Source organism: Streptomyces sp. NBC_01669 (genome assembly GCF_026339735.1).
GTDB classification, from domain to species: domain Bacteria; phylum Actinomycetota; class Actinomycetes; order Streptomycetales; family Streptomycetaceae; genus Streptomyces; species Streptomyces yanii.
Genome location: NZ_JAPEQG010000001.1, coordinates 4021512 through 4247416 on the forward strand (window position 1 = coordinate 4021512; position 225905 = coordinate 4247416).

213 protein-coding genes and 4 pseudogenes (1 of these 217 only partly in view) are annotated in these 225905 nt (G+C 70.8%); 102 read left to right on the forward strand and 115 right to left on the reverse strand.

Features of this window, described 5'->3' with window-relative positions; translation table 11 throughout:
• Positions 1 to 169: the end of an FAD-dependent monooxygenase gene (locus OG972_RS17815; protein WP_266982686.1), read on the forward strand. Its footprint begins 1391 nt before the window's first position; the window shows 169 of its 1560 coding nt (coding positions 1392–1560); its start codon lies beyond the left edge, outside the window; it ends in the stop codon at positions 167 to 169.
• 90 nt (positions 170 to 259) lie between these two features.
• Complete coding sequence (locus OG972_RS17820; protein WP_266991051.1) at positions 260 to 466, forward strand: hypothetical protein; 207 nt, start codon at positions 260 to 262, stop codon at positions 464 to 466.
• Positions 467 to 521: 55 nt separating this feature from the next.
• On the opposite strand, the pseudogene OG972_RS17825 reads toward OG972_RS17820, so the two are convergent.
• Positions 522 to 899: pseudogene (locus OG972_RS17825) on the reverse strand (ABATE domain-containing protein); the annotation flags it as partial.
• Positions 900 to 916: 17 nt separating this feature from the next.
• Here OG972_RS17825 and OG972_RS17830 point away from each other — a divergent pair.
• The 4 genes and pseudogenes from OG972_RS17830 to OG972_RS17845 all read left to right on the forward strand — a co-directional run.
• Positions 917 to 1051: pseudogene (locus OG972_RS17830) on the forward strand (VOC family protein); the annotation flags it as partial.
• A 63-nt stretch (positions 1052 to 1114) separates the two neighbouring features.
• Positions 1115 to 1855: a trans-aconitate 2-methyltransferase gene (locus OG972_RS17835; RefSeq protein ID WP_266982688.1), complete on the forward strand. Its 741-nt coding sequence runs from the start codon at positions 1115 to 1117 to the stop codon at positions 1853 to 1855.
• Positions 1856 to 1960: 105 nt separating this feature from the next.
• Positions 1961 to 2767 carry an HAD family hydrolase gene (locus OG972_RS17840; RefSeq protein WP_266982690.1) on the forward strand — a complete coding sequence of 269 codons (807 nt, stop codon included), beginning with the start codon at positions 1961 to 1963 and terminating at the stop codon, positions 2765 to 2767.
• 141 nt (positions 2768 to 2908) lie between these two features.
• The gene (locus tag OG972_RS17845) at positions 2909 to 3463 is read left to right on the forward strand and encodes a flavodoxin family protein (RefSeq protein ID WP_266982692.1); all 555 of its coding nucleotides are present in this window, start codon (positions 2909 to 2911) and stop codon (positions 3461 to 3463) included.
• 159 nt (positions 3464 to 3622) lie between these two features.
• On the opposite strand, the gene OG972_RS17850 is transcribed toward OG972_RS17845, so the two are convergent.
• From OG972_RS17850 to OG972_RS17870, 5 genes are all read right to left on the reverse strand, one after another.
• Entirely contained in the window at positions 3623 to 4246 is a 624-nt protein-coding gene (locus tag OG972_RS17850) for a TetR/AcrR family transcriptional regulator (protein WP_266982694.1), read from the reverse strand.
• A gap of 203 nt (positions 4247 to 4449) precedes the next feature.
• Positions 4450 to 5334: an ABC transporter permease gene (locus tag OG972_RS17855; RefSeq protein WP_266982696.1), complete on the reverse strand. Its 885-nt coding sequence runs from the start codon at positions 5332 to 5334 to the stop codon at positions 4450 to 4452.
• Positions 5321 to 6307, reverse strand: a complete 987-nt coding sequence (locus OG972_RS17860) for an ABC transporter ATP-binding protein (RefSeq protein ID WP_266982698.1) — start codon at positions 6305 to 6307, stop codon at positions 5321 to 5323. Before OG972_RS17860 ends, OG972_RS17855 begins: the two co-directional genes overlap by 14 nt.
• A gap of 89 nt (positions 6308 to 6396) precedes the next feature.
• On the reverse strand, positions 6397 to 7635 hold the full coding sequence (locus OG972_RS17865) for a DUF2092 domain-containing protein (RefSeq protein WP_266982700.1): 1239 nt from the start codon (positions 7633 to 7635) through the stop codon (positions 6397 to 6399).
• A gap of 243 nt (positions 7636 to 7878) precedes the next feature.
• Positions 7879 to 8889: a polyprenyl synthetase family protein gene (locus OG972_RS17870; protein WP_266982702.1), complete on the reverse strand. Its 1011-nt coding sequence runs from the start codon at positions 8887 to 8889 to the stop codon at positions 7879 to 7881.
• Between the two features lie 446 nt (positions 8890 to 9335).
• Here OG972_RS17870 and OG972_RS17875 point away from each other — a divergent pair, with 446 nt between their 5' ends.
• The 4 genes from OG972_RS17875 to OG972_RS17890 all read left to right on the forward strand — a co-directional run bounded on the left by OG972_RS17875 (position 9336) and on the right by OG972_RS17890 (position 14151).
• Positions 9336 to 11330: a CocE/NonD family hydrolase gene (locus OG972_RS17875; RefSeq protein WP_266982704.1), complete on the forward strand. Its 1995-nt coding sequence runs from the start codon at positions 9336 to 9338 to the stop codon at positions 11328 to 11330.
• Positions 11331 to 11467: 137 nt separating this feature from the next.
• Entirely contained in the window at positions 11468 to 12697 is a 1230-nt protein-coding gene (gene fahA, locus OG972_RS17880; RefSeq protein WP_266982705.1) for a fumarylacetoacetase, read from the forward strand.
• Positions 12694 to 13368 (forward strand): GPP34 family phosphoprotein, encoded by a 675-nt coding sequence (locus OG972_RS17885; RefSeq protein ID WP_266982707.1) that lies wholly within the window; start codon positions 12694 to 12696, stop codon positions 13366 to 13368. The genes fahA and OG972_RS17885 overlap by 4 nt, the downstream gene beginning before the upstream one ends.
• 174 nt (positions 13369 to 13542) lie before the next feature.
• Entirely contained in the window at positions 13543 to 14151 is a 609-nt protein-coding gene (locus OG972_RS17890; RefSeq protein ID WP_266982709.1) for a Uma2 family endonuclease, read from the forward strand.
• A 28-nt stretch (positions 14152 to 14179) separates the two neighbouring features.
• Here OG972_RS17890 and recQ read toward each other — a convergent pair whose 3' ends face one another.
• The 15 genes from recQ to OG972_RS17965 form a co-directional block, all read right to left on the reverse strand.
• Entirely contained in the window at positions 14180 to 16159 is a 1980-nt protein-coding gene (recQ, locus tag OG972_RS17895; RefSeq protein ID WP_266982711.1) for a DNA helicase RecQ, read from the reverse strand.
• A 234-nt stretch (positions 16160 to 16393) separates the two neighbouring features.
• Complete coding sequence (gene nuoN, locus OG972_RS17900; RefSeq protein WP_266982713.1) at positions 16394 to 18058, reverse strand: NADH-quinone oxidoreductase subunit NuoN; 1665 nt, start codon at positions 18056 to 18058, stop codon at positions 16394 to 16396.
• Complete coding sequence (locus OG972_RS17905) at positions 18055 to 19626, reverse strand: NADH-quinone oxidoreductase subunit M (RefSeq protein WP_266982715.1); 1572 nt, start codon at positions 19624 to 19626, stop codon at positions 18055 to 18057. The genes nuoN and OG972_RS17905 overlap by 4 nt, the downstream gene beginning before the upstream one ends.
• A 5-nt stretch (positions 19627 to 19631) precedes the next feature.
• Complete coding sequence (gene nuoL / locus OG972_RS17910) at positions 19632 to 21527, reverse strand: NADH-quinone oxidoreductase subunit L (RefSeq protein ID WP_266982716.1); 1896 nt, start codon at positions 21525 to 21527, stop codon at positions 19632 to 19634.
• A 14-nt stretch (positions 21528 to 21541) separates the two neighbouring features.
• Positions 21542 to 21841 (reverse strand): NADH-quinone oxidoreductase subunit NuoK, encoded by a 300-nt coding sequence (nuoK, locus tag OG972_RS17915; RefSeq protein WP_037693122.1) that lies wholly within the window; start codon positions 21839 to 21841, stop codon positions 21542 to 21544.
• A complete protein-coding gene (locus OG972_RS17920; RefSeq protein WP_266982719.1) occupies positions 21838 to 22665 on the reverse strand; it encodes an NADH-quinone oxidoreductase subunit J in 828 nt (275 codons plus the stop codon). Before OG972_RS17920 ends, nuoK begins: the two co-directional genes overlap by 4 nt.
• Positions 22662 to 23276: an NADH-quinone oxidoreductase subunit NuoI gene (gene nuoI, locus OG972_RS17925; protein ID WP_266982720.1), complete on the reverse strand. Its 615-nt coding sequence runs from the start codon at positions 23274 to 23276 to the stop codon at positions 22662 to 22664. Before nuoI ends, OG972_RS17920 begins: the two co-directional genes overlap by 4 nt.
• Positions 23269 to 24687, reverse strand: a complete 1419-nt coding sequence (gene nuoH, locus OG972_RS17930; protein WP_266982722.1) for an NADH-quinone oxidoreductase subunit NuoH — start codon at positions 24685 to 24687, stop codon at positions 23269 to 23271. The genes nuoI and nuoH overlap by 8 nt, the downstream gene beginning before the upstream one ends.
• Positions 24684 to 27191 (reverse strand): NADH-quinone oxidoreductase subunit G, encoded by a 2508-nt coding sequence (locus tag OG972_RS17935; protein WP_266982723.1) that lies wholly within the window; start codon positions 27189 to 27191, stop codon positions 24684 to 24686. Before OG972_RS17935 ends, nuoH begins: the two co-directional genes overlap by 4 nt.
• Positions 27188 to 28570 (reverse strand): NADH-quinone oxidoreductase subunit NuoF, encoded by a 1383-nt coding sequence (nuoF, locus tag OG972_RS17940; RefSeq protein ID WP_266982725.1) that lies wholly within the window; start codon positions 28568 to 28570, stop codon positions 27188 to 27190. Before nuoF ends, OG972_RS17935 begins: the two co-directional genes overlap by 4 nt.
• Positions 28567 to 29343: an NADH-quinone oxidoreductase subunit NuoE gene (nuoE, locus tag OG972_RS17945; protein WP_266990546.1), complete on the reverse strand. Its 777-nt coding sequence runs from the start codon at positions 29341 to 29343 to the stop codon at positions 28567 to 28569. Before nuoE ends, nuoF begins: the two co-directional genes overlap by 4 nt.
• A 29-nt stretch (positions 29344 to 29372) precedes the next feature.
• The gene (locus OG972_RS17950; RefSeq protein WP_266982727.1) at positions 29373 to 30695 is read right to left on the reverse strand and encodes an NADH-quinone oxidoreductase subunit D; all 1323 of its coding nucleotides are present in this window, start codon (positions 30693 to 30695) and stop codon (positions 29373 to 29375) included.
• Complete coding sequence (locus OG972_RS17955) at positions 30695 to 31405, reverse strand: NADH-quinone oxidoreductase subunit C (protein ID WP_030975707.1); 711 nt, start codon at positions 31403 to 31405, stop codon at positions 30695 to 30697. Before OG972_RS17955 ends, OG972_RS17950 begins: the two co-directional genes overlap by 1 nt.
• Positions 31402 to 31956: an NADH-quinone oxidoreductase subunit B family protein gene (locus OG972_RS17960; protein WP_030975705.1), complete on the reverse strand. Its 555-nt coding sequence runs from the start codon at positions 31954 to 31956 to the stop codon at positions 31402 to 31404. Before OG972_RS17960 ends, OG972_RS17955 begins: the two co-directional genes overlap by 4 nt.
• Positions 31957 to 31974: 18 nt before the next feature.
• Positions 31975 to 32334 (reverse strand): NADH-quinone oxidoreductase subunit A, encoded by a 360-nt coding sequence (locus tag OG972_RS17965; RefSeq protein WP_003992243.1) that lies wholly within the window; start codon positions 32332 to 32334, stop codon positions 31975 to 31977.
• 795 nt (positions 32335 to 33129) lie between these two features.
• On the opposite strand from OG972_RS17965, the gene OG972_RS17970 reads away from it, so the two are divergent.
• Positions 33130 to 33939: a C40 family peptidase gene (locus tag OG972_RS17970; RefSeq protein ID WP_266982729.1), complete on the forward strand. Its 810-nt coding sequence runs from the start codon at positions 33130 to 33132 to the stop codon at positions 33937 to 33939.
• Between the two features lie 301 nt (positions 33940 to 34240).
• Here OG972_RS17970 and OG972_RS17975 read toward each other — a convergent pair whose 3' ends face one another.
• A complete protein-coding gene (locus OG972_RS17975; protein WP_266982731.1) occupies positions 34241 to 35524 on the reverse strand; it encodes a geranylgeranyl reductase family protein in 1284 nt (427 codons plus the stop codon).
• 97 nt (positions 35525 to 35621) lie between these two features.
• Between OG972_RS17975 and OG972_RS17980 the strand changes: the two genes are divergently transcribed.
• The gene (locus OG972_RS17980; protein ID WP_266982733.1) at positions 35622 to 36146 is read left to right on the forward strand and encodes a GNAT family N-acetyltransferase; all 525 of its coding nucleotides are present in this window, start codon (positions 35622 to 35624) and stop codon (positions 36144 to 36146) included.
• Between the two features lie 269 nt (positions 36147 to 36415).
• Here the strand turns inward: OG972_RS17980 and OG972_RS17985 are convergent, their stop codons facing one another.
• The 5 genes from OG972_RS17985 to OG972_RS18005 all read right to left on the reverse strand — a co-directional run bounded on the left by OG972_RS17985 (position 36416) and on the right by OG972_RS18005 (position 42170).
• Complete coding sequence (locus OG972_RS17985) at positions 36416 to 37108, reverse strand: demethylmenaquinone methyltransferase (RefSeq protein WP_266982735.1); 693 nt, start codon at positions 37106 to 37108, stop codon at positions 36416 to 36418.
• A 149-nt stretch (positions 37109 to 37257) separates the two neighbouring features.
• Positions 37258 to 37911 carry a hypothetical protein gene (locus OG972_RS17990; RefSeq protein ID WP_266982737.1) on the reverse strand — a complete coding sequence of 218 codons (654 nt, stop codon included), beginning with the start codon at positions 37909 to 37911 and terminating at the stop codon, positions 37258 to 37260.
• 7 nt (positions 37912 to 37918) lie between these two features.
• On the reverse strand, positions 37919 to 39118 hold the full coding sequence (mqnC, locus tag OG972_RS17995; protein WP_266982739.1) for a cyclic dehypoxanthinyl futalosine synthase: 1200 nt from the start codon (positions 39116 to 39118) through the stop codon (positions 37919 to 37921).
• 72 nt (positions 39119 to 39190) lie between these two features.
• Positions 39191 to 40921 (reverse strand): serine/threonine-protein kinase, encoded by a 1731-nt coding sequence (locus OG972_RS18000; RefSeq protein ID WP_266982741.1) that lies wholly within the window; start codon positions 40919 to 40921, stop codon positions 39191 to 39193.
• Between the two features lie 370 nt (positions 40922 to 41291).
• A complete protein-coding gene (locus OG972_RS18005; RefSeq protein WP_037693090.1) occupies positions 41292 to 42170 on the reverse strand; it encodes a menaquinone biosynthetic enzyme MqnA/MqnD family protein in 879 nt (292 codons plus the stop codon).
• Positions 42171 to 42546: 376 nt separating this feature from the next.
• Here OG972_RS18005 and OG972_RS18010 point away from each other — a divergent pair, with 376 nt between their 5' ends.
• Positions 42547 to 42750 (forward strand): cold-shock protein, encoded by a 204-nt coding sequence (locus OG972_RS18010; protein ID WP_037693088.1) that lies wholly within the window; start codon positions 42547 to 42549, stop codon positions 42748 to 42750.
• Positions 42751 to 42918: 168 nt separating this feature from the next.
• A complete protein-coding gene (locus OG972_RS18015; protein ID WP_266982745.1) occupies positions 42919 to 43746 on the forward strand; it encodes a MerR family transcriptional regulator in 828 nt (275 codons plus the stop codon).
• A gap of 71 nt (positions 43747 to 43817) precedes the next feature.
• Here OG972_RS18015 and OG972_RS18020 read toward each other — a convergent pair whose 3' ends face one another.
• A complete protein-coding gene (locus tag OG972_RS18020; RefSeq protein ID WP_266982747.1) occupies positions 43818 to 45044 on the reverse strand; it encodes an amidohydrolase family protein in 1227 nt (408 codons plus the stop codon).
• 288 nt (positions 45045 to 45332) lie between these two features.
• Between OG972_RS18020 and OG972_RS18025 the strand changes: the two genes are divergently transcribed.
• From OG972_RS18025 to OG972_RS18035, 3 genes are all read left to right on the forward strand, one after another.
• Complete coding sequence (locus OG972_RS18025) at positions 45333 to 48299, forward strand: AfsR/SARP family transcriptional regulator (protein ID WP_266982749.1); 2967 nt, start codon at positions 45333 to 45335, stop codon at positions 48297 to 48299.
• A gap of 209 nt (positions 48300 to 48508) precedes the next feature.
• Positions 48509 to 48700: a hypothetical protein gene (locus OG972_RS18030; protein WP_266982751.1), complete on the forward strand. Its 192-nt coding sequence runs from the start codon at positions 48509 to 48511 to the stop codon at positions 48698 to 48700.
• Between the two features lie 198 nt (positions 48701 to 48898).
• Complete coding sequence (locus OG972_RS18035) at positions 48899 to 49066, forward strand: hypothetical protein (protein ID WP_266982753.1); 168 nt, start codon at positions 48899 to 48901, stop codon at positions 49064 to 49066.
• An 88-nt stretch (positions 49067 to 49154) separates the two neighbouring features.
• On the opposite strand, the gene OG972_RS18040 is transcribed toward OG972_RS18035, so the two are convergent.
• Entirely contained in the window at positions 49155 to 50711 is a 1557-nt protein-coding gene (locus OG972_RS18040; RefSeq protein ID WP_266982755.1) for a FadD3 family acyl-CoA ligase, read from the reverse strand.
• Positions 50712 to 50808: 97 nt separating this feature from the next.
• Here OG972_RS18040 and OG972_RS18045 point away from each other — a divergent pair, with 97 nt between their 5' ends.
• From OG972_RS18045 to OG972_RS18055, 3 genes are read left to right on the forward strand one after another with little or no spacing between them, the layout of a single operon-like run.
• Complete coding sequence (locus tag OG972_RS18045) at positions 50809 to 51957, forward strand: lipid-transfer protein (RefSeq protein ID WP_266982757.1); 1149 nt, start codon at positions 50809 to 50811, stop codon at positions 51955 to 51957.
• Between the two features lie 7 nt (positions 51958 to 51964).
• Positions 51965 to 52405 carry a Zn-ribbon domain-containing OB-fold protein gene (locus tag OG972_RS18050; RefSeq protein ID WP_266982759.1) on the forward strand — a complete coding sequence of 147 codons (441 nt, stop codon included), beginning with the start codon at positions 51965 to 51967 and terminating at the stop codon, positions 52403 to 52405.
• A 10-nt stretch (positions 52406 to 52415) separates the two neighbouring features.
• Positions 52416 to 53195 (forward strand): enoyl-CoA hydratase/isomerase family protein, encoded by a 780-nt coding sequence (locus OG972_RS18055; protein ID WP_266982761.1) that lies wholly within the window; start codon positions 52416 to 52418, stop codon positions 53193 to 53195.
• Between the two features lie 23 nt (positions 53196 to 53218).
• On the opposite strand, the gene OG972_RS18060 is transcribed toward OG972_RS18055, so the two are convergent.
• The gene (locus OG972_RS18060) at positions 53219 to 53773 is read right to left on the reverse strand and encodes a hypothetical protein (RefSeq protein WP_266982763.1); all 555 of its coding nucleotides are present in this window, start codon (positions 53771 to 53773) and stop codon (positions 53219 to 53221) included.
• 191 nt (positions 53774 to 53964) lie between these two features.
• Here OG972_RS18060 and OG972_RS18065 point away from each other — a divergent pair, with 191 nt between their 5' ends.
• Complete coding sequence (locus OG972_RS18065) at positions 53965 to 54585, forward strand: hypothetical protein (protein WP_266990548.1); 621 nt, start codon at positions 53965 to 53967, stop codon at positions 54583 to 54585.
• A gap of 34 nt (positions 54586 to 54619) precedes the next feature.
• Here OG972_RS18065 and OG972_RS18070 read toward each other — a convergent pair whose 3' ends face one another.
• Complete coding sequence (locus OG972_RS18070) at positions 54620 to 57025, reverse strand: PQQ-binding-like beta-propeller repeat protein (protein WP_266982765.1); 2406 nt, start codon at positions 57023 to 57025, stop codon at positions 54620 to 54622.
• Positions 57026 to 57200: 175 nt separating this feature from the next.
• Entirely contained in the window at positions 57201 to 58112 is a 912-nt protein-coding gene (locus OG972_RS18075; RefSeq protein ID WP_266982767.1) for a VOC family protein, read from the reverse strand.
• 299 nt (positions 58113 to 58411) lie between these two features.
• On the opposite strand from OG972_RS18075, the gene OG972_RS18080 reads away from it, so the two are divergent.
• Complete coding sequence (locus OG972_RS18080; RefSeq protein WP_266982768.1) at positions 58412 to 59059, forward strand: TetR family transcriptional regulator; 648 nt, start codon at positions 58412 to 58414, stop codon at positions 59057 to 59059.
• A 146-nt stretch (positions 59060 to 59205) separates the two neighbouring features.
• On the opposite strand, the gene OG972_RS18085 is transcribed toward OG972_RS18080, so the two are convergent.
• Both OG972_RS18085 and OG972_RS18090 read right to left on the reverse strand, forming a co-directional pair.
• Complete coding sequence (locus OG972_RS18085) at positions 59206 to 59706, reverse strand: nitroreductase family deazaflavin-dependent oxidoreductase (protein ID WP_266982770.1); 501 nt, start codon at positions 59704 to 59706, stop codon at positions 59206 to 59208.
• Entirely contained in the window at positions 59706 to 60914 is a 1209-nt protein-coding gene (locus OG972_RS18090; protein ID WP_266982772.1) for an acyl-CoA dehydrogenase family protein, read from the reverse strand. The genes OG972_RS18085 and OG972_RS18090 overlap by 1 nt, the downstream gene beginning before the upstream one ends.
• 162 nt (positions 60915 to 61076) lie before the next feature.
• Between OG972_RS18090 and OG972_RS18095 the strand changes: the two genes are divergently transcribed.
• From OG972_RS18095 to OG972_RS18110, 4 genes are all read left to right on the forward strand, one after another.
• Positions 61077 to 62258, forward strand: coding sequence for an acetyl-CoA acetyltransferase (locus OG972_RS18095; RefSeq protein ID WP_266982774.1), 1182 nt, complete (start codon positions 61077 to 61079; stop codon positions 62256 to 62258).
• 47 nt (positions 62259 to 62305) lie between these two features.
• Positions 62306 to 62983, forward strand: coding sequence for a pyridoxal 5'-phosphate synthase (locus OG972_RS18100; RefSeq protein ID WP_266982776.1), 678 nt, complete (start codon positions 62306 to 62308; stop codon positions 62981 to 62983).
• A 66-nt stretch (positions 62984 to 63049) separates the two neighbouring features.
• A complete protein-coding gene (gene htpX / locus OG972_RS18105) occupies positions 63050 to 63961 on the forward strand; it encodes a zinc metalloprotease HtpX (RefSeq protein ID WP_266982778.1) in 912 nt (303 codons plus the stop codon).
• A 10-nt stretch (positions 63962 to 63971) separates the two neighbouring features.
• Positions 63972 to 64556: a hypothetical protein gene (locus tag OG972_RS18110; protein ID WP_266982780.1), complete on the forward strand. Its 585-nt coding sequence runs from the start codon at positions 63972 to 63974 to the stop codon at positions 64554 to 64556.
• Positions 64557 to 64559: 3 nt separating this feature from the next.
• On the opposite strand, the gene OG972_RS18115 is transcribed toward OG972_RS18110, so the two are convergent.
• A complete protein-coding gene (locus OG972_RS18115) occupies positions 64560 to 64805 on the reverse strand; it encodes a DUF397 domain-containing protein (RefSeq protein WP_266982782.1) in 246 nt (81 codons plus the stop codon).
• Positions 64802 to 65578 (reverse strand): helix-turn-helix transcriptional regulator, encoded by a 777-nt coding sequence (locus tag OG972_RS18120; RefSeq protein WP_266982784.1) that lies wholly within the window; start codon positions 65576 to 65578, stop codon positions 64802 to 64804. Before OG972_RS18120 ends, OG972_RS18115 begins: the two co-directional genes overlap by 4 nt.
• Before the next feature lie 122 nt (positions 65579 to 65700).
• Between OG972_RS18120 and OG972_RS18125 the strand changes: the two genes are divergently transcribed.
• A complete protein-coding gene (locus OG972_RS18125) occupies positions 65701 to 66108 on the forward strand; it encodes a hypothetical protein (RefSeq protein WP_266982786.1) in 408 nt (135 codons plus the stop codon).
• A 22-nt stretch (positions 66109 to 66130) separates the two neighbouring features.
• The gene (locus OG972_RS18130; protein ID WP_266982788.1) at positions 66131 to 66721 is read left to right on the forward strand and encodes a DUF1707 domain-containing protein; all 591 of its coding nucleotides are present in this window, start codon (positions 66131 to 66133) and stop codon (positions 66719 to 66721) included.
• Positions 66722 to 66731: 10 nt separating this feature from the next.
• On the opposite strand, the gene OG972_RS18135 is transcribed toward OG972_RS18130, so the two are convergent.
• Both OG972_RS18135 and OG972_RS18140 read right to left on the reverse strand, forming a co-directional pair.
• On the reverse strand, positions 66732 to 67154 hold the full coding sequence (locus OG972_RS18135) for a Zn-ribbon domain-containing OB-fold protein (protein WP_266982790.1): 423 nt from the start codon (positions 67152 to 67154) through the stop codon (positions 66732 to 66734).
• A complete protein-coding gene (locus tag OG972_RS18140) occupies positions 67151 to 67603 on the reverse strand; it encodes a DoxX family membrane protein (protein WP_266982792.1) in 453 nt (150 codons plus the stop codon). Before OG972_RS18140 ends, OG972_RS18135 begins: the two co-directional genes overlap by 4 nt.
• 372 nt (positions 67604 to 67975) lie before the next feature.
• Here OG972_RS18140 and OG972_RS18145 point away from each other — a divergent pair, with 372 nt between their 5' ends.
• Positions 67976 to 69169: an NAD(P)/FAD-dependent oxidoreductase gene (locus OG972_RS18145; RefSeq protein ID WP_266982794.1), complete on the forward strand. Its 1194-nt coding sequence runs from the start codon at positions 67976 to 67978 to the stop codon at positions 69167 to 69169.
• Between the two features lie 217 nt (positions 69170 to 69386).
• Positions 69387 to 69845, forward strand: a complete 459-nt coding sequence (locus OG972_RS18150; protein WP_266982796.1) for a carboxymuconolactone decarboxylase family protein — start codon at positions 69387 to 69389, stop codon at positions 69843 to 69845.
• Between the two features lie 93 nt (positions 69846 to 69938).
• Here the strand turns inward: OG972_RS18150 and OG972_RS18155 are convergent.
• Positions 69939 to 70115, reverse strand: a pseudogene (locus OG972_RS18155) (IS200/IS605 family accessory protein TnpB-related protein); the annotation flags it as partial.
• Between the two features lie 155 nt (positions 70116 to 70270).
• Between OG972_RS18155 and OG972_RS18160 the strand changes: the two are divergent.
• The gene (locus OG972_RS18160) at positions 70271 to 72499 is read left to right on the forward strand and encodes an acetate--CoA ligase family protein (RefSeq protein WP_266982798.1); all 2229 of its coding nucleotides are present in this window, start codon (positions 70271 to 70273) and stop codon (positions 72497 to 72499) included.
• A gap of 31 nt (positions 72500 to 72530) precedes the next feature.
• Positions 72531 to 73370 carry an enoyl-CoA hydratase/isomerase family protein gene (locus OG972_RS18165; protein ID WP_266982800.1) on the forward strand — a complete coding sequence of 280 codons (840 nt, stop codon included), beginning with the start codon at positions 72531 to 72533 and terminating at the stop codon, positions 73368 to 73370.
• 339 nt (positions 73371 to 73709) lie between these two features.
• Here the strand turns inward: OG972_RS18165 and OG972_RS18170 are convergent, their stop codons facing one another.
• From OG972_RS18170 to OG972_RS18180, 3 genes are all read right to left on the reverse strand, one after another.
• Positions 73710 to 74972, reverse strand: coding sequence for a vanadium-dependent haloperoxidase (locus tag OG972_RS18170; RefSeq protein WP_266982802.1), 1263 nt, complete (start codon positions 74970 to 74972; stop codon positions 73710 to 73712).
• A 481-nt stretch (positions 74973 to 75453) separates the two neighbouring features.
• Positions 75454 to 76149, reverse strand: a complete 696-nt coding sequence (locus tag OG972_RS18175) for a hypothetical protein (RefSeq protein WP_266982804.1) — start codon at positions 76147 to 76149, stop codon at positions 75454 to 75456.
• 326 nt (positions 76150 to 76475) lie between these two features.
• Positions 76476 to 76703, reverse strand: a complete 228-nt coding sequence (locus OG972_RS18180) for a hypothetical protein (RefSeq protein WP_266982806.1) — start codon at positions 76701 to 76703, stop codon at positions 76476 to 76478.
• Here OG972_RS18180 and OG972_RS18185 point away from each other — a divergent pair.
• The 3 genes from OG972_RS18185 to OG972_RS18195 all read left to right on the forward strand — a co-directional run bounded on the left by OG972_RS18185 (position 76687) and on the right by OG972_RS18195 (position 78818).
• Positions 76687 to 77175 (forward strand): sigma-70 family RNA polymerase sigma factor, encoded by a 489-nt coding sequence (locus tag OG972_RS18185; RefSeq protein ID WP_266982808.1) that lies wholly within the window; start codon positions 76687 to 76689, stop codon positions 77173 to 77175. The genes OG972_RS18180 and OG972_RS18185 overlap by 17 nt on opposite strands.
• On the forward strand, positions 77172 to 77864 hold the full coding sequence (locus OG972_RS18190) for a zf-HC2 domain-containing protein (protein ID WP_266982810.1): 693 nt from the start codon (positions 77172 to 77174) through the stop codon (positions 77862 to 77864). The genes OG972_RS18185 and OG972_RS18190 overlap by 4 nt, the downstream gene beginning before the upstream one ends.
• Positions 77865 to 78212: 348 nt before the next feature.
• Positions 78213 to 78818 carry a flavin reductase family protein gene (locus tag OG972_RS18195; RefSeq protein WP_266990550.1) on the forward strand — a complete coding sequence of 202 codons (606 nt, stop codon included), beginning with the start codon at positions 78213 to 78215 and terminating at the stop codon, positions 78816 to 78818.
• A gap of 34 nt (positions 78819 to 78852) precedes the next feature.
• Here the strand turns inward: OG972_RS18195 and OG972_RS18200 are convergent, their stop codons facing one another.
• On the reverse strand, positions 78853 to 80190 hold the full coding sequence (locus OG972_RS18200) for an MFS transporter (protein WP_266982812.1): 1338 nt from the start codon (positions 80188 to 80190) through the stop codon (positions 78853 to 78855).
• 149 nt (positions 80191 to 80339) lie between these two features.
• On the opposite strand from OG972_RS18200, the gene OG972_RS18205 reads away from it, so the two are divergent.
• Positions 80340 to 80672 (forward strand): hypothetical protein, encoded by a 333-nt coding sequence (locus tag OG972_RS18205; RefSeq protein WP_266982814.1) that lies wholly within the window; start codon positions 80340 to 80342, stop codon positions 80670 to 80672.
• Positions 80673 to 80695: 23 nt separating this feature from the next.
• Here the strand turns inward: OG972_RS18205 and OG972_RS18210 are convergent, their stop codons facing one another.
• Entirely contained in the window at positions 80696 to 81928 is a 1233-nt protein-coding gene (locus OG972_RS18210) for an MFS transporter (protein ID WP_266990552.1), read from the reverse strand.
• 150 nt (positions 81929 to 82078) lie between these two features.
• Between OG972_RS18210 and OG972_RS18215 the strand changes: the two genes are divergently transcribed.
• Positions 82079 to 83068, forward strand: coding sequence for a GlxA family transcriptional regulator (locus OG972_RS18215; protein ID WP_266982816.1), 990 nt, complete (start codon positions 82079 to 82081; stop codon positions 83066 to 83068).
• A 49-nt stretch (positions 83069 to 83117) separates the two neighbouring features.
• Here OG972_RS18215 and OG972_RS18220 read toward each other — a convergent pair whose 3' ends face one another.
• From OG972_RS18220 to OG972_RS18230, 3 genes are all read right to left on the reverse strand, one after another.
• Positions 83118 to 84167 (reverse strand): Zn-dependent alcohol dehydrogenase, encoded by a 1050-nt coding sequence (locus OG972_RS18220; protein ID WP_266982818.1) that lies wholly within the window; start codon positions 84165 to 84167, stop codon positions 83118 to 83120.
• Complete coding sequence (locus OG972_RS18225; protein WP_266982820.1) at positions 84164 to 85315, reverse strand: acyl-CoA dehydrogenase family protein; 1152 nt, start codon at positions 85313 to 85315, stop codon at positions 84164 to 84166. The genes OG972_RS18220 and OG972_RS18225 overlap by 4 nt, the downstream gene beginning before the upstream one ends.
• Before the next feature lie 281 nt (positions 85316 to 85596).
• Positions 85597 to 86511 carry an SDR family oxidoreductase gene (locus OG972_RS18230; RefSeq protein ID WP_266982822.1) on the reverse strand — a complete coding sequence of 305 codons (915 nt, stop codon included), beginning with the start codon at positions 86509 to 86511 and terminating at the stop codon, positions 85597 to 85599.
• Between the two features lie 101 nt (positions 86512 to 86612).
• On the opposite strand from OG972_RS18230, the gene OG972_RS18235 reads away from it, so the two are divergent.
• Positions 86613 to 87539: a cyclase family protein gene (locus OG972_RS18235; protein ID WP_266982824.1), complete on the forward strand. Its 927-nt coding sequence runs from the start codon at positions 86613 to 86615 to the stop codon at positions 87537 to 87539.
• A gap of 38 nt (positions 87540 to 87577) precedes the next feature.
• On the opposite strand, the gene OG972_RS18240 is transcribed toward OG972_RS18235, so the two are convergent.
• From OG972_RS18240 to OG972_RS18255, 4 genes are all read right to left on the reverse strand, one after another.
• Complete coding sequence (locus OG972_RS18240; RefSeq protein WP_266982826.1) at positions 87578 to 88093, reverse strand: ATP-binding protein; 516 nt, start codon at positions 88091 to 88093, stop codon at positions 87578 to 87580.
• 434 nt (positions 88094 to 88527) lie between these two features.
• Entirely contained in the window at positions 88528 to 89523 is a 996-nt protein-coding gene (locus tag OG972_RS18245; RefSeq protein ID WP_266982828.1) for an acyl-CoA dehydrogenase family protein, read from the reverse strand.
• A gap of 7 nt (positions 89524 to 89530) precedes the next feature.
• The gene (locus tag OG972_RS18250; protein ID WP_266982830.1) at positions 89531 to 90685 is read right to left on the reverse strand and encodes an acyl-CoA dehydrogenase; all 1155 of its coding nucleotides are present in this window, start codon (positions 90683 to 90685) and stop codon (positions 89531 to 89533) included.
• The gene (locus tag OG972_RS18255; RefSeq protein WP_266982832.1) at positions 90685 to 91890 is read right to left on the reverse strand and encodes an amidohydrolase family protein; all 1206 of its coding nucleotides are present in this window, start codon (positions 91888 to 91890) and stop codon (positions 90685 to 90687) included. The genes OG972_RS18250 and OG972_RS18255 overlap by 1 nt, the downstream gene beginning before the upstream one ends.
• Positions 91891 to 92046: 156 nt before the next feature.
• On the opposite strand from OG972_RS18255, the gene OG972_RS18260 reads away from it, so the two are divergent.
• Positions 92047 to 93585, forward strand: a complete 1539-nt coding sequence (locus OG972_RS18260) for a class I adenylate-forming enzyme family protein (RefSeq protein WP_266982833.1) — start codon at positions 92047 to 92049, stop codon at positions 93583 to 93585.
• A gap of 113 nt (positions 93586 to 93698) precedes the next feature.
• Here the strand turns inward: OG972_RS18260 and OG972_RS18265 are convergent, their stop codons facing one another.
• Positions 93699 to 94220, reverse strand: a complete 522-nt coding sequence (locus OG972_RS18265) for an EF-hand domain-containing protein (RefSeq protein ID WP_266982834.1) — start codon at positions 94218 to 94220, stop codon at positions 93699 to 93701.
• A gap of 93 nt (positions 94221 to 94313) precedes the next feature.
• Positions 94314 to 94688: an STAS domain-containing protein gene (locus OG972_RS18270; RefSeq protein WP_266982836.1), complete on the reverse strand. Its 375-nt coding sequence runs from the start codon at positions 94686 to 94688 to the stop codon at positions 94314 to 94316.
• Positions 94689 to 94968: 280 nt separating this feature from the next.
• On the opposite strand from OG972_RS18270, the gene OG972_RS18275 reads away from it, so the two are divergent.
• The gene (locus tag OG972_RS18275; RefSeq protein ID WP_266982838.1) at positions 94969 to 95589 is read left to right on the forward strand and encodes an RNA polymerase sigma factor; all 621 of its coding nucleotides are present in this window, start codon (positions 94969 to 94971) and stop codon (positions 95587 to 95589) included.
• Positions 95586 to 96854, forward strand: coding sequence for a maleylpyruvate isomerase N-terminal domain-containing protein (locus OG972_RS18280; RefSeq protein WP_266982840.1), 1269 nt, complete (start codon positions 95586 to 95588; stop codon positions 96852 to 96854). Before OG972_RS18275 ends, OG972_RS18280 begins: the two co-directional genes overlap by 4 nt.
• 117 nt (positions 96855 to 96971) lie before the next feature.
• Here the strand turns inward: OG972_RS18280 and purU are convergent, their stop codons facing one another.
• Together purU and OG972_RS18290 are read right to left on the reverse strand one after the other, a co-directional pair.
• Positions 96972 to 97850, reverse strand: coding sequence for a formyltetrahydrofolate deformylase (gene purU / locus OG972_RS18285; protein ID WP_266982842.1), 879 nt, complete (start codon positions 97848 to 97850; stop codon positions 96972 to 96974).
• A gap of 28 nt (positions 97851 to 97878) precedes the next feature.
• The gene (locus OG972_RS18290; protein ID WP_266990554.1) at positions 97879 to 98325 is read right to left on the reverse strand and encodes a hypothetical protein; all 447 of its coding nucleotides are present in this window, start codon (positions 98323 to 98325) and stop codon (positions 97879 to 97881) included.
• Positions 98326 to 98499: 174 nt separating this feature from the next.
• On the opposite strand from OG972_RS18290, the gene OG972_RS18295 reads away from it, so the two are divergent.
• Positions 98500 to 99780: an ABC transporter substrate-binding protein gene (locus OG972_RS18295; protein ID WP_266982844.1), complete on the forward strand. Its 1281-nt coding sequence runs from the start codon at positions 98500 to 98502 to the stop codon at positions 99778 to 99780.
• Positions 99781 to 99879: 99 nt separating this feature from the next.
• Here OG972_RS18295 and OG972_RS18300 read toward each other — a convergent pair whose 3' ends face one another.
• The 3 genes from OG972_RS18300 to OG972_RS18310 form a co-directional block, all read right to left on the reverse strand.
• Positions 99880 to 101298, reverse strand: a complete 1419-nt coding sequence (locus OG972_RS18300; protein ID WP_266982846.1) for a hypothetical protein — start codon at positions 101296 to 101298, stop codon at positions 99880 to 99882.
• 171 nt (positions 101299 to 101469) lie between these two features.
• The gene (locus OG972_RS18305; RefSeq protein ID WP_266982848.1) at positions 101470 to 102852 is read right to left on the reverse strand and encodes a transcriptional regulator; all 1383 of its coding nucleotides are present in this window, start codon (positions 102850 to 102852) and stop codon (positions 101470 to 101472) included.
• 35 nt (positions 102853 to 102887) lie between these two features.
• Entirely contained in the window at positions 102888 to 103040 is a 153-nt protein-coding gene (locus OG972_RS18310; protein WP_266982850.1) for a hypothetical protein, read from the reverse strand.
• Between the two features lie 131 nt (positions 103041 to 103171).
• On the opposite strand from OG972_RS18310, the gene OG972_RS18315 reads away from it, so the two are divergent.
• The 3 genes from OG972_RS18315 to OG972_RS18325 are packed head-to-tail and all read left to right on the forward strand — an operon-like array spanning position 103172 to position 106369.
• The gene (locus tag OG972_RS18315) at positions 103172 to 103858 is read left to right on the forward strand and encodes a bifunctional DNA primase/polymerase (protein WP_266990556.1); all 687 of its coding nucleotides are present in this window, start codon (positions 103172 to 103174) and stop codon (positions 103856 to 103858) included.
• A 40-nt stretch (positions 103859 to 103898) separates the two neighbouring features.
• Entirely contained in the window at positions 103899 to 104726 is an 828-nt protein-coding gene (locus OG972_RS18320) for an ABC transporter ATP-binding protein (protein WP_266982852.1), read from the forward strand.
• Positions 104723 to 106369 carry a transporter gene (locus OG972_RS18325; protein ID WP_266982854.1) on the forward strand — a complete coding sequence of 549 codons (1647 nt, stop codon included), beginning with the start codon at positions 104723 to 104725 and terminating at the stop codon, positions 106367 to 106369. The genes OG972_RS18320 and OG972_RS18325 overlap by 4 nt, the downstream gene beginning before the upstream one ends.
• A gap of 24 nt (positions 106370 to 106393) precedes the next feature.
• Here the strand turns inward: OG972_RS18325 and OG972_RS18330 are convergent, their stop codons facing one another.
• On the reverse strand, positions 106394 to 107287 hold the full coding sequence (locus OG972_RS18330; protein WP_266982856.1) for an alpha/beta fold hydrolase: 894 nt from the start codon (positions 107285 to 107287) through the stop codon (positions 106394 to 106396).
• Positions 107288 to 107900: 613 nt separating this feature from the next.
• On the reverse strand, positions 107901 to 108593 hold the full coding sequence (locus OG972_RS18335; RefSeq protein ID WP_266982858.1) for a metal-dependent transcriptional regulator: 693 nt from the start codon (positions 108591 to 108593) through the stop codon (positions 107901 to 107903).
• A 201-nt stretch (positions 108594 to 108794) separates the two neighbouring features.
• On the opposite strand from OG972_RS18335, the gene OG972_RS18340 reads away from it, so the two are divergent.
• A complete protein-coding gene (locus tag OG972_RS18340; protein ID WP_266982860.1) occupies positions 108795 to 109550 on the forward strand; it encodes an SIS domain-containing protein in 756 nt (251 codons plus the stop codon).
• Between the two features lie 74 nt (positions 109551 to 109624).
• On the opposite strand, the gene OG972_RS18345 is transcribed toward OG972_RS18340, so the two are convergent.
• A complete protein-coding gene (locus OG972_RS18345) occupies positions 109625 to 110971 on the reverse strand; it encodes a PAS domain-containing protein (RefSeq protein WP_266982861.1) in 1347 nt (448 codons plus the stop codon).
• Between the two features lie 366 nt (positions 110972 to 111337).
• Complete coding sequence (gene pdxH, locus OG972_RS18350) at positions 111338 to 111964, reverse strand: pyridoxamine 5'-phosphate oxidase (RefSeq protein WP_266990558.1); 627 nt, start codon at positions 111962 to 111964, stop codon at positions 111338 to 111340.
• 222 nt (positions 111965 to 112186) lie between these two features.
• Between pdxH and OG972_RS18355 the strand changes: the two genes are divergently transcribed.
• On the forward strand, positions 112187 to 113296 hold the full coding sequence (locus tag OG972_RS18355) for a citrate synthase 2 (RefSeq protein ID WP_266990560.1): 1110 nt from the start codon (positions 112187 to 112189) through the stop codon (positions 113294 to 113296).
• Between the two features lie 110 nt (positions 113297 to 113406).
• Here OG972_RS18355 and OG972_RS18360 read toward each other — a convergent pair whose 3' ends face one another.
• The 11 genes from OG972_RS18360 to OG972_RS18410 all read right to left on the reverse strand — a co-directional run bounded on the left by OG972_RS18360 (position 113407) and on the right by OG972_RS18410 (position 128313).
• Positions 113407 to 114999: an IS1182 family transposase gene (locus OG972_RS18360; protein ID WP_266982217.1), complete on the reverse strand. Its 1593-nt coding sequence runs from the start codon at positions 114997 to 114999 to the stop codon at positions 113407 to 113409.
• A 65-nt stretch (positions 115000 to 115064) separates the two neighbouring features.
• Positions 115065 to 115649: a hypothetical protein gene (locus OG972_RS18365; RefSeq protein ID WP_266982863.1), complete on the reverse strand. Its 585-nt coding sequence runs from the start codon at positions 115647 to 115649 to the stop codon at positions 115065 to 115067.
• Between the two features lie 13 nt (positions 115650 to 115662).
• Entirely contained in the window at positions 115663 to 116256 is a 594-nt protein-coding gene (locus OG972_RS18370) for a TetR/AcrR family transcriptional regulator (RefSeq protein ID WP_266982864.1), read from the reverse strand.
• Positions 116244 to 116978 (reverse strand): enoyl-CoA hydratase family protein, encoded by a 735-nt coding sequence (locus OG972_RS18375; protein ID WP_266982866.1) that lies wholly within the window; start codon positions 116976 to 116978, stop codon positions 116244 to 116246. Before OG972_RS18375 ends, OG972_RS18370 begins: the two co-directional genes overlap by 13 nt.
• The gene (locus OG972_RS18380) at positions 116975 to 118600 is read right to left on the reverse strand and encodes a 4-coumarate--CoA ligase family protein (protein ID WP_266982868.1); all 1626 of its coding nucleotides are present in this window, start codon (positions 118598 to 118600) and stop codon (positions 116975 to 116977) included. Before OG972_RS18380 ends, OG972_RS18375 begins: the two co-directional genes overlap by 4 nt.
• 46 nt (positions 118601 to 118646) lie before the next feature.
• Entirely contained in the window at positions 118647 to 119843 is a 1197-nt protein-coding gene (locus tag OG972_RS18385; RefSeq protein ID WP_266982870.1) for an acyl-CoA dehydrogenase family protein, read from the reverse strand.
• Positions 119840 to 121843 (reverse strand): biotin carboxylase N-terminal domain-containing protein, encoded by a 2004-nt coding sequence (locus tag OG972_RS18390; RefSeq protein WP_266982872.1) that lies wholly within the window; start codon positions 121841 to 121843, stop codon positions 119840 to 119842. The genes OG972_RS18385 and OG972_RS18390 overlap by 4 nt, the downstream gene beginning before the upstream one ends.
• Positions 121844 to 121851: 8 nt before the next feature.
• The gene (locus OG972_RS18395; RefSeq protein WP_266982874.1) at positions 121852 to 123450 is read right to left on the reverse strand and encodes an acyl-CoA carboxylase subunit beta; all 1599 of its coding nucleotides are present in this window, start codon (positions 123448 to 123450) and stop codon (positions 121852 to 121854) included.
• The gene (locus tag OG972_RS18400) at positions 123447 to 125162 is read right to left on the reverse strand and encodes an acyclic terpene utilization AtuA family protein (protein ID WP_266982876.1); all 1716 of its coding nucleotides are present in this window, start codon (positions 125160 to 125162) and stop codon (positions 123447 to 123449) included. Before OG972_RS18400 ends, OG972_RS18395 begins: the two co-directional genes overlap by 4 nt.
• Positions 125159 to 125953: a TIGR03084 family metal-binding protein gene (locus OG972_RS18405; RefSeq protein WP_266982878.1), complete on the reverse strand. Its 795-nt coding sequence runs from the start codon at positions 125951 to 125953 to the stop codon at positions 125159 to 125161. Before OG972_RS18405 ends, OG972_RS18400 begins: the two co-directional genes overlap by 4 nt.
• A 257-nt stretch (positions 125954 to 126210) precedes the next feature.
• The gene (locus OG972_RS18410; protein ID WP_266990562.1) at positions 126211 to 128313 is read right to left on the reverse strand and encodes a LamG domain-containing protein; all 2103 of its coding nucleotides are present in this window, start codon (positions 128311 to 128313) and stop codon (positions 126211 to 126213) included.
• Positions 128314 to 128539: 226 nt separating this feature from the next.
• On the opposite strand from OG972_RS18410, the gene OG972_RS18415 reads away from it, so the two are divergent.
• Positions 128540 to 129238, forward strand: a complete 699-nt coding sequence (locus OG972_RS18415; protein ID WP_266982880.1) for an NUDIX hydrolase — start codon at positions 128540 to 128542, stop codon at positions 129236 to 129238.
• A gap of 66 nt (positions 129239 to 129304) precedes the next feature.
• The gene (locus OG972_RS18420; protein ID WP_266982882.1) at positions 129305 to 129814 is read left to right on the forward strand and encodes a hypothetical protein; all 510 of its coding nucleotides are present in this window, start codon (positions 129305 to 129307) and stop codon (positions 129812 to 129814) included.
• A 6-nt stretch (positions 129815 to 129820) separates the two neighbouring features.
• Here the strand turns inward: OG972_RS18420 and OG972_RS18425 are convergent, their stop codons facing one another.
• Complete coding sequence (locus tag OG972_RS18425; RefSeq protein WP_266982884.1) at positions 129821 to 130789, reverse strand: DMT family transporter; 969 nt, start codon at positions 130787 to 130789, stop codon at positions 129821 to 129823.
• Positions 130790 to 130935: 146 nt separating this feature from the next.
• On the opposite strand from OG972_RS18425, the gene OG972_RS18430 reads away from it, so the two are divergent.
• The 3 genes and pseudogenes from OG972_RS18430 to OG972_RS18440 all read left to right on the forward strand — a co-directional run.
• Positions 130936 to 131826 carry a LysR family transcriptional regulator gene (locus OG972_RS18430; protein ID WP_266982886.1) on the forward strand — a complete coding sequence of 297 codons (891 nt, stop codon included), beginning with the start codon at positions 130936 to 130938 and terminating at the stop codon, positions 131824 to 131826.
• An 80-nt stretch (positions 131827 to 131906) separates the two neighbouring features.
• Positions 131907 to 132077, forward strand: coding sequence for a hypothetical protein (locus OG972_RS18435; protein WP_266982888.1), 171 nt, complete (start codon positions 131907 to 131909; stop codon positions 132075 to 132077).
• Between the two features lie 71 nt (positions 132078 to 132148).
• Positions 132149 to 132310, forward strand: a pseudogene (locus OG972_RS18440) (EstA family serine hydrolase); the annotation flags it as partial.
• 111 nt (positions 132311 to 132421) lie between these two features.
• Here OG972_RS18440 and OG972_RS18445 read toward each other — a convergent pair.
• The gene (locus tag OG972_RS18445) at positions 132422 to 135247 is read right to left on the reverse strand and encodes an FAD-binding and (Fe-S)-binding domain-containing protein (protein ID WP_266982890.1); all 2826 of its coding nucleotides are present in this window, start codon (positions 135245 to 135247) and stop codon (positions 132422 to 132424) included.
• 270 nt (positions 135248 to 135517) lie between these two features.
• On the opposite strand from OG972_RS18445, the gene OG972_RS18450 reads away from it, so the two are divergent.
• The 7 genes from OG972_RS18450 to serC all read left to right on the forward strand — a co-directional run bounded on the left by OG972_RS18450 (position 135518) and on the right by serC (position 142085).
• Positions 135518 to 136978 (forward strand): sensor histidine kinase KdpD, encoded by a 1461-nt coding sequence (locus OG972_RS18450; RefSeq protein ID WP_266982892.1) that lies wholly within the window; start codon positions 135518 to 135520, stop codon positions 136976 to 136978.
• Complete coding sequence (locus OG972_RS18455; RefSeq protein WP_266982894.1) at positions 136975 to 137433, forward strand: roadblock/LC7 domain-containing protein; 459 nt, start codon at positions 136975 to 136977, stop codon at positions 137431 to 137433. Before OG972_RS18450 ends, OG972_RS18455 begins: the two co-directional genes overlap by 4 nt.
• On the forward strand, positions 137430 to 137792 hold the full coding sequence (locus OG972_RS18460; protein WP_266982896.1) for a DUF742 domain-containing protein: 363 nt from the start codon (positions 137430 to 137432) through the stop codon (positions 137790 to 137792). The genes OG972_RS18455 and OG972_RS18460 overlap by 4 nt, the downstream gene beginning before the upstream one ends.
• On the forward strand, positions 137773 to 138414 hold the full coding sequence (locus OG972_RS18465; protein ID WP_266982898.1) for an ATP/GTP-binding protein: 642 nt from the start codon (positions 137773 to 137775) through the stop codon (positions 138412 to 138414). The genes OG972_RS18460 and OG972_RS18465 overlap by 20 nt, the downstream gene beginning before the upstream one ends.
• Positions 138411 to 139667 carry a cytochrome P450 gene (locus tag OG972_RS18470; RefSeq protein ID WP_266982900.1) on the forward strand — a complete coding sequence of 419 codons (1257 nt, stop codon included), beginning with the start codon at positions 138411 to 138413 and terminating at the stop codon, positions 139665 to 139667. The genes OG972_RS18465 and OG972_RS18470 overlap by 4 nt, the downstream gene beginning before the upstream one ends.
• Positions 139664 to 140872, forward strand: a complete 1209-nt coding sequence (locus OG972_RS18475; protein WP_266982902.1) for a cytochrome P450 — start codon at positions 139664 to 139666, stop codon at positions 140870 to 140872. Before OG972_RS18470 ends, OG972_RS18475 begins: the two co-directional genes overlap by 4 nt.
• Positions 140873 to 140966: 94 nt before the next feature.
• Positions 140967 to 142085, forward strand: coding sequence for a phosphoserine transaminase (serC, locus tag OG972_RS18480; protein ID WP_266982904.1), 1119 nt, complete (start codon positions 140967 to 140969; stop codon positions 142083 to 142085).
• Between the two features lie 65 nt (positions 142086 to 142150).
• Here serC and OG972_RS18485 read toward each other — a convergent pair whose 3' ends face one another.
• Positions 142151 to 142561 carry a DUF4259 domain-containing protein gene (locus tag OG972_RS18485; RefSeq protein ID WP_266982906.1) on the reverse strand — a complete coding sequence of 137 codons (411 nt, stop codon included), beginning with the start codon at positions 142559 to 142561 and terminating at the stop codon, positions 142151 to 142153.
• An 84-nt stretch (positions 142562 to 142645) separates the two neighbouring features.
• Here OG972_RS18485 and OG972_RS18490 point away from each other — a divergent pair, with 84 nt between their 5' ends.
• Together OG972_RS18490 and OG972_RS18495 are read left to right on the forward strand one after the other, a co-directional pair.
• Complete coding sequence (locus OG972_RS18490) at positions 142646 to 143149, forward strand: DinB family protein (RefSeq protein ID WP_266982908.1); 504 nt, start codon at positions 142646 to 142648, stop codon at positions 143147 to 143149.
• A gap of 107 nt (positions 143150 to 143256) precedes the next feature.
• Entirely contained in the window at positions 143257 to 143868 is a 612-nt protein-coding gene (locus OG972_RS18495) for a Uma2 family endonuclease (RefSeq protein ID WP_266982909.1), read from the forward strand.
• Here the strand turns inward: OG972_RS18495 and OG972_RS18500 are convergent.
• The gene (locus tag OG972_RS18500; protein ID WP_266982911.1) at positions 143819 to 144370 is read right to left on the reverse strand and encodes a GNAT family N-acetyltransferase; all 552 of its coding nucleotides are present in this window, start codon (positions 144368 to 144370) and stop codon (positions 143819 to 143821) included. The two genes, OG972_RS18495 and OG972_RS18500, sit on opposite strands and share 50 nt — an antisense overlap.
• 79 nt (positions 144371 to 144449) lie before the next feature.
• Positions 144450 to 145451, reverse strand: a complete 1002-nt coding sequence (locus tag OG972_RS18505; protein ID WP_266982913.1) for a WD40 repeat domain-containing protein — start codon at positions 145449 to 145451, stop codon at positions 144450 to 144452.
• 58 nt (positions 145452 to 145509) lie between these two features.
• On the opposite strand from OG972_RS18505, the gene OG972_RS18510 reads away from it, so the two are divergent.
• A complete protein-coding gene (locus OG972_RS18510; protein WP_266982915.1) occupies positions 145510 to 146205 on the forward strand; it encodes a GDSL-type esterase/lipase family protein in 696 nt (231 codons plus the stop codon).
• Positions 146206 to 146226: 21 nt separating this feature from the next.
• Here OG972_RS18510 and OG972_RS18515 read toward each other — a convergent pair whose 3' ends face one another.
• The 4 genes from OG972_RS18515 to OG972_RS18530 form a co-directional block, all read right to left on the reverse strand.
• Positions 146227 to 146844 carry a helix-turn-helix domain-containing protein gene (locus tag OG972_RS18515; protein WP_266982917.1) on the reverse strand — a complete coding sequence of 206 codons (618 nt, stop codon included), beginning with the start codon at positions 146842 to 146844 and terminating at the stop codon, positions 146227 to 146229.
• Positions 146845 to 146851: 7 nt separating this feature from the next.
• Positions 146852 to 147487 (reverse strand): TetR/AcrR family transcriptional regulator, encoded by a 636-nt coding sequence (locus OG972_RS18520; protein WP_266990564.1) that lies wholly within the window; start codon positions 147485 to 147487, stop codon positions 146852 to 146854.
• A 142-nt stretch (positions 147488 to 147629) separates the two neighbouring features.
• Positions 147630 to 148577, reverse strand: coding sequence for a hypothetical protein (locus tag OG972_RS18525; RefSeq protein WP_266982919.1), 948 nt, complete (start codon positions 148575 to 148577; stop codon positions 147630 to 147632).
• A 186-nt stretch (positions 148578 to 148763) separates the two neighbouring features.
• Positions 148764 to 149192: a hypothetical protein gene (locus tag OG972_RS18530; protein ID WP_266982921.1), complete on the reverse strand. Its 429-nt coding sequence runs from the start codon at positions 149190 to 149192 to the stop codon at positions 148764 to 148766.
• A gap of 117 nt (positions 149193 to 149309) precedes the next feature.
• On the opposite strand from OG972_RS18530, the gene OG972_RS18535 reads away from it, so the two are divergent.
• The 5 genes from OG972_RS18535 to OG972_RS18555 all read left to right on the forward strand — a co-directional run bounded on the left by OG972_RS18535 (position 149310) and on the right by OG972_RS18555 (position 153285).
• Complete coding sequence (locus OG972_RS18535; RefSeq protein WP_266982923.1) at positions 149310 to 150086, forward strand: helix-turn-helix transcriptional regulator; 777 nt, start codon at positions 149310 to 149312, stop codon at positions 150084 to 150086.
• The gene (locus OG972_RS18540) at positions 150083 to 150271 is read left to right on the forward strand and encodes a DUF397 domain-containing protein (protein ID WP_266982925.1); all 189 of its coding nucleotides are present in this window, start codon (positions 150083 to 150085) and stop codon (positions 150269 to 150271) included. The genes OG972_RS18535 and OG972_RS18540 overlap by 4 nt, the downstream gene beginning before the upstream one ends.
• A 7-nt stretch (positions 150272 to 150278) precedes the next feature.
• On the forward strand, positions 150279 to 150869 hold the full coding sequence (locus tag OG972_RS18545) for a hypothetical protein (RefSeq protein ID WP_266982927.1): 591 nt from the start codon (positions 150279 to 150281) through the stop codon (positions 150867 to 150869).
• A 74-nt stretch (positions 150870 to 150943) separates the two neighbouring features.
• The gene (locus OG972_RS18550) at positions 150944 to 152224 is read left to right on the forward strand and encodes a 26S protease regulatory subunit (protein WP_266982929.1); all 1281 of its coding nucleotides are present in this window, start codon (positions 150944 to 150946) and stop codon (positions 152222 to 152224) included.
• Positions 152221 to 153285, forward strand: coding sequence for a lipopolysaccharide assembly protein LapB (locus OG972_RS18555; RefSeq protein WP_266982931.1), 1065 nt, complete (start codon positions 152221 to 152223; stop codon positions 153283 to 153285). Before OG972_RS18550 ends, OG972_RS18555 begins: the two co-directional genes overlap by 4 nt.
• A gap of 160 nt (positions 153286 to 153445) precedes the next feature.
• Here OG972_RS18555 and OG972_RS18560 read toward each other — a convergent pair whose 3' ends face one another.
• The 5 genes from OG972_RS18560 to OG972_RS18580 all read right to left on the reverse strand — a co-directional run bounded on the left by OG972_RS18560 (position 153446) and on the right by OG972_RS18580 (position 160062).
• Complete coding sequence (locus OG972_RS18560) at positions 153446 to 154309, reverse strand: ABC transporter permease (protein WP_266982932.1); 864 nt, start codon at positions 154307 to 154309, stop codon at positions 153446 to 153448.
• Positions 154269 to 155117 carry an ABC transporter ATP-binding protein gene (locus tag OG972_RS18565; RefSeq protein WP_266982933.1) on the reverse strand — a complete coding sequence of 283 codons (849 nt, stop codon included), beginning with the start codon at positions 155115 to 155117 and terminating at the stop codon, positions 154269 to 154271. Before OG972_RS18565 ends, OG972_RS18560 begins: the two co-directional genes overlap by 41 nt.
• Complete coding sequence (locus OG972_RS18570) at positions 155114 to 155569, reverse strand: MarR family winged helix-turn-helix transcriptional regulator (protein WP_266982935.1); 456 nt, start codon at positions 155567 to 155569, stop codon at positions 155114 to 155116. The genes OG972_RS18565 and OG972_RS18570 overlap by 4 nt, the downstream gene beginning before the upstream one ends.
• A 105-nt stretch (positions 155570 to 155674) precedes the next feature.
• Complete coding sequence (locus OG972_RS18575) at positions 155675 to 156223, reverse strand: isochorismatase family protein (protein ID WP_266982937.1); 549 nt, start codon at positions 156221 to 156223, stop codon at positions 155675 to 155677.
• 143 nt (positions 156224 to 156366) lie between these two features.
• Entirely contained in the window at positions 156367 to 160062 is a 3696-nt protein-coding gene (locus tag OG972_RS18580; RefSeq protein ID WP_266982939.1) for a S8 family serine peptidase, read from the reverse strand.
• Here OG972_RS18580 and OG972_RS18585 point away from each other — a divergent pair.
• A complete protein-coding gene (locus OG972_RS18585) occupies positions 160046 to 160282 on the forward strand; it encodes a hypothetical protein (protein ID WP_266982941.1) in 237 nt (78 codons plus the stop codon). The genes OG972_RS18580 and OG972_RS18585 overlap by 17 nt on opposite strands.
• A 164-nt stretch (positions 160283 to 160446) precedes the next feature.
• Complete coding sequence (locus OG972_RS18590) at positions 160447 to 161472, forward strand: helix-turn-helix domain-containing protein (RefSeq protein WP_266982943.1); 1026 nt, start codon at positions 160447 to 160449, stop codon at positions 161470 to 161472.
• Between the two features lie 51 nt (positions 161473 to 161523).
• On the opposite strand, the gene OG972_RS18595 is transcribed toward OG972_RS18590, so the two are convergent.
• A complete protein-coding gene (locus OG972_RS18595) occupies positions 161524 to 162018 on the reverse strand; it encodes a cupin domain-containing protein (protein WP_266982945.1) in 495 nt (164 codons plus the stop codon).
• A gap of 62 nt (positions 162019 to 162080) precedes the next feature.
• Between OG972_RS18595 and pip the strand changes: the two genes are divergently transcribed.
• Entirely contained in the window at positions 162081 to 163058 is a 978-nt protein-coding gene (gene pip / locus OG972_RS18600) for a prolyl aminopeptidase (protein WP_266982947.1), read from the forward strand.
• A 183-nt stretch (positions 163059 to 163241) separates the two neighbouring features.
• A complete protein-coding gene (locus OG972_RS18605) occupies positions 163242 to 165521 on the forward strand; it encodes an N-acetylmuramoyl-L-alanine amidase (protein WP_266982949.1) in 2280 nt (759 codons plus the stop codon).
• Positions 165522 to 165620: 99 nt separating this feature from the next.
• Here OG972_RS18605 and OG972_RS18610 read toward each other — a convergent pair whose 3' ends face one another.
• Entirely contained in the window at positions 165621 to 166616 is a 996-nt protein-coding gene (locus tag OG972_RS18610; protein WP_266982951.1) for an aldo/keto reductase, read from the reverse strand.
• A gap of 55 nt (positions 166617 to 166671) precedes the next feature.
• On the reverse strand, positions 166672 to 167229 hold the full coding sequence (locus OG972_RS18615; protein ID WP_266982953.1) for a PadR family transcriptional regulator: 558 nt from the start codon (positions 167227 to 167229) through the stop codon (positions 166672 to 166674).
• Between the two features lie 69 nt (positions 167230 to 167298).
• Between OG972_RS18615 and OG972_RS18620 the strand changes: the two genes are divergently transcribed.
• Entirely contained in the window at positions 167299 to 168066 is a 768-nt protein-coding gene (locus tag OG972_RS18620; RefSeq protein ID WP_266982954.1) for an alpha/beta fold hydrolase, read from the forward strand.
• Between the two features lie 139 nt (positions 168067 to 168205).
• On the opposite strand, the gene thpR is transcribed toward OG972_RS18620, so the two are convergent.
• From thpR to OG972_RS18635, 3 genes are all read right to left on the reverse strand, one after another.
• Positions 168206 to 168769: an RNA 2',3'-cyclic phosphodiesterase gene (gene thpR / locus OG972_RS18625; RefSeq protein WP_266990566.1), complete on the reverse strand. Its 564-nt coding sequence runs from the start codon at positions 168767 to 168769 to the stop codon at positions 168206 to 168208.
• A 207-nt stretch (positions 168770 to 168976) separates the two neighbouring features.
• A complete protein-coding gene (locus OG972_RS18630) occupies positions 168977 to 170311 on the reverse strand; it encodes an MFS transporter (RefSeq protein WP_266982956.1) in 1335 nt (444 codons plus the stop codon).
• A gap of 80 nt (positions 170312 to 170391) precedes the next feature.
• Positions 170392 to 170832 (reverse strand): MarR family winged helix-turn-helix transcriptional regulator, encoded by a 441-nt coding sequence (locus OG972_RS18635; protein ID WP_266982958.1) that lies wholly within the window; start codon positions 170830 to 170832, stop codon positions 170392 to 170394.
• Between the two features lie 133 nt (positions 170833 to 170965).
• Here OG972_RS18635 and OG972_RS18640 point away from each other — a divergent pair, with 133 nt between their 5' ends.
• A complete protein-coding gene (locus OG972_RS18640; protein WP_266982960.1) occupies positions 170966 to 171157 on the forward strand; it encodes a ribbon-helix-helix protein, CopG family in 192 nt (63 codons plus the stop codon).
• Here the strand turns inward: OG972_RS18640 and OG972_RS18645 are convergent.
• Positions 171150 to 172604 (reverse strand): NCS2 family permease, encoded by a 1455-nt coding sequence (locus OG972_RS18645; RefSeq protein ID WP_266982962.1) that lies wholly within the window; start codon positions 172602 to 172604, stop codon positions 171150 to 171152. The two genes, OG972_RS18640 and OG972_RS18645, sit on opposite strands and share 8 nt — an antisense overlap.
• Positions 172605 to 172792: 188 nt before the next feature.
• Here OG972_RS18645 and OG972_RS18650 point away from each other — a divergent pair, with 188 nt between their 5' ends.
• Positions 172793 to 173086, forward strand: a complete 294-nt coding sequence (locus OG972_RS18650) for a DUF2530 domain-containing protein (protein ID WP_266982964.1) — start codon at positions 172793 to 172795, stop codon at positions 173084 to 173086.
• Between the two features lie 96 nt (positions 173087 to 173182).
• Complete coding sequence (locus tag OG972_RS18655; protein ID WP_266982966.1) at positions 173183 to 175654, forward strand: HAD-IC family P-type ATPase; 2472 nt, start codon at positions 173183 to 173185, stop codon at positions 175652 to 175654.
• A gap of 3 nt (positions 175655 to 175657) precedes the next feature.
• On the opposite strand, the gene OG972_RS18660 is transcribed toward OG972_RS18655, so the two are convergent.
• The 4 genes from OG972_RS18660 to OG972_RS18675 form a co-directional block, all read right to left on the reverse strand.
• Entirely contained in the window at positions 175658 to 176431 is a 774-nt protein-coding gene (locus tag OG972_RS18660; protein WP_266982968.1) for a DUF5707 domain-containing protein, read from the reverse strand.
• Positions 176432 to 176614: 183 nt separating this feature from the next.
• The gene (locus OG972_RS18665) at positions 176615 to 177550 is read right to left on the reverse strand and encodes a hypothetical protein (RefSeq protein WP_266982970.1); all 936 of its coding nucleotides are present in this window, start codon (positions 177548 to 177550) and stop codon (positions 176615 to 176617) included.
• Positions 177551 to 177737: 187 nt separating this feature from the next.
• The gene (locus tag OG972_RS18670) at positions 177738 to 180998 is read right to left on the reverse strand and encodes a sacsin N-terminal ATP-binding-like domain-containing protein (RefSeq protein ID WP_266990568.1); all 3261 of its coding nucleotides are present in this window, start codon (positions 180996 to 180998) and stop codon (positions 177738 to 177740) included.
• A gap of 421 nt (positions 180999 to 181419) precedes the next feature.
• On the reverse strand, positions 181420 to 182355 hold the full coding sequence (locus tag OG972_RS18675) for a DUF3027 domain-containing protein (RefSeq protein ID WP_266982972.1): 936 nt from the start codon (positions 182353 to 182355) through the stop codon (positions 181420 to 181422).
• A gap of 396 nt (positions 182356 to 182751) precedes the next feature.
• On the opposite strand from OG972_RS18675, the gene OG972_RS18680 reads away from it, so the two are divergent.
• The 4 genes from OG972_RS18680 to OG972_RS18695 are packed head-to-tail and all read left to right on the forward strand — an operon-like array spanning position 182752 to position 186270.
• Positions 182752 to 184176 (forward strand): MFS transporter, encoded by a 1425-nt coding sequence (locus OG972_RS18680; RefSeq protein ID WP_266982973.1) that lies wholly within the window; start codon positions 182752 to 182754, stop codon positions 184174 to 184176.
• A gap of 27 nt (positions 184177 to 184203) precedes the next feature.
• Positions 184204 to 184686 (forward strand): DUF2771 domain-containing protein, encoded by a 483-nt coding sequence (locus OG972_RS18685; RefSeq protein WP_266982975.1) that lies wholly within the window; start codon positions 184204 to 184206, stop codon positions 184684 to 184686.
• 29 nt (positions 184687 to 184715) lie between these two features.
• Complete coding sequence (locus OG972_RS18690) at positions 184716 to 185411, forward strand: futalosine hydrolase (RefSeq protein ID WP_266982977.1); 696 nt, start codon at positions 184716 to 184718, stop codon at positions 185409 to 185411.
• Complete coding sequence (locus OG972_RS18695) at positions 185395 to 186270, forward strand: 1,4-dihydroxy-6-naphthoate synthase (protein WP_266982979.1); 876 nt, start codon at positions 185395 to 185397, stop codon at positions 186268 to 186270. The genes OG972_RS18690 and OG972_RS18695 overlap by 17 nt, the downstream gene beginning before the upstream one ends.
• A 124-nt stretch (positions 186271 to 186394) precedes the next feature.
• Here OG972_RS18695 and OG972_RS49265 read toward each other — a convergent pair whose 3' ends face one another.
• Entirely contained in the window at positions 186395 to 186778 is a 384-nt protein-coding gene (locus OG972_RS49265; protein WP_037692759.1) for a cold-shock protein, read from the reverse strand.
• 198 nt (positions 186779 to 186976) lie between these two features.
• Between OG972_RS49265 and OG972_RS18705 the strand changes: the two genes are divergently transcribed.
• A complete protein-coding gene (locus OG972_RS18705) occupies positions 186977 to 187210 on the forward strand; it encodes a hypothetical protein (RefSeq protein ID WP_266982980.1) in 234 nt (77 codons plus the stop codon).
• 16 nt (positions 187211 to 187226) lie between these two features.
• Here OG972_RS18705 and OG972_RS18710 read toward each other — a convergent pair whose 3' ends face one another.
• Positions 187227 to 187856 carry an HAD family hydrolase gene (locus OG972_RS18710; RefSeq protein WP_266982982.1) on the reverse strand — a complete coding sequence of 210 codons (630 nt, stop codon included), beginning with the start codon at positions 187854 to 187856 and terminating at the stop codon, positions 187227 to 187229.
• A 152-nt stretch (positions 187857 to 188008) separates the two neighbouring features.
• Between OG972_RS18710 and OG972_RS18715 the strand changes: the two genes are divergently transcribed.
• The 3 genes from OG972_RS18715 to OG972_RS18725 are packed head-to-tail and all read left to right on the forward strand — an operon-like array spanning position 188009 to position 190940.
• Positions 188009 to 189019 carry an iron ABC transporter permease gene (locus OG972_RS18715; RefSeq protein WP_266982984.1) on the forward strand — a complete coding sequence of 337 codons (1011 nt, stop codon included), beginning with the start codon at positions 188009 to 188011 and terminating at the stop codon, positions 189017 to 189019.
• Positions 189016 to 190086: an iron chelate uptake ABC transporter family permease subunit gene (locus tag OG972_RS18720; protein WP_266982986.1), complete on the forward strand. Its 1071-nt coding sequence runs from the start codon at positions 189016 to 189018 to the stop codon at positions 190084 to 190086. Before OG972_RS18715 ends, OG972_RS18720 begins: the two co-directional genes overlap by 4 nt.
• Positions 190083 to 190940, forward strand: a complete 858-nt coding sequence (locus OG972_RS18725; RefSeq protein ID WP_266982988.1) for an ABC transporter ATP-binding protein — start codon at positions 190083 to 190085, stop codon at positions 190938 to 190940. Before OG972_RS18720 ends, OG972_RS18725 begins: the two co-directional genes overlap by 4 nt.
• 10 nt (positions 190941 to 190950) lie before the next feature.
• Here the strand turns inward: OG972_RS18725 and OG972_RS18730 are convergent, their stop codons facing one another.
• On the reverse strand, positions 190951 to 192030 hold the full coding sequence (locus OG972_RS18730) for a hypothetical protein (protein WP_266982990.1): 1080 nt from the start codon (positions 192028 to 192030) through the stop codon (positions 190951 to 190953).
• 86 nt (positions 192031 to 192116) lie between these two features.
• Between OG972_RS18730 and OG972_RS18735 the strand changes: the two genes are divergently transcribed.
• Entirely contained in the window at positions 192117 to 194576 is a 2460-nt protein-coding gene (locus OG972_RS18735; protein WP_266982992.1) for a helicase C-terminal domain-containing protein, read from the forward strand.
• A gap of 169 nt (positions 194577 to 194745) precedes the next feature.
• Here OG972_RS18735 and OG972_RS18740 read toward each other — a convergent pair whose 3' ends face one another.
• Complete coding sequence (locus OG972_RS18740; RefSeq protein WP_266982994.1) at positions 194746 to 195144, reverse strand: hypothetical protein; 399 nt, start codon at positions 195142 to 195144, stop codon at positions 194746 to 194748.
• 150 nt (positions 195145 to 195294) lie between these two features.
• On the opposite strand from OG972_RS18740, the gene OG972_RS18745 reads away from it, so the two are divergent.
• A complete protein-coding gene (locus OG972_RS18745) occupies positions 195295 to 196938 on the forward strand; it encodes a DNA repair helicase XPB (protein ID WP_266982996.1) in 1644 nt (547 codons plus the stop codon).
• 19 nt (positions 196939 to 196957) lie between these two features.
• On the opposite strand, the gene OG972_RS18750 is transcribed toward OG972_RS18745, so the two are convergent.
• Together OG972_RS18750 and OG972_RS18755 are read right to left on the reverse strand one after the other, a co-directional pair.
• Positions 196958 to 197392, reverse strand: a complete 435-nt coding sequence (locus OG972_RS18750) for a hypothetical protein (protein WP_266982998.1) — start codon at positions 197390 to 197392, stop codon at positions 196958 to 196960.
• A gap of 158 nt (positions 197393 to 197550) precedes the next feature.
• On the reverse strand, positions 197551 to 197778 hold the full coding sequence (locus tag OG972_RS18755; protein WP_266983000.1) for a hypothetical protein: 228 nt from the start codon (positions 197776 to 197778) through the stop codon (positions 197551 to 197553).
• 385 nt (positions 197779 to 198163) lie between these two features.
• Here OG972_RS18755 and OG972_RS18760 point away from each other — a divergent pair, with 385 nt between their 5' ends.
• The gene (locus tag OG972_RS18760) at positions 198164 to 200293 is read left to right on the forward strand and encodes a UvrD-helicase domain-containing protein (protein WP_266983002.1); all 2130 of its coding nucleotides are present in this window, start codon (positions 198164 to 198166) and stop codon (positions 200291 to 200293) included.
• A gap of 111 nt (positions 200294 to 200404) precedes the next feature.
• Here OG972_RS18760 and OG972_RS18765 read toward each other — a convergent pair whose 3' ends face one another.
• Positions 200405 to 201094, reverse strand: coding sequence for a copper homeostasis protein CutC (locus OG972_RS18765; RefSeq protein WP_266983004.1), 690 nt, complete (start codon positions 201092 to 201094; stop codon positions 200405 to 200407).
• 255 nt (positions 201095 to 201349) lie between these two features.
• Here OG972_RS18765 and OG972_RS18770 point away from each other — a divergent pair, with 255 nt between their 5' ends.
• A complete protein-coding gene (locus OG972_RS18770; protein ID WP_266983006.1) occupies positions 201350 to 203626 on the forward strand; it encodes a cation-translocating P-type ATPase in 2277 nt (758 codons plus the stop codon).
• 30 nt (positions 203627 to 203656) lie between these two features.
• Here the strand turns inward: OG972_RS18770 and OG972_RS18775 are convergent, their stop codons facing one another.
• Genes OG972_RS18775 through pxpA form a run of 3 tightly spaced genes read right to left on the reverse strand, consistent with a single transcriptional unit; the run spans position 203657 to position 206048 of the window.
• On the reverse strand, positions 203657 to 204517 hold the full coding sequence (locus OG972_RS18775) for a biotin-dependent carboxyltransferase family protein (protein WP_266983008.1): 861 nt from the start codon (positions 204515 to 204517) through the stop codon (positions 203657 to 203659).
• Entirely contained in the window at positions 204514 to 205302 is a 789-nt protein-coding gene (locus tag OG972_RS18780; RefSeq protein WP_266983009.1) for an allophanate hydrolase subunit 1, read from the reverse strand. Before OG972_RS18780 ends, OG972_RS18775 begins: the two co-directional genes overlap by 4 nt.
• Positions 205299 to 206048 carry a LamB/YcsF family protein gene (gene pxpA, locus OG972_RS18785; RefSeq protein ID WP_266990570.1) on the reverse strand — a complete coding sequence of 250 codons (750 nt, stop codon included), beginning with the start codon at positions 206046 to 206048 and terminating at the stop codon, positions 205299 to 205301. The genes OG972_RS18780 and pxpA overlap by 4 nt, the downstream gene beginning before the upstream one ends.
• Positions 206049 to 206213: 165 nt before the next feature.
• On the opposite strand from pxpA, the gene OG972_RS18790 reads away from it, so the two are divergent.
• From OG972_RS18790 to OG972_RS18830, 9 genes are all read left to right on the forward strand, one after another.
• Positions 206214 to 206930: a GntR family transcriptional regulator gene (locus OG972_RS18790; RefSeq protein WP_266983011.1), complete on the forward strand. Its 717-nt coding sequence runs from the start codon at positions 206214 to 206216 to the stop codon at positions 206928 to 206930.
• A 375-nt stretch (positions 206931 to 207305) separates the two neighbouring features.
• A complete protein-coding gene (locus tag OG972_RS18795; protein WP_266983012.1) occupies positions 207306 to 208037 on the forward strand; it encodes a DUF969 domain-containing protein in 732 nt (243 codons plus the stop codon).
• On the forward strand, positions 208034 to 209002 hold the full coding sequence (locus OG972_RS18800; RefSeq protein WP_266983014.1) for a DUF979 domain-containing protein: 969 nt from the start codon (positions 208034 to 208036) through the stop codon (positions 209000 to 209002). The genes OG972_RS18795 and OG972_RS18800 overlap by 4 nt, the downstream gene beginning before the upstream one ends.
• A gap of 90 nt (positions 209003 to 209092) precedes the next feature.
• Entirely contained in the window at positions 209093 to 210121 is a 1029-nt protein-coding gene (locus tag OG972_RS18805) for a DUF2891 domain-containing protein (RefSeq protein WP_266983016.1), read from the forward strand.
• Between the two features lie 148 nt (positions 210122 to 210269).
• Positions 210270 to 211031, forward strand: coding sequence for a GNAT family N-acetyltransferase (locus OG972_RS18810; RefSeq protein WP_266983018.1), 762 nt, complete (start codon positions 210270 to 210272; stop codon positions 211029 to 211031).
• Between the two features lie 86 nt (positions 211032 to 211117).
• Positions 211118 to 211663: a hypothetical protein gene (locus OG972_RS18815; protein ID WP_266983020.1), complete on the forward strand. Its 546-nt coding sequence runs from the start codon at positions 211118 to 211120 to the stop codon at positions 211661 to 211663.
• Positions 211660 to 212226: a hypothetical protein gene (locus OG972_RS18820; RefSeq protein ID WP_266983021.1), complete on the forward strand. Its 567-nt coding sequence runs from the start codon at positions 211660 to 211662 to the stop codon at positions 212224 to 212226. Before OG972_RS18815 ends, OG972_RS18820 begins: the two co-directional genes overlap by 4 nt.
• Positions 212227 to 212273: 47 nt before the next feature.
• Positions 212274 to 212954 carry a hypothetical protein gene (locus tag OG972_RS18825; protein WP_266983022.1) on the forward strand — a complete coding sequence of 227 codons (681 nt, stop codon included), beginning with the start codon at positions 212274 to 212276 and terminating at the stop codon, positions 212952 to 212954.
• Between the two features lie 95 nt (positions 212955 to 213049).
• On the forward strand, positions 213050 to 214282 hold the full coding sequence (locus tag OG972_RS18830) for a Cmx/CmrA family chloramphenicol efflux MFS transporter (RefSeq protein WP_266990572.1): 1233 nt from the start codon (positions 213050 to 213052) through the stop codon (positions 214280 to 214282).
• A gap of 23 nt (positions 214283 to 214305) precedes the next feature.
• Here the strand turns inward: OG972_RS18830 and OG972_RS18835 are convergent, their stop codons facing one another.
• Together OG972_RS18835 and OG972_RS18840 are read right to left on the reverse strand one after the other, a co-directional pair.
• Positions 214306 to 214581 carry a DUF4031 domain-containing protein gene (locus OG972_RS18835; protein WP_266983024.1) on the reverse strand — a complete coding sequence of 92 codons (276 nt, stop codon included), beginning with the start codon at positions 214579 to 214581 and terminating at the stop codon, positions 214306 to 214308.
• Positions 214578 to 214946 (reverse strand): hypothetical protein, encoded by a 369-nt coding sequence (locus OG972_RS18840; RefSeq protein ID WP_266983026.1) that lies wholly within the window; start codon positions 214944 to 214946, stop codon positions 214578 to 214580. The genes OG972_RS18835 and OG972_RS18840 overlap by 4 nt, the downstream gene beginning before the upstream one ends.
• A gap of 124 nt (positions 214947 to 215070) precedes the next feature.
• Here OG972_RS18840 and OG972_RS18845 point away from each other — a divergent pair, with 124 nt between their 5' ends.
• The 3 genes from OG972_RS18845 to OG972_RS18855 are packed head-to-tail and all read left to right on the forward strand — an operon-like array spanning position 215071 to position 218570.
• The gene (locus tag OG972_RS18845; protein WP_266983028.1) at positions 215071 to 215988 is read left to right on the forward strand and encodes a MurR/RpiR family transcriptional regulator; all 918 of its coding nucleotides are present in this window, start codon (positions 215071 to 215073) and stop codon (positions 215986 to 215988) included.
• A gap of 41 nt (positions 215989 to 216029) precedes the next feature.
• Positions 216030 to 217004, forward strand: a complete 975-nt coding sequence (gene murQ / locus OG972_RS18850) for an N-acetylmuramic acid 6-phosphate etherase (RefSeq protein WP_266983030.1) — start codon at positions 216030 to 216032, stop codon at positions 217002 to 217004.
• Between the two features lie 51 nt (positions 217005 to 217055).
• Positions 217056 to 218570 carry a PTS transporter subunit EIIC gene (locus OG972_RS18855; RefSeq protein ID WP_266983032.1) on the forward strand — a complete coding sequence of 505 codons (1515 nt, stop codon included), beginning with the start codon at positions 217056 to 217058 and terminating at the stop codon, positions 218568 to 218570.
• 55 nt (positions 218571 to 218625) lie between these two features.
• On the opposite strand, the gene OG972_RS18860 is transcribed toward OG972_RS18855, so the two are convergent.
• Both OG972_RS18860 and OG972_RS18865 read right to left on the reverse strand, forming a co-directional pair.
• Positions 218626 to 218859, reverse strand: coding sequence for a hypothetical protein (locus OG972_RS18860; RefSeq protein ID WP_266983034.1), 234 nt, complete (start codon positions 218857 to 218859; stop codon positions 218626 to 218628).
• Positions 218849 to 219100 carry a hypothetical protein gene (locus OG972_RS18865; protein ID WP_266983036.1) on the reverse strand — a complete coding sequence of 84 codons (252 nt, stop codon included), beginning with the start codon at positions 219098 to 219100 and terminating at the stop codon, positions 218849 to 218851. Before OG972_RS18865 ends, OG972_RS18860 begins: the two co-directional genes overlap by 11 nt.
• A 113-nt stretch (positions 219101 to 219213) precedes the next feature.
• Here OG972_RS18865 and OG972_RS18870 point away from each other — a divergent pair, with 113 nt between their 5' ends.
• The 3 genes from OG972_RS18870 (at position 219214) to OG972_RS18880 (ending at position 221361) form a co-directional block, all read left to right on the forward strand.
• Positions 219214 to 220056, forward strand: coding sequence for a helix-turn-helix transcriptional regulator (locus tag OG972_RS18870; RefSeq protein ID WP_266983038.1), 843 nt, complete (start codon positions 219214 to 219216; stop codon positions 220054 to 220056).
• A complete protein-coding gene (locus OG972_RS18875; RefSeq protein ID WP_266983040.1) occupies positions 220037 to 220246 on the forward strand; it encodes a DUF397 domain-containing protein in 210 nt (69 codons plus the stop codon). Before OG972_RS18870 ends, OG972_RS18875 begins: the two co-directional genes overlap by 20 nt.
• 293 nt (positions 220247 to 220539) lie before the next feature.
• Positions 220540 to 221361, forward strand: coding sequence for a hypothetical protein (locus OG972_RS18880; RefSeq protein WP_266983042.1), 822 nt, complete (start codon positions 220540 to 220542; stop codon positions 221359 to 221361).
• Between the two features lie 130 nt (positions 221362 to 221491).
• Here the strand turns inward: OG972_RS18880 and OG972_RS18885 are convergent, their stop codons facing one another.
• The 3 genes from OG972_RS18885 to OG972_RS18895 all read right to left on the reverse strand — a co-directional run bounded on the left by OG972_RS18885 (position 221492) and on the right by OG972_RS18895 (position 225563).
• Positions 221492 to 222757 (reverse strand): LAETG motif-containing sortase-dependent surface protein, encoded by a 1266-nt coding sequence (locus tag OG972_RS18885; RefSeq protein WP_266983044.1) that lies wholly within the window; start codon positions 222755 to 222757, stop codon positions 221492 to 221494.
• Between the two features lie 636 nt (positions 222758 to 223393).
• Complete coding sequence (groL, locus tag OG972_RS18890) at positions 223394 to 225016, reverse strand: chaperonin GroEL (RefSeq protein ID WP_266983046.1); 1623 nt, start codon at positions 225014 to 225016, stop codon at positions 223394 to 223396.
• Positions 225017 to 225356: 340 nt separating this feature from the next.
• Positions 225357 to 225563: a cold-shock protein gene (locus OG972_RS18895; protein ID WP_003967346.1), complete on the reverse strand. Its 207-nt coding sequence runs from the start codon at positions 225561 to 225563 to the stop codon at positions 225357 to 225359.
• Positions 225564 to 225905 lie beyond the last annotated feature (342 nt).

The following is a 225905-nucleotide window of genomic DNA, read 5'->3' on the forward strand; positions in this document are numbered from 1 at the left end:
CGACGACGAGGGACACGCCCGCTCGGCGTACGGGATCACCGAGGACGCCCTCGTCCTGGTCCGCCCCGACAACTACGTGGCGCTGATCGCGCGCGCCACGGAGTACGGAGCCGTCGCGGATCACCTGGACCGTACGGCATTGGGGCGATCGCGGCGCGTGTCCCGGTGAGTAAGCGCAGTCATACCGTCTGCTTACATTTCTCTAACACCTATGACCCGAACCCGGCACTTCGAGAGACACTCCCGCACGCTCATGTGCGTGGCGACCGCCACCGTGGCCGTCTCCGCCGTCATCTGCGCAGCCGCACCCACCGCACGCGCCGACACCGCGCAGATGGTGCATCCTTCCGGACTCGGCCCGGCCGGCCCCTGGTACCGCCTCCAGAGCCATCCCGGCAGCGCAGACCTGACTCCGGGGGGTCAGGGAATCGCCCGGCCGACGTCCACCCGGGCAACATCCCGATGAGCCACGCCGGTGACGGCTCCCCGCGGCCGGGCTCAGCCCGTCGCGGCGGCCACCCGGTCCATCGCGCGCTGCCGCCGCGCGCGCCGCCGTCCAGCACCTCCGCGCGCTCCTGAGCCGTGGTCAACCGCCGGAGTACGGAGCGCAGTTCATGGGCGCGGGCGAGTTCACCGGCGCTCACCGCGAGCTCCGGCGCGGGCACCATCGGGCTCTGCCCCGCCCACCGCACCGGATCGGCGGGCGTGTGCAGCACCTCGTACCGCGCATATCCGCGGTGTCCGCCGGTGGGCAGCAGCTTCAAGCACAGCACGCCGGGGTCGAATCGGTACGGCCGCCCCTGCGGGGTGTGCAGGACCGGCCCCGGCGCGCCCCTTGCCGACTCACGCAGGTCACCGCTAGGAACGGTTTCCATGACCCTGCACTGGAAGCTCGTCATCGACGCCACCGACCCGCGGCCCGGAGCGCCGCGACGCCGAGGCGGCGCGACTGGAGGGCCTGGGCGCGACCCGGCTGCGCAAGGTGGAGGAGCCGGGTGGCACATGGTGGGTGTTCGCCGATCCGGAGGGCAACGAGTTCTGCGTGCAGTGAGCGTGAGGGAGGCTCAGGGAACATCCCTTGCGGCGGCCCGGGCAACGGCGGGAGTCTGTCACGATGGTTGATCGCTTGTTCGCGGATGCCGGCCTCGCCGCACTGTACGACCCCATGAACCCGTCCGACCAGCGGGCGGACTACGGCTTCTACCTCCCCCTGGTGATGGCGGCGCCGTCCGTGCTGGACGTCGGCTGCGGTACGGGGTCGCTGCTGCGGCTGGCCCGGCAGGCCGGTCATGACGGGCAGTTGTGCGGAGTGGATCCGGCGGTCGGCATGCTGGAGCAGGCGCGTGCGCACACCGGCATCGAGTGGATCCTCGGCGACGTCGGCTCGGTCGGCCCGGACCGGATGTTCGACCTGGTCGTGATGGCGGGCCACGCGTTCCAGGTCTACGTGAGGGACGACGAACTGCGCACCGCGCTGGCCACGATCCGTTCGGTCCTGGCCGACGGGGGCCGGTTCGCCTTCGAGACACGTAACCCCTTGGCGCGGGCGTGGGAGGACTGGACCCCGGACAGATCGGTCGAGGCGGTCGACGACGACGGCCGCCTGGTGCGGATGGTGCGCGAGGTCGAGATGCCGGTGACCGGGGACACGGCGTCGTTCAGCCATACGTTCACCGGGCCGGGCCGGACCCGGCCGCGGATCAGCCGCAGCACCCTGCGCTTCCTCGGCGCGGACGCGCTGTCCTCGTTCCTGTCCGACGCCGGGCTGGTCATCGAGGAGCAGTACGGGGACTGGGACCGCAGCCCGCTCACCGGCGCGAGCCCGGAGATCATCACGATCGCTCGCTCTGCGTAATTCCTGCGCATATGCCCCTGCCGGGCTGTCCGCCGCACCCGAATCCCGACCGTCCGCGCAGGTCAGGGCCGTACGCCCGGAAGCGGATCTCCCTAGGGTTGTGGCATGCCCACCCCACCCATATATGCCCTCGTCGCCACGGACCTGGACGGCACCCTGCTGCGTCGCGACGACACCGTGAGCCCCCGCTCCCGTGCCGCGCTCGCCCGGGCCGCCGCGTCGGGGGCCCGGCACATCGTGGTCACCGGACGGCCGGTGCCCGGCATACGGGACCTGCTCGCGCGGCTGGAGTACCGGGGTCCGGTGGTCTGCGGGCAGGGCACGCAGCTGTACGACGCCGGGGCCGGGCAGATCATTCGCGCGGCGACCCTGGACCGGGACCTGGCCGACACCGCGCTCGGCAAGATCGAGGCCCAGGTCGGGCCGGTGTTCGCGGCCGTGGACCAGGACGGAACCGACGGGCGGACGCTGATCGAGCCGGGGTACCTGATGCCCCACCCCGCATTGCCCGCCGTACGGGTCGGCCACCGCGAGGAACTGTGGGAGGCGCCGATCATCAAGGTCCTCGTCCGCCACCCCGACCTGACGGACGACGCACTCGCGGACGCGGCCCGCGCGGTCGTCGGTGACCTGGCGACCGTCACCCTCTCCGGCCCCGGCACCGTCGAACTCCAGCCGTACGGCGTCGACAAGGGCACCGGGCTGGCCCTGGCGGCCGAGACCCTGGGGGTGGATCCGGCGGCCACGATCGCCTTCGGCGACATGCCCAACGACCTGCCGATGTTCCGCCGGTCCGGGCACGGCGTCGCGATGGCCAACGCCCACCCCGAGCTGAAGGCGGCAGCGGACGAGGTGACGCTGACGAACGAGGCGGACGGGGTCGCGGTGGTCCTGGAGCGACTGTTCGGCTGATCCCGGCCGTGCGCATGGTCCCGGCAGCGACCGGGCTCCCGAGCGGCGCCCCGTTCCCAATTTTCATGCACATGCATATAGTGCAGACACGTACAGTCGTTGCGCGCAATGCATCCGATGCCTCCACGGGGAGAAGTCGCCATGACCACCACTCGTTCGTTCCTGTTCCTGCTCGGCAGCAGCCGTACCGACGGCAACACCGAGGAACTCGCCCGGCTCGCCGCCGAGCAGTTGCCACCCGAGACCGAGCAGCGCTGGCTGAGCCTGAACGAGCTGGCGCTCCCCGACTTCGAGGACCTGCGGCACGAGGGCGACGGCAGCTACCGCGCACCCGCCGGGAACGCCGCCACCCTGCTGGACGCGACGCTCGGCGCGACCGATCTGGTACTGGCGTCACCGCTGTACTGGTACGCCATGTCCACCTCCACCAAGCGGTACCTGGACCACTGGTCGGGGTGGATGCGGGTGCCCGGCGTCGACTTCAAGGAGCGCATGGCCGGACGGACCCTGTGGGGTGTCACCGCGCTCGCGACGACCGATCCGAGCGTGGCCGAGCCGGCTACCGGGACGCTGCGCACCATCGCGTCGTACATGCGGATGGAGTGGGGCGGGATGCTGCTGGGGCTCGGCAACCGGCCCGGTGACGTGCTGAACGACACGGCCGCCGCCACCCGCGCCAAGACCTTCTTCGGCTGACCCGGGGCGCCGATCCCGGAACCGAACACGAGCAGCACGGCCGACAGGACGAGGACCAGGGCGAAGCGCAGGACGAGCACCTTCGTACCGGCCCCTCTGGAGGCGCCGCCACGACCCCCTCGGCCTCGAGCGCGCCGGTGCCCCCGGAGACACCGGTGATCATCCCGCGATCGGTTCCCGCATCCGACCGGCGTCCGTCGCGGAAGCCCGCAGCGAGCACAGCACATGCGCGACCAGTGCCGCGATCGTCGCCTCGTCCTGGACCGGCTTGCGCAGCACATGGCGGTAGTAGACCGGTCCGTAGAGCATCTCCACGGCCAGCGGCAGATTCGCGTCCGGCGGGATCTGGCCCTGTTCCTGGGCTCGGCGCAGCCGGTCGACCGCCTGGGCGAAGCGGGGTTCGATCAGTTGCGTCCGGACCGTTTCGGCGAGTTCGTCGTCGTGGTGGACCTCGGAGAGGATCCCGGCGTACGCGGGGCCGAACGGCGCGCTGGCGAGCAGATTCACCGCGCCCGACACATGGGTGCGCAGGTCGGCGGCGATGTCGCCGGTGTCGGCGAACGGGGTGGCGTCCACCAGCGCCTCCGTGAATGCCTCCAGGATCACCGCGCTCTTCGACGGCCACCAGCGGTAGATCGTCTTCTTGCTGACGCCGGCCCTGGCCGCGATCGCCTCGATGGTGACGCGGCCGTACCCCTTCTCCGTGCACAGGGCGAGCGCGGCCTCCAAGGTCGCCCGTCGCGATCGCTCGCTGCGACGCAGGGAACTCGACGATGTGATCATTCCGTGAGCATAGGCGCGTTTGACCTGATCCTTGTTGACAGCCCGTCGCCAAAAGTCGAACAATGTTCAAGCGGAAACGGAACGTGCCGTGTCGTGCCGTTCCAGCTGTTCGCACCGTTCGTGCCGTACGTGCCGCGACGAGCCGATCGGGGGACGGCTCGCCCGGCCGACGGCGCGGGCGGACCCGGCGAAGACCCGCCCGCTCAGGCCGTGATGTCCTTCGCCGCGAAGCGCGCCCAGGCCGCCGAGCCGAACACCGCCGCGTACAGCCCCTGCAGCCCCAGGTTCTTGACGATCTCGTCCCAGTAGACGGGATCGCGCAGCAGGTCCGCGAAGGACAACCAGTAGTGCGGGAAGAGATACGGGTGGATGCCGCTCAACTGCGGGATCGTGTCCAGGATCTGTACGGTGATCAGCACCCCGACCGTCGCGGCCATCGCCGCGATCCCGCTGCCGGCGAGCGTCGAGATGAACAGCCCGAGCGCCGCGAACCCGATGAGTGACGCCGCCACCGTCACCGCGATCAGGCCGGCCCGCAGCAGCCCCTCACCGACGCCGATCCGGGTCCCGGAGATCGTCGTGACCTCGCCGACCGGGAAGAGCAGCGCCCCGACGGCGAGCGCCGACACCGCCACGACGAGGGTCGCGGTCAGGCAGAACGCGAGGGTGGCGGTGTACTTGGTCAGCAGCAGCCGGGTCCGGCCCGCGGGTGCGACCAGCAGATAGCGCAGGGTGCCCGCACTGGCCTCGCCCGCGATCGCGTCGCCCGCGACGACGCCGACGGTCAGCGGCAGGAAGACCGGAAGCGTCACCGCGAGGGCGGCGAACACCAGGAACAGGCCGTTGTTGGTCACCTGGGAGAGGAACGCCGGGCCCCCGCCGTCGGGCGGCCCGGCGGGCGAGCCGTCGCTCGTCTGGATCCTCACCGCGATCCCGATCAGTACGGGGACGGCGGCCAGCACCCCGAGCAGCGCGAGCGTGCGCCCGCGGCGCAGGGTCGTGGCCAGTTCGGAGCGGAGGATCCCGAACGTCCACAGCGGGCTGCGGGAGCGGCCCGCCCGCACGGGTGCGACTTCAGCCTGCGACATCGAAACCCTCTCCGGTGAGTGCGACGAAGGCGTCCTCCAGCGAGGCCCGCTCGACGCCGAAGGACCGTACGCGTACACCGCCGTGGACCAGCGCCCCGCTCAGGTCGGCGAGCTCGACCTCGCGCGGCGGGGGTTCGGCGGTGACCCGGTCGCCGTCGACGGTGACGCCGGTGACGCCGTGTTCCTTGAGGATGCGGGCGGCGTCGGCGGGGTCGGGTGTGGTGACGGCGAGCCTGCCGCGGGTGCCGGCCGCGAGGTCGGCGACCGGCCCCTGGGTGATCAGCCGCCCCCGGGCCATGACCGCGGCGTGCGTGCAGACCTGTTCGATCTCGTCGAGGAGGTGGGAGGAGAGGAAGACGGTGGTGCCGTCCGCCGCCAGTTCCCGGACCAGGGTGCGGATCTCGCGCATGCCCTGCGGGTCGAGTCCGTTGGTCGGCTCGTCCAGGACGAGGAGGCGGCGCGGCTGCAGCAGTGCGGCGGCGAGCCCGAGGCGCTGCTTCATGCCCAGCGAGTACGCCTTCGCCTTCTTGCCCGCCGCGGCGGCGAGCCCCACCCGGTCCAGGGCGGCGGCGACCCGGGCGTGGCGGGTGCGCGGATCGGCGGTCGGGTCGGCGGAGTCGTACCGTACGAGGTTGTCCCGGCCGGTCAGGAACGCGTACAGCGCGGGTCCTTCGATCAGCGTTCCGACCTGCGGGAGCACGGTGCGTGCGGCGCCCGGCATGGGGTTGCCGAGGACCCGGGCGGTGCCGGACGTCGGAGCGATCAGCCCCATCAGCATCCGGATCGTGGTGGTCTTCCCGGAGCCGTTGGGCCCGAGGAAGCCGAAGACGCTGCCGTCGGGAACGCTGAGGTCGAGTCCGTCGACGGCGAGTTGGCCGCCGCGGTACCGCTTGGTGAGACCCCGGGTCTCGATCACAGCCGTTCCGGTCCGGGGCACCACCAAGGACTCGGTCACGGCACCGGGCTCTGTCATGCGCAACTCCCCATGGTTCGGGTAACGGAACGCCCCGCCGTACGGAGGGTACGGCGGGGCGGTGGTGCGGTGCGGGAAGGACGGGAACGTCAGTTGGCGGCGTTGTCGGCCGCCTTGACGAGCGCGTCCTTGGTGACCGCGCCGACGTAGACCTTGCCGTCGTCCGTCATCAGGGCGTTGACCAGCCGAGTCTTGAAGACCGTGCCGGAGCCGAACTTTCCGGTGACCTTGTCGCCGAACGAGTCCAGGAACTGCTGGGCCGCGGGCGGAACATCCGCATTCTTCTCCGACGAGGGGAGTCCCTCGCCGGCCGGTGCCTCGATCGCGTAGATCGCGCCCCAGCCCTCGCCGATGACCTTCGCGCCTCCGCCGCCGGCGATCTTGTCCAGACCGGTCAGGCCCTCCGGCCCCTTCTCGACGTTCTTCTCCGCCTTCGCCTCGTCCGCCTCGGTCACCTTGGTGCCCTTGGGCGGGGTGAACGTGAACGAGGACGCGGCGGGCCTGGCGAAGTCGACGCTGGTGAACCCGGCATCGATCACCGCCTTGCCACCGCTGCTCGGGGAGAGGGTGAACTTCAGCGGTACGCCGTTCTTCGCGTCGACCGCGACGGTGATCGCGCCGATCGTCGAGCCACCCTGCTTGGGCTTGATGACCAGCTTGTACGCATCACGCCCGGCGACCTGCGCCGTGCCGTCGACCGTGACGGAGGTGGTGGAGTCCGCCGCCTTCAGCGCCTGCTCGGCCAGCGCCTTCGGTGTGGTCGGCACGCCCTCCGGGGCCGTGTGCCCCTCGTGCTTCCCGGCGTCAGGGGCCTTGTCGGTGGTCGCGTGGTACGCCTCGTCGGACTTGCTGTCGTATGCCCAGAGCTGGTCCCCGTTGCGGATCACGCTGTACTCGGCGGCGCTGTCCAGAATGGAGAGGCGCTGCTTGTCGGGGCCGTCGGCGGCCACCCGCAGCGTGTGCGTGCCGGAGGCGAGCTCCGTCAGCCTGTCCTTCGGGGCGGCGCTCGAACCGCCCTGCTCGCCGCCGGCGCTTTGGGCGAACGACTCGGCCAGACCGCCCAGCGACGGGATGCCGAGGTCGGTGCTGACCCGCACCGTGCCGGAGAGCTGCTGGGTGTCCGAGGCCGCGATCTTCTCGATGAGCTGCTGTGCGCTGATCTTCGGCAGCTCGGGGTCACCGGAGTCCGCGAGCGCCGGGACCAGACCGATCGTCGCGGCCGCCACCCCCGCCACCGCGACCGGGACAACGTAGCGGGCCGCCTTTCTGCGGGCAGCCGTGGTGCTCGTGGCGCTGCCGGTGGTCTCTGCGCTGTCGTTCGGTGCCATGTGTGCCCTACCTCCGTGGTCGGCGGCTTCCGTCCGGATGCACTCGTCCACTCCGTGCCGCCGTTCTCACCCGATGTGGTCAGGAGTGGTTGTTCTCCATCTGACCAAAATCACCGGACGGAATCATCAACCCGCGGAAGCAACTGCGCATACCTCTTCGGTATGACACAACGCGGTCGTCCCTCCCCCGACCCGTAGGGGTAGGGGCCGGCGAACGCCGCTGGGGCTTCCGCACGAGAGGCTCTAGCCCGCGCGGTGCACCACGGCGTCGCACAGCTCTTCCAGTGCGGCCTTCGCGTAGCACTCGGGAAGCGGCTTCAGGGTCGCCCGCGCCTCCTCCGCGTACCTGACGGTGTCGCGCCGGGCCTGCTCCAGCGCCGGGTGCGCCCGCAGCCGGCCGAGCGCCTCGGCCAGCCGGTCGTCGTCGCTCAGGTCGCCGTCCAGCAGCTCAAGGAGCTCCAGGTCGTCCGGCTTGCCGCCGGCCGCCGCCTGCGCCCGCAGGTGGAGGACGGGAAGCGTCGGGATTCCTTCACGCAGATCGGTGCCGGGGGTCTTGCCGGACTCGTGACTGTCGGAGGCGATGTCGAGCACGTCGTCGGCGAGTTGGAAGGCGACGCCGAGCCGCTCACCGTACTGGGTGAGGATGTCGACGGCGGACTCGTCGGCGCCGGCCATCATCGCGCCGAACCGGCACGCCACGGCGATCAGCGAGCCGGTCTTGCCGCGCATCACGTCGAGGTAGTGGTCGACCGGGTCGCGGCCGTCGCGCGGGCCGGCGGTCTCCAGGATCTGTCCGGTCACCAGGCGTTCGAACGCCTCGGCCTGGACGCGTACGGCCTCCGGGCCGAGGTCGGCCAGGATGTGCGAGGCGCGCGCGAAGAGGAAGTCGCCGGTCAGCACGGCCACCGAGTTGCCCCAGCGGGTGTTGGCGCTGTCGACGCCACGGCGTACGTCCGCCTCGTCCATCACGTCGTCGTGGTAGAGCGTCGCGAGATGCGTCAGCTCGACGACCACGGCGGACGGCACGACGCCCGGCGCGTCCGCGTCGCCGAACTGGGACGCCAGCATCGCCAGCAGTGGCCGGAAACGCTTGCCCCCGGCCCGTACGAGATGCTGCGCGGCCTCCGTGATGAACGGGACGTCGCTCTTGGTGGCATCCAGCAGCCCCGCCTCGACAGCGGCCAAACCGGTCTGGACATCGGCCTCAAGAGCCTGGTCCCGCACGCTCAGTCCGAACGGCCCGACGACGGTCACGAGGGGATCTCCTGTCTGCTGACGATCACACGGAATGTCGATGTGTCGCTGTCATCACTCAACTCAGCGTATCCGGTCCCGTTTGGATCACCGTGGGCGCCTTCCCGCCACCGCCGGTATGTTCGTGATCAGCTCATACGATCAGGAGTAGGCCCTTTGTCCCACAGCGCTGCCGCCCTCGACGAGACAGAGCCGCCGACCGCCGACGACCACGCCTGTTCCAGCCGGTCACGGGGGCTGATGACCCTGTCCTGCCCGGAGGCCCGGAAGCGGTTCTCGTTCCTCGGCACGCAGGCCGTCCCGGTCCTCCATTTCGCCGACACGGTGGCGACCCGACACGGTGGCGAACGGCACCGCGGTGCGGGCCGGTCCGGCCGTCGTCGCGGCCGGCCCCTGGCTCAGAGCCTGTCGGGTGCACCATGCACCCCGTCCACCGAGGTACCGCCATGCACATCCGGACCAGGTTCCCGTACGACACCACCCATGAGGACGTCCGCATCCCGCTGCCGGACGGCACCCGGCTGTACGCGCGGATCTGGCGGCCGGTCACCGACGAACCCGTGCCGGCACTCCTGGAGTACCTGCCGTACCGGCTGAGCGACTGGACGGCGCCGCGCGACTGGCAGCGCCACCCCTGGTACGCGGGCCACGGCTACGCCTCGGTCCGCGTGGACGTCCGCGGGCACGGCAACAGCGAGGGGATGCCGGGCGACGAGTACGACGCGACCGAGCTCGCCGACGGGGTCGCCGTCATCCACTGGCTGGCCGAGCAGGAGTGGTGCTCCGGCCGGGTCGGCATGTTCGGCATCTCCTGGGGCGGCTCCAACTCGCTCCAGATCGCCGCACTCGCCCCGGAGCCGCTGCAGGCGATCGTCACCGTCTGCTCGACCGACGACCGCTACGACAACGACGTGCACTACATGGGCGGCTCGGTCCTCGCCGTCGACATGCACGCCCGCGCGGCCACCATGCTCGCCTTCGTCTGCCGACCGCCGGACCCGGCGCACGTCGGCAAGGGCTGGAAGGACATGTGGTGCGACCGGCTCGAAGCGGTCGAGCCGTTCATCCACACCTGGCTGGCGCACCGGACCCGCGACGACTACTGGAAGCACGGAAGCGTCTGCGAGGACTACTCTGCCATCCGGGCGAACGTGCTCGCGGTCGGCGGCTGGCACGACCCGTACCGCGACACCGTGCTGCGGCTCATCGAGCACCTCGACCCGGCGAAGGTGCGCGGGCTGATCGGCCCGTGGTCGCACCAGTACCCGGACCGCGGCCTGCCGCCGGGACCCTCGATCGGCTTCCTCCAGGAGACGCTGCGCTGGTGGGACCAGCACCTCAAGGACAGGGACACCGGCGCCATGTCCGAGCCGCTGCTGCGGTCCTGGATCAGCAAGTCGCACCGGCCCGCGACGGTGTACGAGACGCTGCCCGGACGGTGGGTCGGTGACACCGGCCGGCCTTCGGAGAACATCACGCCGGTCACGTACGCCCTCCAGGGCGGACCGCAGACCGTCGACTCGCCGCAGCACACCGGGCTGGACGCCGGGCGGTTCCTCCCGTACGGCAACGACGCCGATCTGCCGCCCGACCAGCGCGACGAGGACGCCAAGTCGGTCTCCTTCGAATTCCCGGTCGAGGACTCCCCCATCGAGATCCTGGGCCGCGCGAGGGTGAAGCTCCGGATCCGGATGGACGTGCCGCGCGGCCAGGCGATCGCCCGGCTCTGCGACGTCGCCCCGGACGGCGCGTCCACGCTCGTCACCCGCGGCGTCCTCAACCTGTCGGCCCGGCACGGCCGCGACCGGTCCGACGACTGGCCGGCCGGTGCGACCGAGGACGTCGCCTTCGAGCTGAACGGCATCGGGCACACCTTCCCGCCCGGCCACCGCATCAGGCTCGCCGTCTCCTCCTCCTACTGGCCGTGGATCTGGCCGCAGGCCGGTTCGGCGGGCTTCACGCTGGACGCGGACGGCAGTTTCGTCGAACTGCCGGTGCGCCGCCGCACCGAGGATCCCTCGATCGGGTTCGAGCAGGCGGAGCAGTCGGAGCCGCTCGGCGTCGTCCTCCCGGTGACGCTCGACGAGCCCCGCCCGGAGCGGCTGGTGGTCCGCGACGTCGCCAAGGGCGAATGGCGGCTGGAGGTCGACCCGCGCTACGGCGGCACCCGCGTCCACCCGGACGGCCTCGAGTTCACCGAGGACGCGGTGGAGAGGTACACGATCCAGGAGAACGACCCGCTGTCGGCGCGCACCCGCTCCGACTGGACGATCCGGCTGCACCGGCCGGAGATGGCCTGGGACGCGCGGATCGAGACGCGGTCCGAGATCGGTGCGGACGCGACCGACTTCATCACGTCGGACGAGGTGGTGTGCAAGGACGGCGACGAGATCGTCTTCCACCGGACCTGGGAGAGGCGGATCCCGCGCACAGCGGGCTGAAAAGACCGCCGTACCCCTGCTCACGTGGGGGTATGCCGGAACTTTCCGGTCATTGCGCGTAGTTGCGACACTGCCGCGGGGTAGCGACACCGACGTAACGTGTCCCCCAATCGACCTGGAAAGCGAGGCAGCAACAGATGCCCGAGCAGAACAGCCCGCTCGATCTGGCCGAGGGCGACCCCTTCGGTCCGCACAACCTTCCGTACGGGGTGTTCTCCACCCACGACCACCCCGAGGACCGCCGGGTCGGCGTCCGCATCGGCGGCCACGTGCTGGACGCCGGAGCCGCGGCGCACACGCTCGGCTCGCCCTACGCCCAGCTTCTCGCCCAGCCGGACCTGACCGCACTGCTGTCGGCGGGCCGCACGGCGTGGCGGGACGTCCGACGGGCGTTGACCGCGTGGGTGACGGTTCCGGCGCACCGCCCGGACATCGAGCCACTGCTGCATCCGGTCGAGTCGGTGACGCTCCATATGCCGTACGCGGTCGCGGACTACGTCGACTTCTACGCCAGCGAGAACCACGCCACCAATGTCGGAAAGATCTTCCGGCCGGACGGCGCCGCACTGACGCCGAACTGGAAGCACCTCCCGATCGGTTACCACGGCCGGTCCGGCACCGTCGTCGTCTCCGGCACGGATGTGGTGCGCCCCTCCGGCCAGCGCAAGGCCCCCTCCGACGCCGCCCCGGTCTTCGGCCCCTCGGTCAAGCTGGACATCGAGGCCGAGGTCGGCTTCGTGGTGGGTGTCCCCTCGGAGCAGGGACGGCCGGTCCCGCTCGGCAGGTTCCGCGACCATGTCTTCGGGCTCTCGCTGCTCAACGACTGGTCGGCGCGGGACCTGCAGGCGTGGGAGTACGTCCCGCTGGGCCCGTTCCTCGGCAAGTCCTTCGCCACGTCCGTATCGCCGTGGGTGACGCCGCTCGAAGCCCTGGAAGCGGCCCGGATCGCCCCGCCCGCCCGGGACTTCCCGCTGCTCCCCTACCTCGACGACACGGGCGAGGAGGAACCCGGCGGCCTCGACCTGCGGATCGCGGTCGCGATCAACGGGCAGGTGGTCGCCGAGCCGCCGTTCGCCACCATGTACTGGACGGCGGCCCAGATGCTGGCCCACATGACGGTGAACGGCGCCTCGCTGCGCACCGGCGACCTGTACGGCTCCGGCACGGTCAGCGGCGCCGAGCCCGGACAGCGCGGCTCGCTCCTGGAGCTCACCTGGAACGGCAGCGAACCGCTGGAACTCCCCGAGGGCAAGAGGACCTTCCTGGAGGACGGTGACACGGTGACGATGACCGCCTGGGCGCCGGGACCGGACGGCACACGGGTCGGTCTCGGTGAGGTGACGGGGCGGATCGTGCCCACGCCATGACGCCGCCCGCGCTCACGCTCCCCGAGGAGCTTCTGCTGCTGGCGCTGGACCCGCGGCGCGGCAAGCCGTACTGCCGAAACCGTTTCCTGGAGTACGCGGTGGCGGGCGCGGTCCTCGCGGAGCTGGAGCTCCAGGGCCGGATCGCCGAACAGCTCGGCCGGATACGGGTGATCAGTCCGCTCGCTCCCCAGGACCCGCTCCTCGCACAGGTCCTGGGGAGCCTGCCGGCCCCGGACGAGGGCGGGCTCGCGGGCGGGGTCAGCGCGAAGCGGTGGATCCGGCGGACCGGCCGGTACGTCGAGGAGCTGTGCCTGGAGCATCTGGTGGGCCGCTCGGTCCTGCGCAGGGAGACCCACCGGCTCCTCGGTCTGCTCCCCTACCACCGCCACCCGGCGGCGGACCCGGCCGGACCGGCCGCGGTCCGGGAACGCTTCGCGGCCGCCGAGGCAGCCGGCTTCCCGGACCGGCGCACCCGCACACTGGCCGCGCTGGTCTCGGCGACCGGCCTGTCGGGCGCCGTGGCACAGGGCGGCTGGAGAAGCCGTTCGACGATGCGCGACCTGGTGCACGACGAGTGGACCGCGTACGCGGTGCACCAGAACGTACGCCAGGACAAGGCCAACCGGAGCGGCACAAGTGCGGGGGGCGGCGGAGGCGGCGGGGACGGCTGACCCGGGCAAGGTGGCCGGGACAGGCGCCTGGCCGGTGGCTGACCGGGGCAGAGGCCGGCCGGGACTCCCGACGGTCAACGGTGCGCGGGGCGATCACACGTTCGGGGGAGCCCTATCCCATTCCCGGCGGATACGCTGGAAAGTCCCGCGAGACTCCGACGCATGGGAGCACTGATGAGCGTCGAACCCGAGGCCCCCGAGCCGCGGTGGGCGGTTCCGCCCGTGGGCGGCTGGACCGCCGATGACCTGGACACACTCCCGAATCTGCCTCCGCACACGGAGCTGATCGACGGGAGCCTTGTTTTCGTGAGTCCGCAGAGCCTGTTCCATTCACGGGCGGTCGACTTCTTCAACTGGCAGTTGCAATCACTAGCACCAGGCGACCTTGAGGTGGTGCGCGAGTTCACCATCGACATCGACCGCTACAACCGACCCGAACCCGACGTGATCGTCGTCGACGGCGAGGTCATTCAGGACCCGGACCAGACCCGCTTCCCCGCGGAGTCGGTGCAGCTGGCCATCGAGGTCGTTTCTCCTGAGTCGCGGTCGCGGGACCGGGAGACCAAGCCGGTGAAGTACGCCCGGGTCAAGATCCCGCACTTCTGGCGGGTGGAGAACCAGGACGGCCGAGCGGTGGTCTACGTCTTCGAGCTGGAACCCGCCACCGGCGCCTACATCTCCACCGGCATCTTCCACGACCGGATGAAGGTCTCCGTGCCCTTCCCGATCGATCTCGATCTCACCGCGATCACCCCGCGCCGCCGGGCGGCGGACCCGGAGTAGTCCGGCCCCCGCCGCCCGGCCCCGGCGTTCACTCGTACTCGGGCGGCTCCTCGTCCCAGCCGAACTCCGGGTCCGCGTCCGGGGCCACCGGCGGTCCCGGAACCGGGGCCGGAACATGGTGCGGGGCCGGTGCGGGTCCCGGGTCCGGCGCCTCGGGCCCTGCGGCCCCGAACGACCCCAGCACCTCCAGCACACCTTCGCCGTACGTCGCCAGCTTCTTCTCGCCCAGGCCGCCGATGCCGCCCAGCTCGACCAGGGAAGCCGGCCGCACCGTCGCGATCTCGCGCAGCGTCGCATCGTGGAAGATGACGTACGCCGGGACGCCCTGCTCCTTCGCCCGGGCGCCACGCCAGGCCCGCAGCGCCTCGAAGACCGGTACGGCCTCCGGGTCCAGTTCGGCGACGGCCGCCGAGGCCTTCGCCTTGCGTTCGCCCTTCGAGGAGCGCGACGCGGGCTTCGCCGCCTCCTTGCGCAGCCGTACCTCGCGCTCGCGGCCGAGCACCGAGCCGCTGTCCTCCGTCAGCACCAGCGTGCCGTACTCGCCCTCGACCTCCAGCAGGCCCTGGGCCAGCAACTGCCGGACCACGCCCCGCCATTCCGCCTCGGACAGCTCCTCGCCGATGCCGAAGACCGACAGCTGGTCGTGGTCGAACTGGATGACCTTCGCGGTCTTGCGGCCCAGCAGGATGTCGACGATCTGGCCTGCGCCGAACTTCTGGCCGCGCTCCCGCTTCAGCCGGACCACGGTGGACAGCAGCTTCTGCGCGGCCACCGTGCCGTCCCAGGTCTCGGGCGGGGTGAGGCAGGTGTCGCAGTTGCCGCAGGCCGCGGTCTGGGGCTCCTGGCCGAAGTACGTGAGCAGCCGGGCGCGCCGGCAGTCGGCGGTCTCGCACAGGGCGAGCATCGCGTCGAGGTGGGCGGCCGCGCGTCGGCGGAACGCCTCGTCGCCCTCGCCGCCCTGGATCAGCTTGCGCTGCTGGACCACGTCCTGGAGGCCGTACGCCATCCAGGCCGTGGACGGCAGCCCGTCGCGGCCCGCGCGGCCGGTCTCCTGGTAGTAGCCCTCGACCGACTTCGGCAGATCGAGGTGGGCGACGAACCGTACGTCCGGCTTGTCGATGCCCATGCCGAACGCGATCGTCGCCACGACGACAAGGCCGTCCTCGCGCAGGAACCGTGCCTGGTGGCGCGCACGCGTCCCGGCGTCCAGACCCGCGTGGTACGGAACCGCCTCGATGCCGTTGCGGCAGAGATACTCGGCGGTCTTCTCCGTCGAATTGCGCGACAGGCAGTAGACGATGCCGACGTCCCCGGCGTGCTCCTCCTTCAGGAAGGAGAGCAGCTGCTTCTTCGGGTCGGACTTCGCCACGATCCGGTACTGGATGTTGGGCCGGTCGAAGCTGGCGACGAAGTGCTTCGCGTCGGGCATGCCCAGACGGTGGGTGATCTCCTGGTGCGTGGCGTTCGTCGCCGTGGCCGTCAGGGCGATCCGGGGCACGTCGGGCCAGCGCTCGCCGAGCACGGACAGGGCCAGATAGTCAGGCCGGAAGTCGTGGCCCCACTGGGCGACGCAGTGCGCCTCGTCGATGGCGAAGACGGAGATCTTTCCGCGGGCGAGCAACTGGAGGGTGGAGTCCAGGCGGAGCCGCTCCGGCGCCAGGTACAGCAGGTCGAGCTCACCGGCGAGGAATTCCGCCTCCATGACCCGGCGCTCGTCGAAGTCCTGGGTGGAGTTGATGAACCCGGCGCGCACACCGAGCGCCCGCAGCGCGTCGACCTGGTCCTGCATGAGCGCGATCAGCGGTGAGACGACGACACCCGTACCTGGTCTGACCAGGGCCGGGATCTGGTAGCAGAGGGACTTTCCGCCACCGGTGGGCATGAGGACGACGGCGTCACCGCCCGCCACCACATGGTCGACGACCGCTTCCTGTTCGCCGCGGAACGTCTCGTACCCGAACACCCGGTGCAGCGTCTGCTGCGCTTCGCTCTCGGCGCTCTCGGTCACATCCACCATGGTCCCGCCCGTCCCGCTCATCGCTCTGTCCCCCGGGGTCCATCCCGTTCTGTCCTGCGCCGTCCCCTGCCACGATAAGCGCCGCCGGTGACAACGCCCGCCACGCTTGACAAGCCCGCGCTGCCTGCCGCTCCCGGAAAGCCGATCGCCGGGCAGGCTCGGAATGGAGCCCGCCCGGCGATCGGGAGCGGAACGGCAACCGGGACACCGGTCGGCCGCTCCGCGTCACCTCACGAACACTCCCGCCTGGCTCGCCAGGTCGAGGAAGTACTGCGGGGCCAGGCCCAGCACCAGCGTGACGGCGACACCGACCGCGATCGTCGTCATCGTCAGCGGGGACGGGACGGCGACCGTCGGGCCGTCCGCCTTCGGCTCACTGAAGAACATGAGCACGATGACCCGGATGTAGAAGAACGCGGCAATGGCGGACGAGATCACACCGATCACGACCAGGCCGCCCGCGCCGCCCTCCGCCGCCGCCTTGAAGACCGCGAACTTTCCGGCGAAGCCGGAGGTCAGCGGGATACCGGCGAAGGCCAGCAGATACACCGCGAAGACTGCGGCGACCAGGGGCGAGCGCCGTCCGAGTCCCGCCCACTTCGACAGGTGGGTCGCCTCGCCGCCCGCGTCGCGCACCAGCGTGACGACGGCGAACGCGCCGACCGTCACGAAGGAGTACGCGCCCAGGTAGAAGAGCACCGAGGAGATGCCGCTGGGGGTCGTCGCGATGACACCGGCGAGGATGAATCCGGCGTGCGCGATGGACGAGTAGGCCAGCAGCCGCTTGATGTCGGTCTGGGTGATGGCGACGACCGCACCGCCCAGCATCGTGACGATCGCGACGGCCCACAGGACCGGCCGCCAGTCCCAGCTGAGGCCCGGCAGCACCACGTACAGCAGGCGCAGCAGCGCACCGAACGCGGCGACCTTCGTGGCCGCGGCCATGAAGCCGGTGACCGGCGTCGGGGCGCCCTGGTAGACGTCCGGGGTCCACATGTGGAACGGGACGGCGCCGACCTTGAAGAGCAGCCCGGTCAGGATCATCGCGCCGCCGATCAGCAGCAGCACGTCGTTGCCCATGGTGGCGGCGAGCGCCGGGTCGATCTGGGTGACGGAGCCGTCGACCACGTTGGCGATGGCCGCGTACGAGACGGAGCCCGCGTACCCGTACAGCAGGGCGATCCCGAAGAGCAGGAACGCCGACGAGAAGGCGCCGAGCAGGAAGTACTTCACCGCCGCCTCCTGCGACATCAGCCGCTTGCGGCGGGCGACGGCGCACAGCAGGTAGAGCGGGAGGGAGAAGACTTCCAGGGCCACGAAGAGCGTCAGCAGATCGTTGGCCGCCGGGAAGACCAGCATGCCCGCCACCGAGAAGAGGACCAGCGGGAAGACCTCGGTGGTGGTGAAGCCCGCCTTGACCGCGGCCTGCTCGCTCTCGCTGCCGGGCACCGAGGCGGCCTGTGCGGCGAACGAGTCGACGCGGTTGCCGTGCGCCACGGGGTCGAGCCGCCGCTCGGCGAAGGTGAAGACGGCGACCAGCGACGTCAGCAGGATGGTGCCCTGCAGGAACAGGGCGGGTCCGTCGACGGCGATGGCACCCATCGCGGCGATGTGCGCCTTCGTCGTGCCGTACCCCCCGGCCGCGAGGCCGATGACCGCTGCGAACGCGGCGGCGAGGGCGACGACGGTCAGGAAGACCTGGGTGTAGTAGCGCGCCCGGCGCGGCACGAAGGCCTCGACGAGTACGCCGACGACGGCGACACCGATCACGATGAGGACCGGGGTCAGCTGGGCGTACTCGATGACCGGCGCCTTGAACTTCTCGTCCGGGGCGGCTGCTGTCACCCCGCCCGCCATTGTCCACAGGCTGTGGACAGCTGTTGCGCTCACTTGGCGGCCTCCACCTCAGGCTGGGGGTCCTTCTTGTGTACGTCCGACATGGTGTGCTGCACCGCCGGGTTGACGATCTCCGTGAGCGGCTTCGGATAGACGCCCAGGAAGATCAGGAGCGCGACGAGCGGGAGGACCACCACCAGCTCCCGGACCTTCAGGTCCGCCATGCCCTGGACCCCGGCCTTCACCGGGCCCGTCATCGTCCGCTGGTAGAGGACGAGGACATAGAGCGCGGCGAGCACGATGCCGGTGGTGGCGATGATGCCGGCCGCCGGATATGCGCTGAACGTGCCGACCAGGACGAGGAATTCGCTGACGAACGGGGAGAGGCCGGGGAGCGACAGGGTGGCGAGCCCGCCGATCAGGAACGTGCCGGCCAGGACCGGCGCCACCTTCTGCACACCGCCGTAGTCGGCGATGAGCCTCGAACCGCGCCGGGTGATCAGGAAGCCGGCCACCAGCATCAGCGCGGCCGTCGAGATGCCGTGGTTGACCATGTAGAGCGTGGCGCCCGACTGGCCCTGGCTGGTCATCGCGAAGATGCCCAGGATGATGAAGCCGAAGTGCGAGATCGACGCGTAGGCGATCAGGCGCTTGATGTCGCGCTGGCCGACGGCGAGCAGCGCCCCGTACACGATGCTGATCAGCGCGAGGACCAGGATCACCGGCGTCGCCCACTTGCTGGCATCCGGGAACAGCTGGAGGCAGAAGCGGAGCATGGCGAAGGTGCCGACCTTGTCGACGACCGCGGTGATCAGGACGGCGACCGGTGAGGTCGCCTCGCCCATGGCGTTGGGCAGCCAGGTGTGCAGCGGCCAGAGCGGGGCCTTCACCGCGAAGGCGAAGAAGAACCCGAGGAACAGCCAGCGTTCGGTGCCGGTCGCCATGGAGAGCGAGCCGTTGGCGCGGGCCTCGGCGATCTCGGAGAGCGAGAAGGTGCCCGCGACGACGTACAGGCCGATGACGGCGGCCAGCATGATGAGCCCGCCGGCCAGGTTGTAGAGGAGGAACTTGACCGCGGCGTACGAGCGTTGCGCCGCGGCGTTCTCGTCGCTGCCGGAGTGCGCCCGGTCCCCGAAGCCGCCGATGAGGAAGTACATCGGGATGAGCATGGCTTCGAAGAGGATGTAGAAGAGGAAGACGTCGGTGGCCTCGAAGGAGAGGATCACCATCGCTTCGACCATGAGGATCAGGGCGAAGAAGCCCTGGGTGGGACGCCAGCGCGAGGACTTCGTCTCCAGGGGATCGGCGTCGTGCCAGCCGGCCAGGATGACGAACGGGATCAGCAGGGCGGTGAGCGCCAGGAGCGCCACCCCGATGCCGTCCACACCCAGTTCGTACCGGACGCCGAAGTCCTTGATCCAGGCGTGCGATTCGGTGAGCTGGTAGCGGGCGCCGCCCGGCTCGAAGCGGGCGAGCACGATGCCCGCCAGCACGAGGGTGGCCAGCGAGAAGAGCAGCGCCAGCCATTTGGCGGCGGTGCGCCGGGCGGCCGGGACGGCGGCGGTGGCGATCGCGCCGATCGCCGGGAGCGCCGCCGTCGCTGTCAGGAGGGGAAAGGACATGGTGATCAGACCGCCCTCATCAGCAGGGTCGCGGCGATGACGACCGCCGTACCGCCGAACATCGAGACCGCGTAGGAGCGGGCGTAGCCGTTCTGCAGCTTGCGCAGCCGGCCGGAGAGCCCGCCCATCGTTGCGGCCGTGCCGTTGACCACGCCGTCGACCAGGGTGTGGTCGACGTACACCAGGGAGCGGGTGAGGTGCTCGCCGCCGCGGACCAGGACCACGTGGTTGAAGTCGTCCTGGAGGAGATCGCGGCGGGCGGCCCGGGTGAGCAGCGAGCCGCGCGGGGCGACGACCGGGACCGGTCCGCGGCCGTACATCGCCCAGGCGATGGCGACGCCGATGACGAGCACCACCATGGTGGCGGCGGTGACCGTCGTGGCGCTGACGGGAGAGTCTCCGTGGCTGTGTCCGGTGACCGGCTCCAGCCAGTTCAGGAAGCGGTCACCGATGGAGAAGAACCCTCCGGCGAAGACCGAACCGAACGCGAGGACGATCATGGGGATGGTCATCGACTTCGGGGACTCGTGCGGGTGCGGATCGTGCCCCTCGGCGTCGGGTTGCCAGCGCTTCTCGCCGAAGAACGTCAGCAGCATCACGCGCGTCATGTAGAACGCGGTGATCGCGGCGCCCAGCAGCGTGACGGCGCCGAGGATCCAGCCCTCGGTGCCACCCTTGGCGAACGCCGCCTCGATGATCTTGTCCTTGGAGAAGAACCCGGACAGACCGGGGAAACCGATGATCGCCAGGTAGCCGAGGCCGAAGGTGATGAAGGTGACCGGCATGTACCTGCGCAGGCCGCCGAACTTCCGCATGTCGACCTCGTCGTTCATGCCGTGCATGACCGAACCTGCGCCGAGGAAGAGCCCGGCCTTGAAGAAGCCGTGCGTCACCAGGTGCATGATCGCGAAGACATAGCCGATCGGGCCGAGCCCGGCGGCCAGGATCATGTAGCCGATCTGCGACATCGTCGACCCGGCGAGGGCCTTCTTGATGTCGTCCTTCGCGCAACCGACGATCGCACCGAAGAGCAGCGTGACCCCACCGACGACCACGACGACCAGCTGCGCGTCCGGGGCGGCGTTGAAGATCGCGCCCGAGCGGACGATCAGGTAGACGCCCGCGGTCACCATGGTGGCGGCGTGGATGAGGGCCGAGACCGGGGTCGGGCCCTCCATCGCGTCACCGAGCCAGGACTGCAGCGGCACCTGGGCCGACTTGCCGCAGGCGGCGAGCAGCAGCATCAGGCCGATCGCCGTCAGTTTGCCCTCGCTCGTCTCCCCGGTCGAGGCCAGGACGGGGCCGAAGGCGAAGGTGCCGAATGTGGTGAACATCAGCATGATCGCGATCGACAGGCCCATGTCGCCGACCCGGTTGACCAGGAACGCCTTCTTGGCGGCGGTGGCCGCGCTGGGCTTGTGCTGCCAGAAGCCGATCAGCAGGTACGACGCCAGACCGACGCCCTCCCACCCGACGTACAGCAGCAGGTAGTTGTCCGCGATGACCAGCAGGAGCATCGCGGCGAGGAACAGGTTCAGATAGCCGAAGAATCGGCGCCGGCGCTCGTCGTGCTCCATGTAGCCGATCGAGTAGATGTGGATCAGGGTGCCCACACCGGTGATCAGCAGCACGAAGGTCATCGACAGCTGGTCGAGCTGGAAGGCCACATCGGCCTGGAAACCCTCGACCGGGATCCAGCTGAACAGGTACTGGTGCAGCGCCCGTTGGTCGGCGCCCTTCCCCAGCATGTCCGCGAAGAGCACCGCACCGACGACGAACGACGCGGCGGCGAGCAGCGTGCCGATCCAGTGTCCGAAGCGGTCCAGCCGTCGACCGCCGCAGAGCAGCACGGCCGCTCCGAGCAGGGGCGCCGCGACGAGCAGCGCAATGAGGTTGTCCACGATTCAGCGTCCCCTTACAGCTTCATCAGGCTGGCGTCGTCGACCGAGGCCGAGTGGCGGGAACGGAACAGCGACACGATGATCGCGAGCCCGACCACGACCTCGGCGGCGGCGACGACCATCGTGAAGAAGGCGATGATCTGGCCGTCGAGGTTGCCGTGCATCCGGGAGAAGGTGACGAACGCGAGGTTGCAGGCGTTGAGCATCAGCTCCACGCACATGAACACCACGATCGCGTTCCGCCTGATCAGCACCCCGGACGCGCCGATGGTGAACAACAGGGCGGAGAGATAGAGGTAGTTGACCGGATTCACTTGGTGACCTCCTCTTCGTCCTGGTCACGGCCGAGCCGCTCCTCGGAGCGCTGCTCCAGCGCCTTGAGGTCGGCCAGCGACTCGTTCGACACGTCGCGGATCTGGCCGCGCTGCCGCAGTGTCTGCATGACGGTGAGCTCGGACGCAGTGCCGTCCGGGAGCAGACCGGCGATGTCCACGGCGTTGTGCCGGGCGTAGACACCGGGGGCGGGCAGTGGCGGCAGGTGCTTGCCGCGTACGCGCTCCTGCGACATCTCCCGCTGGGTCTTGGCCCGTTCGGTGCGCTCCCGGTGGGTGAGCACCATCGCGCCGACCGTCGCCGTGATCAGCAGGGCGCCGGTGATCTCGAAGGCGAAGACGTACTTGGTGAAGATGAGGCTGGCCAGCCCCTCGACGTTTCCGCCGTGCGCGGCGTTCGCGGTGCCGAGTCCGTTGAAGCTGTTCAGCGAGGCGTTGCCGATGCCCGCGATCAGCAGGACGCCGAAGCCGAGCCCGCATCCCGCGGCCAGCCAGCGCTGGCCCTTGAGGGTCTCCTTCAGCGAGTCCGCCGCCGTGACGCCGACGAGCATGACCACGAAGAGGAACAGCATCATGATCGCGCCGGTGTAGACGACGATCTGGACGACGCCGAGGAAGTAGGCGCCGTTGGCCAGGTAGAACACCGCCAGGACGATCATGGTCCCGGCGAGGCTCAGCGCGCTGTGCACGGCTTTCTTCATCAGCACGGTGGACAGCGCGCCGATCACGGCGACCGTGCCGAGGACCCAGAACTGGAAGGCCTCGCCGGTCGATGTGGTGGAGGCCGCTGCGGCCAGGCCGGTCATGCGTCCACCTCCTCGTCCTTGGACGCCTGCTCCTTGGACTCTCCCTTGGAGACCGCGACCTGACGCTCCGCGCCGGGCGCCGCCTCGGTGACCAGCCCCCGGTAGTAGTCCTGCTCGTCCATGCCCGGGAAGATCGCGTGCGGAGTATCGACCATGCCCTCCTCCAGGCCCGCGAGCAGCTCGTCCTTGGTGTAGATGAGGCTTTCGCGGGTGGTGTTGGCGAGCTCGAACTCATTGGTCATCGTGAGCGCCCGGGTCGGGCACGCCTCGATGCACAGTCCGCAGAGAATGCAGCGCGCGTAGTTGATCTGGTAGACGCGGCCGTAGCGCTCACCCGGGGAGTAGCGCTCCTCGTCGGTGTTGTCCGCGCCCTCCACATAGATGGCATCAGCGGGACAGGCCCAGGCGCACAGCTCGCAGCCGACGCACTTCTCCAGGCCGTCCGGGTGACGGTTGAGCTGGTGCCTGCCGTGGAAGCGCGGCGCCGTCACCTTCTGCTGTTCGGGGTACTGCTCGGTCAGCCGCTTCTTGAACATGGCCTTGAAGGTCACGCCGAAGCCGGCCACAGGATTCTGGAACTTGTCCCCAGTGGACTCCGATGGCTCAGACACCGTCAGCCTCCTTTCCGTCACTCGGACTTCCACCAATCTGACTGCCGTCACTCTGAGTATCCGACCCGCCACTGACAACGAGCTCCCGCTCGTGCCGTGGCCTGCGGCGCGGTACCGGCGGCAGGGTCTGTCCGGGCAGCGGCGGCACCGGGAATCCGCCCGCCATCGGGTCGAACTCCGGCCGGGGTCCGGCTTCCGTCCCGGCCGCCTTGGCCGAGCGGTCCCGGAAGATGTCGGCGACGAAGGAGATCAGCAGGATCGCGATCACGGCCCCGGCCACGTACAGCACCATCTTCGAGAAGTCGTAGCCCTCGTTGCGCAGCGCCCGCACGGTCGCGACCAGCATCAGCCAGACCACGGAGACCGGGATCAGGACCTTCCAGCCGAGCTTCATCAGCTGGTCGTAGCGGACGCGGGGCAGCGTGCCGCGCAGCCAGATGAAGAAGAACAGCAGCAGCTGGACCTTGAGGACGAACCAGAGCATCGGCCACCAGCCGTGGTTCGCGCCCTCCCAGAAGGTGCTGATCGGCCACGGGGCCCGCCAGCCGCCCAGGAACAGCGTCGCGGAGACGGCGGAGACGGTGACCATGTTGACGTACTCGGCGAGCATGAACATCGCGAACTTGATCGACGAGTACTCGGTGTTGAAGCCGCCGACGAGGTCGCCCTCGGACTCCGGCATGTCGAACGGGGCGCGGTTGGTCTCACCGACCATGGTGACGATGTAGATGATGAACGAGACCGGCAGCAGGATGATGAACCAGCGGTCCTGCTGCGCCTCCACGATCTTCGAGGTCGACATCGACCCGGAGTAGAGGAAGACGGAGGCGAACGCGGCGCCCATCGCGATCTCGTACGAGATCATCTGCGCGCAGGAGCGCAATCCGCCGAGCAGCGGGTACGTCGATCCGGAGGACCAGCCGGCCAGCACGATGCCGTAGATCCCGACCGACGCGACCGCGAGGACGTAGAGCATCGCGATCGGCAGGTCGGTGAGCTGCATCGCCGTACGGTGGCCGAAGATCGAGACCTCGTTGCCGGACGGCCCGAACGGGATCACGGCGATCGCCATGAACGCCGGTACGGCGGCGACGATCGGCGCGAGGACATAGACGACCTTGTCCGCCCGCTTGACGATGACGTCTTCCTTCAGCATCAGCTTGATGCCGTCGGCGAGCGACTGGAGCATGCCCCAGGGGCCGTGCCGGTTGGGGCCGATGCGCAGCTGCATCCAGGCGACGACCTTGCGCTCCCACACGATGGAGAAGAGCACGGTCACCATCAGGAACGCGAAGCAGAACACCGCCTTGATGACGACGAGCCACCAGGGGTCGGTGCCGAACATCGACAGATCCTCGGCGGCGAGTACGGCACGGTCGGGTGCCGAGGCCAGTTGAGCGAGGGCAGTCACGCTCGCACCTCCGGTGTGACGTCGGGAGAACCCGGTGCGGCGGGGCCGATCCGGACCAGACCGCCGGGGTGGGCGCCGGTGTCGGCCGGTACGCCCCGCCCGACGGAGTTCAGCGGCACCCAGACCACCCGGTCCGGCATGTCGGTGACCTGCAGCGGGAGCTCGACGCTGCCGGACGGTCCGGTGACGGCCAGCAGATCGCCGTCCTTCACACCCGTCTCGGCGGCGGTGACGGCGGAGAGCCGGGCGACCGCCGCGTGACGGGTGCCGGCCAGCGCCGCGTCGCCCTCCTGGAGCCGCCCCTGGTCGAGCAGCAGCCGGTGGCCCGCGAGGACCGCCTCGCCGTCGCCGGGCCGGGGCAGCGGCTGCGCCGACTCGTGCGGGTCGGTGGCGTGCGTACCGGTCCAGCCGCCGAGCCGGTCCAGCTCACGGCGTACGGACCTCAGATCCGGCAGCGCGAAGTGGACGTCGAGTGCGTCGGCGAGCATGTGCAGCACCCGGGCATCGGTCGGCGCGAGTCTCCGCGTCATCTGCTCGGGCTTCAGCGCCGCCTCGAACATCCGGGCCCTGCCTTCCCAGTTGAGGAAGGTGCCGGGCTTCTCGGCCACCGCGGCGACCGGGAAGACGACGTCGGCCCGCTCGGTGATCTCGCTGGGCCGCAGCTCCAGCGAGACGAGGAGGCCGATCCGGTCCAGCGCCTCCAGGGCGCGGGCCGGGTCCGGCAGGTCGGCGGTCTCCACCCCGGCGACGAGCAGCGCGCCCAGTTCGCCGGTGGCGGCGGCCTCGATGATCTGGCCGGTGTCGCGGCCGAACCGGGAGGGAAGTTCTGCGACGCCCCATACGGCCGCCACCTCGTCCCTGGCACGCGGGTCGGTGGCCGGGCGGCCGCCGGGCAGCAGCGACGGGAGCGCGCCCGCCTCCACCGCACCGCGCTCGCCGGCCCGGCGCGGGATCCACACCAGGCGGGACCCGGTCGCGGTGGCCGCCCGTACCGCGGCGGTCAGCCCGCCCGGTACGCCGGCCAGCCGTTCGCCCACCACGATCACGGCGCCCTCGCCGCGCAGCGCCTCGGCCGCCGCGGCTCCGTCGCCGTCGAGTCCGACGCCGCCCGCGATCGCGTCCAGCCACTCGGTCTCGGTGCCGGGCGCGGCGGGCAGCAGCGTGCCGCCCGCCTTCTCCAGACCGCGGGTGGCGTGCGAGGCGACGGCGAAGGTCCGCTGGCCGTGCTTGCGGTGGGCCTTGCGCAGCCGCAGGAAGACGCCGGGCGCCTCCTCCTCGGACTCGAAGCCGACCAGCAGGACGGTCGAAGCCTTCTCCAGCGAGGTGTAGGTGATCCCGCTGCCGTCCAGGTCGCGTCCGTGCCCGGCGACGCGGGCGGCCAGGAAGTCGGCCTCCTCGCTGCTGTGCACCCGGGCCCGGAAGTCGATGTCGTTGGTATCGAGGGCGATCCGGGCGAACTTGCTGTACGCGTACGCGTCCTCGACGGTCAGCCGGCCGCCGGTGAGGACGCCGGTCCTGCCGCGTGCGGCGGCGAGCCCGGCGGCCGCGGCAGCCAGCGCCTCGGGCCAGCTCGCCGGTTCGAGGACACCGTCCGCGTTCCGTACCAGCGGCGTGGTGAGCCGGTCCCGCTGCTGCGCGTAGCGGAAGCCGAAGCGGCCCTTGTCGCAGACCCACTCCTCATTGACCTCGGGGTCGTTGGCGGCGAGCCGCCGCATGACCTTGCCGCGCCGGTGATCGGTGCGGGTCGCGCAGCCGCCCGCGCAGTGTTCGCACACCGACGGCGACGACACCAGGTCGAAGGGGCGGGAGCGGAACCGGTACGCCGCCGAGGTGAGCGCGCCGACCGGGCAGATCTGGATGGTGTTGCCGGAGAAGTACGACTCGAACGGGTCGCCCTCGCCCGTGCCGACCTGCTGGAGCGCACCGCGCTCGATCAGCTCGATCATCGGGTCGCCCGCCACCTGGTTGGAGAACCGGGTGCAGCGCGCGCAGAGCACACACCGCTCACGGTCCAGCAGCACCTGGGTGGAGATCGGGACGGGCTTCTCGTACGTCCGCTTCTTTCCGTCGAACCGGGAGTCCGGGTCGCCGTGCGACATCGCCTGGTTCTGCAGCGGGCACTCGCCGCCCTTGTCGCAGACCGGGCAGTCCAGCGGGTGGTTGATGAGCAGCAGCTCCATCACACCGCGCTGCGCCTTGTCGGCGACCGGCGAGGTGAGCTGCGACTTGACCACCATGCCGTCGGTGCACGTGATGGTGCAGGACGCCATCGGCTTGCGCTGGCCCTCGACCTCGACGATGCACTGGCGGCAGGCGCCGGCCGGGTCGAGGAGCGGGTGGTCGCAGAAGCGCGGGATCTCGATGCCGAGGAGTTCGGCGGCGCGGATGACCAGCGTGCCCTTGGGCACGCTGATCTCGATGCCGTCGATCGTCAGCGTGACAAGGTCCTCGGGCGGGACCGCCGCCTCGCCGCCCCCGGAGGGCGCACTTGTGGTGACTGTCATGCGTTCACCCCCTGGTGAGCGTTCTTGTCGTCGGCCCAGGCGGTCGACTTGGCGGGATCGAAGGGGCAGCCCCGGCCGGTGATGTGCCGCTCGTACTCCTCGCGGAAGTACTTCAGCGAGGAGAAGATCGGCGAGGCGGCGCCGTCGCCGAGGGCACAGAAGGACTTGCCGTTGATGTTGTCGGCGATGTCGTTCAGCTTGTCGAGGTCGGCCATCTGTCCCTTGCCGGCCTCGATGTCGCGGAGCAGCTGGACGAGCCAGTAGGTGCCTTCACGGCATGGCGTGCACTTGCCGCAGGACTCATGGGCGTAGAACTCGGTCCAGCGGGTGACGGCCCGCACGACGCAGGTCGTCTCGTCGAAGCACTGGAGCGCCTTGGTGCCGAGCATGGAACCGGCGGCGCCGACGCCCTCGTAGTCGAGGGGCACATCGAGGTGCTCGTCGGTGAACATCGGGGTGGAGGAGCCGCCCGGCGTCCAGAACTTCAGCCGGTGGCCGGCGCGCATACCGCCGCTCATGTCGAGCAGCTGGCGCAGCGTGATGCCGAGCGGGGCCTCGTACTGTCCGGGGCTGGCGACGTGGCCGCTGAGCGAGTACAGCGTGAAGCCCGGGGACTTCTCGCTGCCCATCGACTTGAACCAGTCCTTGCCCTTGTTCAGGATCGCGGGAACCGAGGCGATGGACTCGACGTTGTTCACCACAGTGGGGCAGGCGTACAGACCGGCGACCGCGGGGAAGGGGGGCCGCAGCCGGGGCTGGCCGCGTCGCCCTTCGAGCGAGTCGAGCAGTGCGGTCTCCTCACCACAGATGTACGCGCCCGCGCCCGCGTGCACAGTGAGTTCCAGGTCGAGCCCCGAGCCCAGGATGCTCGTCCCGAGGTAGCCCGCTTCGTACGCCTCGCGCACGGCTTCGTGCAGGCGCCGCAGCACGGGGACCACTTCACCGCGCAGATAGATGAAGGCGTGCGAGGAGCGGATCGCGTAGCAGGCGATCACGATGCCCTCGATGAGGCTGTGCGGGTTGGCGAAGAGGAGCGGGATGTCCTTGCAGGTCCCGGGCTCCGACTCGTCGGCGTTGACCACCAGGTAGTGCGGCTTGCCGTCGCCCTGCGGGATGAACTGCCACTTCATGCCGGTGGGGAAGCCCGCGCCGCCGCGGCCGCGCAGTCCGGAGTCCTTGACGTACGCGATGAGGTCGTCCGGGGACATGGCGAGGGCCTTGCGCAGCCCCTCGTAGCCGCCGTGCCGCTTGTAGGTGTCCAGGGTCCAGGACTCGGGCTCGTCCCAGAAGGCGGAGAGCACGGGCGAGAGCAGCTTCTCGGGGCTGGCCCCGCTGTTGTTGCCGCCCCCGTCGTTGATTTCGGCTGCCAACGTCATCACTCTCCCTCCTCTGCTGCGGGACCGGCCGGGTGGTCCGGGTCGGATGCGGAGGTCTGCTGCGGAGCGTCGGTGCGGGCCTGCTCGCCGCGCGGGGCGACGACCTTCGGGTGCGGTTCCTCGCCCTTCGCCAGCCGGAGGCCGACCAGAGAGGCGGGGCCCGCTCCGCCGGTCGCCTCGACGGCGCCGGGGCGCTGGTCGGGGAAGCCGGCCAGGATCCGCGCGGTCTCCTTGTACGAGCAGAGCGGGGCGCCGCGGGTGGGTTCGACGGTGCGCCCGGCGATCAGGTCGTCGACGAGCTGCGTCGCGCTCTCGGGCGTCTGGTTGTCGAAGAACTCCCAGTTGACCATCACCACGGGTGCGAAGTCGCAGGCCGCGTTGCACTCGATGTGTTCGAGGGTGACCTTGCCGTCCTCGGTCGTCTCGTTGTTGCCGACGCCGAGGTGCTGCTTCAGCCGGTCGAAGATGGCGTCGCCGCCCATCACCGCACACAGCGTGTTGGTGCAGACCCCCACCTGGTAGTCGCCGCTGGGCTTGCGCCGGTACATCGTGTAGAAGGTCGCGACCCCGGTGACCTCGGCGGTGGTGAGGCCGAGCAGCTCGGCGCAGAGCGCCATGCCCGTGCGGGAGACGTATCCCTCCTCGGACTGCACCAGGTGCAGCAGCGGCAGCAGCGCGGAGCGGCTGTCTGGGTAGCGGGCGATCACCTCCTTCGCGTCCGCTTCGAGCCTGGCGCGCACCTCGGCCGGGTAGGCGGGGGCGGGGAGCTGCGGCATCCCCAGACTGACTTCCTGACGTGCTTCGGTCACCGGTCGACGCCTCCCATCACGGGGTCGATGGACGCGACGGCGACGATGACGTCGGCGACCTGGCCGCCCTCGCACATCGCCGCCATGGCCTGCAGATTGGTGAAGGACGGGTCGCGGAAGTGGACCCGGTAGGGGCGGGTTCCGCCGTCCGAGACGACATGCACGCCGAGCTCGCCCTTGGGCGATTCGACGGCGGTGTACGTCTGTCCGGCCGGGACCCTGAAGCCCTCGGTCACCAGCTTGAAGTGGTGAATCAGGGCCTCCATGGAGGTCCCCATGATCTTCTTGATGTGGTCGAGCGAGTTGCCGAGCCCGTCGGGTCCCAGCGCGAGCTGAGCGGGCCAGGCGATCTTCTTGTCGGCGACCATGACCGGTCCGGGGGCGAGCCGGTCGATGCACTGCTCGATGATCCGCAGCGACTGCCGCATCTCTTCCAGACGGATGAGGAAGCGGCCGTAGGCGTCGCAGCTGTCGGCGGTGGGGACGTCGAATTCGTAGGTCTCGTAGCCGCAGTAGGGATCGGTCTTGCGCAGGTCGTGCGGGAGTCCGGCGGAGCGCAGGATCGGGCCGGTGGCGCCGAGCGCCATGCAGCCGGTCAGGTCGAGATAGCCGACGTCCTGCATACGGGCCTTGAAGATGGGGTTGCCGGTGGCGAGCTTGTCGTACTCCGGCAGGTTCTTCTTCATGGTCTTCACGAACTCGCGCAGCTGGTCGACCGCGCCCGGCGGCAGGTCCTGGGCGAGTCCGCCGGGCCGGACGAACGCGTGGTTCATCCGGAGCCCGGTGATCAGCTCGAAGAGATCGAGAACGAGTTCACGATCGCGGAACCCGTAGATCATGATCGTGGTCGCGCCGAGCTCCATGCCGCCCGTGGCGATGCACACCAGGTGCGAGGAGATCCGGTTGAGCTCCATCAGGAGCACGCGCAGGACCGTCGCCCGGTCGGGGATCTGGTCCTCGATGCCGAGGAGCTTCTCGACGCCCAGGCAGTACGCCGTCTCGTTGAAGAACGGCGTCAGGTAGTCCATGCGCGTGACGAACGTGGTGCCCTGCGTCCAGTTCCGGAATTCGAGGTTCTTCTCGATGCCGGTGTGGAGGTAGCCGATGCCGCAGCGGGCCTCGGTGACGGTCTCGCCGTCGATCTCCAGGATCAGCCGCAGCACGCCGTGCGTGGACGGGTGCTGGGGACCCATGTTGACGATGATGCGCTCGTCGTCGGACTTGACCGCCGACTCGACGACTTCGTCCCAGTCGCCGCCGGTGACTGTATATACAGTCCCCTCGGTCGTGGCGCGAGGCGTTGCATGGGGAGTAGTCATCAGGAGTACGACCTCCGCTGGTCCGGAGCCGGGATCTGGGCGCCCTTGTACTCGACGGCGATGCCACCGAGCGGGTAGTCCTTGCGCTGCGGGAAGCCCTGCCAGTCGTCCGGCATCATGATCCGGGTGAGGGCCGGGTGCCCGTCGAAGATGAGCCCGAAGAAGTCGTAGGTCTCACGCTCGTGCCAGTCGTTGGTCGGATAGACCGCGACGAGCGACGGGACGTGCGGGTCGCTGTCCGGGGCCGAGACCTCCAGCCGGATCAGCCGGCCGTGGGTGATCGACCGCAGATGGTAGACGGCGTGCAGTTCGCGGCCCTTGTCGCCGAGGAAGTGGACACCGCTCACCCCGGTACAGAGCTCGAAGCGCAGGGCCGGGTCGTCGCGCAGGGTTCGAGCCACGGTGGGCAAGTGCTCGCGGGCGATGTGGAAGGTGAGTTCGCCCCGGTCGACGACGGTCTTCTCGATGGCGTTCTCGGGAAGCAGGTCCTGCTCCTCCAGGGCCCCTTCGAGTTCGTCGGCCACTTCGTCGAACCAGCCGCCGTACGGCCGGGGCGTGGCGCCCGGCAGCGTCACCGTGCGGACGAGGCCGCCGTAGCCGGAGGTGTCACCGCCGTTGTTGGCGCCGAACATGCCCTTGCGTACGCCGATGACCTCGCCGGTCTCGTCGCGCGGCGCGGGTACGCCGTTGCTGTTCTGCTCGTCGCTCACCGCAGCAGCCCCTTCATCTCGATCAGGGGAAGCGCCTTGAGTGCCGCGTCCTCCGCCTCGCGGGCGGCCTCCTCCGCGTTGACCCCGAGCTTGGAGCTCTGGATCTTCTGGTGGAGCTTGAGAATGGCGTCCATCAGCATCTCGGGGCGTGGCGGACAACCCGGCAAATAGATATCGACCGGGACAATGTGATCAACACCTTGCACAATGGCATAATTGTTGAACATCCCACCCGATGATGCGCAAACCCCCATGGAGATAACCCACTTGGGGTTCGGCATCTGGTCGTAGACCTGCCGCAGGACGGGCGCCATCTTCTGGCTGACCCGCCCGGCCACGATCATCAGATCCGCCTGCCGCGGCGATCCGCGGAAGACCTCCATCCCGAATCGGGCCAGGTCGTAGCGCCCGGCTCCGGTCGTCATCATCTCGATGGCGCAGCAGGCGAGACCGAACGTCGCGGGGAAGACGGAGGATTTCCGCACCCAGCCGGCGGCCTGCTCGACAGTGGTCAGCACGAAGCCGCTGGGCAGCTTCTCTTCGAGTCCCATGGTGTGCCCCTCAGCCCCTCAGTCCCATTCCAGGCCGCCGCGACGCCATACATACGCATAGGCGACGAAGACGGTGAGCACGAAGAGCAGCATCTCGACGAGCCCGAAGATCCCCAGGGCGTCGAACGTGACCGCCCAGGGATAGAGGAAGACGATCTCGATGTCGAAGACGATGAAGAGCATCGCCGTCAGGTAGTACTTGATGGGGAAGCGGCCGCCTCCGGCTGGAGTGGGGGTGGGTTCAATACCGCACTCGTACGCTTCGAGCTTTGCTCGGTTGTACCGCTTTGGGCCGATAAGCGTGGCCATGACCACGGAGAAGATCGCAAACCCTGCCCCGAGGGCGCCGAGCACGAGGATGGGCGCGTAGGCATTCACGCTCCTCGCTCCTTCCAGTCGTCCTTGACCGTTGGACCGCATCGGGCGACCGGCTCGCCACCTCACCAAGATCGTGCACATGTGAGGCAGTTCACAAGCCCGACTGCCCCGCATCCTATGCCTGCCGTCCTGTGATCTGCGACACGGGGTGCTACACCGACTTTGTGATCTCCACCACCCGGCGAACGATCATGAAGCCGGATGAGGGGTGATCTTCGTACGCAAAGCGGCCGCGCGATCACGAGACGTGACATCTGGTGTTGTTGTTGCTGGTCAAGGCGATGCTCCTCTAACAATCAGACGCCTCGACTAGCAAATTGGCAATGGATGGCTGGGTGGTGATAAGAGGATCCGTCCCACTCCGGGTCACCCGTGCGAGGGGCTCGCGGGGAGCGATGTGGACGCGTGCACACATTCGAGATCTTCCGGACGAAACGTCGCCCGCCGCGCCTGCCGCCGCGCCACCCAGCGCGTCGACCACCCCGCCGTCGACGCCGCCGCGCGCGCCGACCGCTCGTATGCCCACCACACAACAGTCACACTGTGACCTGCGTCACTCCGCAAGGCCTTCAACAAAAGCGGGCTTGGCCATTGGTGTGAACGGATGGTAAGCGGCGGGCAATTCGGGCGAATTACTGAAAGCCCGTGATCACAGCGGTGATCATGCATGCCCGGTTTGCCCGTTACGGCGTCAATAAGGGCCGTCAGAAAGCGGATTCACAGATTCCGAACGTAACTGTGTCGCAACACACGTTTCTTGAAGGGAACCCGGGGGCCCTGATAGCGCTAGTACTCATGTCCCACACCGCTCACATACCCAGCCACCGGAAGCCCCGTCGAAGCGCCCCGAAAACGGCGCTGAGGGCCGGAGTTGCCGGTGGCGTCCTCAGCACCATCGCGGTCGCAGGCGCTGCCGGTCCGGCCCAGGCCGAGCCGGTGACCCAGACCATCGAGATGCCCACACTCACCTCCGGGCTCTCCACCTCCGTCGCCGCGTCCGCCGAGGCCACGCAGCAGGTCGCCCTGGACCTGGAGACGCAGGCCCACGAGGACGCCGCAGCCACCAGCGCGGCCAAGGCGGCCACGAAGGCCAAGGCCGAGGCGGTCCGCAAGGCGGAGGCCAAGAAGAAGGCAGAGGCGGCCGCCAAGGCCAAGGCGGAGGCCGCCCTGCGCGCCTCCCGCTCCGAGGCCCGTACGACGCTCAGCGCGTCCGGCTCCACCGCCGTGGCCTCCACCTCGTCGAGCGCCACCGGCTCCGCCGCGTCCGTCATCGCGTTCGTCAAGGCGCAGGTCGGCGACGCATACGTGTCCGGCGGCACCGGCCCCAACTCCTGGGACTGCTCCGGCCTGGTCCAGGCCGCGTTCCGCACGGTGGGCGTCGACCTCCCGCGCGTCTCGCAGGCCCAGTCGACCGCCGGCACCCAGGTCTCGCTGAGCAACCTCCAGCCCGGCGACATCCTCTACTGGGGCGGCGCGGGCTCCGCGTACCACGTCGGCGTCTACGTGGGCGGCGGCCAGTTCGTCGGTGCGCAGAACTCCAGCACCGGTGTGGTGCAGCGCCCGCTGAGCTACGACCCGCCGTCGGGCGCGGTCCGCGTTCTCTGATTCACAAGCGCGCGAACACGACGAAGGGCCGTCACTCCCCCGCTCGGGAGCGACGGCCCTTCGTCGTGGAGCGGTGGGCCCGGTGCTGTCGCTGCCGCCCCGGTGGCTTGTCCGTTCCGGATCCGCCTGCGCACGCGGTCCCGGTCGGGGTAGCTTCAACTCCCATGACCCGCCCGCGTATACGCCCTCCGTACGAAGCCGACGAGCGGACCCAGTTGCTCGGCTGGTTCGACATGCAGCAGGCGGTCGTCCACCCGCGCCTCGCTCATGGACGGAGCGAGGACGCGGACGGGAATGACGGTCAGGCCTTCGGGGCCACCTTCGAGAGGCCGTTGATGATGCGGTCCATCGCGTCACCGCCCGTCGGGTCGGTGAGGTTGGCGAGCATCTTCAGCGTGAACTTCATCAGCAGCGGGTGCGTCAGACCGCGCTGGGTGGCGATCTTCATGACCTTCGGGTTGCCGATCAGCTTCACGAAGGCGCGGCCCATCGTGTAGTAGCCGCCGTAGGTCTCCTTGAGGATCTTCGGGTAGTTGTGCAGCGCCAGTTCGCGCTGGGCGGGGGTCGCGCGGGCGTGCGCCTGGACGATGACGTCCGCGGCGATCTGGCCCGACTCCATGGCGTACGCGATGCCTTCGCCGTTGAACGGGTTGACCATGCCCCCCGCGTCACCGACGAGCAGCAGCCCCTTGGTGTAGTGCGGCTGGCGGTTGAACGCCATGGGGAGCGCGGCGCCGCGGATCGGCATCGTCATGTTCTCCGGGGTGTAGCCCCAGTCCTCCGGCATGGACGCGCACCACGCCTTGAGGACCTCGCGCCAGTCCAGCTCCTTGAAGGCGGACGACGAGTTGAGGATGCCGAGGCCGACGTTGGACGTGCCGTCGCCCATGCCGAAGATCCAGCCGTAGCCGGGCAGCAGTCGGTCCTGGGGGCCGCGCCGGTCCCACAGCTCCAGCCAGGACTCCAGGTAGTCGTCGTCGTGGCGCGGGGAGGTGAAGTACGTACGGACCGCGACGCCCATCGGGCGGTCCTCGCGGCGGTGCAGGCCCATGGCGAGGGACAGCCGGGTGGAGTTGCCGTCGGCGGCGACGACGAGCGGGGCGTGGAAGGTGACCGGGGTCTTCTCCTCGCCGAGCTTCGCGTTCACACCGGTGATGCGGCCGGTGCGCTCGTCGGTGATCGGGGCACCGACATTGCACCGCTCGTACAGCCGGGCGCCCGCCTTCTGCGCCTGGCGGGCCAGCTGCTCGTCGAAGTCGTCGCGCTTGCGGACCAGTCCGTAGTCCGGGTACGAGGCGAGGTCCGGCCAGTCCAGCTGCAGCCGGACGCCGCCGCCGATGATGCGCAGCCCCTTGTTGCGCAGCCAGCCGGCCTCTTCGGAGATGTCGATGCCCATGGCGACGAGCTGCTTGGTGGCGCGCGGGGTGAGACCGTCGCCGCAGACCTTCTCGCGCGGGAAGGCGGTCTTCTCCAGCAGGAGAACGTCGAGTCCGGCCTTGGCGAGGTAGTACGCGGTCGTGGAGCCGGCTGGGCCTGCCCCGACGACGATCACATCCGCGCTGTGTTCGGACAGGGGCTCGGTCACGGTCGGATCTCCCGAAGACTCGAAATCGCGTGCCGCGCGGCACATGTCCCGTGCAGTCTATGGGTGCCTGCTGACCGACCTTCCGAAGGGCTCCCCGATGTCGACCGTGCACTCCCCCGGCCCCTCCGTACAGCTGCGTGTCCCGACCGACGAGGACGCCGTTGCCTGGCACCGGGCGTTCGACGACCCGGAGGTGATGGAGTTCTTCGGCGGCGCATCGGCGGAACTCTCGTTGTACGAGGAGTGGACCGCGCGCCAGCGCAGGTACGACGCGGAGCTCGGCTTCTGTCTGTGGACCGTGCTCGACGAGGACGGCGAGGTCCTCGGCTTCACCGGTGCGCAGCCGTGGCCGCAGACCGCGTACGGTCCGGTCGGCGAGATCGAGATCGGCTGGCGGCTCGGCCGGGCCGCCTGGGGCCGAGGTTATGCCACCGCCGCCGCGCGCCTCACCCTGGAGCGGGTGCGCGCGGCGGGGGTGGACCGGGTGGTGGCGACGATCGACGCGCGCAACGAACGGTCGATCGCCGTCGCCCGGCGGCTGGGGATGCAGCGCGCGGAGAGCTTCACGACCCCGCACCCGGGGCAGGAGGTCTGCTGTTTCCGGCTGGGGCTGGAGGCGTGAGAGCCTGTCGGGTGACCGTCCGGCCAGTAGCTGTCGCGTTCGGTGGTGTAGGTCGCGTACTCGGTGCGTCGTCGGCGATGTAGCTCTGGTCGATCGCGTGGATCGTCTCGCCGCTCTGCTTGTCCTGGTACGTGTACTCCCAGATCGCGCCCGGGAGCCCCCGGAAGGTGTTACGGACACATCTTCCCGCCCACCGGTTCCCGCGTTCGCCGGAATCCCGACAACTGCCGTCCGGCGCGGGGCTCATCGCTGCCGGGCGGCGGTCTGCGTCAGGGACGTACGCCCCGGTGCAGCGCCACCACACCACCGGTCAGATTGCGCCAGGCCACCTTCGACCAGCCCGCCTTCTGCAGCAGCTGCGCGAGCCCGGCCTGATCGGGCCAGGCACGGATGGACTCGGCGAGATAGACGTACGCGTCGGGGTTGGACGACACCGCGCGCGCGACCGGAGGCAGTGCCCGCATCAGGTACTCGGTGTAGACCGTGCGGAACGGCGCCCAGGTCGGCTGCGAGAACTCGCAGATGACCACGCGGCCGCCCGGCTTGGTCACCCGGTACAGCTCGCGCAGTGCCCCATCCGTGTCCTGGACGTTGCGCAGCCCGAAGGAGATCGTCACCGCGTCGAACGTCTCGTCGCGGAACGGCAGCTTCGTGGCGTCGCCCGCGGTGAACGGCAGCCAGGGATGACGCTTCTTGCCGACCTGCAACATGCCGACGGAGAAGTCGCACGGCACGACGTACGCGCCGGTCGCGGCGAACGGCAGCGAGGACGTCGCCGTGCCCGCGGCCAGGTCGAGGACCTTCTCCGCGGGGCGGGCGTGCACCGCCTTCGCGACCTCCTTGCGCCACAGCCGGGCCTGGCCGAGCGACAGCACATCGTTGGTGAGGTCGTAGTTCGCCGCCACGTCGTCGAACATCGAGGCGACTTCGTGCGGCTGCTTGTCCAGGGATGCTCGGGTCACCCACCCATTCAAGCAGCCCGGCCTCGGAGGCCTCGCGCCGGTCGTGCGTCGGCGCCGGGAGGCGCGCGAAAGCCGGCTTCAACCTTTTGGGCGCGACGCCACTCGGTACAGGGGTGGGAGACCACCGAGAATGGCGGGCTCCGGAGCGCCTACCGCCGCCGGTACACCAGCCGCCCGCCGAGCACCGTGGCGATGCACGCCCCGGCGCCGGCCGCGCAGAGCGCGTCCTCGTCCGGTACGTCGAAGACGGCGAGGTCGGCGCGGCCGCCGACGACGAGCGGGCCGTGCACGGAGCCGGGCAGGTCGTGGCCCTCCGCGAAGGGGTCCAGGCTCGGTTCGCCGACCAGGATGCCGGGGGCGGCGACAGCCGAAACCTCGGTCAGCCCCGCTCGGTACACGGCGGTGCGGACGACCGGGTCGTGGAACCGGCCCGCGAGGTGTGTGGTGCCGTGCCGCAGCATCTGCTGCAGCCCGCGCCGTACGCTGCCCGCCCACCGCGCCGCATCCATCTCCCCGGCCAGCCGTTCGAACGCCTCGCCCCACAGCGGCCGGTCGCCGAGCTGGTCCGCCTCGCGCGGGTCGGGGTGGTAGCAGCGGGTCAGCAGCCAGACTGCATGCCACTGCCGCAGACCGGGTGTCAGGACGCCCGGCCACTGGCGGACCCGGGCCGCCGGGTGGGCGGCGACGACGTCGTCGTACGGTCCGACGGCGACGATCCGGTCGCCGTCCACGGCGACCGCGCCCTGCGCGACGGCCGCCGCGCCGACCGGAATTACCAGCGGCGCGGCGTGAACGGTCAGCAAGACAGCCTCAGTTGGCGCTGAGGAGCTTGAGCTCCGGGTGTGCGGTGCCGCCCTCGATCGCGGTGGACGAGATGTGCGAGACGACGCGCTCGTCGACCGGGTCGTTCGCCGGGTCGTCGTGGACGACGAGGTGCTCGTACGTCGTGGCGCGCTGCGCCGGGACACGGCCCGCCTTGCGGATCAGGTCGATGATCTCCAGGCGGTTGGAGCGGTGTTTGGCACCGGCCGAGGAGACGACGTTCTCCTCCAGCATGATCGAGCCGAGGTCGTCGGCGCCGTAGTGCAGCGACAGCTGGCCGACCTCCTTGCCGGTGGTCAGCCAGGAGCCCTGGATGTGGGCGACGTTGTCGAGGAAGAGCCGGGCGATGGCGATCATCCGCAGGTACTCGAAGAGCGTGGCCTGCGTCCGGCCCTTCAGGTGGTTGTTCTCCGGCTGGTACGTGTACGGGATGAACGCGCGGAAGCCACCGGTCCGGTCCTGTACGTCGCGGATCATCCGCAGGTGCTCGATGCGCTCGGCGTTGGTCTCGCCGGTGCCCATCAGCATCGTGGAGGTGGACTCGACACCGAGCCGGTGCGCCGCCTCCATGATCTCCAGCCAGCGCTCGCCGGACTCCTTGAGCGGGGCGATCGCCTTGCGCGGCCGGGCCGGCAGCAGCTCGGCGCCGGCGCCCGCGAAGGAGTCGAGACCGGCGGCGTGGATCCGCTGGATGGCCTCCTCCACGGAGACCTTGGAGATCCGGGCCATGTGCTCGATCTCGGAGGCACCCAGCGAGTGGATGACCAGCTGCGGGAACGCCTTCTTGATCGCGGAGAAGTGCTCCTCGTAGTACTCGACGCCGTAGTCCGGGTGGTGTCCGCCCTGGAACATGATCTGCGTGCCGCCGAGTTCGACGGTCTCCGCGCAGCGGCGCAGGATGTCGTCGAGGTCGCGGGACCAGCCCTTGGCGGTGTCCTTCGGTGCGGCGTAGAAGGCGCAGAACTTGCAGGCCGTGACGCACACGTTGGTGTAGTTGATGTTGCGCTCGATGATGTACGTCGCGATGTGCTCCGTACCGGCGTAGCGGCGTCGGCGCACGGCGTCGGCGGCCGCGCCCAGCGCGTGCAGGGGCGCCGACCGGTAGAGGTCGAGGGCCTCCTCGGGAGTGATCCGGCCGCCTTCGGCGGCTCGGTCGAGGATGGGCTGGAGGTCGGCCTTCTCGGTCACCGGGCTGTCACCTTTCGGCGGTTTTTCAACGGATCTACGGACCGGTTCAGCCTACGCCAGCCCCTCCCCGGGTCAGCTGCCGGACCGGGCGAGTGTGCCGTACGGAAGTCCCGCGCCCCGCTCCTCCGACCGGAAGCGGAGTGTGCCGTCCTGGGCCAGGGTGAAGGTCACGTCGGTCGTGGTGTCGGTGCAGAGCCCGGCGGTGCCGGGCCGGTCCGGGTCGGCGCGCTCCCGGAGCGTCAGTTCCTCGGCGGTGCCGGAGGAGAGCTCCGCGATGCTGTTGCAGCTGACGGTCACTCCGAGGGTGGAGAGGGTGGTGCTCATACGGACGACGTCCGTGCCCTTCTTCCCCTCGGTGAACACCGCGGTGAGGGTGCCGTGCGGCTGCCCGGTCGTCTTCTCGGTCAGCGGCCCCTTCCAGGTACCGACGAACGTCTTGGGCAGCGCGGTGACCTGGCCCGCACCGCGGGGATCCTCGCCCGCCGGGTCCGGCGACGCGCTGGAGGACGCGGCAGGGGGTTGGGCGACCCCGCCGTGCTCGGTGTCGCTGCCACCGCTGCCCGGCAGCAGGTCGAAGAGGAGGGCGCTGCCGACGGTCACGGCGGCGAGCGCGCCCGCCACGGCGAGGGCGACGGTGCAGCTGAGCCTGCGGCCGCGGCTCCGGTCGGGGAGGCCGGGTTCGGAGTCGGCGCCGACGGTGACGGAGAACCGGGAGTCGGGGGTACGGGGGCCGGGGAGCCCGCCCGAGTTGTGGTCCCCGGCCTCGGCCGACGGGAACGTCCGGGGCGGGTGGGTCGGCTCGATCGGCGGCCCGAACACTCCGAGCGCGCCGTTGCTGTCGGCCGAGCCGTGGGCGGTGAGGGAGGCGTTGCTGAACGGCACCGGTCCCGACTGCACGGGCCCGTCCTGCGGCTCCAGGTCCAGCAGCGCCACTGCCGAGCGGCTGACCTCACGCTCCAGCGGTCCGGGGAGCCAGCCCGCCGCCACCGCCACCGCCGCCCCGCCGGGTACCAGCCGCCTGGCGAGCTCCGTCGGGGTGGGCCGACGCGCCGGGTCCTTCGCCAGGCACGTGGCGATCACGTCCCGCAGCTCGCCCTCGATCTCACCCAGCTCCGGCTCCTCGTGCACCACCTTGTAGAGGAGCACCGCCGAGGAGTCGCCGAGGAAGGGGGCGTCGCCCGTCGCCGCGTACGCGAGCACCGCGCCGAGCGAGAAGACATCGGCGGCGCCCGAGATCTCCAGACCCCGGATCTGCTCCGGTGCCATGTAGCCGGGCGAGCCGACCGAGACCCCGGTGGAGGTGAGCGAGGCGGTGGCGTCGATCGCGCGGGCGATGCCGAAGTCGATGAGGCGGGGGCCGTCCAGGGCGAGCAGGACATTGGACGGCTTCACGTCGCGGTGGATGAGCCCCTGCCCGTGCACGGCGGCCAGTGCCTCCGCGAGTCCGGCGCCCAGGGTCCGTACCGCCTGCTCGGGCAGTGGCCCGTGCTCGGTGACGGCGGCCGACAGCGGGGGCCCGGCGACATAGCCGGTGGCGACCCACGGCACGGGTGCGTCCGGGTCGGCGTCCAGGACGGGCGCCGTCCACTGGGCGCCGATCCGCCGCGCCGCGTCGACCTCGCGCCGGAACCGGGCACGGAACTGTTCGTCGAGTGCGAAGTGCGGATGGACGACCTTGACCGCGACGGTGCGCCCGCCCGCGCTGCGTCCCAGATAGACCCGGCCCATGCCGCCCGCACCGAGTCTGCCGAGCAGCCGGTAGGCACCGATGGTGAGCGGTTCGCCGGCTTCCAGCGGCTGCATATGGACTCCCCCTGTGGACCGGCCGGACCTCCGACCGAAGCCTAGGGGCCGGAGGTCGTGTGATCACAGAGAAACCATCGGCCGATTTCGCCCCTATGGGAACGAACCGCGGTTTTCGACACGGTAAAAGGCGCGAATGAATCGTTCACTCGATCGAATCCGGGACTCGACCCGGACTCACCCCGTACCCCGTCCTCTATTCGGGATAGGACGGACGAGCTGTCCGGCCGCCGCATTCGCGGCATTCGCCGGAAAGGAATCCGCGGGGCGGTGCGATAAACAGCCCTGGAGGGAACGGGGAAGCCAGAAGAAGGTTCAGCATTCACCTATTGCCCGGGCCCATTCCCCCCGCGCAGCGGCCGGTGCCGGATCAGTGGTCGAGCAGCTCGACGTTCACGTCCACCGGGAAACCGGTCGTCGCCCCGGTCCGGCGGGCGAACTCACGTACGCCCGACAGCTGGTCCGGACCGAAGCGGAAGTCCAGCGTCGTGAAGTACCGCTCCAGCAGCTCCGCGTCGAAGACCTCCCACCGCGCCGCCGTCTCGGCGACCTTGGTGACCTCTTCCAGCGACAGGTCCCGCGAGGCGAGGAACGCCCGGTGCACCTCCTCCACCACGGCCGGGTGCGCGGCCAGATAGTCCTTGCGGGCCGCCCAGACCGCGAAGACGAACGGCAGCCCCGTCCACTCCTTCCACATCTGCCCCAGGTCGTGGACCTGCAGGCCGAGGCGCGGCGCGTCGTGCAGCGAGGCGCGCAACGCGGCGTCGCCGATCAGCACGGCGGCGTCCGCCTCCTGCATCATCAGGCCGAGGTCGGGTGGGCAGGTGTAGTAGTCGGGCGTCACCTCGTACCGTTCGGCGAGCAGCAGCTGAGCGAGGCGTACGGAGGTGCGCGAGGTCGAACCGAGTGCCACCCGGGCCCCGTCGAGCTGCTCCAGGGGCAGCTGCGACACGATCACGCACGACATGACGGGCCCGTCGCAGCCGACCGCGATATCGGGGAAGGCGACGAGCTGATCGGCGTTGCGCAGGTACTCGACGAGGGTGATGGGGCCGATGTCGAGGTCACCGCGTACCAGCTGCTCGCTGAGCTTCTCCGGGGTGTCCTTCGACAGCTCCAGGTCGAGCAGGGTTCCGGTCCGTGCCAGGCCCCAGTAGAGAGGGAGGCAGTTCAGGAACTGGATGTGGCCGACGCGCGGCCTGCTGCGACGGTCGTCGCCTGCTGCGGGGGAGACGGTTGAATTGTCCACATCGCGAGGCTAGACCCGTGCGGGCATCCCGCCGCCACCGGGGCTCGGGGGCGCGCCCGGTCCCACCCCTCCGTGCCTGCCGGTCCCGCGCCCCGGTGTGCCTGCGCGGCCACCTTCGCGCCACCCGAACGACACCCCTGAGCCGCCTTCCGACCGCTATCCCCGTCAGCCTCTCGGCAGGGCAATCAAACATCCGGGTGAAGTGATCTTTCCCTCTACCGTTCCGCACACGCTGCGTGCTAGGCTCGACGCAAGTTGCAGTTTGGTTTCCCTTGCAGTACAGAGCCTGCGGAGCATGTAACCCGCAGGCTTTTGTAGTTTTCAGACTTCTTTGCAGGTTCTGGAGCAGGGCAACCCTTTGGCCCAAGGAGGGCTTATGGCTACCGGAACCGTCAAGTGGTTCAACGCTGAAAAGGGCTTCGGCTTCATCGCCCAGGACGGCGGCGGCCCGGATGTCTTCGTCCACTACTCCGCGATCAACGCGTCCGGGTTCCGCTCCCTCGAGGAGAACCAGGTCGTGAACTTCGACGTCACTCAGGGGCCGAAGGGCCCGCAGGCTGAGAACGTCAGCCCGGCCTAGTTGCCCGGGTCGGCCGATCGCGGCCGGCATGCAGTACCCAAGGAGCCCCGCTCCCCCGCCTCGGCGGAGGAGCGGGGCTCCTGCCTTGTGGTGGCCCGCCCGCCCCGGTGCCGTCGCGGACGGGAGCTTGACCTTGACACCGTGTGAGGGCGTGCACTGGGAGACATCATGTTCACCATCGGAGACTTCGCCAGGTACGGGCGGGTGTCGGCCCGGATGCTGCGTCACTACGACGCCATCGGACTCCTGCCTCCCGACCGCACCGACCCCGCGACCGGCTACCGCTTCTACGGTGCCGCTCAGCTCGCCCGCCTCAACCGCATCATCGCTCTCAAGGATCTCGGCTTCACGCTCCAGCAGGTGCAGGCCGTCCTCGACGAACAGGTCGGACCCGAGGAGCTCCGCGGAATGCTGCGCCTGCGGCAGGCGGAGCTGGAGGCGGCCATGGCCGCGGCGGCGGCGCGGCTGGCGCAGGTCGAGGCGAGGCTCCGGTCGATCGAGAGCGAGGGGCACATGCCCACGGACGACGTCGTGATCAAGAACGTTCCCGCGGTACGGGTGGCGGAGCTGACGGGGACCGCGGCCGGCTACGAGCCGCAGGCCATCACTCCGGTGATCGGACCGCTGTACGACCGGCTGTTCCCGCTGCTGGAGGCGGCCGGAATCAGTCCCACCGGCCCGGGCATCGCGCGCTACGAGGACGCCCCGGCGGGCGACGGCGCGATCACCGTGCACGCGGGGGTGACGGTCTCCGCCCCGGTCGGCCCGGTCGGTGACACCGGCGTCACGGTGGTCGACCTGCCCGCGTTCGAGGCGGCGACCATCGTCCACCGCGGTTCGATGGACGGGGTCCTCACCACCGAGCAGACGCTGGCCCGCTGGCTGGACACCAACGGATACCGGTCACTGGGGTACACCCGGGAGATCAACCTGGAGTGCCCGGAGGACAAGGACAAGTGGGTGACGGAGCTCCAGGAGCCGGTGACCAGGGCCTGACCACGTCCCGCGGGGTCCGCCGTGGTGCGGCGGGCCCCGCGCCGCACCACCCGCCGGCGACGCCTATGCGCTCACGCCCCCGGCCCCGCCCACAGCCCCTCGTCCGTGAGCCCCAGCAGATCGATGGCGTTGCGGCGCACGATCCGGTCCACCACGTCCGGGTCCAGGTGCCCCATCTGCGCCTCGCCGACCTCGCGCGACTTGGGCCAGGTCGAGTCCGAGTGCGGGTAGTCGGTCTCGTACAGGACGTTTCCGACGCCGATCGCGTCCAGGTTCTTCAGCCCGAACGCGTCATCGAAGAAACACCCGTACACATGCTCGGCGAAGAGCTCCGACGGCGGCCGGTGCACCTTGTCGGCGACACCGCCCCAGGCCCGGTTCTCCTCCCAGACCACGTCGGCCCGTTCCAGAATGTAGGGGATCCAGCCGATCTGGCCCTCCGCGTACATGATCCGGAGGTTCGGGAACCGTTCGAACTTGCCGCTCATCAGCCAGTCGACCATCGAGAAGCAGCAGTTGGCGAAGGTGATGGTGGAGCCGACCGCGGGCGGGGCGTCGGCCGAGGTGGACGGCATCTTCGAGGACGAGCCGATGTGCATCGCGATCACGGTGCCCGTCTCGTCGCAGGCCCGCAGGAACGGATCCCACTCGTCCGTATGTATCGACGGGAGTCCGAGATGTGGGGGTATCTCGGAGAACGCGACGGCCCGCACCCCGCGCGCGGCGTTCCGCCGGACCTCGTCGGCGGCGAGCTGTGCGTCCCAGAGCGGGACGAGGGTCAGCGGGATCAGCCGGCCCTGCGCGTCGGGGCCGCACCACTCCTCCACCATCCAGTCGTTGTACGCGCGCACGCCGAGCAGCCCGAGTTCACGGTCCTTCGCCTCCGTGAACGTCTGGCCGCAGAACCGGGGGAAGGTCGGGAAACAGAGCGCGGACTGGACGTGGTTGATGTCCATGTCGGCGAGCCGGTCCGGGACCGCGTACGAACCGGGGCGCATCTGCTCGTAGGTGATGACTTCGAGCTTGATCTCGTCCCGGTCGTAGCCGACGGAGGTGTCGAGCCGGGTGAGCGGCCGGTGCAGATCCTCGTACACCCACCAGTCGCCGATCGGCCCCTCGTCGCCCTTTGTGCCCATCACCGGTGCGAACCTGCCGCCCATGAAGGTCATTTCCTTCAGGGGGGCGCGGACGATGCGCGGGCCGCGGTCGAGGTACTTGGACGGGAGCCGGTCCCGCCAGACATGAGCGGGCTCCACCGTGTGGTCGTCCACCGAGATGATCTTCGGGAAGGTCTCCATATGCACCACGGTAGCGCCGATCTGACGCATCGTCAGCTCTCTTGACCGGGCCCTGGTTCCAAATCGTTGTCGAGGGCTTGTGCAGAGCGTCACCCACTGCTGACGTGTCCGCCCATAACAAGGCAGACTGTTGACCGCGATACCAGCGGTAGGCCGTCATCCGGATCCATCCGGACCACATCGGTGCAGCGGCGGTCATTCCGGGCAGAGACACCATCAGGATCAGCAGTACCAGCGGGATCAGCGCGACCGGCAGAACTGGCGGGGCGAGCAGGACAGGGGGCATCAATGGACCGTGACCACGGGCCACGCGTGCGCGTTCCGGAGCAGCGCGCTGCTCAGCAGCAGACGACCGGGACCGGCCTGCGGTTCGCCGTGCTCGGCCCCGTACGCGCCTGGCGCGACGACGAACCGCTGGCGTCCGGCTCGCCGCAGCAACGGGCCCTGCTGGTAGCGCTGCTGCTGCGCGACGGACGCACGGCCACCGCCGCCGAACTCATCGACGCCATCTGGGGCGACGAGCCCCCGTCACAGGCGCTCGCCGCCGTACGGACGTACGCGTCCCGGCTCCGCAAGATCCTCGACCCGTCCACGCTGATCAGCAACGCCGGCGGATACGCCATACGGACCCGGCCCGACGCGCTCGACCTCACGACGGCCCAGGAGTTGGCCGCCGACGCGGAGAAGGCGCGGGCGGGCGGGGACCGGTACCGGGCCCGCACCCTGCTCAACGAGGCGCTGGCGCTGTGGGACGGCGAAACGCTGGCCTCCGTCCCGGGCCCGTACGCCGAGAACCAGCGCACCAGGCTCGCCGAGTGGCGACTCCAGCTCACCGAGACCCGGCTCGACCTGGATCTGGAGGTCGGCTGCCACGCGGAGGCGGTCTCCGAACTCACCGCACTCACCGCGGCGCACCCGTTGCGGGAGCGGCTGCGCGAACTGCTGATGATCGCCCTGTACCGCAGCGGTCGTCAGGCGGAAGCGCTCGCGGTGTACGCCGACACGCGCCGGCTGCTCGCCGACGAACTGGGCGTCGACCCGCGCCCCGAGCTCTCGCAGCTCCAGCAGCGGATCCTGCAGGCCGACGAGGACCTGGCCCACCCGGCCGACGAGGCGGCACCCGCGCCCGCCGCCATCCGCCCGGCCCAACTCCCGGCGACAGTGCCGGACTTCACGGGCCGCGCATCCTTCGTAAGCGAACTGGGCGACCGACTGGCGACGGCGGAGGGTTCGGTCATGGCCGTGTCGGCGCTCGCGGGCATCGGCGGCGTCGGCAAGACGACGCTCGCCGTGCACGTCGCCCACCAGGCGCGCCCGCACTTCCCGGACGGCCAGCTCTACGTCGACCTGCAGGGCGCCGGCGCACGGGCGGCGGAGCCGGAGACGGTGCTCGGCGCGTTCCTGCGCGCCCTCGGCACCGCCGACTCGGCGATCCCCGACTCGTTGGACGAACGAGCGGCGCTGTACCGCTCCACGCTCGACGGCCGCCGCATCCTGGTCCTCCTGGACAACGCCCACGACGCGGCGCAGATCCGTCCCCTGCTGCCCGGCACGGCCGGCTGCGCGGCTCTGGTGACCAGCCGCGTCCGCATGGTCGACCTGGCGGGCGCGCACCTGGTGGACCTGGACGTGATGTCTCCCGAGGAGGCACTCCAGCTCTTCACCCGGATCGTCGGCGAGGAACGGGTCGGCTCGGAGCGCGAGGCGGCCCTGGACGTGGTAGCCGCGTGCGGCTTCCTCCCCCTGGCGATCCGCATCGCCGCCTCCCGCCTGGCCGCCCGCCGCACCTGGACGGTCTCGGTCCTCGCAGCCAAACTCGCGGACGAGCGGCGCCGGCTGGACGAGCTCCAGGCGGGCGACCTGGCGGTGAAGGCCACCTTCGAACTCGGCTACGGCCAGCTGGAACCGGCCCAGGCCCGCGCGTTCCGCCTGCTGGGCCTGGCGGACGGCCCGGACATCTCGCTGGCGGCAGCGGCGGCGCTGCTGAACCTGGAGGTGCATGCGGCGGAGGACGTACTGGAGTCCTTGGTCGACACGAGCCTGCTGGAATCGGCGGCGCCGGGGCGGTACCGCTACCACGACCTGGTGCGGCTCTACGCGCGAGCGTGCGCGGAGCGGGACGAACAGCCGCCGGAGGAGCGGGAGTTGGCACTGTCGCGACTGCTGGACTTCTATCTGGCCACGGCGGCGGGGGTGTATGCGCTGGAGCGGCCGGGGGACCGGCTGGTGGACCACCTGGAACCGACGCAGTACGAGGGCCTGTCGTTCGCGGACCGGCACTCGGCACTGGACTGGCTCTATGCAGAGGCCGGCACGCTTCTCGCCTGCGTACGCCAATCGTCCGGCCCCGGCACCTTGCGCCGAGCCGTGGACCTTCTCTGGGCATCGCTGGATCTGGGCGAATCCGGCGCCAACTCAAGACAGTACGAGACCATCGCCTTTGCCGTACGGGACGCTGCCCGCGCCTGCAACGACCAACGCACCGAGGTGCGTGCTCTGGTCACACTGGCCGATGTGCATCACACATCGGGGCGCTTCGACCAGGCCGAGCAGGAGGCGAAGGAGGTCATGCGGCTCGTCGAAGCCGACCTCGACCCGTTGCCCGGATGCTGGGCTCCGAACGCTCGCGGCATCATGGCGCTCTACCAGAGTCGCCACGACGACGGCGAGAGATATCTGACCCAGGCCATCGACAGCTTCCGCCAGATCCAGGACCGGCCGGGCGAGGCGAGCGCGCTGTGCAACTTGTCGCGCATTCACCTGGCCACGGGCCGCACCGGCAGTGCGGTGTCTCTGGCCGAACAGGGCATAGACATATACGACAGCCTGGGTCACGCCCTTCGGAGTGCCAACGGCCGCTATGCGCTCGGCATGGCCCTCACACAGAGCGGCCAGTTCACCGATGCGACAGAGAGACTTCTGGAAGCACTGGCCGTCTTCCGGGACAGCCGCCAACGCCTGTGGGAAGGGATGACACTCTTCAGGCTCGCCGAGGTCGATCTCGCTGCCGGATGCTCGGCCGATGCCGCGACCAAGGCCGAACAGGCCCTGACCGCGCTGCGAGGCATCGGTGGCGAATGGCGGAGGGGCAACGTGCTCACCGTGCTCGGGCGCGCCCTTGGGGAGATCGGGCAGTTCGGGCGCGCTCAGGTCTGCTGGCACGAGGCCCTGGCCATCTACGAGGAACTGGGTTCGCACGAGGCGGCCGATGTGCGCGCCCTGCTGTCCGCCGTTGCCACCGTGACGACTGCGTAGGGCGCCTGCCGGGGGCGTTCATCGTTCGTTTATCGCGACCCGGCATTCTTCTCTTAGTCGATCCGTCGCGTCGGGGGGCAGACGGGGCGACAGACGGCCGTGGCACTAGTGTGAGCGGCCCTGAAAGGCCCGTCCGGCGGTCCACGGGGGAACAGCCGGGCGGGCCTTGCCCACCCATCACGAAGAAATGCCAAGGGGAGCAGATCATCATGGCTGACACGACGAAAAAGGACCCGGAGATCAAGCCGCAGGACATGCACGCCACCGGTGGTGACGCCGACCAGATCACCACTCTGGACATGCACGCGACCGGCGGAACGATCAAGCCGCAGGACATGCACGCCACGGGCGGCACGGCCACGACCGACGACATGCACGCGACGTCGGAGCCCACGAACTAGTTCTTCTTTTCGGCGGGGGCACGGGGGAGCGGCCGCGGCGGCGCGGAGGGGGAGCCGTCGCGGCCGCTGCACGTCTGCGCGCCGGTTGACGCAATCGCGTCAACATTCAACCGCTTCGCGCCAACGGGGTTCCGCCATCGCCCCCTGTCACTAGCGTCACCTCACGCCCGGAAGCTCTCTTCTCCCACCGGAGTTGGAATGACCCGCACGAAGAAGACGCTCGTCGCCGCCGCATTCGCCGTGGCCCTGGGCCTCGGCTCGGCCACTCCAGCGCTGGCTGACCAGCACGCCACCGGCGACACCCCCGTCACCACACAGGACGCGCACGCCACCGTGGTGACCCCGCAGGACTCACACGCCAGCTGAGCCGCACCCGCACGCAAGAGGGCCCGAGCCAACCGCTCGGGCCCTCTCCGTGGACGAGATCCGTAACCTCCACGCGTCCTGAGCAGCCCTACCCCCGCCCCCGCAGCTCCCCCTTCACCACCTTCCCGCTCGCGTTCCGCGGCAGCTCCCCCACGAATTCCACCGCCCTCGGCACCTTGTAGTTCGCCATCTCGCGCCGGGACCAGGCGATCAGGTCGTCGGCCGTCAGCGTGGCGCCCGCCCGGCGGACCGCGTACGCCTTGCCGACCTCGCCGAGTCTCGGGTCCGGGATGCCGATCACCGCCACGTCCGCCACGTCCGGGTGCAGGCCCAGAAGCTGTTCGATCTCGGCCGGGTACGCATTGAAGCCGCCGACGATGAACATGTCCTTGATCCGGTCCGTGATGCGCAGATTGCCCGCCTCGTCGAGGACGCCGATGTCGCCGGTGCGGAGCCAGCCGTCCTCGGTGATCGTGGCCGCCGTGGTGTCCGGGTCCTCGAAGTAGCCCTGCATCACATGGAAGCCGCGGACCAGGACCTCGCCGGGGGTGCCGGGGTCCGCCAGGACGCGGATCTCCGTGCCGGGGATCGCGCGGCCCGAGGTGGAGGAGATCGTCTCGGGCGGGTCGCCCCTTCGGCACATCGTGACAATGCCGCTCGCCTCGGAGAGGCCGTATGCCGTGAGGACCGTCGCGATGCCCAGCTCCGTGCGCAGGCGTTCCACCAGCCGCAGGGGGACCACCGCCGCGCCCGTGACGACCAGGCGCAGGGCGGAGAGGTCGTGCGTCGCCCGCGCCGGGTGGTCCAGCAGCGACTGGTGGAGGTTGGGCGGGCCGGGGAGGACCGAGATGCGTTCGGCGGCGATGTTCGCGAGGACGGTGTCCACGTTGAACACCGGCTGCGGGATCATCGTCGCGCCCCGCATCAGGCACGCGATGATGCCCGCCTTGTAGCCGAACGTATGGAAGAAGGGGTTCACGATCAGATAGCGGTCCCCCTCACGCAGGCCGGCCAGCTCGCTCCAGATCGCGTAGCAGCGCAGGGTCTGGGCGTGGGTGATGACGGCGCCCTTGGGACGGCCCGTGGTGCCGGAGGTGTAGATGATGTCGGAGGGGTCGGTGGAGGCGATCGCGTCGACCCGTTGCCGTACCGCGGCAGGCGATATCCGCTCCCCCGCCGCCAGGAAGTCCTTCCAGGTGACGTAGGACTCGGGTGCCGTGTCCGCGAGCACCACCACCCTTTCCAGGTGCGGGAGTTCCGCCGCCGCGCGGCGCAGTGACGCCACGTACGACGTGCCCAGGAACGTGCCGGTGATGAAGAGCATTTTCGCCCGACTGCGTTCCAGGACGTACGCCGCCTCCGCACCCTTGAAGCGCGTGTTGAGGGGGACCAGGACCGCGCCCGCCGTGACGGCCCCGAGGGCGGAAACGATCCAGTCCAGGGTGTTCGGCGCCCAGACCGCGACCCGGTCCCCCGGCTCCACACCCGAAGCCATGCACGCGGCGGCGGCGCGTTCGACGCGGTCGCCGAGTTCGGCGTACGAGATCCGGGTGCGGCCCTCGACGACCGCCTCCCGGTCCCCGTACCGCTGCGCCGCCGCCCGCACCAGCCTCGGGATGCTGCCCCACTCCTCGTCGCCGCGCATCGCATGCCCTCCCACCGAACCGCAATAGCTGACTATCCGTCAGATTAGCTGTAGCCTCTGCCGCTGTCAGCAGTCATGACGATCGCGGAGGTGGCGCGTGGCGACGCTCAAAGACGTGACGGCGATAGCCGGGATCGGACAGACGGCCTTCGCGAAACAACTCCCTGAATCCGAGAAGACCTTGGCCTGCCGGGCCATCGTGGCGGCGCTCGACGACGCGGGCATCGCCGCGTCGGAGGTCGACGCGTTCGCCTCGTACACGATGGAGGAGACCGACGAGGTCGAGGTCGCCAAGGCGATCGGGGCCGGTGACGTCACCTTCTTCTCCAAGGTCGGCTACGGGGGCGGTGGTTCGTGCGCGACGATCGCGCATCTCGCCGCCGCCGTCGCCACCGGACAGGCGAGTGTCGGTGTCGCCTGGCGGTCGCGGAAGCGCGGCTCGGGGCCCCGGCCCTGGAAGAACACCACCGTTCAACTGCCCACCCCCGCCCAGTGGACCCGCCCGTACGGTCTGCTGCGCCCCGCCGACGAGATCGGCATGCTCGCGCGGCGGTACATGCACGAGTACGGGGCCACCCGCGACCATCTCTTCAACGTCGCGCTCGCCTGCCGCAACCGTGCCAACCAGAACCCGGACGCGGTGATGTACGAACGGCCCCTGACCCGCGACATGTATATGACCTCGCGCTGGATCAGCGAGCCGCTCTGTCTCTTCGACAACTGTCTGGAGACGGACGGCGCGCTGGCCTGCGTCGTCGTCTCCGCCGAGCGGGCCCGGGACTGCCGGCAGAAACCGGTCTACATCCACTCCGTCGCCCAGGGGCTCCCCACCCAGCACCACGGCATGGTCAATTACTGGAACGACGACCCGCTCACCGGACCCGCCTGGACGGCCGCCCGGCAGCTGTGGAAGCAGGCCGACTTCGGGCCGGACGATGTCGATGTCGCGCAGATCTACGACGCGTTCACCCCGCTCATCCCGCTCTCCCTGGAGGGTTACGGCTTCTGCGGGCGCGGTGAGGGCGCCGCGTTCACCGAGGGCGGGGCGCTGGAGAGCGGCGGCCGACTGCCGATCAACACCGGGGGCGGCGGGCTGAGCGAGGCGTATGTGCACGGCTTCAACCTCATCAACGAAGGGGTGAAGCAGCTGCGCGGGATCTCCACCGCGCAGGTTCCGGACGCCGTCACCTGCCTGGTCACCGCCGGCGAGGGCGTGCCGACCTCCGCCGTACTGCTGAGGAGTTGAGAGCACCATGGATTCGCTGCTGCTGCCCGTCGTCGACGAGGACGGCGCGCCCTTCTGGGAGTACACCGCCCGGGGCGAACTCCGCGTCCAGGCGTGCGCCGCCCCCGCGTGCGGCGCCCTCCGTTTCCCGCCGCGGCCCTGCTGCCCGCACTGCCAGTCCTTCCAGAGCGAGTGGCGGGCGATGAGCGGCCGCGGCCGGATCTGGTCGTACGTGCTGCCGCATCCGCCGCTGCTCCCCGCGTACGCCGCGCAGGCCCCGTACAACGCGGTCGTCGTCGAACTCGCCGAAGCTCCGCACATCCGGCTGGTCGGCAATGTGGTCAGCGGCCCCGACGCTCCCCTCAACTCGGTCGATCCGGCGCGGCTGCGGATCGGGGCACCGGTGAGGGCGGTCTTCGCGCCCGTGAGCCCGGAGCTGACCGTGGTCCGCTGGCTGCTGGAACGGTGAGCGGACGACGATGACGCTGCGGACGGAGACCGACAAGGAGACCGGGGTCGCGGTCGTCACCCTCGACCGGCCGGAGAAGCTGAACGCGATCGACCTGGCAACGGCGGACGAACTCGCCGCCGCATGGCGGGCGTTCCGTTTCGACGACGGGGTGCGGGCCGTCGTCGTCACCGGTGCGGGCGGGCGCGCCTTCTGTACGGGGATCGACCGCGGCGTGGAGGTGCCGCAGCCCTCGTCCCCGTACACGATCGACGATCCGCTGCTCGCGATCGGGCCGAAGGTGAACGCCCTGTGGAAGCCGGTGATCGCCGCCGTGGAGGGGATGGCGTGCGGCGGGGCGTTCTATCTGTTGGGCGAGGCGGAGTTCGTCATCGCGTCGGAGGAGGCGACGTTCTTCGACCCGCATACGACGTACGGCATGGTCAGCGCGTACGAGGCGATTCACATGGCGCAGCGGATGCCGTTCGGGGAGGTCGCCCGGATGTCCCTGATGGGTACGGCCGAACGGGTGTCGGCCCGTCGTGCGTACGAGACCGGGCTGGTCAGCGAGGTGACGGCGCCCGGCGGCGCGGTGGAGGCGGCGGTGCGGGCGGCGGCCGTCATCGCGTCGTACCCGACCGCGGCGGTGCAGGGAACGGTGCGGGCGGTGTGGTCCGCCAAGGAAGCGGCGCGCACCCAGGCGCTGGCCCACGCCCCGCACCTGATCGCGCTCGGAAACCTGCCGGTGGAACGGCAGGGGGAGCTGTTCAAGGGGCGGGGGCGGGGCAGCGGGGAGTTCCGGCTGCGGTGAGCCGGAGCCCCCGTCAGCAGCGGTCAGTGGCTGAGTTCGGCCTCGGCCCGGCACTTCTTCACCCGGGACACCTTGCTCGGGCTGTCCATCCGCACGGAGACGGTCGCGCTGTCGACGTCCGTCAGCTCCACGTTCGCCTCGCCGGTGTCGACGGTGTTGCCGAGCGCGTCGAGAAAGGTGACATCGACCTTGTACACATGCGTGCCGAGCTCGCTCGAGCTGACGCGGACAGTGGAGGACGTCACGGCCCGCCGCTTGCCCTTGCGGGGCTGGGCGCAGCGGATCACGGTCACCTGGGGCGCGTCGGTCGCCGTGGCGCCGGGGGTCGCGGTCTCGTAGGTGGAGCCGCCGGACGAGCTGCTCGACGAGTCGTCGTAGTCATCGTCGTCGTAGTCGTTGTGGTGGTAGCTGCCGTTGCTCTTCTTGGAGTTGGAGCAGCCGCCGCCGCTGCTGCTGCTGCTCGAACCGCGGCTCTTGCTGCCTCGGCTCTTGCCGCCGTGGCTCGAGGTCGAGAAGCCGGTGAGTGCGAGCACCACCACCACCAGGACCGCCGAGAGTTTCAGATGCTGCCGCATCATCGATGCAGCCCCCCTTGTGTGTTGTCATGTTGCTGTCGAACGACCGCGCGACACCGTAACGCATGGCGCGCGGGGAAGGGCCGTCCGGCCGGTGCGCCCCTGGTGGCGGGGGTCAGGGGCCCGGCGTAGCGTCGAGGCCGAGAGCGGTGCTGATGCGCGATGCCGGTCCGCACGACCGCAGGAGGCCGATGATGATCCGCAACATCCTCGGCTCGATCGTCGCTCTCGCAGGAGCGGCGGCCGCCGTGCTGAGCCCCTTCCGTGACTGGTACGACGGCCGCCTCGGGCGGCAGTACCGGATCGCGGACCTCTTCAACGGCATCAGCGGTGCGCGGCCGGGACTGTGGGAGTCGGTCTGGCTGCCGCTTCTCTTCGCTGCGGCCGTGACGGTGGTGGGTGTGGTGCTCCGGTCCCGGCTGCTGGTCGCGTGCGCGGGGGTCGTCGTCCTCGGCTTCACTGTGCTGTGGATGGTGCGGCAGGAGCAGGCGACCGGGAGTCTGACGGTGGCGGCGGACGGGTCCGGGCTGCAGGTGGGGGTGGCGACCGCCGTGGTGGGCGGAGCACTGATGCTGGTGGGGGCTGCGGTGATGTCGGGGCGGCGGGGTCGGCGCGGGCATCCTGGGCGCGTGGACCGGCCCCAGCCCTACCCGGCGCCGGGGTCGGACGATCCGGACACGTGGCCGCCGACGCAGGAGCCGGGGCCATCGGTGCAGACGAGTCCCCTGCCGGAGCCCGAGGCGGATCCGTACACGGGCCCCGAGGCCCAGGACCCGCGCCGCCCGCCGGGCCGGTCGAGCCCGTCCGGCGATTGAGGACACAGCGACTCCGGGCGAGCCCGGTGAACGCCTACGCCCGTGCCCGGTTCCCCGTGCCCGTCCCCTTCAGCGCGTCCAGCGCGTACACGCAGCGGTCCTTGCTGCACGCGTACACCACGCCCCCCTTCGCCACCGGCGACCCCGTGATCTCGCCGCCCGTCGCAAGCTTCCAGCGCAGCTGGCCGCCTGCCGCGTCCAGCGTGTACAGCACGTGGTCCGCGGAGCCGAAGTGGACGCGGCCGTCCGCGACGACCGGCGCGCCGACGACCTCGCCGCCCGCGGCGAACCGCCATTTCGGGGTACCCGTCACCGCGTCCAGCGTGTACAGCGCACTGCCGCTGCCGACGTGGACATTGCCCGCCGTGACCAGTACCGGTTCGATCGACTGGCGCGCCTCCGTCGCGATGCGCCACCGGTCCTTGCCGGTCGTCGCGTCGAGTGCGTACACCGTGCCGAGGTAGTCGGCGAGGTACACCCCGCCGCCGGTGACCGCGGGCCCCGGCGCGAACGCGGGCGGGGACAGGAAGACCGCAGGCGACTCGAAGTGCCACCGCACCAGCCCCGACGCGATGTCCACCGCGAGGACCCGGGTGCCCGCGGCGACGTACACGTAGCCGTCCGCGGCGGCCGTCACCCGTACCGGCACTCCCCCGCAGGACGCCGCGTCACCGATCGGGTACGACCAGCGCTCGATGCCCGTACGGGCGTCCACCGCGCGCAGCCGGGCGTCCTGCCACAGGTACACCGTGCCGTCGTGGATCGCGGGCCCGGCCTCGGCCGTCTCGAAGTCGGTCTGTACGCCTCCGGTCTCCCACAGCTTCTCGCCGGTGGACGCTTCCCACGCCTGCACGCCGCCACCGCGCGTGCCGGTGACAACGGTGCCCCGGTCGGCCTTGAGCGAGTACACCCAGGCGTCGGTCTGCAGCCGCCACCGTTCGGCGCCGGTCAGCGCGTCCAGGGCGTACAGCGAAGGGCCGTCGGAGCCATGGATGCGGCCGCCGTCGAGCGTCATCGACCAGGCGACGTCACGGGTCTTGAACTGGCGCCGCCCGTTGCCCACGTCCAGCGCGTGCACCTCGAACGACGTCACGTACAGCAGGTCCCCGGCGACGACCGGCGTGCCCCATACGTCGTTCGACATCCGGAACCGCCAGGGCCGCCAACGGTCCGGCTCCGCCGGCGGCGCATCGGGGGCGTGCGCCGGAGCGGGCAGCGGGGCGGCGGCCGGGGCCGCGCCGTTCAGCCCGGCGGGCGGGCGCACCCACCCGGTCGCGGGACCCGCCTCCGCGCCGGCCATCGCGCGCACGTCCACGGCACGCGGCCCGGGTCCGATCGGCACCTTCGCCCCGGGCAGCCGCACCGGACCGCCCCCGTCCGACCCCGCCGCCCGAACAGGTGCAGGGGCGGGGGACGGCGATCTCAGGTCCGCGCCGCTGCGCCACGCCGACTCCCAGTCCGCGCCCCTCGGCGGCTGCTGGGGCGGCGGCGGCGCCGGAGCGGGAGCCGGGGCGGGAGCCGGGGCGGCGGGTGCCGCCGTGCGCCCCCCACCTCGGCGCTGCTCGATCATCTCCGTGGCGGACATCGGCAGCCAGGCCGACGCCGTACCGCTGTCGTCGCTGCCGGAGGCGAAGAGGTGCGGGGCGAGCTGGGCCTGCAGATCGGCCGGGCTGGGCCGCAGCCCGGCGTCCATCTGCATGCAGGACTCGATCAGCGGCCGCAGGTCGTCGGGCAACCCCTCCACATCGGGGCCCTCCCGCAGCAGCATGAAAACCGTCTCGACCGGGTTCGCCCCGTGGAACGGCGCATGCCCGGTGGCGGCGAAGACGAGCGTCGAGCCGAGCGAGAACACATCGCTCGCGCCCGTGACACTGCGCGAGTCCCTGGCCTGCTCCGGCGACATGTACGCGGGGGTGCCGACCGCCACGTTGGTCATGGTCAGCCGGGTGTTGGAGACCCCGGACGCGATCCCGAAGTCGATCACGCGCGGACCGTCCTCGACCACCAGCACGTTCGACGGCTTGAGGTCGCGGTGGACCAGCCCCGCGCCATGGATGGACTGGAGCGCCTCGGCGATCCCCGCGGCCAGCCACCGCACCGCCTGGGTCGGCATCGGGCCGCACTCATTCACTATTTCCTCGAGCGAGGGAGCGGGCACGTACGCGGTGGCGAGCCACGGCACGGCCGCGCGCGGGTCGGCGTCCACCACGGCGGCCGTGTAGAAGCCGCTGACCGCGCGGGCGGCCTCCACCTCACGCGTGAAACGGACCCGGAAGAGCTGATCCTCGGCGAGCTCCGTACGTACGGTCTTGATCGCCACCCGTCGGCCGGACGCCGAGCGGGCGAGATAGACCAGCCCCATGCCGCCGGCCCCGAGCCGTCCCAGCACCTCGAACGGGCCGATCCGCCTCGGGTCGTGCTGCGTCAGCTGCTCCACCACTTGCCTGCCACCTCCCCGTACGGACCTCAGGAACAGAAGTCCGCGAAAAACCCGCCCTGTGCAGCGTCTCACCACTGGGCACCACCCGGCGGTGCGCTCCCTGATTGTTCCTGGCCGATGCGATGGTTGCGAACCCGGGGGCGGATCGGGGTGTCACATGTCACTCTGCCCTCTATCAGGACACCGGGGGCTGAAGTACGGCGAACTCGGCACCCTGATCGTCGTGCAGGACCGCCATCCGCCCGTACGGGATGTCGAAGGGCGGCGCGGAGACCCGGCCGCCGAGCACGACCGCCGTCTCGGCGGTGCCGTCGCAGTCCGCGACGGCGAAATAGCTGAGGAAATAGCTGGGCATCTCGGCCGGGAACGCGTCGGTGATCACGCTGCGTCCGCCGATCGCGGTGTCGGGGCCGGGTTCGGTGCCTTCGGGGGACCACATGCGGAAGTCGACGCCGGACTCGGAGGCGCCCGCACCGCCGGAGCCGGACTCGGCGGAACCGGAATCGACCGATCCGGAGTCGGAGGCGTCTCCATCGCCGATGCCCGGCTCGTCGTGATCGGTGCCCGGCTCGTCGTGATCGGTGCCGGACGCGCCGAGGTCGGTTCCGAGGAAGCCGAAGACCTTCTCGTAGAAGGCGTCGACGCGGTCCTTCTGCCGGGTGTAGACCTCGGTCCAGCAGAAGGATCCGGGCTCTTTCTGCTTCTCGAACCCGCTGCGGTCACCGGCCTGCCAGAGCCCGAAGACCGCACCGCCCGGGTCGGCGGCCTGCGCGAGCACGCCCGCGCGCCCGACCCGGACGGGCTCGGTGATGACCTGGCCGCCCTCCTGCCGGATCAGGGCGACGGTCGCGGCGATGTCGTCGGTGGAGAAGTAGACGCCCCAGGCGGTCGGCATCCGGCCGTCCTGCTTGGCGGCGAGTGCGGCAACGAGCTTGCCGTCGCTGAGGGCGTCTGCGTACGCGCCCCCGGCGGCGTCCCCGGCCCGGAAGGTCCACCCGAAGAGCCCGCCGTAGAAACGCTTGCCCGCTTCGAGATCGGGGAGCTGTGCGTCCACCCAGCACGGCGCGGAGCGCGGGAATGCGGCCATCGGCCCGGATCCTTCCATAGCAGTGATGCGCGTCACACTCAAAGTAGCCGCGTATCACATGTGCCGCGCAACGAATGACCCTTGTCGAACAAAGATTCGACATCGGAGTTCGTTAGCCATCGCGTCACAGAAAGTTATCCACCGAAGTTGTCCACAGGCTGTTGATAACACTATTCAGGCCGTGGATCGCATCCGCCGAAATCCGGCCACTTCTCCCACACCACCCCACCGCACCTGTGGAACTCCCCATTTGCAGTCGGCCGAATCGCGCTCCGATCACCCCTCGGTAAGCTGACGGCATGACAGGACAAGTGCGCACCGTCGACGGCCGCGTGGCCGGTCGACGCGGACAGGCGACGCGGCAGAAGCTGCTCGACTGCCTCAGCGAAATGCTCAGCTCCTCGCCCTACCGGGACGTCAAAGTCATCGACGTCGCCCGCAAGGCGGGGACTTCACCCGCAACCTTCTATCAGTACTTCCCCGACGTCGAGGGAGCCGTCCTCGAGATCGCCGAAGAAATGGCCAAGGAGGGCGCCGCGTTGACCGAATTGGTCGCCGGCCGCTCCTGGGTCGGCAAGGCGGGCTGGCAGACCTCCGAAGAGCTCGTCGAGGGGTTCCTCGACTTCTGGCGACACCATGACGCGATCCTGCGCGTGGTCGACCTGGGGGCGGCCGAGGGCGACAAGCGGTTCTACAAGATCCGCATGAAGATCCTGAACTCGGTCACCAACTCCCTCACCGATTCGGTGAAGGAGCTCCAGGCCAAGGGCAAGGTCGACAAGGACATCAGCCCGGCGGCGATGGCGGGCTCGCTCGTCGCGATGCTGGCGGCGGTCGCCTCGCACCAGAAGGGTTTCCAGACCTGGGGCGTCAAGCAGGCCGAACTCAAGCCGAACCTCGCGCTGTTGGTGCATCTGGGCATCACCGGCAAGAAACCGACGAAATAGCGCCGGGCGCACCCTTCTTTCCGGCTTCTTGCCTCGCTTCTTCCTGTACTGGGCTTCACGGCAATCCCGGGCTGCCCACGTCCTGTCTCACCGCTGGCGGACCACCCGATGTGGTCCGCCATCGGCGTATCCGGGCAGCTTCCGCGTCACGGGGTGTTGCGCCGCTCCAGCCGGAAGAGCCGGATCTCCCGCTCCACCCGCGCCTGGTAGGTGGCGTACGGCGGCCAGAACGTCAGCGCCGCCTGCCACACCTCCGCCCGCTCCGCACCCTCCAGCAGCCGGGCACGCACGGCGATGTCGTGTCCCTTCCAGTTGATGACGGCGTCGTCCGGATGGGCCAACAGGTTGGCGGTCCAGGCAGGATGACCCGGACGGCCGAAGTTGCTGCCGATCAGAATCCAGCCGGTGCCGCCACCGCCCGCGGAGCCGTGCTCCGGCATGCAGGCCAGTGGAGTGGTGCGTGGCTGTCCGCTCTTCGCCCCGCGCACCGTCAGGATCACCCCCGGCAGCATCCGGGCGCTGAGCAGCACCTTGCCGCGGGTGAGCCGGTGGACGGTGCGGTCCATGGCGGGCACGACGTGCGGGGCGATCCTGGCGAAGGTGCGGGTCGAGGACACCTTCTGGATCAGCCGGACTCCTGGCGCCATCAGACCGCCACCTCCACGCGCGGTTTCCGGAGGCCGGGCGTGAACAGACCGGCCTGCTCGGCGGCATGGTCGCGCAGCCGGTGGACCGGTCCGAAGAGCAGCTCGTCGGCGGCGGCCCGCTTGAAGTAGAGATGGGCCTCGTGTTCCCAGGTGAAGCCGATGCCACCGTGCAGCTGCACGGCCTCGGCGGTGGTGATCCGCAGCGCTTCCAGCGCCTGCGCGAGCGCGAGCCCTCCGGCCGCCGGGTCCCACGCCGCGTAGTACGCCGCGGACCTGGCCGCCTGCACTCGTACGTACAGGTCGGCAAGCCGGTGCTTCACCGCTTGGAAGGAGCCGATGGCGCGGCCGAACTGCTCGCGCACCTTGACGTATTCGATGGTCCGGTCGAGCGCGCTCGCGGCGGCTCCGACCGCCTCCGCCGCCAGTACAGCGGCGGTCGTGCGCCCGACGGCGGCGAGCGCTCCGGCCGGTCCCGACACATCCACCGTGTCGTCCGCGCCGAGCAGTTCGGCGGTGGTCTCACGGAGTTCGACACGAGCCAACGGCCGGGTCTCGTCGAGCGAGGTCTGCCGGGTGCGGGCGAGGCCGGTCGCCGTGTCGGAGCGGACGAGGAAGAGGAGAGCCCGGCTACGCGGGAAGCCACCCGCGTGGGCGGCGACCAGCAGAAGGCCTGCACTGTGCCCGTCGAGGACCTGGGCGGCTTCCCCGTACAGCCGCCACCCGTCCGGGCCGGGCCTGGCCTGTACGCCGCCGGACCGGCCGCCGCCCGCCCAGGCGCCGCCGCTGGTGTCGCCGATGAGGCCGAGGGCGGTGGCCGGTGAGCCGCCGGGGAGGGCGAGGGTCGCGGTCAGTTCGCCCGCGGCGATGCGGGGCAGCAGGGCGGTGCGCTGGGCGTCGGTGCCGACAGCGGCGATCAGCGGTGCGGCGAGCGCAGCGGTGGCGAGCAGCGGGGACGGCAGCAGGGCGCGGCCGGCCTCCTCGCAGGCGACGGCGAGTTCGGCGGGGCCGCAGCCGGCTCCTCCGTACTCCTCCGCGAGCGCGAGGCCCGGCAGTCCGAGGTCCTGGGCGAGCTGCCGCCACAGGGTCTCGTCGTATCCGTGCGCGGTCCGTACGGCGCTCCTGACCTCCTCGGGTCCGCAGCGTTTGGCCAGCAGTTCGCGCAGGGTGCGGCGGATCTCGTCCTGTTCCGCGGTGAAGGCGGCGTCCATCGTCGGGCTCCTTCCCCTCAGGGGCCGTCGACCCCCGATCTGACGGGCCGTCATGCTAGGGGCGATGGCGCCAGAAACCCAGACTCGCGCACACCCCCGCCCCGGACCCGATCCCGCCCGCACACCGGTCCGCAGCACCACATCTGATGTACCGTCAGATATATGCCTTCCTCACCCTCCTCTCCCCCGCGCAAGGTCGCTGTCGTCGGCATATCCCTCGCGGACTGTGGACGCGTCGACGGCCCGACTCCGTACGCCCTCCATGCCCAGGCCGCCCGCCGGGCACTCGCCGACTCGGGCCTGGACCGCTCGGTCGTCGACGGTTTCGCCTCCGCCGGACTCGGCACGCTCGCCCCCGTCGAGGCCGCCGAGTATCTGGGGCTGAAGCCCACCTGGGTCGACTCCACGGCGGTCGGTGGTGCGACCTGGGAGGTGATGGCCGCCCACGCCGCCGACGCGATCGCGGCAGGCCGCGCGAACGCCGTACTCCTGGTGTACGGATCGACCGCCCGCGCCGACATCAGGGCGGGGCGCCGCACGTCGAACCTGTCGTTCGGTTCGCGCGGCCCGCTCCAGTTCGAGGTGGCGTACGGGCACTCGCTGATCGCCAAGTACGCCATGGCCGCCCGCCGCCATATGCACGCGTACGGGACAACGCTGGAGCAGCTCGCCGAGGTGGCTGTCCAGGCGCGGGCGAACGCGGCGGCCAACCCGGACGCGATGTTCCGGGACCCGATCACGGTGGACGACGTGCTGTCGGGACCGATGATCGCGGACCCGTTCACCAAGCTGCACTGCTGCATCCGCAGCGACGGCGGGTGTGCGGTGCTGCTGGCCGCGGAGGAGTACGTGCCGGACACGGCGAAGGCTCCGGTGTGGATCCTCGGCACGGGTGAGCACGTCTCGCACTCCACGATGTCGGAGTGGGACGACTTCACGGTGTCCCCGGCGGCCGTCTCGGGCCGCCTGGCGTTCGAGCGGGCCGGGGTACGGCCGGCGGACATCGACCTGGCCGAGATCTATGACGCGTTCACCTATATGACGCTGGTGACGCTGGAGGACCTCGGCTTCTGTGCGAAGGGCGAGGGCGGCGCCTTCGTCGAGAAGGGCCGCATGGGTCTGACCGGCGAACTCCCGGTCAACACCGACGGCGGCGGCCTCTCCGCCTGCCACCCCGGCATGCGCGGGCTGTTCCTGCTGGTGGAAGCGGTACGGCAACTGCGCGGGGAGGCGGGAGACCGTCAGGTCCGGAAGACGGACGGACGGCTGCCGGAGCTGGCGGTGGCCTCGGGGACGGGCGGCTGGTTCTGCTCGTCGGGGACGGTGGTGCTGGGGCGGGCGTGAGGGGGTGCGGCAACGGGGCACTCCGTGTCCTGATGTCCAATGGCCGCATGACGGATGCATCGACCTCTGCGCAACACACCTTCCGGGACCTCCTTCACGCCCAGCGCGTCTGGGACGTGGACCTCCCCGCCTTCGACCCGTCCGCGGCGCCCCGCACCCCGCTCCCCCTCTTCCACACCTGGTTCGCCGAGGCGGTGGCCGCCGGGCAGACCGAGCCGCACACCATGACGCTGGCCACGGTCGACGCCGAGGGCCACCCCGACGTACGGACGCTGATGCTGCACGACGCGGACGACCGCGGCTGGCACTTCGCCACGCACGCCACCAGCGCAAAGGGCCGCCAGCTCGCCGCGCATCCGCATGCGGCGCTCGGTTTCTACTGGCCCGCGCAGGGCCGGCAGGTACGGGTACGAGGTCCGGTCACCGCCTGCACCCCGGCCGAGAGCCGGGCCGATCTGCATGTCCGCTCGACCGGGGCGCTGGCCTCGGCACTGGTGGGGCGACAGAGCGAGGTGCTCGGCTCGTACGAGGAGCTGAACCGCGCCTCGGACGCCGCATGGGAGCGGGCACAGGCGGAACCGGAGGCGGACGTGACGAGCTGGACGCGGTACGTGGTCGAGCCGCACGAGGTCGAGTTCTTCCAGGGCGATGTGCGGCGACGGCACGTCCGGCTCCGCTACCGCCGGGACGGCGGCAACTGGACCCGGGAACTGCTCTGGCCGTGAGTCGGCAAACCGATTTCCACCAGAAAGGAGCACTATGGGAAGCAGGTGAGTTGCTGGAGGCATTCCATGACACGAGCCCGTTCCCGTTACGCCCCCGACCACGGTCTGACCACGCGCATGGTCACGACCATGTTCCTGATCGGACTGCTTTACGTGGTCCTCGTGGGCGTGCTCCTCGCGGTACTGCGGGGCGCCTGGCCGATCATCCTGATCGTCGTGGGTGGTCTGTTCATCGCGCAGTTCTGGTTCAGCGACCGCATCGCCGCCTTCAGCATGGGCGCCCGCGAGGTCACCCCCGAGGAAGCACCCGAGCTGCACGGCACCATCGACCGGATCTGCGCCCTGGCCAACATGCCGAAACCCCGGGTGGCCATCGCCCGGAGCGACGTACCGAACGCCTTCGCCACCGGCCGCGGCGAGAGGACCGCCCTCGTCTGCGCCACCACCGGACTCCTGCGCAGACTGGAACCCGAGGAGCTGGAAGGCGTCCTCGCACACGAGATGTCGCACGTCGCGCACCGGGACGTCGCCGTCATGACAATCGCCTCGTTCCTCGGCGTCCTGGCCGGCGTGGTCACCCGCGTCGCCCTCTGGGGCGGCTTCTCCCGCAGCAGCCGCAGCAGCGACCCCGTCGGCATCGCGATCCTGCTGATCCCGCTGATCAGCGCCGTCGTGTACTGCCTGAGCTTCCTGCTCACCCGACTGCTCTCGCGCTACCGCGAACTCTCCGCCGACCGCGCCGCCGCCCTCCTCACCGGTCGCCCCTCCGCGCTCGCCTCGGCGCTCACCAAGGTCAGCGGGCAGATGGCCCGGATCCCGACGGAGGACCTGCGGAAGGCGGAGCCGTACAACGCCTTCTACTTCGTCCCGGCGTTCTCCTCGAAGGAGAGCCTCAGCCGACTGCTCTCCTCCCACCCGACCCTCGAACAGCGCCTCGACCAGCTGGCCCGCATCTCCGCCGAACTCGCCCGCCCGTAAGGAGTCCGCAGTGGGTCTGCTCGACACGATCCTGGGACGCAGCAAACCGGTACGCCCCGACCTCGACCAGCTCTTCGCCGTACCGTCCGCCGCGCTCACCCTCCAGGCGGGCGCGGGCTTCATCCCCACCGGTCTGGGCTCGGTCTGCTTCGCGGGCGTGGAGGGCGGCACCTTCGCCCGTATCCAGCAGGACGTACAGGAACTGCTCGACGCGGACACGAACCGGGGCGGGATCCCGGTGGAGTTCAGCCACGATTCGTACGGTTACACCTGGCTGCTCGCCCGCCACTCCCCCGACGACGTGGCCGCCCTGGTCAACGACCTGCACGCGGTCAACACCCTGCTCCAGGACGGCGGCTTCGGCCCGCAACTGCTCTGCTCGCTGATCGGCTTCCGGAATACCGAAGGGCGCTCGCTGGCGCTGGTCTACCTCTACAAACGCGGCACGTTCTATCCGTTCGCCCCGGTGCCGGGCGGCGCCGAGAGACGCGACAGCCCCCTGGAGCTGCAGGTCAGGGCGACACTGGGCGACGACCTGCGGGTCGAGCAGGATCTCTCCCGGTGGTTCCCGGTCTGGGGCGCGCCCGGCCTGTGACAATCAGGCGGTGCGCGCACCTGCCACGAAAGCGGACCAGGCGGCCGCGGTGACGGCGAAGGCGGGGCCGTCGATGACCTTGGAATCGCGGACGTGGACGGTGTGGGGGCAGGTGGCGACCTCTACGCAGGCGCCGCCTTCGTCGGTGCTGTAGCTGGACTTGCGCCAGTCGTAGGCGACTTCGATGCACTCGCCGCCGGTGTTACCGCTGTAGCTCGACTTGAACCAGGCCAGTTCCGTCGCATTCATAGCTGCGCCGCCTTCCTCTCGATGAGCTCCGCGGACTCCCAAGGCGTCAGCGCCTGCGCCCGCAGGGTGCCGAAGAGGTCGAAGAGGTCGGTGGCCTGCTCCGGCTTGGAGATCAACCTATCGCCGCCCTGCCCTTCCTCGTACACAAGATTGCGGCCCTCTGCGGTGCCCATCAACTGCATCGGCCCCATCAGGCCCGCGTGTGTGTGCCGCCGGGTCGGCATCACCTGCAACGTCAGGTGGTTCATCGTGCGCATGCACTCCAGCAGATGCCGGAGCTGCTCCTTGAGCACCTCCGCGCCACCGGTCGTCCGCTCAAGTACCGACTCCTCGACGACGAACCCGACGCGCGGTGGCGGCATACGGGTCAGCACCGCCTGCCGTTCCAGACGGGCTTCGACGTGTCGGGCGATCTCCTCCTCGGTGTACGCCGGTACACGGGACACGTACAGCGCATGCGCATACGCCTTCGTCTGCAGCAGGCCAGGGATCAACATCGTCTCGTACGCGCTGATGACTCGCGCCAACCGCTGGAGCCGAACCCAGTCCACATACTTCGGCGGGTACTTCTCCTCGTCCATCAGCTCCACGCATGCCTTCAACGCCCCTCGCGCATCGAAGGCTTGGTCCGCATCCCGCAGAAAGTCCATCGTCGGAATGCGTTCCGCCCGCTCGTACGCCCCCATCAGGGACTCCGAGACCAACAGCTTCTCCGACGCGTCTCTCTGCGTGAGCCCCGCCCGCACCCGGTGGATCCGAATCAGATCCCCCACAAGCCTCCGCACCTGCGACGGCTCACCACTCGACCCCACAGCCACCACCGTTCTCACCACATTGCCAAATGTGGACCGTGTCTCTCTGGTCACGCTACGCAGTCAGCGGGATCCTCGTATTCATGACCAGCAAGAAGCTCCCCGAATGGGTACCGCCCGCGGGGCTCCAACTTCACCTGACCGGGGTCCACTTCGACGCCATCCGGGTACGCGGCGTACGCGGCGAGGCCGTCCTGCACCACCTCGCCACGCTCACGGACGGCGAACCGGGTCCGGTGGTCCGGGAGGTCGCGGGCGGGCGGTGGACGTACTTCCTGATCCCGCCCGGGACGAGCAAAAGGTACGACTGGCCGCCGGGGGCGACCTGTCTCGGACCGTCGGCGCGGGATCTGTACGTGGGGATCCCCGCGGCGCACGGCAACACGTATCCGCTGAGCTGGCGGTGCGGGGCGCCGGAGGAAGGGGAGTTCGTGGACGCCGAGCTGCTGCACGGGGTGGTGGTCGCACAATTGGTACGGGAGGACTGGTGACCCGTTCCGTATCATCAGGTTCATGACTCCTGAGCGCCCCAATTCCGTCAGCCGGCTTCGCGCCTCCGACGCCGACCGTGAAGCGGTGGTGGAGCAGCTCCAGGAGGCGGCGGCCGAGGGCCGCATCGATCTCGACGAGCTGGATACGCGCCTGGGTCAGGCGCTCGGCGCCAAGACCTTCGCCGAGCTGGAACCCCTCACTGCCGATCTGGCACCCGCGCCGCAGAACGCGACGGAGCCGCTGGTCATCGAGGGCGGCATGCACGGCCTGGCACGGACCGGACGATGGAAGGTGCCCGCACGCATCGACGTGGACGGCGGCATGGGCGGCGCCAAGCTCGACTTCACGCAGACCGAGACCCGGCTGCGCGAGATCGAGCTGGAGGTCAACGGCCAGATGGGCGGGGTTGTCGTGGTCGTACCCAGGGGGTGGGCGGCGGAGACCGACGACGTCCGTCCCGGCCTGGGCGGCTTCAAGGACCGGACCCGGGGCGAGAGGCTCCCGGGCGCACCGCTGCTCCGCCTCACCGGTTCGGGCGGCATGGGCGGAGTGGTCGTCCGCCACCCCAACATCTGGGAGCGGTGGAAGCTGCGCCGCGGCAAGCGGCGCTGACTCCGCCGCGTCAGGCACCGGCTTCCGGCCGGAAGACCGGGACCGCCTCGCACCCCTCCTCCTGCCGGAAGGCGACGTGCAGCTCCATGCCGATCGCGAGGGCCGACTCCTCGCAGTCGACGATCTCCGTCATCATGCGCGGCCCCTCGGCGAGGTCGACGACGGCCGCCGTGTACGGGACGCGGGAACCGAACGGCGGCAGGTCGTTGCGGTGGACGACGGACCAGGTGTAGAGCGTGGCGCGGCCGCTCGCCCGCTCCCAGTCGACGTCCTCGCTCCAGCACGTGGGGCAGAACTCGCGCGGATAGTGGTGGGCGGCGCCGCAGGCACGGCACCGGCGCAGCAGCAAGTTGCCCTCGGCGGCGGCGTCCCAGTAGGGGCGGGTGAAATCGTCCGGCTCGGGCAGGTCGAAGCGGGGGGTGGCGGCGGTCATCCGAAGAGTCCGATCGCGTGGTCGAGGGACCAGACCTGCCAGGACATGGCGAAGAGGGCGACCAGCGAGATCAGCGCCATCATCGTGTTCTGCCCCTGCTCGGCCCAGTCGTGGATCATCAGCACCAGGTAGAGGAGATTGAGGAGCAGCCCGCCGACGAGCGCGACCGGGGTCAGGAAACCGACGATCAGCCCGAGACCGAGGGCGAGTTCCGCGTACACGACGAGGTAGGCCATTGCCTTGGGACGGGGCGCGACGACCTTCTCGAATCCGCTCCTGACCGCCGGCCACTTGTGCTTGCCCGCGACGTCCGCCGCCCAGGCGATGCCCGTACCGCGTTCGAACCAGCCCTTCTTGTCCTTGTGCCGCCAACTCTCCAGCCACCACAGGCCGAGCCCTATTCGAAGGACGGCGAGCCACTCGGCTCCACCGAGCCAGATCGTCCGCATCGGGACCCCTTCCCGTTCCGCCGCGGGGTTGAGGAATTCAAGAAATCTGACGGTACGTCAGACGGCATTGATCCCGATAGCCCCACAACACCACCATGAAGCTGACGACGTACGTCACTTCTCCTCGATGTGGACAAGGTTCGGCCGGTAGCGCCCGGAGCCCTCGATCCGGGTCGGCGCGGGAGTGGCCGCCCTCCGTCGATACTGTCTCAACTCGGCCGTTATTCAATGCACTTGGGACACGGGGCGAACCAATGGGCTCTCGCGCACAGCTCGGCCCGCCGGCCACTCCGAGCCATCCGTGACCAATTCGCAATGGAACCCGATCTTGACCGAGACCCATCAAGTAATCGGGCGATTACGCTCCGAGCCATGCCCGACAGCACCTCCACCGCCGACAGCAGCCCCACGCCCGCACCCACCGACATCACGGAACACCGGCCCGTCTATGTCATCGGCGGCGGCCCGGGCGGTCTCGCCGCCGCGGCCGCCCTGCGCGCGCAGGGTGCGCGGGCCGTCGTACTGGAGAAGTCCGAGAACGTCGGCGCCTCCTGGCGCCGTCACTACGACCGGCTGCATCTCCACACCACCCGGCGCTGGTCCGCACTGCCGGGGCTCACGATGCCGCGCCGGTTCGGACGCTGGGTGGCCCGTGACGACGTGGTGCGCTACCTGGAGAAGTACGTCGAACACCATGAGCTGGAAGTGGTGACGGGCGTCGAGGTGACCCGTGTGGACCGGGCGTCGGACGGCACAGGCTGGCAGCTGACCGCAAGCGGCGGACGGGTCCTGACCGGACGGGCCGTCGTCGTGGCCACCGGCTACAACCACACCCCACGGATCCCCGACTGGGCGGGCCGCGACACGTTCACCGGCGAGCTGCTGCACGCCTCGGACTACCGCAACCCCGCCCCGTACGCGGGCAAGGACGTCCTCGTCGTCGGTATCGGCAACACGGGGGCGGAGATCGCCGTGGACCTGGTGGAGGGGGGCGCTTCCCGGGTACGGATCGCGGTACGCACCGTTCCGCACATCGTGCGCCGCTCCACGGCAGGCTGGCCCGCGCAGGCGACCGGCATCCTGGTCCGCAGACTGCCGGTGCGCCTGGTCGACCGGGCCGGCCGACTGATGGCCAGGGCCGCCGTGCCCGACCTCTCCGAACAGGGCCTGCCACGCCCGGACACGGGCCTCTACTCACGGGTCAAGGACGGCGCCATTCCGGTCCAGGACGTGGGGCTGATCGACGCGGTGCGGGGCGGCCGGGTGCTGCCGGTGCCAACCGTCGATTCGTTCGACAAGGACACCGTGGTGCTGGCGGACGGGACCCGGATCACGCCGGACGCCGTGATCGCGGCGACCGGTTACCGGCGGGCGCTCGAAGGGCTGGTCGGACACCTCGACGTACTGGACGCACGAGGCAGGCCGGTCGTGCACGGCGGCCGCACGCCGAAGCAGGCGCCCGGTCTCTACTTCACCGGGTTCACCAACCCGATCAGCGGCATGTTCCGCGAAATGGCCCTGGACGCGGAGAAGATCGCCAAGCGGCTGGCGAAGCGGACCGGCTGACCCCGGGGCCGTGACCCGGGACTTCGCGTCCCGGAGGCCGGCGTGCCCGGCGCTCCCCCGCCTCGTCGTCACGGACACCGCCGAGGGCGTCCTCTCCGGTCCGGAAAAGAAATTCTGAGGGGTCTGTCACATCCGCGCGACGCGTTCCGTCATTGCTGTGAAGGACGAAAACGAGCGGGTGTCACCACAGGCCCCGAAGATCCGGAGGAGCAGCATCATGGAAGCAAGGATGAAGAACCCGGCCGCCCTCATCCCCGAGGCCCTGCCCGCCATCCAGGAACTCCTGAAGGCCACCCGGGACCGTGGCGTCCCGGAGTCGACGCTGGAACTCGTCCACCTGCGGGCGAGCCAGATCAACGGATGCAGCTTCTGCGTCGACTACGGGGTCCGCAGCGCCAGGAAGGCGGGCGTGGCCGACGAGAAGCTGTTCGCCGTGGCGGCCTGGCGCGAGGCGCCGTACTTCTCCGACGAGGAGCGCGCGGCGCTGGCGCTCGCCGAGGCGGCGACCCGTCTGAGCGACCGGGGCGACGCGGTGCCGGACGACATCTGGGACGCGGCGGCCGACCACTTCGACGAGCAGGGGCTCGCCGCGCTGACTCTCATGATCGGCATCACCAACCTCTTCAACCGCATCAACGTCACCACCAGGCAGCCGGCGGGCGCGCCGACCTGGTAGTCGGCACGTGGAGAAGGGCCTCCGCAGCCGCGGAGGCCCTTCTCGCTTTCTCCCGGCCCTACTTGGTGGCGGCGAAGTGATCGACGTCGCTGTCACGCCGATCACGCCCCGGGCGCAGGCGGCGGCCGGCGACATGGCCTGGACGACGGGGCGTTGCCAGGATGCGGTGAGGTACCAGCGGCCGCGCTCCGTATCGAGCTGGATGCGGTAGGCCACGGCCCGGATCTCTATGCGGTCGGCCCACTCCACCCCCCGGTGCGCGAACGCCACCCCCTGGGCAGGGAGTCCCAACCCGGGGCCCGCCGAGCCTTTGCCTGCACACCCATTCCTGACGGAGCGTCAGTTCAGTAACCTGACAGAGCGTCAGCTCAAGGCTGGCCCGGCACAGGCACCCCGACGGACTTCTGGCAGGAGTGGGCGGAACGATGCTTGGATCGACTCACGGCACCCTCACCACACACTTCCGCGCCCGGGTGGTGGCCTGCGGAGAAGAGCCGCACGCCGCCGTCCACAGCATGGCGGTCGCCGCCGCGGAAGGCGATCTCGATGTCAGCGGCCGCCCGCTGCACGCCCCCGTGCCGGACCTGGACCGGTTCTTCCGGCCCGAGTCCGTGGCCGTCATCGGGGCGTCCGACACCGAGGGCAGGCCCAACACCGGCATCACCCGGCAGCTCGTCGCCTGGGCCGAGCGGGTCGGGGCGCGACTGCATCCGGTCCACCCCACGCGGGAGTCCGTCTTCGGCCGGCCCTGCTCCCGCTCCGTCGCGGATCTGCCGGAGCAGGTCGATCTGGCGGTACTGCTGGTCGGCGACCCGCTTCCGGTGATCGAGGAACTCGGGCAGGCCAAGGTGAAGTTCGCGGTCGCCTTCGCCTCCGGGTTCGCCGAGACCGGCGAGGAGGGCGCCGCCGCCCAGGCGCGGCTGGCGGCCGCGGTGGAGCGGTCGGGGCTGCGGCTGCTCGGGCCGAACACCAACCTCAACGCGTTCGAGGCGTTCCGGGACGACCTCGACGGGCCGGCGATCGCCCTGATCACCCAGTCCGGTCACCAGGGCCGTCCCGTCTACACCCTCCAGGAGCTGGGCGTGCGGCTGTCGCACTGGGCGCCCACGGGCAACGAGGCGGATCTGGAGACCGCCGACTTCATCTCGTACTTCGCCGAGCGCCCCGAGGTCGGGGCCATCGCCGCCTATGTCGAGGGACTCAAGGACGGCCGCTCCTTTCTGCTCGCCGCCGACCGGGCGGCGCGGGCCGGGGTGCCGGTCGTGGCGGTCAAGGTGGGGCGTACGGAGACGGGGGCCAGGATGGCCGCGTCACACACCGGCAAGCTGACCGGCGCCGACCAGGTGGTGGACGCGGCGATGCGGCAGTTCGGCGTGATCCGGGTGGACGGGCTCGACGAACTCCAGGACACCGCGGCCCTGCTGGCCCGGGCGCGGAAGCCGCAGGCCGACGGGGTCGTCGTGTATTCGATCTCGGGCGGCACGGGCGCGCACTTCTCGGACCTGGCGACCGGGGCGGGGCTGAAGCTCCCCACCCTGTCCGAGGAGAAGCAGCGCGAGCTGCACGCATGGATTCCCGGCTATCTGAACGTGGCGAACCCCGTCGACAACGGCGGGCACCCGGTCGGCGACTGGCGCGGCCGGAAGATCATCGACGCGATCCTCGCCGACCCGGACGTGGGGGTCCTGATCTGTCCGATCACCGGCCCCTTCCCCCCGATGAGCGACCGGCTCGCGCAGGACCTGGTGGACGCGGCGGAGACCACGGACAAGCTGGTGTGTGTGGTGTGGGGCTCGCCGGTCGGCACGGAGGACGCGTACCGTACGACGCTGCTCGGCTCGTCGCGCGTCGCCACCTTCCGCACCTTCGGCAACTGCATCACCGCCGTGAAGGCCTATCTGGACCACCACCGGTTCGCCGCCTCGTACCGCTCGCCCTTCGACGAGGCGCCGCGCACGCCGTCGCCCTCGTTCCGCAAGGCGCAGGCCCTGATGCGCCCGGGCCACCAACTGAGCGAGCACGCGGCGAAGCAGCTGCTGCGGGCGTACGGCATCCGTGTCCCGCGCGAGCAGCTGGTCACCAGTGCGGCCGCGTCCGTCCGCGCCGCGGGTCTGGTCGGCTACCCGGTCGTGATGAAGGCGTCGGGCACACGGCTCGCCCACAAGACGGAGCTCGGCCTGGTCAAGGTCGGGCTCACCTCCGCGAGCCAGGTCCGCGACGCATACCGCGAACTGACCGACATCGCCCGCTACGAGGGTGTCGAGCTGGACGGCGTCCTGGTCTGCCAGATGATCGAGCGGGGCGTCGAAATGATGGTCGGCGTCACGCACGACGCCCTGTTCGGACCGACGGTCACGGTCGGACTCGGCGGCGTGCTCGTGGAGGTGCTGCACGATGCGGCGGTGCGGGTGCCGCCGTTCGGCGAGGACCAGGCGCGGGCGATGCTCGGCGAACTGCGCGGCCGGGCCCTGCTGGAAGGCGTACGCGGCGGACCGCCGGTGGACGTCGACGCGCTCATCGAGGTGGTGCTGCGTGTCCAGCGGATGGCGCTGGAACTGGGCGACGACCTCTCCGAGCTGGACATCAACCCGCTGATGGTGCTGGGGCGCGGGCAGGGCGCGGTGGCGCTGGACGCACTCGCCGTCTGCCGCTGACCGCCCACGCCACCGACCCAGGAGCTGCCTCATGCCGTCCTCCCCCGAAGACACCACCGAGCACACCGGCTCGGTCGAACCGGTTGATCCACGGGTACTCCACGCCACTGACAACGGCGTCTCATGGATCACGCTGAACCGCCCCGAGGCGATGAACGCCGTCACCTGGGACCAGCGGGAACGCATCATCGCGCTCCTCGCCGACGCGTCCGCCGACCCGTCGGTCCGGGCCGTCGTTCTCACCGCCACCGGCCGCGGCTTCTGTGCGGGCGCCGACCTGCGCGGCGCCCCGTCGACGGGCGACCGGATCCCCGGCGACGTGGCCCGCACCATCCGGCTCGGCGCGCAGCGCCTGATCGCCGCGGTCCTGGATTGCGAGAAGCCGGTGATCGCGGCTGTCAACGGCACCGCGGCCGGCATCGGCGCGCACCTCGCGTTCGCCTGCGACCTGGTCCTGGCCGCAGACTCGGCAACGTTCATCGAGGTCTTCGTACGCCGCGGTCTCGTCCCGGACGGCGGCGGGGCCTACCTGCTGCCCCGCCTGATCGGCCCGCAGCGCGCCAAGGAGCTGATGTTCTTCGGCGACGCGCTCCCCGCGGCGGAGGCGGAACGCCTGGGCCTCGTCAACCGGGTGGTACCGGCCGAGGAGTTGGCGGCGACGGCCCGGGAGTGGTCCCAGCGCCTGGCGGACGGCCCGACCCGAGCCCTCGCCCTCACCAAACAGCTGGTCAACGCGTCCCTGGACGCCGACCGCGCAACGGCGTTCGCCGCCGAGGCGACGGCCCAGGAGATCAACATGACGACGCAGGACGCGGGCGAGGGTGTGGCGAGCTTCGTGGAACGGCGTACACCGAAGTACCGGGGGTTGTGAGGAATCTGGGGGGCGCTCACGCAGGCGTCTCCCACCGCCACGGAGAAGCTGCTCCCGTCCGTGTCGCCGGGACTCACCGGTAGGCGTGGCCACCGGCAGGCACCGGCCGCAATCGGCGGGGAGACTTCAGCTGCGGCCTCCACCCGATCGAAGGAGAGGGACCCCGACGACACCGTCACAACCGCGCTCACCAGGTGTTCGAGGGTGGTGATGGTTGGCTGATCGGGTGGCCGCCCGGTGCAGGGGGAGCACCGGGTCGGCCGGTCAGGAGCGGTCCACGGGCGACTGGCAACGGAGCAGGGACTTGCGCACGGTCGAGGCGGTGTTCGCCTGGCTGATTCAGTGCTCGCGGAACAGCGCCTGTGCGTGGTTCAGGCCGTACCTGGCGACATCGGTACCCAGTGTGACTCCGGCCTCGTCCGCGAGTCGGGTGTGGATGCCCAGCCAGACCCGCGCGTCCATGTTCTCCAGCGTGAGCTGGTGCCATGCGGTGTAGGTACGGACGACGCCTGGTGCGGTGCCGCTGGTCAGGGTGAACGGGGCCGTGCGCGGTCCTGCGAGGGCGGTGAGAACGGTTTCCGCCGCGCCCGCGTAGGTGTTGTGGCCGCTGGGGTAGTCCGGGTGCGCCGGGGTGGTGTGCAGCGGGCTCCATGACGGGTCGGCAGGGACCTCGCCGACGCCTGTTCGGATCGCGGTGACGGGGCGCCACAGCGGGTACGTGTACTTGCTGTCGGAGGTGGCGATCTGGGTGTCCACCAGCGTGGCGTTGGCCAGGGCGACGAGTTCGGCCTGCTTGCGCAGCGGCTGGTGGGAGGTGGCGGCGAGCGCGACGCGAATCGGCTTGGTCCACAGGGCCGGCGAGGAGTCGAACCAGAAGTTGGCCGTGTCGGTCTGCCACGCGGTGCGCACGGTGCTGTTCAGCTCGCCGAAGTCTCGAACCTCCTTCAGGTCGGTCTGGTACCGCTTGGACGTCGGAGCGGGAGGCGCGGGCAGTCGGAACTGGCCGGCGCTTTGCAGCAGGAAGGGCCGGGCGAACCGGGTGCCGTTCTGGATGGCGGGGGCGAACGCGGGCGGGGTGGGTTGCCAGACGCCTGGCGCGGCCGGCGGCACGGTGAATGGGGCATTCACCGAGGCCGCGTCGAGGCCGTCTCTCTCACGGTCGTGCAGGGCCTCGAGCGCCTGGCGTTCGCCGGCTGCGGCGCCCAAGGTCTCGGCCGGGCCGTCGGGGGTCTGATCCAGGGTCTGTTGCAGGGCGGCATCCAGCTCCGGGGCGCGGGTGGGCACCAGCTCGACCAGGGCGCGGTGCACCGCGGCGGCCAGCGCCGCGTCCTGGTAGTCCTGGCGGTCGACCCCAGACGGCACCTGTTGCAAGGCCCGCGCCGCCGCGACCCAACTGATCGCCCAGGTACGGCTGTTGGTCACCGGAGGGAGTGATGAGCCGGCCGCCGCGATCGTGTCGGCCGTGGTGTCGTACCAGGCGAGCGCCACGGAGGTGCGACCGTGCCCAGGCGCAGGGGCGGCGGCGACGCTCGGCGCTGCGCCGGAGGCGACCAGCAGTGCCGTGGAGGCCGCCAGGGCCACACGGGTCTGCGGGGAGTTCATGGAAGTAGCTCCTCATGGTGGGGTGGGGGGCCGGGTGTCGGCCCGTCCGTCTGGCAGTCATGTGCGACGGGACGCAGAGAATCGAGGACCTTGCACAGGCCGCAGCAGGTTCCCGGACGAAGCCGTGGGGCCTTGGCCCGGGAACCTGCGAAGCTCGGTGCCGTGCGGGGACGCCGCCGCAGGCAGGGGTGGTCTTCGGCGTGGCCGGGCGGGCGCCGGCAATGATGTATCCGGCGAGCCCAGGAAGTGCCCGGACATGTCTGCAGCCGGGTAACGGGTGTCCGCAGGGGGCCGCATACGGAGCAGCAGACGAAGACGGGCGAGACGACATCGTCGTCGCTCCGTCTCATCAGCGCCGGCGCGCACTGCGGCACACGTGCAGGTGTTCACAGGCTCAGCAGCGGCGCCCTCCTGACCTGGCGGGGTTCAGAAGGTGTCGGGTGACCTCTGATCGGGCGGCCACGCCCTGGCATGCAGGCTCTCAGGCGGGGTCGGCGTTGATGTGGAAGGGGACGGTGACGACGTTGGAGGCGACGCCCATCAGATCCAGGTCCTTGGCATCGATCTTCCCATCGCCGTTGAGGTCCTTCACGACGCCGGGTGCGTCGTTGTAGACGCCGTCGTGGTTGAGGTCGTCGACGACGGCCACGGTCAGGGTGGTGTCGACGTTCTGCCCCACGATGGGGGCGCCGACGATCCAGGTGTCCCACAGTTCGGTCTTGTGCGGGGTGCGGTCGGTGACGCCGGAGAGGTTGAACAGGTTGGCCAGGTTGGTGCCGGGCCCGGAGAAGCCGGGGAGGGTGCTGTTGGTGGTGGAGTCCAGCACGACCAGTCCAGGAATCTTGTCGTCCTGGCCGGTGGAAAACGTGCCGGGGAAGGGGGCGATGTTGTTGTGCGCGGCCGGGCCGGTGAGCTGGAGCCCGTCGAAGCCGGTCTGGGCCAAGGTCTTGCCCCGGAAGGAGAGCTTCAGGTCCACGATCCAGCCCTTGCCCTCCACACCCGCGCTGTCCCCGCGCTTGGGTGAGAGGACCTCCACCGTGACCGGGTGCCTGGCGGTGGAGGCGGACGTGTCCAGGCTCGAGGCGTTCGCGCTGGACAGCCCGGAGGCCGCGACGCCCAGGCCGAGGATCATGGCCGTACCCGCGCCGAGGGACCAGCCGAGCTTCTTCTTCCTCATGACTTGTTCTCCTGAGTGTTGGGAGGCTTACGGTCATGTGTACGACCACCTGCGGCACCCGGTTCAGCCCGCAGGTCGACCAAGTCGCACAAGGTCGGATCATCCGGTGTCCGTCAAGGCTGCGGGGACGCAGGATGCCGTCCGGCGCGCCCATGGTCTCGACGCCCGACCCGCGTCCGCGCTCCCGTGCACACCCCTGCTGCAAAGAGCGCCGGCAGGCCTTCGTTCCAACGGACGGCGAGAACCTGAGTTCGTGCGCTGCCTGCGGGTGAACTTGAACCCCCAGCTCGTCGTATACGTAGCGGCAGGGGCACACGATCAGTGCCTCAGAACACAAGAAGCCGCATGTCGCAGCCGTCCTCGACGACGGCGCAGCCGGTGCGGTCATGCCTGGAAGTGAGTCGGATGGATCGGATCTGGTTCCGCGCCTCGCCGGGGCGCGGACTGTCCGCCGCCCGCAGTTCGGGCCCGGCGGCGCTCCAAGCGACCCCAGCCTGCGAGACGAGGACATCGAGCGTGACGCCGGACGAACAGTTGATGACTGCGTTGTACACCGAGCACCACGATGTGCTTCTCTCCTTCGTGCGCAGGTACGTGCGCAGTCCTGAGCAGGCGGAGGACGTCGTGCAGGAGACGCTGCTGCGGGCGTGGCGGAGCATCACCAAGATCGAGCCACGCCACACCACCATCCGCTCCTATCTCTTCACGATCGCCCGCAACGTGCTCACCGACAGCTGGCGCGCTGAGCAGCGGCGTCCGGAACCGCTCTACGACGACGAGGCACTCGCGGCTGTACCTTCTGCCGATGATGTGGAGGCGGCGCTGGAGGGACACGTGATTGCCGCAGCGTTGGAACGCTTGTCCAGCGAGCATCGTGACGTGATCCAGGCGCTGTACTTCGAGGGGCTGACCACCGCCGAGTCCGCGTCACGGCTCACGATCCCGGAGGGAACGGTCAAGTCCCGCGCCTACTACGCCGTACGCAACCTGCGCGCAGCCTTTGAAGAAATGGGAGTTCTACGGTGAGCACCGACCATGATGACGTGCGCATGCTGATCGGCGCGTATGTGCTGGGCGGTCTCAGCGAGACCGACCGCCGCGTCCTGGAGTCCCACCTGCCCACGTGCCAGGAATGCCGTGACGAGCTCGCGCGCTCGGCCCCGCTGGCCGGACTGCTCCGCCGCGCCCCGGGCATGTCCGCACCCCGTCGCCAGGCCACGCGCGAGGCCGACACCGATGCGGCGCCCCCGGCTTCGCCGACCGGGCTCGACCGCCTGCTGGAGCAGGTCCGCGCCGCCGACGTCGCAAGCAGGCGCCGGGCTCGTCGGCAGTGGCTGGCAGTGGCTGCGGCCTTGATCGTGGTTGCCGGGCTCGGACTGGGGTCGATGCTGCCGTTCCGGCAGTCGACCGGCCCGTCCACGGCCTTCACCTCGGCCGCCGGGTACTCCGTGTCCGGCCGTGCCACGCTCACGGCCAAGCCCTGGGGCACGGCGGTGAGCGTCACCCTGGCCGACCTGCCCGCAGGAGGACCAGGACCCTTCATCCTCCAGGTCTCCTCGGTGGACGGCCACAAGGAGCAGGCGGCCACCTGGGCGATCACTCCCAACGGCAGCGCCGCCGTGACGGGGGCGAGTGCCCTGCACCTTCCCGACATCCGGTCCATCTCCGTGATGGACCACGCGGGACGCATGGTCGCCACGACCCGACCACTCTGACCTGCCTCGACCACCATCCCGCGATCCGCTCCACTGCCGGGCCCACGGGATGGTCCCGCCTGCCCTGACGCGGCGCGACACGCCAGGCGCAGGGCCCCGGTTCACCGTAGCCCCCGACGCATGGGCGCACTTCGTGACGTACGCCGCCGGAAGCTGACCCTGAAGACTCACCCCGGCCCCGGCCCGGGCGGGTTCGGTGTCCCCGCGTATCCTCGCGCACCCGGGGAGCGCACCTCGGCCCGGCTCAGCGTCGGGACTCGCGGCCTTTCGCGCCCGGAACCCTCTTCCCCACCCTTCCTATCTGATGCATCGTCAGTTTCAATGGAAAGCGTGATGGGACACGCAGGCATGGCCGCCACCGCCGTCCGGTACCTCAGGTCCGTCGGCGCCGCCACGACCGCCGGCCCGGCGCCGGTCGATCCGCTGCCGCGCCCCGATCTGCGGGCCGTCGCCGACGACGAACGGCTACCGGTCGATCCGGGCGAATTCCGCCGCGTGCTGGGCCACTTCGCCAGCGGCGTCACCGTCATCACCGCCCACGACCCGGGCGACGCGGACGGCCCTGCGGGGTTCGCCTGCCAGTCGTTCGCCTCGCTCTCCCTCGACCCGCCGCTGGTCACCTTCATGGTCGCCCGTACGTCGACGACCTGGCCGCGCATCGCCCGCGCCGGGGCGTTCTGCGTCAACATCCTGGGCGCGGAGCAGGGCGCGCTGTGCCGGGGGTTCGCGGCGAGCGGTACCGACAAGTTCGCCGGGGTGGCGTACGAGGCCGCCCCTGTGACCGGGTCGCCGATGCTTGACTCCGTGCCCGCCTGGATCGACTGCCGCATCCAGGCCGTCCACCCGGGCGGCGACCATCTGATCGTGGTCGGTCGGGTGGAGGCACTGGGAGCGTCGGACGGGGACGGTCCACTGCTGTTCCACCGGGGGGCGTTCGGGCGCTTCAGCGGGTGAGTGGGCCCTTGTGTCCGGCGGAAGGCCGAGCCGGTCACCGAGCGGCCACCACCGGCTCCGCCTTCCGCCGGATCACCAGCGCCATCAGCGCCGCCGTCGCGCACAGTGCCCCCGACGCGTACCAGACCATGTCGTACGAGCCGAACACATCGCGTGCCACACCGCCGAGGAACGCCACCAGTGCCGCGCCCACCTGGTGGGAGGCGAGGACCCAGCCGAAGACGATCGCGCTGTCCTCGCCGTACTGCTCGCGGCAGAGCGCCAGCGTCGGCGGGACCGTGGCCACCCAGTCCAGGCCGTAGAACACGATGAAGAAGACCATCGGCGGGTGCACCGTCGGCGCCATCAGCATCGGCAGGAAGAGCAGCGAGATGCCGCGCAACGCGTAGTAGACGGCGAGGAGTCGGCGGGCGTCGAAGCGGTCGGTGAGCCAGCCGGAGAAGACCGTGCCGATGATGTCGAAGACCCCGATGACGGCGAGCAGCGAGGCGGCTGCCGTAATGGGCATGCCGTGGTCGTGGGCCGACGGCACGAAGTGCGTACGGATCAGACCGTTGGTCGAGGCGCCGCAGATCGCGAACGTGCCCGCGAGCAGCCAGAACGGTCCGGTGCGGGCGGCGTCGACCAGGACGCGTACGGTACGGGCCGCCGCACCCCGGGCGGGCGCCGGCTTCTCGACGTACGCGCCGCCGTAGGGGGCCAGGCCCACATCGGCCGGGTGGTCACGCATCAGCAGCCAGACGAACGGGACGACGACGAGCGCGGCCAGCGCGACGGTGACCGAGGCCGGGCGCCAGCCGTGCTCCTCGACGATCCATGCGCACAGCGGCAGGAAGATCAGCTGACCGGAGGCGCCGGCCGCGGTGAGGATGCCGGTGACCAGGCCGCGTCTGGCGACGAACCAGCGGTTGGTGACCGTGGCCGAGAAAGCCAACGCCATCGAGCCGGTGCCGAGGCCGACGAGCAGCCCCCAATAGATCATCAGCTGCCAGGAGGCCGTCATCCAGACACTGGCGAACGCCCCCGCCGCGACCGTGGTCAGGGCCACGACGACGACCCGGCGGATACCGAACCGGTCCATCAGCGCGGCGGCGAACGGCGCGGTCAGTCCGTACAGCGCCATGTCGATCGAGACGGCCAGCCCGATCTCCCCGCGCGACCAGCCGAACTCCGTGTGCAGCGGGTCGATGAGGAGGCCGGGCAGGGAGTTGAACGCGGCGCCGCCGATGATCGTCACGAACGTGACGACGGCGACGATCCAGGCGCGGTGGATGCGCAGGCGGGAGGGCCCGCGGGACGGTGTGCGGTCGGCCGGGCGGTCCTCGTCCCGGGCGGCCGCGCTCTCGGTTGTCTGGGTCACGTCACCCAGCATCCGGCCTCGGGGCGTGCTCTCACGAGTGGCCGGAGGGACATGGTTCGCAGGGATCGGGCCATCGAGGGAGGCGTACGATCACCCGTCGGCCGGGGCGTACGCGCATCCGGCCGGATGAGACGGACGAGCCGATCGAACCGGGGGATCTCATGCAATGGGTCGCGCGCCAGCAGTTCCATCACCGTTCCGCACTGATGCAGGTGTGGGGCGCCGGGCTGCTTCTCATGGCCGTCGGGCTGTGGATCTGGCTGGCGTTCCTGCTGGTGGATCAGGCGGACGCGTACTGCTACCGCGTCACGATGCAGTGCACGGTGGTGTCGGAGCTGCCCAAGCAGCTCACCGTCCTGGCGATCTCCGGGCCGCTGTCCGTCCTCGGTTCCGCATTGCTCGTCGGTGGCAGTGTGCGCAGGCAGACCAGTGCGCATGTCTTCCAGGTCATCGAGATGCAGAAGTCCGAGGAGCGGGACCGGCAGAAGCGCTGACGGTCGGGGCGCGGTCGCCCGGCTCACCCGATCCGCTCCAGGCGGCGGATCGGGCGGGCCACCAGCAGCACACCCACCACCAGTGCGTTGATCACCGCTCCGGCCAGCAGCACCTCGGAAGCGCCCACCGCGTCCGCGACCGGTCCCGCCAGTGCCCGGCCCGCGGCCAGCATCAGCAGGGAGCCCGCCACGTCGTACGCGTGCAGCCGGTTCAGAGCCTCCGGCGGGACGTGTGTCTGGACCGTCGTCGACCACATCACCAGCCAGAACGCGAACACCCCGCCCGCCACGAACTGCCCGACCCCCAGCGCGGACACCGGAAGCCCGAGCCCCAGCACCACCAGGTTCACGCACACCCCGGTCAGCGCGATCGCACCCGCCGCGAGCGGACGGCGCGGTCTCAGCCGCAGGGCCAGCAGTCCGCCGACCACGCTGCCCGCGCCGTTCACCGCCATCATCACGCCGTACGTCCCCGAGCCGTGCGCCTCGGTGACCTCGACCGCGGTCAGCGGGAGCATCGGGCCGATCACGGTGAATCCGTACACGGTCCAGATCGCGATCACCCCCCACAGCCAGCTGCGGGCCTTGAACTCTCGCCACCCGTCGACCAGTTCGGCGACGAACGTGCCGCGCTGCGTCGCGTCGGACGGCATCGGGGCGAGCCGCAGCAGGAAGAGGCAGACGCCGGAGACCGCGAACGTCGCCGCGTTCGCCGCATACACCGCTCCGGCGCTCGCCAGTCCGACCAGAAGTCCCGCGAAGGCCGGGCCCGCCATCGTCATCAGCGCCTCGGAGACCCGGAGCACCGCGTTGCCGCGCTGCACGTCCAGCGACACCCGGGGCACGGTCGATGCGACGCCGGGCTGGAAGAGCGCGGCACCGACGCCGGCCACCGCGCTCAGTGCGTACACCACCCACAGCGGCGGGTTGCCGGTCGCGAAGGAGACGGCGAGCACCGACGCCCCGACCAGCCGCAGCGCATCGGCGATGATCATCATTCGACGCGGGGTGAAACGATCCGCCAGCACGCCGCCGAAGAGCACGAAGAGCGCCAGCGGTCCCATCCAGGCGGCCAGCGCGAAGCCGACGGACGCGTGCGGGCGACCGGCTCCCAGCAGACCCGCGGTGAGCGCCACCGGGATCATGCCGTCGCCGAAGAGTGCGGCGGTCCGGGCGATGAAGAAGAGCCGGAAGTTACGGTTCCAGAGCTCGCTTCCCGGTCGTTCGCCGTCCAGGCGCGCATCCAGGGGCGGCAGGGCGGCCGACGAATCCGAGGGGGACGACTGCGAGGGTGCGTTCGCGCGGGCCGTGCCGGGAATGCACTCGTGCTCTGCTGACTTTTCCTTCACATCGGTGACATGTATCAGTTTATGGTCTATACCACTAGGGGTGAAGGGAGCCCTGCCGTGAAGCACAGAGTCGTCGTCCTCGCCCTCGACGGGCTGCTCCCGTTCGAACTCGGCATCCCCCAAAGGATATTCGGCCGGGCGTTCAGTTCCGAGCCGCACGACAAGGGCCGGAAACTGTACGAAGTCGTTACCTGTTCCGTCCGCCCACCGGGACCGGTCTCCACCGACGCGGACTTCACGATCACGGTCGAGCGTGGCCCCGAAGCACTGGCCACCGCCGACACGGTCGTCATCCCCGCCTCGTACGAACTCGGCCCCGTCTACGAGGAGGGCAGGCTGTCGGGCGAACTCGCCGCGGCGTTCGCGTACATCAGGCCGGGCACCCGGCTCGTCTCGATCTGCACCGGCAGTTACGTCCTCGCCGCCGCCGGGTTCCTCGACGGGCGCCCCGCCACCACGCACTGGTCCTCCGCCGACCACTTCCAGCAGCTGTTCCCGCAGGTCCAGGTCGACCCGGACGTCCTGTTCATCGACGACGGGGACGTCCTCACATCCGCCGGGGTCGCCGCCGGCATCGACCTGTGTCTGCACATCGTGCGCCGCGACCACGGCACGGCCGTCGCCAACGACGTCGCCCGCCGCACGGTCGTGCCACCGCACCGCGACGGCGGGCAGGCGCAGTACATCCGGCGCCCCGTCCCCGAGGCACAGTCCGCGACCACGACCGGTGCGCGAGCCTGGGCGCTCGGCCGGCTGGACCGGCCGATCCTGCTGCGCGACATGGCGCAGCAGGAGTCGATGAGCGTACGGACGTTCACACGCCGGTTCCGTGAGGAGGTCGGGATCAGCCCCGGGCAGTGGCTGACCCAGCAGCGGGTGGAGCGGGCGCGGGGGCTGCTGGAGTCCACGGACCTGTCGATCGACCAGGTGGCGCGCGCGGCGGGGTTCGGCACGGCGACATCACTGCGGCAGCACATCCAGGCGGCGCTGGGGGTGTCGCCGACGGTGTACCGGCGGACGTTCCGGGCGACGGTCGGGGGCCGGTGAGGGCGGGGGAGCGCCGGCCCCAGGGCCTTTCGGATCCCCAGGACGGGCCCTAGAAGACCAGCACCCCGCGCGCCACCCTTCCGTGGTGCGCGTCGTCCGCCGCCTTCGCGAAGTCCTCCACCGGGTACGTCTCCGTGACCAGTTCGTCGAGCATGAGGCGACCGGTCCGGTACAGCTCCGCGTAGAGCGCGATGTCGCGCTGCGGGCGCGAGGAGCCGTACCGGCAGCCGAGGATCGACTTGTCCAGGTACATCGACGAGACCAGGAACGACGCCTCCGCCGTCGCCGCCGGGACGCCCAGCAGGATCGCCTGGCCGCGCCGGTCCAGCAGGTCGATCGCCTGCCGGATCAGTTCCGTACGGCCCACGCACTCGAAGGCGTGGTCGGCGCCGGTGGGCAGGATCTCGCGTACGCCCTCCGTCGACGTCAGGAAGTGTGTCGCGCCGAACTGCCGCGCCACCGCCTCCTTCGCCGGGTTGGTGTCCACCGCGACGATTGTCAGCGCGCCCGCGATCCGGGCGCCCTGGATCACATTGAGCCCGATGCCACCGGTGCCGATCACGACGACCGTGTCGCCGCGGTCGACCTTCGCCCGGTTGAGTACGGCTCCGATGCCCGTCACCACGCCGCAGCCCATCAGGGCCGCGGAGGCCAGCGGGATGTCCGCCGGAATCCTCACCGCCTGCACGGCCTTGACCAGGGTCCGTTCGGCGAACGCGGAGTTGGACGCGAACTGGTACAGCGGCGTGCCGCCCCGGGAGAACGGCTGCCCCGGCATCCCGATCGCCTTTCGGCACATCGTCGGCCGGCCCCGGTCGCACTGGGCGCACGCGCCGCAGCTGGCCAGGGTGGAGAGCGCGACGTGGTCGCCGGGCACGACATGGACGACGCCCGCGCCGACCGCCTCCACCACACCCGCGCCCTCATGCCCGAGGACCACCGGCAGCGGGAACGGAATGGTTCCGTCGACGACGGACAGATCGCTGTGGCACAGGCCCGCGGCGGCCACCGCGACCAGCACCTCGCCCGGGCCCGGGTCGCGTATTTCCAGGTCGTCGACGACCTCGGTCTGCTTGCCGTCGAAGACGACGCCTCTCATCTCGGCTCCCTCGGTAGGCCGAGCACCCGCTCGGCGATGATGTTCCGCTGGATCTCGTCCGAGCCGCCGTAGATGGTGTCGGACCGGGTGAACAGGAACAGGCGCTGCGCTTCGTCGAGTTCGTACGGGGTGGTGGGCGACCAGTCGTCCGGACCCACGGCTCCGGCGGCGCCCCTGATCTCCACGGCGAGTTCGCCGAGACGTCGGTGCCAACCGCCCCAGAGCAGCTTGGCGACGCTGGGGGCGCCCGCGTCGCCCGAACCGCCCAGGGTGCGCAGGGCGTTCCAGCGCATGGTCTTCAGCTCCGCCCACTGACGGACGAGCCGCTCGCGCAGTACGGGGTCGGTGACCGCGCCGCTGTCGACGGCGGCGCGGACCACGCGGTCCAGTTCGGCGGCGAAGCCGATCTGCTGGACGAGGGTGGAGACACCGCGCTCCAGGGCGAGGAGGCCCATGGCGACGGTCCAGCCGTTGCCCTCGCCGCCGACGAGCTCCTCGGCGAGCGCGCCGTCGAAGAAGACCTCGTTGAACTCGCTCGTCCCGGACATCTGGCGGATCGGCCGCACCTCGACACGGCCCGGCTGGTCCATCGGAACGAGCAGGAACGAAAGTCCGTGGTGGCGCTGTGAGCCGGGGGTGGTGCGGGCGAGGACGAAACACCAGTCGGCGTCCCGCGCGAGCGAGGTCCAGATCTTCTGGCCGGTGACGGTGCGGCGGCCGGTGCCGTCGCGTTCGGCGTTGGTGCGTACGCCGGCGAGGTCGGAGCCGGCGCCGGGTTCGCTGTAGCCCTGGCACCAGAGCTCTTCGCCGCGGGCGATGGCGGGGAGGAAACGCTGCTTCTGTGCGTCGGTGCCATACGCGAGGAGGGTGGGGGCGAGGAGGTTCTCGCCGATGTGGCCGACGCGGGCGGGAGCATGGGCGCGGGCGTACTCCTCGGCCCAGACGACCTGCTGGGTGAGGGTGGCCTGCCGGTTTCCGTAGCCGGCCGCCCCGCTGTCCCAGCCGAGGCCGATCCAGCCGCCGCGGCCCAGCTCGCGCTCCCAGGCGCGGCCGCCCTCGGCGGTGCAGGGCTGTGTGAGGTGCGCCTGCAGCCAGGACCGGACCTCCTGACGGAAGGCGTCGTCCGTTGCCTCGAACGCGAAGTCCACGTCCACTCCTCGGGGTCGGGTGGAAATCCAGCCGCTCCGGCGATTGAGACCGACCGGCAATTGGGGGGTGGGTGAAGGAGCGGGGCTGGGGTGCGTGCATCGCAAGGCGGAGGATTGAGCCAGATGGGGTCTCCCCTGCTCGAACGAAGCCGAGAGCTTGGGGAAGGAGCCATGGTGATTGACGACAACGCCGCGAGGTGCGTGCCCCAGCCCCGTGACGCCGCCCCCAATTGCCGGTCGGTCTGAGGAGCGGGGTCCGGGGCGGAAGCCCCGGTGGGAGGTCACGCGTTGGGCCTCGCCTTCGCCGCCGCGGCGGCCGCCATCGCCTCCAGCTGCGCCAGCATCGGCATCGGGTCCACCCCCACCGTCCCCGGCAGGAAGTCGGCGATTCTCTCCGGGGTCCACGCCCCCTCCGCGTACCCGGCCCGCAACTCCCTCGGCTGGGCCCAGACAGCGATCTTGGGACCCGCGATCGTGTACACCTGGCCGGTGATCTTCTCCTCGCGGGCCCGCTCACTGAGCAGGTAGACGACGAGTGCGGCAACGTCCTCCGGCTCGCCGATCTCCTTGAGTTCCATCGGGACGTTCGCGGACATCCGGGTCCGGGCCACCGGGGCGACCGCGTTCGCCGTGACGCCGTACTTGTGCAGGCCGAGCGCCGCGCTGCGGACCAGCGAGATGATGCCGCCCTTCGCGGCGCTGTAGTTCGCCTGGGCGACGCTGCCCTGGTGGTTGCCGCTGGTGAAGCCGATCAGCGTGCCGCCCCCCTCCTGCTTCCGCATCACCGCCGAGGCCGCGCGGAAGACGGTGAAGGTGCCCTTGAGGTGGGTGGCGACAACCGGGTCCCACTCCTCCTCGGACATGTTGAACAGCATCCGTTCGCGGAGGATCCCGGCCACGCACACGACCCCGTCGATCCGCCCGAACCGCGCCAGCGCCGTGTCAACGACGCGCCGGCCGCCCTCCATCGTGGAGATGTCGTCGGCGACCGCGACCGCCTCGCCGCCCGCCGCCTCGATCTCCTTGACGACGGACTCGGCTATCGCACTGGTCGGCTCGCCGCCCCCGACGGAGACGCCGTAGTCGTTGACGACGACCCTGGCCCCCTCCGCCGCAGCGGCGATCGCGACGGCCCGTCCGATGCCACGGCCGGCGCCGGTCACGGCCACCACCTTGCCTGCCAAGAAGTTCCCCATGCCCGGCCCCTTCCCGCGGTTTCTGACGGACCGTTAGATTTTATGGGCAGTCGGCTCCGTCAGCACAAGACCCGGCGCCCCACCGATTCGAGGAGGCCCTCATGTCCCTGCCCGCCGAGTTCCACGAGATCGCGAAGCGCGTGAACAACTGGGGGCGCTGGGGCGCGGACGACGAGATCGGGACGCTCAACCTGATCACCGACGCGGTGGTGCGGGACGCGGCGGCCACCGTCCGCACGGGGCAGCGGATCCCTCTCGCGCTCCCGCTCCAGCAGGACGGTGTGCAGAGTGGACTGATTCCGGGGCGGGTCAACCCACTGCACGCCATGGTCCAGATCAACCAGGAGCTCTTCGGCCCGGGTACGGTCGCGACCAGCGACGACGTCGTGACACTCGGCCTGCAGGCGGCCACCCACTGGGACGCGCTCACGCACGCCTCGCACTCGGGGAAGATCTACAACGGCCGTCCCGCCACCACTGTCACCGCGCACGGCGGCGCCGAGTTCAGCGGGATCGACAAGCCCCCGCACCTCGTCTCGCGCGGCGTCCTGCTGGACGTGGCACGCGCCCACGGTGTCGACCGGCTGCCCGGCGACCACGCCGTCACCCCGGAAGACCTCGACGCGGCGGAGGAGTTCGCCGGGATCCGGGTCCGGGCCGGGGACATCGTGCTCGTACGCACCGGGCAGGTCCAGGTGTATCTGGCCGGCGACAAGCACGCGTACGCCTATCCGTCACCCGGCCTGTCGATCCGGACGCCCGAGTGGTTCCATGCCCGCGATGTCGCCGCGGTCGCCAATGACACGCTGACCTTCGAGATCTTCCCCGCGGAGATCGAGGACCTGTGGCTGGGAGTGCACGCGCTCGATCTGGTTGAGATGGGCATGCTGCAGGGCCAGAACTGGAACCTGGAGACGTTGTCCACAGCCTGTGCGGAGGAGAGGCGCTACGGCTTCCTGCTCTCCGCGATGCCGGAACCGTTCGTCGGCGCCACCGGCACGCCGGTCGCCCCGGTCGCCCTTCTCTGACCGGCCACCGCCAGGAACGTTCCAGGACGTTCCGGCTGCTACGCGCGATGCGTGACGGCGCGCGACGGTTCGTACGGGCCCGTGCTCTGGGCGCCGATGCCCGGCATGCTCGGACCGTGCGCGCCCGCCTGCATCTGCACGACCGGCGCGCCCCGGTCCACCTCGCACCAGATCCGCTTTCCGGCGCCCTCCGGCTGCCAGCCCCAGCGGTCGGCGAGGCCGTCGACCAGCTCCAGGCCGCGACCGCCGGTGTCCTCGCCCTCCGCGTGCCGCTGCTGCGGCGGGCGGCAGCTGGTGTCGGCCACCTCGACCCGTACGGTCCCGGCCGTCCCGGCCGCTCCCGTCGCGCCGAACAGCATGCGCAGCACGGCCGGACAGCCGGTGTGGACGACCGCGTTGGTGACCAGCTCCGAGATCAGCAGGATGAGCGTCTCGGCCAGCGGCTCGTCGTCTCTTATCCCGGACCCGACCAGTCTCGACCGCGCCCACCTACGGGCCCGCCCGACCTCCGCGGGATCCGGACCGACCTCCAGCTGAACCTGAAGCACCTGCACCGCTCACACCATCCGAACCGGCGGACACATCGCCTCGCGCCTCCTCAGGGTCACGGAACGTGATTCCCTTACGAGGCAGCATGGTTGACATACAGTCACCGCAACAAGCGCTTCGGGCATATTCCAGCGCGAAGGAGTACGCGTGGTGCATACTGTGCGACGCGCGTCGCGGGGAGTCGAACAGCAGCGCACCGAAGCCGTGGGGAACGCTCCCCGGGCAGGCCCAGCACTTCTGCGTGAAACGCGAGCAGGGCACCTCGTCCGGACCGGAGTCGCCGTACGGGCAACACCCGGATCGCCCGGTTCCAGAACCACTCGCATCCCACGGAGCGTACCCGAGCAGACGGCAACTGCGGCCCGTGACGAATCACGCAAAGGACACAAGCCGGTATCGGCGCTTACCGACTGCACTGAGTAACTCCGCAGCGTGAGCCTCAGAGGTCTCCCGCGTCACATGCGTGCACTCGGCACAGATCTGCCGCAAGGGCCTCCTCGGCCTCTGCCGCCCTCAGCCACTCCCCGGCCCGCAGCCACGCCCGCTTGAGGTGCAGATGAACGTCCGCCTCCCAGGTGAAGCCCATGCCGCCGTGCACCTGGAGGCAGTCCCGTGCGTTGTGGACGGCCGCCTCGTCGGCGAGCAGCTTGGCGCCCGCGATCTCGGCCGGGTCCGCGGTCACCGCTGCCGCGTACACCGCCGTGCGGGCAACCTCGGCGCGCACCAGCATCTGGGCACACAGGTGCTTGACCGCCTGGAAGGCGCCGATCGGCGATCCGAACTGCTCGCGCTCACGGGCGTGTTGGACGGCCATCTCGGTGGTCCTGGCGGCGCTGCCGAGCTGCTCGGCAGCGGCCAGCAGTGCGCCTTCGAGCCGGAGCGGCGTCGCACCGGGCAGCGGAACCCCGTCCTCCACGCCCGCCGTCACACGGTGCAGGGGCGTGAGCGGGTCGAGTGACCGTACGGGACGCGCCGTCCGTACGAGCTCCCGCAAGACGTCCCCCTCCAGGACCCGCGCCACCCCTCCCGGCCGGACAGGGCCCAGGGCGATCAGCGCGTCCGCCGCTTCCAGATGGGCCACCGGCCGCCCCTCGTCCAGCACCGCGACCACCGCCCCGCCGTCCGCCGCCCCCTTCACCGCCCCCACCGCGCCCGCGGCGAGATGCGTGGCCGCCAGCGGTCCGGGCAGCAGCACCCGCCCCGCCTCCTCGAACAGGAGCACGGACTCGGGCAGCCCGAGCCCCACACCGCCGTCCGCCTCGGCCAGCCGCAGCGCGAAGAACCCGGCCGCGCCCAGCTCCCCCCACATCCCCCGGTCGACGGCCACGCCCGCGTCGAGCGCGGCCCGCATCCGGTCCCTGCCGAAGCGGCCGGTCAGCAGCTCCCGCATCCCTGCCCGCAGCGCCCGCTGGTCGTCCGAAAGCTGGAAGTCCACAGTCCGCTCAGCGCCCCTTCGGCAGGCCGAGGATCCGCTCGGCGACGATGTTCTGCTGGATCTGCGAGGTGCCCGCGGCGATCGTGTACGAGAGCGAGGTCAGCCGGTCCAGGACCCATTCCCGGTCCAGATCGGCCCCGTCGGCGCCGAGCACCTCCGCGGCCGCGTCGTACAGCTCCTGGCGGGCCTGCGAGTACCGCAGCTTGAAGACCGAGCCGCCGGTGCCGGGGACGCCGCCGCTGCGCTGGGCCTCGGCGACGTTCCACTGGGTGAGCCGCCACAGCGCCCGGAATTCCGCGTTCAGCCTGCCGAGCGTCCTGCGCAGCACCGGGTCGTCCCAGCGGCCGCTGCGCCGCACCTCGGCGGCCAGGGCGCTCAGGGTGCGGCGGCAGGCGACGACCTCGCCGACGAACGCCGTACCGCGTTCGAAGGAGAGGGTGACCATGGTGACCCGCCAGCCGTCGTTCTCGGCGCCGACCCGGTGGGAGACCGGCACCCGCACCTCGTCGAGGAACATCTCGGCGAACTCGGTGGATCCGGCGAGCGTACGCAGCGGCCGGACGGTGACGCCGGGGGCGTCCATCCGCATCGCGAGCCAGCTGATCCCACGGTGCTTCGGCGCCGCCGGATCCGTCCGCACGAGCAACTCGCACCAGTCGGCGACCTCCGCGTGCGAGGTCCAGATCTTCTGGCCGGTGACGACGTAGTGGTCGCCGTCCCGGACCGCCCGGGTCCGGAGCGAGGCCAGGTCGGAGCCCGCCTCCGGCTCGCTGAACCCCTGGCACCAGATCTCGTCGCCGCGCAGCACCGGCGGCAGCCAGCGGGCGCGCTGCCCGGCCGTGCCCTCGGCCGCGATCGTGGGACCCGCGTGCAGCAGCCCGACGAAGTTCGCGCCGACGTACGGCGCCCCGGCCCGCTCCGTCTCCTCCAGGAAGATCAGGTGCTGGGTGGGGGTGGCACCCCGCCCGCCCGCGTCGACGGGCCAGTGCAGCCCCGCGTACCCGACGTCGTACAGCATGCGCTGCCAGGCGGTGTCGTAGGCCCGCCGTCCCGGCCAGTCGTCGGGGCCGGGCTTCGCGGGCAGCCCGGGCAGCACAGCGGCGAGCCACTCCCGCAGCCGCGCCCGGAACTCCCGCTCCTCGTCCGTGTCCGCGAGATCCACTACCGGCCCCGGTCCCGGTCGAGATCGAGGTCCAGCATCCTGATCGCGTTTCCGCGCATCAGTTTGTAGACGGTCTCGTCGTCCAGTCCCTTGACGTGGTCGAGCGCGACCTCCTTCGTGTGCGGGAAGGTCGAGTCGACGTGCGGATAGTCGGTCTCGAAGGTGGCGTTGTCCCGCCCGACCACGTCGAGCGACGCGACCCCGTGCTTGTCGCGGAAGAAGCAGCAGAACATCTGCCGGTAGTAGTACGTCGACGGCGGCTCGGGGATCAGATCGCGCACCCCGCCCCAGGCCCGGTGCTCCTCCCACACGTCGTCGGCGCGCTCCAGGGCGTACGGGATCCAGCCCATCTGGCCCTCGCTGTACGCCAGCTTCAGCTGCGGGAACTTCACCAGCACTCCGCTGAACAGGAAGTCCATCATCGAGGCCATCGCGTTGTTGAAGGAGAGCGAGGCCTGGACGGCGGGCGGGGCGTCCGGCGACGCGGCGGGCATCTGCGAGCTGGACCCGATGTGCATGTTGACGACCGTGCCGGTCTCCTGGCAGACGGCGAAGAACGGATCCCAGTAGCCGGTGTGGATCGACGGCAGGCCGAGATGGGTGGGGATCTCGGAGAACGTCACGGCCCGCACCCCGCGGGCGGCGTTCCGCCTGATCTCGGCGACCGCCAGGTCGATGTCCCAGAGCGGGATGATGCAGAGCGGGATCAGCCGGCCGCCGCTGTCGCCGCACCACTCCTGCACCATCCAGTCGTTGTAGGCGCGGACACAGGCGAGCGCGACCTCCTTGTCCTCGGCCTCGGCGAAGGTCTGGCCGCAGAAGCGCGGGAAGGTGGGGAAACAGAGCGACGCCTCGACATGGTTGAGGTCCATGTCCTTGAGGCGTTCGACGGGGTCCCAGCAGCCGCGCCGCATCTCGGCCCGGGTGATGCCCTCCAGCGTCATGTCGTCGCGGTCGAAGCCGACGGCGGCGATGTTCCGCTTGTACGGGAACTTCAGGTCCTCGTAGATCCACCAGTCGGTCGGCGGCCCGTCCGGGTCCATGGTGATGACGTACTTGCCACCCGTGTACGCCAGCTCGCCGATCCCGGCGGTGAGGGGCTGCGGGCCACGGTCGCGGTACTTGGCGGGCAGCCAGGTCGAGAAGAGGTGCGGCGGCTCGATCACATGGTCGTCGACGCTGACGATCCGAGGCAGTTCCGTCATGGTGTCCCCTTCGGCGCACAAGGCACGTATCTGATGCCCCGTCAGATTTGCTTCGGCCCCCAGGCTAGCCCCGCACCCCTGGACCGACAAGGCGCAGCGCTCTACGCTCTCCGCACCATCTGACTACCCGTCAGCTACGAGGGAGCGGGGAACGCAGTGAACGAGACCGCACACGCCCTGGGCGCATCGGCCACCTTCTGGGAACTCATCGAGCGCCGCGCCGCGCTGACCCCGGAACGCCCCGTCCTCATCCAGGACGACCGCACCCTCACCTTCGGCGAGCTGCGCGACCGCTGCGAGCGGGTCGCGGCCGGCCTGTACGGACTGGGGGTGCGCCCCGGCAGCGTCGTCGCCTGGCAGCTGCCGACCCGCCTGGAGACGGCGCTTCTCTCCTTCGCCCTCACCCGGCTCGGGGCCGTGCAGTCGCCCGTCATCCCGTTCTACCGGGACCGCGAGGTGGGGTTCGCGCTGCGCGAGTCGAAGGCCGCCTTCTTCGCCGTGCCCGGCACCTGGCGCGGCTTCGACCACACCGCGATGGCGCACCGGATCGCCGCGGACCTCGAGCAACCGCCGCAGGTTCTCGAGGCGTACGAGGAGCTGCCGGACGGCGACCCCGCCGTGCTCCCGCCCCCTCCCACGGACGGCACGGCGGTGCGCTGGATCTACTGGACGTCGGGGACCACCTCCGACCCGAAGGGAGTCCTGCACACCGACCGCAGTCTGATCGCGGGCGGCTCGTGCCTGGCCCACGCACTGCATCTGTCGGCCGACGACATCGGCTCGATGGCGTTCCCGTTCGCCCACATCGCCGGGCCCGACTACACCGTGATGCTGCTGCTGTACGGATTCCCCGCGGTCCTGTTCGAGCAGTTCGCGATGGACGGGGCGCTGGACGGCTACCGGCGCCACGGGGTGACGGTCGCGGGCGGCTCGACCGCCTTCTACTCCATGTTCCTGACCGAACAGCGCAAGGACCCGACGCGCAAGGTGGTCCCCACGCTGCGACTGCTGGCGGGCGGCGGGGCGCCGAAACCGCCGGAGATCTACTACGCGGTCGTACGGGAGATGGGCATCCAGCTCACCCACGGCTACGGCATGACCGAGGTCCCCATGATCACGATGGGCGCCCCCGACGACACGGTGGAGCACCTCGCCGAGACGGAGGGGCGGCCGCCCGAGGGCATGGAGATACGGATCACCGACGAGGACGGCAAGCCGCTGCCGTACGGGACGGACGGCGAGGTACGGCTCCGCGGGGAAGCCGTCTGCCAGGGCTATCTGAACGCGGCCCGGGACGCCTTCGACCCGGACGGCTTCCTCGTCACCGGCGACGTCGGCCATCTCCTGGAGAGCGGCCATCTGGTCCTCACCGGGCGGCTCAAGGACATCATCATCCGCAAGGGCGAGAACATCTCCGCCAAGGAGATCGAGGACCTGCTCCACCGCCACCCCGGGGTGGCCGACGCGGCCGTGATCGGACTGCCGGACGAGGAGCGCGGGGAACGCGTCTGCGCGGTCGTCGAGCAGCTGGCCGGGGCGGGGGCGCTGACGCTGGCGGAGCTGGCCGGGTATCTGCGCACGGAGGGGCTCGCGGTGCACAAGCTGCCGGAGCAGCTGGAGGTGGTGGACGCGCTGCCGCGCAACGAGACGTTGCGGAAGGTGCTCAAGTACAGGCTGCGGGAGCAGTTCTCCTGACGGAAAACGGGTCGCCGCCGTCGCTCACCGCGTGCCGGGGTCCGGGCGCACGGACGGTGACCTGTGAGGGGGCGGGGTGCGGTCTCGGCGGGGAGGCCGCACCCGACAGGCTCTTACGCGTCCGGCTCGATCACCGTGAAATAGACGGCGAACGCGGCGACCGCGTCGTCCTCGGCGATCTTGCCGTCGTGGTCCGTGTCCAGGCTCCGCGCGGCCAGTCCTGCCGACTCCTCGCTCGCGCCCAGGACCTTCAGCGCCCGCTCCACGGCGGGCACCGAGGCCGCGCCGTCGTCGTCGTTGTCCGCCACGGCGATCGCCGCGCGCAGGAACGGGCGGGCGATCTCCGCGAAGCGCTCGGGGCTGTCGCGCAGCCGTTTCACGGCCCCGCCCACGAACTCCTCACGGGTGACGCGCTGGTCCCCGTCGACATCGGCGATGCCCGCCATGCCCTGCCAGAACGCCTCGGCCCCGGTGTAGAGCGCCTGCCCCTTGTCGCAGCGGGCCGTCGTACCGAATTCGGCGAGCAGACGGGCCGCGGCGGCGTTGAAATCCGCGCGATCGATGTATCCGTTGCCGTCCTGGTCGAAGGCGGCGAAGCGGAAGGCGATCTTGCGCTCATACTCTGCGCTGTCCATGCGGGGAGCGTACGACGCCTGCGGGCATCACGTGTCACTTACGCGCGCCACCGGTGTTACAACCTGGTCTTAACGCCGGGTGGCAGGCTGGTTTCAGGCCGAAAGCGGCTGGGCTCCGTCGTCGACGGCCGCGTCCCAGTCGGGGTAGACATCGAACAGACGGCGCACGCCGAGGGCGGCGAGCACGCGGTTGACGTGGGAGCCCTCCTCCGCGCCGCGGGCCGGCAGGATCAGCCGCAGTCGCCCGCCGCACGAGCGCATCAGACGGCGGGCCGCGATCAGCACGCTGACGCCGCTCGAATCGCAGAAGAGCACCTCGGAGAGGTCGAGCACCACGTCGTGACGTCCGACGGCGACCACGTCATGGACGGACTGGCGGACCGCGGGCGACGTCACCAGGTCCAGTTCGCCTCGTATGTGCAGGACGGTCCATACGCCCTGCTCGGTCTCGGCCACTTTCAGAGTCACTCGACTGGGCCTCTCGTTCCGGGGAATCCGACGATCCGGAAGTATCCGTTCCTCCTCGCGGCTGCCCCCGCAGCGCACCCATGAAACACCGACCCACAGAAGTAGACACAGACGAGTTTCAGGCAGAAATGATCACTTCAGGTCCGATTCCAACATCCCGGGACGTCGTATTCCCTACCATCCAGGGCGTTCTCCTGGGCGTACTTGCCGCAAAGACGTCTGCGGGGCGAGTGCCGCCGACTACATTCGATGTGACGAGGGGGACAGGGCTGGGGGTCCTATGGCGAAAGACACACCGCCCCGCTGGGACCGCAGGATGCAGCAACGGCTGGCACGCGGCGAGGCGGCGGCCCTCGGCGAGTTCTACGACCGTTTCGCCTCACTCGTCCACAGTCAGGCCCATCGGATGCTCGACGACGAGTCGGCCGCCGACCTGGTGACCCGCGAGGTCTTCGGGTACGTGTGGGAGAACCCCGACGCGTACGACCCCAAGCAGGGCTCGATGCGGTCCTGGGTGGTCCGGCTCACCCACCGCCAGTCCGTGCGGCGCCTGCGTGCGGCGGAACCGTCCCCGTTCGCGCGGGGCGAGGACGGCGGCGAGGAGGGCGAGCAGGACGGGGGTGAGGACACCGCGGCCCGGCAGGAGCTGGAGGAGCGGGTGCGGCGCGCCACGGCCGCAGCCCGCGCCGACTACATCGTCGCCTCCATGCCCGCACCGCTGCGGGCCGCACTGGAGCTCGCGTACATCCAGCGCAGGGACTACCGGCAGACGGCGACCGACCTCGGGGTGACCGAGGACGAGGCCCGCCGTCGGCTCCGGCTCGGGCTGCAGCTGCTCTCCACCGCCAACACCCGCCCGCTGGAGGGGTCCGCGCCGCCCGGATACGGACGGACTCCGTGACCGGCGACGACGACGCGAACGGGCGCGACGACGAGGTGCGGGGCCCGCGGCGCGTACCGGGACCGCGGGCGGCGGCGGACGACTTCGACCTCGGCGCCGTACCGACGGCGCCCGGGCCCACGGCACCCGCCCCGGCGCTTTCCCACCGCGTGCTCAAGGCCCTCCTCGGCGCCTGGGCGCTGGCCGCCTGTTCCGCCGAAGAGACCGAGGCGGTCGAGGCGCACCTCACCGAGTGCGCCGCCTGCGCGGACGAAGCGCTGCGGCTGCGCGACGCGGTCGGTCTGCTGCACACCGACCGCAGCCTGGACCTCGACCCGCTGCTGCGCTCCCGGGTGCTCGAAAGCTGTCTGAGCCGTCGCCCGGCCAGGATCCCGGTGCCGAGCTGGGCCGTTCCGTACGACGCGGAGACCGCCCGCCTCGACGCGCTCCTCCGTGACATCGGCAGCTCGGAATGGCATGCGCCGGTGCGGCTGAGGTGGTTCGAGGGCGAGCGACAGGTCAACCGCAAGACGACGGTCGCCGGGGTGATCGGCCATCTCATGACCGTCGACGGGCTGGTCAGCACCGCCCTCGGCCTGGACGATCCGGCCGCCGGCGGACGCCGCGGGAGCGATACCGCCCCCGGCTCCGAGCTCCCGCTCTCCCCCACCCTGCGCACCGAGACGTACTGGTCGGCGGCCCGACGACCGGCCACCCGGGCCGTCCGCGAGCCCTGGCGCGACCAGAGCCACGCCCTCATCCGCACGGTGTCGTTCGCCGGCCGCGGGGCCGCCGAGCTGTCCGTCTCGTACGGGGACTTCGCCCTCCCGCTGCAGGACGCCCTGCTGGACCGGGCCTTCGAGTGCTGGGTGCACGGCGGTGACATCGCGGACGCGGTGGACTATCCGTACGAGGCCCCGTCCGCCGCCCATCTCCACCGGATGATCGATCTGGCGGCCCGGCTCCTGCCGGCCGCCCTCGCCGGACGCCGCCGGGCCGGGCTCGCGGCGCCCGCCCGCCACCTGGTGAGGGCCGGCTCGCCGGGCCGTTCGCTCCATCTGGAGATCGAGGGCTCGGGCGGCGGCAACTGGTACATCGCCCTGGACTCCCCGGCCGCGCTCGGCTCGCCCGACCACGCGGTCGCGCAGGTGGCGCTGGACGGCACGGAGTTCTGCCGACTGGTCGCGGGCCATGTGTCGCCCGTCGACGCGGCGGCCGGGCAGGAAGGCGACCGCGAGGCGATCCGCGACGTGCTGTTCGCGGCGGCTTCGCTCAGCCGGCTCTAGTGCTGCGACCGGCACTGGGGTCTCTCGCCCGGATCATGCCGGGCTCGCGGGGGCAGGCACGCACCCTGATCCCGCCTGATCCCAACGAAAGACCCCAGGGGATGTCGGTCCTCCGCCCTACGCGAAGATCACTGTGCGGCGCCCGTTGAGCAGGATGCGTCGCTCCGCGTGCCACTTCACCGCGCGCGCCAGCGCCTGGCATTCCACATCGCGCCCGATCGCGACCAGCTCGTCCGGCGTGACGCCGTGGCCGACGCGCTCGACCTCCTGCTCGATGATCGGTCCCTCGTCGAGGTCGGCGGTCACGTAGTGCGCCGTCGCACCGATCAGCTTCACACCGCGGGCATGCGCCTGGTGATACGGCTTCGCGCCCTTGAAGCTCGGCAGGAAGGAGTGGTGGATGTTGATGATCCGCCCGCTGAGCTGCTTGCACAGATCGTCGGAGAGAACCTGCATGTAGCGGGCGAGGACGACCAGCTCGACGTTCTCCTCGCGGACCAGCTGCAGCAGCTGTGCCTCCGCCTCCGCCTTGGTCTCCTTGGTCACCGGGATGTGCCGGAAGGGCACGTCGTACGAGGCGGCGAGCTCGGCGAAGTCCGTGTGGTTGGAGACGACGGCCGCGATGTCGATCGGCAGCGCGCCGATGCTGGAGCGGAACAGCAGGTCGTTGAGGCAGTGGCCGAACTTGCTGACCATCAGCACGACCCGCATCCGGTCCGAGGAGCGGTGGATCTGCCAGTCCATCCGGAACGAGTCCCCGATGGCGGCGAAACTGGCCCGCAGCTTCTCCACGGTCACCGGGGCGTCCGCCGAGAAGTGGACCCGCATGAAGAAGAGACCCGTGTCGTGATCACCGAACTGCTGACTGTCCTCGATATTGCAGCCGGTCATGAAGAGATAACTCGACACGGCGTGCACGATGCCCTGTTTGTCCGGGCACGAGAGGGTGAGGACGTACTGCTCGGGGGTGGTCTCAGCAGGCTGCGGCGCGGTCATGCCCGTAGCGTGCCACACCGTCCCCGTTTCAGGCGGTCCTGGTCATGATGCGGAGCACGTCCAGGGAGCGCGGCGGGGTGTCGGGGTCCTCGCCGTCGTTCGTGGCGAGCAGGACGTGCGCCTCACGGGCGGCCCGCACGGCTTCCGGCCAGCCGTGGTGCTCCAGATAGGCGGAGACGGGGGCGTCGGCGCCGACCTGGTGCATGATGCGCAGCACCCGCAGCACGGCGACGTCGACGAGGGCCGCCTCGCCGGAGTCACGGAAGACCGTCCCGACGTATTTCTCGGCGGACCAGTTGTCCAGCCAGGTGTCCTCGACCAGGCGGTACACGGCGTCGGTGACATCGCCGTACCCCTCCCGGCCGGCCAGCCAGCACTCGTGGTGGAAGACGGGGTCGGAGAGCATGTGCAGCGCCGAGCGCACGTTGCTGCGCCAGCGCCACCAAGGAACGTCATTGAGCGGCATGCCGCCCATGGTGGAGGAGCGACGGCCGCGACGGGAAGTGTTCTCCGAACCTTGCTGCACGGTTGTCGATCGTACGTTCCCTCCTTCCCGGCTCGCACCGGCCCCTGCAATTCACCTGGATGTCACCGAGCGTTGAACGGGGCACACATCGGCGTTACCCCGCGCGCGGAAATGTTCATGCCCATGACCGGATGGCGACGCCTCACCTCCCCCCGCCCCTACACATTCCTCACATGTACGGCGGCGGCCGGGGCATTGCTGATGACCGGCTGCGGTGCGCTCCCTGGGGCCTCGGGGGACTCCAGGGAGCCCGTCACCGTCGTGACCTGGGCCCCCGACGGCTCCAACGGTCCGGATACGGAGAACATGGCGGGCATGACGGCCATGGCCCGCGCCTACGCCCGCTGGGTGAACAACAACGGCGGGCTCGACGGGCACAAGCTGCGCGTCGTCACCTGCAACGAGGACGACACGTCGAACGGCGCGGGGGACTGCGCCCGGCGGGCGGTCGCGGAGAAGGCGGTCGCGGTCGTCGGCTCGTACAGTCCGGAGGGCCACTCCTTCATGGGGCCTCTGGAGGCCGCCGGGATCCCGTACATCGGCGGCTACGGGGCCTCCGCCGAGGAGTTCACCAGCTACGACTCGTACCCCGTCAACGGCGGCCAGTCGGCGCTTCTGGCGGGCAACGCCAAGCAGCTCGCCCGCAGTTGTGAGCGGGTCTCCCTGGTGCGCCCCGACACGCTGGGCGGCGACAGCCAGGCGTGGCTCTTCAGCACCGGCCTGAAGGAGGAGAAGCGGTCCGCGCCCACCGACGTCCGGGCGGCGGAGGCGGCCACGTCCTACGACCAGGCAGCCGAGCAGGCGCTGGAAGGGGCGGGGCGGTCCGACGGGTGCGTGACGACGGTGCTCGGGGACCGCACGGAGACGTTCTTCGACTCCTACCGCCGTCTCGAACCGTCGGACGGGTCCGTGCGGATCTCGTCGGTCCTCGGCAGCGTCGGCCAGCCGCTGATCAACAGGACCGGCGGGCGGAACAGCCCCTTCGAGGGGGCGTACGTCACCGGCTGGTACCCCGAGTCGGGGGATGCCCGCTGGGACGAGATGCGCACGGTGATCCGGAAGCACGCGTTCGGCGACAACCGGATCGACCCGGACAACACCGGTGTCCAGACGACGTGGATCGCGTACACGGCGCTGAAGGAGATCGTGACGGCGATCGACGCCCCGGACATCACCGGCGGCAAGATCACGACTGCTCTCAACAGAGGTGTCGAGGTCGACACCGGTGGTCTCACCCCGGTGCTGCGGTGGCGGTACGAGGACATGCTGGGCTCGTCGGCGTATCCGCGGATCGTGAACCGGAAGGTGACGTTCCAAGTGGTGCGGAAGGGACGGCTGGTGGCAGAGAGGAAGGGGTTCGTGGACGTCACGAACACGCTGTCGGAGGCCAGCGCGAAGGGCTGAGTACCCCGCAAGCCCCTCCGGCGGTCGAGGAGCGGGGTGCGGGCGCATGGGGGGTGCGGGGGTGCTGCCCCAGTGCTGGGCAGCACCCCCCCACCGCCGTCAGAGCTCCGTCGGCGCCCGCCGCGTCAACCCGTACTTCGCCGCGATCGAGTTCCACAGCCCCGACGCCTGCGCCTTCGCCTTGCTCGCCTCACCGCTCGCCCGATCGGCCTGGGCCTTCTCGGACGTCGCGCGGGCCTGCCCGTGCCTGCAGACCTTCTTGCCGTTCTTGGCCTGCGCGGCCCACGCCGCGTAGTGGTCGTCGGCGGAGGCCGACGCCTGCCACGCCTTCGTGAGCGCCGAGGTCAGCTGCGCGTTGTTCGGCAGCTTGTCGACGGTCAGCCCCTGCAGCCGCGTCACCAGGTCGCGGCGCTGCTTGGCCGCGCCCTGCAGATCGGTGACCGCCTGGTCCAGGTTGCTGCAGGATTTGGTCTTCTCCACGGCCCCGATGACCGCCGCACGGCTGTTGTTGCTGTCCGCGAGCAGCTTGTCGAGCGCCTCGGCCTGCGGCTTCGCCGGGTCGGCCGCCGCCTGCGTGGAGGGCTTCGCGGCGGGCGAGCTCGCCGCGGCCACCGGCTGCTTGTCGTCCGCGCCCTTGTCGTCGCCACTCATCAGCGCACCCGCGCCGAGCCCGACGACGGCGCAGCCGACGACGACCGCGGCGATCAGCGGGACGTGCGACGGCTTCTTGCGCTGTCCGGCCCGGCCCTGCGGCGGCTCGCCGTGCTGCGGCTGGTAGGCCGGCGCGGGCTGCTGGTGCGGCTGGCCGGCTCCCTGGTACGGCGCCTGTCCCGGGTCGAACCGGGGCATCTGCTGCGTGGAGGCCGCCGGCTCCTCGGTGCGGAACAGGTTGTCGAACTCGGCGGGGGGCTGCCGCTCACCGGGCGCACCCGGCCTGATGCCGTACGGGGCACCACCGGGCACCGGCGGAATGTACTGGGTCGCGTCGGAGGCCGATGCGGGCGGCTGCGCGTGGGCGATGAACTGGGTCGCCTCCGCGGCACTCTCGGGCGGCACCGGCGCGATGAACTGCGTGGCATCCGCGTCGCCGCCCATGCCCGCACCTGCGCCCGTTCCGGTTCCCGTTCCCGGTACGGCCTCCGGGGGCAGCGGCTGAGCGTACGGCTGGGGCTGGGGCTGGGCGTACGCCTGGGCCTGGGGCTGGGCGTACTGCTGGGGCTGCGCATACGACTGGGGCTGGGCGTACTGCTGAGGCTGCTCGGCCGGCAGGGGCAGGCCCTGCTGCCCGTACGCCTGCCCCTGGTCGTACTGCGCGTACGGGCCCTGCGGCGACGCGTCCTGCTGCGGCGCCTGCGGCCCCCAGGCCTGACCCCATGGCTGCCCGCCCGCCGGAGCGGGCTGGTCGGCCGGTCCGCCCGGTATCCAGGGCTCGCCGCCACCTGCGGGCAGCACGACACCTTCGTGCGCGGGCCGTACAGCAGGGAGCTGCTGCTCGTCACCCTGTCCGCTCTGCGTCACCGGGACTCCTACGTGTAAACCTACGGAATCGTCGGCTCACGCTATCGGGTGACAGCCGCCCTCCGCCAAGCGCCCGATATCACTCACCACCCCTTCACAGGGGCAGTAACACGCCGGGCCCTGACGACGCAGTTAACGGGCGCCCCGAAAAAATCCCTGATCAGACGCCGGTCAGGCTGCCTGGAGCTCCAGCCGCGCTCCGAACTCCCGGACCGCCGGCTCGTCGCCGTACGGGACCAGCCGCTGCTGCAGATCGTCCAGGTACTCCGCGCCCCGGCTCGACCGCACCGTCCCCAGCAGCTCCATCGCCCGCGTCCCGGTATGACACGCCTGCTCCACCTCGCGCAGCTGCACCTGCGCCGTGGCGAGCAGCACCAGACCGATGCCCCGGCGCCGGGCCCGGGACTCCGGGAGGCCGGCCAGGGACTCCGTCGCCCGGCGCGCGGCCGCCTCCGCCTGGCCGAGATCGCGGTGGCAGTGGGCCAGCTCGTCGGCGAGATAGGCGGAGTCGAAGTGGACGATCCATGGCGGGTCGTCACCGGTGTCCGGTTCGGCGTGCTCCAGCGCCGTCAGGGCCCGGCCCGCCACCGCCTGGCACGTCCGGGCATCGCCGAGCAGCGCGTGCCCGCGCGCCTCCGCCGCGTAGAACATCGCCTCCGCGCGCGGCGCGACCCGCCCGCGCGCTCCCTCCTGCGCGGCCCGTGCCAGCTGCGCGATCTCCCGCGGGTTGCCGAGCTGTGCGGCGAGATGGCTCATCGAAGCAGCCAGCACATAGCCGCCGTACGACCGGTCGCCCGCCGCCTGCGCCAGTCGCAGAGCCTGGATGTAGTACCGCTGGGCGAGCCCCGGCTGCCCCGTGTCGACCGCCATGTACCCGGCGAGCTCGGTGAGCCGCGCGACCGCCGCGAACAGCTGCCGCCCGACCGTTTCGCGGTACGCCCCCGAGAGCAGCCCGGAGACCACGCTGTTGAGGTAGTGCACCAGGACCGGCCGCACATGTCCGCTGCCGAACCGGTGGTCGAGGTCGACCAGCGCCGCCGTCATCGCCACCACCGCCTCCACGTCCGACATCCCGACCCGCGCCCCCGCCGCGCGCGCCACCTGCGGGTCGGCACCGGTGATCAGCCAGTCCCTGCTGGGCTCGACCAGCGCCGAGGACGCGACCGCCGAACCGGACAGGACGTCGCGGCGTCCGACATCGCTGCGCCACAGCTCGCAGACCTGCTCGATCGCGCCGATCACGGTCGGCGCGAACTGCAGGCCGACTCCGGACGCCAGATTCTTGCCGTTGGCCATCCCGATCTCGTCGATCGTGACCGTACGGCCGAGCTTGCGCCCGAGCGCCTCGGCGATGATTCCCGGTGCCCTGCCGCGCGGTTGCTGCCCGCGCAGCCAGCGGGCCACGGAAGTCTTGTCGTAACGGAGGTCGAGGCCGCGCTCCGCGCCGACCATGTTGACCCGGCGGGCGAGGCCCGCATTGGAGCATCCGGCTTCCTGGATGAGCGCCTGGAGCCGTTCGTTCGGCTGGCGTGCGACGAGAGGCCTGGCTGCCATGTTTCCCCCTGAGACCGCAGTGATCGGTGAATGGATCACTGCCCGGCATATGCCCAAGAAATGCGCACATGGATCGTGTTGGTGTTTTCCGTGGCGTTCACGGTATTCACGGCATTCATGGCGCTTATCGTGTCGTTGTTCAGGTTCGGCGCGTATTCGGCATGGGGGAACTGTTCCGGATTCCCCACATGTGGCTACCCGCCCCTCGACGCACTGCCTCATGCGCGCCCCCATCCATGCATCCATGCGCCCCATGTGCAGGGCCGATGCACCGTGACCGCGTTCGCCACGCCCGTAACCCCAGGTGGTGGCGGAAGTTGTGATGTTCGTGGAAGAGCCCATCGGAGTCACGGAAACCGCACAGGTCCCCCAACAACGAGGTGAGCAACTGCTCGACGCCGCCGTGCGCTATGCGGAGGAGCGGCACTGGGACGTGTTCCCCGGCACCTGGCTACAGGTGGTGGAAGGGGCGGAACGGTGCTCCTGCGGAGAAGCCCGCTGCGCGGCCCCCGGCGCCCACCCCACCCGGCCCGACTGGGCGACCTGGTCGACCGGCAGCGGCGCCGCGGCCCGCCGGATGTGGTCCCAGCAGCCCGGGGCTTCGGTGCTGTTGCCCACCGGGCGCACCTTCGACGCGATCGACGTACCGGAGTCCGCCGGCTTCCTGGCGCTGGCCCGGATGGAGCGGATGAACCTGCCGCTCGGCCCCGTCACCTGCACCCCCGACCACCGGATGCTCTTCTTCGTACTGCCCGGCGCGGCGGCCAAGGTGGACGATCTCGTACGGAGGCTGGGCTGGAGCGCCACCGCGATCGGTCTGCTCGGCCGCGGTGAGGGCCACTACGTGGTGGGCCCGCCGACCAGAATCGGCGGGCGCGGTGCGGTGCAGTGGGCGCGCCGGCCCACCCCCGCCAACCGCTGGCTGCCCGAAGCCGAAGAGGTCATCAGCCCCCTCGCCTACGCCTGCGGACGGGAAGCAGCCGCCGCGCGCGCACGCCTTTCGTAGTCTGGGCCCCTCACACGGGGACACCGAAAGCAGGAGCACCATGTCGGACCGGAACACGGCGGGATCGCACGGGGCGGCGGAGGCGGGCGGGGCGCGAACGGCGCCGCCCGCCGTTCGCGTACAGGGCTTGTGGAAGCGGTTCGGGGAGCAGGTCGCGGTCGCCGGGATCGATCTGGAGCTGCCCGCAGGCAAGTTCATCGGTCTGGTCGGACCCAACGGCGCGGGCAAGACGACCACGCTGTCGATGGTGACCGGGCTGCTCCGTCCCGACCACGGCACGGTCGAGGTCGGCGGGCACGACGTCTGGCGGGACCCGGTCGAGGTGAAGGCCAGGATCGGCGTCCTGCCGGAGGGGCTGCGGCTCTTCGAACGCCTCTCGGGGCGCGAACTCCTCGCGTACACCGGACGGTTGCGCGGGCTGCCGGGCGCCGAGGTCGACAAGCGGGCCAACCAGCTGCTGGACGTGCTCGACCTGGCGGGCTCCCGGAACAAGCTGGTCGTCGACTACTCGACCGGCATGCGAAAGAAGATCGGGCTCGCCGCGGCGCTGCTGCACAACCCCGACGTGCTGTTTCTGGACGAGCCGTTCGAGGGCGTCGACCCCGTCTCGGCGCAGACCATCCGCGGGGTCCTGGAGCGGTACACCCGCTCGGGGGCGACCGTCGTCTTCTCCAGCCATGTGATGGAGCTCGTCGAGTCGCTGTGCGACTGGGTGGCCGTCATGGCGGACGGCACGATCCGGGCGCACGGCACCCTCGCCGAGGTGCGCGGCAAGGCGCCGTCGCTGCAGGACGCGTTCCTCGAACTCGTCGGCGCGGGCGGCCGGGACACCGGCGACTCCCTCGACTGGCTGGGCGGCGCCCGATGAGCGTGCTCGACACACCCGTCACCTCCGCCGCCCGCCCCGCTGCCGGCGGCGAACGGCTCGTCCGCGTCTTCGTACGGCTCAAGCTGACGCTGCTGCGCAACGGGCTGCGGCAGTCCTCCGGCAGACGGGTCGCGTACATCTCGTCCGTCGTCCTCACCCTGCTCTTCGCGGCGGGCCAGCTCATCGCGCTGGCCGCACTGCGCGGCCACGCCCACGCGGGTTCCCTGACGGTCCTGCTGACCGGGGTGCTGGCTCTCGGCTGGGCGGTGATGCCGCTCTTCTTCCCCAGCGGCGACGAAACCCTCGACCCGAGCCGGCTCGTGATGCTGCCGCTGCGGCCGCGCCCGCTGGTCGGTGCGCTGCTGGTGGCGTCGCTCGTCGGCATCGGACCGCTGTTCACGCTCTGCCTGGCGGCCGGTTCGGTGTTCGCGGTGGCGCACGGGGCGGCGGCCGTGGTGTGCGCGGTGGTCGCCGTGCCGCTGACACTGGTGGTGTGCGTCGCCCTGGCGCGGGCCGTCGCCACGGCCAACACCCGGCTGCTGAGCTCCCGCAAGGGCCGCGATCTGGCGGTTCTCAGCGGACTCGTGGTCGCGGTCGGCATCCAGGTCGTCAACTTCGGTGCGCAGCGGCTCGGCCGGTCCGGTGGCCTCGCCACGCTCGACCCGGCGGCGGACGTGGTGCGCTGGCTGCCGCCCGCCTCGGCGATCGGCGCGGTGGACTCGGCGGCGCAGGGGTCGTACGGGCGGGCCGTGGCACAACTGCTGCTCTCCGTCGCGGCGCTGGGTGCGCTGGTGTGGCTGTGGCAGCGGAGTCTGGTGAAGCTGATGACCGCCCCGGACGGTTCCACGCAGGCCGCCGCCGGAACGGCCCGGGAGAAGTCCGGCAGGGGCGGCTCCCGGCTCTCCGCACTGCTGCCCGAGGGGCGCTCGGGGACGGTGATACGGCGCAGTCTGCGGTACGTGGCACGGGACCCGAAGACCAAGGCCGCCTGGGTGACGGCGCTCGCCATCGGGCTGATCGTGCCGCTGCTCAACGCGGTGCAGGGCACCGGCTCGGTCTACTTCGCCTGCTTCGCCGCCGGGATGCTCGGCATCCAGATGTACAACCAGTTCGGGCAGGACACCTCGGCGTTCTGGATGGTGGCGCTGACGATCTCCTCCACCCGGGACGCCTACCTCGAACTGCGGGGTCGGGCGGCGGCGTTGCTGGTGATCACTCTCCCGTACACGGTGCTGGTGACCGTGGTGACGGCGGCGGTGCTCGGCGACTGGGAGAAGCTGCCGGGCGCCATAGGGCTGTCGCTCGCCCTGCTGGGCGCGATGCTGGCGACGGGGGCACTGGCGTCGGCCAACTTCCCGTACTCGATCCCTCAGGACAGCGGGTTCAAGAACGTGGCACCGGGGCAGGCCGGGCTCGCCTGGATCTCGATCTTCGGCGGCATGGTCTCGGCGGCGCTGCTGTGCGCGCCGGTGATCGTGGCGACGATCTGGCTGCATCTGATCGACGCGGAGGACTGGTTGTGGGTGGTGCTGCCGGTCGGCAGCGCGTACGGGGCGCTGGTCGCCTGGGCGGGGCTGCGGCTGGCCGCACCGCGCACGGCGAACCGGCTGCCCGAGATCCTGGCGGCGGTCAGCAAGGGGTGACGCGGGCCGGGCGGGGCTGCTCCGTCACGGGGAGACCGGCTCGCGGTCGTTCCGGGGGTCCTCGGCGAACTGCTCCAGGAACGGTTCGACCGCGGCGCGCCAGCCCTCCGGCTGGTCGTAGTGGACGAGATGGCCGGCGTCCGCCACCTCCGCGTACTGTCCGCGCGGCAGTACGCGGACCATCTCCTGGGCCTCCGCCCGGCCCAGCTCGCCGTCCAGGCCGCGGAGCACCAGCGTCGGGCACCGGACCTGTGCCAACTCCTCCCAGTGCGCGTCGTACACCCATGTCGCACGGGACTGGAGCATCTGGCGGCGGGAGAAGACGGGGCGCCAGCCGTCGGCGCGCTCGGCCATCACCTCGGCGAAGAACTCGCCGCGGGCCGGGTTCGGCCGCTCCACCCAGGGGTCGTCCTCGCCGAACCACTTCCGCACGTCGGAGAGCGTCGCGAACGGCACCGGCCAGGACTTGAACCAGTCCTCCCACTCCCGCTGCGAGGCCGCGCCGAGCGCGGAGGCCCGCATGTCGCAGATGACCAGGGCGCGGACCAGATCGGGGCGCTTGGCGGCGAGCTGCCAGGCGGTGAGGGCACCCATCGAATGGCCGACGACGGTGACGGGGGCCAGACCGAGCTGTTCGATCGCCGCCTCGGCATCGGCGACGTACGCCTCACGCGTGTACGGGCCTTCGGTGGGTTTCTCGCTGCGGCCGTGCCCCCGCTGGTCGAGGCCGACCGCCCGGTGCCGCTCGGCGAGCCAGCGGGTGGTGGAGGCCCAGTGGGAGGCCCGGCCCATCAGTCCATGAAGCAGTAAGACCCCGGGGGCGCGTTCGCCCTCCGTGCGCTCCTTGGGCGGGTCTGCGAACTCCCAGGCCGCGAGGCGTACGCCGTCGGATCCGGTTACATCGATGCGCCGCACCATAGGTCCTGGCACCCCCTTCTGGTCCTCGACAACTGCTCGATCGCCGTGTGGTCGCGTCACGCCAGACTATCGAACCTGTATTCGAAAATCGGTGTTCGGCTCGCAACACCCCTCGTTCGAGTGACCCCTTCCAAGGATTGACGTCGCCCGCGGCGGGGAGATCTTCTCCGGGAGGCGGACCACTCGGGGATGAGGGTCCGTGGGGACCGACCTTGAGAGCTCGGGGCTCCAGGTCGGAACAGGGGAGGAGAGGCCCCGGCGCCGCGCGGCGCCGGGGCCCTCCCACGTCCGGGGGGCGTGCGGGACCGGGGCCGCGACGTGAGGGGCCGCGGTCTTGTGGGCAGCCCGGACGGGCGGGGCGGTCAGGGTGTCCGTGTTCGTGGCAGCCGCCCTCTGCTGCACATGCCAGTACGACGGGCGCATCCGCTGCTCCCTCCCCGACCGCATGGCCAGGCGGCCGACACTCTCAGGTATGGCTCAGCCACAGCCTGGCATGCGATGCGCCCGGCCGCTGCCATTCGGGACGGAAAAACGGAAACCGGACGTTACGCTTCGGCTTCCTTCGTACAGGTCGGCGTGCGGTCCACGTGCGCCCCTCCCGGGCCGCCTCCGGTCAGCGCTTGGCCACGAACACGTGCGAGGCGACCTCGGAGTCCAGCTCCGCCGCCTCACCGCTGCTGCCGACCAGCACCCCGCCCGGCGACTGCGTCACGCTGACCACGGAACCGGGCTGCACGCCCGCCCGCCGCAACGTATACATCAGCTGGGCGTCCGTCTGGATCGGCTCACCGATCCGGCGCACCACCACGGTCTTGCCGTCGGCGCCCGGGTCGAGCTCGGACAGGCTCACCATGCCGTCGTTCAGGAACGGGTCGGCCTCGGCCTTCTCGCCCAGCTCCTCCAGGCCCGGGATCGGATTCCCGTACGGGGACTCCGTCGGGTGCCGCAGCAGCTCCAGCACCCGCCGCTCCACCGCCTCGCTCATCACGTGCTCCCAGCGGCAGGCCTCGGCGTGCACCTGCTCCCACTCCAGGCCGATCACGTCGACGAGCAGGCACTCGGCGAGGCGGTGCTTGCGCATCACCCGGGTCGCCAGCCGACGGCCCTCCTCCGTCAGCTCCAGATGCCGGTCGCCCGCGACCTGCACCAGACCGTCGCGCTCCATCCGCGCCACCGTCTGGCTGACCGTCGGACCGCTCTGGTCCAGCCGTTCCGCGATCCGGGCGCGCATGGGAACGACGCCTTCCTCTTCGAGTTCGAGGATGGTGCGGAGATACATCTCCGTTGTGTCGATCAGTCCGGACATTCGTGCCCCTCGATGCTGTGACATGAAAACGTCGTGCGCTGGCCCTCAAGCAATTCTGACGCATACCGCTGACAACCGTGCCGTGCCGACCGAACCCCCGACCGTCCGTGTGCGTCCCGGACGGTATTGACAGGTCACTGGTCCAGACCGCAACGTGATCCGCGGCACGGACACCCCACCCCTGCGGAAAGGGCCTCCTCGATGAGCGACAGCAAACTGGCCGGTCAGTTCTTCGATGCAGCGATCGGCCTGCTGGAGCGTGTACGCGACGAGGAGGCCGGCCCGATCGCGGCGGCCGGGACCGCGATCGCCGACACCGTCGAAGCAGGCGGCCGGCTCTTCGCGTTCGGCGCCGGCCACTCGTCCCTCGCCGCCCAGGACGTCGTCTACCGGGCCGGTGGACTGGCCCTGATGAACCTGCTCGCCGTGCCCGGCACACTCGGCGTCGACGTCATGCCGGCGACGCTCGGCTCGGCGCTGGAACGGGTCGAGGGGCTGGCCGGCGCCGTGCTCGACTCCAGCCCGGCGAGCGCCGGCGACCTGCTGGTGATCATCTCGCTCTCCGGGCGCAACGCGTTGCCCGTCGAAATGGCGGTCAACGCGCGGGCACTCGGCCTGAAGGTCATCGGTGTCACGTCGGTCGCCTACGCGGACGGGACCCGGTCGCGGCACGTCTCGGGCGGGTTCCTTCGGGACCACTGCGACATCGTCATCGACAGCAAGATCGCGATCGGCGACGCGGAGCTGACGACGAAGGGCGTCGAGGCGCCGTTCGCGCCCGCGTCGACGGTGGTCACCAGTGCGGTGATGCAGGCCATGATGGCGACGGCCGCGGAGCGATTGGTCGAGCGGGGGATCGAGCCGCCGCTGCTGCGGTCGGGGAACGTCGACGGCGGGCACGAGTGGAACGGGCGCGTGATGGCGGAGTACGCGGATCGGATCTTCTACCGGCACTGATGAGGCAGGGGTTGCGGCTTCCCCGGGTGACGAGTTCCGTCCTCGAACGCCGGACGGGCCGGATCGGTCCGCCCCTAGGAGGTTGCGGCCAGCGCCCGGGACAGGTCCACCGCTGTTGCCACCCGGGCCGCCACGCTCTCCGCGTACGTCGCGTCCTGGCGTTCGAAAGGGCTGCGGTTCGCCGCCCGGAGGAACGTCACCACGCCCAGCGTCCGGCTCCGGCTCCGCAGCACCGCGCACAGGGCATGGACCGAGTCGCCCGGCCACTGACGGTCCGCCGCCCAGGCCCCGGCCCCCGGAGCCGCACCGGCGCTCACGCGGACCGAGCCCGTGCGGTCCACCGCCTGGAGCGCCGGGTGGCCCGGGGCGTAGCGGAGCGGGATGCCGCCTCCCGCCACGGGCTGGCACGGGCCGGGGGCGTCGGTCGGCGTCGCCGCCGCCCGGACCAGCCGCGCCCCCGCCACCAGGTCGATCAGCGCATGGTCGGCGAAGCCCGCGAGTGCGTAGTCCAGGTAGGACGTCGCCGCCTCCATCGGGTCCTCGCACTCGGCCGCCGACCGGCACGCCCGGTGCAGCTGGTTCGACCGGAACCGCACCCGGTCCGCCTCCTGCGCCGCCAGCCGCTCCGCCGTCACGTCCTGGAACAGCCAGCCGACCCCCAGCGGAACCGGCTCCTCCGCGAGCGGCGACGCCAGCTGCAGGAACCCGCTGTGCCAGCAGCGCCGCCGGTCCCCCTCCGCCGTCCGCAGCGTCACCCACAGGTCGGCGGGCGCGGGCGGCGGCCCCTCGGCCAGGACGTGCTGCAGCGCGCCCTCCAGGTCCTCGACACCCTGCACGAGCAGCTCTCCGAGCGGGCGTCCCAGCATGGTCGTACGGCCGCCGCCGAGCGCCCGCGCCGCATAGGCGTTGACGACCGTCGGCCGCAGGTCCACGTCGACGAGGACCACGCCCCAGGAGGCGTCCTCGAACAGCGCCTCACTGAGGGCGATCGACCGCTCCAGGTCGATCTGCGCGTGCACCTCGCCGAATGCGCAGTAGACCCCGGCCGGCTTCCCGTCCGCGCCCCGCACCCCGGCCGACTGGGTCCGTACGAGCACCCGGCCGCCGTCCTTGCGCAGCAGCGCGAACTCGTGGACCTGGCGGCCCGGCGCGTCCATGGCCGCCATCAGCCGCCCGTGCACCTCACCCGCGTCCGCATGGCGCACCGCCCACCCCGCGAACCCGGGCCGCCCCACCGCTTCCTCGGCGGTCCAGCCGAGAATCCGCTCGGCCTCTCGGTTCCAGTGGGTGATCGCACCGCCCGCGTCGAACGCGCAGAGCGCCGCGTCCATACCGTCGAGCAGGGCCGCGAGCAGCTCCGACCCGGGGATGGGTTCGGGCCCGAGGGCGTCGGTGATCCCACTGCTCCTGGAAGCGCTCATCCCGGACCCCCTGCCGGACGTGTCCGCCGTTGCCACACGTCAGATCATTGAACTCGAACGTGACTCAGCACACATCGAATTCCGGGAAATCGGTACTCCGAAAGATCTCGATAAATGGGTTGTGCGGTCCCGGAGAGGTTCCTAGTGTGTGTTGTACACGTTGAAAGGAGGTGATCCGAAAAGTGCAGTCTTATCGGATTCGTGAGGTGGCTGCGGGCTGACAGCCCGTCGTCGCACATCGTGCACCTCGGCAGGCTGTCTGCCGAAACCCAAGCAGTCACCGACCCGCGGGCTCGCCGGTAGATCCGGCCGGCTCCTCCGCAAGGAGGGACCAGAGCCCGCGGGTTTCTGCGTGTTCGGGGCCGGTCAGGGGCAGAGGCGTTCCACTCGCCAGCCCTCACCCTCGCGTACGTACCGCAGCCGGTCGTGGAGACGGTTCTCGTGGCCCTGCCAGAACTCGATCGTCTCCGGTACGACGCGGAAGCCGCCCCACTCGGGGGGTGCGGGGATGTGCTCGCCCTCCGGGTAGCGGGCCGCCAGTTCCTCGTACCGGTCGATGAGTTCCTGGCGGGAGCCGATGACCGTCGACTGCTCGCTCGCCCAGGCGCCCAGCTGGGAGCCGTGGGGGCGGGTACGGAAGTAGGCGACCGTCTCCTCGCGGGCGACACGGGCCGCAGTGCCGGTGACGATGACCTGGCGGGCCAGCGGGTGCCAGGGGAAGAGCAGGGAGACGTACGGGTTGGCGGCCAGCTCGCGGCCCTTGCGGGAGGCGTAGTTGGTGAAGAAGACGAAACCGCGGTCGTCGTACTTCTTCAGCAGCACCGTCCGGGAGGAGGGGCGGCCGTCGGGGGTGGCTGTGGAGACCACCATGGCGTTCGGCTCGTAGACCATTCCACCTGCGGCGATCTGCCGGAACCAGTGGGCGAACTGCTGAATCGGGTTGGCGTCGAGCGTGTCCTCGGTGAAGCCCTCGGAGCGGTACTGCTCGCGCATCGCGGCCGGATCGGTGGTGGAATCGGAAGGGGAATCTGCGGTGGGCACGGGGTCATCCTGCCGCAGGGGCCGAGTCTGCCCGGTAAGGAGGGGTGCCAATCGCGCTCGGATGAAGTGGGTGGCTGTGCCGGATGTCACGCTTCCCCGCATCGTGGGAACCCGCCAATATCTTGGGGCAGGCCACTGTGGCCTCCATACAGCCGCCGATCGAGGGAGCCCATGATGTCCGACTTCGTACCCGGACTCGAAGGAGTCATCGCGTTCGAGACGGAGATCGCCGAACCCGACAAGGAAGGCGGCTCGCTCCGCTACCGCGGGGTCGACATCGAGGATCTCGTCGGTCATGTGTCGTTCGGGAACGTGTGGGGTCTGCTGGTCGACGGGGCGTTCAACCCCGGGCTGCCGCCCGCCGAGCCGTTCCCGATCCCGGTCCACTCGGGTGACATCCGTGTCGATGTGCAGTCCGCGCTGGCCATGCTGGCGCCGGTCTGGGGGCTGAAGCCGCTCCTCGACATCGACGAGGAGACCGCCCGCAACGATCTGGCGCGGGCCGCCGTGATGGCACTGTCGTACGTCGCCCAGTCGGCGCGCGGGCAGGGGCTGCCGATGGTCCCGCAGAGCGAGATCGACAAGGCGCAGTCCGTCGTCGAGCGGTTCATGATCCGCTGGCGCGGCGAGCCGGACCCGAAGCACGTCAAAGCCGTCGACGCGTACTGGACGTCGGCCGCCGAGCACGGCATGAACGCGTCCACGTTCACCGCCCGGGTCATCGCGTCGACCGGCGCCGATGTGGCGGCCGCGCTGTCCGGTGCGGTGGGCGCGATGTCGGGTCCGCTGCACGGCGGCGCCCCGTCCCGGGTCCTCGGCATGATCGAGGAGATCGAGCGGACCGGTGACGCCACCGCGTACGTGAAGAAGGCCCTGGACAAGGGTGAGCGGCTGATGGGCTTCGGGCACCGGGTCTACCGGGCCGAGGACCCGCGGGCGCGCGTGCTGCGGCGGACCGCGAAGGAGCTGGGTGCGCCGCGGTTCGAGGTGGCGGAGGCGCTGGAGAGGGCCGCGCTGGAGGAGTTGCACGCGCGGCGCCCGGACCGGGTGCTGGCGACGAACGTGGAGTTCTGGGCGGCGATCATGCTGGACTTCGCGGAGGTCCCGGCGCACATGTTCACGTCGATGTTCACGTGTGCGCGTACGGCGGGCTGGTCGGCGCACATCCTGGAGCAGAAGCGCACGGGACGGCTGGTGCGGCCGTCGGCGAGGTATGTCGGCCCCGGGCCGCGTGACCCCGGGGAGATCGAGGGGTACGAGCAGATCACGGATCTGGGGAACTGACGGTCTCGGTACCGCGCAAGCCCGGCGGGATCCGGACAAGAGGCTCTAGAAGACTGCTGAAAATCTTGTTGAGGGGCTGTTCGGCCGTAGGCCGGGCGGCCCCTTCTTCGTCATGGGGTGGCCGGGGCGAGGTGCCAGGTGGTGTTGGTGCGGGTGAGTCCGAGGTTGATCAGTCGGCGGAGGTTGAGGGCGGCGGCGCGGTGGTGGAGTGCGATGTTGTTGGCGATGACGCCTCGGTAGCGGACTCTGCGGTTGCCGTGGGCGACGAGCCAGGCGATGGCGCGTTCGACCGGGGGCCGCCATCGGCGGTATTCGTCCTGCCAGGCGGTGTCGGTGGCGGCCTGGACGCGGGCTGCGGTCAGCAGTTCGTGCTGAGGGTGGACGTTGATAACCCGTCCGGTCTTGGAGGTTGTGCAGCGTTCCCGCAGTGGGCAGCCGGTGCACAGCCGTTTGAACTGGGCGGTGCGGCCCCCGTCGGCCTTGGTGCAGCCCAGGTTCGCGGTCTGTCCGGCCGGGCAGGTCACGGTGGCGGCGTCGGTGTCGACGTGGAAGTCGTCGATGGTGAAGCCTCCTGGGACGGCCTGCCGCAACGGCGGCGGCTTGACCACCAGGACGTGGCCCTGGGCGGTCAGTTGTTCACGCAGGTCGCCGGTGCCGTAGGCGGAATCGCCGAGCACGGTCAGCGTCTCGCCCTCGCTGTGGTCTTTGTCGGCCAGCAGGTCCAGCGCGACGGCGGCCTCGTGGTTGTCCGGCCCGTAGCCGCTGGTTAACGCGACGGCAGTGAACAGTCCGGCCTCTGGCTCGAAGGACACGTGTCCTTTGAAGCCCTCCTGGTGGCGGGTTCGGTTCTTGTGGATGTGCCGGGCATCGGGGTCGACGGTGGACACCGTCCGGTCGGGCACGGTGCGCCTGGCGATACGCCAGCGTCCGTCGCGGCCGTCGGAGTCCTCGGCCGGCTCCACGTCCTGGCCTGCGACGAGAGCGAGAAGGCCCACCGCGTTCGCGGCCCGCTCGCCCAGCTCACGCTCGGGCAGACGGCCGAGCATGTTGAGCGCGTCGGTCACCAGGGCGTCGACCAGCGCCTCGCGGGCGGCTTCGTCATTCCAGGCGATCCTGGGTTTGCCGGGGTCGGTGTAGTCGTGAGCAGTACACCACCGGCCGGCGACCTCGCCGGCGCCGGGGACCTCACGGATCACGCGGCGGATCGCGGCCACGATCTGGGTGACGGTGTCCTGAGTGGCCACCGCATCGTCCAGGACGGTGGAGTCCAGCGCCCGGCGCTGCTTTCCTCTGAGGACACCGGTGGCAGTCACCACCTCTTTGACCTTGGTGAAAATCCGCGTCGGGTCGGCCGAGCGGGCGAGCCGGCGCCGGAAATAGGTCAGCAGCGAGGGATCGAAGGCGGTGTCGTACAGGCCCAGCCCGCAGGCGGCCTTCCAGCGCAGGTCACATCGCAGTTCCTGGACTGTCTCGAAGTCCGACAGCCCCTGCAGGCTCTGCAGTACCACCGTCGCGGCCAGCACCTGCGGCGGCAACGACGGCCGTCCGTTGGCCGACGGATACATGTCCGCGAAGAACTCCGGCGGGAACAGCACCTCACGATGCTCGGCCAGGAAAGCGAACACACTCCCTGCCGGGATCAACTCCCGGCAGGTCTCCCACACATCCGGCCCGACCATCTCCCCGGCCCATTCCCCCTGCATGCTCACAAGACTGGCCCCGGACCTGCCGGTCCGGGGCCAGAACGCAAAAGATTTTCAGCAGTCTTCTAGAGCTTGCCGCGGAGAGTGACGGTGCGGTGTCCGCCGAGGCGGCGCCGCACCTCCTGCTCGAAGCCGTGGGTCAGCTCCGCCCAGTTCCAGAAGGTGAGGCCGAGCTGCCCGCAGGCGTAGTAGTCGTCCTCCCAGCTCCAGCGGTCGATGCCGGAGGGCCGGCGGCAGGAGGGGCACTCCACGAGGCCTTCGCCGCCGTTCGCCCAGGCGCCGAGCCGGCCCGCGAGCGGGGCCCAGGCGCTGTCGACGGGGCACCAGGTGTCGTCGACGAGGCGGATCTCGGTGGCGCAGAGCGGGCAGGTGGCAGCTCCCGCGTCGCCCTGGCCGCTGTCGAAGACGGCGCGTCCGGTCGCGACGTGGAGGCCGTTGCTCCACAGGTCGACCGGTTCCGGGTCGTCGACGGCCTTGGCGTAGTTCGGACCAGGTGCGTTGCCGTAGCCGTCTCCGTCGAGGACGCAGTCGGTGCGCTCGGCGCTGACGATTCCTTCGGCGATCAGCCAGTCGAGGAGCCCGGCGCCGAGTGGTGGGGCGTCCTGCTCGGTGGCGTCGAGGTCGACGATCGTCTGGAAGTGGTCACCCACAGGTCCCCCAAAATCAGTCGAGTGCGTCGTCCACCAGTGCCGCCCACTGTGCCACGACCCTCTGACGCCGGGCGGTGTCATCGGTCAGCACGTTGGCCAGCCCGAGGCCGCGGGCCATGTCGAGGAGCCCCTGGACGGTTTCGCGTGCGCCGGGCTTCGTCTCGTCGGCGGCGAGGAGTTCGACGGCGATGCGGTGGGTCTCGCGGCCGACGCGGGCTTCGAGTTCGGTGACGCGGGGGCGGAGCTGCGATTCGTTGGACGCGGCGACCCAGAGCTGGAGGGCGGCGCGGAAGAGCGGGCCGGTGTAGAGATCGACGAGGGCGGCGACGACAGCCGTACGGCCCTGTACGGGCAGGGCGCGCAGGGCGGCGGAGCGTTCCTCGGCGACGTATTCGACGGCGGCGGTGAACAGGTCCTCGCGGGTGGGGAAGTGGTGCTGGGCGGCGCCTCGGGAAACCCCGGCGTGTTCGGCGACGACGGAGACCGTGGAGCCTGCCCAGCCGCGTTCGGCGAGGCAGGCGACCGCGGCTTCGAGCAGCCGTTGGCGGGTGGCGCGGCTGCGGTCCTGCTTGGGGGTCCTGTCGGTGGGGGGCGTCACAACACCCATGCGGGGTCCCGTCGTTCGAGGAAGGCCGTCATCCCCTCCCGTGCCTCGGCGGAGGCGAAGAGTGCTGCCGAGCGGGCGATGAGGTCTTCGGCGTACTGGTCGAAACTCTCCCGCACAGTAGCTGTGACCAGCTCCTTCGATGCTGCCAGCCCCTGCGGTGAGGCCCTGCGCAGTCCGTCCAGTACGGGTACGAGTGCTTTGTCGACGTCCTCGGCGGCGATGGTGACGAGGGAGATGCGGGCTGCTTCGGTCGCGTCGAACCGTTCTCCGGTGAGGTAGTAGCGGGCGGCGGCCCTGGCGTCGGTGCGGGGCAGCAGCGGCATCGAGATCACGGCGGGGGCGAGGCCGAGCCGGGACTCGGTGAGGGCGAAGGTGGAGGCGGGTCCGGCGACAGAGATGTCGCAGGCCGCGAGGAGGCCGAGTCCGCCGGCCCGGACATGTCCGTCGACGCGGGCCACGACCGGTTTGGGCAGGGTCACGATCTGCCGCATCAGGGCGACGAACGCCTCGGGCTCCGGGGGTGCGCCCAGGTCGGCGCCGGCGCAGAACGTGGTGCCGGTGTGGGTGAGGACGATGGCGCGTACGGTCTCGTCCCCGCCGTAGGCGGCGAGCGCTTCGTGGAGTTCGGCGACGAGCCGTGCGGAGAGCACGTTGCGGTTCGTCAGTGAGTCCAGCCGTACGGTGGCGATCCCGCGCTCGCGGCCGGTGCGGACCAGTTTCATGCCTCTTCCGCCCTCTCGCCGATCTCTTCGTTGGCCTTCTCCCGGTCGCGCAGCTCGCGCCGGAGGATCTTTCCGGAGGTGGCCCTCGGTACGGCATCGATGAATTCCACCCGCCGGACCTTCTTGTACGGGGCGACGTGCTCGGCGACGTACGCCATGACGTCGTCCGCGGTGAGGTCGGCGGCGGCGACTCCCGCCTGACGGACCAGATACGCCTTGGGGACTTCGTTGCCGTCCGTGTCGTACACCCCGATGACGGCGGCGTCCGCGATCGACGGATGGCCGAGCAGCAGGGCTTCGAGTTCGGCGGGGGCGACCTGGTAGCCGTTGTACTTGATGAGTTCCTTGACCCGGTCGACGACGGACAGCCAGCCGTCGGCGTCGACGCGGCCGATGTCGCCGGTGTGTACCCACCCGTCGGCGTCGATCATGTCGGCGGTGGCGTCGGGCCGGCCGAGGTAGCCCTTCATCACCTGCGGGCCGCGGATGAGCACCTCGCCGTCGGTGTCGATCCCGGCGTCGCGGTCCGGGTCGTCGAGGGAGGCGATGCGCATCTCGGTGCTGGGCAGGAGTTTCCCGACGGCGCCGGCCGGCGGGTTCTCGGCGGCGAGCGGGACGACATGGGTGCCGGGCGAGAGTTCCGTCATGCCGTACGCCTGCCGTACCGGCGGCAGTCCCAGGCGCCGGGAGCAGGCGGCGGCGAGTTCGGCGTCGAGCGGGGCGGCGGCGCTGACGACGTACTCCAGCGACGACAGGTCGTACTGGGCGACGGCCGGGTGCTTGGCGAGGGCCAGCACGATCGGCGGGGCCACGTACAGCCCGCTGATCCGGTGCTTCTCGATCGCGGTGAGGAACTGGACGAGGTCGAAGCGCGGCAGGACGACGACGGTGGCGCCGAGCCGGAGCGGGGCGTTCATCAAAGCGGTGAGCCCGTAGATGTGGAAGAACGGCAGGACGGCCAGGATCCGGTGGCCGGGGTTCATCGGGATGAACGGTCGCAGCTGTTCCAGGTTGGTGGCCATGGAGCGGTGGGTGAGCATCACGCCCTTGGGCGTGCCGGTGGTGCCGGAGGAGTACGGCAGTGCGGCGATGTCCTCCGCCGGGTCGATGGCGATCTGCGGTTCGGGGGCGGTGGAGCCCAGCATGTCGAGGACGGAGGTGTGTCCGTCGGCCCGGTCGCAGACGAATATCTCCTCGATGCCGCCGACGAGTTCGGCTGCGCGGCGGGCGGTTTCGAGAAGGGCGGAGACGGTGACGATCCACCGGGCGGAGGAGTCGCGGAGTTGTTTGGCGAACTCCTCCGCCGTGGCGAGCGGGTGCACGGTGGTGACGGTCGCACCTGCCCGGGTGGCTCCGAAGAACACGGCCGGGTAGGCAAGGGTGTTGGGGCTGTGCAGGGCGAGGACGTCGCCCTTGCGGACCCCGGCGGCGGCGAGCGCAGCCGCGATCCGTCGGTGGAAGGTGTCGAGCTGCCGGTAGGTGAGGGCGGTGGTGCCGTCGGTGCCGTCGATCAGGGCGACCGTGTCGCCGTAGGTGCCGGCGGCCTGCCCGAGGACCGCGTCATGGATGGGCAGGTCGAGCGGCTGGACGTCTGCGTACTCGCTGCGGAACACGTTCACCATGGCGGGTCCCTTCGATACGGCGGGTGGAGGGACAGGGTCCCTCCTGTCAGTAGGACTTGGGGAGACCCAGGGACTGGTGGGAAACGTAGTTCAGGATCATTTCCCGGCTGACGGGTGCGATCCGGGCGACGCGGGCGGCGGTGATCAGGGACGCGAGCCCGTACTCGCGGGTGAGGCCGTTGCCGCCGAGGGTGTGCACGGCCTGGTCGACGGCCTTCACGCAGGCTTCGGCGGCGGCGTATTTCGCCATGTTCGCGGCTTCGCCCGCGCCGATGTCGTCGCCCTCGTCGTACAGCCTGGCGGCCTTCTGCATCATCAGGCGGGCCAGTTCGAGTTCGATGTGTGCCTGGGCGAGGGGGTGTGCGATGGCCTGGTGGGAGCCGATGGGCTCCTTCCACACCTGACGGGTCCGCGCGTACTCGACGGCGCGGCCGAGCGCGTACCGCCCCATGCCGAGAGCGAACGCGGCGGTCATGATGCGTTCGGGGTTCAGTCCGGCGAAGAGCTGGAGCAGACCCGCGTCCTCTCCCCCACTCTCGGCTTCGCTCGAGCGGGAGGTACCCCCTCCGACGAGGGCGTCGGCGGGCAGCCGCACGTCGTCGAGGACGAGCTCGAACTGCTTCTCCGGCGCCTGGAGTTCCATGTCGATCTGCGAGCGCCGGAAGCCGGGAGCATCGCGCGGGACGATGAAGAGGCAGGGCTTGAGCTTCCCCGTCCTGGCGTCCTCGGTGCGGCCGACGATGAGGGTGGCATCGGCGATGTCGACGCCGGAGACGAAGACCTTCCGCCCGGTGAGCACCCAGTCCTCACCGTCGCGGCGGGCGGTGGTGGTGATGCGGTGGGAGTTGGATCCGGCATCGGGTTCGGTGATGCCGAAGGCCATGGTGAGGGAGCCGTCCGCGAGACCCGGGAGCCACTGCTGCTTCTGGGTGTCGGTGCCGAAGCGGGCGATGACGGTGCCGCAGATCGCCGGGGAGACGACCATCATCAGCAGCGGACTGCCGGCAGCTCCCAATTCCTCCAGGACGATGGAGAGTTCGGCCATGCCACTGCCACCACCGCCGTACTCCTCCGGGAGGTTCACCCCGAGGTAGCCGAGCTTGGCCGCTTCGGTCCACAGTTCGCGGGGGTGGGCTCCGTCGCGCACGACGGACGTCATGTAGTCGCGCCCGTACCGCTTTCCGAGTGCGGCGACGGCGGCGCGCAGGGCTTGCTGCTCTTCGGTTTCGAGGACGGTACTCATGGGGTCGGTTCCTCCTGTACGACGGCGAGCAGGGCGCCGACCTCCACCTGGAGGCCGGGTGCGGCATGCAGTGCGGTGAGGGTGCCGGAGGCGGGGGCGAGAATGCGGTGTTCCATCTTCATCGCCTCCAGCCAGATCAGCGGCTGCCCCGCCTCGACCGCGACACCCGCCACGAGTCCGTCCGCGAGCCGGACGACGGTGCCGGGCATGGGGGCGAGCAGGGAGCCGGGGTCGGTGCGGTGGGTGGGTTCGGTGAAGCGGGGCAGGGCGGTGAAGGTGTACGAGCCGGTGGCGCCGTCCACGTACACCCGGTCGTGGTGGGCGGCGAGGCGGAAGCGGTGGGTGACGCCGTCGTCCGTCTCGACGGTGACGTGGTCGGGGGTGACGGTGAGGATCCGGGCGCCGGGGGCTTCGATCGCGCCGCTGCGGGTGGTGCGGTAGGCGATCTCGTGTTCGGTGCCGTCGGGTTCGCTGCGGTAGCGCCTGGTCTGGGGCTGCGAGGGGATATTGCGCCAGGCGCCGAAGCGGGAGCCCGTAGCCGGGGTGTCCGCCGCCGGGGGGCGTGGTGGGTTGACGCCGGTGTGCGGCTTCCACGGGGTGCCGGTGGTGCGGTGGCGAGTGGCGTCGGCGGCGGCTGCGGCGAGGGCGGCGAGGTTCCGGTCCGTGGCGCCGTCGGGGGTGGCGGTGAGGGCGTCCAGGTGGCGGTCGTAGAAGCCGGTGTCGAGGCGGGCGCCGGTGAAGTCGGGGTGGCGCAGGGACCGTACGAGCAGGTCGCGGTTGGTGACCGGTCCGTGGATGCGGGTGCGCTCCAGGGCGCGGGCGAGGAGCCGGACGGCCTGGGTGCGTGTGGGGGCGTGGGCGATGACCTTGGCGAGCATCGGGTCGTAGTGCACGCCGATGGTGTCGCCGCCGGTGTACCCGGTGTCCAGGCGCAGTCCGGGTTCGTCCGGTACGTCGAGGGTGTGCAGCGGCCCGGTCCTGGGCTGCCAGTCGTGGGCGGGGTCCTCGGCGTAGAGCCGGGCCTCGACGGCGTGCCCGTGCGGGTCGGGGGGTGTGGGGGCCGGGAGGGGTACGCCTTCGGCGACGGACAGTTGCAGGGCGACGAGGTCGAGGCCGAAGACGGCTTCGGTGACGGGGTGTTCGACCTGGAGGCGGGTGTTCATCTCCAGGAAGTAGGGGCGCCCGTCGGCGGTGACGAGGAACTCGACGGTGCCCGCGCCGCGGTAGCCGACGGCTCGGGCGGCGGCGGTCGCCGCGTCGTGCAGCCGGGTGCGCAGCGCCTTGTCGAGGCCGGGTGCGGGTGCTTCCTCGATGACCTTCTGGTGACGCCGCTGGAGCGAGCAGTCGCGGGTGCCGAGCGCCCATACGGTGCCGTGCTCGTCGGCCATGATCTGGACCTCGACGTGCCGTCCGCGCTCGACGTACGGCTCGGCGAAGACCTCCCCGTCCCCGAAGGCGTTCGCCGCCTCGGCCGTGGCGGCCGCCACCTCGCCGGGCAGCGCGCCCAGTTCCCGTACGACCCGCATCCCGCGCCCGCCGCCACCGGCCGCGGCCTTCAGCAGCAGTGGCAGATCGTCCACGGTCGCCTTCGCCGGGTCGACGGGGGAGAGCAGCGGCACTTCGGCGGCGGCCATCAGCTCCTTGGCGCGGGTCTTGGACGCCATCATCTCGATGGCCTTGACCGGCGGACCGACCCAGCGGAGGCCGGCGTCCTGCACGGCCCGGGCGAACCCGGCGTTCTCGGAGAGGAACCCGTAGCCGGGGTGCACGGCGTCGGCGCCCGCGGCGAGCGCGGCACGTACGACGAGATCGCCACGCAGATAGGTGTCGGCGGGCGCGGCCCCCGGCAGCCGCACGGCGGTGTCGGCCTCCCTGACGTGCAGTGCGTCGGCGTCCGCGTCCGAGTACACGGCGACGGTGGCGATGCCCAGGGCGCGGCAGGTCCGGAAGATCCGGCAGGCGATCTCGCCCCGATTGGCGACGAGCAGGGTGCTGATCATGTTCGTCCTCACATCCGGAAGATGCCGAAGCCGCCGCGGGCGCCTTCGACCGGGGCGGTGTGGATCGCGGACAGGCAGATCCCGAGGACGGTCCTGGTGTCGCGCGGGTCGATGACCCCGTCGTCGTACAGCCGCCCGGAGAGGAACATCGGCAGCGACTCGGTCTCGATCTGCTGCTCGACCATGGCGCGGAGTGCGGCGTCGGCCTCGTCGTCATACGGCCGCCCCTTGGCGGCGGCGGAGGCGCGGGCGACGATGGACAGCACGCCCGCGAGTTGCTGCGGTCCCATGACGGCGGATTTGCTGCCCGGCCAGGCGAAGAGGAAGCGGGGGTCGTAGGCGCGCCCGCACATGCCGTAGTGCCCGGCCCCGTACGAGGCGCCCATCAGGACGGTCAGGTGCGGGACCCTGGAGTTCGACACCGCGTTGATCATCATCGCGCCGTGCTTGATGATGCCGCCCTGTTCGTACTCCTTGCCGACCATGTAGCCGGTGGTGTTGTGCAGGAAGAGGAGGGGGATGTCGCGCTGGTTGGCGAGCTGGATGAACTGGGCGGCCTTCTGCGACTCCTCGCTGAACAGCACGCCCTGGGCGTTGGCGAGGATGCCGACGGGGTAACCGTGCAGCCGGGCCCAGCCGGTGACGAGGCTCGTCCCGTACAGCGGTTTGAACGCGTCGAAGTCCGAGCCGTCGACGAGCCGGGCGATGACCTCGCGCGGATCGAACGGGACCTTGAGATCGCCGGGCACGATGCCGAGGAGCTCCTCCTCGTCGTACTTCGGCGGTTCGGCGGGGCCCGGATCGGCGTGTGCCTTGCGCCAGTTGAGCCGGGCGACGATCCGCCGCGCCTGGCGGAGCGCGTCGTGCTCGTCGACGGCGAAATGGTCGGCGAGCCCGGAGGTGCGGGCGTGCATGTCGGCGCCGCCGAGGGACTCGTCGTCGCTCTCCTCGCCGGTCGCCATCTTCACGAGCGGCGGTCCGCCGAGGAAGACCTTGGACTGCTCCTTGATCATGACGGTGTGGTCGGACATGCCGGGGATGTAGGCCCCGCCGGCGGTCGAGTTCCCGAAGACGACCGCCACGGTCGGGATTCCGGCGGCGGAGAGCCGGGTGAGGTCGCGGAACAGCGCGCCGCCGGGAATGAAGATCTCCTTCTGGGACGGCAGGTCCGCCCCGCCCGACTCGACGAGACTGATGCACGGGAGACGGTTGGCGAAGGCGATCTCGTTGGCGCGGAGAGCCTTCTTCAGCGTCCAGGGGTTGGAGGCGCCACCGCGTACGGTCGGGTCGTTGGCGGTGATCAGGCACTCCACGCCCTCGACGACGCCGATGCCGGTGACGAGCGAGGCGCCCACCGCGTACTCGCTGCCCCAGGCGGCGAGCGGCGACAGTTCCAGGAACGGCGTGTCGGGGTCGACGAGCAGCTCGATCCGTTCCCGGGCGAGGAGCTTGCCGCGCCCCCGGTGCCGCTCGACGTACTTCTCGCCCCCGCCCGCGAGGGCCTTGGAGTGCTCGGTGTCGAGCTCGGCGAGCTTGGCGAGCATGGCAGCCCGGTGGGCGGCGTATTCGGGGCTCGCGGTGTCGAGCCCACTGGCCAGGACGGTCATGCGTGCGCCTCCGGTGCGTCGGTGGATTCGAGCAGGTTCAGGGGGACGGGGAGGTGCCTGGACCGCAGCCACTCCCCCACCGCCTTGGCCTGCGGATCGAAACGGGCCTGCGCTGCGACGCCATCGCCGAGGAGGCCGTGGACGACGAAGTTCAGGGCGCGGAGGTTCGGCAGCACGTGCCGCACGACGGTCAACTCGGCCGTCTCCGGGAGCAGTTCCTGGAAACGCTCGACGGTGAGCTCATGCGCGAGCCAGCGCCAGGCGTCGTCGGCACGGACCCAGACGCCGACGTTGGCGTCCCCGCCCTTGTCGCCGCTGCGGGCGCCCGCGATGCGGCCGAGGGGGGCGAGTTGGGTGATCCCGGTGGGCAGCGGCTCGGGAAGAGCGGGCTCGTCCACACCCTCAAGTTCCCTCACGTGTACCGGTGTTGCCATGTCCTCCCGCCGCCCGTCCGGAAGTACGGCGACGTGGTCGACCTCTCCCGCCGGTACGTACCTCGCCTCGAACACCCCGTAGGGCGCGCCCTTGCCGGGCGGGGCGGTGACGTGGAAGCCCGGGTAGCTGCCGAGGGCCAGCTCGATGGCGGCCCCGGAGACGGCGCGTCCGACCGCCTCCGGATCCTGGTCGCGGACGACGAGCCGGAGCAGGGCGCCGGCGGTCTCCTCGGTGTCGGCGTCGGCCCTGTCGGTACGGGCCAGCTCCCACCGCACCTCGTCGGGCTCCTTCCCCGTCCGGGTGAGCGCCTCCGCGAACTGGTCCTGCACCAGCTGCGCCTTGGCCTCGATGTCGAGTCCGGTGAGCACGAAGACGACCTCGTTGCGCCAGCCGCCGATTCGGTTGAGCCCGACCTTGAGCGTGGGCGGCGGAGCCTCGCCGCGCACTCCGGAGATCCGTACGCGGTCCGGTCCCTCCTGCGTCAGCCGTACGGTGTCGAGCCGGGCGGTCACGTCCGGTCCGGCGTACCGGGCGCCTCCGGTCTCGTACAGCAGCTGGGCGGTGACGGTCCCGACGTCGACGACGCCGCCCGTACCGTCGTGCTTGGTGATGACGGACGTCCCGTCGGCGTGGATCTCGGCGAGCGGGAAGCCGGGCCGGCGGACGTCGTGACCGCGGAAGAAGGAGTAGTTCCCGCCGGTCGCCTGGGTGCCGCACTCCAGCACATGCCCGGCGACGAGGGCACCGGCGAGTGCGTCGTGGTCGCCGGGTTCCCAGCCGAAGTGGGCGGCGGCGGGTCCCGTGACGAGGGCGGCGTCGGTGGCCCGGCCGGTGACGACGACATCGGCCCCGGCGCGCAGGCAGGCGGCGATGCCCGCGCCCCCGAGGTACGCGTTGGCGGTGAGGAACCCGTCGGGGACGGGCAGGCTGTCGCCCTCGACATGCGCGACGCGCACCGGCACGCCCACCTTCTCCGCCAACTCCCGTATGGATTCGGCCAGTCCGGCCGGGTTGAGCCCTCCGGCGTTGGCGACGATCTTCACCCCGCGCTCGTGCGCGAGCCCAAGGCCGTCTTCGAGCTGGCGCAGGAAGGTGGTGGCGTACCCGCGGTTCGGGTCCCCCAGCCTGCTCCGCCCGAGGATGAGCATGGTCAGCTCGGCGAGATAGTCGCCGGTGAGGACGTCGAGGGGGCCGCCGGTGAGCATCTCGCGCACGGCGTCGAAGCGGTCGCCGTAGAACCCGGAGGCGTTCCCGATCCGCAGCGGCGAGGCGGTCACCGTGCACCGCCCTTGGGTGCGCGGCCGGGACCGGGCGGCCCGGCGAAGGCCTGTGCGATGTCGAGCCACTGGTCGGCGTCGGCCCCGACGGCGCGCACGGACAGGTCGAGACGGTGGGCGCGCTGCGTGACGAGCAGACAGAAGTCGTACAGCGGTCCGGTGACGCGCTGCGCGGCACCCTCGGGCCCGTAGGCGATCAACTCTCCTCCGGGCGCCACCAGTTCGACCCGGAACTCTTCGCCGGGCGGCTTGATCCCTCGCACGAGGAACGCGTAGTCACGGGCCCGCACCCCGATCCGGGCGACGTGCCGCAGCCGGGCGGTCGGGCCGCGTACGACGCCGAGGGCGTCGGCGATGTCCTGCCCGTGCGCCCAGGTCTCCATGAGTCGCGCGGTCGCCATGGACGCGACGCTCATGGGCGGCCCGTACCACGGGATGCGGGTGCCGGGCGGGGCGTCGCGCAGGGCGCGCCCGAGCCGCTCACGCCCGTCGCGCCAGCGCGCGAGCAGCGCGGCCGGCTCTGCGGCGACAAGCTCCTCGGCAGCCTGATCGACAAAGCTGTCGGGGGCTGCCTGGGCCTTGGCCACCTCCACCGCGAAGGCGTCCGGATCGGTGACGGCGAGCAGGGCCACCTCGTCGGTCCAGGTCAGATGGGCGATCTGATGGGCGACGGTCCAGCGTTCGGCGGGGGTCGGCCGGGCCCACTGATCGCCGCTCAACTCCGCGACGAGCACGTCGAGTTCATCGCTCTCGTTGCGCAGATCGTCGAGCACGGCTGCGGCATCGGACACGGTGCGCTCCCCTCCGGGCATGGCGGTGTGCCGAGGAGCATGTCAGCGGACCAAGAAACAAGCAAGCATGCTTGCATTATTTGATTCTCTTCCGCACTTCACTCAGTGGGGTGGCCGGGGGCCTGGTACTCCGGCTCACCCTTCCGTGCCGCCCGGTGCCCCCTCCCGCCTGGCAGCGAGGAGGGCCGCTCGCACGTCGATCGACGTGCGAGCGGCCCTCGGAGGGATTGCCGTCTGCAGGCACAAGAAGGGGTCGGTCAACACAAGCAGGGATCGGTGCCCCGACCCAGCCCGAGGATGTCCTTGTCCCTCAGGGCGCCGGCGTACGCCTGGATCTCGTCGACGTCGCCGTGCAGGTACTCGCCCCAACCGTCGGCGGTGTGGGCGCGCCCCACCTGCAACGGGCCGGTGCTGTGCCAGCCCTTGGGGAAGTCCGCGGTCGCCTGCGCGTTGGTGTACCCGTCGAGGTAGAGCCTGATCTTGTCGGTCGCGTCGTCGTAGACCACGGCCAGCCGGTGGCCCTGGCCCTCGCCGCCGTCCGCCGCCTGGATCCGGGACACCACCCTCTCGGCCGCGCCCGCCTCGTCCTTCTCCCGCACGACCAGCTGCCAGGCGTGCGTCGACGGCTCGTAGCGCACCTTGAAGGCGTCGGTGTGCTCACCGGCCTGGGACAACACGGTCATCGGGTGAGCCGGTTGGGAGTCCGCCAGCCGTACGACCACCCCGAGGGTGAAGCTGTCCCCGGTGTCCACGACCGGCCCGTCGGTGGCGGCGTGTCCGCCCTCGCCGTCCAGCCTCAGATGCCCGTCACCGACCAGCGCGGGCGGCACGTAGGGGCAGTCGGGATCGATCTCAGGGATGCAGGAGTTGTCGGAGGCCTGGTAGATCGTCGCTCCCGGGGCGAGCCGCAGGGGCGCGCCATCCTTCTGCTCGGGGCTGACGCCGTCCGTGGCAGCCTCCAGTGACCAGTGCCCGAGCAGCTTGGGCGTCCGGCGCGCGAGCTCGGCCGCCTCGTCCGGCACCACGACCCGGTCGTGGACCCGGACGTCACCTATGTCGCCGTGCCAGCGATGGCGGTAGCCGGATCCGGCCCGTACGCGGCCGATCTGGAACGCTCCGGTCGCCTCGGCGGGTGCGGCCTCGGCCTTGGTATCGACCTCGTAGCCGTTGACGTACAGCTGGGCCCGGCCGGTCTCGGCGTCGTAGAGCCCCAGCAGATGGGCCCACTCACCGGTTTCCGGAGCGCCGCCCGACACCTGCGCGTCACCGATGGCGAACGACCAGGCGGCACCGGAGCCCCCGCTGCGCAGTCCGAGGGCGAAGCCGGCCCCCCTGCCCGTGTCCTGACTGGCGACCGTCATGGTGCGGTCGGTCTGGGCGGGGCGTACCCAGGCGCTGACGGCGAAGGTCCTGCGAGTGTCGACGGCCGGGGCGCTCGGGGTGAGGAAGCCGTGGCTGCTGCCGTCGAGGCCGGCCGTGGAGGTGACGCCGGTGCCCTCGGGCCCCGGACCGCCGAAGGTCACACCGGTACCGGCGCGGGCGGCGCTGCCCGTCTCGGCAGCGGCGGTCGTGGATCCCGCCGCGTCGTCCAGTTTCCAGTGGGCCACGGGAGCACGGCCGGACTTCACGAAGAAGTGGTACGTGGTGGTCCCGCTGCTGCGCCCCGACCGGTCGATCGCACGGACGCTCAGGTAGTCCGGGGCGGACTTCAGCGGCAGGAAGCGGATGGTGGCGGGTCCGCCCATCTCGTCGGGACGCACGGTCGCGTACGGGCCGCCGATGAAGTTGTAGCGGTACTCGACGACGTCCGACGACGGGGATGCCATGGTGAAGCCGCCGTAGACGCCGACGCCGTCCTGGAACTGCTCCTCCGGGTAGTCCGGCGAGGTGACGACTGCCTTCTCGGGGCTCGCGTCGTCGTACACGAACTGGCAGACCGAGCCCTCGGCGTCGGAGCTCCACGCGGAACTCGCGGTGCCGTCGTTCGCGCGGACGTGCCACGAGACGACGGTGTTCGCCGGGATGTCCTCCGGCATACGCCATAGCTGTCGGGTCCCCGACAGCGTCTGGGGCGTGGTGTGCGTGCGGCGCTGCTCGACCCCGGCCGAGTCCGTCCACCAGGCCTCGAACTCGCCCTTGACCAGGTTGGCCTCGGCAGGCTGGTTGTCCTCCTCCGGGTCGTACAGCACAGCGGTGAGCGTGGGCGGTTCCGCGACGTAGACCTTCTCGTCACCGGCCGCGCACGCCTTGCTCCCCGTCTGCAGATCCTGGACGAGCGGCTGCTTCGGCGGCAGATTGTCCGCCGCGTACGCCGGGCCGGACGCGGTCGCCACGACCGCCGCCACACAGCACCCCACCACCAGCCCTCTGCCACCCAGCCGTCTCTTTTCGGACAAGTGTCCCTCCCCTATACAGATTTGAGGCCCGTGGATCACACGAGCCACCGGAGGCTAACAGCGAGCGCTGACACCGCCGCAGCGGTTTTCCCGCCGGGATGCCGGGGTCTCGGTCCGGTACCGGCAGCAACCGAGGTGCAGTTGACAGACATCCCCGGCCGGGCCGGGTCCCGGCTGTTAGCCTCCGCCGATGACTGACGAACCCCGCACCGTCGGTGTGCGTTTCGACGACAACGGACTGGTCCTGGAACGGCATCGGGACGGGACTGGCATCTACTACACCTTCCCGGGCGACCGGACCGCCAAGGGCCCCTTGGTCACTCTGCCGCTGGCCGAGGCGCTGCACGCCCGGATCCGTCCGGTCGGCGCGGCGGAGAAGGTCCTGCGCGCCTGGTCCGAGGGAACGCTCCCGCCGGACACAACCGTCCTGGACGACCCGACGTCCGTCGCGCCGAGCCGGGTCCGCGGCGGCGCGATCGTCATCCGTGACCGGCGGATGCTGCTGATCCGCACGCCGGAGCGCCACTACGAGATCCCGGGCGGCGGGGTCGAGACCGGTGAGACACCGGAGGTGGCGGCGGTACGCGAACTGCGGGAGGAGACCGGCCTGCGCGGGGCGGTCGTGCGCGAGGTGGCCCGGATCTGGCGGAACGGCAACCGCGGCCACTACTTCACGATGGAGGCCGAGGGCGAGGTGGGCGCACCCGAGACGCTGGACAACTACGGCGGCGTCCCGGTCTGGGTTCCCGTCTCCGAGCTGCCCACCACGCCGCTGTGGCCCCGTCGCCTGTCCTGGCGGATCGCCCACTGGCACACCGTCGGCTGGCCGACGCCTCCGGCTGAGCTCGCCGACTCGGTGGGGGACCTGGATGCGGCCTGCGCATGCTGAGGGTGCGGACCGCGTCCTGGCGCTTCCCCGGACCGGGGTGCCACGGCTGTGTGTGAGGATCAAGGGATGGGCGAGATCGAGCTTCGTCACCGCCGCGGCAGCGACATGGAGGCGTGCACGGACGCCCTGGCCACCGTGCACGAGACGGACCGCTACCCGGCACAGTGGCCGGCCGACCCGCGGAGCTGGCTGACCCCGCGCGGCCTGATCGATGCCTGGGTGGCCGTGGACGGTCCGACCGTGCTGGGGCATGTGGCGCTCACGCGTACCGGGGAGGCTCTGGCCAGGGACATCGGCCTGCCCGCGGAGCAACTGGTCTCCGTCGCCCGACTGGGCCCCGGTGCCGTCGCACCCGTCGTCGGCGATCACACCTGGAACTTCACCGCGTCCGTCCCGGGGAACGTGCCGGCCGCGGTGGCGGAGTTCCTGCCCGGCCGGGCCCGCTGGATGCACAGTGCGGCGTACGACAGGCACCTCACGGGGTCGGTCTACGCCGGGCGGTTCTTCCTGGACGCGGTGACCGACCGGCTGTATTTCGACACCGTCAACCCGACGCCGCAGCCGGACAACTCCTGAGCTCCTCTAAGGGGTGTCCGGCCTCGCGCGGCGGGCGCCGCCGACCTGGCTGCGGACCGCGCCCATGCTCGCCCCGATGACCAGGGCGATGGCGAGCGCGTCGGTGGCCGTCAGCGCCTGGTCGAGGATCAGGAATCCGGCCGTCGCCGCGATGGCCGGTTCCAGACTCATCAGTACCGCGAACGTCGGCGCGGGCAGCCGGCGCAGCGCCATCAGTTCCAGCGTGTACGGCAGCACCGAGCTCATCAGGGCCACCGCCGCGCCCATCGCGAGCGTCGACGGGACCGCGAGCTTCGCGCCCGACTCCAGGATGCCCATCGGGAGCGACAGGACCGCGGCGACCGTCATCGCCAGGGCCAGGCCGTCGGCCTGCGGGAAGCGGCGGCCGGTGCGGGCGCTGAAGACGATGTACGCCGCCCACATCACCCCGGCACCGAGCGCGAACGCCGCGCCGACCGGGTCCAGGCGGTCGAAGCCGCCACCACCCAGCAGGAACACCCCGCCCAGCGCGAGCCCCGCCCAGACAAGATTGACCAGCCGGCGGGAGGCGGCGACCGAGAGCGCGAGGGGGCCGAGCACCTCCAGGGTGACGGCCGCACCCAGCGGGATGCGGTCGAGCGCTTGGTAGAAGAGCATGTTCATCGCGCCCATCGCGACGCCGAACGCGACCACCGTCCCCCAGTCGGCCCGTGAGTGGCCGCGCCACTTCGGGCGGCAGACGATCAGCAGGACGACCGCGGCGACGGCCAGCCGGAGCGTGACCACGCCGAGCGCGCCCGCCCGCGGCATCAGGAGCGCCGCGACCGCCGAGCCGAACTGGACGGAGAGTCCGCCCGCGACCACCAGCGCCACCGGAGCGAGCGCCGCCCTGCGGCCGCCCGGTCGTGCGGGACCCGTCCCGTCGAAGGCGGACACCGCCTCCGGTACGGCGACGGCTGCTGCGGCCGGCTCCACGGCACTGCGCTGGTCATTCACGGGTGGCCTTCATCCTCGAAGAGTTCAATGTGTTGCACTTGGTAATTTAAGATACTGCACTCCTGCGGCGCGGCTCGTTCCTTCACCGTAGAGACGTCCGCGCGGCGCGTGAAATGCCGATTGCGCTCTCGTTATGCTCCACACGCATGAGCACAGGACAGGGCCCCGGCCGCACCGTCGAGCTGCGTCATCTACGGGCCTTCCTCGCCGTCGCCGAAGCGGGCAACGTCACACGCGCCGCAGCCGCGCTCCGGCTCACCCAGCCCGCCGTCTCCCGCACCCTCGCCGCCCTGGAGCAGCACCTCGGCGTCCGGCTCGTCGACCGCTCCACCCACCACCTCTCGCTCACCCCCGAGGGCGTCGTCTTCCGTGACAAGGCCGCCGCGGCGGTCGCCGCCTTCGACGAGGCCGTCGACCCCGGTGGGCTGCGCCACTGGCCGCTGCGGCTCGGACACGCCTGGTCGGCGCTGGGCCCCTACACCACACCGCTGCTCCGCAGCTGGCAGCAGCGGCACCCGGAGACGCCCCTCGAACTGCTGCGGATCGACGACCGCACCGCCGGGCTCACCCGCGGCGAGGTCGACGCGGCGCTGCTGCGCGGCCCCGTCGACGCGCCGGGGCTCGTCACCGAGGTGCTGTTGAGCGAGGACCGGGTGGCTGCGGTGACCGCGGACGGGCCGCTCGCCGCGCACGCCACGCTCCGTCTCGCCGATCTCGCGGGCGGCCCGATCGTCCTGAACACCGTCTCCGGCACCACCACCGTCGACCTGTGGCCACGTGGCGCCCGGCCCGCCGCCACCGTCACCGTCGCCAACACCGACGACTGGCTGACCGCCATCGCGGCCGGGCGCGGCTCCGGGGTGTCGGCCGCCTCCACCGCCGACATGCATCCGCACGCGGGGGTCGCCTACCGCCCGCTCGTCGACGCCCCGACCGTCCCGCTGCTCCTCGCCCGGCGCGACGCCCCGGGCCACCCGGCGCTGCCCCAACTCGCCTCGCTGGCCCACGAGATCATCGGGCAGAACATCGCCCCGTGAGGGAATGCCCGGGTGGTGCCGTGCGGTTGGGGCGCTCTGAACGCCGTGCGAGGGCCGGTCATCACCTGGGGGAAGCAACCATGACGGACGACGACATCACCGTGCACGGAACCGTCGCACCCGGCTTCGAAGGCGTACGGGACGCCTACGCCGCCGTGCTCGCCGAGGACAGCACCGAGCCCGGGTCCCAGCTCGCGGTGCGGGTGCACGGCCGGACGGTCGTCGATACTGGGCCGGCACCGACCTGGTGACCGGCGAGGAGGACCACTTCGGGCTGGGCTTCGAGCGGCCGTCGGTCCGGTACCCGTCGCTGAGCGAGTCGGCTTTCGGGCACTGCGGGGCGGCGGGCGCGCAGGCGTTCGCCGATCCGGCCAGTGGGCTGGCGTACGGGTACACGCGCCGTCGGTACGCCTTCCCGGGCGGGGCGGCTCCGGAGAACGAGCGGCTGGTGGCGGCGGTGGCGCGGGCGGTCGAGGCGGGCTGATGGGGGCGATTGGGCGGGGGCGCCCGTTCCCCGCCCCGCCCTTCCCGGCCCCAGGGCTCCCCCCGGGCCCTGCTGCTCAATCACCGCAGGGGGGTGGAGCGGACGCTCGGGTCAGTTGCCGGAGGGGTGGGCAGCGGGCCCGTCCAGTCCCTCCGCCAGCAGCTCCGCCAGGTGCCTCGCCCGCACACCCGCCAGCTGTGCCAGCTGGGTCCGGCACGAGAAACCGTCCGCCAGGATGTCCGTGCCGGGGTCCGCACCCCGTACCGACGGCAGCAGCTGCTCCTCCGCGCACGCCACCGACACATCCCAGTGGCCCCGCTCGAAACCGAAGTTCCCCGCAAGACCGCAGCAGCCTCCGCTCAACTCCCCTTCCAACCCCGCTCGTTCGCGCAGCCGGCGTTCGGCCGCATCACCGAGGACCGCGTGCTGGTGGCAGTGGGTCTGGCCCACGACCCGGCGGTCGAGGCGCGGCGGCTGCCAGTCGGGGGCGTACTCCTCCAGGTACTGAGCCAACGTCCGCACCGAACCCGCGAGTTCGGCGGCGCGGGGATCGTCGGGGAGGAGTTCCGGCAGATCCGTACGGAGGGTGGCGGCGCAGCTCGGTTCGAGGACGACGAGCGGGTCGCCGAGGGAGAACCCCATCCGGTCGAGGGTGCGACGCATGACCGTGCGGGCCTTGTCCAGTTGGCCCGTCGATACGTAGGTGAGTCCGCAGCACACGCCCCGTTCCGGGTACAGGGCTGTCCGGCCCGCAGCCTCCAGGACCCGGACGGCCGCCTTCCCGACCTCCGGGGAGAGGTGGTTGGTGAAGGTGTCCGGCCAGACGGTCACCACCTGATCGCTCGACAGGATCACCGTCCCGCGGCCCCTGCGCTTTCGGGCCCACCGGGTGAACGTCTCCCCCGCCAGCACCGGAATCATCCGCTCCGCAGTGATGCCCGCCAGCCGTTTCGCCAGTGAGGCGAACGGGCGGATCCGGGCGAGCGCGTTCAGCACGGGCGCGACCGGGGCCGCGAGCCGCAGCCACTGCGGCAGCCGGCCCATCACGTAGTGGGTGGCGGGCCGCAGCCGCCCCCGGTAGTGGTGGTGCAGGAACTCCGCCTTGTACGTGGCCATGTCCACGCCAACCGGGCAGTCGCTGCGGCACCCCTTGCAGGACAGGCAGAGGTCGAGCGCGTCCCGCACCTCCTGCGACCTCCAGCCGTCCGTGACGACCTCGCCGGCGAGCATCTCGTGCAGCAGGCGGGCCCGGCCGCGGGTGGAGTGGGCCTCCTCGCCGGTCGCCCGGAAGGACGGGCACATCACGTCCGTGCCCGCCGGCTGCGCCGTACGGCATTTCGCGACGCCGACACATCGCCGCACGGCCGCCGTGAAGTCGCCGCCGTCGTGCGGGTAGCCGAAGGTGACGTCCACGGGGCGTTTCGGCAGGACGTCGAAGCGGATGTTCTCGTCGAGGCGGGCGGGGCGGGCGAGGATGCCGGGGTTCATGCCGCCGTCCGGATCCCAGAGATCCTTGAACCGGCCGAAGAGCGCGACGAGTTCGTCCCCGTACATCCGGGGCAGCAGCTCGGCCCGCGCCTGCCCGTCGCCGTGTTCCCCGCTCAGCGAGCCGCCGTGCGCGACGACGAGCGCGGCGAGTTCCTCGGAGAAGCGGCGGAAGCGGGCCACACCGTCGCCGCTCAGCAGGTCGAAGTCGATCCGCACGTGGATGCAGCCGTCGCCGAAGTGCCCGTACGGCGTGCCGCGCAGCCCGTGTGCGGTGAGCAGGGCGCGGAAGTCACGCAGATACGGGCCGAGGCGGGCGGGCGGTACGGCGCAGTCCTCCCAGCCGGGCCAGGCCTCACTGCCGTCGGGCATCCGGGTCGCGGTGCCGGACGCGTCCTCCCGGATGCGCCACAGGGCCCGCTGTCCGGCCGGGTCGGTGACGACGGCCGCGTCCACCGCGTCGGCAGCCCGCAGGATCCGCTCGGCGTGCGCCCGCGCCTCGGCCGGGGTGTCCCCGCCCGTCTCGACGAAGAGCCAGGCTCCGCCACGCGGCAGCCCGGCCGGTTCCCGTACGAGATCGGCCGCCATGCCCTCGACCGTCAGGGGGCGGTACGGGAGGAGGCCGGGGGCGGCTTCGGCGGCCGCGGACTCGTCGGCGTAACCGAGTACGGCGAGGGCGCGGGATCCGGGCGCCTCGACCAGCCGTACGGTCGCCTCCGTCATCACGCCGAGCGTGCCTTCGCTGCCGCAGAAGGCGCGGGCCAGGTCCGGGCCGCGCTCGGGGAGCAGGGCGTCGAGGGCGTATCCGGAGATGCGGCGCGGGAGTTCGGGGAAGCCGGTGCGGAGGAGGGCGAGGTGGGAGCCGACCAGTTCGCGCAGGCCGGCGGGGGCGCCGTCCCACCTCCCCCGGTCGAGCCGGAGCGTGTCGCCGCCGTAGCGGGCGACGGTCAGTGCGTGGACGTTGTCGGCGGTGGTGCCCCAGGCCACCGAGTGGGAGCCGCAGGCGTTGTTGCCGATCATCCCGCCGAGCGTGCACCGGCTGTGCGTGGACGGGTCGGGGCCGAAGGTGAGGCCGTGGGGTGCGGCGGCGGCGCGCAGGTCGTCCAGGACCACGCCCGGCTGGACGACGGCCGTCCGGGACGCGGCGTCCAGTTCGACGATCTTCCCCAGGTGGCGGGTGAGGTCGAGGACCACACCGGTGCCGGTGGCCTGCCCGGCGATGGAGGTGCCGCCGCCACGCGGCACGACGGGTACCGCGTGCGCACGGCAGACGGCGAGCGCGGCGGCGACGTCGTCGGCGTCGCGCGGGGCGACGACCCCGAGCGGCACCCGGCGGTAGTTGGAGGCGTCCATCGTCATCAGCGCCCGCGCGGTGGTGCCGAACTCCACCTCTCCGCGCACGGCACTGCCGAGGGCCCGTACAAGAGCGGTCCGGTCCTGTCGTTCAGCCATGGGCCCAGGATGCCGCTGGTCGGGGCGCTGGGCCCCGCCGCCCCCTCGCGTTTCTCCCGAATACGTCAATCCGTCGGAATACGTCGGATGCGTAGTCACATACGTAATAGAAAAGGCCACAAGGACTTCCCAAACAGATCGTCAATTCTCATATAGTGGCCACGACTTGATTAGGAATTATCAACTCCGGTTGATCACTTTCACCCCCTGCCGTACCGAAGTGTCCGGATCCACCCTCTGTCCGTCGCCGTCCGCCCCCGAGGACTCCGCTTGCGCCCCACATCCCGGCCGACCGCACTGGCCCTGCTGGTCTCGGCGGCCGTCACCGGTTCCTGCTGCCTGTGGGCGGTCCTCGCTGCCCCTGCTTCGGTCAGAACCCCGCTGTCCTGGGGGGCGGGCGCCGCCGCCCTGCTGCTGTCCGTCGCCGTGGCCGTCGCCGTCCACGCCCGGGCCACCACGCGCCTGCTCCGCGCGCACAACGCCGTCGAGGCCCAGCGGTTCACCGCCGAGACCTCGCGACTGGTGTCGACGTCCGCGGCCGACGCCCAGCGGTTCACCGCGGAGGCGGCCAGGATCAAGGCCGTCGCGGCGGCCGAGAACGCGCGGATCACCGAGCTGGCCGCCGCGGAGACCGCCCGGCTGGAAGACGAGGTCAAGCGGCTGGGCGACCGGCTGCACGACGAGGTCGAGCGGCTGAGCGCGCGCGTGGCCCGCAGCGAGACCGAGCGCTCCGCCGCGATCGCCGCCTGCGCCAACGCCGCCGGACGGATGCAGGCGCTCGCCACCAGCATGCTCGCCGACCTGCGCGACATGGAGCACCGGCATTCCTCCGAGGACATCCTCGGCGATCTGCTGCACCTGGACCACCGCACCGCCCAGGCGGGCCGGCTGGCCGACTCCATCGCCGTGCTGACCGGTGCCCGCTCCGGGCGGCGCTGGGCGAAGCCGATCGTGATGGAGTCCATCCTGCGCGGCGCGATGGGCCGGATCAGCGGCTATCAGCGGGTACGTCTCCACTCGACCAGTGACGTCGCGATCGCCGGTCACGCCGCCGAGGGCGTCATGCACGCGCTCGCCGAACTCCTCGACAACGCCGCCAACTTCTCGCCGCCCACCGCGGAAGTCCATGTGTACGTCGAGGAGGTGCCTGCCGGCATCGTCCTCACCGTCGAGGACAGCGGTCTGGTGATGAGCGATGTGCAGCTGCGGCGCGCCGAACGTGCGGTGTCGGCCTCCAACCAGGACCTGACCGGCCTGTCCGGCACCCGCCTCGGTCTCGCCGTCGTGGGCCGACTGGCCCGCAAGCACGGCCTGACGGTCTCGTTCCGGCCGTCCGCGCGCGGCGGCACGGGCGCCCTGATGATGCTCCCGCAGGAACTGATCACCCGGACACCGGTGACCGTCCCGGCGACGGAACCGGAGCCCGTCCCCACGCCCGCCCCCGCCCCGGCCGCCGAGCCCGTCCCCGCGAACACGGAGACCGGCTCCGGCTCCGCGTCCGAGACCACCGGCAGCCTCCCCCGGTTCGGCGAGAGCGGCCTCCCCAAGCGCACCCGGGGCCGTACCCTCGCCGCCGCCGAATCCCGTAACAACGCCAACGGCGCCGCCCCCGGCGCCGCCGCAACTCCCCGGCCCCGTACTTCCGACCCCAAGGAACAGGCAGCCCGCTTCAGCAGCTTCCGCCAGGCAGTACGGCCCAATCCCCCGCACCCGGAAGGCAACACCCGATGACCGCGACCACCGACGAGAAGCTCAACTGGCTGCTGGAGGGGCTCCTGGAGCGCACCCCCGGTACCCGGCACGCCCTCGTCCTGTCCAGGGACGGCCTCAAGCTCTGCCGTACCCCCGAGCTCTCCGTCGATCAGGCCGACCAGCTGGCCGCGATCTCGGCCGGCATCCAGAGCCTGTCGCACGGCGCCTCCGTCGAGTTCGGTGACGGCACCGGCGGCGTACGGTCCGCGATGGCCGAGTTCTACGGCGGCGTGCTGTTCATCGTCGAGGCGGGCGCGGGCGCCCATCTCGCGGTCGTCGCCTCGGAGGACTCCGACGTCGGCCTCATCGGCCACAACATGAGCGAACTCGTCGAGCAGCTCGGCGAGCACCTGAGCGCCCCGCCGCGCTCCGCCGCGGCCTCCGAAGCACCGTCCGACGCCACCGCAGCCGCCGACGCGACCGCGGCCGTATGACCCGCCCCCGTCCCGGCCGGGACGACGACCCGGACCGGCTGTACACCCTCACCGGTGGCCGCAGCCGGTCCGATTCGGACGCGTTCGACCTGGTGACGCTGGTGGTCTCCGAATGCGAGCCGGCCCCTGGCATGCAGTCGGAGCACGTCACGATCCTGCGGATGTGCCAGAGCCCCACCGCGGTCGTCGAGATCGCGGCGGGGCTCGGGCTGCCCGTCAGCATCGTCCGGATCATGCTGTCCGACCTGCTGGACACCGGCCGGATCAGCGCCCGTCACCCCCGTACCGCCCGTGTCGCGGACCGGCTCCCCGACCCCGACATCCTGGAACAGGTGCTCGTTGGACTCCGCAACCTCTGACCGTGCCGCCCTGCAGGCGACGGCCGACAACGGACTGAAGATCGTCGTCGTCGGCGGCTTCGGGGTCGGCAAGACCACCATGGTCCGCTCCGTCAGCGAGATCCGTCCGCTGAACACGGAAGAGACCATGACCCGCGCGGGCGAGGCCGTCGATCACCTCGACGGTGTGCAGTCGAAGACGTCCACGACCGTCGCCTTCGACTTCGGCCGGATCTCCCTCGACGAACGCTCGGTGCTCTACCTCTTCGGCGCACCCGGCCAGGAACGCTTCTGGTTCCTGTGGGACCGGCTGTTCTCGGGCACGCTCGGCGCCGTCGTCCTCGTCGACACCCGCCGGCTCGCCGACTCCTGGTACGCGATCGACCGCCTGGAGCACCACGGCACGCCGTTCATCGTGGCGTGCAACGACTTCGGCGGCCCGCTCCACACCGAACAGCAGATTCGTGAGGCGCTCGACCTGTCGGACGACGTGCCGCTGGTGGAGTGCGACGCCCGGGACCGCTCGTCCAGCAAGTACGTACTGATCACGCTGGTCGAGCACCTCCATGCCCTCGCGCTCGGCACAACGTCCGCCGCCCGTCCGGAGACCACACCGGAGAAGACCCCGGAGCCCACCTCGTGACCCAGCCCCCGGCGCCGCCCTCCGGCTGCCCCGTGAACCACGGACGCGCGCCGCTCTCCGGCCCCCGGTTCCAGACCGAACCGACCACGCTGTACCGGGAGATGCGCCGCGACCACGGGGCCGTGGCGCCCGTCGTCCTGGACGGCGACATCCCCGCCTGGCTGGTGCTCGGCTACCGCGAACTGCACCAGCTCACCGGCGACCCGGTGCTGTTCAGCCGCGACTCCGACCTGTGGAACCAGTGGGACCGCATCCCGGACGACTGGCCGCTGCTGCCGATGATCGGCCACAAGCAGCCGTCGATCCTCTACACCGTCGGCCCGCGCCACACCGAGCGCGCCGCGATGATCAGCAACGCGCTGGAGGCGGTCGACCCGTTCGCGCTCAAGCGGTACGCGGAGGAGTTCGCCGACACGCTCGTCGACGGGTTCTGCACCAAGGGCGCAACCGACATCATCGCCGACTACGCGATGCTGCTCCCCGCCCTCGTCCTGGCGAAGATCTACGGCTTCGGCGACACCATCGGTCACGCACTCGTCGGCTCGATCAACGACATGATCGACGGCCGGGAACGGGCCCTCGCCGGGCAGCAGCACCTCGCCACGTCGATGATCCAGCTGCTGGCCGACAAGCACGCCGAGCCCGGTGACGACGTCGCGACCCGGATGCTCGCCGACACCGGCGGCTTCACCGACGAGGAGGTCGCCCAGGACCTCATGGTCATGATGGCGGCGGGCCACCAGCCGACCGCCGACTGGATGGGCAACTCACTGCGGCTGATGCTCACCGACGACCGGTTCGCCGCGTCGCTGTCGGGCGGCCGGCACAGCGTCGCCGAGGCGATGAACGAGGTGCTCTGGCAGGACACCCCGACGCAGAACGTCGCGGGCCGCTGGGCGTCGCGCGACACCCACATCGGCGGGCGTCACATCCAGGCGGGCGACCTGCTGCTGCTCGGCATCGCCGCCGCCAACGCGGACCCGCAGGTCCGCACCGACGGCTCCTCGCTGACCGGCGGCAACAACGCGTTCCTCTCCTTCGGCCACGGCGAGCACCGCTGCCCGTTCCCCGCCCAGGAGACCGCCGAGGTCATCGCCCGTACCGGCATCGAGGTGCTCCTCGACCGGCTCCCGGACATCGACCTCGCCGTCCCCGCGCAGCAGCTCACCCGTCGCCCGTCCCCCTGGCTGCGCGGTCTGACCGACCTGCCGGTGACCTTCACCCCCACCCCCGCCCTTGGAGGCCAGAGATGACCCGCATCGCCCTCGACCCCTTCGTCGCCGATCTCGACGGCGAGAGCGCCCGGCTGCGCGCGGCGGGTCCCCTCGCCGAGGTGGAGCTGCCGGGCGGGGTGCACTGTTACGCGGTCACCCACCACGCCGAGGCACGCCAGCTGCTCACCGACAGCCGGATCGTGAAGGACATCAACGTCTGGGGCGCCTGGCAGCGCGGCGAGATACCCATGGACTGGCCGCTGATCGGCCTCGCCAACCCGGGCCGCTCCATGCTCACCGTCGACGGCGCGGACCACCGCCGGCTGCGCACCCTGGTCGCGCAGGCGCTGACGGTGAAGCGGGTGGAACGGCTGCGGGCCGGTATCGAGGCGCTGACCACGGCGAGCCTGGACCGGCTGGCGGCACTGCCCCGGGGCGAGCAGGTCGACCTGAAGGCCGAGTTCGCGTACCCGCTGCCGATGAACGTGATCAGCGAGCTGATGGGTGTGGACGGCGCCGACCACCCGCGGCTGAAGGAGCTGTTCGAGAAGTTCTTCTCGACGCAGACGCCGCCGGAGGAGGTCCCGCAGATGATGGCGGACCTCGGCACGCTCTTCACGAGGATCGTCGACTCCAAGCGGGAGAACCCGGGCGACGACCTGACCAGCGCCCTGATCGCGGCCTCCGAGGACGGCGACCACCTCACCGACGAGGAGATCGTCAACACCCTCCAGCTGATCATCGCTGCGGGCCACGAGACCACGATCAGTCTGATCGTGAACGCGGTCGTCGCACTCCAGACCCACCCGGAGCAGCGCAAGCAGGTGCTCAGCGGGGAGGTGCCGTGGGAGAACGTGATCGAGGAGACCCTGCGCTGGAACACTCCCACCTCGCACGTGCTGATCCGGTTCGCCACGGAGGATGTCGAGGTCGGCGACACGGTGCTGCCGAAGGGCGAGGCGCTGATCGTCTCCTTCGGCGCGCTGGGCCGCGACGAGGCGCAGTACGGGCCGACCGCCGGTGACTTCGACATCACCCGCTCCCCCAACCGCCACATCGCCTTCGGCCACGGCCCGCACGTGTGCCCGGGCGCGGCGCTGTCCCGGCTGGAGGCGGGAGTGGCGCTGCCCGCGCTGTACGAGCGGTTTCCGGAGCTGGAGCTCGCCGTCCCGGCCTCCGAGCTGCGGAACAAGCCGATCGTCACCCAGAACGACCTGTACGACCTGCCGGTCGAACTGGGCTGACCCCGCCGCGCGATGTGGTCCATACGCCGGAGCGGGTGTCTCATCCGACGGACACGGCGCTCGACCGTGCCCATGAGGTACTACGCTCCGGTTCGTGGCCGATATCCAGATTCCCGCTGACATCAAGCCCTCCGACGGACGCTTCGGCGCCGGTCCTTCCAAGGTGCGGACGGAGGCGCTCGACGCGCTGGCCGCCACCGGAACGTCTCTTCTCGGTACGTCCCACCGCCAGGCCCCGGTCAAGAACCTGGTCGGCTCGGTGCGTCAGGGTGTACGCGACCTCTTCTCCCTCCCCGAGGGCTACGAGGTGATCCTGGGCAACGGCGGCTCCACCGCCTTCTGGGACATCGCGACGCACGGTCTGATCGAGACGAAGTCCCAGCACCTCAACTTCGGTGAGTTCTCCTCGAAGTTCACGAAGGCCGCCAAGCTCGCCCCGTGGCTCGCCGACCCGAGCGTCATCGCCTCCGACCCGGGCACCCACCCGGACCCGCAGGCGGAGGCGGGTGTCGACGTCTACGCGTTCACGCACAACGAGACGTCGACCGGTGTCGCCATGCCGATCAACCGCGTCGCCGGTGCCGACGAGGGCTCCCTGGTCCTGGTGGACGCCACCTCCGGCGCGGGAGGTCTGCCGGTCGACATCACCGAGACGGACGTCTACTACTTCGGGCCGCAGAAGGTCTTCGCCGCCGACGGCGGCCTGTGGATCGCCGTGTTCTCCCCGGCGGCCCTGGAGCGCGCCGCGCGCATCCACGCGTCCGGCCGGCACATCCCGGAGTTCTTCTCGCTGCCGACGGCGATCGACAACTCCCTCAAGAACCAGACGTACAACACCCCGGCCCTGGCCACGCTGTTCCTCCTGAACGAGCAGCTGACCTGGTTCAACAGCCAGGGTGGCCTGGACTTCTCGACCGGCCGCAGCGCCGCGTCGGCGCGGAACCTGTACGGCTGGGCCGAGGAGTCGAAGTACGCGACCCCGTTCGTCGCCGACCCGGCGAAGCGCTCGGCGGTCATCGGCACGATCGACTTCTCGGACGAGATCGACGCCGCGGCGGTCGCCAAGGTGCTGCGCGCCAACGGCATCGTCGACACGGAGCCGTACCGCAAGCTGGGCCGCAACCAGCTGCGTGTCGCGATGTTCCCGGCGATCGACCCGGCGGACGTGCTGGCCCTGACGGCCTGCATCGACTACGTGATCGAGAAGCTGTAACAAGCAGCTGTACGCCTCCGAGGGGCCCCCGGTACGGATCCGTACCGGGGGCCCCTCGCCGTTGCTCACCCCGCCGCCTCCGCCAGGACCGCCCGGAGCCGGCCGATCCCTTCCTTCCACGGCTCCTCGTGCCCGCCCTCGCTCCACAGCTCCAGCAGCTCGGACGGCTCGGTCACCACGCGGTCGAGGGCCTGAACCGCGAGGCGCCGCAGCTCCACGGGCAGCTCGGGGAGCGGCTCGTCCGGCCCGTACGCCGTCGTCACGGGCTCCCCGCCCGGGCACCGCGCGGCCACCAGGGCGGCCGCCGCCACGGCCACGACGGCGTCGTCGGAGTCCAGATAGTCCGTGGTCCCGACGACGGCCGTCAGCGCGTCGCGAATCAGCTCAGCCCGCTTGTTCCGCGGGGCGTCGTCGAGATCCCCCGAGAAGTCCGCTGCGGTGTCGCTGTCGAAATGACCGATGTCCCAGGTGCCCATGGCGCCCCCTTCTTCGACGGTCCGGCCATCCTCGCAACCACCACTGACAACAGGCCTGTCAGTGCCCGTTGTTACGGTCCTCCCATGACGAAGACCGTGCCGTACACCGGCGGCGAGAAGGACTCCCTGCACATCGCCCTCGACCGGCACCGCGACGCGGTGCTGTGGAAGCTCGACGGCCTCGACGACGAGCAGCTGCGCCGCCCGATGACCCCGACGGGCACGAATCTGCTGGGCCTGGTCAAGCATCTGGCGACCGTCGAGTACGGCTGGTTCTGCACGCCGTTCGGCCGTGAGACGGAGAAGCTCTGGTTCGACGCGTACACGGAGGACATGACGGTCGCCCCGGACGAGACGACCGCCGACATCCTGGCCTTCTACGCGCGCGCCCGCGCCGCCGCGGACCGGGCGATAGAGGAGATCCCGCTCGACACGATCGGTACGGCATGGGACGGGCGGAAGGTGTCGATGCGCTGGGTGCTCATCCACATGCTGGAGGACGTCGTGCGGCACGCCGGGCACATGGACATCGTCCGCGAACTGATCGACGGGGCGACGGGCACCCACCCGCAGAGCGCCTCCGCATAGGCCCGGCCGCCTCGTTCACTCGACCGAGTGGACGATCACCAAAAGGACATGTGGGGGTGCACCGTCCTACGATGATGCTCTCGACACCACCCACCAGGAGGCCCGCAATGTCTGCAGCAGCAGTCGAGCACCCCTGTGACGGTGAACCGGAATCCCTGCTCGAAACGGCCAACTGGCTGATGGAGCAGCATCCGGGCTACCGCGTCGAGATCATCGGAGGCGTTGTCACCGTGGCCCCACCCCCGGACGGCCCGCATGCAAGTACGCTGACCACGCTCATGATCCCCTTCCTGGCCGCCGGCCTTCACGGCGAGGAGTCCCGGATCCTCCAGGGGATCGGCTTGTGGCTTCCCGGCGGGCCCGAGGATTACGCGATCCCCGATCTCTCCATCGTCGACGCCGATCTCGACGAGCATGTGATCGAGAACAACTGCTACGACCCTGCTGTTTTCCGCCTCGTCCTTGAGGTCACCTCCAGCAACTACAACAACGACCTGCGCAACAAGGTCACCGCATACGCCGAGGCGAAGATCCCCGTCTATGTGATCGTCAACCGCAAGCACGGCCGGGTCCACGTCCTGACCGATCCCCTCGCCGACGGGTACGACAGCCACCAGGTGTACGCCCCCGGACAGCAGGTCACCCTCCCCGCCTCCATCGGCGCGGAGGTCACGCTCGACGTCGCGGATCTGCTGGAGGCCGGGCAGCGCCGGAAGTGACGTCCGGGCGGCGCCACCGCCGCTCCCCGTCCTCCCACTCGTCGGTGGGCACGAGTCCCGCCGCCGCGGCCACCGCGGCGGACGCGGTGTGGTCGGGGTGGATGTGGGCGACGACCGTACGGACCGCTTCCCCGGCCAGCAGGTGTGCCACCAGCCCGGCCGCCGCTTCCTTCGCATAGCCCAGGCCCTGCCACTCGGTGCCGACGACCCAGGCGGTCTCGGCCCGGGGGCCCGCCACCGTGGCCTGGACCCAGCCCACGAGACGACTGTCGGCGCGTATCCGGAGTACCCAGTTCCACCAGTGTTCGGCAGGGTCGGGCGAGCCGGCTTCCCAGCGGACGTAGCGGGCCCGGAGTGTGTCCAGGTCCTCCGGTGCGCCGCCCGTGTACGTGTGCAGGGCCGGGTCGGCGAGTACCGCCGCCATCTCGTCGGCGTGCACGGCTCGCAGCGGCAGTGCGTCGAGCCGCTCGGTCGAGAAGGCCTCGGGCCCCTGGTTCGTCATAGCGCCCGACCTTACGTGCGGCGCGTCACCGGATGGCTCCGGCCCCGGGACGTGCGCCGATGGACTCGGGCGCGAAGGGTCAGCCGCGCTTGCGGCGCCGGTTCATGAAGACGAGTGCGCCCACGGCGGCGAGCACCACCGCTCCCACCAGTGTGCTGCCCTTCACCTCGCTGTCGCCCCCGCCTGCCCCACCGGCGGCCGACGCGCCACCGTCCTTCGACGGCGACTTGGAGTCGCCGCCGCTCCCGTCCGCGCCTGCGATGTCCACCCGTACCACCTCGCTCCGCGCGCCCTCCGAGCCGAACATCAGTGCCGAGCCGTCCGCCGTGTACGTCACCGACTCGGACTGTCCCTGCAACGGCGCATGGACCGGGTGGTCGGCGCCGAGCCGCCCGTCCTTGAACGCGTAGCCACGGGCGCTGAAGTAGGACCGCAGCACCAGTTCCTTCCCGTCCGGCGAGAACGCCCCGTCCGTCACCCACGGCACCTCGCCGACCCGCCGGAACACATTGGTCCGTCCGGTGGAGAGCTCGGCGGGTCCTTCGTACAGTCCGCCGCCGTCCTCGTTCTTCGAGGCGATGTAGACCCGGCCGGTCTTCGGGTGGACCATCAGCGCCTCGGCGTTGCGTGCTCCGTCCGCGTACTTCACGTCGAACTGGGTCGCCCGGACCGTCGCGTCCTTCAGCACCTTCGGCTCCGGGAACCGGTAGATCCAGACGTGGTCCCAGCTGCCGTTCAGGTTGTCGCCGATGTCGCCGACGTACAGGTTGCCGTCGGGTCCGAGCGAGATCGCCTCCACGTCGCGCGGCGCGCCGACCCCGCGCATGGTGATCGTCGCGACGGTCTTCCCGGTCCGGGAGTCGACGGCGTAGACGTACGGCCCGTCCTCGCTGTCGTTGTGCGTCCAGTAGATGCCCGGGTGGACGCGGCTCGCGGCGAGGCCGCTGGACTCGGTGATCCGGGGGTCCTCGATGGTGAAGCTGCGGTCGGCGGACCCGTCGTCGGCCGTGGCCGGCGCGGCTGCCGCGCCGGCGAGGACGAACAGCGCGGCGGCACCGGTGACTGTCAGATACGAACGCATGGACCAAGTGTCCATCGTCACGTCGCAGCTCCGCGCGTTGATCCGCCATGATGACGCCATGCGTTTTCTGTTCGTCGGCGATTCCATGACCATCGGCCGCGCCGGCGACTTCACCTGGCGCTACCGCATGTGGCAGCACCTCGAAGCGGCTTTCGACGGTCCGTACGAGATCGTCGGTCCCCGGACCGAGCTGTACGACACCGCGACGAACACCCCGGTCTCGTACGCGTACGGCGCCCCGGATTTCCCCGCCCCGGCCCGCCGCCATCTGGCGGGCTGGGGAGAGGGATGGCTGCACATGGCCCCGGTGATCGCGGACACGGTCACCGCGACGCGTGCCGACGTGCTGCTCGTCTCGCTCGGCCTGATAGATCTCGGCTTCTACACGGACAGCGGGCAGACCGCCGAGAACGCCCGCGCGTTCGTCGCGGCCGCCCGCACCGCGAACCCGCACATCAAGGCCGTACTCCTGCCGGTCATCCCGAACATACGGGCCGAGTCGGACGCCCCGTTCGCCGCGGAGTGCGACCGCTTCAACGAGCTCCTCGCAAAGGCGGTCGCCGACCTCGACGAGCCGATGTCACCGATCCTGCTGGCGTCGCGCCCGGCCGGGTACGACATCCACACGGACACGTACGACGGCACGCACCCCGGTCCCACGGGCGAGCAGAAGCTGGCCGCGACGTTCGCCGACGCGATGCACCAGGCGTGGGGCGTGGGCGGGCCGTACGCGGGCGGCCGCACGGAAACGTGACGCCCGGCCGCCCCGGTGCCCTCACTTCTTGGTGGGCCGGGCCCGCACATGCATCCGTTCGCCCTGCGGCCCGAACAGGCTGAGAATCTCGACCGGTTCAGGCCCCGCGCTGGACCAGGCATGGGGCGTACGCGTGTCGAACTCGGCGACCTCCCCGGTGGTCAGTACGACATCGTGCTCACCCAGCACCAGCCGCAGCCGCCCCGCCAGCACGTACAACCACTCGTAGCCCTCGTGCGTCCGCTGCTCCAGGGGCCCGGTCGCCCCTCGCCCGCCGGGCAGCACCATCTTGTACGCCTGGAGGCCACCGAGGTGGCGGGTCAACGGCATGAATTTTCTGCCGCCGCGGGTGAAGGGGCGCATGTGGACCCGAGGGTCGCCGGTGGCGGGGGCTCCGACGAGTTCGTCGAGCGCGACCCCGTACGCCTTGACCAGTGGCAGCAGCAGTTCCAGGGTGGGTTTGCGGCCGCCCGACTCCAGGCGGGAGAGGGTACTGACCGAGATCCCGGTCATCTCGCCCAGCTGGGCGAGGGTCGTGCCGCGCTCCCGGCGCAGGGTCCTCAGGCGCGACCCGACCCCGGTCAGGACGGCGGCGAACTCATCGCCGGCATCCGCATCCGCCTTCGCTCCGTCTCCCATCTCCCCATTATTCGCCGTACGGGAGAGCGGGCGCGGTGCAGGGCGAGCCGAGCATGGTCAGGGAGAGCCGCGTGAGCTCTTCGGTCAGCCAGTCGGGCGTGACCTGGCGGGGGCGGCGGGCGTGGTGGGCGAGGAGTTCCTCGACCGAGTGGGTCATCACCGTGACCGCGACCCGCTGGTCCCCGTCACCCACCTCACCCCGCTCGGCGGCACGCTCGGCCTCACAGGTCAGGAACTCGGACCACATCGTCCGCCACATCGCGAGATGGTCGTCGACGGTGCGGCTCACGCCCAGCGCCTCGACGAACGCCACCCGTGCGGCCCGCGGATCAGCGGTGACCCCGCGCACATAGGCGGCGAAGAGGCGACGGAACCGTTCCTCCGTCGCGCACTCCTCCATGTCGTCGGAGAGCATCGCCTCCTCGGACGCGCGCAGTCCGCTGGTCGCCACCTCGTCGTACAGCGCGATCAACAGCGCCTCCCGGGAGGTGAAATGCTGATGGAACGCGCGAATCGGCACGCGCGCCTCGGCGCAGAGTTGCTCGACAGTCGTGTGCGCGTAGCCGTACGCGGCGAACAGGTCCCGCCCGGCCCGCAGGAGCCGGCCACGCCACTGCGCCCGGTCCTCGGCGGACTCGGTCATCCCTGTTCCGCGGCTCACCACGGCATTCACCACAGGTCCTCCTTCGTCGGCCCGGAGTCGCTGTCATTGTCCTCGCTCCGCCCCGACAGCGGCGGATCCGCCACACCCACGGCAGCGGCGCGTCGCCGGACGACGACGTCAGTCAGGTCGTCTCCGTTGGGCTCGCGGCAAGGGCGGCGACGCGGTCCCGCCACGGGGTATGGGAAGGCTGCTCCGCGTACGCGGCGGCCCAGTACGCCCGGGCGCCCTCCCCGCGACACGGACCGCAGTGCGTCTCGTCCCCCACGGGCCGGAACACGTGATCGTCGCCGGGCCCCTCGCAGACCACCAGCTCGGCCACACGCGGCGCCGACCGGGCCTCGACGGTGGGTGGCGGTACCGCCTCCGGGAGCTTCTGCACGAGACGGTGCCGCAGGAACCCCACTGCGGATCGCACCCCGCTCTCGGGCAGCCCACTGGTCAGCGCCCGCCGCAGATCGGCAGCCGTGACTCCGCGCCGCAACCACTCGGCGGCGGCCTCCGCGAGACCCCGTGCCTCCCGCGCCCCCAGATGCAGCTCCCGGTGCGCATGCCGCAACGAAAGCAACACCCGCTCGCCCTCGGCCACTTCCGGCGCGGATTCAGCTTCGGGCTCCGCTTCGGTGGGTGGGTGGGACGATTTCTTCCCCAGTTCTTCCTCTACCGGTGTATAGCCACCGGCCACCCGACCCCTCGGCTGATCGACCGTCCGCTTCTGCGCACTCGGTGGCACCTCGACACCCCACCCGTCCCGGAGCTCGGCCGCCGCCGCACCCGTGACCGGGGAGTTGGCGAAGAGCTGTACGGTCACCCACCGACCCCGGTCGTTCTGCTGATGCCACTCGTGCAGGAACCCGTCCTCGACCAGCATCCTCTTCGCCCTCTGATAGGCCCGCCCCGTGATCCCCAGCTGCCGCGCATGCTCGCTGAGCGGCTTGTCGGCCAGGCCTTCGGGGAGCCCCTGCACGTACAGGAGGAGAATCTTCGCGTCACTGTTCAGACGCGGATGACGCACCACGTCGTGCGAAGCCTTCGTGAAGCGCCGAGACGGCGCGATAGCATGCCAAAGCATCCCGGTGGACCTCTAGACCACTCGTGGGTGAAGGCCTCCGGACCGGTGTTGGTAGCACCGCCGGGGGCCGCCCCGTATGCGGCCGCATACAGAGCGTGATGACGACGTCACCGTACCGCACCCGACTCCCGCTTCACCACGCAAACGGACATTGCACCCGGCAACGCACCTGTCGTGAGGGCCCCTTCAGGAGACCTCCGCCTCATCCGTCAGCACACCCACCGCCAGTTTGTGCAGCAGTTCTGCGTCCACAAACGGATTCTCGGGTGTGGGCAGGGAGCGCCAATCCAGCGGCCAGGTCAGCCCATGCAGCGCGGGCACCCCGACGAACGCCGCCGCCCGCCCGTCCCGGCTCATCACCTCCGCACCGGCCGGCCAGCGGTAGGCACGCGCGGTTTGCGGCGACAACAGGAAATACATGCTCCGCGCCCCGATCCGCGAGCGCACGATGGGGCCCGCCCGGAAGTCGGTGAACTGCATGATCTCGTACGCGACTTGCTCGCCCCGCAGGCCGCCGATCCGTACGGCGTCGAAGTGGATGCCCGCATGCCGAAGGGCGTGCCCGCTCGCAGGTACCCACGAGGGCACCGGGTCCAGTGAACTTTCCCGTTCCATACGGAAAGCGTCGCGCCCCACACGTACCGTGACCAGGGACACAAGGCGTCTGTGCACTGTTGTGCACTCGGGAGGTGAGTTGTGCACTCCGGTGGCCAAGGGGGCGGCAACGCCCAGATGTTCGGGACGCTATTGCGCTTCTTCCGGGAGCGGGCGGAGCTGTCGCAGGAGGCCCTGGGGCTGAAGGTCGGCTTCTCGAAGTCGCAGGTGGCGATGGTGGAACGGGGGCAGCGGCCGCCGAAGGGAGAATTCATCGCGCGGGCGGACGAGGTGCTGGGTGCACACGGTGCACTGCTGGCGGCGGCGGAAGATCTCACGTTCAGCCACTTGGCTTCCTGGTTTGAGCCGTTCGCCGAGGAGGAAGCCACGGCATCTGCCAGGCACGAGTACGAGACGCATGTAGTGCCCGGCCTGTTGCAGACGGAGGACTATGCCCGCGTCGTCTTTAGCGGTGCCCATCCGCCCATCGACGATGAAGAGGTCGAGGGCAGAGTGACGTCCCGCTTGGCACGTCAGAGCCTTCTGACCCGAAAACCCACGCCGGACATCAGCTTTGTCCTGGAACTCAGTGCGCTCACCCACCCCCTCGGCGGCCGCAAAGTATACAAACATCAGCTCCAGCACATCCTCGATGTCGAGCAGCTACGGCACGTTCACATGCAGGTGTTGTCACCGCACCGGGAGACCCATGCCGGGCTCAGCGGACCGTTCGTCCTCCTGGAAACCAAGGAACGCCGCCAGCTCGCCTACCTCGAAGTTCAGAACCGAAACTTCCTCATCAGCGAACAACCTGAACTGGGAAACCTGTTCGGCAGGTATGGCATTCTGCGGGCACAGGCTCTCAGCCCCGAAGAATCCAGGAAGCTGATCGAACAGGTGGCGAAGGAACTATGAGGAGCGACCTCAACTGGTTCAAGTCCAGCTACAGCGGCGAGGGCAGCGGTAACTGCATCGAGGTCGCCACCTGCCCCCACACCGTCCACGTCCGCGACTCCAAGGACCTCACCGTCCCCGCCCTCGCCCTCTCCCCCACCGCCTGGACCGCCTTCCTCGGGTACGTCGGCGAGGGCGACGCCTGACCGGCTGATGGGCAGCTCCCGGGCGTATCCCGTCTACCGCAGCAGCGACCCGCTCGACGCGTACGCACAGGCGCAGCGGCTGTGCGCTCTCCTCGACTCGCGGGACGCCGATGCGCATGTGAGCGCGGAATTGCGGACGGTGGCGGACGTGCAGCTCATGCTGAAGCTGTTGTCGGAGGTGTCCTACGACCCGGACCGAGCGCTCACGGATCCGGTCACCGGCGACTACCTCTTCTTCACGGGGCGGACGCTGCCCGTGGACCCCGTCGAGCTGGAACCCTTGCTGCCGTTGTTGCTGAATGATGAGGTCGCGAGCGGAGGCGTCGAGGCGTCATTCGTGCGTGCTCTGGGCAAAGGCCCGGCAACGGTCGGCTGGACGGGCCGATGGCCGGACGACCCCGCGCTCAGGTCATTCGGAAGCCCGAAGTACGACGGTGTCCAGGCCGTCTTCAACAGCGACGACAGCGACTGGGAACGGTGGGCCGACACCCACACCGTCTTCGTGCACGTGACGAAGTTCGGTGACCTCGACCGGGCTCAATGGCTGGCCGCGCAGATCGGCGGCGAAGTGCTGGGCGAGGCCGTGACCGGCTGGTGAGCGTGCGCGTGGCCGTGGCCGAGAGGCGGCAGCCCTGTGGGCCGCCTGTCGCGCCGGCTCCGTAGGGTGTCGGCATGTCCAACGAGTCCCCGCTGATCCAGAGTCTGCGTACCGCCGTTGCCGCGGCGCCCTCCGACGTGCCTCTTCGGCTGCATCTCGCCGAGTTGTTGCTCGGCGAGGGGCTGAGCGACGCCGCCGTCGCCGAGGCTGCCGTCGCGCTTCAGCATGCGCCGGGCGACTCCGCCGCGCGGGCACTCATGGTCCGGGCGATGGGCATGCCCGCCCCCGCCCCGGAGGCACCCCAGGCGCCCACAGCACCCACCGCACCTGAGGCACCCGCGGCACCGACCGGGTTCGACTGGCGTGCCGCCGAGGACGAGATCAGGGGCGCCGTGCCGCCCCGCTTCGTCACATCCGAGACTCCCGAGACGCCGGTCCCGGTGGACGGTCAGGGCGCCCCGGGCGACGCCACCACCTGGGAGGTCGACACCCCTGGTTCCGTGACGCTCGCCGACGTCGGCGGCATGCACGAGATCAAGGAGCGCCTCGAAGCCGCGTTCCTCGCTCCCATGCGCAACCCAGAGCTGGGCAGGCTGTACGGAAAGAGCCTGCGCGGCGGGCTGTTGATGTACGGGCCGCCCGGGTGCGGGAAGACGTTCATCGCGCGGGCCGTCGCGGGAGAGCTCGGGGCGAGCTTCATGTCCGTGTCCATCAACGACGTGCTCGACATGTGGATGGGCAACTCCGAGCGCAACATGCACGAGGTCTTCGAGACCGCCCGCCGTCAGGCGCCGTGCGTGCTGTTCCTCGACGAGGTGGACGCGCTGGGCGCCAAGCGGAGCCGTATGCACCACGGCGGGATGCGCAACACCGTCAACCAGCTGCTCACCGAACTCGACGGCGTCGACGGGGCCAACGAGGGCGTGTTCGTGCTCGCCGCGACCAACGTCCCCTGGGACGTGGACATCGCGCTGCGGCGTCCCGGCCGCCTCGACCGCACCCTGCTCGTCCTGCCGCCGGACGCGCCCGCGCGCGAGGCGATCCTCCGCTACCACCTGCGCGACCGGCCGATCGAATCCGTCGACCTGGGCAAGCTGGTCAAGGTCACCGAGGACCTGTCCGGCGCCGATCTGGCGCACCTCTGCGAGTCCGCGTCCGAGCGGGCGCTGCTCGACTCGACCCGTACCGGCACGGTCCGGATGATCAATATGAAGGATCTGCTGGCCGCGGCGAAGGAAGTCCGGCCGTCCACCGACCCCTGGTTCGCCTCGGCGCGCAATGTGGCGATGTTCGCCAACGAGGGCGGGATGTACGACGAGTTGCTCGCCTATCTGAAGAGGAAGCGCAAACTGTGAGCGCCACGGGACAGGACCTCACCGAGCAGGCGTCCGCGCTGCTCTCGCTCGACCGCGTCGACGAGGCGAAGGCGCTGCTGGCGAGGCGGCTGGCCCAGGACCCCGAGGACGTCCACGCGTGGGCGAAGCTGGCCCGCTGCCATCTGCGGGTCAAGGAGTACGACAAGGTCATCGAGGCGACCGGGGCGGCGCTGGCGATCGACCCGGAGTACGTCGACGCGCTGATCGTCCGGACCTACGGGATGCGCCGGACCACGCGCCCCGACGAGTCCCTCGCGGCGGCGCAGGAGGCGGTGCGGCTCGCCCCGCACATGTGGCAGTCGTACGTCGCGCTCTCCGAGGCGCTCGGTGCCTGGCAGCCGCGCTGGCCCGAGGTGCTGCAGGCGGCGCAGGAAGCGGTCCGGCTGAGCCCGGAGGAGACCGGGGCGTACTACGCGCTGTGGAAGGCCGCCCTGCTCAATGGCCGGAGCGACCTCGTCGAGCTGGGGGTGCGCGAGACCCTGCGGATCGACCCCACCGACGCATGGGCGCTGCGCGAGCACGCGGACCGGCAGGCCGCAAAGCCCGGGGTGAAACCGAAGCAGCGCGCCGAGGTGTACGCGTCGGCGCTGGCCGCCGACCCGGGCTCGGCGGGGCTGCGGCTGGGACTGGACCGGGCGGTGTTCCAGATGCTGCGCGGCACCCGGTGGCTCGCCGTGCTGAGCCTGCTGATGGCGGGCGCGGCGATCAACCTCTTCCCGTCCGACGGGGACGCTCCCGACCTGCCGCTGCCGCTCGGCAGGCGGCTCTACGTGCTGGCGTTGATCGGGGTGGTCTGGGCGTTCGGCGCGTGGCGGCGCTACCGGAAGCTGCGTGCGGGGGTGCAACTGAGCGTGCGGTCGCTGGTGCGGCGGATGTTCTGGGCGCGGCTGGTGCTCGTACAGGCGGTGCTGGGGACGCTCTGCGCGGTGGCGATCGCGGCGGTGCCGTGGACGAACCGGGGCGTTCCGCAGGTGATCTTCTGGGTGGGGCTCGCCCCGACGCTGCTGACGATCTGGTTCGACCGGCCGCGCACGCGGTAGGGGCCGCGTGCCTCTGGTGCCGGGCCCGAGCATCAGCCGCGCGCCGCGCCGCTCGGAGGCGGGGCCGCGGGCATTCCCGCAATCACCCCCTGGCCGCACCGCCGCCGGCGCCCCGGCCCCGGATCGGGACCGTACCGTCGACAACCGTCGTACGACGCGGTCAGCGGGCGAGCCGGCCGAGGAGCGAACCGGCGGCGACGATGCCGACGAACGCGGCGAGGACGAGTACCGCGAAGTCGAGGCCGAGGTGGGCCGGCGTGCCGATGAGCAGTCCGCGCAGGGCGTCGACCTGGTAGCTCAGCGGGTTCACCTTGCTGATCGCCTGGAGCCAGCCGGGCATCAGCGCGACCGGGTAGAGCGCGTTGGAGGCGAAGAACAGCGGCATGGTGATGGCCTGGCCGATGCCCATCAGCCGGTCGCGGGTGAGGACGATCCCGGCGATCGACATCGACAGGCAGGAGAAGAACGCGGAGGCGAGGACGACCACGACGACCACGCCCAGCAGTCGCAGCGGGTTCCAGGTCATGCCGACGCCGAGCACCACGGCGATCACGATGACGACCGCCGCCTGGATCACGGCTTTCACCCCGGCGGCGAAGGCCTTGCCGGCCACCAGGGCGGTTCTGGGCGTCGGCGTGACCATGAGTTTGGTGAGGACGCCGGAGTCCCGCTCCCAGATGATCATGATCCCGTAGAAGATCGCGATGAACATGGCGGACTGGGCGATGATCCCGGGCGCCAGGAAGTCGAGATACGGAACGCCGCCGGTGGGGATGGCGTGGATACGGGAGAACGTCTGGCCGAAGATCAGCAGCCAGAGCGCGGGCTGGACGGCGCGGGTGTAGATCTCGGCGCGGTCGTGGCGCAGCTTCTGCAGTTCGACGGCGCACATCGCCGCGACCCGCGCGGGGACGACGCGCCAGCCCGTGCGGGCGGGCGGCGGTTCCAGGAGGAGGGCGAAGCGGCGGTCGGGCGAGCCGGGTTCAGCCGCGGCGGGACGCGGTGCGACGGGTACGGAGGACATCGTTGAAGGCTCCCTTCTCTCCCGGAGAACCGGGGTCGTCCAGGCCGCTTCCGGAGTGGTACCGGAAGACGTCCTCCAGGGTCGGTGGCGGCAGAGCCGCGTCGCCGGACTCCTCGCGGTGCGCGACCAGTTCGCTCTTGAGCTCGGCGGGCGTGCCGAGCGCGCGGAGTCTGCCGAGGTGCATCAGGGCGAGCCGGTCGCAGCGCTGGTCGGCCTCTTCCATGGAGTGGGTGGTGACCAGCACGGTCATCCCGGTGCCGACGCGGATCTCGGTGATGCGGTCCCAGACGCTGTCGCGCGCGATCGGGTCCAGGCCGATGGTCGGCTCGTCCAGGATCATCAGGCGAGGTGCGCTGACCAGCGCCTGCGCGAGTTCGAGGCGGCGCACCATGCCACCGGAGTACGTGGCGGCGAGCCGCTGCGCCTCGGGCCCGAGCCCGACCGCGTCCAGCGCCTGCCCGACGCGGGCGGCACGGTTGCGGCGGGGGACGTCGAAGACACGGGCGAAAAGGGCGACGTTCTCCCGGCCGGTGAGGGCGGCGTCGGCCGACAGCTGCTGCGGTACGTAACCGAGCAGGCGCCGTACGGCCATCTTCTGCCGGGCCGCGTCGTGGCCGAACACATGGATGACGCCGGGCGGTACGGGCAGCAGTGTGGCGATCGCACGCAGGGTGGTGGTCTTGCCCGCGCCGTTGGGCCCGAGGAGTCCGAAGACCTCGCCGGGGCGGACGAGCAGGTCCAGGCCGTCGACGGCTTTCGAGGTGCCGAAGGTGTAGGTCAGACCGGTGCAGCTGAGGGCGGGAGTCATGGGGTCTCCTCTCCTTCGCGCAGTGACTCGGCGAGTCTGCGCAGTGACGGAAGCGCGGCGGTCAGCGCGGCCCGGTCGGCGGCGTCGAGTTTCGCCACGTGTTCGCGGAAGAGCGCGTCGCGCCGGGCCCGCCAGTCGCGCAGCCGGCCGACTCCCGCCGCGGTCGGGTGGAGGAGCGCGGCACGCCCGTCGCCGGGGTCCGGCTCCCGCCGCAACAGGCCTTCCGCGACGAGGTGGTTGACCAGGGTGGAGACGGAGTTGGGCGCGAGGCAAAGTTCTCGCGCGGCCGCCGAGACCCGGATTCCTGGCCGGGCGGCAACCAGCCGCAGCAGTTCCGCGTGCGCTCCGCGCAGCCGGGGCGTGGGCAGACCGCTCCACAGTCTCCGCCGGGCGAGCCGCTGGATGCGGGGCAGAAGTCCGGCGAGTTCATCGGGGAGATCACTCGCCACCACGTGCCCATTTTACCTCTGTTTGCGAGGTATTACGTGGCAGGAATTCCGCGAAGGGAGCCGCCTGGAGCGGTGCGTCGACGAGCCGGGGCGCGGCCGCGCCACCCGCTACGGAAGGACCGCGAAGTCCACTTCGGACGCGGGCAGCACGCGGATGCTCCGCCCGGGGAAGTCGATGTGCCGGTAGATCTCGTTGTGGTGCGCGATCGACCGGTCCGGCGCGGCGTACTCGCCGACGTCGGGCCGGACGGACGTGGTGTGCCCGTCGGCCACCAGCACCAGGTCGTACCGGTGGCTCAGCGCCTGCCGCGCCGTGGTGTCCACGCAGATCTCGGTCGCGAACCCGGTGACGACCACCTCGGTGACTCCCAGCGCCGTGAGGGTCTTGTCGAGACCGGTGTCCAGGAAACTGTCCGCGCTGGTCTTGTGGACGACCTCCTCGTCGGCGGCGGGTGCGAGTTCGGGCACGATCCGCCAGCCCTCGGTGCCGGCCTCCAGCCCTTCGCCCCGGTGCTGAATCGTCACGATCGGTGCGCCGGCGGCTTTGGCGCGTTCGCGGAGGCCGGCGATCGCGGCCACGGTCTCGGCGGGCCGGTGCGCGATCGCCACCAGGGTGTTCTGCATGTCGATGACGAGGAGCGCGGAGGCGTGTGGCATGGACCCACACTAGCGGTCCGTGTCCGGGCAGCGAGGTGATCCCGAAGAAGGAGGCCGAGCGGGGCGGCCCCGGCGCGCGGCCGCCGCGGCCCGGAGTCCGGGTCGCGGCGGCCGGTGACCGAAGGGGTTTTCCGGTCGGCTCCCTACTTCAGGGCGTAGGCCCGGTGGATGGTCTGGACGGTGCGATTGCCCGCGGCGTCCCACACCTCGGTCCGCAGGGTCACGTATCCGTTGGTGCCCGCAACCTTCGGGTGATGTACCGACGCTTGGAAGGAGTTGTCGTCCTCGCGCATGATCTTGGCGTTCTCCCAGGTGGCGCCGTCGTCGTACGAGACGGAGACCTTGGCGCCCGCCATCGCGGTGGACCCGGACCAGCCCTTGGGCCGGCCCGCGTTCACGGTGAAGGTGTACGGGCTGTTCGCCGGTGCCTGGTTGAGGATGTCCAGGGGGACGTCGTAACCGAGCATGACGACCGGCAGGGACTCGCAGAACGTGGGCTTGGGCAAGTACTTCTCGCAGTCCTTGACGGCCATGGTGGTCGGCGCCGCCGAGGCGAAGTTCCACTCCGTGCGGACCTTGCCGCCCAGCGTGACGCCCGGGTAGTCCTTGGGCCGTGCGACCTCCTGGACGAACCGGTACTGGGCCTTCTGCGGAACCATCAGCTTGGACGTGTCGGTGATCTGTTCACCGTCGCGGTAGAACGTCCAGGTGTTGGTGGGCCCGGTCGCCATCGAGTGGGTCGGGTCGCTGTCGCCGGCGACGGTCCCCGTGGTCCGGGTCCAGACGTCGCTGCGGCAGAAGGCGCAGATCGACGGGTCTTCCATCGGCGGGTGCATCGGCGCGGCGAGCCAGTTCTCCCGGTAGGTCTTGCCGGCAGTCGTGTACGTGGTCCGGGGTCCCGTCATGTACGAGTTGTACGCGGTGCTGGGGTACACCATCCGCTGGTACGTGAGGCTGGAGCCCGCCAGCTGGTAGTCGTCCCTGGCGGCGCCCATGTTGAGGGGCTGGGCGGCACGGAACGAGGTCGGCTGGCCCGGGGCCCAGCTGTGCAGGGTTTCGGCGCCCTGGTGACGTACGCCGTCGGCGTGGTAAGCGCTGCGGACCTTGACGAAGTCGGCGGCGTCCACGGTCCTGGTCAGGTCGGCCGGGATGCCGCTCGTGCCGAACGGCATGGAGTAGGCGTAGCCGGACTCGAGAACACCCTTGAGGGCGACGGAGACGTTGCCCTTGCCGAGCAGGGTGCGCAGCTTCTCGCCGTTGTCGTGGCTCGCGATGGTGACCGGGATGGTCTGGTCGGCGGCGAGCGACCCGTTGAACAACGGACCCTGCTTCGCCGACGCCGCGATCACCGCGGTGGCTCCGGCCGCCGCGGCGCGGCGTACCTCGTCGTCCATCTTGCGCGGGTCGGCCACGGTGATGAGCGCGGCCCGGCCCTTGAGGTCGGCGGCGGCGATGTCCTCGGCGGATCCGCTGCCCGCGTCGGCCAGCCGCAGGTCCTTCGTGCCCTCGAAGCGCTGGGCGAACCCGGGTGTCACCACGGGGACGGAGAGGCGCTCGGGGCTGGTGACGGTGAGCTGCGTCAGCGGCTCGCGCTCGCTGAGGGCGTTGAACAGATGCAGATCACCGGTGGTGGGCTGCTCGGTGGGCACGGCGCCGATCTTCGAGTCGGAACCGTTGATGAGACCGGCTTCGCCGAGGGTGTTGTTGTGACCGCCGGCTCCGTCGCTGCGGCTGACGAGTGTCATCCACGAGGCGTTCTCCAGCGGGCGCTTCTCACCGGTGACCTTCACGGTGAAGTCGGTCGCCTTGGTGCCGTCGACACTGCGGGTCACGTCCTGGTCCGTGACGCCGATGTTGGGGATGGAGAAGCCGTCGATCGCGTAGGTGCGGGTCGGGTCGTCGGGGACCGACGTGTAGGTGAGGCCCTCGACGGAGTAGGTGCCGACGGGCACCCGGACGGTCGTGGAGCCCTGGCCGATCAGGGTGAGGCTCTTGAAGGTGGTGTTGTTCATGCCGTGGAGGGTCAGGGCGACCCGTCCGGGGGTCTTGCCGTACCGGTCGGTGAACTTGACCGTGACATCGTGCTGCTCGACGGCCATCACGAAACCGACCGGGGTGTGCACCGACTCGCCGTCAGTGCCGGTCGCGGTGATGTAGCCGCTGAACTGGCCGGTCTTCAGCCCGTTCGGGTCGAGGGTGACGGTCACCTCGCTGCTGCCGCCGGCCGGGACGGTGACCTTGCCACCGGTCACGTCGGGGCCCGACAGGGTCAGCGCACCGTCGGGCAGCGCGGTCCCGTCGGCGCCCTTGACCGAGGCGGCCAGGTCCAGCGTGGCCGCGGACGAGGTGGAGTTGTGGAAGGTGACGGTGCGGGTCTCCTTCTCGTACGTGCCCTTCTGCCACTCGACCAGACCGAAGTCGCCCGTACCCGACAGGTCCAGCGTGGGGTCCAGGGCGGCGGGGATGTCCACGCGGCCGTATCCCTGCTGGTAGGGCGTGTAATTGTCCGACTTCTTGGAGTGGGCGGTGAGCTCCTCCTTGATGCGCTCCCCGGACCAGTCGGGGTGGCGCTGGGCCAGGATCGCCGCGGCGCCCGCGACGTGCGGGGTCGCCATGGACGTACCGCTGGCCGCTGTGTAGTTGGCGTCGACCGGGGTGCCCATGGTCGTACCCGCGGCACGGGCGGCGACGATGTTCACACCGGGGGCGGTGATCTCCGGCTTGATCTTCATGTCGCCGAGGCGCGGGCCGCGGGAGGAGAAGTCGGCCAGGGCGTCGGACTTGTCGACGGCGCCTACGGTGAGCGCGGCGTCGGCGATGCCCGGGGTGCCGAGTGTCGACGCGCCGCTCCTGCCGTCGTTGCCTGCCGCGATGACGAACAGGGTGCCGGAGGAAGCGCTGAGCGAGTCCACGGCGTTGGTGAGCACATCCCCACCCGGGGCGGTGGCCCGGGCTCCGAGGCTCATGCTGACGACGTCGGCGCCCTGGGCGACCGCCCAGTCCATGCCCTCCAGGATCCCCGACACCGCGCCGCTGCCCGCGTTGGCGAGCACCTTGCCGATGAGGAGGTCGGCGCCGGGAGCGACGCCCTTGTACTTGCCGCCGGAGTTGGCGCCGCTGCCCGCGATGGTGGAGGCGACGTGCGTGCCGTGACCGTGGCCGTCCTGGACCGCCTGGCCGGGGACGAAGCTCTGACTGGCGGTGATACGGGACTTGATGTCGGCGTTGTTCAGGTCGGCGCCGGTGTCCAGGATCGCGACCTTCACACCCTTGCCGTCGAAGCCCTTCGCCCACGCCTCGGGGGCGCCGATCTGGGGCACGCTCTGGTCCAGGGTGGCCTTGGCCCGGCCGTCGTACCAGAGCTTGGTCACTCCGGCGGTGCCGGGAACCATGGCGTCCGATCCGCTCCTTGCCTTGCCGGCCGTCGGCTTGACGGAGCGCCAGAAGCCCTTGGCCGCACTCTTGTCGACGTGCACCGCCGCCAGGCCGAGGCGCGGCATGGCGCGTTCGTCCTCGGCGCCGGGCAGAGCCTCGGCCTGCTGCCGGAGACCCGCGGCGGACTCCTTGCCCCGGAAGTCGACGATGGCCGGCACGGCATCGGTCTTCGCGTCACCGTAGCCGTCCTTCAGCGCCTGGGTGACGTTGAAGAGTTCGCGGTCCACGATCTGGGCGGACACGGCGTTCAGCGCGTCCTCGGGGATGACGTAGAGGTCCCCGTCCTGCCCGCTGGAGATCTGGAAGTGCTTCGACGCATCCGTCGCGGCAACGACGTCAACGGCCTGCTTGCCGTCGGCTCCGGTCGTCACGGCGACCTTGTCACCGGTGATCAGCGTCAGCATCGACGGGGCCGGCTGCTTCGGTGCGGGCAGTATTCCCGCGCCCGCCGGGGACGGACCGGACGGGGGTGGCGCCGCGCTGGCCGCACCGGGCAGACCGGTCAAGGACAGGACCACGGCAATGGCCGCCCCGGTGGCGGCGGTTCGCCGTATTCGTTCGGACGAGATGTGCATCAATTCCCTCTCGCGGGCGGGGCCGGAACGCACCCGGATCACGACGTGAACAACAGCGTCCGGGTTAACGCAGCGTGATGGTTCGGGTGCGCGCTCGACGGAAGTGAAGCGGACCGGATCACGATGGCGGAACAGCCATGACAGGCGAATGGTCGCCATGGCGAGTCTTTGCCACACCCCAGTCCTGTTGTGGGAGGCCTTACGGAAGGTCAGATGGAGGCCATGCTTGAGGTGCTGGGAATCGACCCGGAATCAGAGTCCGTCTACGCCGCGTTGCTGTCCGGACGGCCGGTCACCCTCGATGACCTGGCGCGCACCACCGGACTCCCACCGGCCCGGGCGCGCGTGGCGCTGCGCCGGCTCCAGTCGTCCGGACTGGTCGGCCGCCGGCACGGGCGCCCGGCCACATACATCGCCATCGATCCCGAAGTGGCACTGGACGGACTCCTGTTGAACAAGCAGGAGGAACTTCACCAGGCACGGCTCCGCGCCGGGGAGTTCACCGAGCGGTTCCGGCGGGCGGCCGCGACCCGGGACCCGGCCGAGGTCATCGAGATCGTCACGGGAACCGACGCGGTGCAGCAGCGCAGCGATCAGATGATACGCAACGTGCGGCACCAGCTGCGGGTCTTCGACAAACCGCCCTACCACGACGGCGGTCTGGACCCGAACCAGGCCGAACTCGATCTGCTCGGCCGCGGTGTCACCGTCCGGGCTGTGTACGACGCCGCCTCCATCGACATCCCCGGCCGTCAGCAGCTGGTGCGCATGTGGGCGGAGGCGGGCGAGGAGGCCAGGGTACTGGCCGACGTACCCACCAAGATGGGTCTCGTCGACGACCGGCTGGCCATACTGCCGCTGAGGGCGGGCTCGAGCCCGGACCCGAGCCCGTCCTTCGTCGTCCTGCACCGCTCGGCGGTCCTCGACGCCCTGTCCGCGCTGTTCGAGGCCTTGTGGGCGGTCGCCCAGCCGCTCCGCCCGAGCGACGAGGCGGACGAGAACCCGCAGGCCCTGTCTGTGGAGGACCAGCTCCTCGTCAGCCTGCTGACCGCTGGCCTGCCGGACGAGGCCATAGCCCGCCAGGCCGACCTCAGTTACCGCACGCTGCAACGCCGCCTGCACGCCCTGATGGAACGGGCCGGGGCGAGCACCCGGTTCCAGTTCGGCATCCACGCCGCGGCGAACGGGTGGGTGAGCGGCGTGGAGCCCAGGACGTCCGTGTCCGGTGGCGACGAGTAGGCTCCCGGCGCGCGCAGCACTCCGGGAGCCGTTCCCCGTACCGGAAACCGCTCAGCGCTCCGGGAACCGCTCCCCGCACCGGCTGCAGAACACCGGCGCCGGGTCCGGTGAGAGCCGGCCGCACCCGGGGCAGACCCGGTCCAGCATGCACGGCGCCTCGCCGCCTTCGTACGCCGCCGAGGGCGCGACCGAGGACTTGATGGTCAGGCCGGGACGGCGGCGGTGGACGGTCACATAGGCCAGACCGTCCGGTCCCGCGGCGAGGGCGCGCCGGGAGGTGCGGGGCAGCCAGACGACAGTGGTCGGCGCCAGGTTCAGCACATCGCCCCCGGCGGCGACCCGGCCGCTGCCCGCGATGACGACGAGAAGGACGTCCAGGACGTCCTCCTGATGCTCGCCGACCTCGGCGCCCGGCGGCAGACGCACCAGATTGGCGTCCAACTCACGGCTATTTTCAGCCAATTGCCAGAGGGCACCACGCTCCTGCGGGCCCGCTTCGGTGAGCAGTTCGTCGAGTACGGCCAGGATCCGGGCGGTGGAATTCACGGCAGCCAGGCTACGCCCCGCCCTAGTGTGAACCCTTTGGCCCAGACCAGGGGGACGCCGCCATGGACCGTGAGCCCGACAAGAAGTACCCGCCGATCGAGCCGTACGACCACGGGATGCTCGACGTCGGCGAAGGCAACCTCGTGTACTGGGAGGTCTGCGGCAATCCGGACGGCAAGCCCGCGCTCGTCGTCCACGGAGGTCCCGGGTCGGGGTGCGGGGCGTGGGCGCGGCAGTATTTCGACCCGGACCGGTACCGGGTCGTCCTCTTCGACCAGCGGGGCTGCGGCCGGTCGACCCCGCACGCGAGCGACCCCGCCGCCGACATGCGGTACAACACGACCGGCCGTCTGATCGCCGACATGGAGCGGCTGCGCGTGCGCCTCGGGATCGACGCATGGCTGCTGTACGGCGGCTCCTGGGGTTCGACGCTGATCCTGGCGTACGCCGAGGAACATCCGGACCGGGTCTCCGAGATCGTGATCCCGGCCGTCACCACGACCCGGCGCAGCGAGATCGACTGGCTGTACCGGGGCGCGGGGCAGATCTTCCCGGAGGCGTGGGACCTGTTCCTGGCCGGGGTGCCGGAGGCCGAGGGCAGGCCGACCCCGGACGTCCTCGCAGCGTACGCCCGGCGGATGGAGAGCCCGGACGCGGAGGTGCGGGCGAGGGCGACGGCGGACTGGTGTGCGTGGGAGGACGCGGTGCTCTCCCATGAGACGTACGCGGGACCGCCCCCGTACAGCGGCAGGCCGGGCAGGGCGCAGCAGGCCCTGGTGCGGATCTGCTCGCACTACTTCTCCAACGGAGCCTGGCTGGAGGAGGGGCAGCTGATCCGGAACGCCGGGCGGCTGGCCGGGATCCCGGGGGTGCTGGTGCACGGCCGGCTCGACCTGGGCGGGCCCCTCGTCACCGCCTGGGAGCTGGCCAAGGCATGGCCGGACGCGGAGTTGACCGTGATCGACGGGGCGGGGCATCTGGGCGGTGCGGCGACCAGCAGGGCCGTGCTGGAGGCGCTGGACCGGTTCGCGTCACGCTGAATCCCCTCTGGCGGATCGTCGCCGGGGACGTGCCTGACCCTCCGCACAAGGTAAAGACCAAGCCAGGTGCCGGGGGCGGCTGGACGGGTCGGTGGACGGTCATGGAAAGCTGTGCGAACGCCGTGATCCAAACGGCTCCTTGCCACCCCCCGTGACACCCCGTGACACCCCGAGGGATACGACGTGAGATCGCACCGAAAAATATGGACCACGGCTGCCGTGACAACGGTGGCCGTGGCGGGTTTCGTGGTGTTCCAGAACGTGACCGGCGACTCCGCGAATGACAGTGACAGCAAGGCCGGTCCGGTCAGGACCGATGTACGGAAGACGGAGCTGAAGGTGGCCGCGGACGGCAGCTCCGCGTCGCTCGGCCGGCGGGACACCGCACCGTTCAGCATGCTGGGGGTCACCTGGACCGACCCGGCGGCGAAGGTGACGGGAGCGGTCGAGGTACGGACCAAATCGGTCTCGAACGGCACCTGGTCGTCCTGGATGCCGCTGGAGACCGACATCGACGGCCGTACGGAGGCAGGCCGCTCCGGCGTCCGCGGGTCCACCGAACCGCGGTGGGTCGGCCCGTCCAACGGCGTCGAGGTACGCGTCACCGCGGGCGCCAAGGTCTCCTCGAAGCTGCCCGCCGGGCTGCGGCTGGACACCGTCGACCCCGGCAAGGGCTCGTCGCTGCACGCCGATCCGGCCGCCTTCGTCGCCGAAACCGACGTCCCGGCCGAGCCGTCGCCGTCCGACTCCCCCCCGGCCGATCCGACGGCCACCACGGAACCGACCCCCTCGGCCACGGAGTCCGACACCGCCCCGGCGTCCGAGGCGCCGCCCGTGACACCTTCCGAGACGGCGACGGACAGTCCCTCGCCCACGGCGAGCGACAGCTCCTCGCCGTCCGCGAGCACCTCGCCGTCCGCAACGCTGCCGCCCGCGCCGCCGTCCACCGTGCCCAAGCCGCCCATCACCTCGCGTGCGGGCTGGGGCGCCGACGAGTCGATCAGCCCGGAGGCGCCGGAGTACAACGACACGGTCAAGGCCGTCTTCGTCCACCACACCGCGGGGACCAACGACTACTCCTGCGCCGACTCCGCGGCGATCGTGCGCAGCGTGTACGCGTACCACGTGCAGAGCAACGGCTGGAAGGACATCGGCTACAACTTCCTGGTCGACAAGTGCGGGACGATCTTCGAGGGCCGCAAGGGCGGCCTGGACCGGCCGGTCCTCGGCGCACACACCTACGGCTTCAACCGGGAGTCGACCGGTATCTCCGTCCTCGGCACCTACACAGACACGGCCGCCCCGAGCGCGGTGACCACCTCGGTGGCCCGGATCGCCGCGTGGAAACTCGGCCAGTACAAGGGTGACCCGGCGGGCAGCACCATGCTCACCGCGGGCGCCACCGGCAGCAACCTCGCCGGCACCAAGTTCACCGCCGGTACGCAGTACTCCTTCAAGCAGATCTCCGGCCACCGCGACGGCTTCGCGACCGAGTGCCCCGGCACCAAGCTGTACGGGCAGCTGCCCACGATCCGCAGCCTCGCCGCGGGCCCCGTCACCGGACTGGCCATCAAGTCGGTGACCGGCGCCACCCTGTCCGGGACGTCGTACTACACCAAGTCCGCGATCACGGTCGGCTGGTCGGCGAGCACGCCGAGCGCCTTCATCTCCAAGTACGAGCTGCTGGTCGACGGCAAGAGCGTCGCCACCGCCGCGGGCACCGCCACGTCGGCGAAGGCCACCCTCGGCGTCGGCACGCACACGGTCCAGGTCCGCGCCACCCACCAGTCGGGGAAGACGTCCCTGTCCGCGGCGGCGACCGTGGTCGCCGACCAGACGGCGCCGAGCTTCACCACCAAGCCGAATCTCGCGCTGCGCACCGGCACGGTGAACACCACCGCCGTCCCGCTCACCCTGAAGTGGAAGGCGACCGACGCCGCGTCGCTCAAGGAGGTCCGGCTGACCGCTCCGGTCGCCAAGACCTACGGCCCGACCACCACGAGCGCCTCGCACACCGCGAAGTCCGGCGTGGCGACCACCTGGTCCATGAGCGCGTACGACCTCGCGGGCAACACCGCGGCCGCCTCCGTCGCCGGCACCCCGGTCATCCTCCAGGAGACCTCGGCCACGAAGACCGGCACCTGGACGACCAAGTCCTCGTCCTCGTACCTGGGCGGCAAGTCGTACTCCAGCTCCTCCAAGGGCGCGAGCCTGAGCTGGACGTTCACCGGCCGTTCGGCCGCCTGGGTGGTCTCGCGCGCCTCCACGTCCGGCCAGGCGTACGTGTACGTCGACGGTACGAAGGTGGCCACGGTCGACCTGAAGTCGTCCACCACCAAGTACCGCGACGCCCTGTGGACGAAGAGCTGGTCCACCAGTGCCAAGCACACCGTCAAGATCGTCGTCGTCGCCACCTCGGGCCGTCCGGCGATCACGACGGACGGCCTCGTCTACCTCAAGTAGCCGCTGCGGTCCGCTGACGGACGTACCCGCATGACCTGAGCCCGGCTCCGCGCATCTGTGTCGCGGAGCCGGGCTCAGGCGTTCGGTCGGCCCCGTCGCCTACCAGGCGAAGGCCTCCGGCGACGGACCCGGGCCCGGGAAGATCTCGTCCAGGGACGCGAGCACCTCGTCCGACAGGTCAAGGTCCACCGCGCGCACCGCCGAGTCCAGCTGCTCCCGCGTGCGCGGGCCGGAGATCGGTCCCGTCACGCCCGGGCGGGTCAGCAGCCAGGCCAGCCCCACCTCGCCGGGTTCCAGACCGTGCTTGTCGAGCAGGTCCTCGTACGCCTGGATCTGCGCCCGCACCGTGGTGTTGGCGAGCGCGTCCGCGGACCGGCCGGACGCCGACCGGGCCGCGCCGCCCTCGCGCTCCTTGCGGATCACACCGCCGAGCAGTCCGCCGTGCAGCGGGGACCACGGGATGACACCCAGTCCGTACTCCTGCGCTGCCGGGATGACCTCCATCTCGGCGCGGCGCTCGGCGAGGTTGTAGAGGCACTGCTCGCTGACCAGCCCGTACGAACCGAGGCGCCTGGCGGTCTCGTTGGTCTGGGCGATCTTCCAGCCGGCGAAGTTGGACGAACCGGCGTAGAGGATCTTGCCCTGCTGGATCAGTACGTCGATGGCCTGCCAGATCTCCTCGACCGGGGTGGAGCGGTCGATGTGGTGGAACTGGTACAGGTCGATGTGGTCGGTCTGCAGCCGCTTGAGGCTGGCGTCGACGGCCCGCCGGATGTTGAGGGCGGAGAGCTTGTGGTGGTTGGGCCAGGCGTCGCCTTCCGCGGCCATGTTCCCGTACACCTTGGTGGCGAGAACGACCTTGTCGCGGCGTTCGCCGCCCTGGGCGAACCAGGTGCCGAGGATCTCCTCGGTGCGGCCCTTGTTCTCGCCCCAGCCGTAGACATTGGCGGTGTCGAAGAAGTTGACGCCCGCGTCCAGAGCGGCATCCATGATCGCGTGACTGTCGGCCTCATTGGTCTGCGGACCGAAGTTCATGGTGCCGAGGACAAGTCGGCTGACTTCGAGTCCGGTGCGTCCGAGCTGCGTGTACTTCATGGGCACCAAGCCAACGCCTTCGAGTCCGCTCGAAGCAAGTGGCCGGCGGGCGGGCTCAGCGGGCTTCGAGGTCCTCCAGCGTCGTTGCCAGCCAGCTCAGTTCCGCCTCGCTCGTCGCGCGGGCGATCGTGAGAACACCTCGGCGGAACGGGTCGTCGAACGCCTCCGCTCCGAGCGGGCGCTCGCCCTCGGAGTCGTAGTCGTAGAAAAAACTGCTCGGCTCCCGCAGGAACGCCAGCCTGCGCCGCAGCACGTCCGCCTGCTCGGCGGGCGCCGGGAGATGGCGGAGGAAGGCGAGCACGGTGAACCAACGGTTCTCGTCGCTGATGTCCACCGCGTCGGCCTCGCGCAGCCGGCGGCGCAGCTCCTCGCGCCCCTCGTCCGTCAGGGTCAGCGTGTGGCGGGGGGCGGCCCTGCTGCCGGGCTCGGTCCGGCGACCGAGCCATCCGGCGCGCTCCAGGCGCTTGATCGCCGGGTACAGGGTGCCGTCCGCGATCGGGCGGACGTGGCCGGTGAGGTGGGCGACGCGTCGCTTCAGCTCGTAGCCGTGCAATGGCTGCTCGTACAGAAATCCCAGGATGGCCAGTTCCAGCACCCGTGCATCCTCCCTCATTGCTCTATACATCGGCACCGATATATAGTCTCGCCGAGAGTTTACAGGGCCGGAGGGGAGCGGGAGAGCATGAAGAACGCACAGGTGACAGCGGGCGGCGCGCACATCCGGTGGGTGGAGATCCCCGGCAGCACGGCACCGACCCGCGTCTATCTGCATGGGCTGGGCGCCTCGTCCGGTCCGTACTTCACCGCGAGCGCCGTCCATCCGCTCCTCGCCGGCAGCCGTTCGCTGCTCATGGACATGCTCGGCTTCGGCATCAGCGACCGGCCCACGGATGTCGACTACACCCTCGAAGCGCACGCCGACGCGATTGCCGTCGCGCTCCGATCAGCCGACGCGTACGCCACGGACGTCATCGCGCACAGCATGGGCGGCGCGGTGGCCATCGTGCTCGCGGCCCGCCATCCGGACCTGGTGGCGCGGCTGGTCCTGGTCGACGCGAACCTCGACCCGGTCGCGCCCGCGCCGCCGCGGCCCGGCTCCAGCGGCATCGCCGCGTACACGGAGGAGGAGTTCCTCGATCACGGACGGCACCAAGTGCGCGACCGGGTGGGACCCCACTGGTGGTCGACGATGCGGCTCGCGGGCCCGGAGGCGCTGCACCGCAGCGCCGTGCACCTCGCGCGCGGGACGACGCCCACGATGCGCGAGCTGCTGCTGGAGCTGAAGATTCCGCGCACCTTTCTGCGGCCGGAGAGCGACGGGCCGCTGCCCGACGAGGACGGTCTCGTCGCGGCCGGGGTGCGGGTCGTGCCGGTCCCGGAGTGCGGACACAACATCATGCTGGACAACCCCGAGGCGTTCGCGAGGGAGACCGCCCGGGGGCTCGCCTGACGGGAGCCGGTGTCACCCGACAGGCTCTCAGCCGCCGAGCGCGGCTGCCACGGCGACGACGGCGAACATCAGCACGAGCACGGCCGCCATGATGCGGTTTCTGGTCTTCGGGTCCACCCGTCGAGCGTAACCGCATCGCTCAGTGTCCCAGCGACCAGGATGCGACCACCTCGTACCGCGGCTGCTCCCCCGGCACCCCGGAAACCGGCAGATTGCTGCGTACGAGAGCCACCTCGCCGACCTCCCACGGCGTGCCCTCGAAGGTGTCCAGGGCCTCCAGATAGGGGTGCAAGTCCGCCTCGGCGCGACTGCGGGCAAGGGTGAGGTGCGGGGTATAACGGCGGTGCTCGTCCATCGGCACGCCGGCGCGGCGGGCGGCGGCGTCGGCACGCTCGGCGAGGAGCCTCATCGTGTCGAGGCCGCCCGCGGCCCCGGCCCACAGCACATGGCCGTCGAACCGGCCGCCGCGGTGGATGCGCAGCGGGAACCGCTCGGTGCGACCGGCGGCGCGCCCCAGCCGCTCGTGCAGATCGGGCAACAGCGCGTCGTCGACCACACCGAGGAAGGCGAGCGTGAAGTGCCACGCGTCGGTTCCGGTCCAGCGCAGACCACCGGCGCCCGGAAGGGTGTGCAGCGGGGCGACGGCACGGCGGAGCTCCGCGATGGCCGAGTCGGGCGGCAGGACGGCAACGAAGAGTCTCATGCGGCTCATGAATCGAGTGTCGCACCGGTCACCGTGCGTATCGTTGTACCAGGTCCTGTCCGCGCCCGTGCGGCGGCGGGGAAGAGCGGCACGATGACCGTCGTGGACACCTGTTCCCGCACGACTGACAGCGCCCTCGGCCATGAGCAACGGGCCCCGACCGGTACCCACCGGTCGGGGCCGAACCACGTCGCGTACGGGCGGCCCTCAGGCCGCCGTCGCCAGCTGCTCGCGCGGGACGAACCGCACATGCGGGTGGCCCGGTCGCAGATCGACCTTGAGGCGCAGGCCGCCGACGCGGGCCAGCATGAAGCCGACGCCGAGCGCGGCCAGCAGCGAGAACGCACCGCCGACCGCCATGGCGGTCCGGACGCCGTACGCGTCGCTGATCCAGCCCACGATCGGGGCGCCCACCGGCGTACCCCCGGCGAAGACCATCATGTACAGGCTCATCACCCGGCCGCGCATGGCCGGGTCGGCCGCCATCTGGACGCTCGTGTTCGCGCTGATGTTGGTCGTCATGCCGATCATGCCGATCGGGACCAGCAGGATCGCGAAGAGCCAGACGGACGGGGACAGGGACGCAATGATCTCCAGGAGACCGAATGCGGTGCCCGCCGCCACCAACATCCGCAGCCGCGAGGAACGACGGCGGGCGGCGAGCAGGGCGCCGGCCAGGGAGCCGGCCGCCATGAGGATGTTGAAGAACGAGTACATCCCGGCGCCGCCGTGGAAGATCTCGTCCGCGAAGGCGGTGAGCCAGATCGGGAAGTTGAAGCCGAACGTGCCGACGAAGCCGACGAGGACGATCGGCCAGATCAGCTCGGGGCGGCCGGAGACATAGCGCAGCCCCTCGCGCAACTGCCCCTTGGCGCGCGGTACGACGACCGCCTTGTGCAGTTCGCCCGTACGCATCATCAGCAGACCGACGAGCGGGGCGAGGAACGACAGACCGTTGAACATGAATGCCCAGCCACTGCCGACCGTGGTGATCAGGACACCCGCGACGGCGGGGCCGATGAGCCGGGCGGACTGGAAGTTGGCCGAGTTCAGGCTGACCGCGTTGCGCAGCTGGGCCGGGCCGACCATCTCGGAGACGAACGACTGGCGGGCCGGGTTGTCGACGACCGTGACCATGCCGAGGAGGAAGGCGATCAGGTAGACGTGCCAGACCTGGACGACTCCGGAGAGCGTGAGGACGGCGAGGGCGATGCCGCAGAGCCCGAGCGCGGCCTGGCTGACGAGGAGGAGCTTGCGCTTCGGGAGCCGGTCGGCGATGACGCCGCCGTACAGGCCGAAGAGCAGCATGGGAAGGAACTGGAGGGCCGTGGTGATGCCGACGGCGGCGGCGGACCCGGTGAGGCTCAGGACGAGCCAGTCCTGCGTGATGCGGGACATCCAGGTACCGGTGTTGGAGATCACGGCGCCCGTGGCGAACAGGCGGTAGTTGCGGATCTTCAGCGACGAGAAGGTCCCGCCGGGCTTGCTCTCGTGGGTGGACGTCGGTGCGGGGGCGGAGTCTGCTCCGGATCCCGTACTCAAAAGGGTTCGCCTCCTCGGCGTGGACATTTCGCTGACTGACGAGGCAGTGAAGCGGCACCGGACCGTGGTCCGGTACGCCGCTACAGGTGGGCGAGCTTTTCCAGTACGGGCGCGGCCTTGCGCAGCGTCTCCCACTCCTCCTCGTCCAGGCCCTCGGCGAGGGTGGCCAGCCAGGCGTTCCGCTTGGAGCGGCTCTCCTCGAGCATGGCTTCGGCCTGCTCGGTCTGGCTGACCATCTTCTGGCGACGGTCATCGGGGTGCGGTTCCAGTCTGACCAGCCCCTTGGCTTCCAGCAGCGCGACGATGCGGGTCATCGACGGAGGCTGCACATGCTCCTTGCGGGCCAGCTCACCGGGGGTGGCGGAACCGCAGCGGGCGAGCGTGCCGAGCACCGACATCTCGGTGGGGCTCAGCGACTCGTCCACGCGCTGGTGCTTGAGGCGTCGGCCCAGCAGCATCACGGCGGAACGAAGGGAGCTCACGGCGGCAGCACTGTCGCCGTCGTGGATCAGGTCAGGCATGTTCATTAGAATACCTCATTACCTACCCTAAAGACCATTCGCTGGTACAGGCGCGTCTGATCACTCACCCGAACGAGTGAGTTGGATGCGGAAAGTGACGCCAACCGACCTCGGAGGCCTAACCCTGCTTGCCATGGGATCGACAGTGCTCAGCCTGCGGGTAGACGGTGAGCTGCTCGACCGGCTCCGGCAGCACGCCGCCAAACGCGGAATGAGCGTCCAGGACTATGTGGTCCGGACGCTCATTCGGGACGACTTCGACGAGCGCTTCAAGACGGCCGTCGACGAGACGCAGAAGTTCTATGGAGCGGAAGGGGTCACGTGAGGCCGAGAGCCGGCATCGCGTAGTAGAAGACGAAGACCGCCGACACGACGTACATGGCCACCGGCACCTCACGCCAGCGCCCGGCCGCCACCCGCAGCACGGTGAAGGCGATGAAGCCGATGCCGATGCCATTGGTGATCGAGTAGGTGAACGGCATCATCACCATGGCCAGGAAGGCCGGGATGGCGAGCGTGTAGTCGCTCCAGTCGATGTCCCGCACCGAACCCGCGATGATCAGGAAGCCGACGGCCAGCAGCGCCGGAGTGGCCGCCTGCGACGGGACCATGGTCGCCAGCGGCGTCAGAAACAGTGCCACCGTGAACAGCAGGCCGGTCACCACGCTCGCGAAGCCGGTGCGTGCGCCCTCGCCGACGCCCGCGGTGGACTCCACGAAGCAGGTTCCTGCGGAGGCGGAGCTCGCACCGCCCGCGGCGACCGCGATGCCGTCCACGAACAGCACCTTGTTGATGCCGGGGAAGTTGCCGTCCTTGTCCATCAGCTTGGCCTCGTCGCCGACGCCGAGGATGGTGCCCATCGCGTCGAAGAAGCAGGACAGCAACACGGTGAAGACGAACAGGATGCCGGTGAGCACACCCACCTTGTCGAAGCCGCCGAACAGACTGACGTGGCCGATCAGCCCGAAGTCGGGGGTGGCGACCGGATTGCCCGGCCACTGCGGGACGGTCAGGCCCCACGCCTCGCCCGGCAGATCGGCGACCGCGTCGATGATCAGCGCGACGACCGTCATCGAGACGATGGAGATGAGGATCGCGCCCGGCACCTTGCGGACGATCAGCGCGAGCGTGAGCAGCGCGCCGAGGATGAAGACCAGGACCGGCCAGCCATGGAGGTGGCCGTCACTGCCGAGCTGGAGCGGCACGGTGGTGTGCGCGGCGTCCGGGATGCGGGAGACGAAGCCCGAGTCGACCAGACCGATCAGCAGGATGAAGAGACCGATACCGATGGCGATGCCCTTGCGGAGCGACGTCGGTACCGCGTTCATCACGCGTTCACGCAGCCCGGTCGCGACCAGCAGCATGACGACGATGCCCGCGAGGACGACCATGCCCATCGCGTCCGGCCAGCTCATCCGGGGGGCGAGCTGGAGGGCGACGACGGTGTTGACGCCGAGGCCGGCGGCCAGCGCGATCGGCACGTTGCCGATGACGCCCATCAGGAGCGTGGAGAACGCAGCGGTCAGCACGGTGGCGGTGACCAGCTGGCCACCATTCAGCTGGTGCCCGTACATGTCCTTCGCGCTGCCGAGGATGATCGGGTTCAGCACGATGATGTACGCCATCGCGAAGAACGTGGCGAATCCGCCACGGATTTCGCGCGCGACCGACGACCCCCGCTCGGAGATCTTGAAGAAACGGTCCAGGCCGCCGTGCGGTTGTGGAGCCGGAGGCTGCTTGGAGGCGACCGCAGCGGTGGCCGAGGGGGACATGTATGACCTCAGTCGTACGTAGAGGGGAGAGAAAAGTAGTCAGCTTTGGACTTTTACACGAATAAATCGAGACAGCCGTAAGCAGATTTCAGTATGAATACATAAGGCAAAGATCGCTATCTCCGCGCGTAGACCCTTGGGCGGACTGGGCCGAGGAGCTTTACATATCGGCCGCATAGACTGAGCCCATGGCGAAGTGGACACCGACACACGAGGCACCCGAGCCCCTGGAGGGGCCCGTCGTCGCCACCATCACCGGCGGCACGATCCTCTGGTTCGTCCTCTTCCTCGTGCAGCTGCCGTTCTACGGCTGGTTCGACGACCACGGGCACACGTGGTGGATCTGGACGTGTCTGGCCGGTGCCGGGCTCGGACTGATCGGCATCTGGTACGTGCGGGGGCGCGACGCGGCGATCAAGCGGGCGGCCGTCGAGGCCGGACCGGCTGACGCGTCCAGCGACGAAAGTCAGGGTCGGCCCTGACTTTCGTACAGCCCGAGGACCATTCCGCTCCTCCCCCGGTCTGATCTTCGGCCCCCCGGCGGGTGAACCGGACGTTCCACCCGTACCGTCGGAACCATGACGCAGCGGGCACTCCGCTCCTCCGGGGAGCACACACCTGGTCGGCCCCGTCGGCGGGCCATGATCGACGCCGGTTCCGAGCTCGACCCGGTCCACCCGATGAAGCTCCCTGCCACGACCGTCCGCACGAGCGGGCTGACCGCGGCCGAGGTGGCCGAGCGGATCGCCCGGGGCGAGGTCAACGACGTACCCGTCCGCTCGTCCCGCTCCGTCCGCGAGATCGTCCGCGCCAACGTCTTCACCCGGTTCAACCTGATCATCGGCGTGCTCTGGCTGATCATGCTGTTCGTCGCGCCGATCCAGGACAGCCTCTTCGGCTTCGTGATCATCGCCAACACAGGCATCGGCATCGTCCAGGAGTGGCGCGCCAAGAAGACCCTGGACAGCCTCGCGGTCATCGGCGAGGCGAAACCCACGGTCCGGCGCGACGGGGTCGCGGCCGAGATCTCCACCTCCGAGATCGTGCTCGGCGATCTCGTCGAGCTCGGGCCCGGCGACAAGGTCGTGGTCGACGGCGCGGTGGCCGAGGCCGACAACCTGGAGATCGACGAGTCCCTGCTCACCGGCGAGGCCGACCCCGTACTGAAGCAGGCCGGCGACCCGGTGATGTCCGGCAGCTTCGTCGTCGCGGGCGGCGGCGCGTTCTCCGCCACCAAAGTCGGCCGCGAGGCCTATGCCGCGCAGCTCGCCGAGGAGGCGTCCCGCTTCACGCTCGTCGAGTCCGAGCTGCGCAGTGGCATCAGCACGATCCTCAAGTACGTCACCTGGATGATGGTGCCGACCGCGATCGGCCTCATCATCAGCCAGCTCGTCGTCAAGAACACCAACGTCAAGGACTCGATCGCCCGCACCGTGGGCGGCATCGTCCCGATGATCCCCGAGGGCCTGGTCCTGCTCACCTCGGTCGCCTTCGCGATCGGTGTCGTACGGCTCGGCCGCAAGCAGTGCCTCGTGCAGGAGCTGCCCGCCATCGAGGGTCTCGCCCGGGTCGACGTCGTCTGTCTGGACAAGACCGGCACGCTCACCGAGGGCGGGATGGACGTCACCGAGGTGCGGGCGCTGAACGGCGCGGACGACCCGTACATACGCCAGGTGCTGAGCGCCCTCGGCGCATCCGACCCGCGGCCCAACGCCAGCCTGCAGGCGATCATCGACGCGTACCCGTCCCCGAACGGCGAGGCATGGCGGTGCACGGAGGCCCTGCCGTTCTCCTCGGCACGCAAGTACAGCGGCGCCGCGTTCGTCGAGACCGACGGGCGGTCGTCGACCTGGCTGCTCGGCGCACCCGATGTGCTCCTCCCGGACCAGGACCCGGCGCTCGGCGAGATCGAGCAGCTCAACGAGCAGGGGCTGCGGGTGCTGCTGCTGGCGCGCGCCGAGGGCGAGCTGGAGGGGCCGGAGATCGCCCACGGGGCCGTACCGACCGCGCTGATCGTGCTGGAACAGCGGCTGCGGCCGGACGCCGGGGACACGCTGCGCTACTTCGCCGACCAGCGGGTCGCCACGAAGGTCATCTCCGGGGACAACGCCGTCTCGGTCGGCGCGGTCGCGGGCAAGCTCGGCCTGCCCGGCGCCGAGCACACGCTGGACGCGCGCCGGCTGCCCACGGACCCGGACGCCATGGCCACGGCCATGGAGGAGAACGCGGTCTTCGGCCGGGTCACCCCGCAGCAGAAGCGCGAGATGGTCGCCGCCCTCCAGTCCCGCGGCCACACGGTCGCGATGACGGGCGACGGGGTCAACGACGTGCTGGCGCTGAAGGACGCCGACATCGGGGTGTCGATGGGTTCGGGCTCCGAGGCGACACGCGCCGTGGCCCAGATCGTCCTGCTGAACAACAGCTTCGCGACACTGCCGTCGGTGGTCGCGGAAGGCCGCCGCGTGATCGGCAACATCACCCGGGTCGCCACCCTGTTCCTGACGAAGACCGTCTATTCGGTGCTGCTGGCGATCCTGGTGGTCTGCTTCCAGGTCGAGTACCCGTTCCTGCCCCGGCATCTGACTCTGCTGTCGACGCTGACGATCGGCGTCCCGGCGTTCTTCCTGGCCCTCGCCCCGAACAAGGAGCGGGCCCGGCCGCACTTCGTCCGAAGAGTCATGCGGTACTCGGTGCCGTCCGGCGTCATCGCGGGCATCGCCACCTTCGTGACGTACCTGGTCGCCCGGCACTACTACACGGGTACGGAAGCGCTGGGCGCGGAGACCAGCGCCGCGACGCTCACGCTGTTCCTCGTCTCGATGTGGGTTCTCGTGATCATCGCCCGCCCGTACACCTGGTGGCGGATCGTCCTGGTCGCGTCGATGGGTGCGGCATTCCTGATCGTGCTGATGGTGCCGTGGCTGCAGAACTTCTTCGCGCTGAAGCTGGTGGGCGCGGTCATACCGTGGACGGCGGTGGGGATAGCGGTGGTGGCGGCGGCTGCCCTGGAGTTCACCTGGCGACTGGTCAGCCGCCGCTTCCCGGTGTAGCCGTTACCGCACGTCGACGAAGTCGCCGGCGGTGGTGACGGCCGGGGTGGTGGACGTACCGGCGAAGCTGTAGCGCCAGTAGCCGTCGACCGAGGCCGTGACCGTGGTCTTCAGGTTGCCGGTGCTGTTCGTCTTGATCGTCTTCACCGTGGTGTAGGTGGAGCTGGTCTTCTTGCGGAACTGGAGCTTCACCGACTGACCGGTGTAACCCGCGTACGTGTGGGACTCCCAGTTCGCCCGCGAGAGCTTCCCGGTGACCGTGATGGTCCTGCCCTTCCTGACGGGCTCCGGGGAGGCGTTGACCGTCAGCTTCGACAGCCGCTGGATCTTCGCCGTGGCGTAGGAGTCGTAGGAGGTGCTGGAGCCGTCCGTGGCCTCCGCGCCGGCGAGGACGTGCCAGGAGCCGGCCAGCGCGTTCTTCGTCAGATCGACCCGCGGGTCGATCGTGATGGTGTACGAGCAGGTGGAGGTGGTGGCGCTCGCGGCCTTGCAGGTGGCCTGCCCCTCGTTGGGCAGCAGCGCGCCGTCCATGCCCTCGTCCAGGCTCTTCCCGTGCCACAGGATCAGCCAGCCGTCGGCTATGCCGGAGGCGTGCGAGGCGGTGACCGACACGGTGATGGTCTTCGCCGCCGTCGTGCCCAGGACGGTGTTCTTGCCGCCGTTGACGCTGACCTTGGAGATGACGGGATCCGCCGTTGCCGCGTGCGCGGCCGGGACGGCGAGAGCGGACAGGACCAGGGCGCCGGACGCGGCGGCGACAGTGGCACGTATGCGCATATTTTCTCCCGTGGAGAAAGGGGTCCGTCGGGCAGGTGGCGCGGTGGCTCCGGCCGCGGTGGGACCCGATGGGTCAGTGCGTCCGCGGACCCGGCGGGCCGGGCGGGGACGCACAGGATGGGGGTACGAGAAGCGGGACCCCCATACCGGAGATCCCGCTGCTCGTGTGGACCACGTGTGGAACTACTGCACGTCGACGTAGTCACCCGCGGTGGTGACGGCCGGGGTGGTGGAGGTACCGGCGAAGCTGTAGCGCCAGTAGCCGTCGACCGAGGCCGTGGCCGTGGTCTTCAGGTTGCCGGTGCTGTTCGTCTTGATCGTCTTCAGCGTGGTGTAGGTGGAGCTGGTCTTCTTGCGGAACTGGAGCTTCACCGACTGGGTCGCGTAGCCGTGGTAGGCCAGGTCGTCCCAGTTCGCGCGGGAGAGCTTCCCGGTGACCGTGATGGTCCTGCCCTTCTTCACGGGCTCCGGAGAAGCGTTGACCGTCAGCTTCGAGAAGCGCTGGAGCTTGGTGGTACCCAGGCCGTCCTGCACTGCGTAGTCGATCTGGGTGGGGTCGGGGTTGCTCGGGTCCTGGCCGTTGTAGTCGACGGCGAAGCCCGTCGCCTTCCACGTCGTGGCGTCCGCGTTGCTGATGAGGTCGTAGTACGGCGAGATATCGATCTGCCCCTTGCAGGTGGCGACCGTCGAGGAGACGGCCTTGCAGGTGGGGGGCTTGGCGCCGTAGAGCTCGTTCGCCGGAGCGTCGAACGAACCGCGGTAGAGCGCGACGTCGAGAAAGAATTCGGAGCCGAAGATGTCCACGTCGGCGGCGTGCGTCACCGTGTACGTGGTCGCCACGGTCTTCGTGGCGCTGATGCCCACGGCGATCGGCTTGCCACCGTTCACGGTGAACTTCGAGAAGGTCAGGTCGAGCGGGACACCGGCGGTCTCGGCAGCGGTGACGGAGCGCGCGCCGGACTTCGCACCGGACTGCGTGCCGGACGCGGCCTGAGCGGCGCGCGCGGCATCGAGGACAGTGGAGCGGTGCGCGTCGTCGGCCTGAGCCGCAGACGGAACGACGAGGGCGGAGAGAGCCAGGGCGCCGGTTACGGCGGCCACAGTGGCACGAATACGCATGTTTCGTTCCCCAATGTGGAGAAGGGGCCCGCGGAGGTCGTCCGTTCCCGGGCCCAAGGTCGTCTGTGAAGCCTGGTGGCTTCACAGACAAGACCATGGAGACGCGTGAACGGTTGTGCGGCCCGTGGGGATTTTTGCGAATACGTGTCCCTGCCCAGGTATTGGCGCGTTCCGCCCCTTTGCCGTGTCAGTCGAACCAGCGGTCGCGCGCCAACTCCTCCGTGCGCGACGGGTCCTGCAGCAGCGCAGCGACCTCGAAACGGCGTGGCCACTGACCCGCCGCCCAGGCCAGGCCCGCCGCGACACCCTCCAGCGTCGAGGCGTGGACGGTCCCGTCCGGGGTGCGGCGCCAGTCCAGCTCGACGCCGCCCGCCCGGAGTTCGCCGTGTTCGACGTACGTGTCCGGGGTACCGGCGCCGAGCAGGATCCGCACCGACTCCGGCACCTGGTGCTCCTCGCCGTCCGTCGTCACCTCCGCCTCGACGGTCTCGCCGAGCCGCCGCACCTGGAACAGCTCGGCCAGGTCCGCGGCGCGCGCCGGGGCCACCGGCAGGAGCGGCAGGCTGCCCGTCAGCGGCAGCAGGTCGGGGGCGTCCGCGATCACCGCGTCGGCCGCGTCGACGACGCGTACCTCGCCGTCGACCATGGCCCGCAGCTCGTCGGGCAGCGTGACCTGCTCCGGGTCGAGATCGGCCAGGGCCGTGTACAGCTCGTGGAGTTGTACGGAGCCGACCGGGCGGTCCTCGTCCGCGAGCCGGCCGAGGAGTTCCGCCGCACCGCCCGGCTCGTCGAGGAGCGCGGCGACGGAGGTCCTTACGCCGAGGGCGCGCAGCACCTGGACATCGTCGAAGCCGGTCGCGTCGGCGGAGTCGTACAGTCCGGACAGTCGCGGGTCGCCACCCGCAGCCCGCAGCCCCGCCGGGCGGCGGCCGCCGAGCACCGGATGGTCGCGCAGCCACCATGCGGTGTACGAGCGCACGGACCGGGTCGTGCCGTCCGGGAGCAGCACCCGCACCGGCTGGGTCAGCGCGTCGCGCAGCGGCGGCCGGGAGAGCAGGGCGAGCGCCTGCGGCCAGGCATCGTCGTCGACGAGGTCGAGGTCGCGGACGGCGACGATCTCGGTGGCGACGGGCGGCACTTGGGCCCGCCCGTCGCCCGACCACCACCCCTCGTTGTCACCGCTGCGCGGCGGCAGACTCAATTGCAGCTGGTCGAGAATGTCCTCGCACCACACGTCGACGGCGTCGAGCAGTCCCGCGTCGTCGGGTTCGGCGAAGTCGCCTTCGCGCGGCTCCAGTTCGTCGGGGTCGAGGACGACGTCGGTCGCCCGGACGAGCGCGAAGGTGGCCAGCACCCCGCAGGCGGTCAGCGGCTGCTCGCCCCAGCGGTCCGTCAGTTCCTCGTCACAGAGCGCGAGTTCGCCCTCGCGCATGATGCTCGCGAACGGGCTTCCCGGCAGCACGAGTTCACCGGCAGGTGCGGGTTCGCCGTCCTCGTCGGGGAGGGCGAGTGCACCGAGCCAGGGCTCGTCGCCCGGCGCGAGGTCGGCGTCCCGGACGAGCGTGAGGACGGTGTCCGCGAGCTCCTCCGCGTCCAGCGCGTCCTCGTCCCACACCTCGCCGGCGTCCAGCGAACCGGCGACGGCCGCACGCACCTGCGGGGTCGTCAGCACCGCGCGCGGGGTGGCGGGCAGGGCACCCAGCTTCTCCAGGAGCGGATGTGCGGCATCCGGATGCGCGACCTTCAGCCCGAGCCGGGCCAGTCGGCCCAGGACCGGGCCGGTGAGGGCGTCGGGGACCGGCAGGAGGACCTGTCGGGGACCGATGGCGGTGCGCGGTGGTGCGGTGTCCGGGGCGCCCGCCGCGCTCTCCACTGCTCCGGCCAGTGGGACCGGGAGTCCGGAGAGCCGGTCGGGGTCGACTCCCGACAGGCTGTCGTACAGCCGCCGCCACCAGTCGGGTTCGCGCTCCAGACCGGCGAGCCGGTCGATCGCCTCGGCCAGCGGGACCCGGGCGACGCCGAGGGTACGCAGTTCGCTCCGGCGCTCAAGTCCCGCGGGCAGCAGGCACGGCAGCACCTCGGCAAGCACCTGAACGGTCTCGGCGCCCACCCCCTCCACGACCTCTGCCTCGATCGGCCGCAGCGCGGTGGTGGCCACGCGGACGTTCTCCGCCCCGGCGTCCCAGGCGTCCCACTGCTCGGGCTCGGCGGCGGCGTCGCGCGGGGCGGCGGGCTCCAGGAACGCGACGCGCGGCAGCCGGTCCAGGATCGCGCCGCGCACGGCACCGTCCAGTTCGCTCTTGCCGAGCGGGCCGGGCACGAGGTCGAGAGTGGCGATGGACACCGGATGCCAGTCGGCGAGCAGTTCGGCGTACGCGTCGGCCGCGCGCTGCACCAGGAAGTCGGTGAGCGGGCCGGGCGCGGGGTGGCGGCGCGTGGTGTCGAGCGGCAGCGACGCGATGAGCAGGGCGGGGACGCCGAGGGGCTCGTCGGTGGGGGTCGGCGCGTGCACGACGGGGGCGGTACGGGGGTACACCGGCGCCCCTTCCCCGTCCACGGGCACCGCCCAGGTCACCGACCAGTGCGGGCGCAGCCGTTCCTCCAGCGGGCGGTCGGCGAGCAGGGCCGGTTCGATCGGCCCGTGCTGGGCGACGGTGCGCCAGCGGTTCGTGCCGTACGCGGAGTCGTCGATGTGTGTGTAGGGGCCGTGCTGGGAACGGCTGAGCGTCCGCAGGTCCTCGGGGGTGTCGATGACGATCTCTTCGAGACCGGCGAGCGTCAGGAGGAGCGCGTCGTCGACGGCGGCGAGCAGCCGTCCGACGAGGTCCTCGGCGACGCCGTCGCGCAGCGGCAGGACGACGACGGTGTCGTACCCGTCCGGTGCGGTGCCCTCGGCGGGCAGCGGAAGACGCAGCAGCGGTACGTGGCCGTCGCGGCGGCGGAGTTCGTCACCGAGGCCCGGGCTGCCGACGGCGGCCTCGCGGGCGAGGTCACGGGCCTCGGCGAGGGACCAGCGGACGCCGCCGTGCCGGCCGACGACGGCGGGCTCGTCGCTGACCGCGAGGACGGCGGCGAACCCGACGCCGAACCTGCCGACGGCGGACTCGTGGCCCTCGCGCTTGGCGGAGGCGCGGAGCGTGCTGAGCGATTCGACGCCGGTGGCGTCGAGGGGGGCGCCGGTGTTGGCGGCGGCGAGGACGGCGGGTCCGGTGTCCGAGGCGGGGTGAAGGGTGAGACGGAGCCGGCCGGGGACGCCGGCGCGGGCGGCCGCATCGGCGGCGTTCTGGGCGAGCTCGACGACGAGGCGGTCGCGGTAGCCGCCGAGCGCGAGGTCCTCCTCGGCGTTGGCGTCCTCCCGGAACCGGGCCGGACCGGCGCCCCAGGCGTCGAGCACCCCGCGCCGCAGCCGTGCCGTCCCGAACGGATCGGCCCCCTCGGTCGCATTCATGCTCACGCTCTGACTCCGCTCTGTCCGGTGACGCGTTACCCGTGTGCGGCGGGGGTGTGCGTGCGCCTGCGTGCGCGTACACCCGTGCCGCCAGTGTGCGCCCGAAGGTACCGCGACCGACAATCCCGCGTGGCGCGGCGATGGGGCGCCACCCTTGTCCCCCATCGCCGGACGGGCTCGAAATGCCCCCGGCGCGTCGTCACGCCTTGTCCGCCCTCGCCGGACGGGCTCGATCCCGCCCCCGAAATCACACCCCGCGCCGCACCGAAAGTCGCACGGGCAACATATCGAGCCCGTCCCGAGCGACACATCAAGCCCGTCCGGCGATTGAGGACAAAGCGCTCACCAGGAGCCCTGGGGCCGCACCGCAGCACGCGACCCCCGGGTACCGCAAACCCGGACCCCCCAGCGGCCAGGAGCGTCAGGAGTGGCCCAGGTCCTCCGACGGCGCATCCGGTTCCGCCGGGACCGATCCGCTGTCCCGCGCCGGACGCAGCGGGTACTCGTCCACCTGCATCGTGTCCAGCGCGTGCGGCGCCGGCTTCGGCGGCTTCGGCATCACCGCTGCCTCCGAGTGCCCACCGCAGCCGTACGACAGGGAGACCACATGCCCGTCCGCCGGGCCGAACTCGTTCGCGCACACGCCGAAGGCCTGCCGCAGCGAACCCGCCAGGGGCACCAGGAAGGCACAGGTGACACAGGAAGCCGGTGCCGCCTGAGCCATCGGCGTCTTCGCGCCGAATGTCTCGTCCCAGCGGTCGGCCGCGGCATGCAGCCCGTACCGGGACAGCACCCGTGCCCGCCGCATGCCGAGCTCTTCCGCGAGCGCAGCGATGGAGCCGCGCCTCGTCGTCTCCGGGCGCGTCGTGAGTTCCGCGTCCTCCGCGTCGACGAGGTCGGCCATCTCCTCCGACATCTCGGAGGCCACCGAGCTCGGCAGCGGCTCGTCCTCGCCGCTGTACCCCGGCTCCAGACGCAGATCCTCCGCCTCCGTCGGCAGCAGATCACCGGGTCCCATGTCACCGGGCCGCAGCCGCTCGCTCCACGGCACCCACTCGGGAGCTAGCAGCGCGTCGGTCCCCGGCAGCAGTACCGCCTCGTCGAGCGTGACGATCTTGGCGCGGGAGGCCCTGGCGACCGTCACCGCCCAACGCCAGCCCTTGTAACCGGGTTCCTTGCACTCGAAGTAGTGCGTGACGACCCGGTCTCCCTCGGAGACCAGGCCCACGTGCTCACCGACCTCCCCCGGCGCGGCCACTTCCTCGGCCGCCGCGCGCGCGAGGTCTACCGCCTCGGCGCACAGACGGTCGGGGGCAGGGGTACGGGCAGTACGGCTTCGCGTCGTAGCAGCACTCACAGGTCTCGCTTCTCTCCATACGCCGTCTCACGAGTGCGCCAGCAGATCCATCGATTTCGGCCATGACGGTTGCGGGCGGAGCGGACCTGGGGGCCGCGTCGACGTCCGCACCCGTTGTGCCTGCCTCGGGCGCGCCTTCTGCTATCCATTCTGCGGGATCGCCGAGAGGCGCGCGGCCAAGAACAACCGCCGGGGGCGCGCTACGCACGCTACCCTCTCCGCAGCTCCCCGCCCACCTGCCCGTCCCAATCGACGGCGTATCCACTGCCGTGTCCGGGTCGAGCGGTCGGAGGATTGCCCTGTCGGCAGGGTCCTCACTGACCCGACAGGGCGGCGAACTCCGCGCCCCGTACCGTTCTCGGTTCGTTACCGCAGTGGCTGGGGCACTATGACGAGGTGGCTTCCGCCAGGTCGCACGACGGATCCGGCCCGCTCCGCAGGACGGGCCGGTCGATCGGTCATGCCCTGCACGCGCCCTTCACCGGCACCGCGAAAGGCATCCGCAAAGCGACGCACGCCCACGGGGCCGGCGAGTCCGGACTCGGCAAGCTGATCGAGCTGCACGCCGTGAACGGCGCGGGCGACGTGATGATCACGGTGGCGCTGGCGTCGACCGTGTTCTTCTCCGTACCGACGGACGAGGCGCGCGGCCGCGTCGCTCTCTACCTCGCCGTGACGATGGCACCGTTCACTCTCCTCGCCCCTGTCATCGGCCCGCTCCTGGACCGTCTGCCGCACGGCCGCCGCGCCGCGATGGCGGGCGCCATGCTGGCGCGTGCGGTGCTCGCGCTCACGATGTCGGGCGCGGTCGCCACGGGCGGCCTGGAGCTGTATCCGGCGGCACTGGGCGTGCTGGTCGCCTCGAGGGCGTACGGGGTCGTGCGCAGCGCGGTCGTGCCACGCCTGCTGCCACCCCGTTTCTCCCTGGTGAAGGCCAATTCCCGGGTCACCCTGGCCGGGCTTCTGGCCACGGGCGTGGCGGCGCCGATCGGGGCCGGGCTGCAGACCATCGGGGCGCCCTGGCCGCTCTACGGCGCGTGTCTGATCTTCACCGGCGGCACCGTTCTCGCGTTCACGCTGCCCCACAAGGTCGACTCGGCGAAGGGCGAACGCCGCGCCCAGCTGGTCGAGCCGCACAGCCATCAGCCCTCCGTCCGCAGCAGGCCGTCCGTGGCCAACGGGAAGAAGGGCAGGGCCAGGGCCAACGGGGAGAAGGAGAAGCGACCGGGGCTGCGGACCGTCGGGCCGTCCGTCCTGCACGGGCTCCAGGCCAACGCCGCGCACCGCGCGCTCTCCGGCTTCCTGATCTTCTTCCTGGCGTTCCTGCTGCGGGTGCACCCGCTCGCCGGGCAGAGCGCGGCCGTCTCGCTCGGCATCGTCGGTGTCGCGGCCGGGGTCGGCAATGCCCTCGGCACGGCGATGGGCTCCTGGCTCCGGGCCCGCGGCCCCGAGGTGATCATCGCCTCGGTGCTGGGGCTGGCGCTCGGTGTCGCCGTCCTCGCCGCGGTCTTCTTCTCCACCGTGATGGTCGCCGCGCTCAGCGCGGTGGCGGGTTTCACGCAGGCACTGTCCAAGCTGTCGCTGGACGCGACGATCCAGCGCGACGTGCCCGAGGAGGTCCGCACGTCGGCGTTCGCCCGGTCCGAGACACTGCTCCAGATGGCCTGGGTGGTCGGCGGCGGTATCGGCATCGCTCTCCCCCTCAACGGCGTACTGGGAATGTCGGTCGCCGCGGGGATCCTCGCCCTCGGTGCGGCTGCCTCCGTACGGGGTCTGCTGAGTGCGGCGCGACGCGGCTCGCCGCACCCCCGCGTGGCGTGAGCGGGAGCGACCGATAGCCTTCGGCCCATGACCGTTGCGTTCTTCTCCGGTAAGGGCCGTCGAATCGGCGTCGCTCTTGGTGCCGTGTCCGCGGGACTCCTTGTCCTGTCCGCCTGCGACAAGCCGACGCCGCTCGCCACCGTGACGGTCGGCGACACCTCGGTGAGTGCCGAAGCAACCTGCTACAACGACGGCAATGCCATCAAGGAGTCCCTGATCCAGGGCTGCCTCAACAACAAGAAGGCCGAGCACACCGTCAAGGTCGCGATGGACGACAAGGTCCGCTTCGGCGTCGACCCGAAGATCGCGGACAACGGCTGGACCCTCTTCATCAACGGCCAGCAGGCCGAGCAGGAGCCGTACAAGAAGACCTACCGGTCCGTCCCGGGCAGCGCCTTCTTCTCCAGCCAGACCGGCGGGACCACGAACAAGGCGCAGATCAGCATCGTGGAGACCACGGGCAAGAATCTCACGGGCATCTGGCACTTCACCTTCGTGAAGACCAACTGACCCCCTCCCGACCCGGGAGGACCCTCCCCGTGCGTGTGCTCGTCGTGACCGCTGTCCCGGTGGAACGGGACGCGGTCACGCGTGCGTTCACGGACGGACCGGAGGTGGTCCGGGCACCGGGCGCCGAGCTGCACCGCGCCGGCGGTTTCGATGTTCTCGCGGGCGGCGCCGGTCCGGCCTCCGCGGCCGCCGCCGCCGCGTTCGGGCTTGCCTCCGGGTCCTACGGCCTGGTGATCTCCGCGGGTATCGGCGGCGGGTTCGCGCCCGGCGCCCCGGTCGGCTCCCTCGCCGTGGCGAGCGCGATCGTCGCCGCCGATCTGGGCGCGGAGACCCCTGACGGGTTCGTGCCCGTCACCGCCCTGGGCTTCGGCCGGGAACGGTTCGAGCCGCCGCCCGCCCTGGTACGGGAGGTGGCCGCCGCGACCGGCGCGGTCACCGGCGACATCCTCACCGTCTCCACCGTGACCGGCAGCGCCGACCGCGCCGCCGCCCTCCGCGCCGCACATCCGGACGCCGTCGCCGAGGCCATGGAGGGCTTCGGGGTCGCCGAGGCGGCCGACCGGCTGCGCGTTCCGGTGCTGGAGATCCGGGCCGTGTCGAATGCCGTCGGCCCGCGCGACCGGGACGCCTGGCGCATTGGCGACGCACTGGCCGCGCTCACCGACGCGTTCGGGAAGCTCACCCCCGTACTGGAAGGTTGGACCCACCATGACCGACTCGACTGAGGGCACCGCGAAGCCCGGCACCGCTGTGAAGATCGCCTTCTCGCCGTGCCCGAACGACACCTTCGTCTTCGACGCCTGGGCGCACGGCAGGGTCCCCGGCGCGCCCGCCCTCGATGTCACCTTCGCCGACATCGACATCACCAACGGCATGGCCGAGCGCGGCGAGCTGGACGTGCTGAAGGTGTCGTACGCGGTGCTGCCCTGGGTCATGGAGGAGTACGCCCTGCTGCCCTGCGGCGGTGCGCTGGGCCGCGGCTGCGGGCCGCTCGTCCTGACGAAGGAGCCGGGTACGGATCTGACGGGGAAGACCGTCGCCGTTCCGAGCGAGCGCTCCACCGCGTATCTGCTGTTCCGGCTCTGGGCGGCGGATGTCGTGCCGGGCGATGTCGGCGAGATCGTCGTGATGCCGTTCGACGAGATCATGCCCGCCGTGCGGGACGGGAAGGTGGACGCCGGTCTCGTCATCCACGAGGCGCGTTTCACGTACCGGAACTACGGGCTGCACAGCCTCGCCGACATGGGCGAGCACTGGGAGGCGACGACCGGGCTGCCGATCCCGCTCGGCGCGATCATCGCCAAGCGGTCACTGGGCGCGGAGACGCTGAAGCTGCTGGCCGAGTCGATCCGCACGTCGGTACGGATGGCCTGGGACGACCCGGAGATGTCACGTCCGTACGTACTGGAGCACGCCCAGGAGATGGACCCGGCCGTCGCCGACCAGCACATCGGGCTGTACGTGAACGAGTTCACCGCCGACCTCGGCGAGAACGGCTATGCGGCGGTCCGCGGGCTGCTCACGCGCGCGGCGGCCGAGGGACTGGTGCCGCCCCTCGGCCCGGATGCTCTGTCGTTCGGCTGAGAGGGGCGAGCCCCTCCGAGTCCGGCCGTAAGCGGGATACGGCCGGACGCCCGCTGACGAGAGGCCCTTGTGCTACGACCGGAAAAGGTTCACCGGCTCGCGGCAAACCTTTCCGGTCGCAGCACTAGACGTCGAGCTGGTCGGCGACCGCGCGCAGCAGACCACCGATCTGCTTGCCGGCCGCCTTGTCGGGGTAGCGGCCCCGCTCCAGCATCGGCGTGATGTTCTCCAGCAGGGTTGTCAGGTCCTGCACGATCGATGCGAGCTCGTCCGGCTTGCGGCGCTGGGCGGCAGCGACGGACGGGGTCGGGTCGAGGATGGCCACCGAGAGCGCCTGGTCTCCGCGCTGACCTGCGACGACACCGAATTCGACACGCTGGCCGGGCTTGAGTGCGTCGACTCCGTCAGGGAGCACCGACGAGTGCACGAACACATCGCCACCGTCGTCGCGGGAAAGGAAGCCGAAGCCCTTCTCGCTGTTGAACCATTTGACCTTGCCAGTCGGCAAAGCACGCACCCCATCTCAACCCGTAAGCCGGAACCAAGCCTCAGCAGGTCAGGCCGTCCAATGGTCGTGCTCCCCTGCTGGCAGAAGCCTCCACAGGTGCAGTACCCCCCGTCAAGCCTGGTCATCCGGACTCTGTCCGGAAACGGCGCACTCCGGGTGAAGGGACGGTGGCTCCGGGGCGGGAACTACCCTGACGGGGTGAGTATTCCTCCCTCTGGCGCAGGTGACCGGCTTGTCCGCGTCGGCGCGATCGTTTTCTTCATCGGGGCCCTGGCCACACTGGTCACGGTGGCTCCGCTGTTCCTCGGGACCGACCCGTTCCCGTCCTTCGCGTATGCCCTGTGCATGCTGATGGGCGTGGGGTTCCTGATCGCCGCGGCGGGCGTGGTGCGGTCGGCATGGGCGGCATCCCCCAAGCGGACCGCACGCTGACGGGGACGGACGCCGGTCACGCCGGTTCCGGGTAGGTGCGCAGCCACGCCGGGAAGTGCGTGAGGTCCGGAAGGACGACGTCCGCGCCCGCCTCCCGCAGTTCGTCCGCGTCGCACGGGCCCGTCGTGACCCCGACCGACAGGGCATCGGCGGTACGGGCGCCGCGCACGTCCCCGGTGTGGTCGCCGACGTACACCTGCGCGCCGTGCTCGCGCAGCGCATCCCCCTTGCGCTCCGCCCACAGGCTTCCTATGACCTCGTCGGGTTCGATTCCCAGGTGTGCCAGGTGGAGCCTGGCGTTCGGCGTGTGCTTCGCGGTGACGACGATCGTCCGGCCGCCCCGCGCGCGGATCGCGGCAACGGATTCCCGGGCGCCGGGCAGGGTGGGGCTCGGCGTGATCGCGTACGCGGGATAGATCTCCCGGTAACGGTCGGCCGCGGCGGCCACGGCGTGCGCCGGGTACCAGTTCGCGAGCTCGTGCTCCACGGGCGGTCCGAGCCTGCTGACGACCAGGTCGACATCGATCGGCGTCCCGGTCTCGGCGGACAGCGCCCGGTAGGCGGCCTTGATGCCCGGCCGGGAGTCGATGAGCGTCATATCGAGGTCGAAGCCGACCGTCAGGGGGTGCGGAGCCATGGTGCCCATTGTGCCGAGTGCACAGCTTCCTTCCGCCCCTCGGTACCCCTCGGTACCCCTTGGTCCCGCAGGCCCCTCCCGCCCCTCGGACTCCGGCGGGCTCCACTTAGACTTAGCCAAGCCTTACCTCGCTATGCCTTCCAGCTTGCCGATTGGGTCCGATGTCAGCCGCCGCACCACGCCGCTCCAGACGCGCACTCGCGACGGCGGCGGCCGTCGCGGCGCTGCTGGTGGCGGTACTTCTCAGTCTTGCCGTGGGGGCACGCTCCATACCCCCGTCCCAGGTGATCGACGCCCTGCTGCACGGAGGGCACTCCGACGCCGCCGAAGTCATCCGGAACATGCGGGTGCCACGCACCCTGATCGGGCTGATGGTCGGCGCGGCACTGGCCCTCGCGGGCACGGTGCTCCAGGGCATCACCCGTAACCCCATCGCCGACCCCGGCATCCTCGGCATCAGCCAGGGCGCCTCGGTGGGCGTGGTGCTGGCCATCGCGTACGTCGGGATCCACACCCTGACGGGGTACGTGTGGTTCGCGTTCGCGGGCGCGGCGATCGCCTCCGTCGCCGTGTACGCCATCGCGTCCAGCGGGCGCGGGGGCGCCACCCCCGTGAAACTCGCCCTCGGCGGCGCCGCGATCAACGCGCTGCTGGTGTCGGTGACGATGGCGGTGCTGACGACCAAGGCGTCCGCGCTGGACGAGTTCCGCTTCTGGCAGGTCGGCTCGATCGCCGGGCGCGAGGCCGATGTGGCCCAGCAGATCTGGCCGTTCATGCTGGTCGGGACCGTGCTCGTGCTGTCCGTGGCCCGCGGGCTCGATGCGCTGGCGCTCGGCGAGGACGTGGCGAAGGGGCTCGGACAGAAGGTCGCGACGGTACGGATCGTCGGCGGCATCGGGGCCACCGTGCTGACCGGCGTCGGCGTCGCGGCGGCCGGCCCGATCGCGTTCATCGGACTCGCCGTCCCCCACATCGCCCGCGCGATCGTCGGCAGCGACCACCGCTGGGTGCTGCCGATGGCCGCACTGATCGGGCCCGTCATGCTGCTCGTCTCCGATGTCATCGGCCGCATCGTCTTCCCGCCGAGCGAGGTCCCGGCGGGCGTGATGACGGCACTGATCGGGGTTCCCTTCCTTGTCACGCTGGTGCGCCGGAAGGCGGTGCCCGCATGAGCGACACCACGGTCCGGGTGCGGCCCGCCGGGTACCACGTCGTACGGATCGGGGCGCGGGGCCGGTTCCTGCTGCACCGGCGGGCGGCCGTCGTCGCCGCCACGCTCATCGTCCTGCTGGCCGGCGTCTGTGTCGCGTACCTCTGCGTCGGCGAGAGCTTCGTCGCGCCCGGCGAGGTCGTGAAGGTGATCCTCGGACAGCCGTCGCAGAACGAACTGGTCGTCGGGACATTGCGGCTGCCGCGCATGGTCGTCGGGCTGCTCGTCGGCGCGGCCTTCGGGATCGCCGGTGCGCTGATCCAGACGGTGGCCCGCAATCCGCTGGCCAGTCCCGACATCATCGGCATCAGCCAGGGCGCGGGCGCGCTCACGGTCGGCGCGATGACCTTCGGCGTCACCTCGTACACCGTGCTGCCGTACCTGTCCGTCATCGGCGGGGTGGCCGCGGCGGCGCTCGTGTACGTCTTCGCCTGGCGTGGCGGGCTGCACGCCACCCGCTTCGTCCTCATCGGCATCGGCTTCGCCATCGCGCTGCGGTCCGTCACCACGCTGTTCCTGACGAAGGGCGACTACCTGGTCGCCCAGCAGGCGCAGATCTGGATGACCGGCTCGCTCAACGGCCGCGGCTGGTCCGAGGCCGCGCCGATCGGCTGGACGCTGCTGATCCTGCTGCCGGCCGTCCTGTGGGCCGCCCGCGCCCAGCGCACCGTCTCGATGGACGACGACACCGCGACAGCCCTCGGAGTACGTCTGGGACGCGTACGGCTGGGGCTCGTCGCACTCGGCGTGATCCTGGCGTCCGTGGCGACCGGAACGGCCGGTCCCGTCGACTTCGTGGCACTCCTCGCCCCGCAGATCGCCCGCCGCATGACGCGGACCGCGCAGATTCCGCTGTTCTGCTCGGCGCTGCTCGGCGCGGTGATCGTCGTCTTCGCCGACCTGCTGGCGCGCAAGCTCTTCTCGCCCACCGAGTTGCCGGTGGGCGTGCTGACGGCGGCGGTCGGCGCCCCGTATCTGATCTGGCTGATCATCCGCGGTCACGGTGGTCGTAGTGGAGGCACAGCATGAGCTCGACCCGTACGTCCGACGCCGTCGCCGGGACGACGACCGGCCGGCTCACCGCACGCGGGCTGACCCTCGCGTACGAGGACCGCACGGTCGTGCACGACCTGGACCTCACCGTGCCGGACGGCCGGGTGACGGTCATCGTCGGCCCGAACGCGTGCGGCAAGTCGACGACCCTGCGGGCGCTCGGCCGGCTCCTGAAGCCGCGCGGCGGAGCCGTACTCCTCGACGGTACGGAGCTGTCCCGGATCCCCACCAGGAAGATCGCCCAGTCGATCGGGCTGCTGCCGCAGACCCCGGTCGCGCCCGAGGCGATCACCGTCTCCGACCTCGTCGCCCGCGGCCGCCAGCCGCACCAGCACTGGTGGCAGCAGTGGTCGGACGAGGACGAGCGGGCGGTGACCAGCGCGATGGAGCGTACGGACATCACGGCACTCGGCGACCGGTCGGTGGACGAACTCTCCGGCGGTCAGCGGCAGCGGGTCTGGATCGCGATGGCGCTGGCCCAGGAGACGGATCTGCTGCTGCTCGACGAGCCGACGACGTACCTCGACATCGCGCACCAGGTGGAGGTTCTCGACCTGGTCCGGCAGCTCGCAGCCCCGGCGGCGGACGGCACCCGGGGCCGCACCGTCGTCACCGTGCTCCACGACCTGAACCAGGCCGCGCGGTACGCGGACCACCTGGTCGCGATGAAGGCGGGCCGGATCGTCGCCGAGGGCCGCCCCGAGGACATCGTCACGGCAGACCTCGTACGCCAGGTCTTCGGCCTGGAGTCAGTGATCGTCCCGGACCCGGTGACGGGTTCGCCGCTGGTGGTACCCGGGGCTCCGTGGTCCCGCCCCGGCCCGGGGTGACCGGTTCCGCCTACCCCACCCGCTTCCCCGCCCGCCACACCAGGAACACCGCCGAGGCCACCGCAGCCGCCCGCACCACCACCGGCCACACCCCGGTCAGCGCATCCCCCATCCCGTCCTCCGGAATCGGCTCGCCCCAGCGCCCGTCCATCCGTCCCCACAGCCAGACCAGGCCGCCCACCACGGCCGCTCCGGGCAGCCCCATCGCGGCCAGCTTCGCCTCCGCGCGGGAGAGCGTGCGCGAGCTGTACGCGATCAGCCAGCCGCCCGCGAGTGCCAGCAGGGATCCCGTCACCGCACCCGTGACCAGCAACCCGGCGGCGAGCAGCAGCAGCGGGTGGGCGAACCGGAACCCCGCGCTCTCCCGTGGCGCACGCCGTCGGATCCGCGGCCGCCGGCGCCTCCGCGCGCCCTCGCTCCCGCCGTCCTCAGCGGAACCGTTCCCGTCCCCCTCCGCCTCGCCCTCGGCAGCCGCTTCCGTTTCCTCCGCGGCCGGCGGCGGTTTCAGAAGGTCCGGAATCTCCACCCCACCGGTGAACCCCGGCACCCGCACCCCGTCCCCGAACGGCCCCGGCTCGATGCGCCACCAGTCGGGTTCGCTCCCGGACGCTCCGAGCTCATCCGTCCCCGCCATGTGCGGCGGCGACGGCCCGTCCCCCCTCGAAGCAGCAGAGGCCCCAGAACTCTCAGGCGCTTCACGCGCCCCAGGCACCCCACCTGTCTCCGGGTCCGCCTCCGACGCGCCCTTGCGCAAACTCTCTTTCCGGAAGGTCCCTCTCCGCGGCCGTGGAATCCCCCGCGGCTCCGGATCGCCCCGTTTCCCGTCCTTCGTCGCCTCCGGCAGCATCACGGTCCCGTCCCCCGACCTCGCCGCCGCGGCCACCAGTTCGTCCGGTGTGCCGAGCTTCCCGATGATGCGCCGCACCGCCGCCGGCGTGTCCGTGCCTTGGCTTCCGCGCTGCCGGTCGATCTCGGTGCGCAGTGCCGCCACGAGCCGCATCCGGGCGCCCGAGGACAGCTGTTGCTGCTGGGCCAGGTCTCCGACCCGGCTCAGATAGTCGTAGACGAGCTGGTCGCTCTCGATCCCCACGCGATGGTTCCCCTCGGTTCCCCTCCGGCCGCCCTGCACCGACCGTAGCGCCCTCGGGCCTGTCCGGAGCGACTACCGTGGGACGGATGGGGATGACCACACCACCGCGGACGCTCGCCGAAGCGCTGCGCGCCCGGGACGACGAGTCGTTGGCCGGGCTGCTGCGTGCCCGTCCCGACCTCCTGTCTCCCGTGCCGAACGACATCACCCAGCTGGCGACGAGAGCCGGCACCCGTGCCTCTGTCGTGCGCGCGCTGGAGCACCTCGACCGGTTCGCCCTGCAGACCGCGGAGGCGCTCGCGGTCGCACCCGACCCGGCCTCGTACGACACCCTTCTGGCCCTCCTCACGGGCGACGGCCAGGACGACGGCGCGCAGCGCGACGACGCGGGTGCGGCGATCCGGGACGCGGCACCCGGAGCCCTCGCGACCTTGCGCGAACAGGCCCTGGTCTGGGGCGAGGGCGACCGGCTGCGGCTGGTCCGTACCGCGCGCGAACTTCTCGCACCGTCCCCGCAGCACCCCTCCCCCACCGGTCTCGGGCCGACCGTCGCCGAGGCCACGGCCGGCATGTCGCCGGGCCGGCTGCAGGAGATCCTGGCGGCGGCCGGGCTGCCCGCCACGCACGACCCGGTCTCGGCCGTGACCGCGCTGGCCGCGCTGTTCACCGACCGGACCAGGATGGGCGAGTTGCTGGACACCGCGCCGATGGAGGCGCTCGCCGTGCTGGACCGGCTGGTGTGGGGTCCGCCGTACGGGGAAGTGACCCCGAACCCGACCCCGCCCGTGAAGTGGCTGCGCGACCGCGGGCTGTTGCTGCCCGTGTCGACGCGCACCGTCGTCCTGCCGCGCGAGGCGGCGCTGCATCTGCGGGCCGGGCGCGCCCACCGCGTACCGGAGCCGCTGCCGCCCGCCGTCGTGGCGGCCGCGACCCGTGATCCCCAGGCTGTGGACAGTGCGGCCGCAGGCCAGGCGTACCTGGCGGTGTCCACCGTCGAGGAACTCCTGACGAGCTGGAACGCCGGCGGCCCCGCCATGCTCCGGGCCGGCGGCCTCAGCGTCCGCGAGCTGAAGCGGACCGCGTCCGTCCTCGACGTGTCGGAGCCGATCGCCGCGTTCTGGCTCGAACTCGCCTACGCGGCCGGACTGCTGGCCTCCGACGGCGAGGCCGACGAGCGGTACGCACCGACGCCCGCATACGACGACTGGACCGAACTCCCCGCCCAGGAGCGCTGGGTGCGCCTCGCAACCGCCTGGCTCGCCGCCACCCGCACCGCCGGTCTGATCGGTGGCCAGGACGCCAAGGGCCGGGCCCTGTCCGCGCTCGGCCCCGAACTGGACCGCTCGGCCGCTCCCGAGGTGCGCCACCGCATCCTGGCCCTGCTCGCCTCCCTGGACCCCGGCACCGCCCCGGACCCGGAGACGCTGCTCGCCCGGCTCCGCTGGGAACGGCCGCTGCGCGGCGCCTCGACCTCCGCCGGGGGCACCACCGACCTCCGGTCCCGGATCGCCCTGTGGACACTGAACGAGTCCGAACTCCTCGGCATCACCGGCCGCGGCGCCCTCTCCTCCCAGTCCCGCGCCCTGCTCGAATCCGGGCCGGCCGAGGCGGCCGCGCTGCTCGCCCCGCTCATCCCGGAGTCTCTCGACCACGTCCTGCTGCAGGCCGACCTGACGGCCGTCGCGCCGGGCCCGCTGGAGCGCCCCCTCGCGGACACGCTGTCCGTCCTCGCCGACATCGAGTCGAAGGGCGGCGCGACCGTCTACCGGTTCACGCCCGGCTCCGTACGCCGCGCGCTGGACGCCGGGCAGTCCGCGGCCGATCTGCACGCGTTCCTCGCCGCACACAGCCGCACGCCGGTCCCGCAGCCGCTCAGCTACCTCATCGACGACGTCGCCCGCCGCCACGGCCATCTGCGGATCGGTGCCGCGTCCGCGTACGTACGCTGCGACGACGAGGCCGTGCTGGGCGAGATCCTCGCCGACAAACGCTCGGCCACCCTGCGCCTGCGCCGCCTCGCCCCGACGGCGCTGGCCGCCCAGATCGACCCGGCGTCCCTGCTCGAAGGGCTGCGCGAGATGGGGTACGCGCCCGCCGCCGAGTCCGCCGAGGGCGATGTCCTGATCACCCGCGCGGGCACCCGCCGCACCCCTCCCCGTACACCCCCCGTGCCGGTCCCCGAGGGCCCGCCGCTCCCCGACGGAACGCTGCTGGGCGCGGCGGTACGGGCGATCCGCGCCGGGGACACGGCCGCCACCGTCGTCCGCAAGGACGCCTCCCAGGCCCCCGCGGCCCCGGCCGGTTCACTGCCCCGCACGACCTCCGCCGAGACTCTCGCGACCGTCCAGGCGGCGGCCATGACGGGCTCGGCGATCTGGATCGGCTACGTCAATGCGGACGGCGCGGCCAGCCAGCGCGTCATCGCTCCGGTGCGGGTCGAGGGCGGCTTCGTGACGGCGTACGACCACACGGCGGACGAGATCCGCACGTACCCGCTGCACCGGGTCACGGGCGTCGCGGAACTGGCCGACTCCGAAGATGCCTGACGGCTCTTGGAGTGCCCGGCAGTAGGCAGCGCGGGTGAAGGAGCGGGGCTGGGGTGCGTGCCTCGCAAGGCGGAGGATTGAGCCAACGCGGAGCATTGGTGATTGACGACAACGCCGCGAGGTGCGTGCACCGGCCCCGCGACGCCGCGAAGCCTACTGCCGGGCACTCTTACTCCAGCGAGACGAGCCACCGCCACCGCGGCTGCTCGGTGACCACGGCGGCCGCCGCGAGCAGCGTCACCGGAACGGCCGCCCACACCGGCCACAGCAGCCACGACGAGACGACAGCAGCGCCCAGCTCGGCCAGCACCATCAGGATCGTGGCCCAGCCCGGCACGGCGACGAGCACACTGTTCTTGTCGCCCGGGGTGGACAGAACAGCCGGCAGGCCGATCAGCACCACCAGCGACAGGGCGGCAAGCAGCCATGAGTGGCCTGCCAGCACCCAGGGGGTGGCGACCCAGGCGACGAGTTCGGTGGAGAAGCGCAGCACGGACGGTATGCGGTCGTCCGGGCGCGTGGAAGCGGTTCGTTCCGGAGGCGTGTCCCCGGCAGCGGCATCAGTCACGCACGGACCATGACACGTCCCCCCGCCCGCGCGGCGGGCGGATGGCCGAACGTCCCGCCGGCCGACACCGACGCACCACCTGCCCCGCATGCGGCACACTGGACGTTTGGCCGCACGGGCGGCCACCCCCCGTAGAAAGGGCCGAGACGCGTGACCGGACCCCTCATCGTCCAGAGCGACAAGACACTGCTCCTGGAAGTCGACCACGAGCAGGCCGACGCCTGCCGTCGTGCGATCGCCCCGTTCGCGGAGCTGGAGCGTGCCCCCGAGCACATCCACACCTACCGGCTGACGCCGCTCGGACTGTGGAACGCGCGCGCCGCCGGGCACGACGCCGAGCAGGTCGTCGACGCCCTCGTGCAGTACTCCCGCTACCCGGTGCCGCACGCGCTGCTCGTCGACATCGCCGAGACGATGGCCCGGTACGGCCGCCTCACGCTCTCCAAGAACCCGGTCCACGGGCTGGTGCTGACCTCCACCGACCGGCCGGTGCTGGAGGAGATCCTCCGGTCGAAGAAGGTCCAGCCGCTGGTCGGAGCGCGGATCGACCCGGACACCGTGGCGGTGCACCCGTCCGAGCGCGGGCAGATCAAGCAGACGCTGCTGAAGCTGGGCTGGCCCGCCGAAGACCTTGCCGGGTACGTGGACGGCGAGGCTCACCCGATCGAGCTGGCCGAGGACGGCTGGGCGCTGCGTCCGTACCAGAAGCAGGCCGTCCAAGGGTTCTGGCACGGCGGCTCCGGAGTGGTCGTACTGCCGTGTGGTGCCGGGAAGACGCTGGTCGGGGCCGGTGCGATGGCGGAGGCCAAGGCGACCACGCTGATTCTGGTGACGAACACCGTCTCGGCCCGGCAGTGGAAGCACGAGCTGGTGAAGCGGACCTCGCTGACCGAGGACGAGATCGGCGAGTACAGCGGTACGCGCAAGGAGATCCGGCCGGTCACCATCGCCACGTACCAGGTGCTGACGACCCGTCGCAAAGGCATCTACCCGCACCTGGAGCTGTTCGACTCCCGCGACTGGGGTCTGGTGATCTACGACGAGGTGCATCTGCTGCCCGCGCCCGTCTTCAAGTTCACCGCCGACCTGCAGGCGCGTCGGCGGCTCGGTCTCACCGCGACGCTGGTGCGCGAGGACGGGCGCGAGTCGGACGTCTTCTCGCTGATCGGCCCCAAGCGGTTCGACGCGCCGTGGAAGGAGATCGAGGCGCAGGGCTACATCGCGCCCGCCGACTGTGTCGAGGTGCGGGTCAATCTGACGGACTCGGAGCGGCTGGCGTACGCGACCGCCGAGACGGAGGAGAAGTACCGGTTCTGCGCGACGACCGCGACGAAGCGGAAGGTGACGGAGGCGCTGGTGCGCAAGCACCGGGGCGAGCAGACTCTCGTCATCGGGCAGTACATCGACCAGCTCGACGAGCTGGGCGAGCATCTGGGCGCCCCGGTCATCAAGGGCGAGACGAGCAACGCGCAGCGCGAGAAGCTCTTCGACGCGTTCCGTGAGGGCGAACTCAACGTCCTTGTCGTGTCGAAGGTCGCGAACTTCTCGATCGACCTGCCGGAGGCGACCGTCGCCATTCAGGTGTCGGGCACATTCGGCTCGCGGCAGGAGGAGGCGCAGCGGCTCGGCCGGGTGCTGCGGCCGAAGGCGGACGGGCACGAGGCCCGGTTCTACTCGGTGGTCGCCCGCGACACGATCGACCAGGACTTCGCGGCGCACCGCCAGCGGTTCCTGGCCGAGCAGGGGTACGCGTACCGGATCGTGGACGCGGACGAACTGCTGACGGACAACTGAACCGAGCGGTCCCGCCCGGTCAGCCGCCGAGGGTCAGGAGCAGGAACAGCCCGGTGACCATCGTCAGGCCCGGCAGCACCGCGACGGCCGCCGCCCACCGGCGGGCGGCGGCCCAGCGGGGCCGCCACGGCAGCGCCCACGCGGTGATCAGGGCGACGGGCGTGACGAACGGCGACGCGTAGAGCCCGTAGCCCATGAGGCCCAGCGGGACCGTGATGTCCGACGAGCAGTTGTCGGGGCCGCAGCTGTCCGTGGCCATCACGGCAAAGCCCAGGGTGAACACGCCGATGAAGGTGAGGATCGCGGCCAGCACCGTGGCGATCGTGGGGGCGACCCAGGCGGTGGTGCTCTGCGCGACGGGGGCCGGACGCATCACCCGAGGCAGCAGAGGTGCGCCGACGGCCGGCGCGGTGGCGGTCGGGGCTGCGAAGGCGTTGTAGCGGCTGTTCTCCATGCCGCCACTCAACCGCGGGACGGGGACCCGCCACCTCCGGTCGGCTACTCATACCGCGGCAGTCGCGCGTACTCAGCGGCCCCGCCGTACTCAGGGGCCGTGCGGTACTCAGTGTTCGCGCCGTACTCAGGGGCCGTGCCGTACTCAGTGTTCGCGACTCAGTGTTCGCGGCGTACTCGGTGGTCGTGCTGTTCCCGGTGGTCGCGGCGGAGGACGCCCGCCTCCTCCGCGTACTCGCCGAGGACGGCCACGTCGAACGCGGCGCGTGCGAAGACCTTGACGGCGCGCACGGCGTCGCCGACGTGGTGGGTGGGCGGGTGACCGGTGGCCGCGGTCGCGCCGTGCGCGGGGCCGGTCCCGTGTGGGTTCAGACTGACGGTGCTCATGTAGTCCATGGTCCTGCGCCCGTCCCGCAAAGGCATCGGCCCGCGGACGGAATCCCCGTGGGCTCCGCATGGGTCTCCGGTCGGATGCCGTCCCCTACGGGGTGATCCGGGGGTGGAGGAGGGGCGGGCCCGGCAGTCCAATTCATTCGACCCCACCGGTCGCGGTCGATACAATCGCCGGTCTGCCCGCCTCCCGCACCGTGGTACCGGCTCTTCGCCGGCAGCCGGGGGAGCGCCGCCGACCGGACGGAAACCGGCCGACAGCCGCACGCGCACCAGCGTGCGTAACCCGTGATCGATCCCCGAGCGGACCGCATCGCCCCGGCACGTGACCGGGTGCGAGCTGCGGTCCGCCGTCCTGCGTCGAAAAGCCGGAGGCAACACCGTGCCCGCGCACGAACACGAAGCCGTCACGACCACCACCGATGCGCTGGCTCGCGAGCGCGCCCATCTCGCCGCGTCCCGCGCCGCGCTGCGAGCCATGCGCGAGGACGCCCAGGCCCTCGACATCCGCGATGTCACCGCGAACTGGGTGAACGCCGCCGTCCTGCAGGCCCAGATCGACGAACGCATCAAGGCGCTCGCCGATCTGTCGCACACCCCGCTCTTCTTCGGCCGCCTCGACTATCTGCACCGGGTCGGTGCGGATCGGGCCGAGGGCGCATCAGGAGGGGCGGCGCGTAGCGCCTCGGCCAAGGGTGGTGGTGGGCGACGGGCGGGAGAGCAGTTCTACATCGGACGCCGCCACGTCCATGACGCCGACGGCGACCCGATGGTCATCGACTGGCGTGCGCCCGTCTCGCAGCCGTTCTACCGGGCTTCGAGGAAGGACCCGCAGGACGTCGGGCAGCGGCGCCGTTTCGGCTACACCGGTGGCGAACTGACCGCGTACGAGGACGAGCACCTCACCGACCCCACCGAGGCCGCGCAGACCAGCAAGCTTCTCCAGGCGGAGATCGAGCGGCCTCGCGTGGGTCCGATGCGCGACATCGTGGCGACGATCCAGCCGGAGCAGGACGAGATCGTCCGTAGCGGGCTGGGCGGGACGGTCTGCGTCCAGGGAGGCCCCGGTACGGGTAAGACCGCCGTCGGTCTGCACCGTGTCGCCTATCTGCTGTACGCGCACCGTGAGCGGCTCGCCCGCACCGGCACGCTGGTGATCGGGCCGAACCGGTCGTTCCTCCACTACATCGAGCAGGTGCTCCCGGCCCTCGGTGAGCTGGAGGTGAAGCAGGCGACCGTCGACGATCTGGTGGCGGCACACGTCGAGGTGCGGGGATCGGACGCGGCGGAGGCGGCCGTCGTCAAGGGTGACGCCCGGATGGCGGAGGTGCTGCGGCGGGCGATCCGTTCGCATGTGACGCTGCCGACGGAGCCGGTGATGGTGGTGCGCGGTTCGCGGCGGTGGCGGGTACCCGCGTACGAACTGGAGGAGATGGTCACCGAGTTGCTGGCCCGCGACATGCGGTACGGCGCGGCGCACGAGGCGCTCCCGCAGCGGATCGCGCACGCCGTCCTCGTCCGGATGGAGGAGGCCGGCGAGGCGCCCGACGACCGGGTGCAGAACGCGGTGGCCCGTACTCCGGCGGTCAAGGCTGCCGTGAAGGCGATCTGGCCCGCGGTCGATCCGACGAAGCTGGTCCTGCGACTGCTCTCCGACCCGGAGTTCCTGGCCGCGCACGCGGACGGGCTGCTCACCGAGGACGAGCAGAAGACGATCCTGTGGACGAAGCCGGCCCGCAGCGTGAAGTCGGCGAAGTGGTCGGCGGCGGACGCGGTGCTGATCGACGAGGCCAGCGATCTGGTGGCACGTACGCACTCGCTCGGCCATGTCGTCCTCGACGAGGCGCAGGACCTGTCGCCGATGCAGTACCGGGCGGTGGGACGGCGGTGCACGACGGGTTCGGCGACGGTGCTCGGCGACCTGGCGCAGGGGACGACGCCGTGGTCGACGGAGAGCTGGGCGCAGGCGCTGCACCACCTGGGCAAGGAGGACGCCGTGGTGGAGGAGCTGACAGCGGGCTTCCGTGTGCCGAGGGAGGTCATCGCGTACGCGTCACGGCTGCTGCCGGTCATCTCGCCGGGTCTTGCGGCGGTGGAGTCGGTGCGTGAGTCGCCGGGTTCGCTGGCGGTACGGGAGGTGGCCGACGTGGCCGGACTGGACGCGGCGGTGCTCGCGGCCTGCGAGGAGTCGCTGGCGCAGGAGGGATCGATCGGGCTGATCGCGGCGGACGCGCGGATCCCGGTGCTGGCGGAGGCGCTGACGGCGGCGGGTCACGCGTATCTGTCGCCGGGCGAGGAGACGACGGCCGAGTCGCGGCTGACGCTGGTCCCGGCGTCGCTGGCGAAGGGCCTGGAGTACGACTACGTGGTGCTGGACGAGCCGGCGGCGGTGGTCGACGGCGAACCGGACGAACGCACGGGTCTGCGCCGGCTGTACGTGGCGCTGACCCGTGCGGTGTCGGGGCTGACGGTGGTGCATGCGGCGGAGCTGCCGGAGGCGCTCGAGGGCTGAGAGCCTGTCGGGTACCGGGGTCGTCCGGTAACCACTTTGTCCTCGATCTCCCCCATGACCTTGAGGCCCTGGGGGAGATCGCGGACGGAACCGGTCACCCCGGTGAGTCGCCTACCCGTCGAGCCGCGCCCGCCACTCCCGTACCGCCGCGGCGTCCACCGGCGCCTCCCAGCCCTTCGGGCGGGCCGCACCCCCGATGTGCACCGCGTCGATGCCCGCGAGCAGCAGCTGGGGCAGGTGTTCGAGCCGGAGCCCGCCTCCCACCAGGATCTGCGGCTCGTACCCGGGCTCACCCTTGTGGGCCGCCTCGCCGAGCAGCGTCGGGATGCCGTCGTCGACGCCGCGCGCCGATCCCGCCGTGAGGTACGTGTCGAGGCCCGGCAGATCTGCCAGCTGTTTGCGCAGGGTGTCCCGGTCGGTGGCGCGGTCGATCGCGCGGTGGAACGTCCAGCGGCAGCCGTCCAGCTCGGCGACGAGCCGTTCGACGGCGACGAGGTCCGCGTGGCCCGCCGCGTCCAGGAAGCCGAGGACGAACTCATCGGCACCCTCGGCCCGCAGCTCGCGCGCCTTGCGTACGAGAACATCGATGTCACCGGCCGCGAATCCGTCCGCCACCCTGAGCATCACACGCAGCGGAATGTCGACCGCGGCACGGATCTCCGCGAAGGTCGCACAGGACGGGGTCAGGCCGTCCGACGCCATGTCGGTGACCAGCTCCAGCCGGTCTGCACCACCCGCCTGGGCAGCGACCGCGTCCTCCGCGTCGAGAGCGATCACCTCCAGGACTGCACGGTTGCTCATGGGACCCCATTCCTCCAGTAAGCAGCTACAGGTCTAGTCCAATGGCCAGCCTACGGGTCAGTCGCGTGATGGCGAAGCCTCGGCGCGAACGCGAAGATACGCGAGGCCGGAGCGCCGCCCGGCAATCGGACGCACATGATCCATCTCTCGATCCCGGATCCACTCTTGCACTTCATAGGGGTGGGGGGTATACATGGATCAGGATCAGATACCCCCTAGGGGTATATCCCATCCGTCTACGCCTGGGAGGAAACCGTGTCCGCGCCCACCGCCGCAACCGGCACCGGCACCACCGCAGAGGTCGAGCTCGCCATCGGCGGCATGACCTGCGCATCGTGCGCGGCCCGCATCGAGAAGAAGCTGAACCGGATGGACGGCGTCACCGCCACTGTCAACTACGCCACGGAGAAGGCCAAGGTCAGCTACCGGGGCGAGGACATCTCCGTACAGGACCTGATCGCCACGGTCGAGAAGACCGGCTACACCGCACAGGAGCCCGCACCTCCGGTACCTGCCGGGGAAGGCGCACCGTCGGAAGCCGAAGCGGAAGCCGATGAGCTCCGTCCGCTGCGGCAGCGGCTGCTCACCGCCGTGATGCTCGCCGTCCCCGTGATCGCGATGGCGATGATCCCGGCGCTCCAGTTCGACTACTGGCAGTGGCTGTCGCTGACCCTGACGGCCCCGGTCGTCACGTATGCCGCCTGGCCGTTCCACCGCGCCGCCTGGACCAATGCCCGGCACGGTGCGGCGACGATGGACACGCTGATCTCGCTCGGTACGTCGGCCGCGTTCCTGTGGTCGCTGTGGGCGCTGTTCTTCGGCACGGCGGGGATGACGGGCATGACGCACCCCTTCGAGCTGACCATCGGCCGCAGCGACGGCGCCGGGAACATCTATCTGGAGGCGGCGGCCGGAGTCACCGCGTTCATCCTGGCCGGGCGCTATTTCGAGGCCCGTTCCAAGCGGAAGGCGGGCGCCGCGCTCAAGGCGCTGCTGGAGCTGGGCGCCAAGGAGGTCACCGTGGTGCGGGGCGACCGTGAGATGACCGTCCCGACCGCGGAACTGCAGGTCGGGGACCGGTTCCTGGTCCGCCCCGGCGAGAAGATCGCCACCGACGGCACGGTCGTCGAGGGCGCCTCGGCGGTCGACGCGTCCATGCTCACCGGCGAGTCCGTGCCGGTCGAGGTCGGTGTCGGGGACTCCGTCACCGGTGCCACGCTCAACGCGGGCGGCCGGCTCGTCGTCGAGGCGACACGGGTCGGCGCCGACACACAGCTGGCGCGGATGGCGAAGCTCGTCGAGGACGCGCAGAACGGCAAGGCGGCGGCTCAGCGACTGGCCGACCGGATCTCCGCGGTCTTCGTGCCCGTGGTCATCGCGCTCGCGCTCGGCACGCTGGGGTTCTGGCTGGGTAACGGGGCGGGTCTGACGGCCGCGTTCACGGCCGCCGTCGCCGTACTGATCATCGCCTGCCCGTGCGCGCTGGGCCTCGCCACTCCGACCGCCCTCATGGTGGGGACCGGACGCGGCGCGCAGCTCGGCATCCTGATCAAGGGCCCGGAAGTTCTGGAGACCACGCGTCGCGTCGACACGATCGTCCTGGACAAGACCGGCACGGTCACCACCGGCCGGATGACGCTGCTGGACGTGCACACGGCGGACGGTACGGACGAGCGCGAAGTGCTGCGGCTCGCGGGCGCCCTGGAGCACTCCTCGGAACACCCCATCGCCCAGGCCGTCGCTGCCGGAGCCGCCGAGCGCACCGGCGCCGCATTGTCCACCCCCCAGGACTTCGCCAACATCGCGGGGCTCGGCGTGCAGGGTGTCGTCGAGGGGCACGCCGTCCTCGTCGGCCGTGAGCAGCTGCTCGCCGAGTGGGAGATCCACCTGCCGGTGGAGCTGGCCCGGCACAAGGCCGCGGCGGAGGCCGCCGGACGTACGTCCATCGCGGTCGCCTGGGACGGCGAGGCACGGGCGGTCCTCGAAGTCGCCGACGCGGTGAAGGACACCAGTGCGGAGGCCATTCGGCGGCTGCGGGCCCTGGGGCTGACCCCGATCCTGCTCACCGGTGACAACCGGGCGGTGGCCGAGGCGGTCGCGGCCGAGGTCGGGATCGAGAAGGTGTACGCGGAGGTCATGCCGGAGGACAAGGTCGACGTCGTCAAGGAACTCCAGTCCCAGGGCCGTTCGGTCGCCATGGTCGGTGACGGCGTCAACGACGCGGCCGCTCTCGCCCAGGCCGATCTGGGCCTGGCGATGGGTACGGGTACCGACGCCGCGATCGAGGCCGGCGACCTGACGCTGGTACGCGGGGATCTGCGGGCCGCGGCGGACGCCATCCGCCTCTCCCGCAGGACGCTGGGCACCATCCGTACGAACCTGTTCTGGGCCTTCGCCTACAACGTGGCCGCCCTGCCGCTCGCCGCGGCCGGACTGCTCAACCCGATGATCGCGGGCGCCGCGATGGCGTTCTCATCGGTCTTCGTGGTCGGCAACTCGCTGCGGCTGCGCGGGTTCAGGGCGGCGGCGTAGGAAGCCGCCCACCCCGACGGGGGCAGTCCCTCAGCCCGCACTCACGAACCGCACCCGGGTTCCCGGCACCGCCTGTGCCGCCCCCGCGAGTGCCGTCTCGTGCACGACACCGACGACCGGGTAACCCCCGGTCGTCGGATGGTCGTTGAGGAACACCACCGGGCGGCCGTCCGGCGGCACCTGAATGGCGCCGAGCACCATCCCCTCGCTGGGCAGTTCGCCCTCATGGACGCGCGCCAGGGCCGGGCCCTCCGTGCGCAGGCCGATCCGGTTGCTCTGCGGCGAGACCCGGTATGTGGCCGTGGTGAGCGTGCGCAGCGCCGCATCCGTGAACCAGGTGTGGCGGGGGCCGAGGCGTACGGGGAGCACGAGTTCGGCGGGCGCGGCCGGCCAGGGCACGGCGTCGGGGGCCGCGGGCCTCGACGCCCCGTGTCCCAGCGGCAGTACGTCCCCGTCACGCAGCGGGGCCGGGCCGAGCCCGGAGAGCAGGTCCGCGGACCTGCTGCCCAGCACCGGTTCCGGCAGCAGGCCGCCCCCGAACGCCAGATAGCTGCGCAGCCCCTGCACCGCGGGGCCGGCGTCGAGCACCGCGCCCGCCGGTACGTGCACGGGTGTTCCCCAGCCCACGGGCCGCCCGTCGACCGTGACCCGGCAGGGCGCACCGCCGACGACGGCGACCACGGGCCGGTCCGGGCGGACCGCGCAGCCGGTGGCGGTCGTCTCCAGCAGTGCCGCGTCCGCGGGGTTTCCGGCCAGCCGGTTGGCGAGGCGGCGGGAGGGGGCGTCCAGGGCGCCGGCGCGCGGCACCCCGAGGTGCGCCCAGCCGATACGGCCCGCGTCCTGAACGGTGGTCAGGGCTCCGGCCCTGACCACCTCGATGGCACCGGTCATGGCCGCACCTCCGTCGCGACGAACCGCACCCGTGCCCCGGGGCTCAGCAGGGCGGCCGGTTCGCGAGCCGGGTTCCACAGTTCGCCCGGCTCGGGCATCCGCCCGATGATCTGCCAGCCGCCGGGCGACGGGCGCGGGTACACCCCGGTGTACGCCCCCGCGAGGGCCAGCGCACCGGCCGGAACCCTGGTGCGCGGCGTCGCACGGCGTGGCGTGTGCCGGTGCTCGGGGAGGCCGGTGAGGTAGCCGAAACCGGGGGCGAACCCGCAGAAGGCCACGCGGAATTCGGTCCCGGCGTGGATGCGGGGCACGTCGGCGGCGGTGACGCCCCAGGCCGCCGCGACGTCGGCGAGGTCCGGGCCGTCGTAGACGACGGGGATCTCGACGGCCTCCCCGGTGTCACGCCGCAGCGGCGGTATCCGCCAGGAGACGAGTTCCCGGGCGAGCCGCGCGCTGCCGTCCGGGGTGCGGTCCGCGATGCCGTCGAGCAGCACGGTCCGGGCACCGGGAACGATCTCGCGTACGGCGGGCAGCTCGCCGCGTGCACGACGCCGCAACAGCTCGGCGTGAAAGGCCTCGGCGTGCTCACCCGAGGACAGCTCGACGAGCAGCGCTCCGGCCCCGGCGGGAAGAACGCGGATGCCGTCCGGAGCGCTCGCGTCGGGGGACGGGCGGGCGCCCGCCTCCCGTGACGCGGACGTACGCGCGTCGCGCGACTGCCCTGCAGGGGCGCCCCGTTCGGCCGTGACCGCACGCGCGGCGCCGGCACCCGCGCCCACGCTCATGCGAATGCCCGCACGGCCACGCCCGCTTCTTCGAGCGCCGCTCTGACCCTGCGCGCCAGCGCCGCCGCGCCCGGGGTGTCGCCGTGGACGCACAGCGAGCGTGCAGCGACCGGTATCCGGCTGCCGTCCGCGCCGGTGACGCCCCGGCCCACCGCCATCCCGACACTGCGGCGCACGACTTCGTCCTCGTCGTGCACCACGGCGCCGGGCTCGCTCCGTGGGACCAGCGTGCCCTGCGGGGTGTACGCGCGGTCGGCGAAGGCCTCCTCGACGGCGGTGAGACCCGCGGCCCCGGCGTGGGCGAGCAGGCGCGAACCGGGGAGCCCGAGGACCGCCAGGTCCCCGCCGGCCAGCCGGACGCCCTCGACCACGGCCGCGGCCTGGTCGTCGTCCCAGACGGCGCGGTTGTAGAGGGCACCGTGCGGTTTGACGTACGCGACCGTGGAGCCGGCCGCTTCGGCGAAGACCCGCAGGGCGCCGATCTGGTAGGCGATCTCGGCGGTGAGTTCGGCGGGTGGCACATCCATGGAGCGACGCCCGAAGCCGGCCAGGTCGCGGTAGGCGACCTGGGCGCCGATCCGTACGCCCCTGGCGGCCGCGGTGTCGCAGACCCGCCGCATCACGGAGGCGTCGCCCGCGTGGAAGCCGCAGGCCACATTGGCGCTGGTGACGCAGTCGAGCAGCGCGTCGTCATCGGTGAGGGTCCAGTGTCCGAACCCTTCGCCGAGATCCGCGTTGAGATCCATCGGGTTCGTCGGACTCGCCGGGTTCGTCAGATCCATCACGAGCGCACGCTAGCGATTGTTCAACAATCTGACAAGACCCGGCTCGGGGTGCGGGATGCCGGTACGGTTCACTGGGCACAGAGTGCGCACCTGACGACGCGCACGGCAACAGGCAGGGGACGGGGCATGGCGGGGACTGCGGGCGGCCGGACTTCTCCGGATCTCTCGGAACTGGCGGCGGACAGCGCCTCCCTGGCCCGGTCCGGCACCGCCGAGCGGGTCGCCGCCATCCTGCGGGACCGGATCACCGAAGGCTACTTCCCGCCGGGCAGCCGGCTCTCCGAGGAGAGCATCAGCGGCGCCCTCGCCGTGTCCCGGAACACCCTGCGCGAGGCGTTCCGCCTGCTGTCGCACGAGCGCCTCCTGGAACACCGGCTCAACAAGGGCGTCTTCGTCCGCGTCCTGGCCGTCGAGGACCTGGTGGACATCTACCGGGTCCGGCTGCTCGTCGAGTGCGCCGCCCTGCGGACGCTGGGCGAACCGCCGTACGACCTGACGGCCCTCGAAGCCGCCGTGTCGACGGGCGAGCAGGCGGCACTGGCGGACGACTGGCCCGCCTGCTCGACCGCCAACATCCGCTTCCATCAGGCCCTGGCCGGTCTCGCGAACAGTCCCCGCACGGACGAGCTGATGCGCAACGTCCTCGCCGAACTGCGGCTGGCCTTCCACGTGATGGCCGACCCGCGCCGCTTCCACGAGCCCTACCTCACCCGGAACAGGGAGATCGCGGACAGGCTCGCCGAGGGCGACGCGGCGGGCGCCGAGCGGATGCTGGCCTTCTACCTGGAGGACTCGCGGCGCCAGCTGGCGGAGGCGTACGCGGAGCGCCTGACCACGCGATAGCCCCGCCCGAGCCGCCCGCCTCGGGGGTGCTCCACTCCGCACGACCCCGCGCTTCGTGCCGCGCCGGCCCGTGCGACGCGTCGGATGTTCCACAATCCTCGCCATCCACCGGACCCCATCCCTCACGCCACGCACAGGACCTCTCTCCAGCCAAAACCACACATCACGGGCATTTCGCGCCAGTCATTGCCCGGATCGAACGAACCGCGCACCGTCTGCCCGGTCACGCCACGCCCCCACCTCGCACATTTCAACCCATGTAGCGCACACCCTTGTGGGTTTGTTGAACAATCGCTTAATGTCTCGCGCACTACCCCGTCTGATCAGGACCGAGCAGGCCTGCCTGCACGTCCATGCGCGGAAGAAGGCCGACGCGTGATCGTTCTCCTCGGCGTGCTCGTGGTGATCCTCGGATTCGCCACCCGCCGCAATCCCCTCCTCGTAGTGGGTGTCGCAGGCATCGTCACAGGGCTGCTCGGCAAGCTCTCCCCGCAGGAGGTGCTGGCCACATTCGGCAACAGCTTCGCCTCCGCGCGCTCCGTGACCGTCTTCGTCATCACCCTGCCCGTCATCGGGCTTCTGGAGCGGTACGGACTCCAGGAGCAGGCCCGTACTCTCATCGGCAAACTGGGCAGGCTGACCACCGGCCGCTTCCTGGCGCTCTACCTGCTGATCCGTCAGCTCACCGCCTCCGTCGGCCTCACGAGCATCGGCGGCCCCGCGCAGAGTGTGCGGCCGCTGATCGCCCCGATGGCCGAGGCCGCGGCCGAGGCCAAGGCGGGCCGTCCGCTGCCGCAGAAGCTGCGCGAGAAGGTCCGCTCGCACGCGTCCGGCGCCGACACCATCGGCGTGTTCTTCGGTGAGGACTGCTTCATCGCCATCGGATCGATCCTGCTGATCACCGGCTTCGTGAACTCCACGTACGACCAGCACCTCGAACCCTTGCATCTGGCTCTGTGGGCGATCCCCTCCGCGGTCTGCGCCTTCCTGATCCACGGGGCCCGCCTGCTCAACCTGGACCGGCAGCTGGAGCGCGAACTTGCCGTCGCCGCCGCCGAGAACGACATGACGGCACACGCCGGGCTCCGGACGGAGGACGCCAAGTGATCAAGTCCGAGTACTTCTTCTGGCTGGTCGGCGCGGTGTTCCTCGTCATGGCCGCGCAGATGGTCAGGGACCGCACCAACCCCAAGCGCTTCGGCTCGGCCGGATTCTGGGGTCTGCTGGGCGCCGCGTTCTTCTACTCCTCCGGAGTCGTCGACAAGTCGCTCCCTGCCGAACCTCTGGGCGTCGCCGTCCTGATCCTGATCGTCCTCGGCGGCTGCGGTCTCACCGGCAAGGGCGCATCACACACTCCTTCCCGCGAGAAGCGCGCAGCCTCGGCCGCCCGCCTCGGCAACAAGCTGTTCCTTCCGGCCCTCACCATCCCCGTCGTCGCGATGATCTGCGCGACGCTCGTGAAGAACTGGAAGATCGGCGGCGAACCGGTCCTGGAACCGGGGTACGAGACCATCCTGGGCCTCGGCGTCGGCGCCATCGCCGCTCTGATCGTGGGCATGGTGCTGCTGCGCGAGCGGAGGATCTCCGTACCGCTGCACTCCGGTCGCAACATGCTCGAATCGATGGGCTGGGCGCTGATCCTGCCTCAGCTTCTCGCGGTCCTCGGCTCGATCTTCCAGTCCGCCGGTGTCGGCGAGCAGGTCGGAAGGATCAGCGAGGCGGTACTGCCGGACGGCCAGAAGTTCGTGGCCGTGGCCGTCTACTGCTGCGGCATGGCGCTGTTCACCATCGTCATGGGCAATGCCTTCGCCGCGTTCCCGGTGATGACCGCCGCGATCGGCTGGCCCGTCCTCATCGAGCAGATGAACGGCAACGCGCCCGCGATCCTCGCGATCGGCATGCTCTGCGGCTTCTGCGGCACCCTCGTCACCCCGATGGCCGCCAACTTCAACCTGGTTCCCGCCGCTCTGCTCGAACTCAAGGACCAGTACGGCCCGATCAAGGCCCAGCTCCCCACGGCAGCGGCCCTGCTGGTCTGCAACGTAGCGATCATGGCCCTCTTCGCCTTCTGACCCGGGCCGCCCCTGACCCGAGCCACCCCTGCCCCGACCCGAGCCGCCCCTTGACCCGAGCCGCTCACCCACCCCTCTGGAGTGACCCCGATGTCCCCCGCGCTCCCTGCCGCGTACGCCGTCCCCTTCGCGGAACTGGCCCTCGCCAATGTCGTACGCGAGTACCCCAACGCCCCGGCCCACCTGTACGCCGGCCCCGAGGAACTGGTCGCGCCCCGCACCCTGCACCCCGCCTTCTACGGGGGGTACGACTGGCACTCCACCGTGCACATGCACTGGCTGCTCGTCCGCCTGCTGCGCCGCTTCTCCGCCACCGGCGACCTCCCGGCCACGGTCACCACCCGTGTCCACGAGGTGCTGAACTCCCACCTCACCCCGGAGAACCTCGCCGTCGAGGCGGCGTATCTCCGCAACCGTCCGCACTTCGAACGCCCCTACGGCTGGGCGTGGTTGGTGGCACTGGCGGCGGAAAGCCGTGCGCTCGCCACCGCCGAGGGAGACCGCTGGGCCGACGCCCTCGCCCCCGCCGTGGAAACGGTCGGCGAACTCCTCACCGTCTGGCTGCCCAAGGCGACGTACCCGATCCGGCACGGGATCCACCCCAACAGCGCCTTCGGCCTGGGCATGGTTCTGGACGCGGGCGAGCGCGCCGGGCTGCCCCGCCCGGTCCTCGACGCGGTGACGGACCGGCTGCGCACCTGGTTCGCCGAGGACCACGACGCCCCCGCCCACTGGGAGCCGTCCGGGCAGGACTTCCTCTCCCCCGCCCTGACCGAGGCGGACGCGATGCGCCGGGTGCTCCCCGTCGCCGAGTTCCGGACCTGGCTGGCCGGGTTCCTGCCGGGGCTGACGGACTCTCCGCTGCTCACCCCGCCCGTGATCTCCGACCACGCGGACCCGCAGATCGGTCACCTCCTGGGCCTCACCCTGAGCCGGGCAGCGGCCCTCCGTACGATCGGCGACGCGCTGGGCGAGGGCCCCGCCCACACCGCTCTGACCGCTTCGGCCGAGGCTCATCTCGCCGTCGGCCTGCCCTCGGTCTCCTCCGGTGACTTCAGCACGGACCACTGGCTGGCCACCTTCGCCGCACTGGCCCTGGACACCCCGCCCGGCCACTGACCGGTCCGGCGGATTCGGGAACCGCGCCTGTTGCTCTCACAGACGGGTTTCTCCGGTCAGTGCGGGGCCAATTCAGGATCCGATGTGCCGTGCTTGTGGAGGTTGATTTCCCGGGCGCCCGGCGATCCAGAGGTGACAGGATCAGGCCATGCCTGTTGATCCGCTGCTGGTCCGTGCTCGTGGTCTGTGGGAGACGTTGGCCGCCGTCCCGGTGTCGTTCGCGCCCTCCGGTGGTTTGACCGTGGTCACTTCGCCCGCATCAGGTCTGTGCCCACCGTCGTGGGCCGGCATCGTGATGCTGGGCGACGCAGCCATCGCCACTGTGCCCACCGCGGGTGCTGCCCAGGTGGTGCGCCGTGTGCTGGCTGCGGTGCCGGCCGGTTCGCTCACTCGGCCCGAAGCGATCAAGGCCGTACTGCCCGTGACCGAGGTACTCGGTCCGGCCACGCTGGCCTACGTCGCGAGGGACGGCTTCCGGCCCGCGCCGGCCCATCACGCCGTCGAGCAGCTCGCGCCTGGGCATCGCGACCTTCGTGAGTTGGTGCGGTCGGCGGGGCCGGAGGACGCGGACGAGAGCGGAATGGAAGAGGTCACCTCTCCGGTGTTCGTCGTGCGCGAAGGAACGGACGTGGTGGCCGCAGCGGGATACCGCGCCTGGCCGGCCGCGACCGCGCATGTCTGTGTGCTGACTGCCCCACAGTGGCGAGGCCGCCAACTGGCCCGGCAGACGGCTTCCGCAGCGGTGGCACACGCACTCACCGCAGGTCTGCTGCCCCAATGGCGGGCCCGGCCTCCGGCCTCCCGCCAGGTCGCGCGGGCGCTGGGCTTCCGGGAACTCGGGAGCCAGCTCAGCGTCCGCCTGGATCCGGACGCACTCACCGATGCAAGCCCCGGGCGACCCCACCACTAGGTACCGTGGCTGCGATTCCTGAGCCGTTGTTGCCCGGGTCGAGAGGGGTGAGCCGGTTGTCAGTGCCCACGCCTAGGGTGCTCGGCATGACCAACTGGATACAGGGCTCCTTTCCCGGCCACGAGGTGAACGTCGTCTTCGCCCGGGGTGTGCCCCTTGATGTGCTCACCCAGGGTCTTCGCGGACTGCTGCGGGAGCCCCTCGCGTACGGCGAGGCGGGCGGGTGGGCCTGGGCGGTGCACCCCATGCTCAACTGGGAAGTCGAGGACTACGACCCCGTCAACTACCGCGAGCTCTGCCCGGACGGTGCCGAGATCGTTGTGTTCGTGACCGAGCCGTGCAGCGCGAAGGCTTTCCCGCCCGCCTTCGAGTACTACCGCGACGGCCGCACGATCCTCTGCTTCAGCTTCGAAGACCCGCAGCAGCGGGTGGGCGAGAACCCCGATTACCTGTCCGCCGAGCTCCTGGCCGCGCAGCTCATCGGCCCCCATGCGGTGTGTGGAGACGAAGTCAACGGCGGTCACGACTGTTTTGACCATCACTACGACGATCACGAACGTCTGGTGAAGACGATCGCGGGCTTCTTCGCCCTGCCCTCGCCGCCGCTGTCTGCGGAGGTGACGGCGCAGTGAGCCGGCTCACCCCGAATACGTTCGTCACCTTCTGCAAGGGCATGGACCTGCCCACGCTCTCCGGCATCTTCGCCGAGGCGGGGTGTCCTGCCCTCACCAGTGGCGAATCGTCCGGCTGGGTATGGGTGACGCACGATGCCACCGCCCGGCATGGACAGGCCGTCTGGGAGCTGGCCGGCCACATCACCGGTTACCGCTATGCGGGACGTGTCGGCGAGCCGGATCGCGTGGAGACCGTGTTCCTGGCCTCCACATCCCCGTGCGAGTGCCCGCACGGGCAGAACTACATGGTTCCGCACTGCACCGAACACCCCTTCCAATTCATTCACAGTCGCGGCGGGTTCGCGCAGACGTACTTCAACTTCGGCGCCCGCCGCGAGTCGCGGCGGGCCGGCGGCAATGCCGACCTGCTGGTACGGGAGTTGCTGGACGCCGGAATCGTCGGCCGGGACACCCCGAAGTACGACACCGATCCCGGCTTCAACGCCGACGGCACGCACACGGTGCGGATCATCGCCGATCATTTCGGGCTTCCCTCGCCGCCGCTCGGGCTCACCGGGTAACCGGGCCCGCCCGCCGTGGACGACGGGGGGAATCTACTCTCGTGCGTATGACGGACGACAGCGCGCACGAGAGCGGATCCTCCCCCGACGCCGCGGACGCGCTCCGCGCCCGCTGGAGCGATGCCCTGGTCGCCGTACGAGGGAGCGCGACCGGCCCCGATCCGCTGCCGTACGCCGACAACCTGCTGGCCCGTTGGGCCGAACCGCAGCGGAAGTACCACACCACCGCACATCTGGTCGCGGTCCTCGACCGCATCGATACCCTCGCCGGTCACGCCGCCGACCCGGACGCGGTCCGCCTCGCCGCCTGGTTCCACGACGCGGTGTACCGCCCGGAGCGGTCCGAGAACGAGGAGCGCAGCGCCGCGCTCGCCGAGCGCGCCCTGCCCGAGGCCGGTGTCCCGGACGCCGTCACCGCCGAGATCGCCCGGCTGGTCCGGCTCACCGTCACCCATGACCCGGCGGACGGCGACACCAACGGCGAGGTGCTGTGCGACGCGGACCTGGCCATCCTGGCGGCCGCCCCGAAGGAGTACGCGGCGTACGCGGCGCAGGTGCGGGACGAGTACGGCTTCGTCCCCGACGAAGCCTTCCGGGGCGGGCGTGCGGCCGTCCTGCGGCAGCTGCTCGGACTGCCGCGGCTGTTCCGTACGCCGCACGGGTTCGCCGAGTGGGAGCCGCGGGCCCGGCAGAACCTGCTGACGGAGCTGGAGCTGCTCACCCGTTGAGACGGCCGACGGGATACCCCGATACGGGAATGTAACGGTCACGATCGCTGTTGGCAGCTGTCATGCCCGACTCTGCCGTTCGCCGCCGCACCCCTATGCCCCTGGCCGTATACATTCTGGGCCTCTCGGTCTTCGCCCTCGGCACGAGCGAGTTCATGCTCTCCGGGCTGCTGCCACCGATCGCCGACGACATGAACGTGTCGATCCCCCGGGCCGGGCTCCTCATATCCGCCTTCGCCATCGGCATGGTGATCGGCGCGCCCCTGTTGGCCGTGGCCACGCTCCGGCTTCCGCGCCGCACCACCCTCATCGCGCTGATCTCGGTCTTCGGCCTCGGGCAGGTCGCGGGTGCGCTCGCGCCGACGTACGAGGTGCTCTTCGCCTCCCGCGTGGTCAGCGCCTTCGCGTGCGCCGGGTTCTGGGCGGTGGGGGCTGCGGTCGCCATCGCGATGGTGCCGGTGAACGCGCGGGCCAGAGCGATGGCCGTGATGATCGGCGGGCTGTCGATCGCGAACGTCCTCGGCGTACCGCTGGGGGCGTTCCTCGGTGAGAACCTCGGCTGGCGGTCGGCGTTCTGGGCGGTCGGCGCGGCGTCCGCCGTGGCGCTCGTCGGTGTCGCGACGCTCATCCCCCGCATCCCGCTCCCCGAGGAGAAGCCGCAGCTGAGGCGGGAGATGTCCATCTACCGCGACCGGCAGGTGTGGCTGTCGATCGTGATCACGGCGCTCGCGGCCGGCGGGGTCTTCTGCGCGTTCAGCTATCTGGCGCCGTTGCTGACGGATGTCGCCGGGCTGGATTCGGGGTGGGTGCCGACGGTTCTCGCGCTGTTCGGGATCGGGGCGCTGGTCGGTACGACGATCGGCGGCCGGGTCGCGGACGCGCACCTCTTCGGGGTGCTGATGAGCGGTATCGCGGCCTCGACGGTCTTCCTGGTCGCGCTGGCGCTGTTCGCCTCGAACCAGGTCGCGGCGGTCGGGCTCGCGTTCCTGCTGGGCCTGTCGGCGTTCTACACGGCCCCGGCACTGAACGCCCGGATGTTCAACATCGCGGGCGCGGCCCCGACCCTGGCGGGCGCGACGACGACCGCCGCTTTCAACCTGGGCAACACGGGCGGCCCCTGGCTGGGCGGCACAGTGATCGACGCGGACTTCGGCTTCGAGGCGACGGCCTGGGCGGGCGCGGCGATGACGGTCCTGGCGCTGGTCGCCGTGGTGTTCTCGCTGCGACTGCACGGCGGGGGCAGGTCGCGCCGGGTGACCGGGTCGCCCGCCGCGACGTCGTCGTCGACGGACGTCGGCGTGGAAGCGGGGAGCTCCTCCGCCGCCTGAGCGGGGTGGCTTCGGCCGTCGGTTCAGCCGCCGGGCGCCCGGCGCCCCTTGGGGCGCCGCAGTCCCGCCTCCGTGAGCCGGCGGACGAGCTCCTTGGAGCCGACCTCGCGGGCCCCGGCGCGCACCGCGTCCGCGTACCGCGTTTCCGGTACGTCGTAGTGGTCCCGCTCGAACGCCTGCGGCGGGCAGCCGATGGCGGCGGCGAACGCGTGCAGTTCGTCGAAGGACACGTCGCTGACCAGATGCGACCAGAGCCGACCGTGGCCCGGCCAGTCGGGCGGGTCGATATAGACCGTCACCGGCCCAGCACTCCGCTCAGCGCGCCCACGCGCGCCACCATCACGGTCGCCTTGGTGCAGACCCAGCGCGGGTCCGGGCCCAGCTCCGGTTCGACGTCGAGGGCGTGCGGGTCGCCCGCGTCGCACACGGGGCAGAGCGGCCAGCGGCCGTACCGCTCCAGCAGCGCGTCCTGGACATCCTGGGCGACAAGGCCGACGACGTATTCCACGCCGTCCGGCCAGTGCTCGACCCACCAGCGCCGGTGCGTCACCGCGTCCTCGACGAGCGAGACGATCTCGGCCTCGGCGACACCGCCTGCGGCGAGATCGGCCATGACCAGGGCGCGGGCGGTGTGCAGCGCCTGCTCCAGGCGGTTCAGCTCCATGCACCCATTGTCACCCCGAGTGCGGACAGGTCCTGCGTCCGGTCACCCGTCCCGTCCTCCGTTCCGTCAGAGGTAGGGACCAAAGGGGGTTGACGGACGACAGGGTTGAAAATATCTTTCAAAGGTGACCAATGACCTGAAGGAAAGTTTCAGCGGTGATGCGCCGCCCGCTCCGGCCGCACTCGCGGCCAAGGTGCGGACGCTCGCGCCGTCCATGACGCGCTCCATGCAGCGGGTCGCCGAGGCCGTCGCCGGTGACCCGGCCGGCTGCGCCGCCCTGACGGTCACCGGTCTCGCCGAGCTCACCGGCACCAGCGAGGCGACCGTGGTCCGCACGGCCCGCCTCCTCGGCTACCCCGGCTACCGGGATCTGCGCCTCGCCCTCGCCGGGCTCGCCGCCCACCAGCAGTCCGGCCGCGCCCCCTCCGTCACGGCGGACATAGCCGTCGACGACCCGATCGCCGACGTGGTCGCGAAGCTCGCCTTCGACGAGCAGCAGACCCTCGCGGACACGGCCGCCGGACTCGACACGGTACAGCTCGGTGCCGCCGTCGCCGCCGCGTCGACCGCCCGCCGGATCGACATCTACGGCGTCGGCGCCTCCTCTCTCGTCGCCCAGGACCTGGGGCAGAAGCTGCTCCGTATCGGCCTGATCGCGCACGCGCACATGGACCCGCACCTGGCTGTCACCAACGCCGTGCAGCTCCGCTCCGGCGATGTGGCGATCGCGATCACCCACTCCGGTTCCACCGGTGACGTGATCGAGCCGCTCCGGGTGGCGTTCGACCGGGGCGCGACGACGATCGCGATCACCGGCCGCCCCGACGGCCCGGTGACGCAGTACGCGGACCACGTACTGACCACGTCCACCGCCCGCGAGAGCGAGCTGCGCCCCGCCGCCATGTCGAGCCGGACGAGCCAGCTCCTCGTCGTGGACTGCCTGTTCATAGGCGTCGCCCAGCGGACGTACGAGACGGCAGCCCCGGCGCTCGCCGCCTCGTACGAGGCACTGGCCCACCGCCACACCCCCCGCACCCGCTGAACCGTACGAGCCACGAGTTCGAGAAAGCAGAGCCGCTCTCCATGACCTCCACCACCGACGCCAACGCCGCGACGCCCGATCAGCCCTCCGAGTACGGGGAGCTGCGCGCCGAACTCGCCACCCTCACCACCGAGGCGTTCCGGCCCGAGCTCGCCGAGATCGACCGGCTGGCCACGCTGGAGATTGCCCGGATCATGAACGGCGAGGACCAGTCCGTCCCCTCCGCCGTCGCCGCCCGGCTGCCCAAGATCGCCGCGGCGATCGACGGGGTCGCCGCGCGCATGGCCCGCGGTGGCCGGCTGATCTACGCGGGCGCGGGCACCGCGGGCAGGCTCGGCGTCCTGGACGCCAGCGAGTGCCCGCCCACGTTCAACACCGACCCGTCCGAGGTGGTCGGTCTGATCGCGGGCGGCCCGTCCGCGATGGTCACAGCCGTCGAGGGCGCCGAGGACAGCAAGGAGCTGGCCGCCGCCGACCTCGACGGACTGGATCTCACCCCGGACGACACGGTGGTCGGCATCTCCGCCTCCGGCCGTACGCCGTACGCGATCGGGGCCGTCGAGCACGCCCGCGCCAAGGGGGCGCTGACCATCGGCCTGTCCTGCAACGCGGACTCGGCGCTCGGCGCCGCGGCCGAGCACCCCATCGAGGTCGTCGTCGGCCCGGAGCTCCTCACCGGCTCGACCCGCCTGAAGGCCGGTACGGCGCAGAAGCTCGTCCTCAACATGCTGTCGACGATCACGATGATCCGACTCGGCAAGACGTACGGAAACCTCATGGTCGACGTCCGCGCCTCCAACGAGAAGCTGCGCGCCCGCTCCCGCCGGATCGTTTCTCTCGCCACCGGTGCCTCCGACGCGGAGATCGAAGCCGCGCTCGCCGCCACCGACGGCGAGGTGAAGAACGCGATCCTCGCCATCCTCGGCCAGGTCGACGGTCCGACCGCCGCCACGCTCCTGTCCGCGTCCGACGGCCACCTCCGCGCCGCCCTCGCGGCCGCACCCCGCACCACCTGACCCCATCCGGGGCACCGCTCCGCACCCCCGCACAGCAAGGCACCACGCACCATGGCTACAGAAGACAAGAACCGCGCCACTGCCGCCGCGATCCTTCCGCTCGTTGGTGGCGCCGCGAACGTCAGCTCCGTCGTCCACTGCATGACCCGGCTCCGGCTGGGTCTGCGTGACCGCTCGCTCGTCGACGACGAGGCCCTGAAGGCGCTCCCCGCCGTCATGGGTGTGGTCGAGGACGACACGTACCAGATCGTCCTCGGCCCGGGCACCGTCGCCCGGGTCACCCCGGAGTTCGAGCAGCTGGTGGAGGAGGGCCGGGCAGCAGAACCGACGCCCGCGCACACCACCACCGCGGACGAACTCGCCGCCCAGGGCGCCGCGATCAAGGCGGAGCGGAAGGCGAAGAACGCCACCCCGTTCAAGCTCTTCCTCCGGAAGATCGCGAATGTCTTCGTGCCGCTGATCCCGGCGCTGATCGGCTGCGGCATCATCGCCGGGCTCAACGGCCTGCTGGTGAACCTGGGCTGGCTGACCTCGGTCACCCCCGCGCTCGCCGCGATGGCGTCCGGCTTCATGGCGCTGATCGCCGTGTTCGTCGGCTACAACACGGCGAAGGAGTTCGGCGGCACGCCGATCCTCGGCGGTGCGGTCGCCGCGATCATCGTCTTCCCGGGCGTCGCGAACATCGAGGCGTTCGGCCAGAAGCTCTCCCCGGGCCAGGGCGGTGTGCTGGGCGCGCTCGGTGCGGCCGTCCTCGCGGTGTACGTGGAGAAGTGGTGCCGCCGCTGGGTCCCGGAGGCGCTGGACGTCCTGGTCACCCCGACGCTGACGGTGCTGGTCTCCGGACTGGTGACGATCTTCGGCCTGATGTACGTGGCCGGTGAGGTCTCCACCGCGATCGGCGACTTCGCCGACTGGCTGCTGTCCAACGGCGGTGCGGGCGCGGGTCTGGTCCTCGGCGGCTTCTTCCTCCCCCTGGTCATGCTGGGTCTGCACCAGGCGCTGATCCCGATCCACACCACCCTGATCGAGCAGCAGGGCTACACGGTCCTCCTCCCGATCCTCGCCATGGCGGGTGCGGGCCAGGTGGGCGCGGCCCTCGCGGTCTACCTCCGTCTCCCCCGTAACGAGTCGATCCGCAGGACGATCAAGTCGGCGCTCCCCGCCGGTCTGCTGGGCGTGGGCGAGCCCCTGATCTACGGTGTCTCGCTCCCCCTCGGCCGCCCGTTCATCACGGCGTGCGTGGGCGGTGCGTTCGGCGGCGCGTTCGTCGGCTTCTTCAACCAGCTCGGCAGCGCGGTCGGCTCCACGGCGATCGGCCCGTCCGGCTGGGCCCTGTTCCCGCTCCTCGACGGCAACCACGGCCTGGGCACGACGATCGCGATCTACGCGGGCGGCCTGCTGGTCGGCTACCTGGCGGGCTTCGTCGCCACGTACTTCTTCGGCTTCAGCAAGGACCTGCTGGCGGAGTTCAACGTGTCGCAGGAGCCGGCGGCTTCGACGGTCGCGGCAACCGGCGGCCCGGCCACCCCTGTCACCGACCCGGCATCGGAGCCGGCCCGCGCCTGATCCCGTGACGCAACAGAGGGCGGCACCCCGGCCGGGGTGCCGCCCTTCACGCTTCCTACGGCAGCCGCCCCTCCCGGTTGACCTCCCTGACCCTGGCCCGCAGCACGTCCCCGGGCGAGGCCGGATGCACGGACTCCGGTGGACAGTCCCACTCGGCCCCACCGCCCGGCGGCCGCAACTGCACGTACGGTCCGACGCACCCCATCACGCGCCCCACCCGCCCGTCCCGGGAGTCCACCGCGAACGACCCGGGCTCCGGCGTACACGGTTCGAGCCCCTCACTCGTCATGACCGGCCTCCTTGTTGCCCGTCCGTGCCAGCACAGCACTCAGTCGCAGCGCCGTATCGACGGTGCACCGCCCGAGGTCCACCAGCGGCGCGGGCTCGTTCCCCGCGCACGACACCGGATCGACCCGCAGCGACGGCAGCGTGAGCCCCACGCCCTTCAGCCCTTGCTTCAACTTCTCCACCGCGTCCTCCGCCTCCCCCACTCTTCCGGCAGCAACCCGTCGTCGCTCTGTAGTGGTCATCCTGCACACCTTCCACGCTCAGTAACCGCAATGCCCACTCAGCGTGTCCAACACGCGGCTAGCCTGGAAAGGGCGCAGAACCAACAACCGCATGTGTGTCACAGGGAGTTGTCATGCCGGGGCCCAAGAAACTCGACCCGTCCTCCTCTCCGCGCGCCCTCCTCGGCGCCGAACTCCGGCACCGAAGGGACAAAGCCGGTCTCTCCCAGGAAGAACTCGGTCTCCCGCTCTTCGTCAGTGGCTCGTTCATCGGCCAACTGGAGTCCGGTACACGCCGGATGCAGGCGGACCAGGCCCAGAAGTTCGACGAAATCCTGCACGCGGACGGATTTTTCGTACGGAACTGCGTCGCCCTGAAGAAGTCGAAGTACCCGGATCACTTCGCGGAGGCGGCGGAGGCAGAAGCCGTCGCGAAGACCATCAAGGAGTACGCATCTCAGCTGATTCCCGGTCTGCTGCAGACGGAGGCATACGCGCGAGCGGTGTTCCGAGGCGGGCTGCCGACGGCACCGGAGAAGGTGATCGACGACCTGACCACGGTGAGGCTGGACCGGGCACACCTGCTGTCCGATCCAACAACTCCCTTGGTTTGGGCGGTTCTGGACGAGGCCGTTCTACGTCGGGAGGTCGGCGGACCGGCAGCGATGGCGGAGGCGCTCCACCACATCCTGAAGCTGGCACACGAACGCCGGATCATCGTGCAGGTGCTGCCGTTCGGCGCAGGCGCGCACATGGCCATGGAAGGTCCGCTCAAGCTGATGTCCTTCGAGGACGCGCCCCCGCTCGCTTATCTCCAGGGCCTGGGAACAGGGCAGTTGCAGGATGATCCCGCCACCGTCAGGCACTACGAACTGACCTACGATCTGGTGGTGGCCAGCGCATTGTCACCGGAAGCGTCCCTGGCCCTGATCGAGTCGGCGGCGGAGGATTACCTTCATGAAGACCAGCAGTTCTGACTACGACCTGTCCGCGGCGATCTGGCACAAGTCCTCGTACAGCGGCGCGAGCGGCGGTGACTGCCTGGAGGTCGCCGACGGCCACCCCGGAGTCGTCCCCGTCCGCGACTCCAAGGTCCCGGACGGCCCGGTGCTCGTCTTCCGTACGGCGGCGTGGTCGCCCTTCGTCGCGGATCTCAAGCGCATCTGAGGCCCGGGGCTCAAGCCCCGTACTCCGAGCGCTCTTTTCAAGGAAGGGGTGGCGGGCTTCAACCCACCCACCCTCCCCAGCAGGCGAGTTCACTTTTCGTGACCGGCTTGCCACGCAAGGTCGCGACGCTCTAGCGTTCCGAATAACGAACGACCCCTGCCGGTGCTGGAACACCGAACAGGGGTCTGACCAACGAGATCGAAGAAGGCGATCCCATGGCTGACAGCCAGTTTAGTGCTGCCCCGCGCACACCGCACGTACCCCCTCATGTCCCGCACACGCCGTCCCACCCGATGGCCAACCCGGGCTACGGCAAGCGGTCCGCGCCCGGCCAACGCCCTCGTACCGCACAGGACTTCGCGCACCTGCCGCCGCGTGAGGCCGCCGTCGCCGCCTATGTCGACCGGTTGCCGGACGGGGCCGACATCTCCGTGAAGACGCTGGCCAAGGTGTTGCCGTACGGGCAGTGCGCACTGCGGACCGCGCTGAACAACCTCCAGCGGGCCGGGCATCTGCGCCGGGGCAGCGAGCACGTCATCGGCTCGGGCAGCGCACGCTGGGTGACGCGTACGTTCTTCTCCCGCACGTCTCGCGACGACGACTGGTGGGCCGCTTTCACCAGGGGCGACGTACCGCCGGAGCAGCGGCGGCCGGCCCGCTCCCGGGCCTTCGTCCTGCTGGCCGCACTCGGCCGCACCGCACCCGCGCTGAGCCTGTCATCGACGGACTGCGCAGCGCTGGAGCCGTACGTCACGGCGTGGTTCGACCGGGGCGCCACCGAAGTACAGCTGCTGCACGCACTGACCGACGGGTTGCCGGTCCCGGTGCATCACGCGGCGGCTCTGGTCCGCAGTCGCCTGACCATCAAGATGCCACCCGAACGGGTCGCTCCGCCCACCCCATCCGCCGCGCTGCGGGTCCTGGAGTGCGCGAAATGCGGCACGCCGGGCCGGGCGGAGACGCTGCCCGGCGGCGAGTGCGGGCCATGCCGGGGTGAGCAGACCTCCGTACCGGCGAGCAGCCGCGGGATCCCGGCCGACGGGATCCGCGACCGGATGGCCCAGGTGCGAGCCGCGATGGTCCCCCGCCCCAAGAGGCAGGGCGCAATCACGTGACGCTGCGGCCGCGACTCTGTCCGCGCCGGGCGGCCGTGTCACCGCAGCGGGCCCGACACCGCTCGGTGTCGAGCCCGTTGGGTGGCCGGCGCGTGGACCGGGGTGCCCGGTCGGCACCCCGCCTCGCGCGTCAGGCGTGGGAGCCGGCCTTGCGACGGCGTGCGACGAACACCGCGCCAGCGCCGATCGCCAGGGCCGCGCCGCTCGCGAGGGCGAGCTGCGACGTCGCGGAGGACGAGCCCGTGGAGGCGAGGCTGCCGCTCACGGGACTGGCCGACGCTCCGCTCTGCGGCTTGAGGTCCGAGGTGTTCGGCTCGGTCGTGCTGGGCTTGGCGTCGTCGACCTTGCCGGGCTTGCTGCCCGCGGCGGCGATCAGGAACTCGTAGCCCTCGAGGTCCGGGCTCCCGCCGCAGGTGCCGTTGTCGTTGAAGTAGTCACCGGCGACGAAGGTGACGCCGTTGCCCGCGGGGGCCGAGGCGTCGACCGTGAGGCGCATCTTGACGTCGGCGTGGGCGCCTGCCTTCAGCGGGCTGATGGCGTCCATGTAGTGCTCGTTGTCGACGGTCTTCCACGTCGAGGACGAGGCGGACGACCACTGCAGGTGCACCAGGTCGTCGATGTCCTTGAGCCCGCTCTTGTCGGTCGCGTGGACGTAGGCGAACGGAAGCACCTCGTCCATCGTCCTGTCGGTGCCGTTGGTCACCCGGAGATTGAAGTTGACCTTCGTGCCGGCGACGACGGTGGACGGCAGACCCGTGACGACCGTGGTGAGCTTGGCCTCGGGGACGCAGTCCTCGCCACCCTCCTCCTTCGCCTTGGCCAGCGCCTCGTCGGCGGCGGTCTTGTCAGCGAGCGCCGCCTCGGTGGCCTTCTGCGCCTGGGACAGCTTCCGGGCCGCGGCGACCCGCTCGTCGTCACGCGCGTCCAGGGCCTCCACGACCTTGGCATCGGCGGCGGCCTTGGCATCGGCGGCGGCTGCGGCGGCGGCCTTCGCTTCGGTGAGCTTGGTCGCGGCGGCGGTCTTCTCCTCCTCGGTGGCCGTCTCCGGGAGGGCGTCGACCGCGGCCTGGGCGTCGACGACCGCCTGGTCGGCGTCGGTCTTCGCGGTGGCGGCGTCGGCCGCCGCGGCCTCGGCGGCCTTGGCCGCAACGGCCAGCGGAGAGGTGTCGGACAGGACCGCTTCCAGAGCCGCCTTGGCGGCACTCTCGGCCTCTACGGCGTCGTCGTACGCCGCCTGCGCTGCGGCGGCGGCCTTTTCCAACTCCGCGATGGACGGCTTCTCCTGCGTCTGCGCTGTCGGCTTGTCGTCGGCGAACGCGGGGGTGACCGACAGCAGGAGGGCAGGTGTGGTCACTGCGGCGGCAACAGCTGTGGCAAGAATCCGGCGAATCTTCACAAGAGCCCTTCGGGGTCCGAAAAGAGAAGAAGGGTCGCAGCGGAATGGGGCACGCGGATGCGACTTGAGGCGATCGTATGACCGGGGCAACGGTCGACCGTCACGAGTTTTTCACCCATTCCGGCCAACACCACAGCACCCAGACAGACAGAAAAGACGAAAGGGTGCAGTTGCTTTCACTAGCCGCACTTTCGCTGTGAGGAATGCCACATGACCCGGGAGGCCTCGTTCTGCGCCTCTCCGGCGCCACCCCACCCGGCAAGCCGCCTGCACCTTCGCGTACGCGGCCCTGCCGCCGCCACAGCGCTCACAACCTGGAAGGCCGGCAGGAGAGTTGTGGCGTTTCCGTCGAGGAACTCAACAGGGAGGCGGGGCGCGTCCCCTCCCACCGTCGGGAACGCGCCCCGACGTCACGGCCGCATGAGACCGGCCACCGAATCAGCTGGTGAAGATGCAGTACTTCCAGGCGCCGTGCGTCGTCGGGTGTCCGACGACCGTCCACCTGACGGACCGTCGGCCCACTTCCCTGAGAGGGTGTTCACGCCGCGGGACCGCACCCGGTCCGGACACGACGTCGGCCCCCGGGACCAGAAGGTCCCGGGGGCCGACGTGTGTGCACTTACCGATCCGTCAGGATCAGAAGTCCATGTCACCGCCCGGCATGCCGCCCGGAGCGGCCGCAGAGGCCTTCTCCGGCTTGTCGGCGATGACGGCCTCGGTGGTCAGGAACAGCGCGGCGATCGACGCGGCGTTCTGCAGAGCGGAGCGCGTGACCTTCGCCGGGTCGAGAATGCCCTCGGCGATCATGTCGACGTACTCGCCGGTCGCGGCGTTCAGGCCGTGACCGATCGGCAGGTTGCGCACCTTCTCGACGACGACGCCACCCTCGAGACCACCATTGACGGCGATCTGCTTGAGCGGGGCCTCCAGCGCCAGCTTGACGGCGTTGGCGCCGGTCGCCTCGTCACCCGAGAGCTCCAGCTTCTCGAAGACGGCGGAAGCCTGCAGCAGCGCGACGCCACCACCGGCGACAATGCCCTCCTCGACGGCCGCCTTCGCGTTGCGAACGGCGTCCTCGATGCGGTGCTTGCGCTCCTTGAGCTCGACCTCGGTGGCGGCACCGGCCTTGATGACGGCCACGCCGCCGGCCAGCTTCGCCAGGCGCTCCTGGAGCTTCTCGCGGTCGTAGTCCGAGTCGGAGTTCTCGATCTCGGCACGGATCTGGTTGACGCGACCCTGAACCTGGTCGGTGTCACCGGCGCCGTCGACGATCGTCGTCTCGTCCTTGGTGATGACGACCTTGCGGGCACGGCCCAGCAGGTCCAGGCCGGCGTTCTCGAGCTTGAGACCGACCTCCTCGGAGATGACGGTGCCACCGGTGAGGATGGCGATGTCGCCGAGCATGGCCTTGCGGCGGTCACCGAAGCCCGGGGCCTTGACGGCGACGGACTTGAAGGTGCCACGGATCTTGTTGACGACCAGGGTCGACAGGGCCTCGCCCTCGACGTCCTCGGCGATGATCAGCAGCGGCTTGCCGGACTGCATGACCTTCTCCAGCAGCGGAAGGAGGTCCTTCACGTTGCTGACCTTGGAGTTGACGATCAGGATGTACGGGTCGTCCAGGGACGACTCCATGCGCTCCATGTCGGTGGCGAAGTACGCCGAGATGTAGCCCTTGTCGAAGCGCATACCCTCGGTGAGCTCCAGCTCCAGACCGAAGGTCTGGGACTCCTCGACGGTGATGACGCCTTCCTTGCCGACCTTGTCCATCGCCTCGGCGATGAGCTCGCCGATCTGGGTGTCGGCGGCGGAGATGGAGGCCGTCGAAGCGATCTGCTCCTTGGTCTCCACGTCCTTGGCCTGCTCCAGCAGAGCGGCGGAGACGGCCTCGACGGCCTTCTCGATGCCCCGCTTGAGGGCCATCGGGTTGGCACCCGCGGCAACGTTGCGCAGGCCCTCGCGGACGAGCGCCTGGGCGAGAACGGTGGCGGTGGTCGTACCGTCGCCGGCGACGTCGTCCGTCTTCTTGGCGACTTCCTTGACCAGCTCGGCGCCGATCTTCTCGTACGGGTCCTCGAGCTCGATCTCCTTGGCGATGGAAACACCATCGTTGGTGATCGTGGGCGCGCCCCACTTCTTCTCGAGGACGACGTTGCGGCCCTTGGGGCCAAGGGTGACCTTGACGGCGTCGGCGAGCTGGTTCATCCCGCGCTCGAGACCGCGCCGTGCCTCCTCGTCGAACGCGATGATCTTGGCCATGTGAAGTGGTCCTCCCGGACAGGGGTGGATTTCTCCGGACCGAGTGGCGCCCGCGACGGACGGCCTGCGCGCCCGGTGGTTCCTTGCCCCACCAAGCCTGCGGGCCTCACCGGCCCGGTCCAAGTTCTGTCACTCTCACCTGGAGAGTGCTAACGCCAATGATTAGCACTCGACCCCCACGAGTGCAAGCGCCCCGGCGGTTGTGGACAACCCGGGAGCCGGGCGACGGCGCGCGGGGGGCCGGGTGGCGCGACGGGCGGGGGCACGCACGAAGGGCCCGTCCCCCGGTGGGTACGGACCCTTCGTGCGTGAGTGGTGTCGTTGGCCGACCGCGCCGAGCTCAGCCGACGGCGAGCTTGACCATGTCCGCCTGCGGCCCCTTCTGGCCCTGCGAGATTTCGAATTCAACTCGCTGACCCTCTTCGAGGGTGCGGTACCCGTCCATCTGAATCGCGCTGTAGTGGACGAAAACATCCGCACCACCGTCGACCGCGATGAAGCCGTACCCCTTCTCCGCGTTGAACCACTTGACGGTGCCCTGAGCCATGCCTAACTCCCCTATTACTGGCCCTTGCACAGGACCGCACTTCGCGGACCCGGGTCAGAACTCACCCCCCGACAGGAGAGGGTGCGTGCGCCGGAACGCGTCGACCGCGGCCGAATGTATCTGCCCAACTGCCCTCTGCAACAGGTCAATCGGACGAGAATTCTGGGCAGCGCCGAACGCCCGAATATGAGGAATTTATGCGATCCCAGGGCAAGTCGGGCCGGACAAAGGCCACTTACGGCGCAAGGAGTTGGAACACTTTGGCTGCATCTTGTCGCGGGCGGGCGCATTCTCATATGCGGTCGGCACGGGCAGCGAAGGGGACTTCCCAACTCTACCGCG

Coding starts and splice junctions, on each gene's coding strand:
- OG972_RS18195 (WP_266990550.1), top strand. CDS start 78,213: ATGGCCGCCACCGCCGTCCGGTACCTCAGGTCCGTCGGCGCCGCCACG.
- OG972_RS17980 (WP_266982733.1), top strand. CDS start 35,622: ATGTCGACCGTGCACTCCCCCGGCCCCTCCGTACAGCTGCGTGTCCCG.
- OG972_RS18775 (WP_266983008.1), bottom strand. CDS start 204,517: ATGACCGGTGCCATCGAGGTGGTCAGGGCCGGAGCCCTGACCACCGTT.
- OG972_RS18460 (WP_266982896.1), top strand. CDS start 137,430: ATGACCCGCCCCCGTCCCGGCCGGGACGACGACCCGGACCGGCTGTAC.
- pip (WP_266982947.1), top strand. CDS start 162,081: ATGGACCGTGAGCCCGACAAGAAGTACCCGCCGATCGAGCCGTACGAC.
- OG972_RS18655 (WP_266982966.1), top strand. CDS start 173,183: ATGACGCAGCGGGCACTCCGCTCCTCCGGGGAGCACACACCTGGTCGG.
- OG972_RS18015 (WP_266982745.1), top strand. CDS start 42,919: ATGTTCACCATCGGAGACTTCGCCAGGTACGGGCGGGTGTCGGCCCGG.
- OG972_RS18645 (WP_266982962.1), bottom strand. CDS start 172,604: ATGTCCCCCTCGGCCACCGCTGCGGTCGCCTCCAAGCAGCCTCCGGCT.
- OG972_RS17970 (WP_266982729.1), top strand. CDS start 33,130: ATGTCCCACACCGCTCACATACCCAGCCACCGGAAGCCCCGTCGAAGC.
- OG972_RS18670 (WP_266990568.1), bottom strand. CDS start 180,998: ATGAATGCGACCGAGGGGGCCGATCCGTTCGGGACGGCACGGCTGCGG.
- OG972_RS18085 (WP_266982770.1), bottom strand. CDS start 59,706: ATGGCGCCAGGAGTCCGGCTGATCCAGAAGGTGTCCTCGACCCGCACC.
- OG972_RS18780 (WP_266983009.1), bottom strand. CDS start 205,302: ATGAGCGTGGGCGCGGGTGCCGGCGCCGCGCGTGCGGTCACGGCCGAA.
- OG972_RS18865 (WP_266983036.1), bottom strand. CDS start 219,100: ATGACCACTACAGAGCGACGACGGGTTGCTGCCGGAAGAGTGGGGGAG.
- OG972_RS18375 (WP_266982866.1), bottom strand. CDS start 116,978: ATGAAACTGGTCCGCACCGGCCGCGAGCGCGGGATCGCCACCGTACGG.
- htpX (WP_266982778.1), top strand. CDS start 63,050: ATGACACGAGCCCGTTCCCGTTACGCCCCCGACCACGGTCTGACCACG.
- OG972_RS18355 (WP_266990560.1), top strand. CDS start 112,187: ATGTCCGACTTCGTACCCGGACTCGAAGGAGTCATCGCGTTCGAGACG.
- OG972_RS18880 (WP_266983042.1), top strand. CDS start 220,540: ATGGCCAACCCGGGCTACGGCAAGCGGTCCGCGCCCGGCCAACGCCCT.
- purU (WP_266982842.1), bottom strand. CDS start 97,850: ATGACCGCGCCGCAGCCTGCTGAGACCACCCCCGAGCAGTACGTCCTC.
- pdxH (WP_266990558.1), bottom strand. CDS start 111,964: ATGCGCGAGCAGTACCGCTCCGAGGGCTTCACCGAGGACACGCTCGAC.
- OG972_RS18340 (WP_266982860.1), top strand. CDS start 108,795: ATGAGCGACAGCAAACTGGCCGGTCAGTTCTTCGATGCAGCGATCGGC.
- OG972_RS18580 (WP_266982939.1), bottom strand. CDS start 160,062: ATGCTGACGCTGATCACCGGTGACAAGGTCGCCGTGACGACCGGAGCC.
- OG972_RS18620 (WP_266982954.1), top strand. CDS start 167,299: ATGAAGAACGCACAGGTGACAGCGGGCGGCGCGCACATCCGGTGGGTG.
- OG972_RS18815 (WP_266983020.1), top strand. CDS start 211,118: ATGACCAACTGGATACAGGGCTCCTTTCCCGGCCACGAGGTGAACGTC.
- OG972_RS18160 (WP_266982798.1), top strand. CDS start 70,271: ATGCTTGGATCGACTCACGGCACCCTCACCACACACTTCCGCGCCCGG.
- OG972_RS17935 (WP_266982723.1), bottom strand. CDS start 27,191: ATGACAGTCACCACAAGTGCGCCCTCCGGGGGCGGCGAGGCGGCGGTC.
- OG972_RS18095 (WP_266982774.1), top strand. CDS start 61,077: ATGCCTTCCTCACCCTCCTCTCCCCCGCGCAAGGTCGCTGTCGTCGGC.
- OG972_RS18030 (WP_266982751.1), top strand. CDS start 48,509: ATGGCTGACACGACGAAAAAGGACCCGGAGATCAAGCCGCAGGACATG.
- OG972_RS18200 (WP_266982812.1), bottom strand. CDS start 80,190: ATGCTGGGTGACGTGACCCAGACAACCGAGAGCGCGGCCGCCCGGGAC.
- OG972_RS18660 (WP_266982968.1), bottom strand. CDS start 176,431: ATGCGCATACGTGCCACTGTCGCCGCCGCGTCCGGCGCCCTGGTCCTG.
- OG972_RS18255 (WP_266982832.1), bottom strand. CDS start 91,890: ATGACGGAACTGCCTCGGATCGTCAGCGTCGACGACCATGTGATCGAG.
- OG972_RS18325 (WP_266982854.1), top strand. CDS start 104,723: ATGAGCGTGCTCGACACACCCGTCACCTCCGCCGCCCGCCCCGCTGCC.
- OG972_RS18550 (WP_266982929.1), top strand. CDS start 150,944: ATGTCCAACGAGTCCCCGCTGATCCAGAGTCTGCGTACCGCCGTTGCC.
- OG972_RS18025 (WP_266982749.1), top strand. CDS start 45,333: ATGGACCGTGACCACGGGCCACGCGTGCGCGTTCCGGAGCAGCGCGCT.
- thpR (WP_266990566.1), bottom strand. CDS start 168,769: ATGAGACTCTTCGTTGCCGTCCTGCCGCCCGACTCGGCCATCGCGGAG.
- groL (WP_266983046.1), bottom strand. CDS start 225,016: ATGGCCAAGATCATCGCGTTCGACGAGGAGGCACGGCGCGGTCTCGAG.
- OG972_RS18665 (WP_266982970.1), bottom strand. CDS start 177,550: ATGCGTATTCGTGCCACTGTGGCCGCCGTAACCGGCGCCCTGGCTCTC.
- OG972_RS18860 (WP_266983034.1), bottom strand. CDS start 218,859: ATGACGAGTGAGGGGCTCGAACCGTGTACGCCGGAGCCCGGGTCGTTC.
- OG972_RS18765 (WP_266983004.1), bottom strand. CDS start 201,094: ATGAGCAACCGTGCAGTCCTGGAGGTGATCGCTCTCGACGCGGAGGAC.
- OG972_RS18275 (WP_266982838.1), top strand. CDS start 94,969: ATGGCGAAAGACACACCGCCCCGCTGGGACCGCAGGATGCAGCAACGG.
- fahA (WP_266982705.1), top strand. CDS start 11,468: ATGCCCGAGCAGAACAGCCCGCTCGATCTGGCCGAGGGCGACCCCTTC.
- OG972_RS17885 (WP_266982707.1), top strand. CDS start 12,694: ATGACGCCGCCCGCGCTCACGCTCCCCGAGGAGCTTCTGCTGCTGGCG.
- OG972_RS18130 (WP_266982788.1), top strand. CDS start 66,131: ATGACTCCTGAGCGCCCCAATTCCGTCAGCCGGCTTCGCGCCTCCGAC.
- OG972_RS18895 (WP_003967346.1), bottom strand. CDS start 225,563: ATGGCTCAGGGCACCGTCAAGTGGTTCAACGCGGAGAAGGGGTACGGC.
- OG972_RS17960 (WP_030975705.1), bottom strand. CDS start 31,956: ATGGGACTCGAAGAGAAGCTGCCCAGCGGCTTCGTGCTGACCACTGTC.
- OG972_RS18430 (WP_266982886.1), top strand. CDS start 130,936: ATGAGCACAGGACAGGGCCCCGGCCGCACCGTCGAGCTGCGTCATCTA.
- OG972_RS18590 (WP_266982943.1), top strand. CDS start 160,447: ATGGAGGCCATGCTTGAGGTGCTGGGAATCGACCCGGAATCAGAGTCC.
- OG972_RS18610 (WP_266982951.1), bottom strand. CDS start 166,616: ATGAAGTACACGCAGCTCGGACGCACCGGACTCGAAGTCAGCCGACTT.
- OG972_RS18150 (WP_266982796.1), top strand. CDS start 69,387: ATGGAAGCAAGGATGAAGAACCCGGCCGCCCTCATCCCCGAGGCCCTG.
- OG972_RS18615 (WP_266982953.1), bottom strand. CDS start 167,229: ATGAGGGAGGATGCACGGGTGCTGGAACTGGCCATCCTGGGATTTCTG.
- OG972_RS18790 (WP_266983011.1), top strand. CDS start 206,214: ATGGCGGGGACTGCGGGCGGCCGGACTTCTCCGGATCTCTCGGAACTG.
- OG972_RS18710 (WP_266982982.1), bottom strand. CDS start 187,856: ATGGGCACCATGGCTCCGCACCCCCTGACGGTCGGCTTCGACCTCGAT.
- OG972_RS18635 (WP_266982958.1), bottom strand. CDS start 170,832: ATGCCTGACCTGATCCACGACGGCGACAGTGCTGCCGCCGTGAGCTCC.
- OG972_RS18360 (WP_266982217.1), bottom strand. CDS start 114,999: ATGCAGGGGGAATGGGCCGGGGAGATGGTCGGGCCGGATGTGTGGGAG.
- OG972_RS18320 (WP_266982852.1), top strand. CDS start 103,899: ATGTCGGACCGGAACACGGCGGGATCGCACGGGGCGGCGGAGGCGGGC.
- OG972_RS18370 (WP_266982864.1), bottom strand. CDS start 116,256: ATGGGTGTTGTGACGCCCCCCACCGACAGGACCCCCAAGCAGGACCGC.
- OG972_RS18145 (WP_266982794.1), top strand. CDS start 67,976: ATGCCCGACAGCACCTCCACCGCCGACAGCAGCCCCACGCCCGCACCC.
- OG972_RS17920 (WP_266982719.1), bottom strand. CDS start 22,665: ATGACCGGCCTGGCCGCAGCGGCCTCCACCACATCGACCGGCGAGGCC.
- OG972_RS18330 (WP_266982856.1), bottom strand. CDS start 107,287: ATGGTGCGGCGCATCGATGTAACCGGATCCGACGGCGTACGCCTCGCG.
- OG972_RS18385 (WP_266982870.1), bottom strand. CDS start 119,843: ATGAGTACCGTCCTCGAAACCGAAGAGCAGCAAGCCCTGCGCGCCGCC.
- OG972_RS18755 (WP_266983000.1), bottom strand. CDS start 197,778: ATGAGCACCGTCAGTCTGAACCCACACGGGACCGGCCCCGCGCACGGC.
- OG972_RS18855 (WP_266983032.1), top strand. CDS start 217,056: ATGGCTACAGAAGACAAGAACCGCGCCACTGCCGCCGCGATCCTTCCG.
- OG972_RS18040 (WP_266982755.1), bottom strand. CDS start 50,711: ATGCGCGGCGACGAGGAGTGGGGCAGCATCCCGAGGCTGGTGCGGGCG.
- pxpA (WP_266990570.1), bottom strand. CDS start 206,048: ATGGATCTCAACGCGGATCTCGGCGAAGGGTTCGGACACTGGACCCTC.
- OG972_RS18870 (WP_266983038.1), top strand. CDS start 219,214: ATGCCGGGGCCCAAGAAACTCGACCCGTCCTCCTCTCCGCGCGCCCTC.
- OG972_RS18115 (WP_266982782.1), bottom strand. CDS start 64,805: ATGAATGCGACGGAACTGGCCTGGTTCAAGTCGAGCTACAGCGGTAAC.
- OG972_RS18390 (WP_266982872.1), bottom strand. CDS start 121,843: ATGATCAGCACCCTGCTCGTCGCCAATCGGGGCGAGATCGCCTGCCGG.
- OG972_RS18495 (WP_266982909.1), top strand. CDS start 143,257: ATGTCTGCAGCAGCAGTCGAGCACCCCTGTGACGGTGAACCGGAATCC.
- OG972_RS18295 (WP_266982844.1), top strand. CDS start 98,500: ATGACCGGATGGCGACGCCTCACCTCCCCCCGCCCCTACACATTCCTC.
- OG972_RS18445 (WP_266982890.1), bottom strand. CDS start 135,247: ATGGCTGAACGACAGGACCGGACCGCTCTTGTACGGGCCCTCGGCAGT.
- OG972_RS18020 (WP_266982747.1), bottom strand. CDS start 45,044: ATGGAGACCTTCCCGAAGATCATCTCGGTGGACGACCACACGGTGGAG.
- OG972_RS17855 (WP_266982696.1), bottom strand. CDS start 5,334: ATGTCGCAGGCTGAAGTCGCACCCGTGCGGGCGGGCCGCTCCCGCAGC.
- OG972_RS18490 (WP_266982908.1), top strand. CDS start 142,646: ATGACGAAGACCGTGCCGTACACCGGCGGCGAGAAGGACTCCCTGCAC.
- OG972_RS18050 (WP_266982759.1), top strand. CDS start 51,965: ATGGATTCGCTGCTGCTGCCCGTCGTCGACGAGGACGGCGCGCCCTTC.
- OG972_RS18525 (WP_266982919.1), bottom strand. CDS start 148,577: ATGCTTTGGCATGCTATCGCGCCGTCTCGGCGCTTCACGAAGGCTTCG.
- OG972_RS18640 (WP_266982960.1), top strand. CDS start 170,966: ATGGGATCGACAGTGCTCAGCCTGCGGGTAGACGGTGAGCTGCTCGAC.
- OG972_RS18715 (WP_266982984.1), top strand. CDS start 188,009: ATGTCAGCCGCCGCACCACGCCGCTCCAGACGCGCACTCGCGACGGCG.
- OG972_RS18060 (WP_266982763.1), bottom strand. CDS start 53,773: ATGATGCGGCAGCATCTGAAACTCTCGGCGGTCCTGGTGGTGGTGGTG.
- OG972_RS18175 (WP_266982804.1), bottom strand. CDS start 76,149: ATGAGGAAGAAGAAGCTCGGCTGGTCCCTCGGCGCGGGTACGGCCATG.
- OG972_RS17890 (WP_266982709.1), top strand. CDS start 13,543: ATGAGCGTCGAACCCGAGGCCCCCGAGCCGCGGTGGGCGGTTCCGCCC.
- OG972_RS17905 (WP_266982715.1), bottom strand. CDS start 19,626: ATGTCCTTTCCCCTCCTGACAGCGACGGCGGCGCTCCCGGCGATCGGC.
- OG972_RS18380 (WP_266982868.1), bottom strand. CDS start 118,600: ATGGTGAACGTGTTCCGCAGCGAGTACGCAGACGTCCAGCCGCTCGAC.
- OG972_RS18230 (WP_266982822.1), bottom strand. CDS start 86,511: ATGGGGAACTTCTTGGCAGGCAAGGTGGTGGCCGTGACCGGCGCCGGC.
- OG972_RS18135 (WP_266982790.1), bottom strand. CDS start 67,154: ATGACCGCCGCCACCCCCCGCTTCGACCTGCCCGAGCCGGACGATTTC.
- OG972_RS18290 (WP_266990554.1), bottom strand. CDS start 98,325: ATGGGCGGCATGCCGCTCAATGACGTTCCTTGGTGGCGCTGGCGCAGC.
- OG972_RS18395 (WP_266982874.1), bottom strand. CDS start 123,450: ATGACCGTCCTGGCCAGTGGGCTCGACACCGCGAGCCCCGAATACGCC.
- OG972_RS18505 (WP_266982913.1), bottom strand. CDS start 145,451: ATGCGTTCGTATCTGACAGTCACCGGTGCCGCCGCGCTGTTCGTCCTC.
- OG972_RS18420 (WP_266982882.1), top strand. CDS start 129,305: ATGGGCGAGATCGAGCTTCGTCACCGCCGCGGCAGCGACATGGAGGCG.
- OG972_RS17860 (WP_266982698.1), bottom strand. CDS start 6,307: ATGACAGAGCCCGGTGCCGTGACCGAGTCCTTGGTGGTGCCCCGGACC.
- OG972_RS18335 (WP_266982858.1), bottom strand. CDS start 108,593: ATGTCCGGACTGATCGACACAACGGAGATGTATCTCCGCACCATCCTC.
- OG972_RS18530 (WP_266982921.1), bottom strand. CDS start 149,192: ATGGAACGGGAAAGTTCACTGGACCCGGTGCCCTCGTGGGTACCTGCG.
- OG972_RS18065 (WP_266990548.1), top strand. CDS start 53,965: ATGATCCGCAACATCCTCGGCTCGATCGTCGCTCTCGCAGGAGCGGCG.
- OG972_RS18545 (WP_266982927.1), top strand. CDS start 150,279: ATGGGCAGCTCCCGGGCGTATCCCGTCTACCGCAGCAGCGACCCGCTC.
- OG972_RS17845 (WP_266982692.1), top strand. CDS start 2,909: ATGACCACCACTCGTTCGTTCCTGTTCCTGCTCGGCAGCAGCCGTACC.
- OG972_RS18415 (WP_266982880.1), top strand. CDS start 128,540: ATGACTGACGAACCCCGCACCGTCGGTGTGCGTTTCGACGACAACGGA.
- OG972_RS18000 (WP_266982741.1), bottom strand. CDS start 40,921: ATGCAGCCGCTGGAAGCCGGCGAACCGCTCACCATCGGTGCCTACCGG.
- OG972_RS18805 (WP_266983016.1), top strand. CDS start 209,093: ATGTCCCCCGCGCTCCCTGCCGCGTACGCCGTCCCCTTCGCGGAACTG.
- OG972_RS18510 (WP_266982915.1), top strand. CDS start 145,510: ATGCGTTTTCTGTTCGTCGGCGATTCCATGACCATCGGCCGCGCCGGC.
- OG972_RS18010 (WP_037693088.1), top strand. CDS start 42,547: ATGGCTACCGGAACCGTCAAGTGGTTCAACGCTGAAAAGGGCTTCGGC.
- OG972_RS18810 (WP_266983018.1), top strand. CDS start 210,270: ATGCCTGTTGATCCGCTGCTGGTCCGTGCTCGTGGTCTGTGGGAGACG.
- OG972_RS17850 (WP_266982694.1), bottom strand. CDS start 4,246: ATGATCACATCGTCGAGTTCCCTGCGTCGCAGCGAGCGATCGCGACGG.
- OG972_RS18205 (WP_266982814.1), top strand. CDS start 80,340: ATGCAATGGGTCGCGCGCCAGCAGTTCCATCACCGTTCCGCACTGATG.
- OG972_RS18140 (WP_266982792.1), bottom strand. CDS start 67,603: ATGCGGACGATCTGGCTCGGTGGAGCCGAGTGGCTCGCCGTCCTTCGA.
- OG972_RS18035 (WP_266982753.1), top strand. CDS start 48,899: ATGACCCGCACGAAGAAGACGCTCGTCGCCGCCGCATTCGCCGTGGCC.
- OG972_RS18535 (WP_266982923.1), top strand. CDS start 149,310: ATGTTCGGGACGCTATTGCGCTTCTTCCGGGAGCGGGCGGAGCTGTCG.
- OG972_RS18520 (WP_266990564.1), bottom strand. CDS start 147,487: ATGACCGAGTCCGCCGAGGACCGGGCGCAGTGGCGTGGCCGGCTCCTG.
- OG972_RS18485 (WP_266982906.1), bottom strand. CDS start 142,561: ATGGGCACCTGGGACATCGGTCATTTCGACAGCGACACCGCAGCGGAC.
- OG972_RS18345 (WP_266982861.1), bottom strand. CDS start 110,971: ATGAGCGCTTCCAGGAGCAGTGGGATCACCGACGCCCTCGGGCCCGAA.
- OG972_RS18830 (WP_266990572.1), top strand. CDS start 213,050: ATGCCCCTGGCCGTATACATTCTGGGCCTCTCGGTCTTCGCCCTCGGC.
- OG972_RS18650 (WP_266982964.1), top strand. CDS start 172,793: ATGGCGAAGTGGACACCGACACACGAGGCACCCGAGCCCCTGGAGGGG.
- OG972_RS18695 (WP_266982979.1), top strand. CDS start 185,395: ATGACCGACTCGACTGAGGGCACCGCGAAGCCCGGCACCGCTGTGAAG.
- OG972_RS18075 (WP_266982767.1), bottom strand. CDS start 58,112: ATGGCCGCATTCCCGCGCTCCGCGCCGTGCTGGGTGGACGCACAGCTC.
- murQ (WP_266983030.1), top strand. CDS start 216,030: ATGACCTCCACCACCGACGCCAACGCCGCGACGCCCGATCAGCCCTCC.
- OG972_RS17835 (WP_266982688.1), top strand. CDS start 1,115: ATGGTTGATCGCTTGTTCGCGGATGCCGGCCTCGCCGCACTGTACGAC.
- OG972_RS18055 (WP_266982761.1), top strand. CDS start 52,416: ATGACGCTGCGGACGGAGACCGACAAGGAGACCGGGGTCGCGGTCGTC.
- OG972_RS18185 (WP_266982808.1), top strand. CDS start 76,687: ATGACTGCGTTGTACACCGAGCACCACGATGTGCTTCTCTCCTTCGTG.
- OG972_RS17840 (WP_266982690.1), top strand. CDS start 1,961: ATGCCCACCCCACCCATATATGCCCTCGTCGCCACGGACCTGGACGGC.
- OG972_RS18170 (WP_266982802.1), bottom strand. CDS start 74,972: ATGAACTCCCCGCAGACCCGTGTGGCCCTGGCGGCCTCCACGGCACTG.
- OG972_RS17875 (WP_266982704.1), top strand. CDS start 9,336: ATGCACATCCGGACCAGGTTCCCGTACGACACCACCCATGAGGACGTC.
- OG972_RS18080 (WP_266982768.1), top strand. CDS start 58,412: ATGACAGGACAAGTGCGCACCGTCGACGGCCGCGTGGCCGGTCGACGC.
- OG972_RS18165 (WP_266982800.1), top strand. CDS start 72,531: ATGCCGTCCTCCCCCGAAGACACCACCGAGCACACCGGCTCGGTCGAA.
- OG972_RS18500 (WP_266982911.1), bottom strand. CDS start 144,370: ATGACGAACCAGGGGCCCGAGGCCTTCTCGACCGAGCGGCTCGACGCA.
- OG972_RS18100 (WP_266982776.1), top strand. CDS start 62,306: ATGACGGATGCATCGACCTCTGCGCAACACACCTTCCGGGACCTCCTT.
- OG972_RS17950 (WP_266982727.1), bottom strand. CDS start 30,695: ATGACTACTCCCCATGCAACGCCTCGCGCCACGACCGAGGGGACTGTA.
- OG972_RS18720 (WP_266982986.1), top strand. CDS start 189,016: ATGAGCGACACCACGGTCCGGGTGCGGCCCGCCGGGTACCACGTCGTA.
- OG972_RS18560 (WP_266982932.1), bottom strand. CDS start 154,309: ATGTCCTCCGTACCCGTCGCACCGCGTCCCGCCGCGGCTGAACCCGGC.
- OG972_RS18750 (WP_266982998.1), bottom strand. CDS start 197,392: ATGGAGAACAGCCGCTACAACGCCTTCGCAGCCCCGACCGCCACCGCG.
- OG972_RS18455 (WP_266982894.1), top strand. CDS start 136,975: ATGACCGCGACCACCGACGAGAAGCTCAACTGGCTGCTGGAGGGGCTC.
- OG972_RS18735 (WP_266982992.1), top strand. CDS start 192,117: ATGGGGATGACCACACCACCGCGGACGCTCGCCGAAGCGCTGCGCGCC.
- OG972_RS18475 (WP_266982902.1), top strand. CDS start 139,664: ATGACCCGCATCGCCCTCGACCCCTTCGTCGCCGATCTCGACGGCGAG.
- OG972_RS18090 (WP_266982772.1), bottom strand. CDS start 60,914: ATGGACGCCGCCTTCACCGCGGAACAGGACGAGATCCGCCGCACCCTG.
- OG972_RS18540 (WP_266982925.1), top strand. CDS start 150,083: ATGAGGAGCGACCTCAACTGGTTCAAGTCCAGCTACAGCGGCGAGGGC.
- OG972_RS18235 (WP_266982824.1), top strand. CDS start 86,613: ATGTCCCTGCCCGCCGAGTTCCACGAGATCGCGAAGCGCGTGAACAAC.
- OG972_RS18725 (WP_266982988.1), top strand. CDS start 190,083: ATGAGCTCGACCCGTACGTCCGACGCCGTCGCCGGGACGACGACCGGC.
- OG972_RS18575 (WP_266982937.1), bottom strand. CDS start 156,223: ATGCCACACGCCTCCGCGCTCCTCGTCATCGACATGCAGAACACCCTG.
- OG972_RS18125 (WP_266982786.1), top strand. CDS start 65,701: ATGACCAGCAAGAAGCTCCCCGAATGGGTACCGCCCGCGGGGCTCCAA.
- OG972_RS18435 (WP_266982888.1), top strand. CDS start 131,907: ATGACGGACGACGACATCACCGTGCACGGAACCGTCGCACCCGGCTTC.
- OG972_RS18840 (WP_266983026.1), bottom strand. CDS start 214,946: ATGGAGCTGAACCGCCTGGAGCAGGCGCTGCACACCGCCCGCGCCCTG.
- OG972_RS18875 (WP_266983040.1), top strand. CDS start 220,037: ATGAAGACCAGCAGTTCTGACTACGACCTGTCCGCGGCGATCTGGCAC.
- OG972_RS18305 (WP_266982848.1), bottom strand. CDS start 102,852: ATGGCAGCCAGGCCTCTCGTCGCACGCCAGCCGAACGAACGGCTCCAG.
- OG972_RS18265 (WP_266982834.1), bottom strand. CDS start 94,220: ATGGACAGCGCAGAGTATGAGCGCAAGATCGCCTTCCGCTTCGCCGCC.
- nuoE (WP_266990546.1), bottom strand. CDS start 29,343: ATGCCGCAGCTCCCCGCCCCCGCCTACCCGGCCGAGGTGCGCGCCAGG.
- OG972_RS18565 (WP_266982933.1), bottom strand. CDS start 155,117: ATGACTCCCGCCCTCAGCTGCACCGGTCTGACCTACACCTTCGGCACC.
- OG972_RS18515 (WP_266982917.1), bottom strand. CDS start 146,844: ATGGGAGACGGAGCGAAGGCGGATGCGGATGCCGGCGATGAGTTCGCC.
- OG972_RS17865 (WP_266982700.1), bottom strand. CDS start 7,635: ATGGCACCGAACGACAGCGCAGAGACCACCGGCAGCGCCACGAGCACC.
- OG972_RS18825 (WP_266983022.1), top strand. CDS start 212,274: ATGACGGACGACAGCGCGCACGAGAGCGGATCCTCCCCCGACGCCGCG.
- OG972_RS18685 (WP_266982975.1), top strand. CDS start 184,204: ATGACCGTTGCGTTCTTCTCCGGTAAGGGCCGTCGAATCGGCGTCGCT.
- OG972_RS18220 (WP_266982818.1), bottom strand. CDS start 84,167: ATGAGAGGCGTCGTCTTCGACGGCAAGCAGACCGAGGTCGTCGACGAC.